Below are 229,662 nucleotides of genomic sequence, written 5' to 3'. Positions count from 1 at the left end.
TCCGAACTGCTCACCCTGCGTGTCGTGCGGAGCGAGCGCATCTCCGCCAACTTCATGCGCGTCACGCTCGGGGAGGGGGACATCGGCCGTTTCACTCCGATGGGCTACGACCAGTGGTTCCGGCTGTTCATCCCGGTCTCCGACGACTCCCTGTCCCGTCTGCCCGGCAAGCTGACCACGCTGGCCTATGCCAGGTACCTCACCATCCCCCGGAGCTCGCGTCCCGTCCTGCGCAACTACTCGGTGCGCGCCTACCGCTCCGAAGGCCCCGAGCTGGACGTCGACTTCGTGCTCCACGGCTCGCCCGGAGAGGGGACTGCCGGTCCCGCGTCCACCTGGGCGCTCACCTGCCGCAGAGGCGATCAGGTGGCCGTTCTGGATGAGGGGATCACCTTCAACCCCCCGGCGGGGACGCGCAGCGTCATGCTGGTGACCGACGAGACGGGCCTGCCCGCCGCCGCCGCGGTCCTCGGCTCGCTCCCGCGTGACACCGAAGGCCGGGCCTTCATCGAGCTGCCCTCCCCGGAGGACCGGCAGGACCTCGACGCGCCCGCCGGGGTGGCGGTGACCTGGCTGCCGCGCGAGGACCCGCACGAGGTGCCCGGCCGCGCGGCGTTGGCCGCAGCCCGCGCGCTGCCGGTGCCGGCCGGGCCGTTCTTCGGCTGGGTGGTGGGCGAGCAGGCCCTGCCGGTCGCCCTGCGCCGCCACTGGGTCGGTGCGGGGGTGCCGAAGGAGCACATCATGTTCTGCGGCTACTGGCGGGCGGGCGGCGGAAGGTAGGACCGGGACTGCCCGGCCCGCCGTACACCGCGACCGGGCGGGGCACCGGATACGGCCTCAGTGAGCCCTACGCCCGCCCCGGCAGAGGACCTCGCGCTAGTTGATCTCCGGTCCGCCGTCGCGCCACCGCGGTCGCGCGGGCCGTCCTCATTCGGGAAGCCGTCGAAGCGGACCGCTTCCCGGAATGAAAACACTCGAGGTTCGAACTTGCGCTCCCGGCCCCGACGACCCCTCCCCGATCAAGATCTGATCTGCGATTTCTCTTGCTTTTCCAGCTTCATGGCCCACGTACGGTTCACGCAGCATATTTTGGATCACCGGAATCACCTGCCGTCACCCGAATGCCGAAGGCGGCACAGAGGTCATCCCTGCGGGCCCGGGGCCGGATCGATCCGAGGGCGCCTCGCCCCGCCGAACCGGGAACCACTCCCGCGACCGAGGGTCGGCCTCTCCGGGCACACCGCGGTGTCCCTTTCATGAATCTCCGTGATCACGGTTGAAAACCGGCTCTGACCTGGGGCAGAGAGGGGGCAGTACGGCCTGCGCCCTGATTCTGCGCCGGTATTCGCCCCACAGCCCTCGGATCCGAGACGTCTTCCCGGCCGTCGGGCGGTGTCAAGCAACCGCCACCGCATAGACGGAACGAGCCAATCCCAACCCGCCGGTTCCCCGCCCCGGCACGATGGACCCCACTCCCGACGGACCACCCGTTCCGTTCCCCCGACCGCTGAACAGAGGAGGGCAAGATGATCCCCAAGCTCCAGCAGACAGGGACCCTCGATCTCGACACCTGGTGCGTCGTTCCCGCCGAGTCCAACCCTGACAGGCGCGAGCACGGCGCGTGGGCTGTCGCCGCTGGCGACAGCGAGGAATACGATCTCTATTTCGAGATCACCGACGCCGAGTACCCCAGGCAAGTCGCCGCGTTCATCGTGGACGCCGTGCAGGAACACGCCACCCGGCTACGGCTGAACGCCGCCGTCGACGACGTCCTACGCGAGCGCGAGCGACTCCTGGCGATCCCACACGACGCGGTGGCCCTGAACCGGCTGGCGCCCTTCCGCCTGATGGCACTGATGAGCAGGCTTGGTCAAATCGCCGGCCAGCTCGAGAACGCGGGCAAACCCCTGGAGAGCGAAGAGCGGATGGTCCGGGTGTACGGCGATGTCGCCCAGGTCGCAGCCGTGGCCCTGGCCTGGATGGAATCCATCCAGGCCGGACACAACGTGGACGCGTAGTCATTCGGCAGAGTCATTCGGCAGAGTCATTCGGCAGAGCCGTCCGGCTGAAGGGAGTCCACGATGGCCGCCAGGTGGTGGGAGACCGCATAGGCCTTCCACTCGGAGCCCGAACCCGGGCCGATGCGTTCACAGGCCGCCAAGGCGATCTGCTGATCTCCCCAGGAGAATGCCGGACCGTCCTGAGGCCAGTCGGAGGATCTGACCAAGCTCTGGCAGAGCTGGTGGAACGTGCTGTGCCCGCCGAAGGCGTCCTTGGGCCATTGGTACAAACGCCAATGCTCGGGGGTGGTGTAGCGGAGGTTCGGGACGGGGCGCGCCTCGTCAGGGGGTGGACCAGGATGATCGACGCCGTAGTCGCCATAGTCAACGGCACCAGGCCACCGTTGGCGGATCTTCTCCCACAGCGCCACCTCCAAACGGGGGATCGAAATGACCCTCCGGGTCAGGCGGCCGTCGAAGAACGCCGGTCCGGGAAACGATCCCACCGCGACGGTGACCGATTGCCAGGCACCGTCGAGAAGATGGCTCAGCGGGCCGGACACGCCGATGGCCGGATCGGCCGCCGAACAGATGAAACCGCAGTCGAGCACCACATCGGCCCGCTCCGCCGGGACACCGATGGCGTCAATTTGTTCGACGAGCGAGCGTGAATCACCAAGATTGGATGCGTAGGAACGATCCAATCGGAGGCATACGCCCATCTGATGCCTCCCGACGAGCTGCCGTATATCGTCGAGGCCATCTGGATCTTCCTCGGGGTGAACGACCGGGCGGAAGGCGTGATGGAGAGGCTCAAGCTGCGCACCGAGAAGAAGGAGAGCCTCCCTCGGGGCCATATAACCGAATCTGAATGCGAGAGGCCCTGAGTGTTTTTCATCCTGAGCAGCGGCCCTCTTCGATGAGTTGCAGGACGAGGATGGCCTGGACGATCACGGTGGCGCGACGTGGGTAGCAGCGGAGCCGGACCAGCACCTTCCACGCCTTCAGGGTCGCGGCGGCGCGTTCCCCGATCGCCCGGATACGGGCGTGGGAGCGGTTGACGGACTTCTGGTGGCGCGACAGGCGCGGCCGGTGCCGGTGGCGCTTGAATGGGGTCCGGATCGTGCCGCCCGCACCCTGATACCCCCGGTCGGCGAAGACCTGGACACCGGCGCCGGTCAGAGCGTCGATCAGGCCGGTCCGCCGGGCCGCGGTCAGATCGTGCACCGCGCCGGGCAGCGCGGGCGAGGCCCACACCGGACGGCCGGCCGGATCGGCGAGGAACTGGACGTTGACCCCGTGCCGGTGATGTTTTCCGGAGTAGTACGGCGCATCGTCGGCCGGCCGGTCGATCGGCAGGAGTGTGCCGTCGAGGATGACGTAGGCCAGGCGGGAGGCCTTGCGTGCGGCGGTGTGCACGTCGTCTGCCAGGGCGGCGACCAGGTCGACGCTCTCATGCACATAGCGCCAGGCGGTGGTGGTGCCGATGGCGAACCCGCTGGCCAGGCGGGCGTAGGTATCACCGCCCGCGCAGGTGGGCCAGAACGAGGAGGGCTTGTTGCCCGGGGCCGAGGCGACGCCATCGGGAGCGCCGTTCGGCACGGTGGGCGCGGATCAGCTCGGCCAGGCGGACGAGGGTGTGGTCAGGCAGCGGAATCGCGGCACGGTATGACAGCAACGAGGCTCCCGGTTGGGGCATCGGATCTTGGTCGACTGCTGTCTTACCGGGAGCCTCCTCTCACCTCGACCCAGCCTCCTTGCGCCCACGCTGATCAGCTCCGTCAGGTTGAAAAGGGCTCCCTGTATCAAATGTCAGATTGACGCCTTCCGGAATATATCGGCCGACCGCCTTCGCCAGCCGTGTCACGACAACTTTGATGTCCTCGTCTCTTCTTCCGGGCACGACCTCGATGATCGGCCGAATGTTGCCCTTGACCCGGTCGGCCACATGCCCCAGCGCCTGGAGAGCGGGGCGGCGTCCTTTAAGAATCGGCGTGTACACCGTCATGACATGGTTCTCCGTACGGTTGGCGAACCTACGTCCGGTGCAGCGGTCATCCCTCGCCTCCCGGCAGACCGCCATCCATCCGGTTTCCCGACGATCTATCCCGGCAGCGGGATCGTCAATATCCCCGGCGATAGGTTCCGCAGCACCCCCTCAACTCCAGATACCTTTGGGGCGGAGTTTTCGAGAGGGAAAAGTCAAAACCATGAGAATGCAAGCCGGCGAGGACAGGAACCGACCCCGAGAGGTTCCCTGGAGAAACACAGTGACCAAACCCCGCCAAGACGTTGGGGCCGACACCGGAGACCATGAGCGTCGGCAGGCCCCCACGGGCGCGAGGAGGACTTTGACCTCAGCAGCCAACGGTGTGGCCGGACCGGCTCACTCCCACGGGCGCGGGGGGACCCACGCCAAACCCCGCTGAGCTCCTCCCGGGGAATCCGATCGAGAATCTGAAGTGGAAGCGACCGAGAACGGTCTCCGAGGTGGACCGCCGGAGCGTCGTCAGCCACGCTCAGACACGAGCGCCGCCGGCCGCGGTGGAGGCCGCACAAGCCGAGCGACAGACGGCTCAAAGCGTTTTTCGCGGTCATGTACTACACCGGGCTGCGCCCCGAGGAAGCCGTCCGTCTCCGCGTCCACAACTTCACCGTCCCTCCCCTGGCCTGGAGCGCTGAGACGGAGCGGTTGGAGGAGCCCGGGCGGAGCCGCTTCTCCGCTGTATACCCGGGTCGGCGGGCAAGGTTCAGCGACCTACGTCCGCCTGGCACGGGTTTCCGGGGATGCCAGGAACGGCCTCTACCGCGGACAGTGGACTGCGGCCCGCAGTGGAACGCATACCGTCGAGTTCCTTGCGCCGACCGCAACGGCCGGTCTGGCAAGCGCACCCTCTGCCTTCCGGTCAAGGCCCCCACAATCCTCAAACAGGTCAGTGCCGGCCCCGAACCGGTCGGGAAGGGCATGTCCATCACCATGAAGGGCACGCTGTACAGACGCCCCTCCACCCGTTGGGCTTACACACCGCTCGGCGGCCATCGAGTCGTCATCCAGTTCCGCATGCAGGGCACATCCGCTTACCGGTCCGTTGGAAGCGCGACCACCATGCGGACAGGTGGTTTCGCCAAGAAGTTCACCGTTACCGCCGCCGGTCACTGGCGAGCGGTCTACCCAGGCTCTACTGCCTATGCCCCGGCGACCAGCTCTACCGACCAGGTGGACGTCCGACGATCAGATCTGCGGGCGACGGGGCGGTGGCGCTCCACCCCGAGGTGGAGCTCGGTAGTCCGCCGGTCGCCACCGCACCACCGAGATGATCTCCACGGGCGCGGGAAGGCGTTGGGAAGAGAAAGTCGCAACGGGTCAGCGACAGCCGGACGCGATGAAAGCGCCCCAGGGTGCGAGGACACGGGCCAGAGGCACTCTTGTCGAGGCCACAAGGGAGAGGGCGGGCGGGACTCGAACCCGCGACCCAGGGATTATGAGAGGTCAGGATCTTGAGACGCGGATCAGGCGGTTGACCTGGACGTCCGGCATGCCTCCGAGAGCGTGAGTCGATCTCCGGTCCGCCCATGGTCCGGATCTTGCGGTGCTATCACTCCCAGATCGACGACAGAGCCACTACGAGGAGGCAGGGCAGCACGAAAATCAGGCTGACGACGAACAGGATGGTAGCGGGGCTCGCGCTCCGATCGGTACGACGCTTGGTCTCTGGACGGAAGAGAAATTGCGTGACGTAGAGCCAGAGCGACGAGCAGATCAAGAGGACAAGCGCAACCGGGAAGGCAGCGTTGATCATCGTGGAGATCAGTTCAAACACGGGTAGAACCTAACGCTTCCCGGCAGGCACCCCCTCGCTCGATCGTCCCGTCTGCCGTCGCCCACCCGAGTCGTCTTGCCCGTGTGCAGTGACGGCTAGGCACTGAGCCGATCGTAAGTTTTGGTACTTGTCGGGGGCGGTGAGAGATCGCGTTCTGGCGGGGTCATGCACGCTGGCATGCGCCGGTTGCGAAAGCGCCCCGACATCGTTGGGGCCTTCTTCGCCGACCCGCATCTGGCCTACGTCACCGGGTAGCGGCGATAGTCCCAAAACTTATGGTCGGCTCAGTAGAACAGCACCCAGAGCTCCTGGTTGTGACGGTGGTGGTTGTGGTGATCAACCCGTCTACCAGGGGCTCTCTTGCTTCGTCAGGCGAACGCCGTACCCACGATCATGCCGTGACCAGCCGCCCATCTACCGAGGATGAAAAAGCCTCATGGATCTGCGCGGAGTTGGATGCCGAGGCTGCGGGCTGACCGGAGTCCGCACCCAGCCGCCGGCGGTGCGCAACTGTGCGCGGCGACTAAACAGGTGTGCGCTCTCCCGAAAGACGGGGCCCGAGCAAGGCTTGCATCCTTTAGGCGAGAGGGAAGCCGGCCGAACTGAGAAACCGGCGCGGGTCGCCGGCCCGCGGGCGGCGCAAAGGCGTTGGCCTCCCGGGTCGGCAAGGAGGCAATAGAGACATCCTCCGAAGAAGGCCACTCATCAATCGAAGGGAACGTAAATGCGTTCAGTACGGCAATACATGCTGAGGGCGGCATTGGCGTCGCTGACCCTCGCTGCTCTCTTCGCCGGCCTCCAGGCCGGTACCTACTCTGCAGCGGCGTCAACCGTCACATCGGCGGGACCGAATGCTCTCGCCATCCCGCATGCATATGTAGACGTCAACAGAGTGAACGCCCAGGTACGCAGCATCCCATTCCCTCGCACTTCCGCAGGCGCTGCAGATGCGCGAAACTACATTCACAACCGGAGCAGATGCGGCGATTCGTTCTGCACGATGCAGGAGGGCCCTGCCGGGTACTACAACGTGTGGCGGTTCAGCGGATGCGGCGACTTCGCTCTGGTCGGCTTCAAGGGACGCTGGGACGCACACAATCACGGGTCACTGACGGTCAATGCCCTCAGAAGCAACAAGTCGGTATTCGGCTGGTTCCGGGGGGGCTATGCAGGGGTCGTGGACTGGACCCCGGTCTGGTATGTGCGAACCTGCGGTTCATAACGCAGTCTGCGGCAAATCATGAAAGAGGTGAGGCGCTGAGAGTGAATCTCAGCGCCTCACCCCGTAAGGCCCTATCCCAGGAACTGACCCGCCGTCGCGGTCTGGCCGGTCTGAGCGGACGCCGGGATCGCGACCAGTGCCATGCTGGTCGCCGCCAGAGCCGCGATCGCCGATGTCCTTAAAGGCATCCCGATTCGCATGGCTTCTCCTGTCGAAAGAATTTTTGATTTCTCCTCCCTAGAGGATGCTGGACGTGGTGAGGTTGGTCCTTACCGCTGCGTGCACAGTTCTTTAGTCTGCGTGCACTGTCGCGCATTGGCGGCGGAACTGGCGTGGTGACAGGCCGTAGGCGCTGCGGAAGGCCTGGCTGAAATGCGCGGGGCTGGTGAACCCCCACCGGGCCGCGATCGAGCTGATGGTGTGGGCGGCCAGCCGGGGGTCGGCCAGGTCGCGTCGGCACCGCTGCAGGCGGCGTTGGCGGATCCAGCCGGCGACGGTGTGCCCGTCGTCGTGGAAGAGCCGGTGCAGGTAGCGCAGTGAGATGTGATGCGCTGCGGCGATCGCCTCCGGGCTCAGGTGCGCATCACCGAGGTTGGTCAGGATGAAGGCGTGGACTTCGGCCACCAGCGCCCGCCGCCGGCGGTGCGGCGGCACCGCGCTGTGGGCGTCCAGCGCGCCGGCCAGCGCCGCGGTCAACACGTCCAGCGTCAGGGTCGACAGCCGGACGGTATCGGCGGGGCTGAACTCGTGCAGGTGCCGGGCCAGCTGCAGCAGGTACTGCGAGGACAGCGCGCCGACGCCCCGATCGCCCGGGATGCGCAGCGCGAGCAGATCGCGCAGGTCCCGTTGCGCGAACGGCAGCAGTGAGCGCGCAAACTGCAGGCACACCGTCTGCGCCGCGTGCCCATCGGGCGCCAGCCGGGTCAGGTAGGGCTGTGAGCTGTCGCGCAGGGACAGATCACCCACGTGCAGCTCGGCGTTTCGGCCGTCCTGCTCGCCCCATACGCGGCCGCCTACGGTGCAGGTCACCAGGAACGTCTCGGGATCGGATCGGCGGATCAGCGTGGGCGTGCGGTGGATCGACAGCGGCGTGGTGGTCAGCACGACCACCTGCACGGGGCCGAGTTCGCTGAAGCTGGCCTGCGCCCGAAAGGTGCTCTCCAGATGCGGGTCGCAGCGGGCCTCGAGCGGCACCCACCGCTTGGAGCTCACCTCGCGCCAGGCGGCGAATCGCTCACTGTCCGGGATCTGGGCAGTGCTGAGCGTCTCCACAACGCCTCCTTAGAGATCGGCAGCCGTCACGGTCCATCCTCGGCGACCGGCTCCGCGTGGTCGTCGTCTGCTTGGCGCGGCCGCCGGTACCCCTGGGGGAGTACAAGATTGATCGCTTGGTGTCTCGGTAGCAATGACGAAATTTCCAACGAATCAGCTTCTGACCTGGGGTGATCCGGTGTTGTAGGTCGAGAGAGACCGGTGGGCATCGCGGTTCGCATCTGATAGGAGATTCGCGGGTGGTTCGACCGATGGCTCGGTGAGCCAGGGTGACGGCGAGGTCCCGCCGAGCATCGACGAAGCCTGGGTCGGTTCACTTCACAGCGCTCCGGCCAGCCGGGCCTCAACCGCCGCGGCCTACCGGGCGCCTTCCTGATCTGCAGCGCCTCGGTGCCGCCCGTACGCGCCTGGCGTTTCCACCGGAAGATCGATTCGCGGCCCACGCCCAGCGTCTCGGCCACCCGGTCCGGTGACAGGCTCCGCTCCAGCAGTCGGAGGGCGAAGACTTTCTCCTCGAACGTCGCTCTGCGACCTTTCCTGGCCATGCTTTCAACATGCCCCGCCGGAATCCGATCTCCCGCCGCCCCCCAAGCAAGTACCAAAACTTATGATCAGCTCAGTGGCCAGGCCATCCCGTCTTGGGCGTGCACAACTCTTCCTTCGCCCGATGATTTACTGTGGTCACAATGACGACCTGACTCGGTCAGCCGGCCTGGTGCCTCTCTGCTCCGCCCCTTCGAAGAGCCCCTGATCGGACACCAGACGTCTACAGCCCGCCATCCCCACGATGTGCTTCCCGCTCTGTGTCGCTTTCAGTAGATCAACCGAAGAACCACCGCCGTTGGCGAGCGAGGGCGACCTTCCCGGACCTCTCACCGGACCCAGTCATCGAACCGCGGCATCACGGTGGCCTGGAAGCCTTGTCGAAACTTCGGCACGTATTCGGCACGATCACCCGCCAGAGGCCGACGACGGCCGTTGACAGCCGGACAGCAGAGGAGCGCTTCAAACCGCAGAAGTCCAGGTCAGAGGCGCTCTTGTCCTGATCGCGGAGGGTAGGACGGGCGGGACTCGAACCCGCGACCCAGGGATTACGAGCGTGCCTCACCCCGTGACGGCCCATGATCGACGGTGCCGTATAAGGACGTTTCCGCACGTCAGCGTCGGTTGCCGGTGACGGCTACTGACGGCCCGTACGTGGGCACGGACGCATGTCCGCGCCCACCACGTGCCCGTCCGAGCACCTCATCTCCCGGACACCCCACCGCCGCCGGAGACGACGCCTGGTCGATCGTCACTCGGGCGACCCCAAGAAAATCAAGGGCCATAATTTCGCTCCCTAACCTCCTATACGGGCTGCTCCTTTAGTTGCAATCGGCGACTCCTCCCGCAACATGCGAACAAGTCTTCCCATCCGATTTCCGGGCCACCCTATGTGAAACCCGGTACCCGCCTTTTCCCTTCGGCCGACCGGGCTTCAACCGGCCACTGAAGACCATGTTCGCGCGGCAACATCCTCTGAGACCAGGAAGAAGCCACATAGAGCACTCGGATCAACCTGGACAGGAATGAAGACCTCCCGTTTCCTTCGAAGGAGGAAACGGGAAACCCCAGGACGAGTCTTGTCTCCCCGAGAGCAGATGACGCAGGCTGGTGCGCACCGGCTCAAGACTGCACGGGCAGACGGCGACGGAGGTTCGTGTGGTCGAGCAGCCGATCCATTTCGGCAGGGAACTTCGCAGACGGCGCCTCGCCGCCGATCTCACCCTTACCGATTTATCCAAGCTGGTTCATTGAACCCATTTCATCCCTGAGGGCCGGGCCGCTGGTCACGGCATGATCGCGAGTTGACGGTTCGTCCTCGGAAGTAGAGAAGCTCCTGGTAGACGGGTTGATCACCACAACCAACGCCCGCTACAACCAGGAGCTTCGGGTGCTGTTCTACCGTGCTGCCGTCGATTTGTCGCGTTCAACGCTGAACTACGTCGCCGGGCTCATCCGCCGCCACCGCAAGGCCATCGGATCGATCTGGCGGCGACTCAACCCCGGCCAGCAGGCCCTGATGGTGCTGATCCACCTGCGCAAAGATGAGACGTTCGCCGAGATCAGCGCGGGATTCGGCGTGTCGGCGACGACGGCCTGGCGGTACGTGCAGGAGACCGTCATGCTGCTGTCAGCACGCTCGCCCAAGCTCACCCAGGCCTTACGCAAAGCCAAGCAGGACGGGCTGACCCACCTCATCTTGGACGGCACGCTCATCCACACCGACCGCGTGCGGGCCGACCGTCCCTACTTCTCCGGCAAGCATCGAATCCACGGCATGAACGTGCAGGTGATCGCGGGCCCGGACGGGACGATCCTGTGGACCTCCGGCGCGATGCCGGGCAGCATGCACGACCTGACCGCGGCCAGAGTATGGGGCATCCTGCGCGAACTGGAGAAGGCAGGGATCCTCACCTTGGCCGATAAGGGCTACCAGGGGGCCGAGGCCACCGTCGTCATCACCCCGTACAAAGGCCGCAACAAGCCGCAGTCCCAGAAGCAGGCCAACCGATCACACGCCAAGCTCCGCGGACCCGGCGAGCGCGCGAACGCGCAGCTCAAGTCATGGAGAATCCTCCGGAAGCTGCGCTGCAGCCCCAGCAAAGCCGGCCACCTCGTCAAGGCCATCGCCGTCCTACAGAACCACCGTGTTGCTCAGGGCGCCCGAGGATGAAATGCATTCATTACAGCAAAGGCCAGATCAGCAAGGTCGAACGAGGCATCAAAGCACCGAGCCGCGAACTGGCTCGTCTCTGCGACAACGTACTCGATGCCGGAGGCCGACTCGCCTCTCTGGTCTGCGGGCCACTTCCTGACAGAGAACCCGCCCAAGAGAACGGTGACGACGAGGTGTGGTTGATGCAGTTGTCCGTAGACGGGCAGAACCGGTTCCAGCCCATGAGCCGGAGGCAGGCGATGGCCGCTGGCGCGGTCTCGATCGCGGGGATGAGCATCGGCGGACCGGCGAACCAAGCTGGAACCGAGGACCCGATGCTTCTGGGAACGTCCCGCTCGCTTTTCGACCATTACCGGCGGATCGGCCAGACGGTCGGTCCCGGCCTTCTGCTCCCCGCGCTCATCGCACAGACCCATACGCTCCGGGAGTTGTCCGTCCATGCCGGTTCCCGGACCCGTCAAGGGCTGCTGCGACTCGGTGCCCGGTACGCCGAGTACGTCGGCTGGCTGGTGCAGGAGACGGGAAACGAGCAGGCGGCGCTGTGGTGGACGCAACGTGCCGTCGACCTGGCGGCCGCCGGCGGCGACCATGACCTGGCCGCGTACGGACTGGTCCGCCGAGCGCTGGTCACGCTCTACCGCGAGGATGCGGTGCAGACCGTCGAGTTGGCCAGGCAGGCGCAGAGCGGCAGGGTTCCACCGCGGATCCGCGGCCTGGCCGCGCAGCGGGAGGCGCAGGGCCATGCGCTCGCGGGCGACTACGAGGCCTGCATGCGCGCTCTGGACCGGGCACGGACGCTCCTCACCGGCCATATCCCCGACCCCGACGTACCCGTCATCGGCACCACCAACTTGACCGACCCGGCCGGGATGATCACCGGTTGGTGCCTGTACGACCTGGGGCGGCCGGCCGAGGCCGCCGAAATCATGGAAGCGCAGTTGAAGCGGGTGTCACCCCAGGCGCTGCGTACCCGGGTCCGTTACGGGGTGCGCTGCGCGCTCGCCCACGCGGCGGCCGGGGAAGTCGACCACGCGTGCGCCCTCACCGGCAGGCTGCTCGGCGACGTCATCACGGTGGGTTCGGCCACGATCGCCCCGGACCTGCGCAACCTCGCTCGTGTCCTGGCCCGTCACCCGCGCAACCGGTCGGTACGCGAACTCGCTCCCGACCTCGGTACGACCATCCAGATCATCACCCCGTAGAGAGGACCCTCATGGCCACCGTGTTCATCAACTACCGCACCGGCGACGGGGAGAAGACCGCCCTCCTCATCGACAGGGAGCTCTCCGGAATCCTCGGAGGAGAGGACCACGTCTTCCGCGCCACCAGGTCCATCAGGCCCGGTCAGCGCTTCCCCGAGGAACTGCTCGGCAACGTACGGCGCGCCACCGTCGTGCTCGCCGTCATCGGCCCGGCCTGGACCCGCTCCCCCAGGCTGCGTGACAAAGACGACTGGGTCCGCCGGGAGCTTCTCGAGGCGCTCACCTTCGGCATACCGGTCGTACCCGTCCTGGAAGGGCCGGGCGCCAGACGGTTGGATCCGGCAGATCTTCCGTTGGAACTGAAGTGGCTCGCCGAGGTCCAATCGGAGCGCCTGGACGTGGAGGACCTCCAGGCCGGCCTCAGACGCCTGTTCACCAGGCTCGCCGAGTGGATCCCGTCGCTCGGGCCGGTCGTCCGTCCTGCTTCCCGAGCGACGGCCCCCGATTCCGGTTCCGTCTCCAACGCGGCGGACAACGTGCACGGCCCGGTCCTCCAGGGCCGCGACATCACCGCCGGGGACGTCGGCACCGGCATCAAGAACAACCACGGGATCGCCCATCTGGGCAGTGGCAACGTCTACCGCGACTCCCAGCACTTCTCCGGCGACGGGGCGACGTATGTCGCCGGAGACAACCACGGCGGCATCGGCCACCGGTTCGGGAACTCCCGCGAGGACGGAGAGGGCAAGCGTTGAACGGGCGGTCCGGCACCTTTGTCGAGAGCAACTACGGAGCGACGCACACGGGCGACGGCGACCAGTACGTGACTCAGCACATATCGTTCACGCAGCTGGCGCAGGCCGCCGGCAAAGACCCCCGGCGTATCGCCGGCGACCAGCTGGCCTGGCTCCGGAAGCGTTTCGTCCCCCCGCCGGGTCTCGCCCGCGCCCGCCGGGTCCTGGAATGCAACGGCACCGTCTTCCTGGACGGAGCACCGGGCGCGGGGCGGAGGAGCGCGGCATGGATGCTCCTGAACGAGCTGTACTCCGGACGCGAGACGTTCCACGAAATCCTGCCGGACGAGGACGGCGGGCAGCGCTGTCTCGACCTCGACCAGGTCGGAGACGACGCTCTGATCCTGGTGGACCTGTCGGCGTCCGCCGACGAACAGACCTGGTCCAAGGTCCAGGGCGAACTTCACGATCTCCGGGTGGCCGCGCACGATCACGCCGCCCGGCTGGTGGTGGTGCTCCCGGCCGGGACGGCCGGGCGGCTTCAACCGGATCTCAGCGCCTTCCGAATCGAGATCACCCGCCCGCCCGAGCAGACGGTGTTCCAGCGCTACCTGCGTGCGGCGGACATCCCGGTCGCCGAGACCGACTCCTCTCCCGAGCCCCTCTCGGATTTCCTGGCGGGGGCGCCCTCGATGCGGAAGATCGCGGACCTCGCCGAGCTCGTCGTCGAGGCGCGAGAAAGGTCGGAGAGCGGGTTCGCCGCCTGGTGCGAGGACGCCCTGGCCGTACTGGACAACCGGCAGAGCACACGTGTCACGGAAAAGCTCACCATCCTGCGTGAAGGGCCACAACGAGCGTTGCTACTGGCCACCGCCATGATGCACGGAGCCCGCGCCGAGGCCATTCACCGTGCCACCGCTGCGCTCCTACGGGAGGTGGGGCACCCGCAGGCCGACCTCCCTCTGCTGGAGCACACGGACCTCACCGTACGCCTCAAGGAGATCGATTCATCGACCGATGCCTCCGGCCGGGTCAGGTTCGGCAAGTTCGGATACGACTCCGCGGTCCGGTCCCACTTCTGGACCCACTGGCCGGAGTTGCGAAAACCCATCCAGAAGTGGGTCACCGGAATCGTGGACTTGCCCGGCCTGGAACAGAGCGACCGCGACGAACTGGTCAAACGGTTCGCCCAGCAGTGTCTGCGTGACGGACACCCGAACATGCTGCTGGATCTCGTGTGGCAGTGCACCGGAGCCCCCGTAACCCGTTTCCGGTTGGAAGCCTCCGTCCAAGCGCTACGCCACGGACTCGGAGACGAGGCGCACGGCCGGTTCTTCCGCCAGAGGATCCTTGATGCGGCGAGGAGCTCCGTCTCCCGAGAACTCGCCCAAGTGCTCACCGTGACGTGCTGGAAGATGATCGCGGCGCACCATCCGGACCAGGCTCTGGTCCGGCTCCACCACCTGGCCCGCAGGGAGACCGGGACCGCGCACGCCCGGGATGCACTCGCTCAGATAGTGGGCTCCGACACGCAGTTGCGCATCTGGATGCTGAAACGACTGGTCCATCGGCTCCAGTCGGAAAACGAGAGGTGGCGGCGGTTCGACGCCGACCTGTTCCTGGAACTCGCCGATCCGATACCGCTCACAGCTCCTGGGCCGCACGCGCACTCCCCGCTGTCCGACCCCGGCGTGCAGGAGCAGCTGACCGCCGGATGGCACCTCGTCTTCCTCCTGTGCTCGTACGAGGTCTGGCGGCCCCAGGCGCAGCACTGGTTCCGAGCAGCCCTCGAGGACGAAGCACATCGCGGGCCCCTTCTCGACGTCCTCATCAGGGGAGGCGGGCAGCGTACAGATCTCCTGGCCCCCCTGTACGTCGCAGCCCGGGATCTGGCCTCTTCTTCAGCGGACGGACAGGAGCGCAGTGCTCTCTTCACCGGCCTCGTCCGGCAGAAGATCGACACCGTGCTGGGACTCCGAGGCCTGTGAGCCGTCATCGTGACAACACATCAGAAGGACAACGCCATGGGCTCCGGTCGTAGAACGATCACCATTTATTTCACCGTCTTCGCGGGACTGCTCCTCACCGGCCTCATCGTGTTCGCCCCGTTTCCGCGCTGGGTGTGGGCGGCGCTCGCCGCGGTGGCCGGCGCCGCGCTTCTCATCGTGAGATACCTCGGCCGCGGAACGCATGCCACCTCTCCGGTGGAGCCGACGTACTTCCTCCCGCCACCGGTTGAGAACCGGGAGCATCAGGTCGTCGACGTCGCGCTGCCGAGCCAGGAGGAGGATTACGACTTCCTCTTCTCGGCAACGGTGCGCTGGTCTCCCCTCGGCGGAGTGACGGGCAAGGCGGGTGCCAACCTCGGAGGCCTGGCGGTCGACGCAATCCTGGAGCGCGCCATGGCCATCACGAGGAACCGGCCTCCCGGAAGAGCCTCGCTCGTCCAGCACGAACTGAACGGTGCGCTGGGCACGATGCAACCGGACGCCGCGGAACGTGTGCGGGCGATGGCCGAGTCGGTCGCGCTCACCCTCTCCGATCACGACCGGCAGCGGTTGGACAAACTCGCGGAGATACGCAAGCAGAAGGCCGTCTGGGAGCACGAGAGGACATACGAACAGAGCAGGCGCGAGTACCTGGGGAAGGACGTGCTGAAGGACCCCGGTAGCGCCGTGGTCTGGTGGCTCAGCAGGAACGACGACCAGGTGGAGAAGGTGGTGCAGGACCTAGGCATCCTCGCCCAGGTCTCCTCCGCCGCGAACAACCAGGAGGTTCCCGAGCATTTTCGCCATTTGACCCAGTGGCCGTCCTCCCCCCGGCCGGCGGACGACGGCGAGCCAGACACATCCGGCTTGAGGCGTGACTCTTCCGCCGTCGACCTCTTCGCGGCCTTCTTGCAGTCCGCTGACTTTCCGGACGGCGACCCGCAACGCGCCCTGTTCAGCAGGCAGGTGGCCGAGTGCCTCACCAAGTACGGAAAGCAGGACGTCGCCGACGACCTGATACGCAGATTCGACGCGCCTGACGACTTCATGCCCGATGACGAGGCCCCTGCCTCCGGCAGGCCCAGCGAGGGACCACCGATCGATGATCTCGGATGAGCCGCATCACAGCATTCACCATGTCGGCCCTGACGACGTTTCTCGGAGGTGGATCGTGGAAGCAGAGCTTGCCGCACTGGCGGGTTCGGGAGCAGCGACGCTGATAGGGCTGATGGTCACGGATTCCTGGACCCAGGTGAAGGAAAGACTTACGCGGTTCTTCGCCAGCAAGCATGCAGCGGAAGACATGGTCCGCGAGCTGGACATCTCCCGCAGCGAAGTCGTGGCCGCGTATGAAGCAGGCAACGACGGCATGGCGGCTGACGTGGAGGCTCAGTGGCGCCTCCGGCTGCGTCGTCTGCTGCTGTCCGACCCCGTTACGGCCGCCGAACTGCTGCGCCTGCTCGGCGCCTTGGACTCGGAGCTGCGCGCCCCGCGAACGAACACCGTGCGCAACGTCGTCAGCGGAGGCGTGCAGTTCGGTCCGGTGATCCAGTCGGGACGGATCTCAGGATTGGCCTTCCATACGCCGCCCGCTCCGCCCCTGGAGGAACGCGCCACCCATCCCGAAGCAGACTGATACGGATCCGGAGCGGCACGTCCTGCGGTCGTTTCAGGTGTCGGTGTCCTTGGGATGCCGGGGCGAGGCGTAGACGAGATGGACGGTCCGCCGGGGCTCGTCGACCAGGTAACGCACCCGGCCGCCCGCGGTGACCTCGTACTCCCACTGAGGGTATTCACGGCCGCCCAGCGTCCCGGTCGCCAGGCGGCCGCGCAGCCGGTGCTGCCGGTCCGGGTCCTTCTGCGACAGCGGATCCGCGCGCAGCGCCTCGAAACACCGCCGGGTGTTCCCCGGCACCTCAGCGCACAGATCGATCCAGCCCTTGGCTGCCTCACTGGTGGCGAACCGCAGATGCCACTCGTCACCGATCGACGGCGGTGCCACGGCATCGCCGCGTTTGGGGCTCACGGCGCGGACACCTCACCGTGGTCCTCCTCCGGCAGCGGACGGGTGAGCTGCGCGGTCAACGCGGGGTCGGCCAGGATGCGGGCGGTGGCGCGCCACTCGACGATGACTCGGTGCAGGGTGGCGTGGACGTCCAGGTCGACCGCGTCCCGCGTGGCGTCGACGAGTTCCTGGACGAACTCACGCCGCTCGTCCGCGGACAGGTGCCGCACCCAGGGGAAGACCACGGGCAGGGCGTGCAGGACGGCGCGCGTGCCCTCGTCACTGGCCAATAGCGCGGCTATCATACGGGCCGCCACATCCGCTGTCTCCTCGCGCTGGCGGTCGTGCCGGGCCGTGGAGATGAACAGGTCCTCCCCGTCACGGCGCTTGACGTGTACGCGGTGGAACCGGTCGATGGTCTCGGCCACCTGCTTGGAGTGCTTCGACAGGTCGGAGAACGGAACGGTCGGCATGGCCATACCGCACCATACTTCGGAACACATTCCGAAGTAAAGAACGTCCGGCCAGGTTCCCACCCCCAGACCGACGGTCTCACTGAGCCAGGAAGCACGCCTCACATGGCACCCGCCGTGGCCTGGCCATGATCAGAAGACATCGCTCAACCGACGAATAGCTCCGGCGGCCCGCAAAAGAGTGACAGCCGAAGGCCCACGAAACTTCGGCACGTATTCGGCACGATCACCCGCCAGAGGCCGACGACGGCCGCTGACAGCCGGACAGCAGAAGAGCGCCCAAACCGCAGAAGCCCAAGCCGGAGGCGCTCTTGTCCTGATCGCGGAGGGTAGGGCGGGCGGGACTCGAACCCGCGACCCAGGGATTATGAGTCCCCTGCTCTAACCGGCTGAGCTACCGCCCCTCGCGCAAGCCGTACCGACGCATTCAACCAAAGGACCGCCCACTTCGCACATCCGCCGGGCCTACTGATCCAAGATGTGACCTTTGCTCCACCACTGCTCCTCCGACGGCCCGCCCCACTCGCTAGGGTACGGAGAGGCAATGTTTAGGAGTGTTTGATCATGCGCGTTATTGAGGCTTTTCGGGAGTCGTTCGGCGCCGAGCCGCACGGCGTGTGGCACGCCCCGGGGCGGGTGAACCTGATCGGCGAGCACACCGACTACAACGACGGGTTCGTGCTCCCGTTCGCCGTCCCGTGGGGGGTCGCCGCGGCGGTCGCACGCCGCGAGGACGGCGGTGTCCGGCTGCGGTCGCTCCAGGCGGGCGAGCCGGTGGTCCTCGACGACATCGAGCGCGCCGAGGGCTGGGCCCGATACGCCGCGGGGGTCCTCTGGGCGCTGCGGGCGGCCGGGCACCCGGTGCGGGGCGCGGACATCGTGGTCGACGGGGACGTGCCCCAGGGCGCGGGGCTGTCGTCGAGCGCCGCGCTGGAGGTGGTGGTCGGCACCGCACTCGACGAGCTGTACGGCCTGGGCCTGACCAAGATGGAGATCGCTCTGACGGCGCAGAAGGCGGAGAACGACTTCGTCGGCATGCCGTGCGGGATCATGGACCAGGCGGCGTCGGCGCTCGGGGAGGAGGGCAGGGCCCTCTTCCTGGACTGCCGGACCCTGGCGAGCAGGAGCATCCCCTTCGACCTGGCCGCGCACGGCCTCCAGCTCCTGGTCGTCAACACCGGGGTCCACCACGAGCTCGCCGACGGGCAGTACGCCCGGCGGCGCGAGGACTGCGAGAACGCCGCCGAGCGCCTGGGCGTGGACGCGCTGCGCGATGTCACCGACCTGGGGGGGGCGCTGGCGAAGCTGAGCGGGGACGAGCGCAGGCGCGTCCAGCACGTGGTGACCGAGAACCACCGGGTCGAGGCGGTCATCGGGCTGCTGCGCGCCGGGGCGGTCCAGGAGATCGGGGCGCTGCTGAACGCCTCCCACCTGTCCCTGCGGGACCAGTTCGAGGTGTCCTGCCCCGAGCTGGACGTGGCCGTGGAGGCGGCGGTCCGCGGCGGGGCCCGGGGGGCGCGGATGACCGGGGGCGGGTTCGGCGGATCGGCCATCGCGCTGGTCGCCGACGGCCGGGTGGAGTCCGTGCGGGACGCGGTGACCGCGGCCTACGCCGAACGCGGCTGGGCGGCTCCGGAGATCTACCCCGCCGCCCCGGCCGCCGGCGCCCGCCGCCTGGCCTGAGCTACGCCGCACCTCCCCGGCGCGGGAAAAGCCGTCGGCGCCGGGGCGTGCGAGCTTCTAGGGTCAGGGCATGCCCTTCGAAAACGTGAACGTCGTGTACCGGAAGTATGACGGCTCCCTGCACTGGCACCACTCCGCGCTGCTCCTCGGCGAGGACGAACACGGCGTCTGGACCGGCTGCGTCGCGGGCACCCTCGGCCGCAAGGGTTCCGAGCCCCCCGTCGCCTGGCATCAGGCGTTCGTGATCCTCTTCCCCCGGGACGCTTGGTGGACGGCCCTGTTCAACGCCGAGCCGAACCGGACCGAGATCTACTGCGACATCACCACGGTGCCGGAGTGGCGGGACGGCGAGGTCACCATGGTCGATCTGGATCTCGACGTGATCCGCAAGCGGGACGGCCGCATCTACCTCGACGACGAGGACGAGTTCGCCGAGCACCAGGTCCGCTACGCCTACCCCCCGGACGTCATCGCCTCGGCCCGCGCCTCGGCCGACCACCTCCTGAAGGCCGTCACCGCCTACAGCGCTCCCTTCTCCGCCCCGCCGCGGTGGCTCGACCACGTCGTCTGAGGCCGGGTACGGCCCGCCGTCCGGGCGGCTGCGGGCCTCCCGGACGGCGGGGCGCGCCCGGGAAGCCCCGGGCGCGCGAGCCGTACGGACTCAGCTTCCGAAGGAGAACCAGTTGAGGTTGACGAAGTCGGCCGGTTGCCCGCTGCTGAAGGTGACGTAGACCGTGTGGGTGCCGGTCACCGGTGTGATGTTGGCGGGGACGGTGCGCCAGCTCTGCCAGCCGCCGGTGCTGGCGACGGCGAAGTCGCCGATCGGAGCGGCCGTCGGGCTGCCGAGGCGCACCTGGACCAGCCCGCTGACGCCGGCCGGCGCCCCGGAGGCGACGCGCGCCCTGAACTGGGTGGCCGCCGTGCCGCCGAACCGCACGTTGTCGAAGCGCAGCCAGTCGCCGTTGCCGATGTTCCCGACGTTCTGCCCGCCGCCGGTGTCGGTGGTGGCCTCCACCGAGGTGCCCGACTGCGCCTGGTACCGCTCGGCCTGGATGGTCGAGCGGGCGTCCACCCCGTCCGGGTCACCGGTGGGGGTCGGCGTGGGGGTGGAGCCGGAGCCGCTCTGCCAGACGGCCACGTAGTCGACGAGCATCGGCCGCCCGGAGACCGTGGCCGCGGTCGGGGTCTGCCCGCCCAGGGCGTTGGGGAACGCCCCGCCCATGGCCACGTTGAGCAGGAGGAAGTATCCCTGGTGGCCGGTCATGTTGTTCCAGGTCGTGGCGTCGAACTGGGACTGGCTCACGCTGTGGAACTGCTGGCCGTCGACGTACCAGCGGAGCTGGTTCGGGGTGACGCTGCGGTCCCACTCGAAGCGGTAGGTGTGGAAGGCCGACTGGCACGACGCGCCGGGGCAGGTCCTGCTGGCGCCGAGGCCGGTGGTCTCGTTGCAGGGCCCGCCGGGGTTCACTCCGCAGTGGAGCACTCCCCAGACGGAGTTGATCCCGTTGACGTTCTCCATGATGTCGAACTCGCCGATGCCGGGCCAGTTCCAGTAGTTGCCGCGGTACGGCGCGCCGAGTGCCCAGAAGGCGGGCCAGTAGCCCAGGGCGGCGTTGCCGGTGACGTTGGGCATCTGGATGCGGCCCTCGATGCGCAGGACGCGCCCGGCGGCGGGCTTGAAGTCCGAACGGCGGGTCTCGATGCGCGCCGAGGTCCACTCGTCGCCGCTCTTCAGCGGGGTGATGCGCAGGTTCCCGCCGCCGTCGAGGCTCAGGTTGGAGGGGCTGCCTGTGTAGCGCTGGATCTCACCGGTGCCCCAGTTGCCGGGGCCTCCGGGATAGCCGTGGCCGGTGTCGACGATCCAGTCGGCGGAGGAGGGGAGGGATCCGGCGCTGCCGTTGAAGTCGTCGCTCCAGACCAGGGACCAGCCGGAGGGGGTGGGCGGGACGGCGGCGTTGGCGGCGAGCGCGGTCACCGGTAGCACCAGCGCCGCGAGGAGGGCCGAGATCCAGGTAAGAGAGCGATTTCTGACTGGGGGGCGGCTCATACTAGGCCTCTCTCCGGGGAACGAGGGAGACGGTCGAACAGCGCTGCAGCATAGAGACCGAGTGTCGTAACTGTTTCGCGAAGGTTAACTCAAGTCAATACTTTCGGTGAAAATTCAGAGAGCGCTCTCTAAACTGGAGCGTTTCATTCCCGCGAGGCGGGGCGACCCGCCCGGGCCGCCCCGCCGGAACGCGCGCTTGACCTCAACAAAAGCTGAGGTTTTAGGGTCCTCCTATGACGACGCACTTGAGGAGACCTTCCATGACCAGGCGACCCGCGACCCCGCCTCCCGGAGCCGAGGCGTCCGTGACGACCGCGGCGGCAGCAGTGGCAGCAGTGGAGTCCGAGGCGGCCCCGATCGTGGCGGGGGGCGCGCGATGAGCATGGAGATGACCGCCTGGAACACGCTGTACCGGACGATGAACGCCCAGGAGGGCCGGCGGCCGTTCTCCATGGCCACCTTGCGGCGGATCGGCGCCTTCGCCCGCCCGCACAGGCGGCGCCTGGCCCTGTTCCTGATGCTCAGCGTGGTGACGGCCGTGCTGACGGTGGCCACTCCCGTGCTCGCGGGCGAGGCCGTCGGCGCGATCGTCGCGGGCGAGCCGCTGGACGTCGTCGTCGGACTCTCCGCGCTCATCGCCGTCATCGCGGTGGCGGAGGCCGGACTCGGGCTGCTGACCCGGTGGCTCTCGGCGGGCATCGGCGAGGGCCTGATCCTCGACCTGCGCACGGCCGTCTACGACCACGTGCAGCGCATGCCGATCGCCTTCTTCACCCGCACCCGGACCGGCGCGCTGGTCAGCCGGTTGAACAACGACGTCATCGGCGCGCAGCGGGCCTTCACCGACACCCTGTCCACGGTGGCCGGCAACCTGGTGACGCTCGTGCTCACGCTGGCCGTGATGATCAGGCTTTCCTGGCAGATCACCCTGCTCGCGCTGGTGCTGCTCCCGGTGTTCGTCCTGCCCGCGCGGCGGATGGGCACCCGGCTGGCGCGGCTGCGGCAGGAGGCGGCCGGCCACAACGCGGCGATGGGCACGCAGATGGTCGAGCGGTTCTCCGCGCCCGGCGCGACGCTCGTCAAGCTCTTCGGCCGGCCCGCGCGGGAGTCGGCCGAGTTCGCCGCGCGGGCCCGGCGGGTGCGGGACATCGGGGTGCGCACGGCGATGGTGCAGTCGGCGTTCATCACCGCGCTGACGCTGGTCTCCGCGCTGGCGCTGGCCCTCGTCTACGGGCTGGGCGGCTTCTACGCGCTGCGCGGGCTGCTGGATCCGGGATCCGTCGTCGCACTCGCCCTGCTGCTCACCCGCCTGTACGCGCCCCTGACCGCCCTGGCCGGAGCCCGGGTGGACGTGATGAGCGCGCTGGTGAGCTTCGGGCGGGTCTTCGAGGTGCTGGACCTCAAGCCCATGATCTCCGACGGGCCGGACGCCCGGCGGGTGCCCGACGGGCCCGTCTCGGTGGAGTTCGACGAGGTGCGCTTCGGCTATCCGTCGGCGGACAAGGTCTCGCTCGCCTCACTGGAGGAGGTGGCCGTCCTCGACGGCCGTGACTCCGCCGAGGTGCTGCACGGGGTCTCCTTCCGCGCCGAGCCCGGCCAGATGGTCGCCCTGGTGGGATCGTCGGGCGCGGGGAAGTCGACCATCGCGCAGCTGCTGCCGCGCCTGTACGACGTCGAGGGCGGCGCCGTACGGCTGGCGGGAGTGGATGTGCGGGACCTGTCGGCCGAGTCGATCCGCGAGACGGTCGGGATGGTGACGCAGGACGGGCACCTGTTCCACGAGTCGATCCGGGAGAACCTGCTGCTGTCGCGACCGGAGGCGAAGGAGGAGGAGCTGTGGGAGGCGCTGCGCCGAGCCCGGCTCGACGGCCTCGTCGCCTCGTTGCCCGACGGGCTGGACACGGTCGTGGGCGAGCGCGGCTACCGGCTCTCCGGCGGCGAGCGCCAGCGGCTGACGATCGCGCGGCTGCTGCTGGCCCGCCCCCGGGTGGTGATCCTCGACGAGGCCACCGCGCACCTGGACGCCACGTCGGAGGCCGCGGTGCAGGCGGCGCTGGGCGAGGTGCTGGCCGGGCGGACGGCGGTGGTGATCGCGCACCGGCTCTCCACGATCATGGCTGCCGACCTCATCCTGGTGGTCGAGGACGGGCGGATCGTGGAGCGCGGCACGCACGCCGAGCTGCTCGCCGCCGGGGGCCGCTACGAGGAGCTGTACCGGACCCAGTTCGACGAGCCGTCCGCGGTGGAGGCCGCCTGAGCGCGGCGCCGGAGCCCGGATGAGGAATGCCTCCCATCCGGGCTCTCGGCGCTACAGCGGCGGGAACCGGGGCTCGCGGCGCTCCAGGAAGCTGGCGACGCCCTCGGCGAAGTCGGGGCGGCCGAAGGACTCCGCCATCAGGCGCACGGCCGTGGACTCCGCCGCCTCGAGCGTGCTGTTCCAGTCGCCCCAGACCTGGCGCTTCATCACCGCCATGGAGGCCGGGGAGCTGTGCGTGGCCAGCTCACGGGCGTATGCCAGGGTCTCCTCCAGGAGGCTCTCGCCGGGCACCGAGCGGGAGACCAGGCCCAGCTCGTAGGCCTCCGCCCCGGTGAAGGTCCGGCCCGACAGCAGCAGGTCCATGGCCCTGGCCTGGCCGATCAGCCGGGGCAGGGCCCAGGACAGGCCGTACTCGGCGATCAGGCCGCGCCGGGCGAAGGCGGTGGTCCACTTGGCCTCCGCGGCGGTGAAGACCAGATCGCAGAAGAGGGCGTGGACCATGCCGAGCCCGGCGCAGGCGCCGTTGACGGCGGCGATGATCGGCTTGCCGATGGTGGTCGGGAAGGAGTTGGGGCGCTTGTCGGGCTCCCCCTCGTAGGAGCCGTCCTGGATGGCGTTGAGCGTCTGGAAGTCGGCCCCGGCGCAGAAGCCCCTTCCGGCACCGGTGACCACGATCACCCTGACCTCGGGGTTCTGCTCCGCCTCCGCCAGCTGGTCGAAGTAGCGCCGCCCCATCGCGTCGGTCCAGGCGTTGAGCCGGTCCGGACGGTTGAACGTCAACGTCAGCACGCCCCGGTCGATCGACGGCAGCACCAGATCCAGCATTTTCCGCGCCCTTTCCTCCGAACTACAGAATAACGTTCTACACCTTTTCCCCCTCCGGCGACAGCGCGGGCGGGCGCCCGAGGCCCCGGTCCACCGAGTCGGGGTGGTGGACGAAGTTCGGCGAGAGCTGCCTGTCGTCGTAGTAGCGGTGGAAGACGGGAGTGGCCGAGCCCGACAGGGGAGGAACGATCCAACTCCAGTCGGCCGGGCAGACCCGGCCCGCCCGCTCCTCCCGGTCCAGGTGGGTCAGGAAGCGCCGGGACTCGGTGTGGTGGTCGGTCATGGTCACGCCCGCCCGCTCGAAGGAGTGCAGCACCGCGACGTTCAGCTCCACCAGGGCGTGGTCCCGCCAGAGCGAGCGGTCGGTGCCGGTGTCCAGGGCGAGCGCCCGGGCGACGACCGGGAGCAGGTTGTAGCGGTCGGTGTCGGCCAGGTTGCGCGCGCCGATCTCGGTGCCCATGTACCAGCCGTTGAACGGCGCGGCGCGGTAGCAGATCCCGCCGATCTCCAGGCACATGTTCGAGATCGCCGGTACGGCGTGCCAGCGCAGTCCGAGCTGCTCGAACCAGGGGTAGGACGGGTGGGAGAGCGCCACCTCCAGCACCGCGTCGCCGGGGACCGCCGAGACCAGCGGCGGCCCGTCGCCCACCGAGACCGCCAGCGGGAGCACGTCGAACGGCGTGCCGGGCCCGCCCGGCCAGCCGAGCTTGCGGAGCATCGTGGTGAAATCGGCGTACCGGGGATCGCCGACGATCGAGCCGTCGTCCATCTCGTACCCGGCGTACCGGATGAGCTGCTCGTTCCAGATCCGCGGGCCGGGCGCCCCGGGCCGGTCGGGGGCGAAGACCGTGATCGTGGGGCGGATGCGGCGGCCGGGCGCCGCATCCCGCAGGTGGTTCACGCACTCCGCCGCGACCCCCTCGGGGGTGTCGACGCTCCTGCGGTCGCGCACGCGCAGCGAGCGCCAGTAGAGCCGCCCGATGCACTTGCTGCTGTTGCGCCAGGCCACCCGGGCGCCGTAGGCCAGCTCTCCGGGCGTGTGCGTGTACGTCCCCGTTCTCGTGATCTCGGCCCGCACCTCGCGCAGGCGCGGTTTGACGGGTCCGGCCGAGGGGTTCTCGGCATGGAACAGCTCCAGGTATGCCTCCGCCTCCGCCAGGTCGACGCAGGGGACGGGACGCCCGGGCACGCGCCCGCGCGAATCGTCGTCGGCACCGTGGATCGGATTCGGCGCATGGCGCCGGGACCTCCGCCAGGTCAGCACTGAACAACCACCCATGTGTGGCTCACGGGCACGTCGGCCGTTCCGGGCGGCCGGTGCCCTGGCCGCAGTGGCCCTTCCCCACTGCGATCGCTGTGATCCGCGGCAGCCGTACTCCGCGCCGTCATGTCCGCGTCACCGGACGCGCGCACGACGACGCAGGGTGCGGTGCTCATCATTTTCAGTGATTCAACGTCATTTGTCCCTAGAACCAGGACAAGAAACGGCGAGGGCCCGGAAGCATGGCTTCCGGGCCCTCGCCGCATGGCTCCCGCGATAGGACTCGAACCTATAACCTGCCGGTTAACAGCCGGCTGCTCTGCCGATTGAGCTACACGGGATCGTGCTTCACGTCGCCTGACCGGGGGTTTCTCTCCCCGCTCCCTGCGGCGCATGAATAGATTAGCGCACTCCGGGAGTGCGTGTCGCATCGACGGCGCGGGGGCAGGTGGGGAGGAGTCGCGATCCGTGGGTAGGGTCCCGGCTGAGCATGCCTGTGGAGGTGGAGATGCGTTACCGAATGATGTTCTGTATGGGCCTGGCGGTGGGCTACGTCCTGGGAAGCCGGGCCGGCCGGGAGCGGTACGAGCAAATCAAGAGGATGACCCAGCGGGTGACCGACAACCCGTCCGTCCAGGAGGCCGCCGGGCTGGTCGGCGCCCAGGTCTCGAGAGTGACCACGATGGCCAAGGAGCAGGTGGCCAACCACCTGCCCGGCAAGCACGGGAACGAACCCCACGACGGATCCGGCACCGGCTGGCCGGACGAGGTGAAGACCGCCTCACCCTACTGAACCACCGGGCGGGCGGCCCTGGCCAGGACCGCCCGCCCGCCGGCCCCCTCCCGGACGCCGCAGCCCCCGCTCAGACGCCGAAGCTGCGGCGGACCCCCTCCAGGGCCTGCTCGGCCAGCGCCCGCAGACCGGGGTCCTGGGGGTCGAGACCCGCGTCGAAGGCGAACTCCCAGACCATCCGGTCGTCCTCCGCCTTGCGGGCCACCAGCCGCACTCCCCCGCGCACGTCCAGCGGGACGTACTGGCTGACCACGATCGAGGCGACCACCCGTTCCCGCACGGCCTCCGGGACCCGTCCCGGCTCGGGCAACCGCGCCCGGTGCTCCCGCCCGTCCGTGGTGACGACCGTCAGCCCCTCCTCGTCCCACACGCCGCGATCCACCGTGAACCACGCCAGCCTCGTCCCGCCGAGATAGAGCGCGCGATCGGTGACGACCACGTATCCGTCGGGCCCCTGGGCGTAGGTCAGCACCCGGTCGGCCGCCTCGACGGCGGCGCGGACCTCGGGGGGCGTGCGGTTGAAGAGCCTCATCGAATCCCTCCAGCGTGGAGACCCCGGCTTCGGCCTCGGGGACGTCGTGCCTCCACGCTATCGGCGGGCGGACCGGCACCGGGATCCCGCACCGCCGCGCGGGCCCTCGTCAGGACTCAGCGCTGTCGGCGAGCAGGTCGAGGGTGAGCGCGGCCGACCAGGAGAAGTCCCGGCCGCCCCGGCCGCTTCCGTCGAAGGGGTCGAAGCACTCCCGGAACCCCGCCTGCCGCACCAGGCGGAGGGTGGCGGCGGTGAGCTGGCGGGCCAGTTCCGTCCGGCCGTGCACGGTCGCCGCCCGGCGCAGCAGCCAGTTGGTGTTCACCCACGACGGCCCTCGCCAGTACCGGGAGCGGTCGAACTGCGGCGCCCGGATCTCACAGCTCGGCACCGGGTAACCGGCCGCGCCCATGAACCGGGCGGACTCCAGCGTGGCCACCAGCGCCATCGCCACCTCGAAGGGCAGCCCGGGGTCGAGCAGCGGACCGAAGCCGCCGATCGCGCGGACCGGGATCAGCCGGCCGCCGCGCAGGTCGAGGGCGTGGAACAGGCCGTCGGACCACAGGCGCTCCAGCAGCGCCGTGCGGATGCGCGCGGCGGCCTCCTCGTGCGGCCGGGGATCGGACCCGGCCACCGGGGCCAGCTCGGCCAGCGCCTGGCAGGAGGCCAGCCAGATCCCGTTGAACATCGGGTCCTCGATCGCGAACGGATGGTCCAGCCGCAGGTAGGCCCCGTCGTAGCCGGAGTCGCGGTAGCGCAGGGCCAGCCAGACGTAGCGGTCGTGGTGGCTGTCGGGGTGGCGCTCGGGCAGTTCCTCGCGCCGGTAGGCGTACCGGACCGCGGGCAGCGCCTCCAGCGGCTCGTCCCAGACGGGGCTGTCGTCCATCCCCGACTCCCACGGGTGCACGATCGCCGCCAGTCCCGCCCCACCCAGGTCGCGGGTCGCGGCGAGGTAGTCGTGCTGGGCCGCCAGCATCGGGTAGATCCGCCGGACCAGGGCGGCGGCCTCGTCGCGGTCCGCCGCGTGCCGCCACACCTGGCGCACCGCCAGGGCGTGCAGGGGAGGCTGGGTCAGCCCCGAGGTGAGCACCCCGGTGGGGGCCGCCGGATGGTCGTGGGAGCGCCAGACGGACGGGCCCGGGAAGTAGGCCTCGGCGCGCGCCGGGTGGAAGACGATGTGCGGGACCATGCCGGTGCGCCACTGCCCGGCCAGCAGGCTGAGCAGCTCGGCGGCGGCCCTGCGGGTGTCCCAGCGGGCCAGCCCGATCGCGACGAAGGCCGAGTCCCAGCTCCATTGGTGCGGGTAGAGGCCGGGCGCGGGCACGGTGGCGGACCCCGTCCGGTTCGCGTCGAGCACGGACCACGCCTCGCGCCCGAGCGCGGCGTCGTCTACCGCCGACCGCGCCTCCATCTGTCCAGTCTGCGCCGTTTTACAGCAATAAAACAACGTTTCAGAGAAACAGTCCTTCGCCCCAGAATGATCCGGGTGTCACACCGCCCGGGCAGGCCCAGATGCCGGACCCGACGTGCTGGATGTACTCGTTGAGCGGGTCGCGCGCCGCCAGCGCCCGCTGGATGGGGATGAAGCCCTTCTCCGGGTCGCGCTGGTAGGCCAGGAAGAACAGGCCCGCCTCCAGCCGCCCCAGGCCGTCGCTGCCGTCGGTGAAGGAGTATCCCCGGCGCAGGATCGTCACACCGCCGAGAGAGTCGGGGTGCGCCAGCCGTACGTGGGAGTCGGCCGGCAGCCTCTCCAGCGGGACCGGGTCGTGCTCGCGGGCGGCGCCGTAGGGGGCGCCCTCCCTCTTGGTGCGGCCGAAGATGTCCTCCTGCTCCTTCAGCGACGTCCGGTCCCAGGTCTCGATGTGCATCCGGATCCGCCGGGCGACCAGGTAGGACCCGCCGCGCAGCCACTCGGGCCCCTCCTCGCCCACCCACACGTGGGCGTCCAGCGCGGCCCGGTCGGTCCCGGCGATGTTGCGGGTGCCGTCCTTGAACCCGAACAGGTTGCGCGGGGTCTGCGCGTCCGGAGTGGTCGAGGAGGTCTTGCCGAAACCGAGCTGCGACCAGCGCACCGAGGCCCTGCCGAAGGCGATGCGCACGAGGTTCCGTACGGCGTGCACGGCGACCTGGGGGTCGTCCGCGCACGCCTGCACGCAGATGTCGCCACCGCTGCGGGCCGGGTCGAGCTTGTCGGCCGGGAAGTGCGGCAGCTCCTTGAGCTTCTCCGGCGCGGGCAGCTTGAGCTTCTCGAAGAAGGAGGGTCCGAAGCCGACCGTCAGCGTCAGGCGCGAGGCGGGCAGGCCGAGGGCCTCGCCGGTGTCGTCCGGCGGGGCCAGCTCCGGCCCGGTCGCCCCGCCGCCGACCTCCTGCGCCGCGGTCATCCGTACGGCTGCCGCCGTCCACTCCCGCAGCAGCTCCGCGACCTTCGCCGGCGAGTCGGTGCCGAGGTCGAGGGCGGCGAAGTGCAGCCGGTCCTGGACGGGCGTGGCGATCCCGGCCTGGTTCGGACCGTGGAACGGGACCGGCCCGCCGGGGGCGGCGGCGTGGACGGGCTCCGGCTGCGCGAGCCGTACCAGGCCGGCGCCGGCCGCGGCTCCGGCGCCCACCGCCAGGCCCGCTCCGGTCAGGAGTCTGCGGCGGCTGAGGTCGGTCATGTTTCCCTCCTCGTGACGGGTCGGACGGGGACGGCGCCGGCCGGGACCGGGCCGGGAGGGTCAGCCCGCCACGACCGCGGCCAGGCCGGAGAGCGGCTCGGCGAGCGCGTTGACCGCGTCGGCGAGCTCCTTGACCTGCTCCTTGGACAGCTCGGTGTAGGAGACGAAGCCGTCGCCCTTGGCGTACTTGCCCAGCAGGGTGTTCAGCTCGGCGAACTCGGCGTCCAGCGTGGTGACCAGGGCCGGGTTCTTCTCCATCACGACCGGGGTGAGCAGCTGGTAGACCTTGTACGCGCCGTCCACGTTGGCCTTGAAGTCCCACAGGTCGGTGTGCGAGAAGGCCTCCTCCTCGCCGGTCACCTTCCCGGTGGCCACCTCGTCCAGGAGTTCCTTGGCGCCGTTGGCCATGGAGCTGGCGGTGATCTCCGCGGTGGGCAGCTTGGCCTTGAGCACGTCGAGGTCCTCGAGGAGCATGTCGCCGTACTTGGACTCCTTCCCGACCGTCTTGGGGGCCTTCCACAGGGCCTTCTCCAGGCGGTGCCAGCCGGTCCAGGTGGCGCCCTCCTCCAGGTCGGCCTCGCGCAGGTCCACCTTGGGGTCGATGTCGCCGAACGCCTCGGCGACCGGCTCGATGCGCTCCCAGCCGACCCGGCTCGGCGCGTAGAGGTCCTTGGCCTTCTTCACGTCGCCGTCCTTGACGGCGGCGACGAAGTCCTTGGTCTTGGCGATGCTGTCGTCGACCTGCTCGGTGATGTAGGTGCGGTAGTCCTCGACCGCGCGGGTGATGCGCGGGTCGGCCTGCGCGGCGAGCTCACCGGAGACCGTGATGTCCTGGCGGATGCCGTCGCCCTCGTGGTTGGGCTTGCAGGCGATCTGGTAGGTGCCCGCGCCGAGCTCGACGACCAGGTCGGCGGTGGCGCCGGGGGCGATGTTGGCCCGCTCGCTGACCACGGTCTTGTCGGCCCGGAAGACATAGAGCCAGGTGGGCTCCTTGCCGTCGTTCTTGAGCTTGAAGCTGATCACGCCCGCGGGCAGCGCGGTCTTGGCCGCCACGCAGGTGGTGTCTGTGGCCGCGACGTCGACAGACTCGGTGACCTTGCCGGTCGGGGCGGGCTGCGGGGCGACGGCCGCGCTGCCGCTCCCGCTCGACGAGCCGCCGTCGGCACCGTCGTCACCCGAGCTGCATGCGGTGAGGGCGAGGGCGAGAAGGCCGCAGGCGGCGACGGAACGGAAGACGGGGGGCATAGAAGGCTCCTGTATGTCAGTTAGGCGTCCCTAACTTAGCTTTCCCTAAGCTCACAGCGCCAACCCGGGGTGCTTTTCAGGTCGGGGCGATACGGGCCACCGCGTGGTACAGCAGGTCGACGAGCCGATCCTCGTAGGCGGGGTCGTCCACGTTCCCGCCGCTCGCCACGCGCAGGAAGACAGAGCCGACCAGCAGCTCGAACAGGACCTCGTGGTCTGCCCCCGGCCGCAGCTCCCCCCGGGCGGCGGCCGCCTCGACGGTCCGCGCGAAGTGCCTCCTGCGCGGACCGACCAGGTCCACGTGGAAGCCGCCCTGCGGCCCGTTCCCGTCCTGCTGGGCGGCTCCGGTCCGGGACCGGTCCCCTCCCGTCCGGGACCGCTTCTCGTCCTGCAGGTCCGCCAGGAGCCCGGGGAAGGCCGCGGCGATCTCCGGGCGGCCGAATCTGGCGAGCACGGCACGCGTCCAGGCGCGCAGGTCCTCGCGCAGGTCTCCGGAGTCGCGCAGCGCCGTGGAGTCGGACCGTGCGAACAGCGCGTGCGCCACGACCTCCGCCTTGGACCTCCAGCGCCGGTAGATCGCGGGCCTGCTCACCCCGGAACGGCGCGCCACGGCCTCGATGGTCGTCTGCCGGTAGCCCGCTTCCAGCAGCAGCCCGATCACGGCGAGTGCGACCCGCTCCTCCACCCGGGGGTCGCGAGGACGGCCTCTGACCGCTTCGGAGGGGCCGTTGACAGAAGCCTCGCTCACTTCCACACTGCCTTCATAGATGCGTTCCGTTCTGTAACGTAACGAAAAATTTCCGTGCCGCAGGCGCGACGGCACGGGACCGCCCCGGCGATCTCCAAGGAGGCCCAGCGTGGCCACGCTACGCAACTTCGCTCGCGTCCTCATCACCCTCGCCCTCACCGGCTCGCTCGGCTCCGCCGTACCCGCCGCAGCCCAGAGCCCGTCCCCCGCCCCGCCGGCCGCCGGCCGCTCCCACGACGGGGCCCTGCGCATCCTGCTCACCAACGACGACGGCTACGCCTTCCCGTTCCTTCACGGGCTGCGCCAGGCCCTGATCGCGGCCGGGCACGACGTGACCGTCGTGGCCCCCGCCACCGACTCCAGCGGTACCGGGACCGCCGTCAACGCCAGGTTCGGCACGACCGTCAGGGCCAGGCAGGAGTCACCCGGCGTCTGGTCGGTGGCGGGCAGCCCGAGTGACGCGGTCTCCTTCGCCCTCCAGAGGGTGTACGGCGAGGCCCCACCCGACCTGGTGGTCTCCGGCCCCAACGCGGGCCAGAACATCGCGGCCGTGACCAACCACTCCGGCACGGTCGGCGCCGCGATCACCGCGATCGAGAAGGGCGTGCCGGCGATCGCCTTCAGCACCGCGGTGGACGTCACCACCGACCCGCCCTCGTTCCCCAGCCTGAAGCAGTCGATCGCGTTCGCGGTGCGGATGGTCGACCGGCTGCGGGCGACCGCCCGCGGCGGCGAGCTGCTGCCGCCGCGCACCGCCCTGAACGTGAACTACCCGCTCAAGCCCGTCGGCAAGGTCTCCCTCGCCCGGCTGGGCACCTCGTCGTTCGTCTCCGCGGCGTACGCCCCCGCCCCCGACGCCTGCCCCGACTGCTACCGCATCCTCCCCGTCCTGAGCACCGGCCCCGATCCGGTCCCCGGCTCCGACCACAACCTCCTGAACGCCGGCCACGTCACGGTCACTCCGCTGGACGGCAGCTGGGAGATCCACGACCCGGCCGTCACCGCCCGCCTCGGGCTCCGCCTCCGCCCCCTGACCCCGTGACGGCCCCCTGACCGCCGCACCGGCCCCGTCTCCGGTGGAGCCGCCTCCCGCCGACGCCTCACGACGCCTCACGATGCCGCGCACAACGTGTCACCCAGCCCGGAACGCTCGTAGAACACCTCACGGCCGCTGCGACGCCGGGTGACCAGGCCGCTCTCGCACAGCACCCTCAGGTGCTGGCTGACCGCGCCGGGGGCCATGGACAGCCGCCGCGCGAGGATGCTCGTCGTGGCCGCGTCGGCGAGAGCGACGAGGATCCGGGCGCGGGTCCGCCCGATGAGGGCGTTGAGCGCGTCGGCGGTGGGGACGGCCCCGTGCGACCAGACCGTGCCGACGCCGGGCGCGGGGTAGACCAGGTTCGGCTGGTACGGCTCCGCCATCACGCCCGTGTCCGGCCAGTGGAAGACGCTCGGGATCAGGATCAGGCCGTCGCCGCCCAGCGGTCCGCTGCGCCGCCAGGCGCGGGTCCGCACGCGCAGGCGGCCTTCGCTCCAGGTGATGTTCGGGTGCAGGTCGTTGAACATCGCACCGGCGCCGTCACGGGCCAGCTGCCGGGATCGGCGCAGCACCTCCGACTCGAACAGCCCTCGGATCTGCGGCCAGAACCGCTCCATCGCCGTGTCCCAGTACAGGCGCAGCTCGGCCGCGGCGCGGGCGACACCGGCGGCCGGATCGGCGAGGAAGTCCCGCACGACCGGAGTGCCGGCGCCGGGGACCCTGGCCGCCTCGGAGGCGGCCTCGTCCGGGTCGGCCGCGGCGACGAGGTCCAGCTCGGCGGCGATGTCCGGCAGCGGGGTGGTCGGCGGAGGCGTCAGGAAGTCGACGAAGTACGGACCGAGCGGGACGAGGGCGAACAGCAGCCTCAGGTCCAACCCGGCGAGCCGTGGGCGCACGGCTCGGATCCACGGCAGGTGCAGCGTGTGCCTGCCGGGATCCTGCAGCAGGCGCAGGCTCGCGACCGCCTCGGCCGCCGGGGAGAAGGCGAACCTCAGCCGGGCGAGGTCGTCAGAGGTGAAGTCGAACTCGGCGAACGAGGATTCAGCCACAGATTAAACATTCGCGGGTCGGGAGCCGCCGGTCAACCATGATCGGCATGGCAGTCCTCACCTCCGCGGCACCCGCCGGCCCGCTGTCGTTGCCGCGCCCGTTCTGGATGCTCTGGCTCGGTACGGTCATCAACCGCACCGGTGCGGTCGTGCAGCCGTTCCTGTCGGTGTATCTGGTTCACGTCCAGGGTTTCACCCTGCCGGGAGCCGGCGTGGTCATGACGGCCTTCGGCGTCGGGTCGTTGCTCTCCCACGTGCTCGCCGGGTGGCTGGCCGACCGGTTCGGCCGCCGGACGACTCTCATCGGCGGCATGCTCGCCGCCTCCGCCGCGCTGGTCGTCCTCGGCGCCGCGAGCGGGCTCTTCGCCGTGACGGCGACCGCGTTCCTGCTCGGGCTCACCATCGAGTCCTACCGGCCGGCCTCGCAGGCCATGGTCGCCGACCTCGTCCCGCCCGCGCTGCGGCCGAGAGCCTACGGGCTGCTCTTCTGGGGGGTGAACCTCGGTTATTCGGTCGCGATGGTCGCCGGCGGCTGGTTCGCCGAACACGGCGCCCGTGCGATGTTCGGCGTGAACGCGGCCGTCGCGGTGGCCTTCGCCGCCGTGGTGTGGCGCACGGTGCCCGAATCCCGCCCGGCCGGCGGTCCTGCCGCCGGGACGGGGCTCCGGGCGGTGCTGCGGGACCGGCCGATGCTCGCTGTCTGCGCCGTCACCGCGGCGTACGGCGCGCTGTACGCCCAGGCGTTCACCACGCTCCCGCTGGCCATGGCCGAGCAGGGCGTCGGCCGTACGCACTTCGGCCTGGCCATGGCGCTCAACGGCGTCCTGATCATCGCCGTCCAGCCGCTGGCCGGGAAGTGGGCGGCGCGGCGGGACCCCAGCCGTGTGCTCGCGGCCGGGACCGCCGTCGTGGCGGCGGGGTTCGCGCTCACCGCGTTGGTGCACGACGTGCGCGGGCTCGTGCTCACGGTGGCGGTCTGGACCGCGGGGGAGATCGTCATCGCGGGAGCCGTCCCCACGGTCGTGGCAGCGCTGGCGCCCCGGGAACTGCAGGGGACCTACGCCGGCGTCTCCGGTATGAGCTGGTCGGCCGGCGCGGTCCTCGCACCGGTGATCGGCACCGCGTTGCTCCCGTCGGGACCGGAGGCGCTGTGGACCGGCGTCGGGCTCATCGGCGCCGCCTCGGCCCTGGGCGCGCTGCTCACCGGAGGCCCGGTCCGCCGGCGCACCGCGGCAGCGAACCTCACCTGAAATCAACGGAATCAAACGGAATCAAACGGAGAAGACGATGCAGAACCGGTTCCACGACGCCCTCACCGCGGACAACGCCACCCTCCTGCTGGTGGACCACCAGATCGGGCTGTTCACCGGCGTGCGTGACATCACCGTGGGCGAGCTCACGCACAACGTCACCTGCCTGGCCAAGGCGGCGACGCGCCTTGGCCTCCCCATCGTGGTCACCACCACCGCTGCGGACAGCATGTGGGGACCTCTCATTCCCCAGCTTCGGGCCGTCCTGCCGGAAGGGCTCCAGGTGATCGACCGCAGCACGGTGAACGCGTGGCATGACGACCGGGTCCGGAACGCCGTCGAGGCGACCGGGCGCGGCAGGATCCTCATCGCCGGAGTCTCGCTGGAGGTCTGCGCGGCGTTCCCCGCGATCGCCGCCACCGCGGCGGGCTACACCGCCTACGTCGCCGTCGACGCCTCCGGCACCTTCTCCGCGACCAAGCGGGAGACCGGGCTCCTCCGGCTGCAGCAGGCAGGTGTGATCGTGAGCGACTACGCCACGCTCGCCGTCGAGATGCTCGCCGACAACGCGCATCCGGCCGCGGGAGACCTGTACGCCGATCTCGACATGCCGTTCGCCGCCCTTGTCGGGCAGCTCGCCGCCGCCTACAGCCGCTGACCTCGGCGTCTCGCGATCTCGGCGGGGCCGGCCGGAGGACGGTGCCCGCTCCGCGACCGCCGGGACGGGCACGCCGCGGGCAGGGGAGACCGTCGCCGTGCTTCCCGATCGTTCCGGTGAGACGGGACAGCCGCTCCTCGCACGTCGAAGCCGGTGGCCCGGGAAGAGTTCCCGGGCCACCGGCGTGGTCGGGGCCCCGGCCCAGCGGTCGGGGCCCCGTCTCAGTCGAGGTAGTCGCGGAGCATCTGCGCCCGAGTCGGGTGACGCAGCTTCGCCAGCGTCTTGGACTCGATCTGGCGGATGCGCTCGCGCGTCACGCCGAACTCCCGGCCGACCTCCTCCAGCGTGCGGGGATGGCCGTCGGCCAGGCCGAAGCGCAGCTGGATGATGCGCTGCTCCCGCTCCGACAGCGTCGCGAGGATCTCGTCGAGCTGGTCCTGCAGCATGATGAAGGCCGCGGCCTCCATCGGCACGACCGCGTCGGCGTCCTCGATGAAGTCACCGAGGTCGGAGTCCTCCTCGCCGATCGGCGACTGCAGCGAGACCGGCTCCTGCGCGATGCGCTGGATCTCGATCACCCGGTCGATCGGGAGGTCCATCTCCAGTGCGATCTCCTCGGGCGCCGGCTCGCGGCCGAGATCCTGGTGGAGCTGGCGCTGGACCCGGACGAGTTTGTTGATCGTCTCCACCATGTGCACCGGAATGCGAATGGTGCGCGCCTGGTCGGCGATGGCACGGGTGATCGCCTGGCGAATCCACCACGTGGCATAAGTGGAGAACTTGTAACCCTTGGTGTAATCGAATTTCTCGACCGCCCGGATGAGGCCGAGGTTGCCCTCCTGGATCAGATCCAGGAACAGCATGCCGCGCCCCACATAACGTTTGGCGATCGAGACGACCAGCCGGAGGTTGGCCTCGATCAGCCGCTGCTTGGCCCGGGTCCCCTGCCAGACGAGCTCCTTGAACTCAGGGAAGGCCAGTCGCGAGACCACGCTGGTCAGCTTGTCCTCGGCGAACAGTCCCGCCTCGATGGACTTGGCGAGCTCCACCTCCTCCTCGGCCGTGAGCAGGGGTACCCTGCCGATCTCCCGCAGGTAGATGCGGACCAGGTCACTGGTCGGCGCCCGTTTCCCGGCATCCTCCTCATCGGATTTGGCGGTCTCCTCGTCGCCCTGGGGCTCGAGGACCTCCACTCCGTTCTCGGCGAGCATGCGGACGACACGCTCCAGCGCGTCGGACGGCAGCTCGGACTTGTCGAGAGCGGCGGCCACGTCATCGACGGTGACGCTTCCGCGCTCTCTTCCCTTCGCGACGAGGTCGGCCACCTGGTCTACCGCAGGCGGCCCACTTGGCAGCACCGATGTACCCACGGGACACAGTCTGCTGTATTCGTCACCCAAAAGGGCAGACCTATTTTTGTCACTGAAGGTAAGGCTCCGATCATTATCGGATCGAGACCTTATTAGGGTTTGGCCGAATGTGATTCAGGAAATCAAAACCGATTACGTGCTCAGCTTCCTGCGGCGCGTTCCTTCAGCACGCGCCGGCGCCGTTCGAGCGCGTTCAGCTCCGCGAACAGGCGGCGGTACTCCTCGGGCCCGCCCGCCAGATCGGTCCGCTCCAGCCTCGACCGCATCTGGTCGATGGCCCGGGACACCGAGATCGTCTCCAGGGCTGCGAGCAGGTCGGCGGCGTACCGTTCCTCGGTCGCGGCATCCACCCTCAGCTCCTCCACCGCGAACCTGGTGACCATCCCGCGCAGCCCTTCGCCGGAGACGGCGAGCAGGCGGTCCACCCAGGCACGGCCGCCCTCGCCCGCCGCGTTCACGCCTCCGGCGTCCGCGACCAGCTTGTAGAGCGCGATGTGCTCGGGAAGCGTGAACGCCTCCGGGCCGATCGCGTCGAACCGGGGCGCGAGCAGCGCCGGTCGCTGCACGGCCAGCTTCAGCACCTCGGCCTCGGTCCGCACCCCGGGGTCGGTGAGCTCGGCGACCCGCCGGGGGGCGGGCCTGCCCTGCCGCGGCTGGGCGGCGGCGGAGATCTCCGCGATCCGCTCCATGACGAACCGCTCGTTGTTGAAGCCGAGCCAGCGGTCCAGGTCCACTCCGTACAGCTGGCGCAGCGCCCGGTCCTTGATCCCGGCCACGATCGGCGCCGCGGCGTCCAGCGCGGAGAGCCGGCCCTCGTTGGTGCTCACGTCGTAGCGGGAGATCACGCTGCGGATCGCGAACGCGAACAGCGGCTCCCTGCTCGCGATCAGGTTCTGCACGGCCGCGTCGCCGTGCCTGACCCGAAGGTCGCACGGGTCGAGGCCGGCGGGCTGCACCGCCACATAGGTCTGGGTGACGAACTTCTGCTCGTCGGCGAAGGCGCGCAGCGCCGCCTTCTGCCCGGCCGCGTCACCGTCGAAGGTGAAGACCACCTCTCCCTGGGAGCCGGCCTGGTCCAGCAGCAGCCTGCGCAGCACTTTGATGTGCTCGGCGCCGAAGGCCGTGCCGCAGGTGGCCACCGCCGTGGGCACGCCCGCCAGGTGGCAGGCCATCACGTCGGTGTAGCCCTCGACGATCACGGCCTGGGAACGCTTGGAGATCTCTCTCTTGGCCAGGTCGACGCCGTACAGGACCTCGCTCTTCTTGTAGAGCGGGCTGTCGGGGGTGTTCAGGTATTTCGGGCCGTCCTCGGCGTCGTTCAGCTTCCGCGCGCCGAACCCGATCACGTCACCGGTGATGTCGCGGATCGGCCAGACCAGCCGCCCCCGGAACCGGTCGATCGGCCCCCTGCGGCCCTCCTTGGCCAGCCCTCCCTTGACCAGCTCCGCGGCGGTGAACCCCCGGGCCATGAGGTGCCGGGTGAGCGCCTCCCACTCGGCCGGCGCGTAACCCACCCCGAAGCGCTCGGCGTCGACCCGCTCGAACCCGCGCTCCGACAGGAACTTCCGCCCGGGCGCGGCCTCCGGGACGGCCAGCTTCGCGGCGTAGAACTCCGCGGCGGCGCGGTGCGCCTCGATCAGCCTGCTCCGCTCGCCCTGCTCGCGCCCGGGGACATAACCGCCCTGCTCGTAGCGGAGCTGGATCCCGGCCCGGTTGGCCAGCCGCTCCACGGCCTCACCGAACGACAGGTGCTCCAGCCGGCGCACGAAGGTGATGACGTCACCGCCCTCGGTGCAGCCGAAGCAGTACCAGTAGCCCCGGGCCGGGGTGACGTTGAAGGACGGGCTCTTCTCCTCGTGGAAGGGGCACAGCCCCTTCAGGTTGCCGCCGCCGGCGTTGCGGAGCTGGATGTGCTCACCCACGATGTCGGCGATCGGCGAGCGCTCCCGCACGAGCGCGATGTCCTCATCACTGATCCGGCCTGCCACGCCGTGAGTCTAGTCCGGCTCCCCGACAACCAGGCGCCGGGCGGCTCGGCCTCCGGGCGCCCGGCCGGTCGCCGGTGCGGCCCTCCCGGCCATCCGCCGTCCCCGCGGCCCGGTCTCCCCCGCGGCCGCCGCCCCGGGCCGTCCGGCGGCGGGGCTGCCCGGTCGAACCACCGGATTCGCCGAACCGGTCGTGAACGATGATGGGTTTCGTTACAAAGGTAACGGCGGATTATCGATACCTTATGTGGGTGGACATCATGCGATCGGGGCATAAAGCCAGGTTGGCCGCCGTCACCGGCGTCCTCCTCGCCACGGGGGCGTGCACGTCACCCGGCGGGGTCGCCGGCATCAGCACGACGGCGCCCACGACCGAGGCGGTATCTGCGCAGGGACCGGTGACCGCGACGATCCCGGCCCCGACGCCCACCCCCCAGCCGACGGTGGAGATCCCCAAGGGCGACGCCCCGGTGCCGGTGCCGCCGCCCCGGGTCTCCAAGTTCACCTACGCCTTCCCCGTGCAGGGCTGCCCGGTCTCCTACCAGAGCAGGCTGCTGGTGCTGCCCAAGACCACGATCTGGACGGGCAAGGGATGCTCGTTCGTCTCGCCGGTGGACGGCGTGGTCCACGAGGTCAACACCCGCAACCGGTGGAAGCCCTCCACCGACCGGGGGCCGGACCGCGAGGGCCGGTTCGTCACCGTCATCGGGGACGACGGCGTGCGCTACCTCGGCGGCCACCTCGACTCCGTCACTCCCGGGATCAGGCCGGGCGTGCGCGTCGGCGCCGGCCAGACGCTCGGCCGGGTCGGCAACTCGGGCAACGCCCGCGACACCGCCAGCAATCTCTACTTCGCGATCTCCTGGAAGACCGAACCCTCCCTCTGGTGGGTACGGCGCGGCATGGTCGGGCCGTGGGACTACCTGAACGCCTGGCTCAACGGCAACCGCACCCTGTCGCCCGCGGACGAGGTGCGCGCCGCCATGGCACGCACCGGGGCCGCTCCCCGCTGCACGATCCTGTGCAAGCCGAAGTCCACGCCCAAGCCGGAGCCCACCAAGCGACCGGACGAATCGGAGGGCTGGACCGTCGAGATCACCCCTGCCGGCTGAGAGCGCCGCGGGACCGTCACCGGGCCGGGACGGTGCGACCCGGTGCGGTCGCGGCGCGGTGCGTCAGGGGCCGGTGAGCCGGTCGTGCCAGGCCACCGCCGAGGTGTCGGTCAGCGAGGCGATCTGGTCGACGACCACCCGCAGCCGCCCGGCGTCGCCGTCCGCCTTGGCGAAGATGGGCCGGAGGGCGGGCTCCAGCGTGTCGGGAGCGCCCTGCATGATCAACCGGGCCAGGTCGTGGATGAGCTCGCGCTGCCGCGCCTGGTTGGCGTTGTGCTCGGCCGCGGTCATCACGTAGTGGGCGATGACCCCTTTGAGCACGGCGCACTCCAGGCGGGTGGCGCGGGGCACGACCAGCTCGGCGCCGTAGCGTCCGGCGGCGGTGCCGTAGGCCTCCCTGGTGGCGCTCTCGGCGGCCTGGCAGAGGCGGCCGATGAGCACGCTGGTGAGGTGCTTGAGCGCGGCGAGGTCGCCCAGGGAGCCGTCGAAGCGGCGGGGCCAGAACGGCTGGGCGACGAGGCGGGCGAAGATCTCCTCCAGCTCGCCGGGACCGGCGTCCGGGGCGTACCAGACGCGGGTGGTCGCGCACACGTCGCGGCGCTCGGCCGGATCGCGCAGCGCCTCCAGCACGACCGCTCCGGAGTGGAGGGCGTCCTCCAGGTCGTGCACGGAGTAGGCGACGTCGTCGGCCCAGTCCATGACCTGAGCCTCGAAGCTGACCCGCCCCTCGGGCGCGCCCTGCCTGATCCAGGCGAAGATCGGCAGGTCGTCGGTGTAGGCGCAGTACTTCGGGGAGGTGGCGGCGGTCCACGGATATTTGACCGCGGCGTCGAGGGAGGCCCGGGTGAGGTTCAGCCCGGCGCTGCGACCGTCTTCGGTGAGGACCTTGGCCTCCAGCCGGGTCAGCAGGCGCAGGCTCTGCGCGTTGCCCTCGAATCCGCCGCATCCGGCGGCCAGCTCGTTGAGCGCGGTCTCGCCGTTGTGCCCGAACGGGGGGTGCCCGAGGTCGTGGGCCAGGCAGGCGGTCTCCACCAGGTCGGGGTCGCGGCCCAGCGCCTCGCCCATCTCCCGGCCGATCTGGGCGCACTCCAGCGAATGGGTCAGCCGGGTGCGCGGGACCTGCTGCCCGCTGCCGAGCGTCTCCCCCGGCCCGACCACCTGCGTCTTGGCGGCCAGTCTCCGCAGCCCGGCGCTGTGCAGCACGCGGGCCCGGTCTCGCTCGAACGGGCCTCTCTCCGGGTTGCCGGGCGGTTCCGGCACCCATCTGGCCTGGTCGTGCTCGTCATAGCCGTACATAAGTGCAGTGATTTTATCCACTATAGGGCCGGTCCATGCGGGTTGCCGGGTAAACACTCGGGGACCCCTACGGCCGGCGTGCCGGTCTCCCGTGCGGCCCGCGCCCCGGGAACGGGGCGCGGGCCGCACGGGAGACCGGGTCAGCGCGTGTCGGAGCCGCCGCCGGTCAGGGTGGCGCGTCCTGCCTCCAGCCTGGCGACCGGGATGCGGAACGGCGAGCAGGAGACGTAGTCCAGGCCCGCCTCGTGGCAGAAGTGGATCGAGTCCGGGTCGCCGCCGTGCTCGCCGCAGATGCCGAGCTTGAGGTCGGGACGGGTCCTGCGGCCCTCCTCGGCGGCGAGCCGTACCAGCCTGCCCACGCCGTCGCGGTCCAGCGTCTCGAACGGCGAGACGCCGAACACGCCCAGGTCCAGGTAGCGGGAGAAGAACGCCGCCTCGACGTCGTCGCGGGAGAAGCCCCAGGTCATCTGGGTGAGGTCGTTGGTTCCGAAGGAGAAGAACTCGGCGGCCTCGGCGATCTGGCCGGCGGTCAGCGCGGCGCGCGGCACCTCGATCATGGTGCCGACCAGCGCCTCGACCCCGATCTCGGCCAGGATCCCGGTGGCCTCGTCCTTGACGTGCTCCAGCTCCTGGACCGCGCCGACGAGCGGGATCATGATCTCGGCGCGGGCTCCGGGCACCTCCTTGGCCGCCTCGGCGATCGCCCGCACCTGCATGGCGAACAGGCCGGGGATGACCAGGCCGAGCCGTACGCCGCGCAGGCCCAGCATCGGGTTCTGCTCGTGCAGGCGCTTGACCGCGGCCAGGAGCGCGCGGTCCTTCTCGCTCGCCTCCTCGCCGGCGAGGGCGACCTTCACCGACAGCTCGGTGTAGTCGGGCAGGAACTCGTGGAGCGGCGGGTCGATCAGGCGGATGGTGACGGGCAGGCCGTCCATCGCCCGGAAGATCTCGGTGAAGTCGGCTCGCTGCAGCGGCTCCAGCGCGGCCAGCGCCCGCTCGCGCTCGTCGTCGGTGCCGGCCAGGACCAGGTCCTCGACGAGCTGGCGGCGCTCGCCCAGGAACATGTGCTCGGTGCGGCACAGGCCGATGCCCTGGGCGCCGAACCGGCGGGCGCGGGCGGCGTCCTCGGCGTTGTCGGCGTTGGCCCGCACGTCCAGGCGGCGCACGGCGTCGGCGTGGGTCATGATGCGGTGCACGGCCCCGACCAGCTCGTCGTCCTCGGCGCAGGAGCCCTCGAAGTACTCCACGACCGGGGAGGCGACCACCGGGACCTCGCCCAGGAAGACCTCGCCGCTGGAGCCGTCGATGGAGATGACGTCGCCCTCGGCGACCACGACGCCGCCGGGGGCGGTGAACCGGCGCTCCTTGGTGGAGACCTCCAGCTCCTCGGCGCCGCAGACGCAGGTCTTGCCCATGCCGCGGGCGACCACGGCGGCGTGGGAGGTCTTGCCGCCGCGCGAGGTGAGCACGCCGTGAGCGGCGATCATGCCCGCGAGGTCGTCGGGGTTGGTCTCGCGCCGGACCAGGATGACGGCCTCGCCCCGGGCGGCGAGTTCCACCGCCCGTTCGGAGGAGAAGACGGCCTTGCCCACGGCCGCGCCCGGGGAGGCGTTCATGCCCCTGGTGAGGCGCTTCCTGGTCTCGTCCTTGGCGAAGCGCGGGAACATGAGCTGGGCCAGCTGGTCACCGGTGACCCGCCTGACCGCCTCGTCGAGATCGATCAGGCCCTGGTCCACGAGCTGGACGGCGATGCGGAACGCGGCGCCCGCGGTGCGCTTGCCGACCCGGGTCTGCAGCATCCAGAGCTTGCCGGTCTCGATGGTGAACTCGATGTCGCACAGGTCGCGGTAGTGGTTCTCCAGCTTCTCCATGATCCGCATGAGCTCGTCGTAGGAGTTCTTGTCGAGCCGTTCCAGCTCCTGCAGCGGCAGGGTGTTGCGGATCCCCGCGACCACGTCCTCGCCCTGGGCGTTCTGCAGGTAGTCGCCGTAGACGCCCTGCTGGCCGCTGCCGGGGTCCCGGGTGAAGGCGACGCCGGTGCCGGAGTCCATGCCGCAGTTGCCGAAGACCATCGTGCAGATGTTGACGGCGGTGCCCAGCTCGGCGGGGATGCGCTCCTGGCGGCGGTAGAGGACGGCGCGCGGGGCGTTCCAGGACTCGAAGACGGCCGTGACGGCCATGAGCAGCTGCTCGCGTGGGTCGGCGGGGAAGTCCGCCCCGGTCTCGGCGCGGACGATGCCCTTGAAGGTCTCCACGAGGCCACGCAGCTCGGCGGCGTCCACGTCCAGGTCGCCGCGGCCGTTCTTGAGCTTCTCGAAGGCCGCGTCGAACAGCTCGCCGTCGATGCCCTGGACGGTCTTGCCGAACATCTGGATGAGGCGGCGGTAGGAGTCCCAGGCGAAGCGCTCGTTGCCGCCCGCCTGCTTGGCCAGGCCGTGCACCGACTCGTCGTTGAGCCCGATGTTGAGGACGGTCTCCATCATGCCGGGCATGGAGAACTTGGCCCCGGAGCGCACGCTCACCAGCAGCGGGTCGTCGGCCTGGCCCAGGCGACGGCCCGTCTGGCCCTCCAGCGCGGCCAGGTGGGCGGCGATCTCCTCCTCCAGGCCGGCGGGGAGCCTGCCGTCGGCCAGGAAGCTGCGGCACGCCTCGGTGGTGATGGTGAAGCCGGGGGGGACCGGCAGCCCGAGATTGGTCATCTCGGCCAGGTTGGCCCCCTTACCGCCGAGCAGATCCTTTAGATCTTTGTTGCCCTCGGTGAAGTCGTAAACGTACTTGGGCACGGCTGCTCCTTCTACGGCTTCAAATGACGTGCGCTTCCGCCTCCCCTGGGACTCTACCGATGAACAACAGGATGAAACGTCACCTACCGTGCGACAGCACATTTACGCACGTCAAACCCTGTTTGGCGGTCTAATCCAATCCAAATCGGCATCAAATCAATAGTGATATCGGTCACCCGGAGAATTGGTATAAACCAATTGGTTTACACCAATTCTTGCCGCATTCAATCCCGTTCACGGGTGGTTCAGACCGCCGGGGCGCGGCCGTACAACGTTCCTCCCGCCGCAGCAGCCGGCGGCAGTGCGCCGGCCCCGTCACGGGAAAGCACGACGGCCGGCGACCCCTTCGCGGGGTCGCCGGCCGTCGTCGGCGTTCTCGGCGGGCCCGGATCGCTCTCGGCCGATCCGGGCCGCCGCCTGCGCCTCAGTCGTTGAGGTGCTGGCGGAGGTAGGACTCGACCTGGTCGAGGGCCACCCGCTCCTGGGTCATGGAGTCGCGCTCGCGGATGGTCACCGCCTGGTCCTCGAGGGTGTCGAAGTCGACGGTGATGCAGAACGGCGTGCCGATCTCGTCCTGGCGGCGGTAACGGCGGCCGATCGCGCCCGCGTCGTCGAACTCGACGTTCCAGCGCCTGCGCAGCCGTGCGGCCAGGTCCTTGGCCTTCGGCGACAGGTCGGCGTTGCGCGACAGCGGGAGCACGGCCGCCTTGACCGGCGCGAGGCGGTGGTCGAGGCGCATGACCGTGCGCTTCTCCATGACGCCCTTGGCGTTGGGCGCCTCGTCCTCGCTGTACGCGTCGATCATGAACATCAGGGCGGTGCGGTCCACGCCCGCCGCGGGCTCGATCACGTAGGGGATGTAGCGCTCGCCGGTGTCCTGCTCGAAGAAGCTCAGGTCGGTGCCGGAGACCTTCGAGTGCGTGGACAGGTCGTAGTCGGTCCGGTTGGCGATGCCCTCAAGCTCGCCCCACTCGCTGCCGGTGAAGTTGAAGCGGTACTCGATGTCGACGGTCCGCGTCGAGTAGTGGGAGAGCTTCTCCTTCGGGTGCTCGTAGAGCCGGAGGTTGTCCTGGTTGACGCCCAGGTCGACGTACCAGCGCATGCGCTCGTCGATCCAGTACTGGTGCCACTCCTCGTCGCTGCCCGGCTTGACGAAGAACTCCATCTCCATCTGCTCGAACTCGCGGGTGCGGAAGATGAAGTTGCCCGGGGTGATCTCGTTCCGGAACGACTTGCCGATCTGGCCGATGCCGAACGGGATCTTCTTGCGCGCCGACTGCTGCACGTTGAGGTAGTTGATGAAGATGCCCTGCGCGGTCTCCGGGCGCAGGTAGGCCAGGCCGGACTCGTCCTCGACCGCGCCGAGGTAGGTCTTCAGCAGGCCGCTGAACTGCTTGGGCTCGGTGAAGGAACCCTTGGTGCCGCAGTTGGGGCAGGTGATGTCGGCCAGGCCTCCGGCGGGCTCCTTGCCGTGCTTCTCCTGGTAGGCCTCCTCGAGGTGGTCGGCCCGGTAGCGCTTGTGGCACGACTGACACTCGGTGAGCGGGTCGGTGAAGGTCTCCACGTGGCCGCTGGCCTGCCACACCTCGCGGGCGAGGATGACGCAGGAGTCGAGGCCGACGACGTCCTCCCGGCCCTGGACCATGGACTTCCACCACTCGCGCTTGACGTTGTTCTTCAGCTCGACGCCCAGGGGGCCGTAGTCCCACGACGCGCGCAGGCCTCCGTAGATCTCGCTGGAGGGATAGACGAGCCCACGTCGCTTGGCGAGGCTGACGATGGTGTCCATGATGTCCGTACGGCGTGCCATAAGGGAAAATCTCCATCCGGCTGGAGGTCGGCGAGGAATTGGTCGGGACCAGCTTAGGGGAGGCCGGGACGGCCGGTAGCGTGCATTGGCCATCCCGCCCGCCGCACCCGCCGGCGGCCGGCGGCCGGCGGTCACCCCCGTTCGACGTCCTCGAACGCGCTGGGCTCGTTGATCATCAGCGTCATCAGGGGATACATCGCCATCCGCGCCGCGCCGAGGGCCCGCCGGTAGAACCCGGCTCCCTCCCACTCGCTGACCAGCGCCCACAGCTCGGGCTCGTCCACCGACCTCGACACGCGGCCGCGCACGTATCCCGGCTGGGCGGCCAGCGTGTCGACGATGTCGTGCGCCTGGGCCAGGAACTCCTCGGTCCGCCCGTGCGGCACCGAGTAACGGATGAGAGCGAGCATCCGCCCAGCATGCCAGACCCTCCCGCGGGCGCCCGTCGCGCCGTCCCCGGCCGCCCGTGCGGCCGGGGACGGCGGACGCGCACGGCGTTTCAGGAGGCGCTTCGGGAGACCAGCGCCCGGAGAGCGGCGATCGCCTCCGCCTCGGCCCGGTGGATCCCGGCGAGCCGCTCGCTCAGGTCGGCGAAGAGGGCCCCGACGTCCTCGACCGGCGGGGCCCCGTCCAGCTCCGCCCGCAGCGCCCGCAGCTCCGGACCCTCCGCCGGGGGCTCCGTGCCCGCCGTCCCCTCCGAGAGCAGGGACTCCCGGACCGCGGCGGTGAGCTCCCGCATCCGGGCGAAGCCCGGGACGTCCGGCGAGAATGCCGCCTCGGCCAGGTCGTGCCAGAGCCCGTGGATCCGCCGGAACTCGTCGGCCAGACCTCCCAGGGGCAGGTCCAGCAGCCCGGCGGCCTCCTCCAGCCCGTCGGCGAACAGGTCACGGAGGTTGCCGCCGTCCGCGCCGACCGGCTCGACGCCCTCCCACAGCGACAGCAGCGCCCCCGACAGACCCCGGCCGTCGGCGAAGACCTTCGGCCACGCCTTGGCGTTCCGGGTGTCGACGAGCAGCCGCGACCACTTGCGCCAGGCGGGCAGCGAGAACGAGTCGGAGGCCGAGCTCAGGTGGTCGGCGGCGTCGCGCAGGCCTTCCCGAGCGGCCGAGACCAGCCGCTCGGGGACGATCTCCGCCGGCTCCAGGACGTGCGTGACGTTCCTGTAGGACGGCACGCGGGCCCGGGCCGCGTCCATCCGCTCGCGCGGCACCCGGATCGGGGCCGTTCCCCGGTCGTCGACGAGCACGTCCTTCTCGTCGCGCCGGTAGGCGACGACCGGGTGTCCGCCGTGCCCCTCCATGCTCCGCGGGAGGCCCCAGTAGCCGACGTGGTAGCGGTCGGGCAGCACGATGCAGGGCCGTCCGGCGTCCAGCTCACCGGCCAGCAGCTTCGCCGCGCCCTTCGCCCCCGAGGTGGTGTGCGCCGCGAAGCGGACGCCGAGCCGGTCGAGGGTCTTCGCCATCCAGCGGTCGTGGTACTGCCACTGGTTGCGGAAGCCGAGCGTGAGGTGGCGGCTGTCGTCGTGCTTGAACTCCCACAGGATGTATCCGGCCCCGAGGCCGCCTCCGGCGAGGAAGACCATCGGCTCGCCGACCGCGGCACCCCGGTTGGCGAGGACGTTGGCGATGGCCGCGCTGCCCGGATGGCGCCCGCCGTGGAAGGTCCAGGCGCCGTCGGCCCGCGGCTCCGGCCGGTCGACGAGGTGGCGGCGGGCGGCGGTGTAGCTCTCGCCCGTCCTGGCCATCCGTGCCCGGATCCGGACCTTGAGCTGCTTCTTGCTGGTCATGGTGGCTCCGCTCGCGGCATCCGGCCGACCCCAGCCCACGCCTGACGGTCAGCCCGCCGCGCTGTCGGCCAGCACACGGGACCCGCCTCTCCTGAGGCGCGCATGTCCCCTTTGCCTCCGTGGAGCACGGGCAGCGTGGGTGCCCGATAGAGGAGGTTCGGCGCCGGAGCTCGCCGGCATCGAGTTTACGGACGGCTCCCGGCGCGGCACAAGGCTCTCCTCGGCGGACCATACCCGTGCCGGGCGTCCCGGCGTTAGGCTCTGGCCGTGGCCGACAAGAGCAGCTCAGCCGACCGCCCCGGGCGATCCGCGCACCCCCTCGCCCAGAGCTCCGTGCCGGACCGCGCGGGGTCCGCGCGGGCCCCGAGACCGGGCCGCACGTCCGCCAGGCGCCCGCTCCCTCCCGGCGAGCAGTTCTTCACCCCGGGCGCCACGGGTCTGCGGCAGCGGGTCGAGCGGCTCAGCGCGGCGCCGATGGTCTTCCTGTTCCGGCTCCCGCGCTGGATCGTCCCGGTGGTCCTGGTGGTCCTGCTGCTGGCCGGCTTCGCGATGCCGTCCTTCTGGGGCGGCCTGGCGGTGCTCGTGGTGGCCGGGTTCGTCTGCTGGCTGGCCTACATGTCGTGGCCGTCGCTGGGCGCCAAAGGCCGCATCCTCCGGGTCGCGCTGCTCACTTTCCTGCTCCTGCTGGCCGCCGACCGCTTCGGGGCCTTCTAGGCCGGCCCTTCCCCGCGCCTCGCCCGCGGGCCTCCCCGCCGGAGCCCTGGGACGCGCCCGGCGGTATCTCCGAACACAGGTGATCCTTTTCTCCGCACAAATGGTGGAATATACGAATATTTGACGTAATTGTGAGGCTATGTCTAGATTCGGGCGCTATCACGGGTTCTGCCGGTCGACACCCCTCCCCCACGTGCGAGAACGGTCCGGTCGCGGGATCCGCGGGACCGGAAGGAAGACATCCCCATGCGCACCACCACGCCCCCCATCTCCCGGCGCCGGAGACCGGCCCGCGCGGCCGTCCTGCTGGCCGCCCTGTCGGCCGTCGGCCTGTCCGCCGGACCGGCCCTCGCCGCCGGCGCCGGCCAGGGCGGGGGGACCCCGGCCGCGCACGTCGCGCCCGCCCCTGCGGGGGTGGCGGCGCCCTCCGCCTTCACGCACCCCGGCGTGCTGGTCGGCAGGGGGCAGCTCGACTTCGTGCGGGCGAAGGTCAGGGCGGGCGCCCAGCCGTGGAAGAAGGCCTACGACACGATGCTGGCCAGCCCGTACGCCTCGCTGTCGCGGACTCCGAAGGCGCGCGCGGTCGTGGAGTGCGGGGCCTACTCCAACCCGAACCACGGCTGCGTCGACGAACGCGTGGACGCGATCTCCGCCTACACCCTCGCCCTGGTCTGGTACGTCGAACGCGACGACCGGTACGCCAGGAAGGCGATGGAGATCATGGACGCCTGGTCCGCCGTGCACAGGGACCACACCAACACCAACGCGGCGCTCCAGGCCGCCTGGGCCGGCGCCGTGTGGCCCAGAGCCGGTGAGATCATCCGCCACGCCTACGGCAGGTGGCCCTCCGCCTCGGTGAACCGCTTCGCCGGCATGCTCCGCGACGCCTACCTGCCGGAGGTCACCCAGGGCGACAGGTTCGCCAACTACAACGGCAACTGGGAACTGACCATGATGGACGCCGCGATCGGCATCTCGGTGTTCCTGGAGGACCGCAGGACCTACGACCGGGCCATGGCCCGGTTCCTGCGCCGCGTTCCCGCCTACGTCTACCTGAAGTCAGACGGCGCCTTCCCCGCTCCGCCGCCCGGCGGCAGGTACAAGACGAAGGCCGGAGTGATCGAGTACTGGTACGGCCAGACCACCTTCGTCGACGGCCTCTCGCAGGAGACCTGCCGCGACTTCACCCACACCGGGTACGGCATCGCGGCCATCTCCCACGTCGCCGAGACCGCCCGCCTCCAGGGCCACGACATCTACCCGCAGGTCCGCGAGCGGCTCCGGCACGCCATGGGCTTCCACGCCCGGTACCAGCTCAGCACGTCCATCCCGTCCTGGCTGTGCGGCGGATCGATCAAACTCAAGGTGGGACCGGTCACCGAGGTCGGCTTCAACGCCCTGCACAACCGGCTGGGCATCCACATGCCGAACACCCAGAAGCTCACCGAGCAGCAGCGTCCCGCCGGGACGGACAAGCTCTTCGTCGCCTGGGAGACCCTCACCCACGCGGACAACCCCCGGTAGGACGTCCGCCGCCGCCGGAGCCCCGCGACGGCCGGTGACCCGCGCGGGCCCCGCCGTACGGGACGGGCCGAAAGCTGTCCCCGGTCAGCCCGCGTCGTCCGTCCGGGACAGGTAGAGGGACATCCGGGTGCCGCTCGGACTCACGTCCGCGTCCAGTGTCTGATCGTCGAGAGCAGCCGCGGCATCGGGGTCCAGGAAGACCCGGACGTCCTCCTTCTTGATCACCTGGTCACCGTCATGCGGCACGCTCGTCAGGGACAGTTCAAGGGTGGAGGTGTCATCGGCCTTCGGAGTGATGCGCAGCCCCGCCTCCTTCGGCAGGTTCTCCCCCACCATGAGGTCGCGTATCGCCTCCACGGCTTTTTCGGTCAGCGTCAGCACGACAGGCTCCTAAGGGCGATGGATCCGTCTTGACCGGCGTCTCGCTCGGCGAGAGGAGACGCCGTCCATATCACGTTAAAACGGCTGTCCGTATCCATCTCCCCCTGCCGGAACAGCCCAAACGCCCTCCGAGCGCCCCCCGCCGTCGGCTCCCCGAGGGCCGATTTTGACAACCGTTTTCATTTACGCGCATACTGGACGCATGATGTCCGACTCCTCCCGACGTATCCGCATGCGCGTCACCGGCCTGCTCGCCGGGGCCACGCTCCTCACCGCCGCGGGCTGCGGCACCGGGGCCGAAGGCTCGACCGGGTCCGGCGGCACGGAGGGAGGCCGGCCGGAGATCACCGCCGCCATGTACCCGCTGCAGTGGCTGGCCGAGCAGGTGGGCGGGTCCGACGCCACCGTCACCGGGCTCACCAAGCCCGGCGTCGAGCCGCACGACCTGGAGCTCTCTCCGCAGGTGGTCGCCGGACTGGAGAGCACGTCCCTCGTGGTCTACATCAAGGGCGTGCAGCCCGCCGTGGACGAGGCCGTCGAGCAGCACGCCGCCGACCGGGGCTTCGACGCGGCCACCATGGTCACGACCCTCCCCGCCGGGCAGGGGCAGGGCCACGAGGAGGAGGGCGGGCACGCCGGGGAGCCCGGCGACGGACACGGGGACGAGGCCGGTGACGAGCACGGGGATGAGCACGGCGTCTCCTACGACCCGCACCTCTGGCTGGATCCGAGCCGCTTCGCCACCGTGGCGACGAAGCTCGGCGAGAAGCTCGCCGCCGCCGACCCCGCCCACGCCCAGGGCTACAAGGACCGCGCCGCGAAGCTCTCCGCCGACCTGACCGCCCTCGACAAGGAACTGGCCTCGGGTCTGGCGAACTGCGGCTCGGACGCCATGGTCACCAGCCACGAGGCCTTCGGCTACCTGGCCAACCGTTACGGGCTCCATCAGATCGGCATCAGCGTCGACCCCGACGCCGAACCCTCCCCCGCGCGCCTGGCCGAAGTGTCCGAAGTGGCCAAGCGGGAAAAAGTGACTACGATTTTCACCGAGACCCTCGTCAGCCCGAAGGTCGCCGAGGTTCTCGCCCAGGAGGTCGGCGCCACGACGGCGGTTCTCGACCCGATCGAGAGCCAGCCCGCCACCGGCGACTACCTGTCCGCCATGCGCCAGAACCTCACGACCCTCAAGGCGGCCCTGAGCTGCTCGTAAAGGCACCTGTGACAGCGAGAGAAGAAGCCTTCACCATGAGCGGCGGCCAGGTCAGCCTGGACCGCCGCCCGGTGCTGCGCGGCATCGACCTGACCGTCCGTTCCGGAGAGGTGGTGGCGGTGCTCGGCGCGAACGGGTCGGGCAAGTCCACTCTCGTCCGCGCCCTGCTCGGCCTGGCCCCCCTGTCCGGAGGCTCCACCCTCCTGTACGGCAAGCCGCCCGCGCGTTTCCGCGAGTGGTGGCGGATCGGCTACGTGCCCCAGCGGCTCTCGGTGGGCGGCGGCGTGCCGGCCACGATCCGCGAGGTCGTCGCCTCCGGGCGGATCTCCAGGCAGAGCCGGTTCCGCCCGACCAGCGCGGCCGACGCCGCCGCGACCGCACGCGCGCTGGAGGCGGTCGGCCTGGCGGACCGAGCCGGGGACCCTGTCCAGGCCCTGTCCGGCGGGCAGCAGCAGCGGGTGCTGATCGCCCGCGCCCTCGCCGGCGAACCCGACACCTTCGTCATGGACGAGCCGACGGCGGGCGTCGACGCCGCCAGCCAGCAACTGCTGGCCGACACCCTGTCCGGCCTCGTCGAGCAGGGCAGGACGGTCGTCCTGGTCGCCCACGAGCTCGGCCCGCTGGAGCCGCTGGTCACCCGGGCCGTGGTGCTGCGGGACGGCTGCGTCTGCCACGACGGCCCCCCGCCCAAGGCGGTCGGCGCGCACGCGCTGCCCGGCCACGACCATGTGCACCCGCATGCCGAGGAGCGGCCCGCGGGCCCGCTCGACTGGAGACCCACATCGTGACCGCCCGCACCCCGGGCCTTCGCACGCCCGCCCCGGAGGCGACCCGATGATCGACCTTCTCCGGTACGACTTCATGCAGCGGGCGCTGATCGCCGCGTTCCTCGTCGGCCTGGCCGCCCCGGCCATCGGCACCTTCATCGTGCAGCGCCGCCTGGCCCTGCTGGGCGACGGCATCGGGCACGTCGCACTGACCGGTGTGGCGCTCGGCTTCCTTACCGGCACCGCCCCCGTGCTGACCGCCGTGGTGGTCGCGGTGCTCGGCGCCGTCGCCATCGAGCTGGTCCGCGCGCGAGGCAGGACCAGCGGCGACGTGGCGCTCGCGCTGCTGTTCTACGGCGGCATCGCCGGCGGCGTGCTGCTCATCTCGCTCGCCCCCGGCGGCAGCAACGCCACTCTCATGTCCTACCTGTTCGGTTCGATCAGCAGCGTCACGGTCCAGGACGTGCAGGTGATCGCCCTGCTCGCGGTGGCCGTGCTCGGCGTGGTGGCCGTCTTCGGCCGGGAGCTGTTCGTGCTCTGCCAGGACGAGGAGGTCGCCAGGGCCGCCGGGCTGCCGGTCCGCCTGCTCAGCCTGCTGATCGCGGTCACCGCCGCGCTGACCGTGGTCATCGCCATGCGGGTGGTGGGGCTGCTGCTGGTCAGCGCCTTGATGGTGGTCCCGGTGGCGACCGGCCAGCAGCTCACCCGGGGCTTCCGGAGCACGATGCTCCTGGCCATGCTCTTCGGGATGACCGCCACGGTGGGCGGGCTCGCCTCGTCGTTCTACGTCGAGGTGCCGCCGGGCGCCCTCATCGTACTCGTCGCACTGGGAGGGTTCGTCCTGGCCCTCGGGCTCGGTAGATTCGTACGCCGAAGTCGATCCCAGGAGTCCCAGCCATGAGCAACAGACGCAATGCCGTCCATGAGATCCTTCGCCAGAGCGAGGGCTTCCGCAGCGCGCAGGACGTCTACGCCGAGATGCGCGCCGAAGGCGCCAAGATCGGCTTGACCACGGTCTACCGGGCTCTCCAGACACTGGTCGACAGCGGTCAGGTGGACGTGCTGCGCACCGACGACGGCGAGTCGGTCTACCGGGCGTGCGCCAGCGTGCACCATCACCACCATCTGGTCTGCCGCCGTTGCGGGCGGACCGTGGAGGTGGCCGGGCCCGCGGTGGAGCGCTGGGCCGAGGCGGTCGGCACCGAGCACGGCTTCACCGAGATCACCCACACGGTCGAGGTCTTCGGCACCTGCTCGGCCTGCTCGGCGGCGAAGGCAGGCTGACCGGTCCGGCGGGGCCGACCGCGCCGGACCGCAGACAGTGACGGGACCGATACGGCCATGTCCGGTCACGGCGAACTCCTGAGAGGCTGCGGAGAGATACGCTTCCGGGACGGCGAGCCGCCGTACGCGCGCAGCCACACCCGCAACCGCATACGACAGGAGTCAACATGCCATTCGGACATGACATGGTGCACTCACTCGCCACCGCCGTCGACCTGGTCAACACCTCCCCCGCGACCGGAGGCGAAGAAGGGCTGGGCGACCTGGCCGGACTCGGCGAGTTCGTGGAACGGTGGCAGGTGAGCGGCGTCGGGGAACTCGGCGCCGCCGACCTGACCCAGGTGCGCGCCCTGCGTGAAGCCTTCCACAAGGTCTTCACCGCCCCCGACCAGGCCACCGCGGTCATCCGGCTGAACACCCTGCTGAGCGGGACCCGCATCACCGCGCGCCTGACCGAGCACGACGGCCATCCCCTGCACATGCACTACTTCGCGCCGGGCGCCTCCCTCGGCGAGCACCTCTCGGCCGATCTCGGCGTGGCCCTGGCCCACCTGCTCGTCGAGGGCGAGTGGGAGCGCCTGCGCACCTGCTCGGCGCCCGACTGCGAGCGCGTCTTCGTCGACGAGTCCCGCAACCGCTCCCGGGTCTACTGCGACAGCCGTACCTGCGGCAACCGCATGCACGTGGCCGCCTACCGCGCCCGCCGCCGCGCCTGAGACGCGTGGCGGGCCGCACGTGAACCCCGCCGGGCGGGCTCGCCTGGCGGGGTCGCGGCCCTCCGGCTAGGCCTTGGGCTTGGCGTACTCGTCGGCGCCGCCCGCGAAGTCGTAGATCACGGCCTGCTCCTCGCCGACGACCCAGGCGTCGTGCCCGGGCGTGCAGACGAAGGCATCTCCCGGACCGACCTCCGCCTCCGCGCCGTCGTCCATCCGGATGCGGAGCCTGCCCTGCACGACGAACCCGTTGTGGTGGACCTCGCACGAGTCGGTGCCGGCGATCTGCTTGACCGACTCCGACCAGCGCCATCCGGGCTCGAACGTGGCGACGCCGAAACTCAGCCCCGTCAGGTTGCACACCTCCAGGTGCCCCTTCGGGAAGTCCCGGCGCTCGTCCGGCTTGTCGATGCTCTTCACTTCGATCATGACGTCCCCCCTCGTCAGTTTCAGTCTCGCACCGCGGAGGGGATCGCCACAAGGCGGTGACCTGGGACGGAAGTCCGCCGAAGGACCTACCCGGCCTGGTTGGGAACGGCCCCGCCGTAGCGCCGGTCGCGCTTGGCGTAGGTCTCGCACGCCTCCCACAGGTCGCGGCGGTCGAAATCGGGCCAGAGCCGGTTGAGGAAGACCATCTCGGCGTAGGCCGTCTGCCAGATCAGGAAGTTGGAGGTGCGCTGCTCGCCCGAGGAGCGCACGAACAGGTCCACGTCGGGGATCTGCGGCTCGTCCAGATAGCGGGCGAAGGTCTCCTCCTTGACCCGGCCCGGCTTGACCCGTCCGGCGGCGATGTCCTCGGCCAGCTTGAGCGCGGCGTCGACGATCTCGGCGCGGCCTCCGTAGTTGACGCAGAACTGCAGGGTCAGCGTGGAGTTGCCCTCGGTCATCCGCTCGGCGTCCTGGAGCTCGGAGATGACGCTCTTCCACAGCCGGCCCGGCCGGCCGGCCCAGCGGACCCGCACGCCCATCGCGTGCAGCTGGTCGCGACGGCGGCGGATGACGTCGCGGTTGAACCCCATCAGGAAGCGGACCTCGTCGGGGGAGCGCTTCCAGTTCTCGGTGGAGAAGGCGTAGGCCGACAGGTAGGGGATGCCCAGCTCGATCGCGCCCTCGATCACGTCGAAGAGGGAGGACTCGCCCGCCTTGTGCCCTTCGGTGCGCGGCAGGCCGCGCTGCTTGGCCCACCGGCCGTTGCCGTCCATCACGATCGCCACGTGCCGGGGCACGAGGTCACGCGGGATCGGCGGCGGGGTGGCGCCGGAGGGGTGCGGAGTGGGCGGGCGGACGTTCACGTGGCGGGCTCCCTTTCTACGTGTCGGAGAGAGCGTATGCCGTGTTCCAGATGCCACTGCAGGTAGGCGGCGACCAGGCCGCTGCACTCGGTGCGGTGCCGGGCGAGCGAGGCGTCGGCGGCGGGCCAGTCGCCCTTCAGCAGCGCCAGCATCAGCGCGAGGGTCTCCCCCTCGGGTACGGCGGCGCCGGCGGGACGGCAGTTGCCGCAGACCACGCCGCCCGCCACGATGGCGAACGCCCGCACCGCCGCGGCCTCGCACCGCGCGCACACCTCCAGTGCGGGGGCGTATCCGGCCACGGCCAGCGAGCGCAGGAAGTAGGCGTCGAGCACCAGCCTGGCCTCGTGTTCGGCGGCGGCCAGGGCGCGCAGGCCGCCGACGAGGAGCAGGAACTGGCGGAGCGCGGGCTCCTTCTCCCCCGCGATCAGCCGGTCGGCGGTCTCCAGCATGGCGCTGCCCGCCGTGTAGCGCGGGTAGTCGGTCACGAGCGCCTCGCCGTACGGGCGGATGGTCTCGGCCTGGGTGACCACGTCCAGCGTGCGGCCGACGTGCAGCTGCAGGTCGACGTGGGTGAACGGCTCCAGCCGGGCGCCGAAGCGGGAGGTGGTCCGCCGCACGCCCTTGGCGACGCCGCGGATCTTGCCGGTCCGCTTCGTCAGGACGGTGACGATGCGGTCGGCCTCCCCCAGCTTGTGGGTGCGCAAGACGACGCCCTCGTCACGGTACAGACTCACTTTCCCCAGTTTAGTCCGAGGTCCCCTGTGGAAGGCATCCAAGCGCGGTCCGGCGGCACGGAACCGTCACGGATGCGTGCTGTTCACCTGGAACTCACTAAACTTTGACCTCTGGCGCCATCCCCGCCATGTTCAACCCGGATCCACCCCCGCACGAAAGGGTGCCATGCCCCGCGTGGTCCTGCTGGGTTCATCACCCGGCCCTGATGCCGTTTCCGGCCAGTTCGCGCCGCCCACCGCGCTGACTCTGCCCGCACTTCCCGGCTGCCCCACGGTGGTCGGCAGGCTGCACGGCCAGCTCGCCTCGCTCGACCCGGCGCCGGTGACGATCGCCCGAAAGGACGACGCCGCCGCCTACCGGGGATTCCCGGGCACGCTCGTGGAGACCTCCGATCTCGCGGCGGACCTGCGCGCGGTGGCCGAGGCCGCCGAGCGCGCCACGGACAACCTGCTGATCCTCCCGGCCAACTCGCTGATCCACGACGAGCTGATCTACCAGATCACCAAGTCGAAGCGCGGCGCGCTCGCGCTGATCACCAAGGAGCCCCGAGAGGAGGACGAGAACGGCGACGCCATCGTCCCGGACGTCCCCATCGAGGAGGCCCAGCCCGAGATCGGCGACCGCACCCTGGAGGGCCTCCCGGTCCGGGTGCGCGCCGCCAAGTCCCGGGTGATCTCGGTCGGCTCGGCCTACCACGCGGTGACCCGGCCCAACGCCGTCCTGCTCGGCCCGCTGTACCTGAACGTGAGGCACGCGCCGACGCTCGCCGAGGCCGCCCGCGAGCTCGCCGACATGGCCCACCTGTTCGGTCCCGAGGACGACCTGGTTCAGCTCCTGGTCCTCGGCCTGGTGCGGCGCGGCGTCTCGGTCGGCATCCGCGGCCGCCGCGACCTGTTCTACCGCCGGGTGACCACGCAGGCCGAGGCCGACCAGCTCGTCGCGGAGATGTCCGGCTTCGACGAGGACCGGGCCCGGCTGAACAACGCGGTCAAGGGCGCCGACGGCTTCTTCACCACCTATTTCGTCAGCACCTACTCGCGCTTCATCGCCCGCTGGGCGGCCCGGCGCGGGCTCACGCCCAACCAGGTCACGCTGATCTCGATCGCCCTGGGCGTGGCGTCCGCGGCGTGCTTCGCCACCGGCGAGCGCGCCGGGATGGTCGCGGGCGGCATCCTGATCTACTTCGCGTTCGTCTTCGACTGCGTGGACGGCCAGGTCGCGCGCTACGCCCGCAAGTTCGGCGTGCTCGGCGCCTGGCTGGACGCCACCTTCGACCGGTTCAAGGAGTACGTGGTCTTCGCCGGGCTGGCGGTCGGCGCGGCCGTCTCGGGCGTCGGAGACGTGTGGACGCTGGCGCTCGTCGCGCTCGGCGTGCAGTCCATCAAGCACCTGCTGGACTTCTCCTTCGGCGCGGCCAACCGGCGCAAGCCGCCGTCGCCGCTGCCCGGCATCCCGTTGTCGATCAGCCCCGACACCCCGCTCCGCGCGGCGCTGGAGGAACGCAAGGTCGCCCGCAGCGGAGGCGCCATCCGCAGCCTGCTGAAGATGTGGAGCAGGGCGGGCAAGTACCGCACCATGCACTGGGCCCGTAAGATGATCGTCTTCCCGATCGGCGAGCGCTTCGCGGTCATCGCCATCGCCGGCGCCCTCTTCGACGCCCGCGTCACCTTCCTGACGCTGATCATCTGGGGCGGCATCGGCGCCGCCTACTCGCTCACCGGACGTCTGATGAGGTCGCTCGCATGATCACCCAGCCGCAGGCCACCCCTGCTCCGGACCCTTACGAGGAGCGGCTGCGCGTGCAGACCGCGCGCCTGCTCGCCTACCGTGACGACGGCCCGCTGGTCACCGCGCTCCGCGACAAGGTGGGCCCGGGGCTGCCCCCGGTGCCGGCCGCCCTCGCCGCACTGCTGGCGATCATCGCGATGGCGGTGGCCGGGATGCTCGGCGACGGCCCGGTCCTGCTCGCCCCGGCCCTGGTCATGGTCGCGCTGGTGCTGCCCACCGCGGCCCGCGACCACCTGGGCAGGCTCGACTGGCTGGTGCCGCCGCTGATCCGGGGCACCGAGTTCCTCGCCGTGATCCTCGTCGGCCTCGCCGCCGAGGCGCCCAAGTGGCTGCTCTTCGTGCTGATCTACGTGGTCGGCTACCACACCTACGACACGGTCTACCGGACCCGGCAGAGCATCTGGCCGCCCGCCTGGGTGTTCCGGGCCGGCCTGGGCTGGGAGCTCCGGCTGCTGATCATCGGTGCGGGCGCCGCGCTCGGTGTGCTGACCTGGGTGCTGGCCGCGCTCACGCTCTACCTCGGCGTGCTGTTCGCAGTGGAGAGCGTGACGAGCTGGGTCCGTCTGGACAAGGAGTCGGCGACGGCCCGGGCCTCCGCCGAAGCCGACCTCGAAGCCTCCCCGGAGGAGGTCCTGGAGCAGTCGACCGGCGAGGCCGAGCCGACCTGACGGGCGTCACACCCGATCCCGGCGGGCCGCCTGCGCCCGCCGCACCACCTTTCCGAGGGCCGCGGCGCACCGCCGCGGCCCTCCCTCGTTTCTCCGTCGCGCCGGGGAGCTGTGTTACAAAGCAACGTGGAGTTGGACCAGCTGGATCGAGACATCATCGGGGCGCTCGTCGAGGACGCCCGTACCACCTATGCGGAGATCGGGCAGCGGGTGGGCCTGTCGGCGTCGGCGGTGAAGCGGCGGGTGGACCGGTTGCGCGAGACCGGAGCCATCACCGGGTTCACCGCGCGGGTGGAACCCGCGGCGCTCGGCTGGACCACCGAGGCGTACGTGGAGCTGTTCTGCGCGGGCCGGACCTCCCCGGCGGAGATCGGGGTGGCCGTGGCCCGCCACCCCGAGGTGGTCTCGGCCTGCACGATCACCGGCGAGGCCGACGCGCTGCTGCACATCAGGGCGACGGACGTACGCCACGTGGAGCAGGTGATCGAACGGATCGGGGCGGAGCCGTTCGTGGTGCGGACCAAGAGCTCCATCGTGCTCTCCCGGCTGATCGAAGCCCCTCTGATCACCTCGCGCAACGAATCACCGTTCCTCCTCTGAAACAGGCAACGGCCTTGCGCTGATGCGCAAGATCGAGCTCTTGGCCTGCGCAGACCCTGTTCTTAGGCTGTTGCCGTTCCCACCACGACATCCTTTGCGGGGTTCTATATGACGAAGCACTACCTCATGTGTCGGCCCGACCACTTCGCGGTGGAGTACGCGATCAACCCGTGGATGGATCCCCAGGCCGGCGCCGACCGCGAGGTGGCGATCCGGCAGTGGGAGGGGCTCAGGAGCGCCTACGAGGAGCTCGGCCACCGGGTGAGCCTGATCGACCCGGTCGCGGGCCTGCCCGACATGGTCTTCGCCGCCAACGGCGCGCTGGTCGTCGGCGGCCGGGTGTACGGCGCGCGCTTCGCCCACCCCGAGCGGGCGGCCGAGGGCCCGGCGTACCTGAAGTGGTTCACCGACAACGGATACGACCGGGTGCACGAGGCGGCCTTCACCAACGAGGGCGAGGGCGACTTCCTCACCCTCGACCACCTCGTGCTGGCCGGGACCGGCTTCCGCACCGACATCACCGCGCACGGAGAGGCGCAGGAGTTCCTCGGCCGCCCGGTGGTGACGCTGCGCCTGGTGGACCCGCGCTTCTATCACCTGGACACCGCGCTGTTCCCGCTGGACGGCCGGAACGTGGCCTACTTCCCCGGGGCCTTCTCTCCGGGGAGCCAGGAGGTCCTGCGGCACCTGTTCCCCGACGCCGTCATCGCCGACGAGGAGGACGCGGCCGTACTGGGCCTGAACGCGGTCAGCGACGGCACCCACGTGGTGATCAACGCGGAGGCGGCCGGCCTGCAGCTGGAGCTCAAGCGGCGCGGCTTCGAGCCGATCCCCGTGGACCTGTCGGAGCTGCGCAAGGCGGGCGGCGGTCCGAAGTGCTGCACGCTGGAGATCCGCGACTGAACGGGGAATAAGGCCAGGCAGCAGGATTTCAGACCAGAGAAACGGTGATATCCGGATGACCACCACGGCCGAGCTCATCGAGCTCAGCGAGCGCCGCAGCGCGCACAACTACCATCCGCTGCCCATCGTGATCCACGAGGCGCAGGGGGCCTGGGTCGTCGACGTCGAGGGCAAGCGGTACCTGGACTGCCTGTCCGGTTACTCCTCGCTGAACTTCGGCCACGGCAACCCGAAGATCATCGAGGCGGCGCGGGAGCAGCTCGGCAGGCTCACCCTGACCAGCCGCGCCTTCTTCCACGACCAGTTCGCGGCCTTCGCCGCCGGTCTGGCCGGCCTGACCGGCAAGGACATGGTCCTGCCGATGAACACCGGCGCCGAGGCCGTGGAAACCGCGATCAAGGTGGCCCGCAAGTGGGGCTACCAGGTCAAGGGCGTCCCCCGCGACCAGGCGAACATCATCGTCATGGAGGACAACTTCCACGGCCGCACCACCACGATCGTGAGCTTCTCCACCGACCCCGACGCCCACGACGACTTCGGCCCCTACACGCCGGGCTTCAGGATCGTGAAGTACGGCTCGGCGGAGGCGGTCCGCGAGGCCCTCGACGCCAACACCGTCGCCGTGATGGTGGAGCCGATCCAGGGCGAGGCGGGCGTGCTGGTGCCGCCGGACGGCTACCTGCGCCAGATCCGCGAGATCTGCACCGAGAACAACGTGCTGATGATCGCCGACGAGATCCAGTCCGGCCTCGGCCGTACCGGCGACACCTTCGCCTGCGACCACGAGGGCGTCGTGCCCGACGTCTACGTGCTGGGCAAGGCCCTGGGCGGCGGCGTCGTCCCGGTCTCGGCGATCGCGGCCGACGAGAACGTGCTCGGCGTGATCAAGCCGGGCCAGCACGGCTCCACCTTCGGCGGCAACCCGCTCGCCTGCGCGGTCGCCAACGCGGTCATCGAGATCCTCAACACCGGGGAGTACCAGGCGCGGGCCAGGGAGCTCGGCGGGGTCCTGCACGAGCGGCTGCGCGGGCTGACGGGTCAGAACGGCGTGGTGGCGGTGCGCGGGCGCGGCCTGTGGGCGGGCGTGGACATCGACCCGTCCATCGCCACGGGCCGCGAGGTCTCCGAGGCGCTGATGCGCCGCGGCGTCCTGGCCAAGGACACCCACGGCTCCACGATCCGCCTCGCCCCGCCGATCGTCATCTCCGAGGAGGACCTGCTGTGGGCCGTCGACCAGCTGGTCGACGTGGTCGGGGAGCTCGGCGGCTGATCTTGCGGAACGACCCTGCCGGCCCCTCTCCCCCGAGACGGTCCGGCAGGGCCCTCCGGTGGCGGTTCAGTTCTGCTCGCTGAGCACCGCTATGACGTACCGGTTGATGCGCTCCTCCGCGGCCTGGGAGACGGCGGTGAAGTGCAGGCGGATCTCGGCGCCGTCGCCGTGCTTCCTGTGGTTGACGATCTCGGCCTTCAGCGCCAGGGGGCTCTCGCCCTGCAGCGGAATGTCGATCTCGACGAGATCGCCCTTCTTGAACGGGACGTCCCGCCCGGTGGAGCAGTGCGCCCCGGAGGCGCTCAGGTCGAGAAGTTCCACGGGGTGCTTCCCGCCCGCCGCGTGGACCCACGTTCCGCTGCCGACCGCCGCCCGCGGGAAGCCGCGCCGTTCGAGCTGCGCGGCCAGATCGGCCATGGTCGAGATCCGGCGGATCGCCCGGTCCAGATACTCCTTGAGGAGATCGACGCTGGAGTGCTGCTGCCGGGTGATGTCCCCCACCTGCGCCGCCGCCTCGTCGAGGTTGCCGACGCCTCCGGTCATCTCGGTGAGCGCGCCCGCCATGGCGGTGGCGTTCTCCTCCAGTGACCGGATGATGGCGGTGATCTCGTCGGTTGACTGGGTCGTCGTCGTGGCCAGCTCCTTCACCTCGTTGGCCACGACGCTGAAGCCCTTGCCCGCCTCCCCCGCCCGGACGGCCTCGATGGTGGCGTTGAGCGCGAGCAGGTGGGTCTGCGTGGCCACGTTCGAAATGATGTGGGCGATTCCCTCCACCTTGCGCAGGCTCGCTTCGAGCTGCTCGACGGTGTCGTTGGCCCGGCGCACCTGCTCGACGACGCGGTGGGTGACGGCGTCGGTCACGCTGACCCGCTCGTCGATGGTCTCGGCCGTGCCGCGCAGCTCATCGGTCTTCTCAGCGACCACGTGGAGCTCGCCCATGATGGTGGAGACGCTGCTGTTGATCATTTCCTGGGCGCGCTGGCGGGCCTGCTGCTCGCTGAGCTGACGCTCGGCGTACGTGATGCGCAGCTGCTCCTCCCGCGCGGCGTTGGCCTGCTCCAGTTCCGTGTCCTGCGCGGCCATCGCGTCGAGCATGGTGTCGATGGCCCGCCCCAGCGCGCCGATCTCCCCTTCGTCGCCGGACCGTACGCGCAGCGTGCGGTCGCCGGAGGCGATGACGGCCTCGGCGGTACGCCGGAGCGGCCTGACCTGCCGCCGGATCCCCTGGCGCACCAGCAGGACCATCACCGCGAGCAGGAGCGCCCCTGCGGCCGCGGTCATCAGGAACACGTCGCGCAGCACCACCGTCGCCGTCTCGTGGATCGGGCGGTCACGCACCGCCTCCAGCAGGACCGGTGTCCCCTCGACCGCGGGAAGGGCGACGTTCACGCTGATGCGGTCGTCGTCGAGGGCTCCCGTGACGACCTTCAGATCACCCAGCCGGCTGGACAGGGTGAGCGGGCGCTCGCCGGTCGCGCGCGCCTGGCTCACCAGCTTCACCGGCAGGCCGATCTGCTTGCCGATCGCGGTGAGGCGCTCTTCACCGAGAGCCTTGAAGTAGATCAGACCACCTGCGGGCTCGCCGTCACCGTCACCCGGGTAACTGGCGAAACCGCAGTACAGGAAGGGCGTGCCGGATGTCCGGACGACTCCGCAACGGGCTGATCCCGCCTCGGCGTCCGCGGCGAAGAGCCGGTGCAGCAGCGCGGGCTCCGCCAGGTCGGCCGGCAGCGGGGCGAAAGCCGACCCGGCCCCGACCATCCCGCCGACCCGTACCGTGCCGTCCGGCCCGGTTCCGACGACGCCGTCCACACCGTAGATGCGCCGGATGTCGCTCGGCGGGAAGTCCGCCTCGAAAGCGGTCCCGTCAGCCTCGCGCACGTCGGCGAACGAGCTGTCCCAGATCGAGTTGGTCGCGCCGTAATCGCTGAGCAGGCGGATCTCGTAGTCCAGCGCGATGCGTATCCGCTGCGCGTCCTGGGCCACCTGATCGGCTTCCACGCGGTCGAACGCGGCGACGGTGATCTGCCGCTGGACCACGAAACCGAGCGCGATGACCAGGATGACGAGGAGTCCTGCCAGGGGGGAGCCGACTCTGGAGTGACTGAGTTTCACGGCAGCTTCATCGGACGCCGCTCGCCCTGGCTGAGGAAAACGCCCGCGGCGCCTGCCTCACGTCCGGCCCGGCATACCGCCGGCTCCGGGCCCACCGGCGGCGGGTGCGCCTGCTTCTACGCCGGGGAGCGCACCTCGGCCGGGAGGTCCACGGTGGCGACCTCCATGACCTCGGTCGTGCTTGCGGTCTCCCAGCGGATGGAGACCGGCCCGTCCAGGGTGAGGGTGGCGATCGCGTTGGAGAACCAGGGGCCGTGGGTGATCCGCCACCGGATCGGCGGCCGGGGGATCTTCGTCAGCCGGGAGAGCAGGCCGCCGATCAGGGTGGCGATGCCGAACTGGGCCACGATGTTGGCCAGCCGGAGGGTACGGCTCAGCGGGTTGCGGATCGGAGAGCAGACGAGCTGGTAGATCGGGTGCTTCCTGGCCTTGGCGGCGTACGAGTAGTGGATGTCGCCGGAGAGGATGATCACGGGCTTGCCGGTCCGGACCAGCAGGCGGGACATGTCCTCGAAGGACCGGCGGAAGGCGGACCAGTGCTCCAGGTCGAAGGTCTGGCGCAGCCACTCCGACCAGCGGGCGACCCGCCGCCCCCAGGCTCCCTGGGCCAGCGCCTCGTTCCAGTTCTGCACGTGGTGGATGCCGGCCGGCAGCAGGAAGGGCACCGAGGTGCCGATCACGAAGCGCTCGGCGCCCTCCTCCGCCAGCCGCTCGGTGAGCCACGCCCACTCCACCGGGTCGAGCATCCGGCGGTCTCCTGGGGTGAGCTGGCGCGCGCACCGCGAGTCGAGCATGATCAGGCGGGTTGAGCCCAGGTCGCGGGAGTAACTCCACCGGCTGTCGGCGGGGACGGCGTCGGCGTGCGCGGCGAAGGCGTCGAGGATCTCCGCCCCGTCGCCCTCCGAGGCGCACAGCTTGCCGAGCAGGCCGTCGGCGTCGCGCTCGGCGGGCGAAAGGTTGCCCAGGTGCTGGTAGACCCAGTAGGACCCGAGCCCGGCGACCACCCGGCGCGGCCACCATTCCACCTGGGCCATCTTCGCGCGCCAGTCCGCCGAGGTGTTCCAGTCGTCGCGCAGGTCGTGGTCATCGAAGATCATCGCGGTGGGCACGGTGGAGAGCAGCCAGCGGATCTCCGGGTCGGTCCAGGCCACGCGGTACAGCTCGGCGTACTCCTCGAAGTCGGCGATCTCGGTCTTCGGCTCGCTGTCCCTGCGGCCCTTGATGAACTCCAGCATCTCGGCGGAGGGCTCGTCGGCGTAGACCTGGTCGCCGAGCAGGAGCAGCATGTCGGGCCAGTCCTGCTCGGGGGTCTCCATCATGCGGCAGCCGTAGGAGCGCAGCACGTCCACCCCGTGCGAGATTGTGTGGATCACATCGTGCGGCACGCTGGTCCGGCAGGAGCCGAACATCACGCGCCGGGGTCCCCGCGGGCCGAGCAGCCGGATGCGGCTGGGCGGGTGATCCGGGAGCGGCCAGACGGTCTGCCCGTCGAGGCGGACCTCGTACTTCCCCTCCCCGGCCACGTCCACGATCGCGTAGTGGTGGCCGTGCACCGTGAACGTCCGCGCGCTCGCCTGTGCCCGACCGGCCTCCACGACCACCTCGCACGGCTCACTGGTCTCCACCCACACGGAGGCGCTCGTCTCGTCGACGTAGCGCAGCAACGGCCCGACGACAAGTTCCGGCACGCTCACCCTCCCAGCCACTCCGGATCGGCGGAGATCCTCTGGCAAACCCGCTGTATCGGCATGTCCCGTTCCGGTGCCCGGACATCCCACTCGATAACAACGAGTCGTTAGATAAGTCTAGAAAAGGATAAGCGTCAGCACTGAAACAACGTATCCTCCCTCGTCGGATCGCGGTAGGACATCCCGGCGACCGCGCCGGGCATCGGAAGCCGCGGCGAACGGAAGCAGCGCGTCACCCCCCGCTCCCGAAGACGGCGGGAGGCCGCCGGGCGGTTCCGGACGGGCACGGGGCCACACCCGCCCGGAAGGCCGCCCGGGTGGAGTCTCAGCGGGAGAAGGCTCCGCTCAGCACGCCCCGCAGCACCTCGGTGGGCCGCTGCTGCTCGCCGTGCAGAGAGGTCACGGCGACGAGCGCCCCGGTGGCGCCGGGGACGACCCACTGCATGACGCGCAGCTGCCGCTGGGCCTTGGCGACCTCGGCGGGAGTGTCCTCGGCCGGCTTCACACCACCCTCGGCCGGAACCTCGCCCGCCCGCTCGAGCGTGGCGCCGAGCTTCCTGCTGTAGGCGGTGGCGGCCAGCGCCGCGGTGGTCAGCGCCAGCTTGAGCATGGAGCTGGACCCCACACCGCGCTGGCCGACGACGCGCCCCTTGTTGGCCATGAGCAGGCCCGTCGCGCCGATGAGGTGCATGGCGATGCCCGCGAGGTTGACCGGCGTCCAGCGATCCCATCCGGCGTTCGCCACCCGCGTGCGCTCGCGCCTGTCGCTGACCTTGGAAGAGGCGCCGTTCAGGCCGACGGCGCCCATCAGCGAGCCGCCGAACCAGATCGCCATCCCGATGTCGTGCATGCTGCGTATGACGGTGTTGCGTTGCATGTGACTCCCCTTTGTCACCGATAACGGACTCCGCGGCCCTTGGCGGCACCGCGACGAAGGGTCGTTTACCCGGATTGTCTTAAGGGATCCGCGCTCATCCGATTTCCGGGACGGAATCATGCCTGGACCGGAAACCCGGCCTCAGGCAGCCCTCGGCGCGATGTCCACGCCGCCCCGCGGCGCCGTGGAGGAGGGGCGGCGCCGGCGTGCCTGCTCGGCCAGGCGCCCGGCCGCCTCGGAGTCCACCGCCGGAAGGTGCGTCGCGATCATGGTTCCGGGCCGGCTGCTCCAAACCGGCGAACGCCCCACGCGGGAACCTGCCATATTGGCGGGTTCCTTTCTCCCCGCCGAGACGATTTCCTCGTTGGCAGCAGATCGGTCGCGGCACGGGAGCGCGGAGGCCGTCCGGGACGACGACGTACCCGCCTCGGCACGACGAACGCCCGTGCCGTCGCCGATCACGAAACCGTCCCGGACGGGGCAATGGCGCCCCGTCCGCCTTTGGAGGGCCTCCTTCATGTCGATCACGGTGCCGTCAACGACGCCGGCAACCACCTCCCTGATCACCCCGGGCCGCCAGGCCCTCGACGCCGCGCTCTTCCAGCTCGACCAGGCCGCCGACCAGCTCGGCCTGGACGACGGCCTGCGCACGATGCTCGCCACCCCCCGCCGCTCTCTCACCGTGGCGGTGCCCGTCCGCCGCGAGGACGGGCGGATGGACGTCGTGCAGGGCTTCCGGGTCCAGCACAACATCACCCGCGGCCCGGCCAAGGGGGGCATCCGCTTCCACCCGTCCACCGACGTCCACGAGGTCACCGCGCTGGCCATGTGGATGACCTGGAAGTGCGCGCTGGCCGGCATCCCGTACGGCGGCGCCAAGGGCGGCGTCTGCGTGGACCCCGCCTCGCTGACCACGCGTGAGCTGGAGCGGGTCACCCGCCGCTACGTCAACGAGATCCTGCCGATCATCGGCCCCGAGCGGGACATCCCGGCCCCCGACGTCGGCACCGACGAGCAGACCATGGCCTGGATCATGGACACCTACTCGGTGAACGCGGGCTACCCGGTCCCCGGCGTGGTGACCGGCAAGCCGATGACGCTCGGCGGCTCCCTCGGCAGGGCCGGGGCCACCTCCCGCGGTGTGCAGATCGCCGCGCTCCGTGCGCTGCCGGGTTCGCCCGAGGGCCGCACCGTCGCGGTCCAGGGCTTCGGCAAGGTCGGCGCGCTGGCCGCCCGCTACCTCGCCGACGCCGGCTGCCGCGTGGTGGCGGTCTCCGACGTCACCGGCGCGGTGGTGAACCTCTCCGGTCTCGACGTCGACGACCTGCGGGCCTGGGTGGCGGAGACCGGCGGCGTGTACGGCTACCGCCACGCCGACGCCCTGTCCCACGCCGAGCTGCTGGAACTGGACGTCGACATCCTCGTCCCGGCCGCCCTGGAAGGCGTGATCACCGAGGAGAACGCCCCGCGGATCAAGGCCCGCCTGATCGTGGAGGGCGCCAACGGCCCCACCACCCCCGAGGCGGACCGTGTCCTGGCCGACGCCGGGACCACGGTGGTCCCGGACATCCTGGCCAACGCGGGCGGCGTGATCGTCTCCTATCTGGAGTGGGTGCAGAACATGCAGGCCTACTCCTGGAGCGCGGGCGACGTCGAGATGAAGCTGCGCGACCTCATGGAGCAGTCCTTCGACGCGGTGGCGGAGCTGTCGGCCGGGCGCGGCATCACCCTGCGCCAGGCGGCCCACGTCATCGGCGTGGGCCGGGTCGCCGAGGCCCACCAGCTCCGCGGCCTGTACCCCTGACGACCACCGGCCCGCCGGGACCCGCCCCACCGGGTCCCGGCGGGCCGTCAGGCGGCGTTCCGCCAGGGAGCCGCGCTCAGCAGGTCCTCGACCCGCTGGGCGGGGACGGGGGGCGAGAACAGGTACCCCTGGACCAGGGGCCGGCCCATCCGCTGCAGCAGGACGGCCTGCTCGGAGGTCTCCACGCCCTCGACCACGGTGTCCAGGCGCAGGCTGGCCGAGAGCTCCATGATCGCCTTGGTGAAGGCCTGGGTCTGCTGGGGACCTTCCTCGGTGAGCGCGATGGTGAACGACCGATCGATCTTGAGGACGTCCACCGGCAGGGAACGCAGGTAGGCCAGGGACGAGTAGCCGGTGCCGAAGTCGTCCAGGGCGATGCGCACGCCGTGCTCGCGCAGGGCGTTGAGAACGCCGATGAGACGCTGGGTCTCGGCCGGGGTGGTGGCCAGCAGCATGCTCTCGGTGATCTCCAGGGTCAGCGCCCCCTCGGGCAGCTCGTAGCGGGCCAGCGTCTCCAGGACCATGGCGCCGAAGCCCTCCTCGCGGAGCTGGCGGCCGGAGACGTTGACGGCGACGGAGATGCCGTACTGCTCGTGCCAGCGGCGCGCGTCGGCGCAGGCCTGCTCCAGCACCCACAGCCCGATCGGGACGATGAGCCCGGTCTCCTCGGCGATGGGGATGAAGACGTCCGGCCGGACCGGCGTGCCCCCGGTGGGGGTCCAGCGCAGCAGGGCCTCGACTCCGCGGATGTCGCCGCTGGCCAGGTTGACGACGGGCTGGTAGTTCAGGGTGAACTCGCCGGCGGGGAGCGCCTGGCGCAGTTCGGCGGTGAGGCGGGTGCGCTCCAGCTGGGCGTCGCGCAGCGCCGGCTCGAAGACGGCGATCTGGTCCTTGCCCGCGTTCTTGGCCGCGTACAGGGCCAGGTCCACGCTGCGGAGAGCCTCCGACGGGCTGTCGACGGGGAGGCCGGCCAGGATGCCGATGCTGGTGGTCAGGTGCAGCTCGCGGGCGTCCAGCCGGTAGGGGGCCCGCACCGCGGTCAGCACGCGCCGGGCCACGGCGAGCGCGTCTGCGGGGGTCGCCGTGGGCAGCAGCAGGGCGAACTCGTCACCGCCCAGGCGGGCCAGGGTCTGGCCCTGCGCGACGACGGCGCCCAGGCGCCGGGCGACGTGGACGAGCAGTTCGTCCCCGATCGGGTGACCGAAGGTGTCGTTGATGTCCTTGAACCCGTCCAGGTCCAGCAGCAGCAGCGCGGGCGGCCGGATGCCGGGCAGCGCCGAGGAGGTGATGATGGCGTGCTGCAGGGACTGGTTGAGCAGGGTGCGGTTGGCCAGCCCGGTCAGCGGGTCGTGCAGGGCGCGGTGCGACAGGCTGCGCTGGAGCGCCTCCTGCCGGTTCAGGGCGGTGACCAGCTCGGCGGAGTGGTTCTCGGCCAGCCGCGCGACGGTGTTCAGGCGGAGCACCAGCAGCACGGCCAGCAGCACGGTCAGCGCCGTGTTCATCAGGCCGTCGAAGAAGTGGGTCCTGCCGTAGGAGTCCATGAACGCGTGGCCGAGACCGGAGACCAGCGGGCTGAGCAGCGCCAGGGCCAGGAACATGATCACCCGCCCCCGGCCGGACACGACGGAGGTCCGCAGCCGTCGCGTGGCGACGCCGGGATGCAGCACGGCCGCGCCGGACAGGACGGAGAAGCCCAGCCAGCCGATCGTGGCGACGGTGCCGGAGGGCCGGCCCGTCACCTGGTCGAGCAGGTAGGCGCCGTCCCCGGCGAACAGGGAGGCGTAGGCGGCACCCAGCAGCCCCAGCCAGGGCGTGCGGCGGTTGTCGAACGCCAGCCGCACGAGGATGCCGGCGGCGAACAGGTCGATGACGGGGATCGCGATCGCGAAGGCGAGGGCGGTGCCGGTCTGCCCGCTCCCGTCGACCAGCGGCTTGATCAGGAAGGTCCAGAGGGGCATCGCCACGCAGACGGCGATGATGCCCGCGTCCAGCAGCCCCGCCCCGCACGAGCCCTCGGCCCGCGTGCTCAGCATCGTCAGCGCGACCAGCGACAGCGCGTAGGTGGCCAGGGTGCCGACCCGGTACAGGTCCATCGAACCGGGGATCTCCAGCCAGATCCAGCCGATGCCCCAGGCCAGGGTGGTCGAGAACCAGGCGGAGACGGCGGCGACGCACAGCAGCCTCCACGGCCACTGCCCGGTCAGCCCGTTCCGGCGGGCTCCGGCCACGACGGCCACCGCCGAGATTCCCTGCACCAGCACCCATGCCAGCACGTCCAGCGCCGGGGAGACGGAGGCGAGGAACGGGGTCGCGGCGGTCAGCGCGGCGGCGAGCAGAAGATAGGCCGCCCAGATCCGGGGAGCCCGGACGGGGCGCGGCAGGGTGGGCGGAGACATCCTGGGCATGACCTGGCTCACCTCCTTCGCCGTCCTGCTGTGGACACGGTTCCTCAGAGCGCATCATCGGCTCGGCACGGCGGGTTCTGAGCGTTTCCGGTCGTCGGGTGTCCGGCGCGCCCGGGTGCGGAGGTCGGTGTCCGGGCTCTCGCGCCCGGAGGATCACGAACGGGCGTGCCCCCGGAAGGGCGGTGGGGAGCCCGGCTCGTCCAGGACGCTGACCAGATGCTCCAGATCGCGCATGAGCTGCTCGGTGCGCTCCAGGCCGTAGGCGGCCTCGATCACCCGGTGGTGCCCGGCCACCCCGCCCTCGACCCGGGCGAGCAGCTCGGCGCCCCGGTCGGCGAGGAAGACCGCGACCCTGCGGCGGTCGGCAGGGTCGTGCCCCCGGTAGACGAGTGAGCGGTCGACGAGCCGGTCGACCGCCTTGGTCAGCGTCGGGTGCGGCATCAGCACGGCCTCGGCCAGCTCTCCCATGGAGTGGCCCCGGCCGTCGGCGAGGCCGCGCAGGATGCGCCACTGCTCGACGGTGACGTCCTCGGCCGCCAGTGTGGCGGCCAGGCCCCGGTTGACGCTGCGCTCGGCCCGGCTGAGAAGGTAGGCGAGCGAGGATCCCAGCCCGGTCGTCACCACATGGAGCTCCCGTCTGCGTCCCGGTTGGACAACGGGCCTGCCGGACCCGTCCCCCAGGGAGGATACTCGGCTCCGTGGCAGAAGCCATCACACCCGTCGTCACCTCCCTGGAAGCCCGGCTCCTCGGGACCGCCGCGCTGCGCGTCGGGCTCGTGGTCCCGGTCTCCGGGGTTCTCGGGCTGGTCGGGCCGTGCGCGATCAACTGCGCGGTCCTCGCCGCCGACGAGGTCAACCTCGCGGGCGGGATCCTCGGCAGGCAGGTCGAGCTGGTGCTCGTCGACGGCGGCCGCCCCGCGGAGCTGGTCGCGGCCGAGACCGGCGCGCTCGTGTCCGCCGGGGCCGTCGACGCGGTGGCCGGGACCTGCGCCAGCGACGTGCGGATCGCCCTGGTGCGGGCGCTGTCCGGGCGGGTGCCGTTCGTCTACGCCCCGCCGTACGAGGGAGGCGGCCGCGCGCCCGGCGTCTACTTCCTGGGTGAGACCCCGCAGCACCAGCTCGGGCCCGGTATCGACTGGCTGCTCGACAGCCGCCGCGCCCGCCGCTGGTTCCTGCTCGGCAACGACTACGTCTGGCCGCGCCTGGTCCACGCCGCGGCCAGGCGGCACCTGGCCGGGCGCGACGCCACGGTGGTCGGTGAGCGGCTCGTGCCGTACGGCGTGCGGGACTTCGCGCCGCTGCTGGAGGAGCTGGCCGCCGGCCGGGCCGACGCGGTGCTGCTCAGCCTGATCGGCAGCGACCTCGTCGCCTTCAACCGTGCCTTCGCCGCGGAGGGGCTGTCGTGCGCGCGGCTCTGCGGGGCGCTGGAGGAGCACGGCCTGCTCGGCATCGGCGGTGACGCGACCGGTGAGCTGTACGGGGCGATGGGGTACTTCGCGAGCATGGTCACCGATGAGAGCCTGAGCCTCGGCGAGCGCTACGTCCGGCGCTTCGGCTCCGCCGCACCGCTGCTCAACGGGCATGGGCAGGGATGCTACGAGGCGGTGCTGATGCTCGCCGCCCTCGCCGCGCGCGCCGGGACGCTCGCGGTGCCCGCCCTGGACTCGGCCGCCGACGGCACCTCGATCGTCACGGCGCGCGGGCGGTTGACCCTCCAGGGCCGGGGGGTGCGGCGGCACGCGCACCTCGGCCGGGCCGACGGGCTCGACTTCGACATCGTGCGCTGAGCCGCGCACGCGGACACCGTGCGCCGAGCCGTACGGACCGGTATGCGGGGGTCACGAGGAGCGACCAAAAATTTCCAAAGGAAAACTTTTCCTTTTCAAGGATTGGCTCTAGGGTACGGCTGCCCCCCTCATCAAGGAGCCGTCCATGGCAACCGACCCCTCCCTGGAGCACTTCGGCTACCAGCAGGAACTGCGCAGATCGCTGAGCTTCACCGACCTGCTCGTCTACGGCCTGATCTTCATGGTGCCGATCGCCCCGTTCGGCATCTTCGGCAGCGTCTACCAAGGCTCCGGCGGCATGGTCGCCCTCGCCTACGTCATCGGCATGGTCGCGATGGCCTTCACCGCGCTGTCGTACGCGCAGATGGCCCGGGCCTTCCCGATGGCGGGTTCGGTCTACACCTACGCCGGCCGGGGGATCGCGGCACCGGTCGGGTTCCTGGCCGGGTGGGTGATCCTGCTCGACTATGTGCTGGTGCCCGCCCTGCTCTACCTCATCGCGAGCTTCGCGATGGCCTCGTTCGTACCCGCCGTCCCGGTCTGGGGCTGGCTGATCATATTCGTGCTGCTGAACACGGCGGTGAACTACGCGGGCATCCAGATGACCGCCCGGATCACCAGGATCATGCTGGTCGGCGAGCTCGCCGTGCTGGCGGTCTTCCTGGTGGTGGGCCTGATCGCGCTGGCCCGGGGCAAGGCCCAGACGGGCGCGCTCAGCCCGCTCTTCGACTCCTCGACGTTCTCCTGGCCGCTGGTCTTCGGCGCGGTCTCGATCGCGGTCCTGTCCTTCCTCGGCTTCGACGGCATCTCGATGCTCGCCGAGGAGAACCGGGAGGACAGCCGGCAGCTCGGCCGGTCCATGGTGGCCGCGCTCGGACTGGCGGGCGTGCTGTTCGTCGCGCAGACCTGGGTGGGTGCGCTGCTCACCCCCGACCGGGAGAAGCTGCTGACCGGGGGAGACCCCGCCGGCACCGCGTTCTACGACATGGCCGAGTTCGCCGGGGGCCACTGGCTCGGCGTGCTCACCGCCGTCGCCACCGCGATCGCCTGGGGTTTCGCCAACTCCCTGGTCGCGCAGGCGGCCACCTCCCGGCTGCTGTTCGCGATGGCCCGCGACCGCCAGCTCCCCCGATTCCTGGCCAGGGTCGATCCCGTCCGCAGGGTCCCGGTCAACGCCACCCTGCTCGTGGCCGCGATCTCCCTGGCCGTCGGCCTCTACCTCACCACCCGCGACGACGGCATCGGCCTGATCAGCGGTCTGGTCAACTTCGGCGCCATGACCGCCTTCCTCGCCCTGCACGTCTCGGTCGTCGTCCACCACGTCCTGCGGCGGGGAAGCCGCGACTGGTGGCGGCACCTCGTCGCCCCGGCGACCGGCTTCGCGATCCTGGTCTACGTCGTGGTCAACGCCAGCATCGCGGCCCAGGCGCTCGGCCTGGCCTGGCTGGGCCTCGGCGTGGTGGTCCTCGGAGCCTCCTACGCCCTGGGGCGCCGCCCCACCCTTTCCGGCCTCAACGACCCCTCGGACGCGTCCCCGAAACGGACCGCCTGACGGCTCCCGCCCACCCACAAGGAGAGATCACGTGTTCGACATATTCGAGGTCCCGCCCTGCGCAGACCTCCCGGCCCCGGCGGTCGCGCGATGAACGTCGTCTCCTACCGGCCCACCCCGCAGGAGCTCGCCTACACCTTCGGCGGGCGCCCCGCCGTCGGCACCGTACGGCCCGGCACCGTCCTGGAGCTGTACACCGAGGACTGCTTCGGCGGCCGGGTCCGCTCCGTCGGGGACCTGCCCTCGAAGGTCTGCGAGTTCCCCTACCTCAACCCGGTCACCGGCCCCTTCCACGTCGAGGGCGCCGAGCCCGGCGACACGCTCGCCCTGCACTTCGTCGCCATCGAACCGGCGAGGGACTGGGCGGTGTCGACCACGTTCCCGCACTTCGGCGCGCTGACCGCGACCCACAGCACGGCGATGCTGCATCCGCCGCTGGACGAGGTCGTCTGGCGCTACGACGTCGACGTGGACAAGGGCGTGGTCCGCTACCACGCCCGCCGGAGCGACTTCACCGTCGAACTCCCGCTGGACCCGATGCACGGCACCGTCGGCGTCGCGCCGGGCGCCGCCGAGGCCCGGATGACGATCACCCCGGACGCCCACGGCGGCAACATGGACACCCCCGAGCTGCGTGCGGGGGTGACCGTGTACCTCGGCGTGAACGTCGCGGGAGGGCTGTTCGCGATCGGTGACGGCCACGCCAGGCAGGGTCACGGCGAGGTCTGCGGCACCGCGGTCGAGGCGGCGATGAACACCGTGGTGGCGGTGGAGCTGATCAAGGGGGTGAGCACTCCCTGGCCGCGTCTGGAGGACGACGGGCACCTGATGTCCACCGGCTCGGCCCGCCCGCTGGAGGACGCCTACCGGATCAGCCAGCACGACCTGGTCACCTGGGCCGCCGGACTCACCGGCCTGGACGTCCTGGACGCCTACCAGCTCGTCAGCCAGGCCGGGCAGGCCCCGGTGGGCAACGTCTGCGACAGCAACTACACGATGGTCGCCAAGCTGCCCAAGGACTATCTCGGCGGCCCGGCCGTCTACGAGTCGGCCCACGACCGCCTTCGGGCCCTGGGCCGCAGGTACCTGTCCGAACGCTGAGCGCCTCCCACCGCAAGAGCCGTCCCGCACCGCCGCGCCACCCGGAGCGCGGCGGCGCGGGACCCCGGTACGGCGCCGGGCTAGCCGGCCGCCGTGACGATGTCCTCGCAGAGGGCGTGGGTGACCAGGGCGTCCCCGGCGTCGAGCACGGTGCCGGAGCGGACCGCGTCCAGGAACTCCAGGCAGACCTGCTCGATTCCGCGCTGGCGGGAGACCGGGGTCCAGTCGCCGCGCCGGGTCAGGGTCTCGGCTCCGGCGTAGTCGGTCGCCTCGGCGAGGTTGACCACCCGGCGCTTGACACCGCCGCCCATGACCTCCACGGTCTCCTCGGCCGCGCCGCTCACCCTGCTCATGATCCCGAAGGCGGTGAAGCCGTCGCCGGACAGCTCCAGCGTCACGTGCTCCAGCAGGCCGTCCCTGACCCGGGTCCGGATGTCGGTGTGCTCGACCTCTCCGGGTACCAGGAAGCGGAGCGTGTCCACGACGTGGACGAAGTCGTCGAAGATCGCGGTTCGCGGGTCCTCGGCCAGGTTCCTGCGGTTCTTCTCCATGACGACCAGATGGCGGGGCAGCTCGAGCAGGGCCGCGTAGGACGGCGCCCGGCGGCGGTTGAAGCCGACCAGCAGGGAGCGCTCCCGTTCGCGCGCCAGCCGTACCAGGCGCTCGGACTCGGCGAGGGTGTAGGCGATCGGCTTGTCCAGGTAGACGTGCACGCCCGCGCGGAGCAGCGGCTCGACGATCTCCGCGTGGGCGCTCGTGGCCGCGTGCACGAAGGCCGCCTCGACGCCCGCCTTCACGACCTCCTCCACCGAGGTGGAGCGGGACCCGATCCGGTGGGCGTCGCCGAGGCGGTCGAGGGTGGCGCGGTCGCGGGTGCACAGGTGGAGGTCGAGGCCGGGCTGGGCGGACAGGACCGGCAGGTAGGCCTTCTCCGCGATGTCCCCGAGACCGATCATGGCAATCTTCATGCCGCGACCCTACGGCCTGCGCCCCCGGCGGGCGGGCTGCTCACGCCGCCTTGGCCGGCAGGGCGCGCCACCAGGCGATCGTCTCGGCCAGGGCCTCGTCCATCGGGGTGGGCTCCGCGCCGAAGGTGGCCTGGAAGTCGGTGGAGTCGAGGACGAAGGGCCGGACGAACTGGTAGCGCAGCTCCTCCAGCTCGCCGAGCATGGGCGAGAAGGCTCCCGCCGTACGCAGCAGCCAGTGGGGCACGGCCTTGATCCCGGGGGCGCGCACCCCCGCCAGCCGGCAGATCCGCTCGGCCACGGCGCGGTAGGTCATCTCCGGCGCCGTCGGGACGTGCCAGGCGCGTCCCCAGGACCGGTCGTCGGTGGCGGCGGTCACCAGGGCCCGGGCCACATCGGGCACGTAGGTCCAGCTGTGCGGCTGGTCCGGGTCGCCGATGTGGCGGACCGTCCTGCCCTCCAGCAGGCGCGGGACGAGCCTGTCGCCCAGGTGGGACTGGTCCCGGCAGCCGGGGCCGAAGTAGTCGGACCCGCGCACCTCGGTCACCCGGACCCGACCGGCCTCGTGCGCGGCGAGGGCCTCGCGCCACATGCGGACCCGGACGGCGCCCTTGGCCGAGGGCGGGGCGAGCGGGTCGCTCTCCTTCATCGGCCGGTCGGGGGCCGCGTAGACGTAGAGGTTGCCGAGGGCGACGTATCCGGCTCCGGCCGCCTCGGCGGCGCCCAGCAGCGACTCCGCCATCGGCGGCCAGTCCTGGGCCCAGCGGTGGTAGGGCGGGTTGACGCAGTTGTAGAGGGCGTCGGCGCCCCGGGTCAGGGCGGCCATCCGCTCCCGGTCGGCCGCGTCCGCGGCGACCTTGCGGACACCGGGCAGGTCGGGGCCGGAACCGGACCGGCTGACGAGAACAACCTCGTGCCCCTGCCCGGCCAGCAGCCCGGCGACCTGGGAGCCGACCTGTCCTGCTCCCGCGATGACGTGCTTGCCCATGATCGATGTTCCTCTCACTGGTTCCAGACGAGCCGCAGGACGGCGTTGACGGTGTAGACGGCGGCGAAGGCGATCGCCGGGGTGAGGCGGCCGGCCAGGGCGAGCGCCGCGGCGCCGCCGCCGAACCACAGCAGTTCCAGCGCCACCCGGGCCAGGCCGGTCAGCGGGATCCGGGCGTCGTCGGCGGCGCCGAAGACCGCCCAGACCGCGACGAACAGAGCGACCCCGCCGAGCCCGAGGAGCAGCTTCACCGGCCAGTTCTGACCCGTGGTGAACCCCCAGTAGCCGACCGAGGCCAGCACGCCCAGCTCCAGCAGGAACATCAGGAGGAGGTTGGCGTTCTTGGCGGGGGACACCATCGAGGACTCCTTGGAGATTGCCGTTCCACTCTGAGAGCAATGCTCTCTCATCGGAGCACGGATCGTCAAGAGCGGTGCTCTCGTTTATCTCCAGTGCTCTGATACGGTCGTCGCATGAGCGCAGGCCGTACAGCACGTGAGCGGGTCCGGGCCGAGCTGACCCGCGAGATCACCGACATCGCGCGCAGGCAGCTCGCCGTCGACGGCGCGGGAGGGCTCTCGCTCCGCGCGGTCGCCCGGGAGATGGGCATGGTCTCCTCGGCGATCTACCGCTACTTCCCCTCCAGGGACGACCTGCTCACCGCGCTGATCATCGACGGTTACAACGCCGTCGGGGAGGCCGTGGAGAAGGCCGACGCCGCCTGCCCGCGCGAGGACCACGCCGGGCGGTGGATGGCGGTCTGCCACGCCGTACGCGACTGGGCGCTGACCCACCCGCACGAGTACGCCCTGCTGTACGGCTCGCCCGTGCCCGGCTACCAGGCGCCGATGGACACCGTCGTCGCGGCCGTGCGCGACACGGTCGTCTACGGCCGGATCCTCTCGGAGGCCCACGCCGCCGGGACCCTGAACCCGCCGGACGTCTGCCCCCCGGCGCCCGCCCCCTTCGGCGCCGACGCGGTGCGCGTGCGCGAGGTCATGCCCGGTGTCCCCGACGACGTGGTCGCCCGCGCCCTGGTCGCCTGGACCGGCCTGTTCGGCTGGGTGAACTTCGAGTTGTTCGGCCAGTTCAACAACGTGATCCTCGACCCGGCGACGGCCTTCGACCATGCCATGCGCTGCCACGCCGCCCTGCTCGGCCTGCCGGTCGCCGCCACCGCCCCTCCGCACGGAAAGTAGTGGATCAGTAAGCGGAACGTGTCATGAGCAGTTATTTTCCCAGGTCAAGTCGGATGACAGACTGAGGTCACCGTCGTCGCCCTGGAGGTAGCAGTGATCCGACCGTGGGAAGCCAACCCATCGGCCGAATTCAGACGCCGGCTCGGCAAGTCGGCGGGCGAACTGGGCACGACGAACAGCAGTCCCTCCTGCCCGGACATCTGGGAGCTCGACAACGGTGATTTCGCCGTCGTCGGCCGCGACCTCACCGCCGCCTACGCGGGCCGCCTCCCCGACGACGTGTCCGTCGCCCCGGACGAGCGCATCGTCGTCATCCCGCGCACCACGCTCGTCGCCGCCAGATCGGACATCCCCCATGCTTGACCGGGTCCGCGCCGCTCCTGGGCGCCTCCTGGACGCGGCCGCCTACCTCGACGACTTCTGGCCCCGCTTCGGGCGTCTCGGCGACGAGCCGTTCTGGAAGCTGGAGCGGGCCCAGCACTTCCGCGAGCCGGACGTGGCGAGCTGGAGCGCGATGGTCGCGGGCGACTGGGAGCGCTCACTCGTGCTGGTCGAGGAGATGCGCGCGGACATCGCCTCCGCCTCCGGACCCGAGCTGCGCAGGGTCCGGATCGTGGAGCAACCGGTCACCCCGTACCTGCAGTGGGAGATGCAGATCCTGAGACTCCGCGCCGAGGCGGGTGAGCGGATCCGGGTGCTGCCCGCCAAGTCCGTCGCCCACCTGGAGGCCTCCGGGACGCGGCTGCCCGAGGTGGTCCTGCTCGGCTCCCTGGCCATGTACGAGGTCCTGTACGACCGGACAGGCACGCTCAGCGGGGCGCGCCGCATCGACGACCCCGACCTGCTCGGTTCCTGCCGGGCCGAGCTCTCCCGGCTCTACGACCAGGGCGAGGACCTCCTGAACTACTTCGACCGCGAGATCATCCCCCTGCCACCGCCCAAACCCGGCGCCTGAGCGGAGGTGACCGCCGTGTCCCCGCGTCGCCTGTCCGAGCGGCTGCTGACGCGCGGCCTCCCCCGCCGGGTCCTGACGGCGGCCCTGCTGCTCGTCGTGATCACTCTGGTCGCCGGCCTCGTCGCGGTCTCCCCGCTCGCCCTCGGCCTGCTGGGCGACCAGGCGGGTGACTGGGAGCGGCTCAGCCTCATCGGCCAGACGTACGGCGCGGCCTCCACGCTGCTGTCGGTGCTCGCCCTCGTCGGCGTCGCCGTCTCCCTGGTCCTGCAGGCCCGCGAGGCCAAGTCCGACCGGGAGCAGGCGCTGCGCATGCTCCACGCCGACCTGATGAAGATGGCGATGGAGGACCCGCTCTACCGCCGGGCCTGGGGACCGTTCTTCGACTCCGACGACCCCGACACCCCGCGCGAGCACATGTACGTGAACCTGATCGTGTCGCAGTGGTCGATGGAGTACGAGCTGCGGACCATCACCGAGGAGCACCTGCGCCCCATCGCCCGCACGCTGTTCTCCGGCCCGGCCGGCCGCCGCTACTGGACCAACGTCCGAGAGCTCCGGATCACCAGCACCTCCACCCGCCGCGAGCGGCGGTTCCACCGGATCCTCGACGAGGAGTTCCACGCCGCACACGAACCGCCCCCGTCTTCCCCCGCTTCCCCGTCGTCCCCGCCCGCCCCCGCCTCGCCGTCTCCCCCGGGCCCCGCCACTCCCCCGGCCGCCCCCGTCCCCCGAGGGCCGGCGGTCACCGCCTCCCCCGCCCCCTTCGGCGGGACCGCGCGGATGCGGCCGGCCCTGCTCACCCTGCTGACCCTGCTGGCCGTACCCGCGGCGGTGCGGGCCGCGCGCAGGCTGATCATCAGGCGGCGCGCACGGTGATCCGGGTCCGCCCCTCCACCGGAGGGCGGGCCGGCGGATGCGGCGGCCGGGCGGCGGTGGCACGATACCGGGATGGATTTGATCTTTCGTGCCGCGGGCGCGCTGCTGGGCACCGAGCTGTCCGACCCGGTCGACCTGGGCGGCAGCACGCGCAGCACCGTGCTGCGCTGCCGGACGGCCGACGGCGGCAGCGTGATCGTCAAGTCGTTCCACGACGAGGCCGAGGGGATGCGCTGCTTCGCCTCCGAGGCGGCCGGGCTCTCCCTGGGCCTGGCCGGTCCCGAGCTGCTGGGCGTGGACACCGCCGTACCGCTGGTGGTGATGGCGGATCTCGGGGACGCTCCGACACTGGCGGACGTGCTGCTCGGGGACGATCCGCAGGCCGCCGCGGAGGGGCTGCTGGCCTGGTCCCGCGGGCTCGGGCGGCTGGCCGCCGGGTCGGTCCGCAGGCGCGCCGACCTCACCCGGCTCTGGACCCGGTACGGCGGGGGCCTGCGGTCCTGGGAGGACGAACCGTGGATGGAGCAGAACGCCGACGCCTTGCTCGCGCTGCTCGACGGGACCGGGATCGCGGCACCGCGCGGGCTGGCCGGAGAACTGGCGGAGATCAGGACGGCGGCCGCGAAGGAGTACCCGGCCTTCACCCCGGGTGACACCTGCCCCGACAACAACCTCCTCACTCCGGACGGCCTGCGACTGATCGACTTCGAGACCGCCTGCTTCCAGTCGGTCTTCCTGACCGCCGCGTACTGCCGGATGCCGTTCGCCACCTGCTGGTGCGTCTTCCGGCCGCCGCCCGGCCTGGCGGAGGAGGTCGAGGAGACATTCCGCGCGGAGGTCGTGACGGCCTACCCGGCGCTGGCCGAGGACGCCGTCTGGCAGGCCGGAATGCGGCGGGCGATCGCGATCTGGACGGTGCACACGACGGTGCGCCTGCTGCCGCGCGCCGCGGAGGACGGGCCGCTCCACCGGACCCGGCGGCCGGTCCCGACCAGGCGGCAGGTGCTGCGGCACCGCTGGGAGCTGGCGAGCATGATCGAGGAGTATCCGGCGTTCGCCGAGACCATGCGGCTGCTGCTGAAGGAGGTCGCCGGCGAGTGGGACGCGCCCCCGCTGCCCGGCTACCCCGCCTTCGAGAACCGGCTGATCGGCTGAGGGTCCCGGGACCGTACGGCCGGCCGTACCGTTTCGAGGAGCGGCCCGTCAGTCCGCCAGGGACGGGTGCCGCCAGGGGGCGAGCACGCAGAACTCGTTGCCGTCCGGATCGGCGAGCACCACCCAGGAGGCGTCGGCGGGCTGCCCGATGTCCACCCGGCTCGCGCCCAGCCCGATCAGCCGCTCGACCTCGGCGTCCTGGTCGTCGGGGTTGAGCTCGACGTGCAGGCGGCTCTTGCCCTGCCTGGGCTCGTCCAGCGGGACGAAGACCATGCCGGGATTGCTGAACTCGTCCTTGGCGATGGCCACCTCTCCCTTCGGCCCCTCGAAGACGATCTGGTATCCCAGCGCGTCGGCCCAGAAGCGGGCCAGATCGGCGGGGTCCGGGCTGTGGACCGCGAGGGAGAACCAGGTGCTCGGCATGATCCATTCCTACCGCGCCCCCACCGCCGAGTCCAGTTTCCCTCCCCGGAGGGAAACGAGGTGCAGGCCCGCGCGTCCGGTTGACCGGCCGTAGCCGGTTTCTTCGGTGAGGCTCCCCGGGGCCGCGCCGTCATGTCCGGATGATCGGCTATTCCGGCCCCAGGCCTTCACCCTCGGCGTGCGGAACGCCTTCATCTGAGGCGTGAAGAACGGCGAGTTCGGCTGAACCCACCACGACCGCCCCCGAGGGAGGGCGCTCGGCTTCGGCAGGGGCATTCTCGGCGGGTAGCGACGCGCTGCCTGCGCCGGCATCCAGTGGCTTTCATTCTCGGCATAAGCGACTGGCTGCCTACAGCGCATTCCCTCCTCCCGAGACCAGATGAATGCCCTATCCCTATCGACTTAAGGTGTTGTCCCCGCAGCCGCCCCGACCTGCGAAGAGAACCAGCCGCCCGGTGACGGAACACCCTTTTCCAAACAATCTTCGGAAGTCGGTCTACGACTTTCCCTGGGTTTAAGCTTGTTCTGTTGACATGCTGTTGATTACCGTGTGGATGACGTGGGGGACGCCGCCTCCTGATCTGGTTCTGGTACAGCGAGCCGTACGAGGGGATCATCGTGGCTGACCTCGATCGCGAGGCGATGCGGGCCGTGGCGGAGCGGATCCGGCGGCTGTCGGACGAGCACTGGTGGGCGCTCGATCCCTCCTGCCGCCTGATGGAGAACGACGCGTGGGTGGGGCCGGCGGGCTCCCGGTTCGGCACGCAGGTCCACGCCGACCAGCGGGAGCTGCGTGACATGCTCACCAGGGCGGTGCACAGCGCGAACCAGAAGCTTGCGTCGCTGCCGGAGCGGCCGTGACGACCGGCCGGGAGTTCACCGGGGTCAAGCGGGCCGAGTTCGACGCGATGGCCGGTGAGCACACCCAGGCCGCCGGGCGGCTGGAGCACCTGGCGCAGGCGCTGTACGGCGAGCTGCAGAGCGCCGGGCTCGACACCTCCCCGGCGGTGCGGCTGCGGGAGCTGGCCGGACGGGTCACCGCGCAGGCCGAGGACCTGCGGCGGCGGCAGAAGCTGGTCCACGAGCTGGAGCGGCAGAAGGTCACCTTCGGCACGAGCAGGCCCGAGGGAAGTTTCCTTGAGATGCCCGACGGGCTGGCGTCCGCCCAGGGGCTGCTGGACGGGACCCTGGCCGGTCGTGCGGCGCTGAAAGCCGTGGACGGAGACGCCGAGGCGCTGGCGGAGCTGGAGAAGTACGCGTCGCGGACCGGGGACGCGGAGTTCGTCAAGGTGTTCCTGGGCGTTCTGGGCGCCGGAGGGGTGACGCGGCTGCCCGGCTCGCTCGCCGCACGGTTGCGCGACGCCGCCAACCACGGAGACTCCGACCGCGTGGCCCGGCTCTCCACCTCGGGGAAGAAGGCCCTGGGGATGCTGAGCACGGCTCTGGCCAGGGGGACCGATCCGAAGAACCCCGCGTACATGGGTGGCGGTTTCCTCAAGGACCTCGCGAAGGAGGGCCGGAAGGAGCACAGGGCCGGTGACACGAAGTACTCGGGTTACCAGGCCCAGGCGCTCATCTGGCGTGCCCACGACGGGAAGACGCCGTTCTCGAAGAAGTTCATGGAGGTCGTCGGGCGCGACGCGATCGTCCACGAGCGGGAGCAGTACACGAGCAGGTGGGCGGCGAGCAAGGACCCGCTGGGCCGGACCTTCGCGGGAGACCAGATCCCCATGTTCGACCTGGCGAGCGCGCTGGGCCTCGGCGGTCTGCTGCGGCCGGGGTCGGTGGCGGCCGGACCCGGCAAGCAGACCAGGTCATCGGTGGTGGACGACCTTTTCCACGCCGCCGGTTCCGGCAAGGAGGCCTCCCAGGCCCTGCTGGACCACACCCCGGCGGGGTGGAAGGAGTCCGTGCTGGACTACATGCTGACCACGCGGTGGAACGCCTTCCGCTATCTGGACGACTACAAGCCGTTCAACGACGCGTTGATCGCCGCGACGACCGGCCAGGACCGGACTTCGCAGAAGCTGGCGTCCGAGATGACCAAGGTGCTGGCGGACGAGGTGCGTCCCGCTTTCACCAAGGCCGAGAGCGGCAACCTGTCGTTCAAGGATCGGGCCGCGTTCGACCGCTTCGCGCCGCTGGGTTACCCGCTGGCCCGCGCGCTGGCGGCCAACATCGACCAGTTCTCCCGGCTCCTGCTCAACCATGCGACCTTCGGCAAGGCCTCGGCCGAGGACCTGTCCTACGCGCTGACGCTGGCCACTGCCAATGACGCCGGTTTCGAGGCTCTGGTACGGGCCCAGACCGAGCACATGCGGGCGGCGCTCGACACCGTGCCCCCGGTCGGCCTCACCGCGGCCAACGCCGAGAAGCTCGGTTTCACGAAGTCCGACGTCGAGCACTTCGACTTCGATGAGGATGGGCGGGTCGACAAGGCCGACATCAAGCAGTTCCTGACCGACCGGATCGTGGCGGAGGCACGTCCCTTCAGTCACATCACGGAGATCCGCCGCCAAGTGCTGATCGCCCAAGGGCTGAACGACAAGAAGGCTGAGGAGTCGCTGAAGACCATGGTGGGCAACGCGCTGGGCCTGCTCCCGGTGCCAGGGGCCAGGCAGGTCGGCGAGCTGGCCACCGGAGCCTTCGGAGGGATGGTCAGCACCGGCTACGACAAGCTCACCGGTGCCGCGTATGACGAGCTCTCCAAGCAGGTCGCCAAGCAGGTGTCGGAGCACGGGCGGAGCCTGGACGAGACTCACCGGACGCTGGGGGACAATCGGATTGCGGTGGAGAGGCTGGCGGAACAGATGATCGCCACAGCCATGCTAAACAAGGGCATGCTCGACGGATTCAATCTGAAAGATCAGGTATTCGCGACAGACACTTCCCCGAGGATCAAGCCCTTCACCGAGATGACCCCACACGAGTACAGCCGGTTCCTCGAATGGACACGCATAACCGGCGGAAGCAATGATCTGATCGACCGCTTCGGCAACACCTTTCGCAGGACCAGTGAGGTGGACGACTACCTCGACCTGCAGATTCCGTCCTCCCCCGGAGGCGGCAAGTGAGGCTTCGCTGTCTCTCCGTCACCCTGGCATCCCTCGCATTTCTCGCTACGGCCTGCACTCCGGAAAGCGATATCGCGTCCACGCCCGCTGCACCTCCCCGCCCGGTCGCGGACTCAGCCCCTTACATCTGCAAACTCATTCCCGAGCAGGCGTTTCGCTTAATCAGCGGCGCAGCCGGGCCGCTTGTGGAGAAAACATACGGTACTGAGAGAAACGGCGACTGCCGAGCCCCTGACACATCCCCTCCTCCCCTGATGGTGAATTGGATGTGGGAGGGCGACGGGATGTCGCAGGAGCACCTGGACTTCCTCTTGGATGATAGGCGTCAGGTCTACATAAGACACGGCGGGACCACGCTCCCCGCTGATCTCGGGAACGGTCTGGCCGCATACCTGTCGAACAGCCCGCTCGCCGACCAACCATACCGAGTGAGTGCGAAGTTCCGCTGCGACGGAAAGGATCGAATGATCGACATCTACCTCGCTCAGGTCGCCAAGGGCAGGGATGCGATCAAGGACATGATCGAGCTGATGCGCATCGCCCAGAAGCGCTACGGCGAGCTGTACGACTGCACCCCGGGTGCGTAACGAGCCGGGAACTCCTACCCGGCGGGCAGGTAGCGGGTCTGGCTGAAGCCGCCCTTCGTGAAGGCGAGGATTTTGTCCGGCTCGACCGCGAAGACGAGCGCAGGACCTCCGCCGTCGTGGGTGAAGCCGGTATCGGTCGGCTGGAACCGCCACCGACCGTCCCACTTGGCCGCCCAGGCGATGGCGAGTCGTTCGAGGGCGTCGCGGGCGGTGACTCGCCGGGCTCGGCCCTCCACCGTCACGTCGAGTCCCTGGTCCCACCGGTTGCAGCCGGTGGTCAGGACCGCGTGGGGGTTACCGGCGAGATTCACCGCTTTCTGCTCCTCGGGACCCGTGCAGAAGTGGAGGGCTCCGTCGAGCCACACCGCCACCAGCGGCGTGACATGGGGACGCCCGCCGGAGCGGACGGTCGTGAGCCAGAACAGCTGTGCGTTCTCCAGCGCCTCACGCGTGGCCGCCCATGGCGTCGCCTGGGCGCCGGGATCGCTGAACCGTTCGTCGAGCAGGGGCACCCGATCATCCATGGTCGCTCCGATTCAGGGGTGAGGAGGAAGGCGTCGCCGACGCTCCGGCCGATCTGCGGCGCCGCCGCCGGGCCTGGACGGTCGCACATCATCGCCGCGGCCGCACCGGAGTCGATGCCGGCGTAAGCCGCCGAGGCGTTCGCCCCGACCATACCGAGGGCCGGTCCCGATCGGACCCGGACACGCCACGACCGCGCCCCGGGGTCGTGGAGGCGCGGTCGTGTGGCGGCGGGCGGCCTTGTGGGCGTGTGCCGGACACCGGACCCGGCAGGTCGGTGCCGGGCCCGGGTGCGCAAGCCGTACGGTCAGCGGGTGGCGCGGTTGACGGCGGAGATGATGGCCTTCAGGGCGGCGGTGGTGGTGTTGGCGTCGATGCCGACGCCCCACAGGGTCGTGCCGGCGACGTCGCACTCGACGTAGGAGGCGGCCTTGGCGTCGCTGCCGGCGCTCATCGCGTGCTCGGCGTAGTCCAGGACACGCACCTGGACGCCGATGCGGGACAGCGCGTCGCAGAAGGCGGAGATGGGGCCGTTGCCGGTGCCCTCGACCTCGCGGATCTCGCCGTCGACGCGGACGTCGACGCTGATGGCGTCCTTGCCGTCGACGGTGGAGGCGTTGCGGTGGGCCAGCAGGCCCAGCCGGCCCCAGGGGCTGACCGGGTTGGGGAGGTACTCGTCGGTGAAGGCGTCCCACATCGCGGCGGGGGTGATCTCGCCGCCCTCGGCGTCGGTGCGGGCCTGCACCACCCGGGAGAACTCGATCTGCAGGCGGCGCGGGAGGTCCAGGTGGTGGTCGGCCTTCATGATGTAGGCGACGCCCCCCTTGCCGGACTGGCTGTTGACCCGGATCACGGCCTCGTAGGTGCGGCCGATGTCCTTGGGGTCGATCGGCAGGTACGGCACCGCCCAGCGGAACTCGTCCACCGGCACGCCCGCCTCGGCGGCGTCGCGCTCCATGTGCTCGAAGCCCTTCTTGATGGCGTCCTGGTGGGAGCCGGAGAAGGCGGTGTAGACCAGCTCGCCGCCCCAGGGATGGCGCGGGTGCACGGGGAGCTGGTTGCAGTACTCCACGACGCGGCGGATCTCGTCGATGTCGGAGATGTCGACCTCCGGGTCGATCCCCTGCGAGAACAGGTTCATGCCCAGGGTCACCAGGCAGACGTTGCCGGTGCGCTCGCCGTTGCCGAACAGGCAGCCCTCGATGCGGTCGGCCCCGGCCATGTAGCCCAGCTCGGCGGCGGCGACGGCGGTGCCCCGGTCGTTGTGCGGGTGCAGGGACAGGATGATCGAGTCGCGGTGGGCCAGGTTGCGGTTCATCCACTCGATCTGGTCGGCGTAGACGTTCGGCGTGGCCATCTCGACGGTGGCGGGCAGGTTGATGATGACCTTGCGCTCGGGGGTCGGCTGCCAGACCTCGTTGACCGCGTCGCAGACCTCCACGGCGTACTCCAGCTCGGTGCCGGTGAAGGATTCCGGGGAGTACTGGAAGTAGACGTCCACGTCGGAGGCGTCGGCCAGCTTCTTGCAGAGCTTGGCGCCCTCGACGGCGATGGCGGTGATGCCCTCGCGGTCCTGGCCGAAGACGACCCGGCGCTGCAGGGTGGAGGTCGAGTTGTACAGGTGGACGATGGCGCTCTTCGCGCCCCGGATCGCCTCGAAGGTCCGCTCGATCAGCTCGGGCCGCGCCTGGGTCAGGACCTGGATCACCACGTCCTCGGGGATCCGGCCCTCCTCGATGATCTGGCGGACGAAGTCGAAGTCGGTCTGCGAGGCGGCGGGGAAGCCTACCTCGATCTCCTTGTAGCCCATCCGCACCAGCAGCTCGAACATCTGGAGCTTGCGGTGGGAGTCCATCGGGTCGATCAATGCCTGGTTGCCGTCGCGCAGGTCCACCGCGCACCATCGGGGCGCCTTGTCGATGACCTTGTCGGGCCAGGTGCGGTCGGCCAGTTTCACCGGGGCGAAGGCCTCATAGCGGTGGAACGGCATGGGGCTGGGCTGCTGCGGATACATTCTCAGGGCTCCTCGGCTGGAAGATGATCACGGCCGACGCGCATGACTCGCTCCGCGACGAGGGAGCCGGCCTTCTACAGGCCCTCGTCGCGGCAGCTAAGAAGCAGCCCGCGCAGCATGCACAGTACGCTATCAGAGGGTTTCAAAAATCCGGGTCACGGTCTCACATGGCGGAACACAAAGTCTTCCGACGAGTCGGCACCCCGGCATGTCGGTGGTGGGCATCCGCCCGTGCGCAGGGTCTCGCGCCCGGGCGCCGGGACACCTCCGACCGTCCTCACCGGCGGCTCCGCCACGACGACCCGCTCCGTCTCGACACCGGGGGGCCGGCCCCGCAGTCTCCCCGGCGGCCGGGGTCAGGCCGGCCAGGCGATGCCGTTCTCACTGAGCCAGTCGCGGTCGCTCTGGTCGGGCTCCTGGGTGACGTCCACGCCCAGCACGGTGATCGGCCCCTTGGTACCGAAGTGCTGGACCGTCTCGTCGCCCTCGATCAGCACCAGCCGTTCGAAGCTCGGCGGCCAGCGCAGCAGGATGCGACGGGCGCAGATGCCGCACGCCCACTCTTCGGCCCCGTCGGGCCGGGTGGCCACATGCAGCAGTTCGTGAGGAATGCCCATTGCTAACCACTCTTCGTCATCGAATGAACACCTTCCGCTTACCCCTATCTCTGCCCCGAAAAAGGACATTTATTCACCAAAGAGAACCAGCCGGCCGGGACGCGCTCCTGGTTCTGACGGCCTGCGGCGCCGTTCCCACCGGGGCGGCCCCCACGAGTCGAATACAGTCCGGAAGGAGGGTAGGACAGAGGGGACGGAGGGGGATCGACATGAAGGACGGCGACATCCTCGCCCACATCAACCGGCTGATCGCCGAGGAACGCGAGCTCCGCACGTCGCTCGCGGCCGGTTCGGTCTCCTCTCACGAGGAGAACCACCGGATCAGGTACCTCGAGGAGGCCCTCGACCAGGCATGGGACCTGCTCAGGCAGCGGCGTGCCCGGCGGGAGTTCGGTGATGACCCCGGGGCTGCGGCGCCCCGCCCGATCGAGGAGGTCGAGGAGTACCAGCAGTAGTCTCCTCCCGCCCGTCGCGGCCCGCGGGATCCCGGGACTCCCCCGGGTCCGTCGGGCGGCCCGGGCAGCGGGGGTCGCTGGGCTTCTCCAGCGGGTCGGGGGCGAACCAGGCGAGCACGCTGTGCTCGACGTACCAGCGGTGCAGGGCGATGCGGCTGCGCGGGATCTGACCGAGATCCGGGCAGAGGAACTGCGAGGCCACCACACCGTTGGGGATGAACCGTACCGTCCCGTCCCGGTCCAGGAAGGTGGAGACCCGGTCGTCGGTGGTGATCACGTAGCCGAGCAGCACCTTGCCGGAGATCTCGTCGTCGGTGCTCTCGCCGGAGATCTCCAGCCCCATGAGAGGCAGGATCGGCGCCTCCACCACGACGGCCGCGGTGAACAGCGGCGCCAGGGCGAGCACCGCGACGGCAACCGCCGAGGTCAGCGCCGCGGCGGCGCGGGCCGGGACCGGGCCGGTCAGCAGGACGGCCAGTCCCGGGGGCAGGGCGAGCAGAACGGCGGTGACCACGTCCCGCTCCGCGAGCGCCTGGCCGATGGCCGGGGCGAGCCACATGTAGAGTCCCACCCCCACGACGGCGGGAAGCACCAGCGTGAACACGATGATCAGGTCCCGCCGAGCGGGTCTGCGGTCGTGGATCGTCAGCCCGAGCACCGCCAGCGAGAGCGCGATCAGCGTGGGCAGGAACCGCAGCTGCCAGCTCACCGCGCCGACCAGGACGGAGAGCACCACGACCCAGTCGGGGATGCGGTCGGCCGTCGCCGACAGCCAGGAGGACCGGGCGGTGCTGACCCGGTAGAGGGTGCCGAGGGCGCGGCCGGTCAGCACGAGGGCGGGCAGCACCCATAGGGTGGTCAGCAGCACCGCGGTGAGCAGGCCGAGGGCGCTGACGTGCTGGACCAGCAGGAGCAGCGTCTGGGTGTCCTGGCGGCTGGCGTACCACAGCCGCACGACGAGCAGGGCCAGCGGGAACGCCGGAAGCATCGCGAACATCCACTGCTGGCTGCCGCCGCGCTGCCCGCGCGCCTCCTTGCCGGGCGGCGGCTCCTCCGTCTCCCGGGGAGCCGCGGGCGGGGCCGCATCCGGCTCGCTCATCCGTTCTTCCGCTGCGGGATACCCCGCTCCCACGGCCAGCGCCGTATGTCGGGCTCGGGGACGGTCGGCTGCGTCCGGGCGGCGACCTGCTCCTTCGGGCTGTGCTTCTGCATGGGGCCGATGAAGCGGTCGTAGGCGTTCTCCCACCGCATGTCCTGCGGGTCGGTGGCGGAGCGGTGGAGCGAGAGGTCGACCAGAGTGCGCAGGGCCGTGTTGCTCCCGGCGTTGACGGCCCACTGCTCCGGAGTCTCCAGGCCGATGTCGTGGTGTTCCAACAGGTCCGGTTCATGCTGCACGAACCCGGCCAGGAGCGCCGTGTCGGTGGTGACCGCCTCGTAGTCGCCCTTCTTCAGGCCGGTGACGCACTCGCTGATCCGGTTCTTCTGGGTGACGTCGGCCCCGGCCCGGTCGACCGGGCTCACGGAGGTCGCGGTGGCGAGGGTGCAGACCTTCTTCCCGCGCAGTTGCGTCAGCGCGGTGACGTCGGCGTGCCCCTGACGGGTGATGACGGACTGCTGCGTCTCCAGGTAGGGCGCGGAGAACCCCACCCCCCTTTCCTGGCGCTCCTTGGTCACGCTGAACGTGGCCACCACCAGATCGACCTTGACGTGCTGGCCCGCGGCGTTCCTGGCCGTCATCCGGGCCCTGTCCTCGGTCTCGATGGAGAGGAACTCGACCTCGCTCTCCCGGAAGCCGAGGTCCGCCGCGATCATGAGTGCGATCTCGATCTCGAACCCCTCATAGGTGCCGTCCGGCTTGCGGACCGCGATGCCGGGGGTGTCGTCCTTCACCCCGACCAGGAGCCTGTCCTTGCCGTTCAGGCCCGCCTGCTCCAGCAGCTCCGCCTCCGTGGGCGGGCCCGTCTCCCACACCGCCCAGATCGCGACGACCGCCGCCGCCAGAACGGCGGCGAGCCAGCCCGCCAGTCGCAGGCGACGGCCGCCGGAGCGCCCGTCACGGACCGGCGCGTCCGGCGGCTCCTGCGTGGGCGGCTCCGCCGCGGTCGTGTCCGGGGGTTGCGGCGTGGGCGGCTCCACCGGGAAGCCGGACTCCTGCCTCGTCCTCCTCCTGAAAGGCAGCACGACGACCTCCGGCTCCGGATTCCCTCTGTTCCACGGAATTCTTGGGGCAGGGTACGGCAGAGCCCGGAGACGGCACACTTCCCGGCGGCAACAGTCACCAAGAAGTGATCAAACACCCGGCGATCAGGAAACCGGCGCGACATCGGCGCGCAACGCGGGGGAAACCGTCGGTTCCTATGGTCCGGGGATGCGGCTCACACCCCACGAGCAGGAACGCCTGCTCATCCACGTCGCCGCCGGCGTCGCCCGCGACCGCAGGTCCCGGGGGCTCCGGCTCAACCACCCCGAGGCCACCGCGGTCATCGCGTCCTTCCTCATGGAGGGCGCCAGGGACGGGCGCAGCGTGGCCGAGCTGATGGACGCCGGGCGCGGGGTGCTCTCCCGCGAGGACGTCATGGACGGCGTGCCCGAGATGCTGGAGTCGGTGCAGGTCGAGGCCACGTTCCCGGACGGCACCAAGCTCGTCACCGTCCACCGGCCGATCCCGTGAACGGCGAGACGCCGTACGGCGCGGCGCCGGTCCCGGGCGAGATCCTGTACGGCGAGGCGCCGATCCCGCTCAACCCCGGCCGGGACCGCCTCACCCTCCGGGTCGTCAACACCGCCGACCGGCCGGTCCAGGTCGGCTCGCACTACCACTTCGCCGCCGCCAACCCCGGCCTGCGCTTCGACCGCGAGGCCGCCTGGGGCAGGCGGCTGGACGTCCCCGCCGGTACGGCGGTGCGCTTCGAGCCGGGGGTGGAGCGCGAGGTGACGCTCGTGCCCATCGCCGGGCGCCGGATCGTCCCCGGTCTCCGCCCCGAGTGGGCCGGACCTCTCGACGGGAGCACCGATGTTCGTTGAGCGGGCGCGCTACGCCGCGCTGTACGGTCCCACCACCGGCGACCGGATCCGGCTGGCCGACACCGACCTGTTCCTGACGGTCACCGAGGACCTGTCGATGGGCCCGGCCGGCGCGGGCGACGAGGCGGTGTTCGGCGGCGGCAAGGTCATCCGCGAGTCGATGGGCCAGGCCAGGACCACCTGGGCCGAGGGCGCCCCCGACCTGGTGATCACCGGTGCGGTGATCCTCGACCACTGGGGCGTGGTCAAGGCCGACATCGGGGTCAGGAACGGCAGGATCACCGCGATCGGCAAGGCCGGCAACCCCGACACCATGGACGGCGTCCACCCCGACCTGGTGATCGGGCCCTCCACCGAGATCGTCTCGGGCAACGGGAAGATCCTGACCGCCGGGGCGATCGACTCCCACGTGCACCTCATCTGCCCGCAGATCCTCGACGAGGCGCTGGCCGCCGGGGTGACGACGATCGTCGGCGGCGGCACCGGCCCGGCCGAGGGCACCAAGGCCACCACGGTCACCGGCACCTGGTATCTCGGCCGCATGCTGGAGTCCCTCGACTCCTATCCGGTCAACGTCGCGCTGCTGGGCAAGGGCAACACGGTCAACGCCGAGGGGCTGACGGAGCAGCTGCTGGCCGGGGCCTCCGGCTTCAAGCTGCACGAGGACTGGGGCACCACCCCGGCCGCCATCGACGTCTGCCTGTCGGTCGCCGACGCCACCGGCACCCAGGTGACCATCCACACCGACACCCTCAACGAGGCCGGGTTCGTGGAGTCGACGCTGAAGGCGATCGGTGACCGGACCATCCACGCGTACCACACCGAGGGCGCGGGCGGCGGCCACGCGCCGGACATCATCAAGGTGGCCTCCTACGGCAACGTCCTGCCGTCCTCGACCAACCCGACCCGCCCGCACACCGTCAACACGCTCGACGAGCACCTCGACATGCTGATGGTCTGCCACCATCTCAACCCCTCCATTCCCGAGGACCTGGCCTTCGCCGAGTCCCGGATCCGGCCGTCGACCATGGCCGCCGAGGACGTGCTGCACGACATGGGCGCGATCTCCATGATCGGGTCCGACTCGCAGGCGATGGGCCGCGTGGGCGAGACGATCATCCGCACCTGGCAGACCGCCCACGTGATGAAGGGCCGCCGGGGCGCGCTGCCCGGCGACGGCGGGACCGACAACCTCCGGGCCCGGCGCTACGTCGCCAAGTACACGATCTGCCCGGCGGTGGCGCACGGCCTGGACGGCGAGGTCGGCTCGGTCGAGCCCGGCAAGCTGGCCGATCTCGTCCTGTGGTCCCCGGCCTTCTTCGGGGTCAAGCCCGATCTGGTGATCAAGGGCGGGGTGATCGCCTACGCCCAGATGGGCGACGCCAACGCCTCCATCCCCACCCCGCAGCCGGTCATGCCCCGCCCGATGTTCGGCGCCGCCCCGGTCACCGCAGCCGCCACCTCGGTGCACTTCGTCGCGCCCCTGGCCCTGGAGAGCGGGCTGGCCGACCGGCTGGCCGTACGGCGCCGCCTGGTCCCGGTCGCCGACGTCCGCCGGCGGGGCAAGGAGAGCATGCCGCTCAACGACGCCCTGCCCGGGATCGAGGTGGACCCCGACACCTTCACCGTCCGCGTCGACGGCGAGCCGGTCGAACCCGCCCCCGCCGCGTCGCTGCCCATGGCCCAGCGCTACTTCCTGTTCTGACGGGCCCGCCATGATCCTGACAAGACCGCCGGGCCCGGTGCGTCCGTGATGGGCGTCCCTGCCGCGAACGCCGCCCTGCTGCTGCTCACCGACTCCCGGCTCCCCGCCGGAGGCCACGGCCACTCGGGAGGCGCCGAAGCGGCCGTCTCCTCGGGGGTGGTGCGCGACCTCACCACCTTGGCCGCGTTCCTGCGGGGACGGCTGGCCGCCTCCGGCCGGGTGGCCGCCTGCCTCGCGGCCGCCGCCTGCGCGCTCGGCACAGCGGGGCCGGCCGCCGCGGGCCGCCCGGACGAGGATCATCCCGCCGGCTGGGCGGGGCTGGACGCCGAGGCCGACGCCCGGACCGCCTCGCCCGCCCAGCGCGAGGCGAGCCGCGTCCAGGGACGGCTGCTGCTGCGGACCGCCCGGCGGATCTGGCCCTCGCCGGTCCTCGACGAGCTGGCGCGGGCCGTACCGTCCGGGGCCCACCACCCGGTGGCGCTCGGCGCAGCGGCGGGTGCGGCCGGGTGCGCTCCCGGGGAAGCGGCGCTGGCGGCGGCCTACGCGGCGCTCACCGGTCCGGCGACGGCCGCCGTCCGGCTGCTCGGCCTCGACCCCGTCGCGGTCCACCGGCTCCTCGCCGACCTCGCCCCCGACCTGGAACGGATCGCGTCCGCCGCCGCCGCACCGCCGGATCTCGCCGCCGCCTCCACCTGGGCCGGGCTCCCCGCCCACGCCGCGCCCGCCCTCGACCTGCTCGCCGAGCGCCACCTGCGCGCCGAGCTCCGGCTCTTCGTCTCCTGACCCCGGCCACCGAGCCCCGAACCCCCGAAAGGACGGTGGACCCCATGGGCGCCGGCCACGACGACCACCACCACTCCCCCGACCCGCACGGCCGCGCGCTGCGGCTGGGCATCGGCGGGCCCGTCGGCAGCGGCAAGACCGCGCTGACCGCCGCGCTCTGCCGCGCCCTCGGCGAGACGCTGCGCCTGGCCGTGGTCACCAACGACATCTACACCACCGAGGACGCCGACTTCCTGCGGAAGGCGGGCGTGCTCGACCCGGAGCGGATCGCCGCCGTGCAGACCGGCTGCTGCCCGCACACCGCCATCCGCGACGACATCGCGGCCAACCTGGACGCGGTGGAGAGCTTGGAGGAGCGGTTCGGCCCGCTCGACCTGGTGATCGTCGAGAGCGGGGGTGACAACCTCACCGCCACCTTCAGCCGGGGCCTGGCCGACCGGCAGATCTTCGTGCTGGACGTGTCCGGCGGCGACAAGGTCCCCCGCAAGGGCGGCCCCGGTGTCACGGCGGCCGACCTGCTCGTGGTCAACAAGATCGACCTCGCGCCCATGGTCGGCGCCGACCTCACGGTCATGTCGCGTGACGCGGCGGCCGTACGGGAGGGCAGGCCCGTGCTGTTCACCTCGGTCCGGCAGGAACCGGAGGCGCACGCGGTGGCCGAGTGGGTCCTCGGCGTCGTGCACGCCTGGGCCCGTGAGGCCGGTCGAGACCACGGCCCTCAGCCCGGCCATGAGTCCGGCCATGAGTCCGGTCGAGAGCCGGTCCCGAGCACGGCCCCGCGCCCGGCGACCACGGCCGCGCCGCCGCCCGGCCGATGACGCCTGCCGCCCCCCTCCCGCGTCCCGGCCCGGCAGCCGCCTCACGTACCGGTTCCGCCGCCGCGGCGGCGCGGCGGTCGATGACCGCGCGGGCCGTGCTCGCCACCACGCTCGGCCCCGGCGGCCGGACCGTGCTGTCCACGATGCGCTCCGCCCCGCCCATCACGCTGCGCCGTACCGGGCCGGACCGGGTGCATCTGGTCTCCACCGCCGCCGGGCCGCTCGGCGGCGACGACCTGGCGCTCGACATCGAGGTGGCCCCGGGCACCACCCTGGACGTCCGGTCGGTCGCGAGCACCCTGGTCCTCCCCGGTCCCGGTCCGGCGGAGTCGCTCATGACCGTCACCGCCAGGGTCGGCGCCGGGGCGTCGCTCCGGTTCGCACCGGAACCGGCCGTGCTCGCGGCAGGCTGCCGCCACCGCGCGACGGTACGGCTGGAGCTGGCCGCCGGCGCCCGGGTGTTCTGGCGCGAGGAGTTCGTCTTCGGGCGGTACGGCGAGGCTCCCGGCCGCTGCCGCTCCCGCTTCGACGCCACCGTCGACGGCCGCCCGCTGCTCCGGCAGGAGTTCACCCTGGGCGACCCGGCGGTCGACACCAGTCCCGCCGTGTACGGCGACGCCCGGTGCGCGGGCAGCACGCTGATCGCCGGGTTCCCCGGGTCGCCCGCCGGGGACGGCCGGGAGCGGCGCGGGGCCGCCGGGATCTGCCGGACCGGGGAGGCGGTCGTCGGCGACGGCTGGGCCGTGCTGCCGCTGGCCGGGCCGGGGATCCTGGTGTCCGCCCTCGCCCCGGACGCCGTCGTGCTCCGCCGCCGCCTGGAGCGAGGCGAATCGGAGGCGATCCCCGCAGTCGCGTCCCCGGTGGCCTGACCCCGCCACGGGGTCCCGGCGACGGGCCGTCGTGGCGGGACAGCGGTGACACGGCGACCATGACACGGCGACCGTGACACGGCCGTGTGACGTCGTCTGAGGCGGTTCCCCTGTTGCCGGGGTGAGGAACGGGCCGGAGGGATTGTGCGCGTGGCGCCTGTCGGCGGCCGGGCCGGAAAACTACCCTGGGCCGATGACCGACCCCATCGACCCCGCCGTCCGCTCCGCCCCCTCCGCCCCGGAGTCCGGCCGGACGCTGCCGGTCGCGGTGATCGTCGCGGGAGCCCTGCTGGTGGTGACCGCCTTCCTGCCCTGGGCGGGGATCAGGGCGGACATCGTCGTCATCGGCTCGGTGAGCGAGCGCATCCGCGGCGTGGACGACTGGCCGGGAGTGCTCGCGATGGTCTCCGGAACCGTCGCCGCGGCGCTCGGGGTCATGGCGGTCATGAACGACCGGCGGTTCACCGCCCTCGCGGCGCTGCCGGGCGCGATCACGGTCCTGGTCCTGCTGGTCTTCCTCAGCGACCCGCAGGGCAGGGCCGAGAGCGCCTCGATCGACATCGGCGGCCTCGTGAGGGTCCAGCCGACCGTGGAGTACGGCTGGTTCGCCGCACTCGCGGCGGCACTGGCGCTCAGCATGCTCGGGATCGCCGCCCTGCTGCGCCGGTGAGCGCTCCCGGAACCGCCGGCCCGGTCCCGCCGGGGGCCGGTCGCAGAAGCGCCCCGGGAGCCGGGGCCTCAGTCGTAGAAGCCGAGGCGCCGCAACTGCTTGGGGTCGCGCTGCCAGTCCTTGGCGACGCTGATCCGCAGGTCGAGATAGACCCTGGTGCCGAGCAGGGCCTCGATCTGCTTGCGGGCGCGGCTGCCGACGTCCTTCAGCCGCGTGCCCTTGTGGCCGATCACGATGGCCTTCTGCGAGGGGCGCTCGACGAACATGTGGGCGTAGATGTCCAGCAGATCGTCGCGGCCCTCACGGGGCATCATCTCGTCGACGACGACCGCGATCGAGTGCGGCAGCTCGTCGCGGACGCCCTCCAGGGCGGCCTCGCGGATCAGCTCGCCCACCAGGACCTGCTCGGGCTCGTCGGTGAGCTGCCCGCCCTCGTAGAGGGGCGGGCTCACCGGGAGCCGGGCGATCAGCTGGTCGGCCACCACGTCGAGCTGCTCCCCGGACTGCGCGGAGACCGGGACGATCTCCGCGAAGTCGGCGAGGGCGGAGACCGCGAGCAACTGCTCGGCGATCTGTTCGCGGCTGGCCAGGTCGCACTTGGTGACCACCGCGATCACCGGGGTCTTCTTGACCGCCGCGAGCTTCTCGGCGATGAACTTGTCACCCCTGCCGACGGGCTCGTTGGCGGGGACGCAGAAGCCGATCACGTCGACCTCGGTGAGCGTGGACAGCACCAGGCTGTCCAGCCGCTCGCCGAGCAGCGTGCGCGGACGGTGCAGGCCGGGCGTGTCCACGATGATGAGCTGGGCGTCCGGACGGTGCACGATGCCGCGGATGACCCGCCGGGTGGTCTGTGGCTTGGACGAGGTGATCGCCACCTTGGTGCCGACCAACGCGTTCATCAGCGTGGACTTGCCGACGTTGGGCCGGCCGACGAAGCAGGCGAAACCCGCGTGGAAATCAGCAGCTGAGGAACTCACGTCACCCATTGTCCCCGATGCGGGGATCAGCTCTGACGCAGAGTGCCGTCCGGGGCGGCCACGAGCAGGGTCGCCCCGCCCAGGTCGCGCACCGTCCGGGCGTCCGCCTCGCTCGGCCCGTCACCCGCCGTGACCAGCGCCGCCGCCTCCAGAGACCGGGCACCGCTGGACACCGCCATCGCCACCGCGACCTGCAGCGCCGACAACGTCAGCGAGGGCAGCGCCACGTTGGTCGAGGAGTAGGTCCTGCCGGTCTCGTCGCGTACGGCGGCGCCCTCGGCGGCGCCGTTGCGGGCGCGGGCCGAGCGGGCGAGCGTAATGATCTTCTTGTCCTCGGGGTCGAGGGTCGTCTCACTCACGGGACAAGGGTATTCAGCCCCTCCGCGCCTGCGCGCACCCGGTCGGGCGGCGAACCGGCGGCCCTTCCCGGCGCCGGCCGGTCACCCGGTCACCCGGTCGGCGAAGAACCGGGCGAGCCGCTCGGTGCGTCCGGCGTCGGCGTCGGCGACCGCGGCGTGCACCAGCGAGATCAGGGTCTGCCCGGAGCGGACGAAGACCACGTTCATCTCGTACGGGTATCCGTTCAGCCGTCCACGCAACCGCCGGGCCTCCGTGCCGTCCCCGATCTCCGCCAGGTCCAGGCCGGAGGCGGCGAGGGAGGTGTCCGCGCCCCTCTCCGGATCCGTCACGGCAGGGCAGCCCTCCAGCGCCTCGGCCAGGTCGTCGAAGCGGGCCTCGGCACCCTGTCCCGGGTAGGTCGTCAGGGAGACGCCGGCCAGCTCGCCCAGCCCGTCCCCGTGGTAGGTGGCACTCGCCCGCACGCTCCGCGCCCGCCGCTGGGAGGCTCCTCCCACCTCGTTCAGGACGCGCCGGCAGTCGCGGTCGGCCGGGCGGAACGGGGGCTTCCATCCGTCGCGCGGCCGGGCGGAGAACCCCTCCGGCAGCCCCGCCGTCTCCCGCAGCAGCCCGCTCAGCCGTTCCAGCTCCGTTCGGGCCTCCGCCTCCGCGTAGATCACCGCTCCCGAACCGCAGCCCGCCGAGGTTCCGCCCAGGACCGCGCAGGCGGCGGCCAGAATTGCAGCCCGAATCCCCCACGTCATGACTTCCCCCGAATGTCACGTGCGAGGTGATCCTCCCCGCCGATCCGCTTTCTTCCCCGTCGACAAAAGCGGCAATCATCGGAGAAAACGCCAAGGGCGTCCTCGCCCGCGTGACGCGGGCGAGGACGCCCTTGATCGGCCGGGGTACAGCCGGCTAGCTGGCCGTGCCCGCCCTTCCCCCGGGAGCCGTCCTTCGCGCCGCGAACCCCTCCCGGTGCTCGGACCGCTCCCCGGCCTCCGCGTGATCGGGTGCCGCGGGAAAAGAGTCGCGCGGAACGCTTGCAGACCGCTTGCGGGACGCTTGAGACCACCGGGTCACCGGGTGCGCCCGGAAGGTACGGGAGCCGGCCCCGCAGGGAAGCGCCGCGGAGGCGGGAAGCTCAGCTACGGTCGGCGGAGTCGGGAAGGGCCTCGTGATCGGACGCCCCGCCTCGCCGGACCAGGACCGTGCCGATCCGGTTGCGCCGCCCCTCGAGGCTCTCCGCCGTCAGGCTGAGCCCTTCCACCACCGCCTCGGAACCCGCGATCGGCACCCGGCCCAGCGCGTGCGCCAGCAGGCCGCCGACCGTCTCCACGTCGTCCACGTCCAGCTCCACGCCGAACATGTCCTCCAGGTCCCCCACGGGCAACCGGGCCGTCACCCGGACCGAGCCGTCCTCCAGTTGCTCCACCGGAGGCGTCTCCTGGTCGTACTCGTCGGTGATCTCACCGACGATCTCCTCCAGGACGTCCTCGATGGTGACCAGACCGGCCGTCCCGCCGTACTCGTCGATGACGATGGCCTGGTGGATCTGGCGGGCCTGCATCTCCCGCAGGAGCTGGTCGATCGGCTTGCTCTCCGGCACGTAGCTGGCCGGACGCATGATCGACTCGACCGGCTCGGCGCGGCCGTCGTCCCCGGCGTCCTGGACCCTGCGCACGACGTCCTTGAGGTAGGCGATGCCGATGACGTCGTCCTCGTTCTCGCCGACCACGGGAATGCGGGAGAAACCGCTGCGCAGCGCGAGCGAGAGGGCCTGGTTCAGCGTCTTGCCGCGCTCGATGAACACCATGTCGGTGCGGGGCACCATGACCTCTCGGACGATGGTGTCGCCGAGCTCGAAGACCGAGTGGATCATCTCCCGCTCGTCCGGCTCGATGACCCGGCGCTCCTCCGCCAGGTCGACCAGGTCGCGCAGCTCGGCCTCGGAGGTGAACGGCCCCTCCCTGAACCCCTTGCCGGGCGTCACCGCGTTGCCGAGCAGGATGAGGAGCTTGGGGAGCGGGCCGAAGATCCGCGTGAGGCCGTACACCAGGGGGGCGCTCGCGAGCGCGATCGGCTCGGCGTGCTGGCGGCCCAGGGTCCGGGGGGAGACTCCGACGATCACGTAGCTGATCACGACCATGACCGCCGCGGCGGCGGCGTAGGCCCAGCCCTGGTCGCCGAGCCAGTCGATGAAGAGGAGGGTGGCGATCACCGTGGCGACCAGCTCGCAGGTCAGCCGGAGCAGGAGCAACAGGTTGAGGTAGCGAGGCGGGTCCGCGACGATCGCCTGCAGGCGCTCGGCGCCCCGGCGCTCCTCACGGGCGAACTCCTCGGCCCGCACCCTGGAGATCCGGGTCAGCGCGGTCTCCGCGCTGGCGATCAGGCCGCCGACCACGACGAGGACGACGGCCGAGAACAACCAACCGCTGGCGAGGCTCACCGCTGGGGGCGCACCTCCCGCCACGCCTCGAGCAGCTCGCCCTGGAGCCCGAACATCTCCTTGTGCTCCTCGGGCTCGGCATGGTCGTAGCCGAGCAGGTGCAGGATGCCGTGCGTGCACAGCAGCTCCAGCTCCGCCTCGGTGCCGTGCCCGGCCTCGGCGCCCTGCTTGGCGGCGACCTGCGGGCAGAGCACCACGTCGCCGAGGAGCGCCGGATCTGCGGGGGCGTCGCCCTCCCTCCGCGCTCCGGCTCCGTGGCCGGGACGGAGCTCGTCCATCGGGAAGGCCAGCACGTCCGTGGGACCGGGCTCGCCCATCCACCGCTCGTGCAGCTCGGACATGGCCTCCTCGTCCACGACGAGGATCGACAGCTCGGCGAGCGGGTTGATGCCCATCCGCTCCAGGACGTGCCCGGCCAGCGAGACGAGGAGCCCCTCGTCGACCTCGACGCCGGACTCGTTGTTGACCTCGACGCTCATGTGATCTCCTCGCCCAGCGGCTCGGAGCCCGCATGAGCCCGCTCGCAGCGCCCGTCGGCTCGCACTCTTCGCTCTCTCACTTGTTCACGATCTTCCCCGGGGCCGCTTGACGGCACCCTTGATCGCCTGCGGCGTGCTCTGCCGCACGGTCTCGTCATAGCGCCCGTAGGCGTCCACGATGTCGCTCACCAGCTTGTGCCGCACCACGTCGGCACTGGTCAGCCTACTGAAGTGGATGTCCGGGATGCCGTCGAGGATGTCCTGGACGACCCGCAGGCCGCTCTGCACGCCGCCCGGCAGGTCGACCTGGGTGACGTCACCGGTCACGACGATCTTCGAATTGAAGCCCAGGCGGGTCAGGAACATCTTCATCTGCTCGGGCGAGGTGTTCTGCGCCTCGTCCAGGATGATGTAGGCGTCGTTGAGCGTACGGCCGCGCATGTAGGCCAGGGGGGCCACCTCGATCGTGCCCGCGGCCATCAGCCGGGGGATCGAGTCGGGGTCGATCATGTCGTGCAGCGCGTCGTAGAGCGGGCGCAGGTAGGGGTCGATCTTCTCGTAGAGCGTGCCGGGCAGGAAACCCAGCCGCTCGCCCGCCTCGACCGCCGGGCGGGTGAGGATGATCCGGTTGACCTTCTTCTCCTGCAGCGCCCGCACGGCCTTGGCCATCGCCAGGTAGGTCTTGCCGGTGCCCGCCGGGCCGATGCCGAAGACGATGGTGTGCTTGTCGATCGCGTCGACGTAGCGCTTCTGGTTCACGGTCTTCGGCCGGATGGTCCGGCCCCGCGAGGAGATGATGTCGAGGGAGAGCACCTCGGCCGGGCGGTCGGAGGTCATGCGCAGCATGGCGATGCTGCGCTCCACCGCGTCCGCCGTCAGCTCGGCGCCCCCCTGGACCAGCTCGGTCAGCTCCTCGAAGAGACGCACGACGATGCTGCTCTCCTCCGGGCTCCCGGTGATGGTGATCTCGTTGCCCCGGACGTGGATGTCGGCGCGGAAGGCGCCCTCGATGACCCGCAACAGCTCGTCACGTGAGCCCAGCAGGCTGACCATCGAGTGATCGTCCGGAATCACCACCTTCGCCTGGGTCCGGCTCGGGCCCTTGGACCGCGGCGGTGATGTTCTGCTGGAATCGTTTGGCTCGGACATGGGCGGGCCTCGCGGCCTGTTCGCCTCCAGACATCGACGACGGACTCGGGGAGTGTCCCGCAGGACGCCTCCCCGTCATCGTATCCGCGATCGAGGTGATCGCGCCTTCCCGTTTTTACCCGGGCGGCCAGGTCAGACCGCGTCCGCCCAGCACGTGGCCGTGCACGTGGAAGACGGTCTGGCCGGCCTGCGCCCCGGTGTTGAAGACCAGCCGGTAGCCGGATCCGGCGACGCCCTCCTGTTCGGCCACCGCGTGCGCGGCCTTGATCACGTCGTCGGCCAGACCGTGGTCGGCCGCGGCCAGCGCGGCCGCGTCCGGGTAGTGGTCCTTGGGGATGACCAGGACGTGGGTCGGCGCCTTGGGGTCGATGTCCCGGAAGGCCAGGGTGCGCTCGGTCTCGTGGACGATCTCCGCAGGGATCTCCTTCGCCACGATTTTGCAGAACAGGCAGTCGGCTTCGCTCACCATGGGAGCACCCTATCCCGGCGGGTGTTGCCGACCGGTGATGCCCGGCCGACCGCGAAGAGAGATCCACACGGATAGGGTGTGTGTGCGAAACTTGCGACGGCAGACAAGTGTGCGTCTGCTCAAAAGTCCGCATGGCGAGGACACGACTGGGTCATGCCCCCTAATGAACGGCAAGAGAGTAAACCCTCCGGCGAAGATGAGCGTCCTATTGATGTGACCACCGAGACCCTCGTGGCCGACAGGTCGCTCGGGGCGGTGCCCGTCGGGTGGGATGCCGACATGGCCGTTACCGCGCTCTACAGCGCGCACTACCGGTCTCTCGTGCGTCTCGCAGTGTTGCTCGTCCGCGATGTGGCAACCGCGGAGGAAGTCGTGCAGGATGCGTTCGTCGCCATTCACGGCGCCTGGCGCAGGCTGCGCGACACCGACAAGGCACTCGCCTACCTGCGCCAATCGGTCGTCAACAGATCTCGTTCGGTGCTCCGGCACCGAGCGGTCGTCGAGAAGTACGCCCCCAAGGGCCTGCCCGACGCGCCGAGCGCCGAGAACGGCGCGATCGGCGAGCTGGAGAGGTCCGCCGTCATCGAGGCGCTTCGCGGGCTTCCCGCACGACAGCGGGAGGCACTGGTCCTGCGCTACTACGGAGACCTGTCCGAAGCGCAGATCGCCGACGCGATGGGCATCAGCAAGGGCGCGGTCAAGAGTCACACGGCTCGCGGCATGGCCGCCCTACGAACCACACTGGAGCAACTGTCATGACCGACTCCCCCGACGAGTACGGCGAGCTGCTCCGCCGTGCCCTCAGCGCGGAGGCGGACTCGGTCGTTCCCTCCCCGGACGGACTGGAGATCATTCGCGCCCGCGTAGAACGGCGCGGGCTCCGCGGGCTGGTGTGGTGGCGCGCCGGAGCCTCCGTCGCGGGAGCGGTGCTGGTCGCCGGCGCCGTCGTCATGGCGGTCCCGGAGTTCCGCCAGCAGGTGCAGCAGATCACCCAGATCGGCGACGTCCAGTCGGCGCCGGCGACCCCGCCGGAGCTGTCGTCGACCTCCCGGCCGCAGCCGGACGACGGCGCCCGGGTCCCCCCCGTCGTCCCCGCGTCCAGCGCGCCGCCCCTGCCCGTCACCACACCGGCCAGGACACCGGCGAACCGCCCGACCCCACGGCCGACCCCCACCCCGACCCCCACCCCGACGCCCACGCCCTGTCCGACGACCGCCGAGCCTCTGGTGGCCGAGCCGGAGGAGCCGCGTGCGGAGTGCGAGGAAACCAGGACGCCGACCCCGACGCCCTCGGAGTCCAGCACGTCCCCGGACGCCCCCTGCCAGGCCGAGGAGTGCCCTCCCTCGGACGAGCCGGAGCCGCCGATGCCGTCGGAGATCACCCCGGTGCCCCCGGGCGGCTGAGGGGGACGGACCGCGCCGAGGTCACCAGCGCCCGGTACGGGCCTGGAGCACCGCCGCCGCGGCGACCCCCGCCGTCGAGGTGCGCAGGACCGTCGGCCCGAGCAGCGCGGGTACGGCCTTCGCCTCCCTGAAGGCGGCGAGCTCCTCTTCGGCGATCCCGCCCTCGGGGCCGACCACCACAACGATGTCCCCGTCGTCCGGCGGTTCCAGCCGGGAGAGCGGTGCGGCGGCCTCCTCGTGCAGCACGATCCCCAGTGCGGCGGCCGACAGCAGCGCGGCCACCTCCGCGGTGGCGGAGAGCCCGGTCACCTCGGGCAGGTGGAAGCGGCGTGCCTGCTTGCCCGCCTCCCGCGCCGTGGACCTCCACCGGGCCAGTGCCTTGGCGGCCCGCTCGCCCTTCCACTGGGTGACGCACCGGGCCGCGGCCCATGGCACGATGACGTCGACCCCGGCCTCGGTCATCATCTCCACCGCCAGCTCGCCCCGGTCGCCCTTGGGCAGCCCCTGCACCACGACCAGCCGCGGCCGGGGCGCGGGAACCTCGCGGCGGCGCACCACCTCGATCTCGAGGGAGTCCTTGCCCGCCGCCAGCACCACGCACTCGGCCACGGCGCCCGCCCCGTCGGTCAGGTCGAGCCGCTCCCCCGCCCGCAGCCGCCGTACGGCCGCCGCGTGCCGCCCCTCGGGGCCGCCGAGGACGAAGCGCGCCCGCCCCAGGTCGGCCGGGTCGGCCAGGAAGACGGGGACCGTCATCGGCCGTTGAACGCGTCCCTCAGGCGCGAGAAGAAGCCCTGCTGACCGGGGGCGAACTTGCCCGGCGGGCGCTCCTCGCCGCGGAGCCTGGCCAGCTCGCGCAGCAGCTCCTCCTGGACCGGGTCCAGTCGCATCGGCGTCTCCACGTTGATGTGGATGAGCAGGTCGCCGCGGCCGGTCTCGTTGAGGCGCTGCACGCCCCTGCCGTACAGCGGGATGGTCTGCCCGGACTGGGAGCCCGGCCGGACGTCGATCTCCTCGGCGCCGTCGAGCGTCTCCACGGTCAGGATGGTGCCGAGCGCGGCGGCGGTCATCGGGATCTGCACCGTGCAGTGCAGGTCGTCGCCGCGGCGCTCGAAGATCTCGTGCGGGCGCTCGACGATCTCCAGGAAGAGGTCTCCGGGCGGGCCTCCGCCGGGACCGATCTCGCCCTCGCCGGCGAGCTGGATGTGGGTGCCGTCCTCCACGCCCGCCGGGATGCGGACCTTGATGGTGCGCCGGGTGCGGACGCGGCCGTCGCCGGAGCACTCCTGGCAGGGATGGCGGATGATCGAGCCGAACCCGCCGCACTGGGGGCAGGGGCGGGAGGTCATGACCTGGCCCAGGAAGGAGCGGGTGACCTGGGAGACCTCCCCGCGCCCATGGCACATGTCGCAGGTGTCGGGGTGGGTGCCGGCGGCGGCTCCGGATCCCGAGCAGACGTCGCAGAGCACCGCGGTGTCCACGACCAGCTCGCGGGTGGTGCCGAAGGCCGACTCGCGCAGGTCCAGCTCGACCCGGATGGTGGCGTTGCGGCCCCGGCGCGCCCGGGAGCGGGGGCCGCGCCCGCCGCCGCCCGCCGCCGCGCCGAAGAAGGCGTCCATGATGTCGCTGAACGGGAAGCCGGCGCCGAAGCCCCCGGCGCCCGCGCCGCCGCCCGAGAACGGGTCGGCGCCCATGTCGTACATCTGCCGCTTGCCGGCGTCGGAGAGGACCTCGTAGGCCTGGGTGATCTCCTTGAAACGCTCCTGCGTCTCAGGATCGGGGTTCACATCGGGGTGCAGCTCCCGGGCCAGGCGGCGGTAGGCCTTCTTGATCTCTTCCGCGCTGGCGTCACGACGCACCCCGAGGGTGCCGTAGTAATCACTCTTAGCCACTTAGTCGACCTCTTAGGATGCAGCCAGGATCTGGCTGACGTAGCGTGCCACCGCGCGCACGGCGCCCATCGTGACCGGGTAGTCCATTCGTGTCGGCCCCAGCACACCGAGCCGGGCCAGTTGTTTGTCCCCCGAACCGTATCCGGCGGCCACGATCGATGTGCCACGCAGTCCGGTATAGGGGTTCTCCGAGCCGATCCGCACGGTCAGCGCGGACAGGTCGGAGGTCTCACCGAGCAGGCGCATGAGCACGACCTGCTCCTCCAGGGCCTCCAGCACGTCGCGCAGCCCGACGGTGAAGTCGGCTCCGGCGAGGTTGGCGGCCCCGGAGATGACGATCTTCTCATCCTGCCGCTCCACCAGGGACTCCAGCAGAACCGACAGGATCGTGGCCGCCAGCGGCCGGTCCTCCGCCGGAAGCCGCTCGGGCAGGTCGGCGACCTTGTCCGGGACGCTCGTGAGGCCGCAGCCGTCCAGGCAGGCGTTGAGCATGGCGCGCAGGTGGGCGACCCGGGCCTCGTCCACCGCGTCGGGCAGCTCGACCACGCGCTGCTCGACCCGGCCGGTGTTGGTGATCAGCACGAACATCAGCCGGCGCTCGTTCAGCGGGACCAGCTCGACGTGCCGGACCGTGGAGCTGGTCAGCGTGGGGTACTGCACGACGGCGACCTGCCGGGTGAGCTGCGCCAGCAGCCGCACCGTGCGCGTCACGACGTCGTCGATGTCCACCGCGCCGGCCAGGAAGGACTCGATGGCCCTGCGCTCCGCGCCCGACAGCGGCTTGACCTGTGAGAGGCGGTCGACGAACAGCCGGTAACCCTTGTCGGTGGGCACCCGGCCCGCGCTGGTGTGGGGCTGGGCGATGTAGCCCTGCTCCTCCAGAACCGCCATGTCGTTACGGATCGTCGCCGGTGAGACGCCCAGGTTGTGCCGCTCGACGAGCGCCTTGGAGCCCACCGGCTCGTTGGTGGAGACGTAGTCCTCGACGATGGCACGGAGCACCGCGAGCTTACGGTCGTCGACCAACGTGCTCACCTCCCTGCCAGCACCTGCGCGCTCGAACGGAAAACGCCAGGTCTGGCACTCTGTGTTCCCGAGTGCCAAGTGTACGGCTCCCGCCCGGAGGGTGCGATAACACGGCCCGGACGAGGATCCAAGCAGGCGTTAAGTCAACTGCTATCAGTAAACAAGCGACAGGCTGCAGACTTGCCACATGTCCCACAATTTCGGAACCCCTCCGGGTAACACCGGCCCCGGTGTGCCCGGCTACGGCGCCCCCCAGAACCAGCCCTACGGCGGCCACCAGCCGTACGGCCAGCAGCCGTACGGCGGTCAGCAGCCGTACGGCCAGCAGTACGGCCAGCAGCCCGCCGCCCCCTCCTACGACTACACCCCTCCCGGTTACGGCGCCCCCCAGGGCCCGTCGCCGAAGGTGCGGCCGGGCATCGGCTGGATCGTCGGCGCCTGGCTGGTCGCGGTGCTCGCCGTGGTCGTCGGCGTCGGCGGCTCCGTCGGGGGCCTCTTCGGGGCGATCACCGACGCGGCCCCGGCGGCCTCGCACGCCCCCGGCGAGTCCATGACGGTGCGGTTCGACCCGGCGGACGAGGCGAACAAGCCCGCCGTCTACGTCTCCGCGGTCGCGGGGACCAAGTTCGAGTGCGGCTTCCCCGAGGGTTCCCCCGTGGGCCGGCTGGAGCGGCCGAACGCGCAGATCACCGTCGCCGGCGCGGACGGGGTCACCTGGGAGCTGGCCCTGCGGTTCGGCGCCGCGCAGGCCGGAGAGTACAAGGTCGTCTGCACCGTCGACGGCGGGGGCGACGCCCGCTTCGGCGTGGGCAAGGAGCTGAGCGCCGGGGCGGTGGCGGGCAGCGTCGTGCTGCTGGTCGTGGTGCCGCTCGTCGGCTTCCTCCTGGCCGTCGTCGTCACGATCGTCGTGCTGGTCAAGCGGAGCCGCGCCCGCAAGCGCCTCGCCGCCGCGGCCGGCGGCGCGTGGGGCGCACCCTACGGCGGATGATCACCCTGTTTGCTACCGTCCCCTCTGTGATCTCCGGCGAGAGAGGGCAGGGTCGGTGATGTACGAGCGTGACGTGCTGGCCGGGAACTGGCGCAGACCCCTCAAGGGGAAGATCCCCCAGGTTCCCGCCGAGCTCGATCTGGTCGTGGAGGACGCCGGGGGCGGCTTCTGCGGCGCGGTGGTCGCCTGCGACAAGGAGGCCGTCACGCTGGAGGACCGTTTCGGGCGGCGCCGGGTGTTCCCGCTGGATCCCGCCGCGTTCCTCCTGGAAGGCGAGGTGGTGACGCTGGTACGGCCGGCGCCCCGGGGACCGGGGACCCCCGGGCGCAGCGCCTCGGGCTCCGTCGCGGTGCAGGGGTTGCGGGCCCGGGTCGCCAGGGAGAGCCGGATCTACGTCGAGGGCGTGCACGACGCCGCCCTCGTGGAGAAGATCTGGGGGCACGACCTGCGGGTCGAGGGCGTGGTCGTGGAGTATCTCGAAGGCGTCGACCGGCTGCCCGAGATCGTGTCGGAGTTCGCACCCGGCCCGGGCCGCCGGCTGGGGGTGCTCGTCGACCACCTGGTCGGCGGGTCCAAGGAGAGCCGGATCGCCGCGCGGGTCTCGTCCCCGCACGTGCTGGTCGTCGGCCATCCGTTCGTGGACGTCTGGCAGGCGGTCAAGCCGTCGGTGCTCGGGATTCCCGCCTGGCCGTCCGTCCCGCGCGGCCTGCCGTGGAAGGAAGGGGTCATCGCGGCCCTGGGCTGGACGCTGGAGCCCTCCGACGCCTGGCGCCGCATCCTCGGATCGGTGAGGACATATGCTGACTTGGAACCTGAGCTGCTCGGACCGGTCGAGGAACTGATCGACTTCGTGACGGCTCCCGGCGAGCCGCCGGATGAGGAGAGCGCATGAGCGAGAACCCCCACGGAACCTGGCGCGAGCCCCGTGACGACGACCGGACGAGGTCCGGCGACCACCCCGGTCACGCCGGACCCGGGTACGGCGGCCCCCAGCCCGGCCAGGGGTACACGCAGCCCGGTCAGGCCTATCCGCCGCCCGCCCCGCCGTACGGCACGGGTGGTTACGGCGGTCACCAGGACGGCCCGCCCGTCCCCTACTACCAGGGCGGCCACCCGCCGGCCGGCGGATACGGCTATGGTTCCGGCCCCTACGGGTCATACGATCCGTACGGCCCGCCCGGCCCCTACGGGTCGTATGATCCGTACGGCCCGCCCGGCCCCTACGGGTCGTACGGCCCGCCCGCCCCGCGCCCCGGCAGCGACGACACGACCATGGCCATGGTCGCCCACCTGCTGGGACTGCTGACCGGCTTCGTCGGCCCTCTGGTGGTGTACCTGGTGAAGAAGGACGAGTCCCCCTTCGCCCGGGAGCAGGCGGCCGAAGCGCTCAACTTCCAGCTCACCCTGATGATCGCCTACTTCGTCTCGCTTCTGCTGGCGTTCGCCCTGATCGGCTTCCTGCTGATGCCCGTGATCTGGATCGGATCGATCATCTTCATGGTCGTCGCCGCCGTCGCGGCCAACCGGGGAGAGCGCTACCGCTATCCGCTGAACATCCGCTTCGTCAGCTGACGAGGTCGCGCACCAGGGCGTCGGCCAGCAGGCGGCCGCGGAGTGTGAGCGCCGCGCGGCCGCGCTTGAACGCCTCCGTCTCCAGCAGGCCGTCGGCCAGCGCTCTGGCGACCACCACCGGCCGGGCGAGCTCGGCCAGCGGGAACCCGTCCGACAGCCGGAGTTCCAGCATGATCCGCTCCACCGCGCGGTCCTCCGGCGTCAGCACCTCGCGCGCGTGCGCGGGCGAGGCCCCCGAGGCCAGGCGCTGGGCGTAGGCCGCCGGGTGTTTGACGTTCCACCACCGGGTGCCGCCGACGTGGCTGTGCGCGCCGGGGCCGACGCCCCACCAGTCGCCGCCGGTCCAGTAGAGCAGGTTGTGCCGGCAGCGGCCCGCCTCCGAGGTCGCCCAGTTGGACACCTCGTACCAGCCGAAGCCCGCCGCGGTGAGCATCTCCTCGGCGATGAGGTAGCGGTCGGCGGCCACGTCGTCGTCGGGCATCGGCAGTTCCCCACGCCGGATCCGGGCGGCGAGCCGGGTGCCGTCCTCCACGATCAGCGAGTACGCCGAGACGTGGTCGGGCCCGGCCTCGACCGCCGCCGCCAGCGAGGCCCGCCAGTCGTCGTCGCTCTCCCCCGGCGTGCTGTAGATCAGGTCCAGGTTGACGTGCTCGAACCCTTCCTGCCTGGCCTCCCGTACGGCCTGCGCCGCGCGGCCCGGCGTGTGGTGGCGGTCCAGCACCTTCAGCACGTGCTCGCGGGCGCTCTGCATGCCGAAGCTCATCCGGGTGAAGCCGCCGCTCCGCAGCTCGGCCAGGTAGGCCGGATCCACGGACTCGGGGTTGGCCTCGGTGGTGACCTCCGCGCCGGGGGCGAGGCCGAACTCCTTGTCGATCACGCGCAGGATCCGCACCAGGTCGCGGGCGGGCAGCAGCGTGGGGGTGCCGCCGCCGAAGAACACCGTCTCGACCGGCAGCTCGGCCGTGCCGAGGACGGCGCGCGCACGCCGTACCTCCTCCGCGGCGGTGGCGGTGTAGTCCGCGTGCGAGGCACCGGGACCGAGCTCGGACGCCGTGTAGGTGTTGAAGTCGCAGTAACCGCAGCGGGTCACACAGAAGGGCACGTGGACGTAGAGGCCGAAGGGCCGCCCGCCGAGGCCGTCGAGCGCGCTCGCCGGGAGCTCGCCCGAGGCCGGTACGGGGTCGCCGTCGGGAAGTGTGGATGGCACCCCTCAAGTCTGCCGTTTCCGCCGCGATGCCCGGGACGGCCGGGGCCCGCCGCGCCTTCCCGCGAAGCGGTGCGCATCATGCAGCACATCGCACGAGGGGCGTTGACGGCCAGATGCCCCCGATCTACGATCCGGAAAAACTTAAAGGAAAGTTTCCTATAAGTTCTCCTCCCCCCGAACAGTGGAGAATCCGTGAAGAGACTTCTCCGGCCGATGCTCGCGGCGACGCTCGCCGCCGGCCTCGCCGCCGCAGCCGCCCCGGCCACCGCCCACGCCGAGGCCCAGACCGGCCAGGGCGACCGCTTCAAGCGGGTCGGCTACTTCATCCAGTGGGGCGTGTACGGCCGCCAGTTCTTCGTCAAGGACGTCGACACCAGCGGCGCCGCCGCCAAGCTGACCCACCTCAACTACGCCTTCGGCAACGTCAGCGCCGACGGCACCTGCGTGTCCGCCGACAGCTGGGCCGACTGGGGCATGCCGCTGGACGCCGGCAAGAGCGTCGACGGCGTCGGCGACACCGACGACCAGGTGCTCAGGGGCAACCTGAACCAGATCAAGGAGCTCAAGGCCAAGCACCCCGGTCTCAAGGCGCTGATCTCGCTCGGCGGGTGGAGCGGCTCGAAGTACTTCTCCGACGCCGTCCTCACCCCCGAGAGCCGCAGCAAGCTGGCGGCCTCCTGCATCGACCTCTGGCTCAAGGGCAACCTGACCGGCATGCCGGCGGGCAGCGGCGCCGGCGTCTTCGACGGCATCGACCTCGACTGGGAGTGGCCCGGCTCCGAGGGCAACGAGGGCAACGTGATCCGGCCGGAGGACAAGCAGAACTTCACGCTGTTCGTCGCCGAGCTCCGCCGCCAGATGAACGAGTACGACCCCAAGAGCGAGATCACCGCCTACCTCCCCGCCTCCGCGGCGAAGATCGACGCGGGCTTCGACGTCCGCGAGGTCTTCAAGAACCTCACCTTCGGCAACCTGCAGGGCTACGACCTGCAGGGCCCGTGGGAGAAGGTCACCGGCCACAACGGCAACCTGTTCACCGACAAGCGCGACCCGCACCAGTTCGTGTACAGCGTCGACCAGACCGTCCGCGACTACCTGTCGCTCGGCGCCCCCGCCAGGAAGATCGTGGTCGGCGTGCCCGCCTACGGGCAGGGCTGGACGGGCGTCAAGGGCGGCAGGAACGGCCTGTACGGCACCAGCACCGGCCCCGCCCAGGGCAAGTGGGCGGCCGGCAGCGAGGACTACAAGGACCTGGTCGGCAAGCCCGGCAAGCGCTACCGCGACCTGCGCACGGGCGCCATGTGGCTCTACGACGGCAACGAGTTCTGGTCCTACGACGACCCGGCGACGGTGACCCAGAAGGCGCTCTACATCCGCCTGAAGGGCCTCGGCGGCTCCATGATGTGGTCCCTCGACCAGGACGACGCCAAGGGCTCGCTCACCACGGCGCTCCACCGCGTCCTGCGCTAGCCGCCCCCACCGGCGGGGCCGGAGCCCGGCCCCGCCCGAACCCCGTACGACGCCCGGCCCGGTCCAGCGCACCACGCTGGACCGGGCCGGGCGTCGTCGCGGACCCCGCGGGGCGGGGCCGGCGGCTACTTCTTGCTCTTGTCCGTGGAGGACTCGGTGGACAGCGCGGCGACGAAGGCCTCCTGGGGGACCTCCACGCGGCCGACCATCTTCATCCGCTTCTTGCCCTCCTTCTGCTTCTCCAGCAGCTTGCGCTTGCGGGAGATGTCACCGCCGTAGCACTTGGCGAGGACGTCCTTGCGGATGGCGCGGATGTTCTCGCGGGCGATGACCCGGGCGCCGATGGCGGCCTGGATCGGCACCTCGAACTGCTGCCGGGGGATCAGCTCGCGGAGCTTCTTGGCCATCTCGACGCCGTAGCCGTACGCCTTGTCCTTGTGCACGATGGCGCTGAATGCGTCGACCGCCTCGCCCTGGAGCAGGATGTCGACCTTGACCAGCTCGGCCTCCTGCTCACCGGAGGGCTCGTAGTCGAGCGAGGCGTATCCGCGCGTGCGGGACTTGAGCTGGTCGAAGAAGTCGAAGATGATCTCGCCCAGCGGCATGGTGTAGCGGATCTCGACGCGGTCCTCGGACAGGTAGTCCATGCCCTGCAGGTTGCCGCGCCGGTTCTGGCAGAGCTCCATGATGGCGCCGATGAACTCCGACGGGACCAGCACGGTCGACTTCACCATCGGCTCGAAGACCTTGTCCACCTTGCCGGTGGGGAACTCCGACGGGTTGGTGACCGTGACCTCCTTGCCGTCCTCCATGATCACTCGGTAGACCACGTTGGGCGCGGTGGAGATCAGTGAGAGGTTGAACTCCCGCTCCAGGCGCTCGCGGACGATCTCCATGTGGAGCAGGCCGAGGAAGCCGCAGCGGAAGCCGAAGCCGAGGGCCGCGGAGGTCTCCGGCTCGTAGACCAGGGCGGCGTCGTTGAGCTGGAGCTTGTCCAGGGCCTCGCGGAGCTCGGGGTAGTCGTCGCCGTCGATGGGGTACAGGCCCGAGAAGACCATCGGCTTGGGGTGCTCGTAGCCGCCGAGCGCCTCGACGGCGGGGCGCGCGACGGAGGTCACGGTGTCGCCGACCCGCGACTGGCGGACGTCCTTCACGCCGGTGATCAGGTAGCCCACCTCGCCGACGCCGAGCCCCTTGTCGGCGATCTTCGGCTCCGGCGAGATGACGCCGATCTCCAGCGTCTCGTGGGCGGCGGTGGTGGACATCATCAGGATGCGCTCGCGCTTGCCCAGGTGGCCGTCCATGACCCGGACGTAGGTGATCACACCGCGGTAGGTGTCGTAGACCGAGTCGAAGATCAGCGCGCGGGCCGGGGCCCCGGCGTCGCCGACCGGGGCCGGCACGCTCCGGACCACGTGGTCCAGCAGCTCGCGGACGCCGACGCCGGTCTTGCCGGAGACCTTCAGCACGTCCTCCGGCTCGCAGCCGATGAGATGGGCGATCTCCGCGGCGTACTTCTCCGGCTGGGCGGCGGGCAGGTCGATCTTGTTGAGCACCGGGATGATCGTCATGTCGGCGTTCATGGCCAGGTAGAGGTTGGCCAGGGTCTGCGCCTCGATGCCCTGCGCCGCGTCGACCAGCAGGATCGCGCCCTCGCACGCCTGGAGCGACCGGGAGACCTCGTAGGTGAAGTCGACGTGCCCGGGAGTGTCGATCATGTTGAGGACGTAGTCGGTCTCGCCGACCTGCCACGGCAGCCGGACCGCCTGCGACTTGATGGTGATGCCGCGCTCGCGCTCGATGTCCATCCGGTCGAGGTACTGGGCGCGCATGGAACGGTCGTCGACCACGCCGGTGATCTGCAGCATGCGGTCGGCAAGCGTCGACTTGCCGTGGTCGATGTGCGCGATGATGCAGAAGTTGCGGATCACCGCGGGATCGGTCTGGCCAGGCTGAATGCGCACCGGTGTCCGTTTCGACGGGATTGATGTGATCAGGAGCTGGTAAGTCCAGCCATCTTCCTTGCAAGTTTAGCGAGAGGGCCGATGGCTTCATCCCGCAGGGGAAACCGCCCTCCCCGCCACCCTCGCAGCCGCCCCTCCCCCTCGGCCCTCCCCTTCCGGACGGCCCGCCCCGCATTGACCCGGACGGGCGGAGCGCGGTGACATGTCCGGATGACAAAAAGGACGACGGTACGGCGAGTCCTGCGCCTGCTCGCGGCTGCGGTGGCCGCGCTCCTCGCGCTTCCCGCGATGACCGCCGCCTTCTTCTGGCTGGAGTTCGCCGGGACGCCCGAGCCCCGGGCCAGGAGCACCGGCCACGACGCCCTCTGGCTGGGCCACGCCTGGGTGGACGGGCGCAGATCCGAGGCCGACGTGAAGACGATGGCCGTACGGCTGCGCGAGACCGGGATCAAGGACGTCTACGTCCACGCCGGCCCCTTCGAGTTCAGCGGGGAGCTCCCGGCCTCGAAATACCCGAATGCCGGAAATTTCCTGAAATGGTGGAAGGCCGAGCTACCGCAGGTCCGGGTCTCCGCCTGGCTCGGGCAGAAGGTCGACTACGGCCTCGACCTCGGCGACCCGGCCGCCAGGCAGCGCGTGCTCGACGGCGTGCGCGCCATCATGGCCGCCGGGTTCGACGGCGTGCACTACAACTTCGAACCGATCACCAGCGGCGACGCGGGCTTCCTCGACCTGCTGGACCGGACCCGTCCGCTCGTCGGCGACGGCGTGCTGTCCACCTCGACCCCGCAGATCGAGCCGCTGCCCCTCATGCGCCCGGCCGCCCGTGCCGTCATCGACCACGACAAGTACTGGCTGCGCGACTACTTCCGCGAGGTCGTGAACCGCGTCGACCAGGTCGCGGTCATGACCTACGACTCGTTCCTCCCGCTCGGGTCGCTCTACGGCGGCCACGTCGCACGGCAGGGCACGCTCGCCCTCGGCCTCGTGCCCGAGGACAAGACCCTGCTGCTGGGCGCCCCCGCCTACCACGACCACGGCGTCCCGTGGCTCGACGCCGCCGAGAGCGTCGCCACCTCCGCCGAAGGCGCCAGACTCGCCCTTACCGGGCACGGGACGCCCCGCGAGCGGTTCGGGCTGGCGCTGTATGTGGACTTCGCCGCCACGGAGGAGGACTGGGCGGAATACGGCCGCTTCTGGTACCGGCCGTGAGCAGAGGGCGGTAAGATTGCAAGGCATCCTTCTGCCCAGGCCGTCGATTTGAGCGACCACCTGGGCAGTTGGTAGCCTGTTCAACTGCGTGTGGCGCGCCCTCTCTGCCCGCGCGCCCCATCCGACGACATCACCGAGGCTTCTTCGTGGCGAACATCAAGTCCCAGATCAAGCGCAACCGGCAGAACGAGAAGGCCCGGCTGCGCAACAAGGCTGTCAAGTCGTCCCTGAAGACGGCGATCCGCAAGTTCCGCGAGGCCGCCGAGCAGGGCAACGTTGACGAGGCCGTCGCGCTCCAGCGCGTCGCCGCCCGCCAGCTGGACAAGGCTGCCAGCAAGGGCGTCATCCACAAGAACCAGGCCGCCAACCGCAAGTCGGCGATCGCCCAGCGCACCGCCGCGCTGACGGCCGCCAAGTAACCCAGGTTCTTCACCGACGCCGCATCCCCGTGACGGGGGTGCGGCGCTTCGGCGTTCACGGCCTCGGCACACCCCCGGCTCGGGGTCCGTCGCCCCGCGTCCCGGACCTCCACGGCACCTTCACGATGACCTCCACGCGACCTCCACGCGACCTCCACGACGGAGTCCCGCATCCGGCCGCCCCCGTCTGACGGCGGGAACGCGGGCGAGCACCTCCCCGGTGGGCTCCGGCCCGCCGCCCGGCCGGTCGCGATGTCACCGACCGGGCCCGCCTCCGGCGGACGGCCGTCTCCCCGCCGTACGGCGAACGGCTATTCCAGGGCGCCGAGCAAGGTCCTGAGCAGGTCCGCCAGACGCTCGCGGTCCTTTTCCGGCAGCGCCGCCAGCGCCTCGTGCTGCGGTTGCAGCCCGGCGACGACGGCCTCGTCGATGAGCCGGAGCCCGGCCTCCGTGAGACTGACGCGCAGCCCCCGGCGATCGCCCGGGTCGGGGGTGCGGGCGACGAGGCCCGCGCGCTCCAGTCGGTCCAGCCGTCCGGTCATGCCCCCGGAGGTCAGCATGAGAGTGGCCGTCATCGCCTTGGGCGAGAGCGTGTAGGGCTCCCCGGCACGGCGGAGGGTGGCGAGCACGTCGAACTCACCCCGGCTGATGCCGTACTCCTGGTAGACCTCCTCGACGCGATCCGCCATCAGACGGGCGATCCGATAGATCCGCCCGAAGACCGCCATCGGCGACGCGTCCAGGTCGAGCCGCTCCCTGCGCCACTGCGCGACGATCCGGTCGACCGGGTCCGCCCTCGATTGCTCTGCCATGCCCTCTGCCGTGTCCTCCGCCATGGCGCCATTCTAGCTTGACGCTAAATAACTTAGTGCTAAGTTACTTGCATACAAGATTTGATGAAGGAGTCTTCATGCCTTCTCCGTGCGCGTCTCCGGCCTCCGCCGCCCTCCCTTCCACCTCCGAAGCGCCGCCCTCCACCACCCGGCACGCCTCCCCTCCGGCTCCGCCCGGCCGCAACAGCCCTCCTCCGGCTCGCGCGGGTACGGACGGCCGCACTCCCCCGGCCTCCCGCGCGGCTCGCAGCGGCATCCTCCTCGTCCTCGCCACCGCCCTCGCTCCCACGGTCTGGGGCAGCACCTACCTGGTGACCACCGAGTTCCTCCCGCCGGACCGGCCGCTGCTCACCGCCCTGCTCCGCGCGCTCCCCGCGGGCCTGCTCCTGGTCGCCGTGACCCGCGCCCTCCCCCGGAACGACTGGTGGTGGCGGGCGGCGGTCCTGGGAGGACTGAACATCGGCATGTTCTTCCCGCTGCTGTTCCTGTCCGCCTACCGGCTGCCGGGCGGCGTCGCCGCGGTGCTCGGGGCCGTCCAGCCGCTCATCGTCGCCGGACTCACCCGTGCCGCGCTCCGGGAGGGCGTCCCGGTCCACCGCCTGCTCACCGGAGTCGCCGCCGCGGCCGGCGTCTCCCTCGTCGTGCTGCGCGCCGAGGCCGCCCTCGACCTCCTGGGTGTCGCCGCCGGGCTCGTCGCCGCGTCGGGGATGGCGGCGGGGATCGTCCTCACCCGCGCCTGGGGCAGGCCCGAGGGCGTCGGCGACCTGGCGCTCACCGGCTGGCAGCTCACCGCGGGCGGCCTGATGATCGCGCCGGTCGCCTTCACACTGGAGGGCCCGCCCCCGTCCATGGACGCCGCGGCCGCCGGAGGCTACCTCTGGCTGGGGCTCGTCGGCACGGCCACCGCCTACACGCTATGGTTCCGCGGCATCGCACGGCTGCCCGCGCTGCAGGTCTCCCTCCTCGGCGCCCTGAGCCCGCTCACCGCCGCCCTGCTCGGCTGGGCCGTCCTCGGCCAGTCCCTCACCCCGCTCCAGCTCGGCGGCTTCACCCTGGCCCTGGCCGCCACCACCCTCGGCCAGCTCCCGCCGCCCCGGACCGCACGCGCCGGCCGCACCTCCCGGACCGCAACCTCCAAAGCCTCCGGCCCCACCGCCGCCGCACCGGGGCCCTCGCACCGGGGGCGTCGCGGGGACGGACAGATTCCGACATGAAAATTTCACAATCCGTTGACAGAGGGAAAACGCTTTCCTACGGTGTCCATTGTCCGCAGTCGCGGATGCCACCCACGGATGCGACGCATGCGTGGACGGCGAGTACTCGCTGGGGGGAATCCGAAGCGCAGGCCTGCCGCCTGCCGGACCAGCAAGGAGCTCAACTGTGATACGCGCAGTCAGCACGAAGACAGTCGCCGCGGCCCTCACGACCGTGGCCGTCGTCTCCGCCACGGCAGTCGGCATGTCGGCCGCCTCCGCCTCCGCGGCCCCCGCACCCGGGGCCTACACCCTCCTCAACGCCGCCAGCAACCTGTGCCTGGCCGTTCCCGGCGCCTCCACCTCGGACGGCGTGCAACTGACCCAGAACGGCTGCGGCGGAGCCGGGCAGACCTGGAACCTCACGGCGGCCGGTACGGGATTCCGGATCAGCGCCGCACACAGCGACAAGTGCGCCGGGATCATCGGCGACAGCACATCGGCCGGCAAGGCGGCCGTTCAGCAGGCCTGTCGGGAAAGCGCTTTCCACACCTGGCGGCTGGAGCTCGTCAGCGGCTCGACCTATCGGGTCGTCAACACCGGCAGCGACAAGTGCCTCAACGTCAAGGACAGTTCGACCGCCGCCGGCGCACTGGTGCAGCAGAACTCCTGCGACTCGGTGACCAGCAAGCGCTGGACGCTGAAGGCCGCCGGGTCCGGCCCCTCGCCCACCCCCACCGCGACGCCCACGGTCACTCCCACCACGACGCCTCCTCCCGGGAACGCCAACGGCCTCGTCGGCTGGGCCACCCAGGGCGGCGGCACCACCGGCGGCGGCAACGCGGCACCGGTCACGGTCACCAGCGCCTCAGCCCTCACCAGCGCGCTCTCCGCGAGCGGCGCGTCGGTCATCCGGGTGTCCGGCACCATCTCCTGCTCCGGGATGCTCAAGGTGACCTCGAACAAGACCGTCATCGGCAACCCCGGCGCCACCATCTCCGGCTGCGGACTCAACATCACCCAGGCGTCCAACGTCATCGTCCGCAACCTCACCTTCCGCGGCTGGAACGACGACGGCATCCAGGTCCAGTACTCCACCCGGGTGTGGCTCGACCACAACTCCTTCAGCAACGGCTACGACGGCGCTCTGGACGTCAAGCGCGCCAGCGACTACGTCACCGTCTCCTGGAACCGGTTCTCCGACCACGACAAGACGATGCTGCTCGGCCACAGCGACGACAACGGCGGCGAGGACCGCGGCAAGCTGCGCGTGACCTACCATCACAACTGGTTCGACGGCACCAACCAGCGCCACCCGCGCGTGCGGTTCGGCAACCCGGTGCACGTCTACAACAACTACTACGCCAACGTCGGCAGCGGAGGCGGGTACGGCGTGGCCTCCACCGAGGAGGCCGGCGTCCTGGTCGAGGGCAACTACTTCGAGAACACCCTCGACCCCTTCCACCGCGGTGAGGGCTCCTCGGCCCCGGGCAGCCTGGTCGCCCGCAACAACCACTTCGTGAACTCCGGGGCGGGGGACGCCGGAGGCAGCGTGGCCTCCATCCCCTACTCCTACACCCTCGACTCCGCCTCCAGCGTCAAGTCGATCGTGAGCGCCGGGGCAGGCGCCGGCCGGATCTCGCTGTGACCCCGTGAACCGCTGAACCCGAACGTGGCCGGGCTTGCCGAAGGCCCGGCCACGCCGTTCACGAGGCTCCCCTAACGGCCGGTACGGCTCGCGACGATGGTCTGGAGCGTACGCTCCAGCGCGTAGGCCGGGTCCGCGCCACCGCCCTTGACCTGCTCGTCAGCGGCGGCGACCGCCTGGAGCGCGCGGGCGAGGCCGTCGGGGCCCCAGCCGTTCAGCTGGCTCTGGACCCGGGTGACCTGCCAGGGCGGCATGCCGAGATGACTGGCGAGCTGCCCGCCCCGCAGGTTGCGCGGGGCCCCTCCCACCTTCGCCAGCGAGCGCAGGCTCCTGGCGAGCGCGCTCACCAGCAGGACGGGGGCCGTCCCGGTCGCCAGCGCCCAGCGGAGCTGCTCCAGCGCCTCGCCCAGCCGGCCCTCGACGGCCGAGTCCGCCACGGTGAACCCGCTGACCTCGGCCCGGCCCCGGTGGTAGCGGGCGACCGCCGCCTCGTCGATGGTCTTGCCCGGGGTGTCGAAGGCGAGCTGGCTGCAGGCGGCGGCCAGCTCCCTGAGATCGCTGCCGACGGCGTCGAGCAGGGCGGCGGCCGCGTCACCGCTGACGGTCCGCCCGGCCCGTTTCAGCTCGGCCTTGACGAAGGCCAGCCGCTCGGCGGGTTTGGTCAGTTTGGCGACGGTGACCAGCCGCGCCCCGGCCTTCTTCACCCCGTCGATCAGCGCCTTGCCTTTCACCCCTCCGGGGTGGACGAGGACCAGCGTGGTCTCCTCGGCCGGACGCGCCGCGTAGGAGACGAACTCGGCGATGACCTCCTTGGCGAGGTCGTGGGCCGAGCGGACGACCACCACCGACCGGTCGCCGAACAGCGACGGGGAGGCCAGCCGGGTCAGCTCACCCGGCTCGACCTTCCCCCCGATCAGGTCGTGCGTCTCCGCCGTGGGATCCGCCGCCCGCACCGCCGCGACCACCTCACCCACCGCGCGGTCGGCCAGCAACTCCTCGTCGCCGACTATCAGGGTCACGGGTGCCGGATCGCTTGCCGCCATGCCGAGCAGCATGCCACGTCCCGGCCGCCGACCCCAATCGTCAAGCCGTTCGCAATCGGGATGCAGGCGGCGCGGGGCAGTCTTGGGAGTGAGCAAGGAGGTGAACCCATGAAGTCAGCCACTTACCGCCACGCCTGCCCGCGCTGCGGCACGACCCTGGACGAGGGCCCCATCATGTATCGCTGCGCGCGCTGCAGCCGTTCGGTCTACGCCGCCGACGTGGACACCGAGTTCCGCCGCCCCGCCGCGGCCTCCGCCTGATCCGCCGGCCGGAGCACGACGACAGCCCACGGGGATGCCCGCCACCCGGCGGAGGACGGGAGGGCCCGCTCCGGCGCGGCGCCCGGAACGGACCGGTGACATGAGGCCCGCCGGAGGGCTCCTCCGCTTGATCGCCCAGGGAGAGGGCGGGAGCCCGTCATGATGGGGGCCGCTCCCGTGCCGACGACCGGCCCCTGGTGACGACGGCCAGGCCTCCGCCGCGGGCCACCACGGCCAGATCTCCCGACAGGTCGGTCCGGTGGGTTCGCACACCCAGCCGGTTCAGCAGGGCCAGGGTCGGCTGGGCGGGGTGACCGTAGTCGTTGCCCGCCCCGGCGCTGATCAGCGCGGCCCGGGCGCCGACGGCCGCGAAGAAGTCCGGGTCGTATCTCGAAGAGCCGTGGTGCGGGACCTTGAGGACGTCGGCGGGCGGGAAGCCCTGGCGGAGCAGCTCCGTCTGGGCCTCGGTCTCGATGTCACCGCTGAGCAGCGCGGTTCCGGCCGCCCACCGCACGTGCACCACGACGCTGGCGTTGTTGACCTCCGCGCCCGCCCCTCCCCCGCCCGCCTCGGGCGGCCCCTCCGGCGGCCCGACGACCGTGAGCTCGGAGGGTCCGAGCCGCCAGCGCGCCCCCGGCCGCGCCGTCCATCGGGCGACCCGGCGGCGAGCGAGGTCCCCGCTCAGCGCGGCCTGTCCTCGTTCCGCCGCCGTGCCTGGGCTGACCAGCACCGCTCCCACCGGGCGTCCCCGGAAGACGCCGTCCAGACCACCGGTATGGTCGGCGTGCGGATGGGTGAGGATGACCAGGGGCACCTGCTCGATCTCCATGGACCGCAGGCACCGGTCCATCGGCACCGGATCGGGCCCCGTATCCACGACCACCGCCCGGCCCGGCCCGGCGGCGACCAGCAACGCGTCTCCCTGGCCGACGTCGCAGGCCACCAGGAGCCAGTCACGAGGCGGCCAGCCGGCCGCGACCGTGCTCGTGAGGACGGCCGCGGTAAGCACCCCGGCCAGCGCGGCGGCGGCGATCCGGCGTGAGCGGCGATGTCGCAGCACCAGGGCGGCGACCGGCGCGGAGCCCGCCAGCAGGACCAGCCCGACCACGCCGCCGGGCCAGGGAAGCACCGCCAGCGGAAGCCCGGCGGCGTGCCGGGCGACCTCGATGATCCACCCGGTGGCCAGGCCCGCCGGACGGACCAGCACCTGAGCGACCGGCATGAGCACGGGTGCGGCCAGCGCGGCGGCGAAGCCGAGCAGGGTCGCCGGCGCGACGGCCGGGCCGGCGAGGAGGTTGGCCGGGACCGCCACCGGGGTGAGCTGCCCGGACATGAGGACCAGGATCGGGGTTACGGCGGCCTGCGCGGCGGTGGGGACGGCGACCGCCTCGGCGACCCAGCGCGGGACCCGGCGGGGCATCCGTGCGGCCATCCGGTCGCGCCAGCGGGGGGCGAGCGTCAGGATGCCCCCGGTGGCGCACACCGAGAGGGCGAAGCCGTAGGACCTGGCCAGGGCGGGATCGAACAGGATCAGCCCCAGAACGGTCACCGACAGAGCGGTGACGCCGTCACGGGAGCGCCCCGTACCGAGTGCCGCGGCGGCGACGGTGCCCATGACGAGCGCGCGGAGCACACTGGGCGACGGACGGGCGACGACCGCGAAGGCGAGCATGGCGAGCACCGCGAGGACTCCCCTGGCCGCGAGCGGCAACCCCGCCGTCCGGGCCAGCGCCACGGTGGCCCCGGCCACGATCGCGAGATTGGCCCCGCTCACCGCGAGCAGGTGGCTGAGCCCTGCCTCTCTGAAGTCGTAGGTGACCTGCTCGTCCATCCGGGACACGTCGCCGACGACCAGTCCGGGCAGCAGGCCGCGCTGGGCCGGAGGCAGCACATCGGCCGCCTCCCGCAGCCCGGCCCTGAGCGTGCCCGCCACGCGATGTGCCCATGACGGCCCGTCCAGGACCCGCGGTGAGCCCCGGGCGAGGATCACCGCCGCGAGCAGCTCGCCGGGGTCGGCCCGGCCGAACCGCCCCCGCAGCTCGATCCGCTGACTGGGCAGCAGCGGCCGCCACGCGCTCCCCGAGGCGAGCAACACCACCGGTGCCCGCACCCTCACCCTGCCGACCGGCGTCTCGACGGCCTCGACCCGGGCGGACACCACGAAACTCTCCCTGTGGAACGTCCCTCCCCGCCGGCCGATCTCCCGGGGATCGTCCGTCAGCACCGCCTCCACCGTCGCCGAGGCCCGCCGTTCCACGAGCCCGGCCACCGGCCCGGTGCCGGCGGCGTGCACGTGGAAGGCCACCGTCCCGGCCGTCGCCGCCACGCACCCGAACACGGCGATCACGATGTTCTGCCAGGCGGGAGCGGGGCTCGCCGGGCCGTCCGGCACACCACGGCGCGGATCCCTCCTCTGCCGCGCCGTGGTGTGCCGGCGGCGGGAGGGCGGCGCCGGCTGCGGGCGGACCGACGCCGGCACGTGGGAGGGGCACGGCTCCGGCGACCGGCTCCGCAGGCCGGCGAGGCGGACCGGCAGCGCGATGAGGAGCGCGCAGGCGGCCGAGGCGACGCTGACGACGGCACCGGCCGGGGCCGGGCATCCCAGCAGGATCAGGGCGGTCGCCCAGGAGGCGAGCGCGGGCGCGACGAGCCGGAGCGTGTGCGCGGCGGGCACCGGCTCGTCGCGCCCGTCGCGGGCGGCGGCCGGACCGGTGAGCTCCCTCCGGACGAAGGCGGAGGCGCTGAAGCGGTTCATGGGCACGTCGGGGAGGCGAGGGCGGTCATACGCGGACCTTCATACGCGGACCCTGTCCTTGATGTCGGCGTACTTCCTCTCGCCGATGCCGCTGACCTCACGCAGTTGCCCGACGTCCTGGAAGCCGCCGCGGCCGTCGCGGTATTCGACGATGCGGCGGGCGAGCACCTCTCCCACACCCGGTAGCTGCTCGAACTGCTCGGCGGTGGCGGCGTTGAGATCGAGGAGGGCCGTGCCGGGATCGGCCGGGGCAAGCGCGGCCGGTGTCCCCTGCGCCGAGGAGCCGACGACGATCTGCTCGCCGTCGACGAGTTTGCGGGCGAGGTTGAGGGGGCCCGCCGAGGCCCCTCTGCGGACGCCCCCAGCGGCCTGGACCGCGTCGGTCACCCGGGACCCTCCGGGCAGGACCACCACGCCGGGGTGGCGGACCTTGCCGGTGACGTGGACGGTGACCTCGGCGGCCGGGGAGGACCGCGGCCGTGCGGCGGGGGGCGGTCCGGTGAAGGAGGCCCCGGAGATCGGCGCAGGAGGGGGGAGCGGCTCGGGCTCCGGCTGGGCGCGCCAGGCGTAGACCCCTCCCGCGACGACGGCGGCCAGCGCGACGAGGAGCAGCAGCCGCGTCCCCGGGCGGCCGGGGTCGAGCGCGGGGCCCGCCTTGTCCACGGCCGCCCGGAGGGCTTCGAAGGAGGGCGGGACCGCGATGGGGGGCGTGCGGCCATTCTGGACAGAGCGCTCAGGGATGCCTCCGGTGTCGCCCGGCCGGACCCGGTGGGCACCGGGCACCGTCAGCACCCGCAGCCGCGACTCGGCCCGGAACCGCTCGGTGGACTGCTCTGTCGTCCGCACGCCAGAACGTTATGGCGGCGTCACCGGCCGGGCTCTGGCCGTACGTGATTCTGTGGACGACCGTCCGGACACGGTCCGCGGCTGTGGACGGACCGTGTCCGGCCCGCCGGTCAGGACCAGTCGGACCGGACGGTCCAGGCGGTGTCGGCTATGCCGGGAGCTTCGGCCTCCACCTCCCCGAGCGGGAGGATCGCCGTCACGGGGAGGTGGGAGAGACCGTCACGCCGAGCATGCCGGGGCCGACGTGGGCGCCGATGACCGCGCCGACCTCGACCACCGTGAGCGTGACGAGGCCGGGAAGACGCTGGGAGAGGCGCTCGGCCAGGGCTTCGGCGCGGGCCCGGGCGGAGATGTGCTGGACGGCGGCGTCGACCGGGCCGGAACCCGCCGCCTGAACCGCGAGGTCCTCGAGGCGGGCGATGGCCCGGGTCGCGGTGCGGACCTTCTCCAGAGGGGAGATCGTGCCCTCGGTGATGTGGAGCAGCGGTTTGATCATCAGGGCGGAGCCGAGCAGGGTCGCCGCGGCGCCGATGCGACCTCCCCTGCGGAGGTACTCCAGGGTGTCCACGTAGAAGAAGCTGCGGGTGGCGTCCCTGCGGCGGCAGGCCGCGGCCGTCACGTCGGCGAGCGTCCCTCCCCCGGAGGCCGCCTCGGCGGCGGAGAGGACGGGGAATCCGAGACCCATGGCGATGGATCTGCTGTCGACGACCTCCACCGGGATCGGCGAGTCGAGGGCGCCGGCCCGGGCCGCCTCGACCGTGCCCGACATCGCGCCGGACAGGTGGATGGAGACCACTCCAGCCGCGCCCCTGGCCGCCGCCTCGCCGTAGGCGTCCGCGAAGCGCTGGGGCGCGGGCCTGGAGGTGGTGACCGGCGCCCATTCCTTGAGCGCCTCGCTCGTCTCCGCGCCGCCGATCTGCACCACGTCGTCGAAGGGCTTGCCGCCGATGACCACCTGGAGCGGCACCACCGTGATCCCGAGCCGGGCGGCCTCCTCCCGCGGCAGGTACGCGGTGGAGTCCGTGACGACGGCGACCGGTGACGGCATGACCAGAGACTATCCGCGAGGGATGATCACGAGGCCGGGAACGGAGCCGTCACCGGGTGTCCCGGGAAGAAAGAAGGCGCCGTCGCGGCGCCACCGGCCGGAGGTCACTGGACGGGGATGCCGCCGCGCCAGACCCGACGGGGCTTGAGACCGAAGGCCCAGGCGAAGGCGCCTTCGTGGTCGGCGTCCCACTGGACGATGTCGGCCAGGCGTCCGGGGGCGAGCACGCCCCGGTCGGGGGCGCCGAGAACGGTGGCCCCGCCGAGGGTGGCCGCGCGCAGGGCGTCGCCGACGCTCATGCCGAAGGCCGCGACGGCGAGGCTGACGACCAGGGACATCGAGGTGATGCCGCAGTGGCCGGGGTTGTGGTCACTGCCGAGAGCCACCGTGACGCCCTGGGAGAGCATCCGGCGGACCGGCGGCAGGTTGCCTTTCTGGAGCGCGGTGCCGGGGCAGACCACGGCGGGCACACCGTAGCGGGACATGATCGCGATGTCCTCGTCGGAGGTGTGGTGGAGCAGGTCCGCCGAGGCGCAGCCGAGTTCGGCGGCGAGCTGTACGGCGCCGCGGCGGCTGTAGGCGCCGGCGTGGAGACGGGGGAGCAGGCCGACGTTGCGTCCGGAGGCCAGGACCCAGCGGGCCTCCTCGGTGGTGAAATGGCCCTCGTCGCAGTAGACGTCCACGCTGTCGGCGCCGGCCGCGGCGGCGTCGGCGCACCAGGCGCCCACCGCCTCGACGTAGTCGCGCTGACGCCCGAAGTACTCCGGAGGGACGACGTGCGCCGCGAGGAACGTGACGTGCACGCGCGGCATCATCGGCTCTTTCTCCAGCTCGCGCAGGAGGCGGACGTCGGCCAGCTCGCCGTCGCGGGTGAGGTGGTAGCCGGTCTTGGCCTCCACGGTGGTGGTGCCGCTCAGCAGCCAGTCACGCAGGCGCTCGCGGACCCCGTTGCACAGGGTCCACGGATCGGTGCCACGGGTCACCGTGACGGTGGAGCCGATGCCGCCGCCCGCCGCGGTGATCGCGGACGGGGTCGAGCCGCCCGAGCGCATGGCCATCTCGGCGTAGCGGTTGCCCGCGTAGACGGGATGGGTGTGAGCGTCGATCAGGCCGGGCGTGACCAGGGCTCCGCCGAGGTTCTCGACGTGGTCCACGTCGACGATGTCGTCCACCACTCCGGGCACGCTCTGCGGCAGGTCCGCCGCCCGGCCGACCCAGGCGATGCGGTCGTTGTGCACGAGGATCGCGGCGTTGCTGCACACGTCGTTTCCGGTCCAGAGCCGGCCGATGTTGGTCAGAAGGCGGACCGTCATCACATCACCGCCTTGCGCGCAGGGAAGGGCATCGGAGCGGAGTCCTCCGCCGGAGGCGCCGCGAGGACCCGACCGGTTCCGGGCGTCACGCCCGCCGGGTCCGCTCCGCGTCCGGACGACATTGGGGGTCTCCTGCTCTCATCCGCTCTGTGTGCGGCGACAGTATCGCCAGCATCATGATCCGGCGGTTTCAGTTCAGTTACGTTATTTCACAGGTTGGCCTGCTGTACAGGCTAATTGGGAAGAACGCCGCTTCCCCGCGACGGAGTCCGGTTCATCGGTTTCATCCACACAAGAGGCCTCAAGCGTGTTCTCACAGCTCAGCTCACTTTTTCCCCACCCGCAACATCAGGTGCCAGGCGGACCGGCGCCATAACGTCTCGTTGGATTTGCCCCATGGTAGCAACCCAAACCTTGACCCACCACTGTCCTCTTTGCTGATGTTTGGGCGTTTTTGAAAGCTTTCAGTTCTGTCGATATCGCCTCCGCAGCACAAGCCTGCACATTGAATCCCGAACGGACATCTACCTAGGCTGGAAATTCCCCGGTCCTCGGCTTCCCCCGCTCCGCCTCACCCCGGCCCACGGGTTACAAGCCTCACGGATCCCTCCGAAGCAGGACATTGCATGTACCCTTTCGGGCGAGCCAACCACGGCCGCACGGATGGGAGTGACCTTGATCGTCCGTCCCGACGCCGGTCGGCGTCGCATCGAAGAGCTCGTGCGTCAGCATGAAGATCGCGTCCTCAAGCGCTGGCTCGAGATAACCGCCGCCGCCTCGGCCGGCCGGCCGGACCAGGGCGACACGGCCGCCCGGCTCACCGAGATCTACCAGGCTCTGCGCCAGTCGTTCGCCGGCGACGGGGACACCAGCGACCTGCACGGACTGCTGGCCGAGCTGTCACGCTCCCGCGCCAGGCAGGGATTCTCCCCCTCCGAGACCGCCAGCGCGGTGTTCGCCCTCAAGGAGGCCCTCTACGAGGTCGTCGAGGACGACGGGACCCCCGAGGCGCTGCGGGGCTTCGTCTGGTTCTCCAAGACCGTCGACGACCTCGGCCTCTTCACCTTCGAGACCTACGTGACGGCCAGGGAGAGGATCATAATCGACCAGGCCGAGCAGCTCCTGGAGCTCTCGACCCCGGTCGTCAAGCTCTGGGAGGGCATCGTCGCGGTGCCGCTGATCGGCACACTCGACTCCGCCAGGACCCAGGTCGTCATGGAGAAGCTGCTCCAGGCGCTGGTGGACACCGGCTCCGAGCACGCGGTGATCGACATCACCGGCGTGCCCTCGGTGGACACCCAGGTCGCCCAGCATCTGCTCAAGACCGTGATGGCGGCCCGGCTGATGGGCGCGGAGTGCGTCATCTCCGGCATCCGCCCGCAGATCGCCCACACCATCGTCACCCTCGGCATCGAGTTCGGCGACATCGTCACCAAGGCCTCGCTGTCCGACGCCCTCGCCCACGCACTGCGCCGGAGCGGCGTCGAGCTCGCCGGGAACCGGAGAACGCGCGTGACCGTACGGACCGAGGAGGAGTGATGGACCGGGTCCCCGTCCTCAAGCTCGGAGACATCCTCATCGTCTCCATCCAGGTCGACCTGCAGGACCAGGGCGTGCTCGCCCTCCAGGAGGACCTGGCGGACGCGGTGGTCGCGACCGGCGCGCGAGGAGTGATCATCGACATCACCGCCGTGGAGATCGTCGACTCCTTCATCGGCCGCATGCTCGCCACCATCGCCTCGATCTCCCGCATGCTCGACGCGGAGACGATCGTCGTGGGCATGCGCCCGGCGGTCGCGATCACCCTGGTTGAACTGGGCCTCTCGCTCGGCGGCGTGCGGACCGCGCTCAACCTCGAGAAGGGCGTCGCCCTGCTGAACCATCTCGGGGGCGCGCAGATCGCCACGACCGCGCGATGACCGCCTCCGGTGAACTGAGCATCGGCGGCAACAGCGACATCGTCCTGGTCCGGCAGCGGGTCAGGGCCGCGGCCGTGGAGGTCGGACTCTCCCTCGTGGACCAGACGAAGATCGTGACCGCCGCCAGCGAACTGGCCCGCAACGCGCTGGTCTACGCGGGCGGCGGAAGGGTCCGGATCGAGATCGTGCGCAACGGCGTGAAGATGGGCCTGCGCCTGGCCTTCGACGACGACGGCCCCGGCATCCCCGATGTCGATCAGGCTCTCACCGACGGGTGGACCACCGGCAACGGCCTCGGGCTCGGCCTCAGCGGCTCCCGGCGCCTGGTCGACGACTTCGACCTGAGGTCGGCTCCCGGGGAGGGGACACGGGTCACGGTGACGAAGTGGGCCAGATGACCGTCACGGTGGCCGCATGAGCCAGGTGATCCGCTCCCAGGGCGACGTCTGGACCAGAGCCGAGGACGCGAGCGCGATCGGCTCGCTCCGGCGTACCGCCGTCGCGCTCGCCGAGGCGCGCGGGTTCGGGGAGAAGGACGCCGGCCGGGTTGCCGTCGCGGTGAGCGAGGCCGCGTCGAACCTGGTCAAACACGCCGTCGAGGGCGTCATGCTGATCCGGCCGCACCCGGAGTCGGCCTCCGCGATCGAGGTCGTCGCGCTGGACCGGGGACCCGGCATGCGCAACGTCTCCCTCGCCCTGCGGGACGGGTACTCCACCACCGGCACGCTCGGCATCGGCCTGGGCGGCATCGCGCGCATGACCGACGGTTACGAAATCTACTCCCTGCCCGGCCGGGGCACGGTGCTGGTCATGTGCTTCACCGCGCCCGGCGCTCCGCGGCCTCCGCTCCGGGTGAGCGGGGTGACCCGCCCGATCGGCGAGGAGACGGTCTGCGGCGACGCGTTCGCACTCGTCGAGACCGGCACCGCGATCACCGTGACGGTGTGCGACGGGCTCGGCCACGGGGACGCCGCGGCCCTGGCCTCGCGAGAGGCCGTCCGGGTGTTCCTGGACCACGCCGACCTCGCGCCGGCCGCCGTACTGGAGCGGATCCACCGCGCCCTGGCGGGCACCCGGGGTGGCGCGGTCGCCGTGGCCCGGATCGAGCGGGCCGGCGGGACCTCGGGCGCGGACGGCGCGGTGAGCTTCGCCGGCCTCGGCAACGTCTCGGCGTGGATCGCCCACGAGGAGGGCCGCCAGGGGCTGATCTCGACGCCGGGCATCGCCGGGCACCAGGCCCCCCGCGCGTTCCGCCAGTACGAGTACGCCATGCCGGCGCACGGCATGCTCGTCCTCCACTCCGACGGGCTCTCCGAGCGCTGGGACATCGCCTCCTGTCCCGGCCTGGTCACGCGTTCCCCCTCCGTCGTGGCCGCCACGCTGCTGCGTGAGGCGGGAACCCGCAGGGACGACGCCTGCGTGGTGGCGGTGAGGCCGCCGGTATGACCGGTGACGAGCTGATCCGCCTGCGCGTCCTGGAGGACCGGGACGTGTTCACCATGCGCAAGGCGGGCCGCGAGGTGGCCGAGATGGTCGGACTGGCCGGCTCCGACCAGATCCGGGTGGCCACGGCGCTGAGCGAGATCGGCCGGGAGGTCCTCGCCCGAGGGCTCACGGCCTCGGCGGCGTTCCTGCTCCGCCCGGACAGCCTGGTCGTCATCATCGACTTCCCCCCGGATCCCGGCTTCCGCGGAGCCGACGGCGTGACGCTGGCGGGACGCCTCGTGGACGCGATCGAATGCGATCCGTCCAGGGGGCGGATAAGCATGCTCAAACGTCTCCCGGCGGGCCGCTCCAGATCTTCCGGAGAGGACATCCGCGCGAGGATCGCCGCGCTCGCGCCCGCGACCGCACTCGACGAGCTCCGCCGGCAGAACCGCGAGCTCGCCGAGACCCTGGAGGAGGTCCTGCAGCTCAACACCGAGCTGGAGGAGACCAACCAGGGCGTGCTCGCCCTGTACAACCAGCTCTCGGCGGAGCTGGAGGAGACCAACCGCGGCGTCGTGGCACTCTACGCGGAGCTGGACGAGAAGTCCGGGCAGATCAGGGAGGCCGGTGACGCCAGGAACAGGTTCTGGACCACGGTCAGCCACGAGCTGCGCACCCCGCTGAACTCGATCATCGGCCTGGTCCGCCTCCTGGCCGGTCCCGGCGGGGAGCCGCTGGGACCGGAGCAGCTCCACCAGGTCAAGCTCATCGGCTCCTCCGCGGAGACCCTCCTGGCGCTGGTGAGCGAGCTGCTCGACATGGCCAAGGCCGAGTCGGGGCGGCTGGACCCGCAGCCGTCCGTGGTGGACCTGATCGAGCTCACCGAACGGCTGGGCATGGTGCTCCGGCCCACCAGGGGGGTCGACCGGGTCACGCTCTCGATCGAGGTGTCGGAGGCGACGCCGGAGATGCTCGTCGACGAGGTCATGCTCACCAAGATTCTGCGCAACCTGCTCTCCAACGCCCTGAAGTTCACCGAGGAGGGCGAGGTCAGGCTGAAGGTGGCTCCCGACATCGCGACCCGGGAGATGGTCTTCACCGTGACCGACACCGGGATCGGCATCCCCCCCGAGCATCTGGAGCGCGTCTTCGAGGAGTTCTACCAGGTGCCGGGGCCGATCCAGGTACGGGCCAAGGGAACCGGGCTCGGTCTGCCGTACGCCCGCCGGCTGGCCGAGGCGATGGGCGGCACGCTCCGGCTGTCCAGCGTGGCGGCGGGGAGGACCACGCCCGGAGGCACCACGGCGGTCCTGCGGCTGCCGCGGCGCCACGACGGCCCCCCGGTGGTGCGCCGCATGCTCATCGCCGACGACGACGAGGAGTTCCGCGCCACCGTACGCCGCATGCTCACCGGTTTCGCCGCCCACGTCGACGAGGCCCCCGACGGGCTGGCCGCGCTGGAGCTGATGGCGGACGATCCCCCGGACCTCGCGCTGGTGGACCTGCTGATGCCCCGGATGGACGGGGCGGCCCTGCTGATGCGGATGGCCGAGGACGAGCGGCTGCGCGAGATCCCGGTGGTCGTCGTCACGGTCGTGACCTCCCACCAGTACCCGCAGGCGGCACATGCGGTGATCTCCAAACACGACCTGAGCCGGGAGATCCTGCTGGAGGCCGTACGGCATGCGCTGGAGGACGGCGGTGAGTGAGGGCGCGGCGACGGTGCTGGTCGTGGACGACACTCCGACCAAGCTCTACATCTTGTCGAGCTGGCTGCGGCGTGCCGGGCACCGGGTCGTGGAGGCGACGGGCGGCCTGGAGGCGCTGGTCAAGGTCGAGCAGCTCCATCCGGACCTGGTCGTCCTGGACGTCCGGCTGCCCGACATCAGCGGGTACGAGGTGTGCGAACAGATCAAGGCGGACCCCCTCACCTCCTCGATCCCGGTCGTCCAGATATCCGGAGCGGCGATCACTCCCGCCGACCGGGCCCACGGCCTCGAACGCGGCGCGGACGCCTACCTGACGGAGCCGGTCGAGCCGGACGAGTTCACCGCGACGGTCGAGGCCACGCTGCGCTACTACCGCGCGCGGCAGCGGGCCGAGCGGATGGCCACGCGGCTGGCGGCCCTCAACGAGGTCACCCTGGCGATGAACGCGGCCGAGACGTTCGACATGCTCCTGGCCACGGCCGTCGAGGGCACCTCGCGCATCCTCGGCCGGCTGGCCGGTGCGCTGGCGCTCCCGCCGGACAACCGGATCCGCAGGTACACGGCCGGCCCTCCGGCCCACGCGGCCACCATCAGGAACGGCACCGCCGACTCCCTCACCAGGCTGAGCGCGATGGTGCTGGGAAGCGCCGCGGGAACCGAGACGGCCACGGTCTCGGCCGCCGACTGGCTGGGGCTGGTCCCCGACTCGGACGCCGGGGAGGGCGTCTCCGTGGTGCTCTGCCGGACCAAGGCCGGCCGGCCCGCCGTCTGCCTGGGAGTGGAGGCGGACCCGCCCGTCGGCACGGACGAGCTCAGCCTCCTGCGCCAGCTGGGCCAGGCCCTCGCCCTCGCGGTGGACTCCCTGGCGGCCTACACCGAGGAGCACGCGATCGCGCTCACCCTGCAGCGCAGCCTCCTTCCCGCGCGGATCCCCGAGATCCCGGGAGTGGAGATCAGCTGGCGCTACCAGCCGGCCGCGGACAACATCGAGGTCGGCGGCGACTTCTACGAGGTCCTCCCGCTGGGCGAGCGGGTGCTCATCGGCATCGGCGACGTGCAGGGGCACTCCCTGCACGCCGCCACCGTGATGGCCGAGCTCCGGCACGCCCTGCGCGCCTCGCTCCTCGGCACGGTGGACCTCGGTGCGTCCATGGCGCTGCTCAACGAGGTGCTGCGGTGCTACCACCCCGGCATGACCGCCACCGTGTGCCTGATCCTCCTCGATCCGGCGAGCGGGCGGGCCGAGCTCGCCAACGCCGGCCACATCCCGCCGATCATCATCGACGCGCGCGGCCGGGCCCGCTACCACGAGCTGGGAAACCTTCTGCTGGGCGTGAGCGAGACGTCCTACCGCGTCGACCGGCTGACGCTCCCCGAGCGGAGCACGGTGCTGATGTTCACCGACGGACTCATCGAGGACCGCGACAAGCGGCTGGACGAGAGCCTGGAGGTCGCCCGGGGGCTGGCGGAGTCCGTCGGGGAGGATCTGGAGCCCTTCTGCGACCGCCTCCTCGCCCGTTTCGGCGCCCGCGAGGACGATGTGGCCCTCGTGGCCTTCCGCCGCTCCGGAAACGGCTGAGGGCGGCCGACGTGACGTCGGCCGCCCTCAGGACGTGACGGGAGGGAACGGGCGTCCGGCCCGGCCCTCGGTCAGACCGTCTCGACCGGCTTGGCGGTCCTCTCCAGCTCGGCGAACAGGCTGGGCAGGACCCTGGCGTGCAGGATCGTGCCGTCCCCGGTGTGCTCGACGCCGAGGACCTCGCCCTCCTTGTGCGCGCGGGAGATCAGGTCACCGCGCTGGTACGGCACCAGCATCCTGACCTCCTGGTCGAAGCGCGGCAGCTCGCGCTCGATCACGGCCCGCAGCCCGTCGATCCCGGCGCCGGTGCGGGCCGAGACGACGACCGTGTGCTTCTCCCGCGCGGTCAGCTGGGCCAGCACCACCGGGTCGGCGGCGTCGGCCTTGTTGATGACCACGATCTCCGGGATGTCGCGGGCGCCCTCGATGTCGGAGAAGACCTCCCGCACGGCGGCGAGCTGCGACTCCGGGTCGGGGTGCGAGCCGTCGACCACGTGCAGGATCAGGTCGGCGTCGCCGACCTCCTCCAGCGTGGAGCGGAACGCCTCGACGAGCTGGTGCGGCAGGTGCCGGACGAACCCGACGGTGTCGGCCAGCGTGAACAGGCGCCCCTCGGGCGTGTAGGCCTTGCGGACCGTCGGGTCCAGAGTGGCGAACAGCGCGTCCTCCACCAGCACCCCCGCTCCGGTCAGCCGGTTCAGCAGCGAGGACTTGCCGGCGTTGGTGTAACCGGCGATGACCACGGCCGGAACCTCGCGTGCCAGGCGCCGCGCGCGCTTGGTCTCGCGCGCCACCGTCATGTCCGCGATCTGGCGGCGCAGCTTGGCCATCCGCTCGCGGATCCGGCGGCGGTCCAGCTCGATCTTGGTCTCACCGGGACCGCGACCGCCGATGCCGACGCCGCCCGCGGCCCGACCGCCGACCTGGCGCGAGAGGTTGCCACCCCAGCCTCGCAGGCGCGGCAGCAGGTAGTTGAGCTGGGCCAGCTCGACCTGGGCCTTGCCCTCGCGGCTCTTGGCGTGCTGGGCGAAGATGTCGAGGATCAGCATGGTCCGGTCGATGACCTTGACCTTGACGACCTCCTCGAGCTGGCGCAGCTGGCCGGGGCTCAGCTCGCCGTCGCAGACCACGGTGTCGGCGCCGGTGGCCGAGACGATGTCCGCCAGCTCCTGCGCCTTGCCGGAGCCGATGTAGGTCGCGGTGTCGGGCTTCTGCCGGCGCTGGATCAGTCCTTCCAGCACCTGCGAGCCCGCCGTCTCCGCCAGGAGCTTGAGCTCCAGCAGGGAGTTCTCGGCGTCGGTCACCGTGCCGGAGGTCCAGACGCCGACGAGGACGACCCGCTCAAGCCTCAGCTGGCGGTATTCGACCTCGGTGACGTCCTCGAGCTCCGTGGAGAGCCCCACCACCCGGCGCAGTGCCTGGCGCTCGGCCAGCTCCAGCTCGCCGAGCTCGGGCAGGTCGTCGAACTGGTCAAAGTCCAGCGGCTCACGGATGTCTATGTCGTTGCTCCGTTCATAGGTTCGGTTCACAGGCGTCATCGTCTATAAGAACGCCTGGACACCCCGGGTATCTTCCCCACGATCGTGCCACGCGGGCACCCGTTCCCTCATCCGGTTATTCGTCCGCCGTGAGCGAAGACACCAGGCCGGCGCTGCGCCGTTCCCAGTGGGCCAGGCCCAGCCTCCGGTGGATCTCCACCGCCCGCCGGGCGTGGCCGAGCGCGCGGTCCGCACGGCCCAGCCGGTGGGCCAGCTCGGCGAGGATCAGATGGTGCGCGCCCCACCCGGAGGTCCCCATCCCGCTGACCACCAGGTCGTCGGCGTACGGCAGCAGCCGGTCGTACAGCTCCCCCGGGTCGGGGACACCGAGCCGGGCGGCGACCAGGCCCCAGACCGGCAGCAGGAGGTCGGCCGCCCAGTCGTCGCGGATCTCGGTGCCCCAGCGCCCGATCAGCTCCCGGGCCAGCCCCTCGTCGCCGCACTCCAGCGCGGCCAGCACGGCGACCGGCCGGAGCGGGACCATCTCCTGATCCCCGGCCCGGGTGACCAGCTCTCCGAGGATCTCGGAGAGCCTGCCCTGCCCGCGCATGCAGGTGAACAGGGCGACCAGCCGGGGGAAGTCCTGGCCCCACAGGCTGGAGCCGTCCAGCAGAGCACCGAACCTGGCGGCCAGCGCCTCCGCGGCCGCCCAGTCCCCGTCGAGGGTGCGGCGGGCGGTCTCGGCGATGCGGACCATCGCCTCCAGCTCCGGCCGGCCGGTTTCCTCCAGCAGGCGCTCGCAGCGAGCCAGGTCGCGGTCCCATTCGGCGAACTCCCCCGCGCGCAGCAGCGGGGCCATCCGCAGCACGCGGGCGATCAGCTCGGTGGCCCGGGGCAGGACGGGCAGGGCGAGGATCTCCTCGGCGGCGGCGCGCCGCTCGGCCTCCCGGCCGATCGTCCAGGCGGCGATGTAGTAGTTGTTGAGCGTCGTGGCGGTCAGGAGCGGGTCGCCGATCCGGCGGGCGAGCCCGACGCCCTCCAGCGCGAGGCGCTCGCCCTCGGCCCGGCGCGGGCCGTAGAACAGCTCGACGCCGAGGGTGCCGAGCAGCGCGGCGCGCTGGCGCTCCTGCAGCGGCCCGGCCAGCAGCTCCTCCAGCACGGCGACCATGCGCTCGTCAACGACGCCGTAGGGCCTCCAGTTCCAGACGCTCTGCCCGCCGAAGACGCCGATCGCGGCGATCAGGGCCTCGCGGTCCCCCGACCGGCGGGCGAGCTCCACGGCCTGTTCCAGGTCGCGCCGGGCGCCGTCGGCGTCGCCCACGGTACGGCGGGCCTGCCCGAGGGCGGTCAGCACCGCGCACCGGGCGGAGGCGTCCCCGGCGGGCAACGCGGCCATGGCCAGCTCCCACAGGCCCACCGCCTCGTCGTGGGCGAGCTGGGCGGCGGCCTTCCTGGCGGCGTTCGAGGCGTGCTCCACCGCCTTGGCCCGGCCGCCGACCCGGATCGCCCGGCCGAAGTGGTGGGCGAGATCGGCGGCCCGGCGGGACTCGTCGTGGGCGGGGAGGCTCTCCAGCGCCTCCCCGATCCGCAGGTGCAGCCGGGCCGCCTCCACGCGGCCGAGCGCGGCGTAGAGGGTGTCGCGCACCAGCGCGTGGGAGAAGCGGTAGTCCTCACCGTCCTCGACCAGCAGGCCGGTGGCCACCGCCGGCTCCAGCAGGGACATCACCCGCTCCTCGGGGGCCGCGGTGGCCGAGGCGAGCAGGTCCACGGCGACGTCGCGCCCGGCGACCGCCGCGACCCGCAGCAGGTCCTGGCTCTCATCGGGGAGCCGGGCGACCCGGCGGCCGACGACGTCGCGGACCCCGGAGGGGACGGCGGTGGACAGCCCTCCCCCGGCGGAGGGCGCCTCGGCGGTCCCGGTGGAGGAGGTCCCGGGCGGCCGCGCGGCGAGACCGCTCTCGCTCCCCAGCAGGCGGAGCAGTTCCCCCAGGTAGAAGGGGTTGCCGCCGCTGCGCTCGTGGAGCGCGGCCGCCAGACCCGGGTCGATCCGCCGCATCCGCAGGTAGGAGGCCACGTCGTCACCGGTGAACGGGCCCACGGCCATCCGCTCGGTGTGCCGCTCCCTGGCCAGCGCGCCGAGAGTGTCGCGGAGCTGCTCGGGGTGCTCGCCGGGCTCGCGGCGGAGCGTGGCCGCGACGAGCACGGGGCGCCGCTCCAGTTCCCCCGCGGCGAAGGCGAGCAGCCGGAGGGAGGCGGCGTCGGCCCAGTGGAGGTCGTCGAGGACGACCAGCAGCGGTCCGGCCGAGGTCAGGGCGCTCAGGACCCGCTGGTACAGCTCGAACAACTGCATATCCGGACATTTCGCGGAATCGCCAGCGAGCATGCGGACGGTCTCCCCGGCCTCCGGCCCCGCCCCCCGCAGCGCCTGCACCCACGGCCAGAACGGCGGAGCCGTGGCGGTGTCGACGCACCTGCCCCACAGCACGGTCATCCCTCGGGCCGCCGCCTCGGCGGCCGCGGCCTGGGCGAGCCGGGTCTTGCCGATGCCCGCCTCCCCCTCGATGAGCAGCACCCCGCCCCGGCCCCGGCGGACCTCGGCCACCAGCGCGCCGATCCGCGCGAACTGCCGGTCCCTGCCGACGAGCCGCTCCTCCGCCGCGTCCGCGCCGGGCCACGCGGGGACGGGCGCGGCCGTACGGCCCGCAGGTGCGGGAACGGCCTGCACGGCGACCGGTCCGGCCTGCGCGAAGGAGGGCGCAGGATCGTCCAGGCCGGGATCCTGCCCGAGCACCGCCTGCTCCAGGCGGCGCAGCTCCGGGCCGGGGTCGAGGCCGAGTTCCGCGGCGAGCAGTTCGCGGGCCCGGCGCAGGGCGGCCAGCGCGTCGGCCTGCCTGCCGGACCGGTAGAGCGCCAGCGCGAGCAGTCCCCGGAGCCGCTCCCGGTAGGGGTGCGCCTCGACGAGCCGTTCCAGGTCGGCGACGCACGTCCCGCTCTCGCCCAGGGCGAGCCGCGTCTCGAATCTGTCCTCCTCGGCCGTGACGCGCAGCTCGGCGAGCCTGGCCAGGGTGGGGGCGGCGAACTCCTGGTCGGCGAACTCCACCAGCGGGTCGCCCCGCCAGGCGGTCACGGCGCGCTCCAGGATCTGCAGCGCCTGGCCGTACTCCTTGCGGACCAGGGCGCGGCGCCCCTCCTCCACCCAGGCGCCGAAGCGGAACAGATCCACCTGTCCCGGGGCGACCGCGAGCAGGTAGCCGGGCTCGCGGGTGAGAAGGACGCGGGACGGGGTACGGGGCGGCCGACCGGGCTCCAGCGCCCTGCGGAGGTGGGAGATGTACGCCTGGAGGGTCCCCGTCGCGCCGGAGGGCGCCTCACCCGCCCACAGCTCGTCGATCAGCCGGTCGAGCGAGACCACCCGGCCGGGTTCGAGGGCCAGCATCGCCAGGACCGCCCGCTGCTTGCGGGTGCCGAGCCCGACCGCCCGCCCCTCGGCGTCCACGACCTCCACCGGGCCGAACAGCCGGATCTCCATCTCACCCCAAGTCGCGGCCAAACCAACCTCAAACCCTCCGCAAACGGCCTCGGCCAGTATCGGTGCCAACGAAGACACGGGGAGGAAAACGTGAGCAGGGACAGCATGAATATAGGCAGCGAGCTGCGCCGGACGGTACGCGGGCGGGTTCTCGTCCCCGGGGACGAGGGGTTCGAGACGGCCCGGACGCCGTGGAACCTGGCCGTCGAGCAGCGCGTGCTGGCCGTGGTGGAAGCCGAGGACGCCGACGACGTGGCCGCCGTGGTCGGCTACGCCGGGCTCTCCGGGCTGGGGGTCAGCACCCAGCCCAGCGGCCACGGCGCGAGCGGGGACACCGAGGGCACGATCCTGCTGCGGACCGGCCGGCTGCGCGGGCTCCGGGTACGGCCGGACGAGCGGCTGGCCCGGGTGGGCGCGGGTGTCTCCTGGGGAGAGGTGCTCACCGAGGCGAGCGGTCACGGGCTCCTCGGCCTCGCGGGCAGTTCGCCCGCGCCGAGCGTGGTCGGTTACACCCTCGGCGGCGGGGTGAGCTGGTTCGGCAGGAAGTACGGCTTCGCGGCCGACAGCGTGCGCTCCCTCGACGTGGTGACCGCCGACGGAGCGCGGGCCCGGGTGGACGCGGACTCCGACCCCGAGCTGTTCTGGGCGCTGCGCGGCGGCGGCGGGGACTTCGCGGTGGTCACCGGAATGGAGTTCGCCCTGTATCCGGCGCCCCATCTGTACGGCGGGCGGACCGTGTGGCCCGCCGACCGCGCCGACGAGGTCATGGCCGCGTTCCGCGAGACCACCGCCGAGGCTCCGGAGGAGCTGACGGTGTGGTTCTCGCTCATCCGGTTCCCGCCCCTGCCCCACGTGCCGGAGCCGCTGCGCGGGCTGTCGGCGGTGGTCGCGGACGTCACCTACCTCGGAGACCCCGAGGAGGGGCGGGCGCTGCTGCACCGGTTCGAGAAGATCGGCGGCCGGGTCGCCGACACGCGGGGACCGCTGCCCGTGGCCGGGCTGGGCGGCATCTGCGCCGAGCCGACCGACCCGGGACCCGGCATGTTCCGGGGCGAGCTGCTGACCCGGTTCGACGAGACGGTGGCCGCGGCGGTCCTGGACGAGGTCGCGGGTTCCGGCACGGTGGCCCCGCTGGCCGTGGCGCAGTTGCGCCACCTGGGCGGGGCGCTGGCCCGGCCCGCCGCCGGAGGCGGCGCCTGCGGGCACTTCGAGGAGGAGTACCTGCTCGGCCTGCTGGGCGTGCCGTTCACTCCCGAGAGCGGAGCGGCGATCGGGGAACGGCAGCGAGCGGTCTCCTCGGCGCTGGTGCCGTACACCAGCGGGCGCAAGCCCTTCACCAACCTCGGCGCCGGAGAGAAGGCCGCCAACGCCTTCCCCGGCGACGTGCTGGCCCGGCTGCGGGACGTCAAGCGCCGCAGGGACCCGCTGGGCGTGCTGCGCAGCAACTATCCGGTGCTCGACGCCTGAGCCGTGACCGGCGGGTCACGGCGGAAGCGCGGCCTCGACGGGGCTCGTGACGGCGCAGGACCGGCGGCCCTCCGCGGTGGAGGGCCGCCGGTCCTGCGCGGCGGGCGGACCTCAGGAGGGCAGGACCTTCGCGTCTCCGGCGCCGGTCTCGACCCGGACGGTGCGGGATGCGGAGGTCTGGTTGGTGACCTCGACGGTCTCGTCTCCGGCGCCGCTCTCGGCCGTCACCCGGTAGGTCTCGCGCGGCAGCCGTACCGTGGCGTCGCCCGCGCCGGTCTCGATCTGGACCTCGTCCGGCGCCGTGGTGAACTTCGCCTCGACGTCCCCCGCCCCCGTGTCGGCGAGGAACCGCTTGCCGCCCAGACCGGTGGCGTCGACGTCACCGGCGCCGGTGTCGACGTCCGCCTCCCCGCTGAGCGAGCGCAGGATGATGTCGCCTGAGCCGGTGTCCGCCTTGACCGCCACCCCCTTCGGGATCTCGATCTTGTAGTCGACGCTGCAGGTCACCGAGCCGAACCCGCCCGGACACGTGTACTTCAGCGCCAGGGTGTCACCGGTCACGACGTGCTCGGTCTTCGGCTTCTCCTTGTTCCAGTGGATCGTCTCGGTGACCTTGATCCCCGTCCGGTCGGACTCGTTCACCACGATGTCCCCGGACCCGGAGTCCACGGTGAGCCGCAGCACCTTCTCCGGCACGTCATAGGAGGAGACGGCCTGCTCGGCCAGGCCGAAGCCGTCGAACTGACACCCGGAGAGCACCAGGACCGAGCCCACGAACGCCCCCGCGGCAAGCATCTTCTTCTTCATGAGCCCAATCCTCGACTTCCGGGAAGCTTCCCGCTTCCCTCTCACGACCCGTTACCGCATCCCTCCGAGGGGGGATGTGACTCCACTGTGGCCCACCGGCCCGCCGCCCCCCATCCGGGAAGCCCCCGAAGCGGCCCTGAGGGACCCCCGGCTTTTGACCGGCAAGTGACCGTCCAGTAGCGTCTATTCCACAATTCAGAAGACATTTTCCATCATGTGGAAAACATGGAAAGGAAGCCCATGGACGGCGTTGAGATCACCGGCACCCCCCAGGACCGGTTCGACGAGATCCTCACGCCGGAGGCGCTGACCTTCGTGGCCACCCTCCAGCGGGAGTTCGGCGCCCGGCGCCTCGAGCTGCTCCAGGCCCGGCAGGTGCGGCAGGCGGAGCTGTCGGCCGGCGGCGTCCTCGGCTTCCTTCCCGAGACCGAGCACGTGCGCACGTCCGAGTGGAAGGTCGCCGCGCCCGCGCCCGGCCTGGTGGACCGCCGCGTGGAGATCACCGGCCCGGTCGACCGGAAGATGACGATCAACGCCCTCAACTCCGGGGCCAAGGTCTGGCTGGCCGACTTCGAGGACGCCAACTCCCCCACCTGGGAGAACACCATCAGCGGCCAGCTCAACCTGCGGGACGCGCTGGACCGGACCATCGACTTCGAAACCGGCGGCAAGAGCTACGCGCTCAAGCCCGACGAGGAGCTGGCCACCGTCGTGGTCCGCCCGCGCGGCTGGCACCTGGAGGAGAAGCACCTGCTCCTCGACGGAGCCCCGGTGTCCGGCTCCCTGGTCGACTTCGGCCTCTACTTCTTCCACTGCGCCGCCCGGCAGATCGCCAAGGGCAAGGGCCCCTACTTCTACCTGCCGAAGATGGAGTCGCACCTGGAGGCCCGCCTCTGGAACGACGTCTTCGTCCGGGCCCAGGACCTGCTCGGCATCCCGCAGGGCACGATCCGCGCGACCGTGCTGATCGAGACCTACCCGGCCGCGTTCGAGATGGAGGAGATCCTCTACGAGCTGCGCGAGCACTCCGCCGGCCTCAACGCGGGCCGCTGGGACTACCTGTTCAGCGTGATCAAGAAGTTCCGCACCCGGGGCAAGGAGTTCCTGCTCCCCGAGCGCAACGCGGTGACCATGACCGCCCCGTTCATGCGCGCCTACACCGAGCTGCTGGTGCGCACCTGCCACAAGCGCGGCGCCCACGCCATCGGCGGCATGGCCGCCTTCATCCCCTCCCGCCGCGACCCCGAGGTCAACAAGATCGCGCTGGAGAAGGTCCGTGCGGACAAGACCCGCGAGTCCGGCGACGGCTTCGACGGCTCGTGGGTGGCCCACCCCGACCTGGTCCCGATCTGCCGCGAGGTCTTCGACGGCGTGCTCGGCGGCAAGCCCAACCAGCTCGACCGGCTCCGCGAGGACGTCTCGGTCTCGGCCGCCGACCTGCTCGCGGTCTCCGAGACCCCCGGCGACATCACCGAGGCCGGCCTGCGCAACAACGTGGACGTGGCGCTGCGCTACCTCGCCGCCTGGATGGGCGGGCTGGGCGCGGTGGCGATCCACAATCTGATGGAGGACGCCGCCACCGCCGAGATCTCCCGCTCCCAGATCTGGCAGTGGATCCACAACGGCATCGAGCTGGCCGACACCGGGGCGGCGGTCACCAAGGAGCTCGTCGAGCAGATCATCGACGAGGAGCTCGCCAAGATCAAGGCCGAGCCCGGCTACGACGAGGCCCTCTACTCCCAGGCCACCTCCCTGTTCAAGGAGGTCGCCCTGGACGACGACTTCGCCGAGTTCCTCACCCTGCCCGCCTATGCCCGCATGCCGTGACGCGGAAGTCCCGGGGATCGTCCTGCCGCCAGGACGATCCCCGGGACTTCGCGGCCGGGCAGGCCGCCGTCCGGCTCCGCCGTGTTCCGGCACCCGCCCGACGGCCTGTTGGACGGGTTCCGCTCCGTCCCCCAAGCTGAGGGGCGGGCGAAGGAGGTGCAGCGGTGACGGAGACGCTCGATGAGCTGGCCCGGCGGCTGGAGGAGGCGCTGCCGCCGGGGGCGGTGATCACTGATCCGGTACGGCTGCGCACCTACGAGTGCGACGGCCTGACCCACCACCGGGCGGTGCCCGGCGTCGTCGTGCTGCCGGAGAGCGCCGAGCAGATCGCCGCCGTCGTGAGGCTATGCGGCGAGTACGGCGTGCCGTTCGTGGCGCGCGGCGCGGGGACCGGGCTGTCGGGCGGCGCGCTGCCGCGCACCGACGGGGTGCTGGTGGTGACCTCGAAGATGCGGCGGATCCTGGCGGTCGACCTGGCGAACCGGCGGGCCGTGGTGGAGCCGGGGGTGACCAACCTGGCGATCACCGAGGCGGTCCGCGAGCACGGCTACTACTACGCACCCGACCCGTCCAGCCAGCAGGTCTGCACGATCGGCGGGAACGTCGCGGAGAACTCCGGCGGCGCGCACTGCCTGAAGTACGGCTTCACGGTCAACCACGTGCTCGCCCTGGAGATCGTCACCCCCGACGGAGAGATCGTCACGCTCGACGCCGACGATCCCGGCTACGACCTGCTGGGCGCGTTCGTCGGCTCGGAGGGCACGCTCGGCATCACCACCAAGGTCACCGTACGGCTCTCGCGGGCGCCCCAGGCCGTGACGACGCTGCTGGCGGCGTTCAAGGACATCGAGCAGGGCGGGCAGGCCGTCTCGGCGATCATCGGCGGCGGCGTCGTCCCAGCCGCGATCGAGATGATGGACGCCCTGGCGATCGAGGCGGCCGAGGCCGCGGTCGCCTGCGCCTACCCGCGCGGCGCGGGGGCGGTGCTCATCGTGGAGCTGGACGGCCCGGCCGCGGAGGTGGCGCACCAGTTCGCCGAGGTGGAGCGGGTCTGCCTGGACAGCGGCGCGTTCGAGCTGCGGACCGCCGCCGGGCCCGAGGAGCGGGCCGCGATCTGGAAGGGGCGCAAGTCGGCGTTCGCGGCGGTCGGCCGGATCAGCCCCGCCTACATCGTGCAGGACGGCGTGGTCCCCCGGACCGCGCTGCCGGAGGTGCTGGCGAGCATCGACCGGCTCTCCGCCGAGCACGGGATCCGGGTGGCCAACGTCTTCCACGCCGGGGACGGGAACCTCCACCCGCTGGTTCTGTTCGACGACGCCGAGCCGGGCGCGGGCGAGCGTGCCGAGCTGGTCTCCGGCCGGATCCTCGACCTGTGCATCGAGCACGGCGGCTCCATCACCGGAGAACATGGTGTTGGTGTAGACAAGTCCCGATACATGCCGAAAATGTTCACCGACGACGATCTGGACACCATGCAACTGGTCCGCTGCGCCTTCGACTCCCGCGGCCTGTCCAACCCGGGCAAGATCTTCCCCACCCCCCGTCTCTGCGGCGAGGTCCCGGGCGTGCGCAAGGGCGTGCACCCGCTGGTGGAGTCCGGGCGGGCGGAGCAGTTCTGATGAGCACGCCGCAGAACACCGGTCCGCGGGACGCACCGTACGGAACCGGCGCGCACCGGGCCGCCGGCGAGGCGCTGCGCGGGACCGGCGTGACGGTCCGCGAGGCGGATCCGGACGACGCCGTGGCCGGAGTGATGCCGAGCTGGGTGGCGCTGCCGGAGAGCACCGAGGAGGTCGCGGCGCTGATGCGCGTCTCGGCCTCCCACGATCTCGCCGTGGTCCCGGCCGGCGGCGGCACCAGGCTGCACTGGGGCGCCCCGCCCGACCGCTGCGACCTGCTGGTCGACACCTGCTGCCTGAACGCGATCCCGGAGCACGCCTCCGGCGACCTGGTGGTGCGGGCGCAGGCGGGTGTGACCATGGACGCCCTGGCCGAAGCCCTCGCCGCCGAGGGCCAGGAGCTCGCCCTCGACGTCCCGGTGCCCGGTTCCACCGTCGGCGGCACCCTCGCCACCGCCGCCGCAGGCCCCCGCAGGCTCCGCTACGGCACCGCCCGCGACCTGCTGATCGGCATCACGGTCGTGCTCGCCGACGGCACGATCGCCCGCTCCGGGGGGAAGGTCGTCAAGAACGTCGCCGGCTACGACCTCGGCAAGCTGTTCACCGGCTCCTACGGCACGCTCGGGATCATCACCGAGGCCGTGTTCCGCCTGCACCCGGTCTCCCCGGCCCGCCGCTGGATCACCGCGGACCTTCCGGCGGACCCGGGAGCGGTCGCCGCCGCACTCGCGGCCTCGCAGGCCGAGCCGAGCGCGGTCGAGCTGGACTGGCTCGCGCCCTCCCCGAGGTTCACGGTCTCCGCGCTGGTCGAAGGCGCGGCGGTGGAGGACCGGGCACACGCCGTACGGGCCGTGCTGGGAGGCGACGGCGGCGGGAAGGCTCCCGGATGGTGGGGGGCGCCCCCCGGCGAGGTGCTGCTGGAGCTGAGGGTCCCGCCCTCGGGCGTGGACGGCGCGCTGTCGGCGGTCGCCGCGCGCGGGCTGCCCGCCCGGGTGCGGGGCGCGCTGGCCTCGGCGGTCCTGCAGATCGCGCCGGCCGTGGACATCGGCGGACCGGAGTTCGCGGCGTTCGTCTCGGGCCTGCGCGGCGACGTCGCCCCGTTCGGCGGCAGGCTCACCGTGCTCGCCGCGCCCCCGGAGCTCGCCCGGCTCGCCGACCGCTGGGGTCCGGTGGGAGCGCTGCCGCTGATGCGGCGGGTCAAGGAACGGTTCGACCCCGGCCGGAGGATGTCCCCCGGCAGACTGGCGGGAGGCATCTGAGGTGGACCCCGAGCTGATCGACGACTGCGTGCACTGCGGGTTCTGCCTGCCCACCTGCCCGACCTACGTTCTGTGGGGCGAGGAGATGGACTCCCCGCGCGGCCGGATCCACCTGATGAAGCAGCACGTCGAGGGCACTCCCCTGACGGACGAGATGGCCGGGCACTTCGACGCCTGCCTGGGCTGTATGGCGTGCGTGACGGCCTGCCCCTCCGGGGTGCGCTACGACAAGCTGATCGAGCAGACGCGTGCCGAGGTGGAGCGCGAACACGTCCGGGAACCCTCCGACCGGGCCCTGCGCGAGCTGGTCTTCCAGCTCTTCCCCTACCCGCGGCGGCTGCGCGCGATGCGCCTGCCGCTGCGGCTCAGCGCGGGGCTGCGGCGCAGGATCGCGCCCGGGCTCGAACGGGTCAACCCGTCCCTGGCGGCGATGGCCGATCTCGCGCCCGAGCGGCCCTCCCGGGTACGGCTGCCGCGCCGCGTCGAGGCGGTCGGCCGGCGCAGGGCCACGGTCGGCATGCTCACCGGGTGCGTGCAGGGCGAATTCTTCCCGCAGGTCAACGCGGCCACCGCCCGGGTGCTCGCGATGGAGGGCTGCGAGGTGGTGATCCCGCCCGCGCAGGGCTGCTGCGGAGCGCTGCCGCTGCACTCCGGCCGCCCCGAGCAGGCCGTGCGGTTCGCCCGGCGGACGGTCGCGGTCTTCGAGCGTGCCGGCGTGGACACGATCGTGGTCAATGCGGCCGGATGCGGTTCGACCATGAAGGAGTACGCGGAGATCTTCGAGGGGATCGGCGACGGAGAGTGGGCCGGTCGGGCCCGGGCGATCCGGGCCGTGGACCTGGCGGAGTACCTCGCCGAGCTCGGGCCGGCGGCCAGGCGCCACCCGCTCCCGCTCGCGGTCGCCTACCACGACGCCTGCCACCTGGCGCACGCCCAGGGGGTGCGCTCCCAGCCGCGTGAGCTGCTGGCCGCCATTCCCGGCCTGGAGCTGAGGGAGATCGCCGAATCGTCGATCTGCTGCGGCTCCGCCGGGACGTACAACCTGTTCCAGCCCGAGGCCGCCCGAGAGCTGGGCGACCGCAAGGCCGGGCGGGTCCTCGCCACCCGCGCCGACCTGCTGGTCTCGGCCAACCCCGGATGCACCATGCAGATCACCTCGGCGATCCGCCGGTCCGGCGCGGCCCCCATCCCCGTGGCGCACACCGCCCAGGTCCTCGACGCCTCCCTGCGCGGCCTGGAGAAGGTCGCATGAGCACCACTCCCCCGGAGAAGCACGTGAACGGAGCGACGGCCGCGAACGCGGCAGGCCCCCCGGACCGCGCGAGCAGAGCGAGCGCCATGGGCACGGAAGGGCGCCCCGGTGAGCCAACCGATGAGCGAGGGAGCGAGGAACGAGCGGACGAGCGAAGAGCGCGGCCACCGGTACCCGGGCGCCCGGACCGCGCGAGCAGAGCGAGCGCCATGGGCACGGTGCAGTCCGTCGACCGGGCCCTCGACCTGCTGGAGGCGCTGGCCGGTCACGGCGGCGAAGCCGGGATCTCGGAGCTGGCCGGCGCGACCGGCCTGCCGTACGGGACGATCCACCGACTGCTGCGCACGCTGCTCGACCGGGGGTACGTGCGCCAGGAGTCCGACCGGCGCTACGCGCTGGGCGGGGCGCTGGTGCGGCTCGGCGGGGTGGCCGAGCGCATGGTCGGCGTGTGGGCGCAGCCGTACCTGAAGCGGATGGTGGAGCTGTCCGGCGAGACGGCGAACATGGCGGTGCTGGAGGGCGACTTCATCGTCTACGTCGCGCAGATCCCATCGCCCCGGCGGCTGCGCATGTTCGCCGAGGTCGGCAGGAGGGTGCTGCCGCACAGCACGGCCGTCGGCAAGGTCCTGCTGGCCGACCGGCCGGACGCCGAGGTGGCCTCGCTCGTCGAACGGACGGGGATGCCCCGGCGGACCGCCAACACGATCACCGACCTGCCCGGCATGCTCGCCGAGCTGGGACGGGTGCGGGACCGGGGGTACGCACTGGACCTGGGCGAGGAGGAGCTCGGCGTGCACTGCCTGGCCGTCGGGGTGCACGACGGCGCGCGGACGGTCGCCGCCATGTCGGTCTCCGGCCCGGCCGAGCGCATCGACGCCCTCGACCGGGAGGAGCTCGCCGCGGGCATGCGGAAGATCGCCCGGGACTTCGGCTCCGAACTCGGCGGTGGTCTCAGCCCCGCTTCCGGCAGAGGGTGATCAAGCCGGTGACCACGGGGACGGAGCGGATCGGCGGCTCCCCGGGAGCGGACCGGTGAAGGTCACTGCCGGTTCGGCGGGGTGATGTTGAGGTCGCTGCCCTGGGGAACCGGCACCACCGTGACCTGGCCCTTCTGGATGGCCTGCCAGAGCACGGCACCGTCCGGGCCGAGAACCCTCACCAGGTCCTTGATGGACTCGATCTCGGTGCGGACCTTGGCGTTGCGCTGGGCCTGCGCGACGTTCTCGGCCTTCGCGGCCTGCTCTGCGGCCAGGGCGTCGACCAGGGCGTCGGGCGGTTCCGGCTTCTGGATCGTGAGCGAGATGTCGCCGCAGTCACCGCTGCCGGCGTAGTTCTGACTGCAGAAGTAGTCGGCCCCGGCCGTCTCCTTGATGAACTCCCGCGCCAGCGTGCCGACCCTCGCCTCCCAGGCCTGCTTCACCTTCGGGTCGTTGAACAGCCCGCGCCACTCGAACTCCTGGGAGGCCGCGTCCAGGGCCCGGTCCAGCGGGATCCGCATGTAGGTGCCGAGCATCCGCCTCCACCCCTCGGATTCACCGTCGTCGAAGTAGGAGCGGAACTTCAGCCCGATCTTCTCGTGGAACTGCTGGAGCGTCTTGCAGTCGGTGTTCAGCGTGAAGGTCGCCACCCCCGAGACCAGCATCTCGACGTTGTCCTTGCTGACGACGCTGAGCGGTTTGGACTCGGCGCCGTCGGCTCCGGAGAAGTCGAAGGTCCGCTGGCCGAACGGGTAGGAGTATCCGGTGTCGCCGGGCCCGAGCAGCGTGGCTCCGCTGGAGGGGTTGATGCACTTCTCGAACTTGATGGCCTCGAAGGTCCCGCCCGCGTAGTGCAGGACGACCTCGTCGGGCTGTGTGCTCACCCGGGTGCATCCGCTGAGCAGGAAGCCCAGCACCACCACCGCGCCGAGGGCCAGCAGGAACCATCTCAGCAACCGCCTGCCGCCGGCCTTCTGTGCGCTCATCGCCACTCCCTTTACGTCCGCTTTACCGAAGGCGGATCTTAGCCGCCCGGCGGCTTCGGGGCGGCTCCAGGCTGCTCCCGGTTCCGTCACGCCCGCTCTGCGGCCCGGTCCCCGGTCGGCGGACAGGCGGACCCTGCCGATCAGCCCTCCCGGGGAACGGCCCGGCCGAGCGGCGTACCGGACGCCCGAGGCCCGCTGTCCGGAATCCGCCGGGTCACCGGTTCGACGGGTTTCCTCATCTGCCCGGGTCGTCGTCCGATTGGAGGGGACCGGAGTCCATGGAAGAAACGGACGGTCTCATGTGTGCTCCCTCTTGTCTGGCGGCGGCGGCCGCCACCTGCCGACCGAAGGCCACCCCCTAGGGGCCGATCGGCTGCCGGGACGTACGGCTAGGAGAAACCTGATGAACCCGTCTTCACCTGAGGTGGCCCGCCGCCAGGCCATTCATCCCCGTGCCTGGCTGGGCTTCCTGCTGCTGGGAAGCGTGCTGACGGCGATCGCCTCGGTCGTCACCGAACGGCTGCCGAGGGTGGAGGTGCTGTGCTGGGGGTTGGGGCAGGGCGCCTCGGCGCTGGCCGTCTTCGCCGGCACCCGCCGGCACGGCCTGGCACGGTCGCGACCGTGGCGGCTGATGCGCCTCGCCGTCGTGGTGGCCTGGGCGGCCACCACGCTGGGCTGGGGCGTCGGCGGCGTGTGGCTGGGCAATTCCGAGCTGTTGGAGCTGTACCGGGTCGGCACCCTTACCGCCTACGGCCTGTCGCTGACCGCGTTGATCTCGTTGAGCGTGCAGACCAACGGCTCCCGCTTGGCGGGCCTGCTGGACGGCGGCATCATCAGCGTCGGGGTGGCCATGCCGCTGTGGACCTTCCTCATCGCCCCGGCGATCGACCACAGCGGCCGCCTGAGCACCGCGTTCGTCTTCGCGCTGGCCCCGCCGGTCATCGACCTGTTCGCCTTCGGCGTCATCACCCGCATGATCCTCGACAGCGGCCGCGCCCCGTGGCTGCGCCTGCTGAGCGTCTCCTACCTCGCCCTGTTCGTCGCCGACGGCGCTTACCTGCTCGACCAGGTCGCCGGCCGCCCGGCCGGCCCCCTCACCACGATCGGCTGGCTGGGCTGGTCGGTGCTGACCGGGGCCGTGGCGCTGCACCCCAGCATGGTCGGCGCCGGCCGGACCCGGCCCGCGGCCGTCTCCGGCCGGAACCGCGTCTTGATCTTCCTGGCGTTGGCGCTGCTCAGCCCGGCGGTCTCCATCCTGGGCGGGTGGCGGCAGAGCGACGTCTCCTCGCACAGTGACCTGGTGGTGGCGGTGCTGACCCTGCTCCTGGCCGTCCTGCTGGTGCTGCGGCTGAGCGTGGTGGCCGGGATCGCCGAGACCCAGGCCGCCGACCTGCGCGACGCCCTGCACCAGCAGGACGTCCTCCAGCGCAGCCTGTCCCACCGCGCCTCCCACGACCCGTTGACCGGGCTGGGCAACCGCATCCTGCTGGGCGAGGCCCTGCAGGGCGCCATCGCCGACCACGCCGCGCACCCCGACACTCCCGCACCTGCGCTGCTGCTGCTGGACCTGGACGGATTCAAGGACGTCAACGACACCTACGGCCACCCCGTCGGCGACGAGCTGCTGACCGTCGTGGCCCGCCGCCTGCGCGACCTGACCGCCGACGGGCAGGTGCTTGCCCGGCTCGGCGGCGACGAGTTCGCCATCCTGCTGCCCGGCGCCGGCCCGGGCACCGCCACGGCCGCAGCCGAGCGGGTGCTGGCCGCGATACGGGTTCCCTACACCCTCGACGGCCGCGAGCTGTATGTGACCACCAGCATCGGCGTCCTGGCCGAGGCCTCCCTGACCACCGCCAGTGACGCGCTGCGCGATGCGGACCTGGCCCTGTACGCGGCCAAGGCCGCCGGCAAGAACCAGATCGCGGTCTTCGACTACACCCTGCGCGCCGAGCGCCTGCACCACGCCGAGATCGCCGCCGATCTGCGCCAGGCCCTGGCCCGGAACGAGTTCAGTCTGGCCTACCAGCCCGTCGTCGACCTGGCCTCGGGCGCCATCTACGCGGTCGAGGCGCTGCTGCGCTGGACCCCGGCCGGGGGCCGCCCCGTCCCGCCGGACGTGTTCGTCCCCGTCGCCGAGGACACCGGATTGATCGTCGAGATCGGCCGGTGGGCACTGGAGCGGGCCTGCGCCGACGCGCGCCGCTGGCACGAGCGCTACGGCATCGCCGTGACCGTCAACGTCTCGGGCCGCCAGCTGCGCGAGCGCACCTTCCGGGACACGGTCCTGGAGGTCCTGGTCCGCTCGCAGCTGCCGCGCAACGCGCTGACCCTGGAGGTGACCGAGAGCATGCTGCTGGCCACCAGCCCGGCCGAGACCCAGCGCATCGTGGAGGTCCTGGCCGACCTGCGCACCCACGGCGTGCGCATCGCCCTGGACGACTTCGGCACCGGTTACTCGTCGCTGTCGTACCTGCGCACCCTGCCGGTCGACATCCTCAAGATCGACCGCTCGTTCACCGCCCCGCTCACCAACACCGACCACCGCCAGGCCCGCGCCTTCACCAAGGCGATCGTGGAGCTGGCGGCAAGCCTGGACCTGGCCACCGTCGTCGAGGGCGTCGAGTCGCGCGAGCAGGCGGGCGTGCTGCAGCAGATGGGCTGCCCGCTGGCGCAGGGCTACCTGTTCTCCCCGCCCATCTCCCCGAGGGAGGTCGACGACCTGCTCCGGGTCACCCCGTGGCGGCACGCCGCCTGACCGGCCGCCCCGTCTGCCGCGGCGGCCCCCGTGCACCGAGCGCGATCCGGGCTCCGCGTCACCCGGATCGGGGAGCGGCGGGGACCGGTCCTTCGCTTCGGCGGGACCCCGCAGAGCCGTCGGACCGGAGCTCCGCCTGCGAGGCACCGTCTCGCCGATCCGGAGTCTCCGGCCCGCCTGGAGATCCGAACGCCGAACGGGCCCCAGTCGCCGAGCTCGCGACGAGGCCCTAGTCGCCGAGCTCGCGACGGCGGCGGGTGACGTAGTCCTGGAGCTCCTCGCGGACCGCGTCGTCGAGCGGGGGCTGCTCGTACTCCTCCAGCTTCGCCCGGTAGATCTCCCCGGCCCGCGCCGCGGCATCGTGGGCGCCACGCCGTACCCAGCGCTCGTAGTTGTCCGACGACGACAGCAGCGGCCGGTAGAAGCAGGTCCGGAAGCGCTCCATGGTGTGCGCCGCGCCCAGGAAGTGGCCGCCGTGACCGACCTCGGCGTGGGCGTCGAACGCCAGGGACTCCTCGGTGATCTCCATCGGGGTGAACTCGTGCTGGAGCATGCGCAGGATCTCGACGTCCACGATGAACTTCTCGAAGCCGCTGACCAGACCGCCCTCCAGCCAGCCCGCGGCGTGCATGACCCAGTTGGCGCCCGCCAGGAAGGTGGGCAGCATCGTCATCAGCGCCTCGTAGCCGGCCTGGGCATCGGCGGTCTGCGAGGAGGTCAGGGCCCCGCCCGAGCGCCAGGGCAGGCCGAAGTGGCGGGCGATCTGACCGGTGCACAGCAGCCCGGCGGCCGACTCGGGGGTGCCGAAGCAGGGCGAGCCGGACTGCATGTCGATGTTCGACAGGAACGAGCCGAAGATCACCGGGCAGCCGGGGCGGATGAGCTGGGACAGGGCGATCCCGGTGAGCGCCTCGGCGATCTGCTGGACCAGCGTGGCCGGCACCGAGACCGGCGACATGGCGCCCATCAGCAGGAACGGGGTGAGGACGACCGGCTGGTTCGCCGCGGAGTACTCGAACTGGGCGTCCAGCATGCGGTCGTCCCAGCGCAGCGGCGAGTTGCAGTTGATCAGGGAGATGGTGGCCGGAGTCGTCTCGATGTCGCCGAGCAGGATGCGGGTCATCGCGATGGTGTCGGCGGCGTTCGGGCCGGAGACCACGTTGCCCATGTAGATCTTGTCGGTCAGCGTCTGGAGCGCGTAGACCATGTCGAGATGGCGCGAGTCGAGCGGCGCGTCGCCGGGCTCGCAGACCACGCCCCCGGCGGAGTCCATCTCGCCGAAGACCTGCGAGAGCTTGCAGAAGCGGTGGAAGTCGCCGAGCGTCGCCTCCCGGCGGACCCCGCCCTCGCGCACGAACGGCGAGCCGTACACCGCGCCGAAGGCCATGTGGTCGCCGCCGATGTGCACGCTGTTGGCGGGGTTGCGGGCCTGGACGTCGAACTCCCGCGGTGCCTTCGCGACCTGTTCGAGAATGAACTCCGGGTCGAAGAAGACGTTGTTGTCCTCGACCTTCATCCCGGCCCTGCGCAGCAGCTCCAGCGCCCGGGGGGACATGAACTCGACTCCGATCTCGGAGACGATGCGGCGCCAGCCGCGGTCGAGGGTGGCCATCGCGTCGGCGGACAGGATCTCGTAGCGGGGCATCTGGTTCAGGAACACAGCCACTCCTTCTGACCCTCTTGACCCGGATCTGAGGCGATTTTACGCTCAAGAAGTGGAACCAAGGTTCCATAATATGGAACTCCGCGAAGGGGGCGCCGTTGAACCGGGCGTGACGAGGGCGGGGCCGATCGCCGGCGCCGGACCACGACGCGAGGCGCCGCAACGAGCAGGAGAGTGCCATGAAGACCTCATCCGGGACCCAGGCCGTCGACCGGGCGGCGCAACTGCTCGTCCGCGTCGTGGAGGCGGGCGAGCCGCAGCCGTTCACCACGCTGCTCACCGAGTCCGGGCTGCCTAAGAGCACCACCTCCCGCCTGCTGTCGGCCCTGGAGCGGCACGGCCTTCTCCGGCGCGACCACAACGGCGCGTTCCGGCCGGGGCCGGTGCTCGCCCGCTACGCCAGCCGGTCCGGCAGCGCCGACCTGGTCGCCACCGCCCAGCCGTACCTGGAGCGGATCGGGGAGAAGACCGGTGAGACCGTCAACCTGGCCGTACTCAGCGGCGGCGCGGTCGAGCAGATCGCCCAGGTCGACAGCAGCTACCTGCTCGGTGCGATGAACTGGGTCGGACTGCGCGTGCCGCTGCACTGCTCGGCCCTGGGCAAGGTCTTCCTCGCCCACGGCGCGGCCGAGCTGCCCCGCGGGCCGCTGGAGCGCCGCACCCCCCGGACCGTCACCGACCGCCGGGACCTCGACCGGGAGCTCACGGAGATCCGGCGGCGCGGTTACGGCGTGGCCCGCGAGGAGCTGGAACCCGGCCTGATCGCCGTCGCGGCCGCCGTTCGGGGCGGGGACGGCGCCGTCATCGCGGCCCTGTCGGTCTCCGGGCCGTCGGTCCGCCTCGTCCCGGAGCGCGTCACCGAGATCGGCGGGCTTCTGACCGCCGAGGCCGCCACCCTCTCCCAAGTGTTAGGAGCCCCCCGTTGACCGAGCAAGAGATCCTGCAGGGCCTCTACGACCGGACGCTCGTGGGAGACGCCCCGGCCGTCCTCGACCTGACCGGCCGGGGCCTGGCCTCGGGCATGGCGCCCGAGACGATGCTGTTCGACGCGCTGATCCCCTCCCTGGAGGAGGTGGGCGCCCGGTTCGAGCGCGGTGACTTCTTCGTGCCGGAGATGCTGATCGCCGGGCGGGCGATGGCCGGCGCGATGGAGGTGCTGCGCCCGCTGCTGGCCCAGACCGGCGCGACGTCGCTGGGCACGTTCCTGATGGGCACGGTCAAGGGCGACGTGCACGACATCGGCAAGAACCTGGTGAACATCATGCTGGAGGGCGCCGGGTTCCAGGTGATCGACCTGGGCGTGCAGGTGGCGCCGGAGAAGTTCGTCGCGGCGATCCGCGAGCACCGGCCCGACATCGTCGGCTTCTCGGCCTTCCTCACCACGACGATGCCGATGTTCAAGGCGAACATCAACGCGCTGGAGAAGGCGGGGCTGCGCGACCAGGTGATCGTCATGGTCGGCGGGGCCCCGGTCACGCAGGAGTACGCCGACGCGGTCGGCGCGGACGGCTACGCCGCCGACGCCTCCACCGCCGTCCGCCGCGCCAAGGAGCTCCTGGCCGAGCGCCGTGCCATGGCCGGGACCTCCTCGTGAGCCGGGCGGGCCTGTGATGTCCGGGCTCGCCGGACTGCTGGCCTCGGGCACCCCGGTCGTCACGGCCGAGTTCCCCGTGGTGGACGCCGACATGTCCGCGCTGGTACGGCACGCGGACCGGCTGCGCGGCTGGGCCGACGCGGTCAACGTCACCGACAACACCGCCGCCCACGCGCACGCCAGCAACGTCGCGGTCGCGGTGGCCGTCCGGCGGCTCGGCCTGGACCCGATCATGCAGGTGGTCTGCCGGGACAAGAACCGGCTGGCCCTGCAGGCCGACATCGTGGGCGCCGCGCTGCACGGCGTCCGGGCCGTCTGCTGCATGACGGGCGACGACGTCACGGCCGGAGACGAGCCCGAGGCCCGCCCCGTGTTCGACCTCGACGGGCCGCGGCTGGTCAGGGCCGCCGCCTCGCTCGCCGAGGGCCGCTACCTGTCCGGCCGCAGGCTCGATCCGGCTCCGGAGCTGCTGGTCGGCGCCGTGGAGAGCCCGGGCTTCCTGCCGCACTCCCGCCCGGTGGAGCGCGCGGTGCAGAAGGTCCAGGCCGGGGCCCGGTTCCTGCAGTTGCAGATCTGCTACCACCAGGACCGGCTGGCGGCGTTCATGGCGGGCGTGGCGCGGGCCGGGCTGACCGCCCGTGCGGCGTTCCTGCCGACGATCTGCCTGGTCGAGGGGGTCCGCGGGCTGCGGTTCATGGACGGGAAGCTGCCCGGCGTCTCGGTCCCCGCGGAGACGATCGACCGGGTGGAGCGGGCCGCCGACCCCTCCGCCGCCGCCTACGACCTCGCCCTCGAACAGGCCAGGCACGCGCTCGGCCTGCCCGGGGTGCGCGGCCTGCACCTGGTCGACTTCCGCGGCGGCGACGCCGTCCCCCGCCTCCTGTCCGACCTGCGCATCTCCCGCCGCCCTCCCGCCGTCCCCGCCTAGGAGGCACGCCGTGCACACCGTCCTGAGATCCCGCACCAGGGAAGTGGTCATCGGCCACGACCGGCCGTTCTGCGTCATCGGGGAGCGCATCAACCCGACCGGACGCGCGAAGTTCGCCGAGGCGCTGCGCGCGGGCGACCTGTCCCAGGTGGTCGTCGACGTGGAGCGGCAGGTCGCGGCCGGGGCGCACGTGCTCGACGTGAACGCGGGCGTGCCGCTCACCGACGAGGCCGAGCTGCTCGCGGCCGTGATCAAGCTCGTCCAGGAGCACACCGACCTGCCGCTGTGCATCGACTCCTCGGTGGTCGAGGCCCTGTCCGCGGGGCTGGCGGTCTACCAGGGCAAGGCCCTGGTCAACTCCGTGACCGGCGAGGACGACCGGCTCGCCGAGATCCTGCCGCTGGTCAAGCGGCACGGCGCGGCGGTGGTCGCGCTGGCCAACGACGAGACCGGCATCCCGGAGACCGCCGAGCAGCGGCTGGAGATCACCGGGAAGATCGTCCGGGTGGCCGTCGAGGAGTACGGCATCCCGGTCGAGGACATCGTCATCGACCCGCTCGCGATGACCGTCGGCGCCGACACCGACGCGGTGAACACGACCCTGGAGACCATCCGGGCGATCCGCGAAGCCTACGGGCTCAACATGTGCCTGGGCGCCTCCAACGTCTCCTTCGGCCTGCCCGACCGGCACGCGCTGAGCGCCGCCTTCCTGCCGATGGCCGCCGCCGCCGGGCTGACCAGCGCCATCATGAACGCCCTCGCCCCCGAGTGCGTCACCGCCGCCCGCGCCGCCGACCTGCTGCTCGGCAACGACCCGTGGGGCGCTGCCTGGATCGCCGCCTACCGGGCCAGGCGGACGTGACCGGAGAGGGTCCCGGCGCCGGGCGGGTACGGCTGCGCCTGCTGGCCGAGGGCAGGCCGCCCAAGGAGGTGAGCGTGCCGCCCGGGGTGAGCGTGTTCGAGGCGGCGAGCTGGAACGGCGTGGCCGTCGACTCGACCTGCGGCGGGCACGGCACCTGCCGCAAGTGCAAGGTCAGGGTGACCGGCACGGGCGGTCCCGCGGGCGCGGTCCCGGTCTCCCGCCTGGACCCCCGCGCGTTCACCCCCGAGCAGCTGCGCGACGGGTGGCGGCTGGCCTGCCTGGCCCCGGCCGTCTCCGACCTGGAGGTGGAGGTGCCCGCGCTCTCCACCCGGCCGAAGGCGGCGACCGTGGGGGTGGGCCGGCAGGTCATCCTGCGTCCCGCCGTGCAGAAGCGCTACGTCGAGCTGGCCGAGCCCTCGCTCTCCGACCAGGTCCCGGACCTGGAACGGCTGCTGGCGGCCCTGGACGACCTGGAACTCACCCCGGACCTGCACGCCGTACGAGCCGTGGGAAGGGTGATGCGGGCGGCGGACTTCAAGGTCACCGCGGTGGTCGTGGACGACGCGCTGATCGACGTGGAGCCCGGGGACACCAGCGGGTCGCGCTACGGCCTCGCCTTCGACCTGGGCACGACGACGGTCGTGGCGACGCTGCTGGACCTGTCGGCCGGGACTCCGGTGGCGGTGCGCTCGATGCTCAACCTGCAGCAGCCGTACGGCGCCGACGTGATCTCCCGGATCAGCGCGACCATGCTGGACCCCGCCGCGCTGGACCGGTTGCGGGACGCGGCGCGCGAGACGCTGGACCAGCTCGCCCTGGAGGTGTGCAAGGAGGGGGAGGTCTCCCCCGAGCACGTCTACGAGGTGGCGCTGGCCGGGAACGCGACCATGGTGCACCTCGTCCTCGGCGTCGATCCCGAGCCGCTGGGCGTGGCGCCGTTCGTGATGGCGGCCCGCGCGCTGCCCGTGTTGCTCGCCTCGGACCTGGGCCTGCGGCTGCATCCCCGGGCGCGGGCCGTGGTGCTGCCCGCGCTGGGCGCGTACGTCGGCGGCGACGTCGTGGCCGGGGCGCTGGCGACCGGCATGGACCGGGACCGGCGGCTGCGGCTGTTCATCGACGTGGGCACCAACTGCGAGATCGTGCTGGGGGACGCCGACCGGCTGCTGGCCACGGCCGCCCCGGCCGGTCCGGCCTTCGAGGGCGCCCAGATCCGCTGCGGCATGCGCGCCTCGGCGGGAGCGATCGAGACGGTACGGCTCACCCCCTCGGTGGAGCTGGGCGTGATCGGCGACGCCGAGCCGGTGGGGCTGTGCGGGTCGGGGCTGGTGGACGCCGTGTCGGAGCTGCTGCGAGTCGGCCTGCTCGACCGCTCGGGCCGGTTCGTCCCGGACGCGGAGGCCGTACGGCTGGCGCCGGAGCTGGCCGACCGGCTGGCCACGGTCGGCCGGGAGCGGGTCTTCACCCTGGCCGGGGAGGTGTACCTGTCCCAGCGGGACGTGCGCGAGCTGCAGTTCGCCAAGGCCGCGATCGCGACGGGGTGGCGGCTGCTGCTGCAGGAGTACGGGGTCGGGGAGGACGAGATCCAGCAGGTCCTGCTGGCCGGCTCCTTCGGCTCCTACCTCTCCCCCGCCTCGGCGGTCCGCATCGGCCTGGTGCCGGCGCTGGCGCTGCCCCGGATCGTCAGCGCGGGCAACGTCGCCGGTGAGGGCGCCAAGCTCGCCCTGCTCTCGGTCCAGGAGCGCGCCGGGGCCCTCGCCCTCCTGAAGGAGATCCACTATGTCGAGCTCTCCGACCGCCCCGACTTCAACGACCGCTTCGTCGACCTCCTCTCCTTCTGACTCTCCCCCCGAGGCGGGGGTGATCGCGTGCGGGGCGCTGGCGGGACACGTGAGGCAGATCGCGGCGCGGCGCGGCTGGGCGGTCGAGGTGTACCCGCTCGCGCCGTTGCTGCACAACCGGCCGGCCCTGATCGCCGCCGAGGTCGAGGCGGTGGTCGAGGCGGCGCGGGGAAGGCACCGGCGGCTGGCGGTGGCCTACGCCGACTGCGGGACCTACGGGGCGCTGGACGCGGTGTGCGAGCGGCACGGCCTGGCGCGGCTGCGCGGTGAGCACTGCTACGACGTCTTCGCCGGTCCGGACGCGCGGAAGCTGGCCGAGGAGGAGCCGGGAACGTACTTCCTCACCGACTACCTGGTCCGCACCTTCCACCGCTCCGTCGTCGCCGAGCTCGGGCTGGACCGCTACCCCGGCCTGCGCGACGCCTACTTCGCCCACTATCGCCGCGCCGTCTGGCTGGCCCAGCTCCCGACGCCGGAGCTGCGCGCGCTGGCCGTACGGGCGGCGGAGCTCCTGGGTCTGCCCCTCGTGGTCCGCGAGACCGGGGATGAGAACCTGGAGCTGGGACTGAGGGAGCTGCTGGAACCAGGTTCGTGACGCCTGCCTCCGCGGCCACATTCCCGGCGGCCCATTGACAGGCGGGGGGCGGAGGAGAAGTGTCCGGATATACCTCTGCCGCGAGTGTGCGGCCGCATCACGGCGGCACACCATCGGGTGTCCGGGGGGCCGGCGATCCTCGACGGCACCGCCATGCCCGAAACGCGACGAAAGCGACGGGAGAGATCACATGTCCGCTCCATCCGACCCCACCCTGGGGACATCGGCGTCCCCGTCCGGCACGGTCGTCCTCGAACACCACCTGCGCGAGGAGGCCGTCCAGCCCGACGGGAGGGTCCGTGAGCAGCACCCGGAGACGGGAGGCCTCCGGCAGGAGGCCCAGTGGCAGCTGACGCGCGGCAGATACCGCAGCACGGGCCAGGACTGCCAGCTCGAACTCCGCGTGGACGTCGACGGCACCCGCCCGCAGCACCGCGTCAGCGCCGACTTCTTCTCCACCAGCGGGAACACGACCTCCTACTTCGGCTCCCTCATCGTGCACCTGCCGACGGTCACCGTCACGGCCGAGGAGATCGTGATCGAGGGGACGGGGACCTTCACCTTCACCGCCGGCGCCCCGCTCGTGCGGGTGAGCATCCCGCGCAGGACCGTCCTGCAGTCCCAGGCCGACGCGACCGTGCGGTTCTCCGCCGCCTCGGGCGAGCCCGGCGCCGCCTACACCTGCTCGTTCGTCTCGCCGTACTTCCGCAGCGTGGTCCTGGAGCAGGACTCGGTGACCGGGACCGTGCCGTTCGTCTCCTACGACACCGCCGCGCTGCCCCAGCCCCCGGACAGCCAGATCCGCGAGCTCACCGTCGCCCGCGCCTACGCCGAGGCCGGAATCGAGCTCCAGATGTCCGGCCTGTCCGACGTCATCACCACCGAGAGCGCCGGGACCGACCTGCTCTGGGACGACGCCGAGCTGCACAACGCGATGGTGCGGCACTTCAGCGCGCACGACAACGTGCCCCAGTGGAAGGTCTGGATGCTGGTCGCCAGCGCGCACACCGGCGGCTACCGCGGGATCATGTTCGACTACGGCGACACCTGCCAGCGCCAGGGCGCTGCGGTCTTCTACAACGCGATCAAGGGCGAGAATCCGCAGGCCCTGCGCGCCCAGCTGCGCACCTACGTGCACGAGATCGGCCACGCCTTCAACCTGCTGCACTCCTGGCAGAAGCACCTGGCCGTCCCGCCGCAGCCGCTGGGCCCCAACGGCGGCCTGGCGGACCTGAGCTGGATGAACTACGTCCAGAACTACCGCCCGCTCTCCGGAGCCGGAGGCGAGGCGGCCTACTGGGCGGCGTTCCCGTTCCAGTTCACCGACAGCGAGCTGATCCACCTCCGCCACGGCCACTACCGCGACGTGATCATGGGTGCGAACCCCTTCGGGGCGGGCGCCGCGGAGATCGCCCCCGAGCTCTTCGACGAGCCGGTCGAGGACCGGTCGGGCCTCGCCCTGCACCTGCGCGCCACCAAGGAGGCCTTCGCGTTCGGCGAGCCGGTGGTCGTGGAGCTCAAGCTCTGCACCACCGACCTGCGCGGCCGCAGCACCCACGGCCACCTGCATCCCGACACCGACTTCACGCACATCGCGATCACCCAGCCGTCCGGCCGGACCGTGCTCTACCGGCCGATGCTGCGCCACTGCGTGGACGAGACGACCATGATCCGGCTGGACGGGGAGAACCCGGCGATCTACCGCAGCGCCTACATCGGCCACGGCAGCGACGGGCACTACTTCCAGCAGCCCGGCGAGTACCGCGTCCGGGCCCAGTACCTGGCCTCCGACGGCTCCAGGGTCGTCTCCCCGGTCTGCCTGATCAGGGTCCGCTATCCCGTCACGCAGGACGACCAGCAGGTCGCCGAGCTGATGCTGGGCGAGGAGTCGGGCAAGCTCCTGTCCCTGCTCGGCTCCGACTCCCCCTGCCTGTCCTCGGGAAACGACGCGCTGAGCGAGGTCATCGAGCGGTACGGCGAGCACCCCCTGGCCGTCTACGCCCGCATGGCCCAGGGCATCAACGCCGAGCGGGAGTTCAAGGACCTCACCGCCGACAAGGAGCTGAAGATCCGCCAGCCCGACACCAAGGAGAGCATCCAGCAGCTCACCATGGTGGCCGACGCCTCGGCGAGGGGCGCGGGCGTGGACAACATCACGCTCAACATGGTGATGCGCCGCCTGGCCCGCGCCCAGGCCAAGCAGGGCGACCTGGAGCAGGCCACCGGCACGATCGACAAGATGGTCCACACCTTCGAGGCCAAGCACCTGCGCCCGGCCGTGCTCGACCAGATCCGGCGGCAGGCCGAGCGCGCCAAGGCGACGCTCGTCACCGAGGCGGGGGAACGGCCCGCTCCGAAGAAGCGGTGACCTGAGAAAAGGTGACATGTCCGTCGCTGTTGGCATGCTCACCGGGAAACCGAGAAGAAGGACACCGTGCTCCGGATAGAACTGACCGCTCCCGGCGGGCCGTACCCCGCCGGGAAGCCGGTCCCCGTCTCCGTCTCCCTCGTGGCCGCCGCCGAGCTGCTGATCACCGGCGTCCTCGACGGCTCGGAGGACGGCAGTCGCTACCCCCGCTACCTGCCGTCGGTCTCCTTCGGGGGCCGGGTCGTCGCCGCCCCGCCGGTCCCGGAGGACCCCCTGGTCGGCCCCCTGCGGGTCTCCGACTTCGTACGGCTGGCGCCCGGCGAGGCGTTCGACCCCTGCGCGATCCGGACCCTGGCCGTCTTCGAGACCTTCGCGCCCGGCACACCCGGCTCCTACGCCTACACGCTGACCCTGGACACCGAGAGCCCCGCCCCCGAGCAGTGGCTCGGCCGCTTCGGCCAGACCGACGTCCCCGAGGTCCTGGACCTCGTCCGCCGGGCCCCCCGCCTCCGGATCACCTCGCCGCCCCTGCTCGTGAAAGTCGGTTGAAGCACGGAACCGTATACCGTCCGGTGACGGAGTAGAGGGTGTGGGCGCGGACGCGCCCGCAGACAAGGACCCTCTCATGACTGGACGAAACGGGTGGTGAACCTGTCGCTCCCCCATCGGGCGACGGCGCCCGCCCCGCCTCCGCCCACCGACGACGCGGCGCTGATCGAGGAGTCGCTGGCGGACCCCGACAGGTTCGCCGGGCTGTTCGACCGGCACGCCGACGAGATCCACCGGTACGCCGCACGGCGGCTCGACGACGTCACCACGGCCGACGACGTGACGGCCGAGACGTTCCTCGTGGCGTTCCGCAAGCGCACCCGCTACGACCTGGCCAGGCACGACGCCAGGCCCTGGCTGTACGGCATCGCCTCGAACCTGATCTCCGGCCACCGCAGGGCCGAGACGCGCAGGCTCAAGGCCCTGGCCCGGCAGGCCCCGGAGCGGGCGGCCGGTTTCGAGGAGCGCAGCGCGGAGCGGGTGACCGCGGACGCGCTCCGGCCCGCCCTCGCCGCCGCGCTGGCGAGACTGAGCTCCGCCGAACGGGACCTGCTGCTCCTGGTCGCCTGGGCCGAGCTGACCTACGAGGAGGCCGCCGAGGCGCTCGGCATCCCGATCGGGACCGTGCGCTCCCGGCTCTCCCGGACCCGAACCAAGATCCGCCGTTCCCTGGAGTCGCACGCATGAACGAGGACGAGATCCAGCTGGTGGCGGCCGTCCGGCCGGACGCGCCGCCGTACGACCCGCAGGCGAAGGCCGCGGCCCGGCGGGGGCTGGTCGCGGCGGCCGTCTCGCGCACGCCCGCGCGGTCCTTTCTGCGCGGACCGCGGATGACGCTGCTGGCCGGGGCGCTGGCGGTGGCGGTCGGCGCGACGGCGACCGCGCTGGCGACCGGGATCGCGCCGGCGGCCGGGCCCGGCCCGGATCGCGGGCCGGTCGAGGAGGTCGTCGTGGCGCTTCCCCAGATCGCACCCGTCTCGGCGAGCGAGGTGCTCGACAGGGCCGCCAGCGCGGCCACCCGGACCGGGACCGACCTGGAGCCCCGCGACGACCAGTTCGTCAAGGTCGAGTCGGAGACCATGTACGGCGCGTTCAGCGGGAACGCCACCAACGCCGAAACGGGGGAGACCGTCCCGGAGGCCCGCCACCTCTACCGGACGAAGCGGACGATCTGGCAGTCCGCCGACGGCAGCAGGGACGGCTCGCTGAGGATCGAGCACCTGGAGCCGAGGGCCTACCCCGGCTGGCCCATCCCGGAGGAGGCCCACCGGGAGGCGGGCACCGTCGAGATGCTCCGGCTGCCGGCCTGCGAGCCGCCCCCCGACTTCCTCCGCACCGACTACGCGGCGCTGAAGAGACTGCCGGCCGACGCCGAGGGCATGCGCGCCCATCTCTACGAGGGCGACCGGGGCGGCAACTCCGAAGACGAGGCCGCCTGGACCCGGGTCGGCGACATGCTGCGGGAGAACTACCTGCCCGCCGCGCAGCGGGCCGCGCTGTTCCAGGCCGCCGCGACCATCCCGGGGGTCGACGCGGTGCGGGACGCCGAAGACGCCGCGGGCCGCCGGGGCATCGGGGTGGGCCGGGTGGACGCGGGCGGGATCCGCGAGGACCTCGTCTTCGACCCGGCGACCTACGAGCTGCTCGGCGAGCGCGGGATCGTGGTGGACGAGAAGCTGGCCAAGTCACCCGAGGGGAGCCTGGTCGCCTCCACCGCGCAGTTGTCGGTCACCGTGGCCGACGAGGCCCCCGCGGTGGACGACGACGGGGCCTCCGGCTGCGGCTGACGGGAAAGGGGAAGCCTTGCCCGGGCGGCGGGAACATGACGCTGTTTTTAGCGGGGGCATGACGGAGTCCCACCGCCGCCCGGGAACGCCTGTTCCATGAGAGAGATCAGCGTGATCTTCAGAACCGCCCTCGCCGGAGCCGGAGCCGCAGCCCTCCTGCTCGCCGGGGGCGGCGTCGCCCTGGCCGGCACCACCGCCGGCACCACCGCCGGCGCCCCGGTCGCACCCGCCCCGGTCGCACCCGCTTCGGTCACGCCCACTCCGGCCCCGCCCGCGGCGGCCGGCGAGATCACCTCGGATGAGGCCGTCGCGATCGCCGAGCGCAGCGCTCCCGGAGCCGTGGTCGTGAAGGTGGAGCGCGTGTGGGAGCAGGGCCTGTGGACCTGGTGGGTCCAGATGGAGAAGGGGGTGTGGAGATACGACCTGTACATCTCCACCAAGACCGGAAGGGTCGTCAGATTGAAGATCAACTACATCTGGTGACCCCGGTCGCGCGTCCGGTGGGCCGGTGGCCATCGGGCGCGCACCACACCCCGGTCCCGGTCTCAGACGGTCTCGGGCGTGACCCCGCTCCCGTCGGTTCCGGCCCGGCCGGAAACGCGACCCCGTTCCGGGGTGGACCACACCCAAGAGCTGGGCAAAACGGGGAGATTCATGCTTTTTATGCGGTTCGAGTGACCAAAGGGACGGTACGACCCGAATTGAAATGAGGGCCGCAAGCCTTTTGCGCCCTGTCTCCTTCTTGGGTGCCGCAGGCAACCCCAGGCCGACTCCGGGGGGATCCCACCATGGCCGAACCCGTTCCTCCGCAACCTCCGACCCGTGATCTGTGCGGCACGATGCTCGTGCACCGCGAGCTGCTCAACGCGAGCATGACGTACCGCGCCCAGCGCTCGGTGATCGAGAATCGGGCGCTCCAGTACGAACTCGGACGGCGCACCTCCGCACGCCGCGGTGTGATCACCATCCCGGTCGTCGTCCACGTGGTGTCCAACCGGAACCACCCGGAGCAGGACATCAGCGAGGAGCAGATCCGCAGCCAGTTCACCGTCCTCAACCAGGACTTCCGGGCCGCCAACCCCGACGTGGACAAAGTGCCCGACGTGTGGAAGCCGCTGGTGGCGGACACCAGGATCGAGTTCCGCCTCGCGACCCAGGATCCCAACGGGGATCCGACGGACGGGATCGTCCGGGTGGTGACCGACCGGACCGGGTTCGACCATCGCCACGGCGTCAAGTCGAGCGCGACGGGCGGCTCCGACCCGTGGCCGAGCGACCAGTACCTCAACATGTGGGTCTGCCAGCTGACGGGCGGCCTCCTGGGCTACGCGGCCTTCCCCGGCCAGCCCCCGCACCTCGACGGCGTCGTCATCCTCCACTCCGCCTTCGGCACCACCGGGACGGCCGACTTCCCCGGCAACCCCTTCAACGGCGGCCGCACCGCGACCCACGAGATCGGCCACTGGCTCAACCTCTTCCACGTCTGGGGCGACGACGACGGAGCGTGCACCAGCGACGACAAGGTCGTCGACACGCCGAACCAGGCCGACGCGAACACGGGAATGCCGAGATTTCCCCGTATCACCTGCAACAACGGGCCGAATGGCGACATGTTCGTGAATTACATGGACTACACCGACGACGCGGGCATGTTCATGTTCACGAAGGGCCAGCTCGCGCGGATGAACGCCTGCCTGGAGGGACCGCGCGCCTCCTTCCTGGCCGCGGCGGCCATGCCCGCGCTCGCGCAGGAGGCCACCGTGGGGAGCGCCGCCGGCGCGGAGGCCGCGGAGAAGTTCGTCTCCGACGGTGACGTGGAGCGGCTCCTGCACGACAGCGAGCGGCTGACCGTGGAGGTCCTGAACGACATCCGCGCCGTACTCGACACGGTCGCCGGGCGGCCGCGCGGACGGGAGGCGCGAGGGGGAGTCCGGCGGTAGGGGGCCTGTCCATGAGCGGTACGGTTCCGGACGTCGTGGGCGTCTGGCTGCACTCCTACGAGGAGGACACCGAGACCACGGCGGTGTACCGGCCCCGGGACCATCCTTTCCGCCCCTCGCGGCGACCGCGGCGAGGGCTGGAGTTCCGGGCCGGGGGGACGTTCCTGGAGCTGCGTCCCGGCCCGGACGACCGGCCGCGGGAGGTGACCGGCCGCTGGCGGAGCGAGGGGGGCGACCGCATCCGGGTCGCTTTCCCCGAAGAAGACGGCGCGCCGATCGAGATCTCCGTGATCTCCTGCGCGGACGGCGTGCTCAGGATCGCGAAATGACGTCGGCGAACGACCACGGGGGTCCGATGAGGCAAGGCACTGTCAAGGCGAGAGCCGTGAGGGCGGGCATCGTGAAGGTGCCGGCGGACCCGGACTCCGCCACGGCGCGGATCGCGTCGCCCGGGCTGGACTGGCTCCGGCTCGACGACACCGTCCTCTACTGGACCGGGGACGACGAGCTCTGGGCGTCCGCGCACAGCCGGGCCCGTTCGAACGGGCTCGTCCTGCAGGACCGCCCCCCGCCGGGGCCGGACGGGGAGCTGTTCCTGGTCACCCAGGTGGGGCGCGTGTTCCAGCACGAGCATCCCGACGTCCCCGTGCTGGTCGACAAGGGCCGCTACCTCGTGGTCGGCGTCGATCGGGGACGGCTCGGGCGGATCCCGTCCGGTGAGGACGCCTGTTACAGGATCCAGCCGGTGCCCGCCGGCGCCGTGGTCTTCCGCACCGTGACGCCGGCCGCCCGCGCGCCGGTCCCGCGGATCCAGGCCCTGGTGGACCAGGTTTCCGGGGACTCCTACCAGGGCTTCCTCGGGGAGCTGGTGGGTTTCGGCACCCGCCACTCGCTGAGCGACCGCTTCCACGCGGCGGCGACCACGGCCGGGGATCGGCTGCGGGAGTTCGGCTACACCGTGGAACTGGTCCCGATCGCCGTCGGATCCGGGCGGAGCCACAACGTCGTCGCCGAACGGACGGCGCCGGGCCACGCCCGCGGCACCGTCATGGTCACCGCGCACCTGGACTCGGTCAACCTGCGCGGCGGCCCGTCGGCCCCGGCTCCCGGCGCCGACGACAACGGCAGCGGCGCGGCGGGCCTGCTGGAGATCGCGCGCGTGCTCGCCGGGCACGAGGCCGGCCACGACCTGCGCCTGGTCCTCTTCGGCGGCGAGGAGCAGGGCCTGTTCGGCAGCAGGCGGTACGTCGCGGGGCTGGACCCCGCCGAAGCCGCCCGCATCCGCGCGGTCGTCAACATGGACATGATCGCGACGCTCAACACGGCGACGCCGACCGTGCTGCTCGAAGGCGCCGCACTCTCCCAGGGGCTCATCGACGACCTGGCCGCGGCGGCGGGCACCTACACCGGGCTGGCGGTGCAGCAGTCGCTCCAGCCGTTCAACAGCGATCACGTACCGTTCATCGACGCCGCGATCCCGGCCGTCCTCACCATCGAGGGCGCCGACGGCGGCAACAAGAACGTCCACACCGCCGACGACACCCTTGCCCACATCGACCTCGGTCTCGCCCTTGAGATCGTCCGCATGAACGTGGCGGCCGTGGCGGGGGCATCGGCCTGACCGGCCGGGCTACGGGCGCTTGCCCGGCCCGGAGGGATCGGGCGGGGAAGACTCCGGGCAGACGCGCCGTTCGTTGTCGATGCGCCGGGTCAGGCCGCGTGCGTCGAGGTATTCGAGAAGCGGTACGGCCACGCGGCGGCTGGTGCCCAGGGCCGCCCTGGCGTCGCCGACGGTGAACGGCCCGGGAAGCCGGCGAAGTATGGCCGCGGCCGCCTCGGGAGCCTCCGGGAGCAGGACGACGTTCTTGGCGATCGACAGCAGCAGTCCGGACCGGGTGACCGTCGCCAGAGTCCTGCCGGTCAGGCCGAGTTCGGCCAGCCGCTCGGCGGAGGGGGCGTGGAAGGGCCGCTCGGCCAGTTCGGCGGCCACCGCCGCCACGGCGGGGGGCGGTGCGGCGGCGATGGGCTGGATGCGCCCGTTCCTGACGGTGAGCGGCGGCGCGACGAGCGCCTCGGCGAGTTTCCGGTCGGGGAGACCGAGCAGGGCCGCGGCGGCGTCGACCGTGAGCCCGGGGTCCAGCGCGGCGAGCCGTCGCTGGAGCGCCGACCAGTGAGAGGGGTCGGCGAACCAGTCTCCGGCCACCGGACGGCCGCCGGGCGGACAGCCCATCGCGGTCAGATCCGCCCCGGTGAGCAGTCCGTGCCAGCGCAGGAGGTCGGCCGCGGCGGGGGCGGCCACCCCGGCGAGCTGCGCCGCCCGAGCCGCGGCGGCTCCCCGGCGGCGCAGCGGGGGCGGGCGGACGTCGAGGACGCGGACCCCGGCGACGATCGAGCGACGGCCGGGGTCGCGCAGCAGCGCACGATCGCCGACACGCAGCGGCACCGGCCTGGCGAGGGAGATCCGGGCGAGGTCACCCGGGGAGCCCAGAGGGCGCAGCCGGGCCGGCATCGCCGCCGACCCGATGTGCAGGACCAGATCGCCCTGCGGCGCCGCCGCCGGTTCCAGGCGCACGTCGGCGACGTCCGTGGCCGACCACGCGCCGGGCGTCAGCAAGGTCGCACCGCGCGAGAGCGCGCTCCTGCCGGTACTCCGGAGGTTGACGGCGACCCGCGCCGTCGCGTGCACCCGATCGGTCCGCTCGTTGAGGGTCTGCAGCCCCCGGACCCGCACGCGCTGGGCCCCCGCGACCAGCTCGTCGCCCACGGCGAGAGTGCCCTGAGCGAGCGTCCCGGTGACGACCGTGCCCGCCCCGGCGACGGTGAACACGCGATCGATCCACAGCCGGACGGGCGCCTCCCGGTCGGGCTCGGGGAGCGCGGACAGGACGCGGTCAAGGGCGGCCGCCAGGTCCGGCAGGCCGTCTCCGGTCAGCCCGCTCACGGCGACGGCGTCGATGCCGGCCAGGCTCGTGCCCGCCAGACGGGCGTACGCCTGCCGGCGGGCCTCGGCCGGATCGGCGAGATCGGAGCGGGTGACGACGAGCAGGCCGTGCCGTACTCCCAGGGCGTCCAGCGCCGCCAGGTGCTCGGCGGACTGGGCCTGCCAACCCGCGTCGGCCGCCACCACGAACATCACCGCCGGGCAGGACCCGACACCGGCCAGCATGTTGGTGACGAACCGCTCGTGCCCGGGGACGTCGACGAACGCGACCCGCTCGCCGGAGGGCAGGGCGGTCCAGGCGAACCCGAGGTCGATGGTCATCCCGCGGCGGCGTTCTTCCGCCCAGCGGTCGGGCTCCATCCCCGTGAGCGCCCGGACCAGCGTCGACTTGCCGTGATCGACGTGCCCGGCGGTGGCGATCACTCGCATGCGCGCTCCGCGGCGGCCTCGGCCGGATCACGGTCGAGGCGCTCCTGTGCCGCAGCGAGCCGCCGGCCGGTGAGCAGGACGTCGGTGCGCGTCACAGCGCGACGTTGATCCACTTCCATCCATCCCGGGTGCTGGTCTGCGGAGGCGGACGGGAATCGAACCCGCCGCGCCGAGGTGCTCGGCGCCACTGGTTTTGAAGACCAGGAGGACCACCAGGAACCCAAACGCCTCCGGAGGAGACAATAGCCAATGATCTCCCATAGATCACATCAGACTCACGCAGTACGGCGCTGCCCGCCCGCTGCGGCCGGACCGTCAGCAGGACTTCAGCACCCGCTCCATCGCGGCCTTCTCCGCGGCGGTGACCCAGAGCTCATACTTGATCTTCACTGAGATCTGGCGGGAGACGTAGGGGCAGCGGTAGGCACGGCGCGGCGGCAGCCAGGTCGCCGCGTCGGCGTCGCTCTTCTGGCTGTTCAGCGGGCCGTCCACCGCAAGGAGGTTCAGCGGGTCGTTGGCCAGTTCCCTGCGCTCGGCGGCGCTGAGCTGCCGGGCTCCCTTCTGCCAGGCGTCGGAGAGCGCGACCACGTGGTCGATCTGCACCTCCATGCTGGTCTTCTCGCCGCGCTCGAACTCGATGGTCTTGCCGCCGTAGGGATCCTCCAGGATCCCGGTGAGCACGATGCAGTCGTGGGTGCCTTTCTTGAAGGTCTCGTCCTTCAGGTCCCGTTTGAGGATGTCGTTGCGGGTGTCGCAGCCGTTGTGGTCGACGTCCGCCCACGCGGGCCCGAACTCGTCCCGGTCGAAGCCGGTCTTCGGGCCGCGGCCCTTGACCGGGAGCTTCTCCAGGTCCTTGAGCGCCTCGGCGGCGGACCTGCCCTGTTCGCCGCGCTCGCCGCTCGCGGGTTCGTCGGATATCTTCCCCGCGGGGCCGCAGCCCGCCAGCACGATCGCCAGCACCGCGACGAGCGCGCCTCGTCCCCGCCCCACCTGCGCCTTTACGCCGTCTCTCACAATATTTGGCTACCCGGAAACGGTGAATTTACCCAAACAATCAATCCCAGTCGTAAAAGCCGCGCCCGGTTTTACGTCCCAGCTCACCGGCTGCGACCTTGCGGCGCAGGAGCTCCGGCGGCTCGAAGCGGGGACCGAGCCGCTCGCACAGGTACTCGGCGATGGCCAGCCGCACGTCCAGCCCGACCAGGTCGCCCAGGCGGAGCGGACCCATCGGGTAGCGGTAGCCGAGCACCATCGCCCGGTCGATGTCCTCGGCCGAGGCGACGCCCTCCTCGACCATGCGGATCGCCTCCAGCCCGACCAGCACACCCAGGCGGCTGGTGGCGAACCCGGGCGAATCCCTGATCACCACTCCGGTCTTGCCGAGTCCGGCCACCCACTCCTTCGCCCGGGCGAGGGTCTCCGCCGAGGTCGCGGGGGCCGTGACGATCTCCACGAGCTCCTGGACCGGGACCGGGTTGAAGAAGTGCAGCCCGAGGAAGCGCTCGGGACGCTCCAGCCCCGCGGCGAGCTCCCCGACGGAGAGCGAGCTGGTGTTGGTGGCCAGCACGGCGTGCGGTCCGGCGGCCTTCTCCGCCTCGGCCAGGACCCGGACCTTGAGTGCCGCGTCCTCCGGCACCGCCTCCACCACCAGGTCGGCGCCCGCGGGCACCGGACCGGTCACCAGCCGCGCCAGCGCCTCCTCGGCCGGGGAGCCGCCGTCCCCGGGACCGTCCTTCCTCGCGAGGCCGCCCTTCTCCTCCGCGACCCGCAGCCCGCGCGCGATCCGCTCGCGCGCGGCGGCCGACGCGCGCTCGCCCGCCTCGGCGACCGTGACATGCGCCCCCGTGGCCAGGAACACCTGGGCGATCCCCGCCCCCATCCGGCCTCCGCCGATCACCGCGACGTTCACAGTCCCTCCAAGGCGTCCAGCAGCCATTCGGCAAGGTACCCCGCGAGACAGGCCCGGACGAGCACGCGGTAGGCGTCCGGCCCGGTCCGGTGCAGCACGACCGGAGCGCGGGCCAGCAGGGTCTGCGTGTGCGAGCCGGTGGTGAAGACCTCCGGATGCAGGTCGATCGGGCAGCCGGTCATGAGCACGTCGCGGACCCCCGGCCCGGACAGCTCGACGACGGCCCGCTGCGCCGACACGTCCGTCCCCGCCGTCCCGGTGTCCGCGCCCGCGGGCCGGTCACCGGGTCCACCGCCCGCCGGCGGCTCTCCCACGGCCAGCCACCAGTCGGGCCCGAGCCGCAGTCCCTCCCCCGCCTCCCCACCCATGATCTCCCGCATCGGCAGGAAGGGGAGCTCCCGGATCGTCACCGCAGGGGAGCTCGCGGCGGCGAACCGGCCGGTGAACTCCGCCAGCGGGCTCGCCGCGCGGTCACCGCGGGCCCATTCCGGCACCGGGTCCGCGGCGTCCCCCGGTTCCGGGATCTCCCGGAGGGCGTCACTGCCGGTCCCGGGCCTGCCGGCCGGAGCTCCGGAGCGGGGGGAGGGATCCTGCGGATCGCCGTCACGGCGGGCGTTCTCCGGGTCGTGGAAGACGGGGGAGACCACGGTCACCGGAATCCGCCTGCCGTCGAAGGCGACGAGGCGGTCACCGATCGCGACGCCCGCGGCCATGGCCAGCGCGACGCCGGGGTAGGCGGAGGTGACGTGGCCGATCATCCGCCCGCCGCCGGGGGCCGCGACGAGCTGCGCGCCCTCGGTGAGGGTCTCGGCGGGATCGTCGGGGACGAGGCCGACGAGTCGCCTGCGGTCCGGGCGGGCGGTGTCGGGGCGGGCGTGGGACCGCTTGCCGATGAAGTCGGGCTTGCGCGTGGAGACGATCCACGACATCCCGAGGTCCTGCGGGGTCACGGTCCCGTCGGTCTCCTGCCCGACGATCGCGAAGCCCTTCTCGGCCCGGAGCACGTGCATGGTCTCGGTCCCGTACGGCACCGCGCCCAGTTCCAGCGCGGCCTCCCACAGTGCCGCGCCGTACCAGCGGGGTACGTTGATCTCGTAGGCCAGCTCCCCGGAGAAGCTGATCCGGAAGATCCGGGCCGGGCCGCTCTCCCGGTAGGTCATGAAGGGGAAGTCGTCGAAGTCGACGCCGGGGACCAGCGCCCGGGCGACCGGCCGGGCCCGGGGGCCGACGACCGCGACGACCGCCCAGTGGTCGGTGACCGAGGTGAGCGAGACGTCCAGGTGCGGCCACTCGGTCTGCCGCCACTCCTCCAGCCGGTCGAACACGGCGGCGGCGTTGCCGGTGGTCGTGGTCGCCAGATAGCGGTCCCGTGCCAGGCGGGTGGTGACCCCGTCGTCCAGGACCATGCCGTCGGCCCCGCACATCACGCCGTAGCGGCAGGAGCCGACCGGCAGCGTGGAGAACATGTTCGTGTAGACCCGGTCGAGGAACTCCCCCGCGTCCCGCCCCCTGACCTCGATCTTCCCGAGGGTGGAGGCGTCCATCGCGCCCACCCCGGTCCGCGCGGCGCGGCGCTCGCGCTCGACCGCCTCCTCCATGGACTCGCCGCCGAGCGGGAAGTAACGGGGGCGCTTCCACTGCCCGACGTTCTCGAAGACCGCGCCGCGCGCGAGGTGCAGGCCGTGCATGGCGGTGACCCGGACCGGGTCCGAGAGCGCGCCCCGTTCCCGCCCGGCGAGCACCCCGAAGGCCACCGGCGTGTACGGCGGGCGGAACGTGGTCGTCCCCACCTGCCCGGGAGCCGCTCCGAGCAGCCCCGCCACCACCCCCACGGCCGTCGCCCCGGAGGTCTTGCCCTGGTCGGCGCCGGTCCCGGCGGTGGTGTAGCGCTTGACGTGCTCCACCGAGCGCATCCCCGCCCCGGTGGCCCTCTCGACGTCCGCCACCGTCACGTCCCGCTGGAGATCGACGAACGCCTCCGCGCCGGGGACGGCCCACAGCGCGGCGGGGGGCCGCGGCTCGGGCTCGTCGCACTCGGGGACGTGGAAGGCCTGCCCGGCGGCCCGGGACCCGGCGGCCCAGGACCCGGCGGCGAACCCGTCGGCGATGGCGGCGGCCGTGCCGTACACGCCCCGGCACGCCCCGGCGGACCGTTCGGCCTGCGCGGAGCGGTCGGGGACGAACGCCTGGAGCGCGTCGTCGAAGCGGAGCCGCCCCTGCGACTGGCTGAACAGGTGGACCGCCGGGTTCCACCCGCCCGACACCGCCAGCAGATCGCATCCGACGGTCCGGTCGCCGATCGCCACCCCGGTCAGGATCCCCTCCGCGTCCGCGAGCGTCCCGGTGATCACGGCCCCGTCCCGGCGCGGGTCCACGATCTCCACGATCTCCACCCCCGCGGCGGCCAGGTCGCGCGCGGCCTCGTGTCCGGAGTCGGTGCAGGTGAACACCACCGCCCGGCGGCCGGGCAGCACGCCGTACCGGTTGGCGTAGGTCCGCGCGGCCGAGGCCAGCATGACGCCGGGGCGGTCGTTGCCGGGGAAGGCGACCGGACGCTCGTGCGCCCCGGTGGCGAGCACGACCCGCCGCGCCCGGAGATGCCACAGCCGCCGCCCGCCGCTCTCCCGCCCGCGGTTGGCGTCGCGTTCCTCCACGGCGACGACGTAGTTGTGGTCGTGGTATCCGACGGCGGTGGTCCGGGGCAGCACGCGCACCTCGGGGAGGGCGGCGAGCCGGACGGCGACGGAGGAGACCCACTCCGGGGCCGGGGCTCCGTCCAGGAGGAGCCGGCCGCCCAGCAGGTCGCCGCCGGGCTCGGGCTGGTCGTCGAGCAGGACGACGCGGGCGCCCGCCTCACCGGCCGCCAGCGCCGCCGCCAGTCCGGCCGGGCCGGCGCCGGCCACCAGGACGTCGCAGTGGAGGTGGGCCTTGTCGTGCCGGGCCTCGCCGGGCGGCGCGGCCGGGTCGAGGCGGCCCCGGCCCTGCAGGCTCCACGCCTCGATCCCGTCCCGCAGCTCCACAGTCGTCGCCGCGACCATGGGCTCGTCCCCCACCCGCAGCAGCGCGTTCGGCTCCTCGGCTCCGGCGGTGAAGATCCCGCGCGGCCGTCCGAGATCCACGCTCCGTCCGACGATCCGGACCCCGCAGCCCAGGAGCGCCGAGGCCAGCGTGTCACCCGGGTGCCCGGTCAGCTCCTCGCCGTCGAAGGAGAAGCGCAGCGTCCGCGAGCGGTCGATCCGGCCCCCGGTCTCCCTCCTCATCTCGCCTCCCCGGTCCCGCGGGCGAGCGGGCCCCGCCCTGTCCGATCGCTCTCCGGTTCCCGGCCGGTATCCGGGACGGGCCCGGTCTCGTGGGTGACGGTGTGCCGCCGGATCGAGAACCAGGTCCGGCAGCCGTGGACGTGGAACCAGCGTTCGTGGAACCAGCCCCTGGGGTTGTCGCGCATGAACACGTACCCGGCCCACTCCTCGTCGCTCAGCGCCCCGGGGTCGCGCGGATAGGCGATCCCGGCCTGCCCGCCGTACCGGAACTCGATCTCGTCGCGCGGGCCGCACCAGGGGCACTCGATCGACTGCATCAGGCCGTCACCTCCACGCCGCTCCCGCTGCTCCGCCGCATCAGTGCGCCACCGCCGCCGCGCCGTGCTCGTCGACGAGCGCCCCGGTGGTGAAGCGTTCGAGGGCGAACGGCTCGGCCAGCGGGTGCGGTCTCCCGCGCGCGATCGTCTCGGCGTAGACCCAGCCCGAGCCCGGGGTCGCCTTGAAGCCTCCCGTCCCCCAGCCCGCGTTGATCATCAGTCCCCCCACCGGGGTCGCCCCGATGATCGGCGAGGCGTCCGGCGAGACGTCCACGATCCCGGCCCAGGTCCGCACCACCCGGACCCGGCTGAAGATCGGGAACAGCTCCAGCGCCGCGGCCATCTGCTCCTCCACGATGTGGAAGGCCCCGCGCTGGCCGTAGGAGTTGTACGAATCGATACCCGCGCCCATGACCAGCTCGCCCTTGTGCGCCTGGCTGACGTAGACGTGCACCGCGCCGGACATGACCACGCAGTCCAGCACCGGCTCCAGCAGCTCCGACACCATCGCCTGCAGGGGGTGCGACTGCAGCGGCAGCCGGACGCCGGCCCTGGCCGCCAGCACGCTGGTGTGCCCGGCGGCGGCCAGCGCGACGGTCCCGGCGGCGATCCGCCCCCGCGAGGTCAGCACGGCCCGCACCCGCCCGCCCGCGATCTCGAACCCGGTGACCTCGCATCCCTGGACCAGGTCGACCCCGAGCGCGTCGGCCGCCCGCGCGTACCCCCAGGCGACGTGGTCGTGCTTGGCGATGCCGCCGCGGCGCTGGAGGGTCGCGCCGAGCACCGGGTGGCGGGTGTGCCCGCCGGTGTCGAGGATCGGGCAGAACTTGCGGACCTCGTCGGCGTCCAGCCACTCGGCGTCGACGCCGTTGAGCACGTTGGCGTTGGCCCGGCGCCGTCCCTCGCGCACGTCGTGCGCGCTGTGGGCGAGGTTGAGCACGCCGCGCTGGCTGAACATCAGGTCGTAGTCCAGCTCGGCGGAGAGCCCCTCCCACAGCTTCAGGGAGTGCTCGTAGATGGCGGCGCTCTCGTCCCACAGGTAGTTCGACCGGATGATCGTGGTGTTGCGGGCCATGTTGCCCCCGGCCAGCCAGCCCTTCTCCAGCACGGCGACGTTCGTGATCCCGTGGTTCCTGGCCAGGTAGTAGGCGGTGGCCAGGCCGTGCCCGCCGCCGCCGACGATCACGACGTCGTAGGAGCTCCTCGGCTCGGGGTCGCGCCAGAGGAAGTCCGGGTGGTTCGAGGCGCTCACCGGCGGTCCTGCCGGTCGGTCCGTTCCATGGCGGTCCCATCGCTCGATCGTGGATACGGCGTTTCTGCCGCTCGATCCGGATATGACGGTCGTGTCACTCGATCCCTCGCACGTCGTCCTACCGTTTGATCCGGGACATGTCCGGGTCGAAGAGCGGTTCGGCGGCCACCTCCGCGGGCACCCGCCGCCCGAAGTACTCCACCTCCACGGCGGTGCCGGGCACCGCCGCGCCGGCCGGGAGCCAGGCGTAGGCGATCGCCCGCCGGAGGGTGTGCCCGTAGGCGGCGCTGGTCACGTGACCGGCCGCGCGCCCCTCGTGGAAGACCGGCTCCCTGCCCATGACGACCCGCTCGGTGAGCAGCGGCACCAGCCTGCGCAGCGTCCGGCCGCCGAGCGCCCCCCTGCCGACGAAGTCCTTGCCCATCCGTACGGCCCAGCCGAGTCCGGCCTCCTGCGGCCGGTGCTCCGGGGTCATGTCCACTCCCCACAGCCGGTAGCCCTTCTCCAGCCGCAGGCTGTTGAAGGCGGCCCGGCCCGCCGCGGCCAGCCCGTGCTCCCGGCCCGCCTCCCAGAGCAGGTCCCAGAGCCGCGCTCCGACGTCGGCCGTGGCGTAGACCTCCCAGCCCAGCTCGCCGACGTACGACAGGCGCATCATGGTCACGGGCACCTGACCGACATATCCAGACTTGAGGGTGAAATAGGGAAAGGCGCCGTTGGACAGGTCCAGATCGGTGAGCGGCTGGAGGAGGTCCCTCGCACTCGGCCCCCAGACGCCGACGCAGCAGGTCCCGGCGGTGACGTCCCGCACGCTCACACCCTCCGGCGGCGCGTGCCGTCGCAACCAGGCGAGGTCGAGGTTGCCGTTGGCCCCCACCTGGAACCGCTCCTCGCCCAGCCGGGCCACGGTCAGGTCGGACCTGATCCCGCCCCCGGCGTCGAGCAGCAGCGTGTAGGCGACCGCGCCGGGCGGCCTGTCCACGTTGTTGGTGGTCATGCGCTGCAGGAACGCCGCGGCGCCCGGCCCGGCGACCTCGATCCGTTTCAGCGGCGTCATGTCGTACAGGGCCGCCCGGTTGCGGGTCGCCCACGCCTCCGCCGCGGCGATCGGCGACCAGTAACGCGAGGCCCACGTGTCGCGAGCCTCCGCCCCGACGATCGTCCCGGCACCGGGCTCGTGCCGTACCAGGTCGTCCAGCAGCGCCGCGTTGGCCTCGAACCAGTGCGGCCGCTCCCAGCCCGCGCCCTCCAGGAAGAACGCGCCCAGCTCCCGCTGGCGGGGGTGGAACGGGCTGGTCCGCACCGGCCGGGGCGACTCCATCGGCTGGAGGGGGTGGACGATGTCGTAGACCTCGGCGAAGTTCTGCCCGCCGCGCTCGGCGACGTAGGCGGGTGCGAGCTGGACCTCCTCGAACCGGTTCAGCTCGCACTCGTGCAGGTCGAACGTGGACCGGCCGTCGACGAGCCACTCGGCCAGCGCCCTGGCCACCCCGGCCGAGTGGGTCACCCAGACCGCCTCGGCCACCCAGAACCCGGCGAGCTCCGGCGCCTCGCCGATCAGCGGGAAACCGTCCGGGGTGAAGGAGAAGATCCCGTTGATGCCCTCCTCCGGCTTGGACTCGCCCAGCACGGGCATCAGCTCGGCCGCGTCCCGCCAGGCCGGCTCGAAGTCTGCGGAGGTGAAGGCCTGGACCGAGGGCATGGTCGTGGCGCGCGCCGCGATCTCGTCCTGCCGGACGGGCATCGGCCGGTGGGCGTAGGAGCCGACGCCGACCCTGTCACCGTGCCGGCGGAAGTACAGGTCGCGGTCCTGATGGCGCAGGATGGGCCAGCCGGCCCCCGCCCCCTCCCCCGCCCCGTTCCCGTCTCTCGCGAGATCCCGTACGGCCCGCGCCCCGCGGCTCCCCGCGAGAGCGGGCAACGGACCGGATCGGGCGTACTGGTGGGCCAGGGGCAGCAGCGGCACGGTCAGCCCCGCGAGCTCCCCGACCGCCGGACCCCAGAACCCGGCCGCGCAGACCACGACGTCCGCGGGCACCGTCACCCGCCCGGTGGGGGCGCCGCCTGCCGTACCGCCCTCGGACACCTCGGCGGTCACCCCGGTCACCCGGCCTCCGCGCCGCTCCACCGCCACCACCCGGTGGCCGGGCAGGAAGCGCGCGCCGCGCCCGGCGGCCCGGCGGGCCTGGGCCTCGCCGCAGCGCACCGCGTCGGCCAGGCCGTCGGAGGGGACGTGGAAGCCGCCGTGGACCAGCGAGGCGTCGAGCAGCGGCCAGAGCTCGGCGCACCGCGCCGGGCCGACCAGCTCGCTCTCGACGCCCCAGGAGGTGGCCCAGCCGTGTTTGCGGTGCAGGTCGAGCCAGCGCTCGGGGGTCGTGGCGACCTCCAGGCCGCCGACCCGGCTGAAGCAGGGGCGGCCGTCGAGCGAGAGCTCACGGTATTTCGCGACCGTGTAGGCCGCGAACTCCGTCATCGTCTTCGACGCGTTGGTCTGGAAGACCAGCCCGGGAGCGTGGGAGCTGGACCCGCCGGCGGCGAAGAGCGACCCCTGTTCCAGGACCGTGACGTCGTTCCAGCCACGCGAGGTGAGCTCGTCGGCCAGGGCGCAGCCCACGATGCCGGCACCGATGATCACAACACGAGGCCGGTCCGCCATGCACCCTCCGGGTGTTCCCTACCGCACCAATCGCCGGATATTTACCGAACATAAGGTGCGAATCAGGACCGGACAAGAGGCGGCCGGACGCGGCCGATCCCTGGTCGCGCCGGATCGGGGACGGCTTCCGGTCAGGCCCGCCCGTAGGAGTCTTCGAGGCGCTCGATGTCGTCCTCGTCGAAGTAGCCGAAAGCGATCTCCAGGATCCGGGTGGCGGGCCCCGAGGAGCCGAGCCGGTGGGTCTGGCCCGCCCGGATGAGCACCCGGTCGCCGACCGCGGGCTCCGTCCGGATCCCGTCGATCTCGAAGACCGCCCCGGGGTCCAGGGCCACCCAGAGCTCGTCGCGGTGCTCGTGCCGCTGCAGGCTGAGCCGCTGGCCGGGGGCGACCTCGATGATCTTCACCGTGGTCGGCTCGTTGAGGGTGTAGCGCTCGAACCCACCCCAGGGACGCTCGTCGCGCACAACCGCGCCGAGCCGGTCGACTTCCAGCAAGATGCCCTCCATCTGCTCCATCACGTCACACAAACTCTCGCACGTGCGCGTGACGGATGCGCATTATTCCTGCAACCGGACGATTAACTCCTGAGCTCAGTTTTACTGACTCAGGTGATCAGGATCCCGCCGTCGACCGGGATCACCGCACCGGTCACGTAGGACGCGGCGTCACTCGCCAGGAAGACGGCTGCGGCCACCAGCTCGGCGGGGTCCCCGGCGCGCCCCATCAGGACCCGGTTCTCCAGTTGCCAGGCCATGTAGCCCTCGGCGTACTGCTCGGTCATCTCCGAGGCGAAGAAGCCCGGCTCCAGGCAGTTGACCCGGATCCCGCGCCGCGCGGTCCACTGCTGGGCCAGGTCACGGGTGAGTCCGACGACCCCGGCCTTGGAGGCGCTGTAGGCGGCCTGCGGGAGCCCGGCCGTGGTCTCCCCCAGGATGCTGCCGATGTTGACGATCGAGGAGCCGGGCCGCATCACCCTGGCGCAGGCCTGCGCCATCCAGTAGGTGCCGTGCAGGTTGATCTCCACGACCTGCCGGAACTGCTCGGGCGTCTCCTTCAGCGCGGGCACCGCCGTACCGACACCCGCGTTGTTGATCAGGACGTCCACGGCGCCCAGCTCGGCCACCGCCGCCTCCACCAGGGCCTGGCAGTCCTCCGGCTTGGTGACGTCGGTGGCGACCGCCACGCACCGGCGGCCGGTCTCCTCGACCAGGGCCCTGGTCTCCTCCAGGCGGTCCTTGCGGCGCGCGCCGATCACGATGTCGGCGCCCGCCTCCGCCAGGCCCCGCGCGAACGCGACGCCCAGTCCGGAGGAGGCCCCGGTGACGATCGCGACCCTGCCGTCCAGCCGGAATCGGTCCAGCATTCAGATCTCTCCCTATGCGGCGAACATACCGAATGAGATTCTAGAGCTGGACGGTCTCCCGCCCGCGAGAGGGCTCCCACGGGCGGGCGGCGGCGCCGTTTCTAGAGGCCGTACTCCTTGCTGATGCGCTCGTGCCGCTCGACCTCGACGTCGACGGCCCTGGCCAGGTCGAGCCAGGCCAGCGGGTGCACCCAGCGCTCGGTGGCGTCGTCGAGCACCGCGTCCAGCTCGACCGGGGTGACGTCCGGCGGGATCGCGATCCAGCCGAACACGCCGGGCAGGGGCTCGCCGGTGGTCGGGTGGGTCACCTTGTAGTTCTCGTCGCTGTAGACCCACATCGGCCAGCCGCGCTCGGCCATGACCTCGTTGAACTCGGTCCAGTCGGCCTCGCTGGGCGCCGCGCCGTCGAAGAACCAGCTGGTGTAGCCGCCGGGGCGGAGCATGCTGACCGCCGCGAACGGCGGGATGAAGCTCTCCTGCTCCTCCGGGCTCTCCGGGACGGGCTCCAGCAGCGCCGGGTCGAAGACGACCAGGTCGCCGGCGTTGTACTCCATGCCGGGAGGCTGCGGGATGGCCAGGCGCGCCGTCGCCGGTCCGGTGCGCAGGCTGATGACCGCGCGCTGGCTGCCGTCGGGGGCGGGCAGGACGATGCGCACCAGGCCCATCTCCTCCTCGATCGGGCCCTCGGTGGACTCCAGCGGCATGCCGATCTTCGCGGCGCCGGCGCGGACGGTCTCCCAGTCCTCGGCGGCGGTCGCCATTGTGATCATCCGCCAGACGTCCTCGGTCTCGATCTCCTCGGTGTCGAGGATCTCGCGGAGGACCGCGGCGCCCTTGGCGTTGTCGCCGCCCTGCTGGACGGCGGTGGCCCACAGGCGGCGCGCCTCGATGCCCGCGCCCGCGGCCACGCCCGCCTCGCCCTCGGCCGCGGCCTGCTCCCAGCGCTCCCTGGCGCGGTGCAGCCGGCCCAGGGCCAGGTGACGCTGGGCGGCGGGGAGCCGCTCGGCCATCTGCTCCAGCCGCTCGTCCTGACGGGCCTCGATCAGCAGGCCGGTGAGGTAGGAGACGTCCTGCTCGTCGGCGGACTCGATGGCGCCCGACTCGACCAGCATGGTCCAGTAGATGTCGGCGCCCTTGGCCGGATAACCGAGGAAACCGAGCGTGGTGGTATGGCGGCGGGTGGCCTCGATGTCCTGCCCGGACAGCGGGGCCAGCCAGCCCACCCAGCGCTCAGGGTCGGCGTTGAAGCCGTCGGCGGCGTCGAAGTAGGCGACCAGCTCGTCCTGCGGCCCGGGGGCCTCCGGCGGGGTCGCCTTGTCGGCGGCGGCCCGCAGGGCGGCGATCCGGCCGGCGGCCTCGTCGGGCTTCTTGAGCTCGGCGGCGGCGGACTCGGCGAGGTCGGCCAGCATGCGGGCCTGCCAGACGCCCTTGCGGGCGACGGCCAGGTCACCGGCGACGAGGGCGAGCTCGACCCGCGCGCCGTAGGCGCCCATGACGGCGAAGTAGTCGATCCACTGCTTGAGGACGCGGCCGAGCTGCCAGCTGTTGGTGATCTGCGCCGAGCCGGCGAGCCTGCGCACGGCATGCGCCCACTCCACCCAGTCACGGGGGTGGTCACCGACCACGTCGAGGTCGGGCAGGGCCTCCACGGCCTCCGGCACGCGCTCCAGGGTGGCGAGCACGAGCGCGCGCAGCACGCCCTCGCGGCGCGCCTTGGCCACCGGATCGGCGGGTGCGAACCCGGCCGCGGCGTCGAGCGCGGTGAGCGCGTCCTGCGCGCGGCCCGCGGCGAGCAGGGCCCTGGCGGAGGCCGCCCCCAGCTCCCAGCTCGCCTCGCGACCGGCCCCGGCCAGCTCCGCCACCGCGGCCTCCGCGTGCGCGACGGCCTCGTCTGCGCGGCCCGCGTCCACCAGCGCGCAGACGTACTGCTCGGCGAAGGCGGAGAACGCCGGCGAACCGGACCCCACCTGGGCGGCGGCCAGGGACTCCAGCCGCTCGGCCGCGTAACCGGAACCGTCGGTGTTGGCCTGGGCGATCGCCAGCGCCAGGACGGCGCCGGGGGCGGCCGGGCAGTCGCGGACGTCGTCACGCTGGGCGAACTGCACCAAGGTGCGCGCGTCGTCGAGGGCGACCACGCCCTGGGCGCGGTCGCCGATGCGGCCGATCAGGTGCCAGTAGCGGGCGTAGAACTCAAGCCAGGGCAGCTCCAGGTTCTCCGCCTGCTGGGCGATGGCCGGCGCCAGCACGTCGAGCTGGGCGTACCGGCCCTCCAGCGCCTGAGCGGGCACGTCACCGATCGCCATCGCCAGGCCGGTGTTGCCGGCTTCGTGCAGTTGCCGCTGGGTGTCGCCGACCCAGGCCCAGATGTCCACGTCCATGGAACGTCAGTCTGCCAGGTCGGGGGGGATGCCCCAAACGAACCGGCTCCCCCGCCCCACCCGCCCGGCCGGTCTCCTCCCTCAGCCCGCCCGGCCCACCAGCTCCACCAGCTCGGCGGACTCCTCGTCGCCCAGCGCGGAGAAGAACGGCGCCATCATCCGGTCGGTGAGCTCCTCGGCCCGCGCCCGGCGGGCGAGCGTCTCCGGCCCCGGCGCGGGGTACGGCTCCGGCCAGCCGAAGAAGCGCGCCATGTCCTCCCCGGAGACCAGTCCCAGCGGGCTGCCCTCATGGGAGCTGAACACCATGGCCTCCAGCGGCGTCAGTCCCTCGGCCAGCACGGCCACCGCGTGCAGACCGCCGCGCAGCTCCCTGACCAGGTGCATCAGATGGGTGACCCGGGCGGGGGCGTCATCGGGCAGCGGAAGCGCCCGCCAGCCGGCGAAGAGCGGGGCGCAGAGCGCGGAGGCGTCCCGCACCACGGGCTCCAGCAGCTCGGCCAGGCGCGCGGCCCCGGCGAAGTCTCCGAGCCTGCGGCGGCCCCAGTCGTGGCAGGCCCCCGCGTAGAGCTCGACCGCCCGCTCCACCGGCAGGCTCTTGCCCGCCTCCCAGTTCGCCCTGACGTCGTCGGCGGTGAAGAAGACCGTGGCCGCCATGACCACGTCGGCGTCCACCTCTCCGAGCACCCCGCACCGGCCGCGGAAGTACATCGCCCGTGGAGGCGTGCCGGTCTGCTCGCACACCGCCTTGACCTCGCGCGAGATCATGAACCCGCCGCCGAGCGTCCCGATCTTCCCCTTGACCGCCGCCGCCGTCACCTGTGGGTCAGCCATGCCGTTCCTCCTCGGTCTATCGAAGGAACCCAGCATCTCCTACCGGAATGATGCTCTGCAAGCTAAAGAGTGATCTCCCCTGACGCCACGAGGACCGCGGGACCGGCGAGGTAGCTGGTCCGCTCGTCGAGGGTCACGGTGACGGTGCCGCCGAGGATCTCGACCTCCCAGCTCCCGGTGGACTCCCCCGCCAGGTGCGCGGCGGCCACCGCCGAGGCGACCGCGCCCGTGCCGCAGGACCGCGTCTCACCCGAGCCCCGCTCGAAGACCCGCATCACGACCCTGCGCGGGCCGACCGCGTTCAGCAGCTCGACGTTGACCCCCTGCGGGAAGTCCGCCGGGTCGAAGGCGGGCGGGCGGGTCAGGTCGAGCCCGGCCACCGGGTCGCCGATGACGCATGCCAGATGCGGGTTGCCCATGTCGACGCGGAGCCCGCCGTACTCGCGCCCGGAGACGGTGGCGCGGCTCTCGCCCAGCACCCGCGGCGGGCCCATGTCGACCGTCACGTCACCGGTCGCGGCCAGACGCACCCGCTTGACCCCGCCCCGCGTCGCCACCCCGAACTCCCCCGCCTCGGCCAGGCCGGCGTCGACCAGGTACCGGGCGAAGACCCGGACCCCGTTGCCGCACATCTCGGCCACGCTGCCGTCGGCGTTGCGGTAGTCCATGAACCACTCGGCCTCGCCGGCCTGCCCGGCCACCTCCGGGCTGAGCTTGGTCCGCACCACGTGGAGCACGCCGTCGCCGCCGATCCCGGCCCGGCGGTCGCAGATGGCGGCCACGAGCGCCCCCGGCAGCTCCAGCTCGCCCTCCGGGTCGGGAAGGATGACGAAGTCGTTCTCGGTGCCGTGACCCTTTACGAAATGCATGGTCTCAGCCTATTGACGGCGACGCCGCGCGTCGCGGCTCGGGGGGCCGCAACCGGCTCCCGCCCCCGTCACGTCCTCGCCGTGTCCACTGCGCCGTGTCCACTGCGCCGTGTCCACTGCAGCGTGTCCACTGCGACGCTGACACGTCGCGGCCCGTGAAACCGCCGCGGTCGCGATCGGCATCCGGCTCCGCCGCCCGGACTCATGATCTGCGAGACGGGCCCCGGTTCACCGGCGCACCGTCGCGAGCGCCCGCTCCAGGAGGTCGGGGGCCTGCTGGGGAAGCCAGACCACGCGGGGGTCGCGGCGGAACCACGACTCCTGGCGGCGGACGAACCTGCGGGTCGCCCGGATCGTCTCCTGCATGGCCTGCTCCTCGCTCCACTCCCCGGACAGGAACCGCAGCACCTGGGCGTAGCCGAGCGCGCGGCTGGCCGTACGGCCCTCGGCCAGACCCTCCCCGGCCAGCTTCCGCACCTCCTCCACCAGCCCGGCCTCCCACATGCGCTCCACCCGGAGCGCGACCCGCTCGTCCAGCACGTCCCGGGGCACCTCGACGCCGAGCTGCACGCTGTCGTAGACCGCGTCGTAGGACGGCATCGTGGCGGAGAACGGGCGCCCGGACAGCTCGATGACCTCCAGCGCGCGCACGATCCGGCGCCCGTTGCCCGGCAGGATCGCCGCGGCCGCCTCCGGATCGCGCTCTCGGAGCCTCTCGTGGAGCGGAGCCGGTCCGACCCGCTCCAGCTCGGCCTCCAGCCGCGCGCGGATCTCCGGGTCGGTGCCGGGGAATTCCAGGTCGTCGAGCGCGGCCCGCACGTAGAGCCCGGACCCGCCCACCAGGACCGGCACGACCCCTCTGGCCGTCAGGTCGTCCATCAGCGGCCGGACCAGCGCCTGGTACTCCGCCACGCTCGCCGTCTGGCGCACGTCCCAGACGTCCATCAGGTGGTGGGGAACCCCGCGCCGCTCCTCCATCGAGAGCTTCGCCGTCCCGATGTCCATTCCCCGGTAGAGCTGCATGGAGTCGGCGTTGATCACCTCTCCCCCGAGTTCGAGGGCGAGGTCGACGGCCAGGTCGGACTTTCCGGCCGCCGTGGGACCGACGACGGCGATGACAGGTAGCTGAGGCACGGCGACAAGTCTCTCAGCCCCGCTCAGCCCCACAGAGTCGGCTGCAGGTAGCCCTCCAGGGTCAGCAGCCATCGCTTGGACTCGACGCCCTCTCCCCCGCTGAAGCCGCCCAGGCCGTTGCTCGCGACCACCCGGTGGCAGGGCACGATGACCGGGATCGGGTTGGCGCCCATGATCGACCCGATGGCCCGGGCCGGGATCCCGCCTCCGCTGCGGGCGGCCAGCTCGCCGTAGGTCACCGTCCGGCCGTAGGGGACCGTCGCGTACAGCGTGCCCAGGACGCTGCGCTGAGCGGCCGTGGTCAGCCGCCAGTCCACCGGGACGGTGAAGACCCGCAGCCGCTCGGCGAAGTAGTCCGCGAGCTCGCCCAGCACGGGAGCCGTCCGCTCCGGGGCGTCCGCCTCGGCCAGCCCGAGCCCGTCGATCAGCCGCTCGCCGAGCCGGCGCCTGCCGCCCCAGCCGACGCCCGCCACTCCGTCCTCGGTGACCGCGACCGTCATCTCCCCCAGGGGTGTGGGCAGGCTCCCGAACGCCACGGTTCCTACCATTGGGAATGTGTCCCTTCGCGAACTCGTCGTTCTCGGCACCTCCAGCGCCGTCCCTACCCGCCACCGTAACCACAATGGATATCTCCTGCTATGGGATGGTCAGGGCTTCCTGTTCGACCCCGGCGAGGGCACCCAGCGCCAGATGACCCTGGCGGGCGTCGGTTCCCATGACGTCACCTGGATCTGCGTCACCCACTTCCACGGCGACCACTGCCTCGGCGTTCCCGGCGTCATCCAGCGCATCGCCAGGGACGGTGTCGCCCACCCCGTCCAGGCCGCCTACCCGGCGGGCGGCGAGACCTACTGGCGGCGCCTTCGGCACGCCTCCGTCTTCGCCGACACCCAGGTGATCGCCGAACGTCCGGTCTCCGGCGAGCGCGCGACCTTCGACGCGGGCCCGGTGGCCCTCACCGCCCGCCCGCTCTCCCACCCCGTCGAGTCGTACGGCTACCGCATCGACGAGCCCGACGGCCGCCGGATGCTCCCCGGGCTGCTGCGGGAGCGGGGTGTCGAGGGCCCTGCGATCAGCAGGCTCCAGCGCGAGGGGACGGTGACCGCGCCGGACGGCTCGGCCGTGCGGCTGGAGGACTGCAGCGAGCCGCGCCCGGGTCAGAGCGCCGCGTTCGTCATGGACACCCGGCTCTGCGACGGGGTGTTCGCGCTCGCCGAGGGGGTGGACCTGCTGGTGATCGAGTCGACGTTCCTGTCCGGTGAGGCGGCGCTGGCCACCGACTACGGGCATCTGACCGCCGCCCACGCGGGTCGGGTGGCGGCCGAGTCCGGGGTCAGGCGCCTGGTTCTGACCCACATCTCCGAACGCTACGGTCCCGCCGACGAGCCCCGCTTCGTCGACGAGGCGCGCGCGTTCTTCGACGGCGACATCGTCCTGGCGCGGGATCTGGCGCGCGTCCCGGTCCCCAGGCGCCCCTGACGGCACCCGGCTGACCGGGTCGGCATGCCCGGCTGACGGCACCCGGATGGCGGCACCCGGATGGCGGCACCCGGATGGCGTGCCCGTCAGGCGCGCCTGAGCAGGGCCACGAAGTAACCGACCCCGTAGGGGGCCGCGTCGTAGAGGATCTCACCGGTCAGCGGGCCGTCGGCACCGGCGCCGGCGAGGACCTGGAGCGCGGCCCTGCCCCCGGCCCAGAGCTCCGCCGCCTCGCCGGGGTCGAGGTCGGGGACCTCTCCGCGGGCGAGCGCGCGCACGATCCCGGCGTCGTACGGCTCCGCGCGGGGATCGAGGTAGCCCGGGGACTTCTCGGTCAGGCGGGCGGAGCCGTCGGCCATGATCAGCAGCGCCACCCGTCCGGCCCCGGCCGCCAACCGCTCGCCCAGCGCCGCGCACTCCCCGGGGGAGGCGTCGAACGGCACCGCGTGGAATCCGGAGGCGACCAGGCCGTGCTCGTCGAGGAGCCTGCGGCCGACCGTGAGGGAGAGCGGCAGGATGGGGACCCCCGAGCCGGCACGCACGTCCACCCCCCAAGGGGCGAGGCTTCCGGCGGCGTCCGGCCCGTAGGTCCCGGCCGTCTCGGCCCCGCCGACCACCGTGACCGCGTCGGGCGCGCAGTCCCGCAGGGCGTCCACCGCGGCGGCGCACGCCGCGCGGAGCTCGTCGAGCTCGCTCGCGGCGGCACCGGCCAGCTCGGGGATCAGCAGCGGGGGGTGCGGGCACACGGCGGCGGCGACGATCACGCCGCCAGACTAACGGAGCCTGCCCGCCGTACGGCGGCACCGGCGGCTCGGGCCGGACCGGGTCAGTAACCGCCGATCGGGGGATTGGGGGGGATGAATCCGGGAGGACCGTCGGACTGCGGGTCGCTCCGGCCGTCCGCCTCCGGCTGCTCCGCCCCCTGCCGGGAACCCTGTTTCTTCTTGCCGGAGGTCGACGTGGCGGGCTTGCCGTCCGAACCGCCCGGGTCTCCGTCGCCGGACGCCCTGGCGTCACCGGAGTCGCCGGAGTCGGGAGCGGCGTCGGAGTCGGAGTCGGGGGCACCGCCGTCGGAGCCGTTCGCGGCCTCCTCCGGCGCCTCGCCGGAGCCGTCGCCGTCGGAGCCGTCGCCCGCTCCGGGGTCCTGCTGCGCGCCCTGCGTGCCCTGCGGCGACCGGGACTCCGGGGACGCGCCGCCGTCACCCGGGCCGCCGACGAGGACGAAGACGGCACCGGCGCTCACGATGGCGGCGGTGAGGGCGGAGGCAGCGGCTATGGCCAGGCCGTGCTTGCGCCGGGGTGCGGGCTCACCGGCGGGGCCGGTGAGGATTTCGGGTTCTCTGGGCTGCTCGGGACGGCCCGGAGACGGGGGGACGTGCATGGGGAACAACTCCCTGCGGTTTTCGATGGAAACCTCCACGGTTTCCGAGGGTGCCGAACCACACTAGCCACAGTAACGAAACGCCCGCACATCAATCACAAAGGAATCACGACTTGTCATCCATTGAGAGGCTTCTACGTACTTCACGGCCGTATGTCCTAATTGGCACGTTGACCACCGCCGGGCTCGCGGGTCTCGGCATCCTGCTCACCGTGAACGCGGCCCCGGCCCCGGCTCCGTTCGTCCCCTCCGGCACCGCCGTACCGGACGGAGGGCCGATCTCCTCCGACCGGCCCGCTCCCGGCGGAGCCGCATGGAACTCGCCCGTCCCCGGACCGGCCGTCCCCGCATCCGCCGGGGACGCCGCAGACGCCGCCCCGCAGAAGGACACCGGCGGCCCGGGGCGCACCCGGGAGCCGCTCGCGCCCGCCCTCGCCCCGGGTCCGCTCCCCCGCACCGCGGCTCCGGCCCTCCCGCACGCCCGAGCCGTGCCGGAACCGCGCGGCACCGTCGCCCGGGACCGTTCCACCGCGCCTTCCCGCCCGCCCGCGTCCTCGACCGGCGGCGACGGACCCTCACAGGCGCGGAGGGCGCCCGCCCCGCGACCGCGTCCCGCGCCGGTCGCGACGGCGTCCGGCGATCCCGCCGCCCGCCCGTCGACCCCGGCCTCGCGGCAGCCGCCTCACCTGCCGAATCCGTGCGCGACCTTCGACGAGCTCCGCCGCACCTACTGCCACGCCGTACTCGACGAGCTGTTCAACCGTTGAGCACGCCCGCGGATCTAGGAGGCGGCGGAGCAGCCGGGGGTCTCCTGGCGGGCGGGAGCCGGACGGCCGATCGACGGCATGCCGAGCATGACGCCGGAGCCCTTGCCCGCAGGGGCGCCCTGACGGGCCTGCCATGCGTCACCCGCACGGGTGCGCCGGAGGCTCAGCACGGGACCGTCGGCGACCAGATGGTGCGGGGCGGCGTAGGTGACCTCGACGGTGACCATGTCCCCGGGACGCGGCGCCTCCCCGTCCGGCAGGTTCGGCGAGAAGTGCACCAGGCGGTTGTCGGGGGCCCGGCCGGACAGGCGGTGGGTCGCTTCGTCCTTGCGGCCCTCGCCCTCGGCCACCAGAACCTCCAGCACCCGGCCGACCTGCCTCTTGTTCTCCTCCCAGGAGATCTCGTTCTGCAGGGCGACGAGCCGCTCGTAGCGCTCCTGCACGACCTCCTTGGGGATCTGGCCGTCCATGGTGGCGGCCGGGGTGCCGGGGCGGATGGAGTACTGGAAGGTGAAGGCGTTGGCGAACCGCGACTGGCGCACCACCTCCAGCGTGCCCTGGAAGTCCTCCTCGGTCTCGCCGGGGAAGCCCACGATGATGTCCGTGGAGATGGCCGCGTCCGGCATCGCCGCACGGACCCGCTCGATGATGCCCAGGTAGCGCTCGGCCCGGTAGGAGCGGCGCATCGCCTTGAGGACCCGGTCGGAGCCTGACTGCAGCGGCATGTGGAGCTGGTGCATCACGTTGGGCGTCTCGGCCATCGCCGCGATGACGTCGTCGGTGAAGGCGGCCGGGTGCGGGCTGGTGAAGCGCACCCGCTCCAGGCCGTCGATCTCGCCGCAGGCCCGCAGGAGCTTGCCGAAGGCGAACCGGTCGCCGAACTCGACGCCGTAGGTGTTGACGTTCTGCCCCAGCAGGGTGATCTCCAGGACGCCCTGGTCGACCAGGGTCCTGACCTCGTTGAGGACGTCGCCGGGGCGGCGGTCCTTCTCCTTGCCGCGCAGCGCGGGCACGATGCAGAACGTGCAGGTGTTGTTGCACCCGACGGAGATCGACACCCACGCGGCGTAGGCGGACTCGCGCTTGGTCGGCAGGGTGCTGGGGAAGGTCTCCAGCGACTCCTTGATCTCGACCTGGGCCTCCTGCGCGATCCGGGCGCGTTCGAGCAGGACCGGCAGCGAGCCGATGTTGTGCGTGCCGAACACCACGTCGACCCAGGGCGCCCGGCGGACGATCTCGCCCTGGTCCTTCTGCGCGAGGCAGCCGCCCACGGCGATCTGCATGCCGGGGTTGTCCGTCTTCGCGGGACGCAGGTGGCCGAGGTTGCCGTATAGGCGGTTGTCGGCGTTCTCCCGCACGGCGCAGGTGTTGAACACGACCACGTCGGCCGTCTCCCCCTCGGTCGCGGGAACGTATCCCGCGTCCTCCAGGAGGCCCGACAGGCGCTCGGAGTCGTGCACGTTCATCTGGCACCCGTAGGTACGAACCTCGTACGTGCGGGCGCTCTCCACGGTGGCAGTCATCTCAACCAACAAGGGTAGGCGCTCCCCCGACCTCCGGGTACGGCTTCCGCGGGCCGTACGCCGGGCGACGGATCCGATACGCTTCGCGAAGGACGTCACCGCGCCGGGACACCCCGCCGGGTCACCGCGCCGGGGCTCCGCCGATCGCTGAGGTCGCCGCGGGCGCGGCGGCCGGCCCGGCGAGGGCCCTTCCGGGCCGGCCGCCGGTCCCGGGGCCGGGCCGCAACGGGGATGACCCAGCCGTTGGCCGTCCGTGATCGGATCGGTACCGCAGGGTTAGCGCGACTTGCCCTTTACAGAATTACGTTGTGATCTATGACGGAGAACGGGGACGCGACTCCTCTTGTCGTGCTTGAAGGCGTCAACAAGCACTTCGGCAGCCTCCACGTGCTGCGCGACATCAACCTGACGATCTCGCGCGGCGAGGTGCTGGTCGTCATCGGCCCCTCGGGCGGCGGCAAGTCCACGCTCTGCCGGGCCATCAACCGGCTGGAGACCATCGACGGCGGGACGATCCTGTTCGACGGGCAGCCGCTCCCCGAGGAGGGCAAGGCGCTGGCCAGGCTGAGGTCCGAGGTCGGCATGGTGTTCCAGTCCTTCAACCTGTTCGCGCACAAGACGATCCTCGAGAACGTCACGCTCGGGCCGATCAAGGTCAGGGGCATCGCCAGGGGCCAGGCCGAGCAGCGCGGCATGGAGCTGCTGGAGCGGGTCGGCATCGCCAGCCAGGCCTCGAAGTACCCCGCGCAGCTCTCCGGCGGCCAGCAGCAGCGGGTGGCCATCGCCCGCGCGCTGGCCATGGACCCCAAGATGATCCTGTTCGACGAGCCGACCTCGGCGCTGGACCCCGAGATGGTCCAGGAGGTGCTCGACGTGATGATCGGCCTGGCCCGCGACGGCATGACCATGATGGTCGTCACCCACGAGATGGGCTTCGCCCGGCGGGCCGCCAACCGCGTGGTGTTCATGGCGGAGGGGCAGATCGTCGAGGAGAACACGCCTGACGAGTTCTTCACCAACGCCCGGACCGACCGGGCCAAGGACTTCCTTTCCAAGATCCTTACGCATTGATCCCGACGAGCCGGTCCTGACGAGCAGGTCCCTCATCCAGACATTGACGAGAGACGAGGTAGCAGAATGCGCATGCGTCGTATTGGCGCCATGATGATCGCGGCGGCGGCTGCGGTGGCCGGTCTGACCGCCTGCGGTGGCGACAGCAGCGGTGGCGACGACAAGTTCGTCGTGGGAATCAAGATCGACCAGCCCGGCCTGGGGCAGAAGCAGCCCGACGGCTCCTTCAAGGGGTTCGACGTCGACGTGGCCCGTTACATCGCCAAGGAGCTCGGCTACGCGGACGACAAGCTCGAGTTCAAGGAGGCCCAGTCGGCCAACCGCGAGTCGTTCATCCAGCAGGGCCAGGTCGACATCGTGATCGCGACCTACTCGATCACCGACGACCGCAAGAAGAAGGTCGGCTTCGCCGGGCCGTACCTCGTCACCGGCCAGGACATCCTGACCCGGGCGGACGACACCTCGATCAACAACGTCGAGGACCTGAAGGGCAAGAAGGTCTGCGGCGCCCAGGGCTCCTCCTCTCCCAAGCGTCTGGCCGACAAGTTCGGCGCCGAGTGGAAGTCCCAGTTCCTCACCGAGCAGCAGGGCTACGGCGCCTGCCTGCCGCTGCTGGAGAACAAGCAGGTCGACGCGATCTCCACGGACGCCACGATCCTCGCGGGGTTCGCCACCCAGAAGCCCGGCAAGTTCCGCCTGGTCGGTCAGCCCTTCTCCGAGGAGAAGTACGGCGTGGGCGTGAAGCTTGACGACAAGGACACCCGAGAGAAGATCAACAAGGCTCTGGAGAAGATGTTCCAGGACGGCAGCTGGAAGAAGGCCGTCGACGCCAACTTCGGTGAGTTCGGCAAGTTCTTCACCACCCCGCCGACCGTCGAACGCTACTGATCAGGCCATCGACCGGCCGGGGCGCCGACGCGCCCCGGCCGGCAGCCGTGGGAGGAAATGAGTGGAGGCACTCATCGAGGAGTTCCCGGTCATCCGGGACGCCTTCTGGCTGACCATCCGGCTCACGCTGACCAGCGGGCTGGTAGCGCTGATCCTGGGGACGCTGCTCGCCGCGATGCGGGTCAGCCCGCTGCCGATCCTGCGCGGGATCGGCACCGTGTACGTGAACGCCATACGGAACACCCCGCTCACGCTGGTGATCGTGTTCTGCGGGCTGGGGCTCGGCGTGGTCCTGGACGTCTCCTTCTCCGACAGCCTGTCCACCAACTCCATGTGGCTGTCCATCATCGGCCTGTCCGCCTACACCGCGGCCTTCGTCTGCGAGTCGATCCGGGCCGGGATCAACACGGTGCCGCTGGGCCAGGCGGAGGCAGCCCGCGCCATCGGGCTCACCTTCGCCCAGAACCTGCGGCTGATCGTGCTGCCCCAGGCGTTCCGCGCGGTGATCGCCCCGCTGGGCAGCATCCTGATCGCGCTGACCAAGAACACTACGATCGCCGCCGCCATCGGCGTGGGAGAGGCCTCCCTGACGATGAAGACCCTTTTCGAGGCGCACGGTGACGCCGTCGTACCGATCTTCTTCGGGTTCGCCCTGGGATTCCTGGTGCTGACGCTGCCCGTCGGCCTGCTGTTCGGCTGGCTGGCCAAGCGGATGGCGGTGGTCCGATGACGGCGACACCGGCGCCGGTGAAGGCCGGGCGCAGGCCGGTCGCGGGCGCCGACCGCGCCACGGTCCTCTACGACGCGCCCGGGCCCCGGGCCCGCGCGCGCAATGTCGTCTACACCGTGCTGACCGTCCTCGCCGTGGTGTTCGCGCTGTATGTGATGCTCACCAAGCTGGACGAGAAGAACCAGCTCGACGCCGACCTGTGGACGCCGTTCCTGCGGGCCGACGTATGGGCCAACCTGATCCTCCCCGGCCTGGTCAACACGCTCAGCGCGGCCGTGGTCGCCGCGGTGATCGCGGTGCCGTTCGGCTTCGTCTTCGGCATCGCCCGGCTCTCCGAGCACGCCTGGATCCGCATCCCGGCCGGGGCGGTGGTGGAGTTCTTCCGCGCGATCCCGCTGCTCATCATGATCTTCACTGCCATGTTCGGCGCGAGCCTCCTCTTCGGGCTCACCGTGACGCCCTTCAGCGCGGTGGTGGTCGGCCTGGTGCTGTACAACGGCTCGGTCCTGGCGGAGATCGTGCGGGCGGGCATCCTGTCCCTCCCCCGCGGCCAGAGCGAGGCGGCGCTGGCGATCGGCCTGCGCAAGAGCCAGGTCATGCGGATGGTCCTGTTGCCGCAGGCCGTCACCGCCATGATGCCGGCGATCGTCGCCCAGCTCGTGGTGCTGCTGAAGGACACGGCGCTGGGGTTCATCGTCGCGTTCGAGGACCTGCTGAACGCGGGGGCACGGGTACTGCCTTCGAACTTCAGCAACATCATCCCCTCGGTGATCGTCATCGCCGTCATCTACATCATCATCAATCTGGCCGTCGGCGCCGTCGCCACCTGGCTGGAGCGGCGCAGCCGCCGCAGCAGGAAGACATCCGCCCGGCCCGTCGCCCGGCCGGACTCGCCGACCGCGGTCGCGGGTCCGGTGGGGGACGGCACGCCGAACCCGTGAGGCGGGGGGACGGCCGTCCTCCGCTGGACGGCCGTCCGCTCCCGATCCGTGTGCCCGCCGCCCGCACGAGATCGGCTTCATACCGGCGACACGCGGCGCGATATCGGGCAGGATTACGTCATGCCCGCAGAGCGTGATGTCCTGCCGTACGCCGCCTGGCCCTCTCCCGTCTCCACCTCCCAGGTCGCCCGTTCGGGACTGAACCTGGCCTTTCCGACCGTGCTGGGCGAGGAGGTGTGGTGGAGCGAGGACCGGCCCGCCGAAGGCGGGCGGACCACGATCATGCACCGGAGCGCCGACGGCACACGCCGTGAGCTGCTGTCGGCGCCGTGGAGTGCCAGGACCCGCGTGCACGAGTACGGCGGGCGCTCCTACGTGGTGGTTCCCGGTGAGGACCACGCCGAGGGGCCCGATGGGAGTCCCCGTGAGGGTCACAGCGAGGGCCACAGCGAGGGCCACAGTGAGGGTGCCGGCGCGAGCGTCGTCTTCGCGAACCTGGCCGACCAGCGGCTCTACCTGCTGGCTCCGGGTGCCGAGCCCAGGCCGATCACCCCGGAGCCCGAGGTCGAGGCCGGGCTCCGCTACGCCGATCTGATCGTCCACGACGGGCAGATCTGGTGCGTGCAGGAGCGGCACCACAACGGCAAGGTCAGCCGGTCGATCGTCTCCATCCCCCTGCACGGCGGCGCCGAGCCCCGCGAACGGGTCGGCGGGAGCGACTTCTACGCCTCCCTGGCGATCTCCCCCGACGGCGGGCACCTGGCCTACATCTGCTGGAACCACCCCCGCATGCCGTGGAACGGCACCGAGCTGCGGATCACCCGCCTGGCCGACGGCCACTCCTGGACCGTCAAGGGCGGTTCCACCGAGTCCGTGCTCGCCCCGCAGTGGCGCGACGACCGCAACCTCTATCTGATCTCCGACTGGTCGGGCTGGTGGAACCTCTACCAGATCGGGATGTACGGCACGTCCTCCCAGGCGCTCTACCCCGCCGAGGAGGAGTTCGCCGGTCCGCTCTGGCAGCTCGGCGGCGCGCCGTACACCGTGCTGGACGACGGACGGCTCGCGGTCCTGCACGGCCAGGGAGACCTGCGGCTGGGCATCCTCGACCCCGACGGCGGCACGCTGACCGACCTCGACGTGCCCTACGACGGCTGGTCCCCGGTGCTGGCAGCGGACGGGCGCACGATCGCCGGGATCGGGTACGGCCCGGCGGTGCCCCAGTCGGTCGTCCGGGTGGACACCGTGACCGGGAGGGTGGAGGGGCTCCGGCGCGATATCGACGAGCTGCCCGACGTCGCCTACCTGCCGGTCCCCCGGGCCGTGGAGATCCAGGGGCGGTTCGGCCGCCGGGTGCACGCCTTCGTCTACCCGCCGTCGAATCCGGAGGTCACCGGTGACGGCGCGCCGCCCTACGTCGTGTTCGCCCACGGCGGCCCGACCGGGCACAGCACGACGGCGCTCGACCTGAAGAAGGCCTTCCTCACCAGCCGGGGCATCGGCGTGATCGACGTCAACTACGGCGGCTCCACCGGCTACGGCCGCGCCTACCGCGACCGGCTGCGCGGCCAGTGGGGCGTGGTCGACGTGGAGGACTCGATCGCGGCGGCCGAGTGGCTGGCGGAGGAAGGACTGGCCGATCCGGCGCGGATCGCGATCCGGGGCGGCAGCGCCGGAGGCTGGACCGTCATGGCGGCCTGCGCGGCCTCCGACGTGTTCGCCGGCGGCGTCTCCTACTACGGGGTGAGCGCTCTCGGCCCGTTCGCCGAGGGCACCCACGACTTCGAGTCCCGCTACGTCGAGTGGCTGGTCGGACCCGAGGACCCCGTCCTGTACGGCTCCCGCGAACCCCTCGGCCAGGTCGCCGGGGTGCGCTGCCCCATGCTCCTGCTGCAGGGCCTGGCCGATCCCGTGGTCCCCCCGTCCCAGTCGCAGGCCTTCGCCGACGCGCTGGCCGAACGCGGGGTGCCCTGCACCTACCTCACGTTCGAGGGCGAGTCGCACGGCTTCCGCCGCGCCGAGACCCGCAGCGCGGCCCTGGCCACCGAGCTCGCCTTCTACCAGCAGCTCTTCCGCGTCTGAGCCCGCCTAGCGGGCGAACTCGGTGGCGCGGGACTCGCGGACGACCGTGATCCGGATCTGGCCCGGGTAGGTGAGCTCCTCCTCCACCTGCTTGGCCACGTCGCGGGCGATCACCGACGCCTGGATGTCGTCGACGGAGTCGGGCTTCACCATGACCCGGATCTCGCGGCCCGCCTGCATGGCGAAGACCTTCTCCACGCCCGTGTAGGACTGGGCGATCTCCTCCAGCCGCTCCAGCCGCTTGACGTAGGCCTCCAACGACTCGCGCCGCGCGCCCGGGCGGCCACCGCTGATCGCGTCCGCGGCCTGCGTGAGGACCGCCTCGACCGTGCGGACCTCCACCTCGTTGTGGTGCGCCTCGATCGCGTGGACCACGTCCTCGTGCTCGCCGTACCGGCGGGCGATCTCCGCGCCGATCAGCGCGTGGCTGCCCTCGACCTCGTGGGTCAGGGCCTTGCCGATGTCGTGCAGCAGCGTGCAACGCTTGAGCAGCATCTGGTCCAGCCGCAGCTCGGCGGCCATGATCCCGGCGATGTGCGCGGACTCCACGAGGTGGCCGAGCACGTTCTGGCCGTAGGAGGTGCGGTAGCGGAGCTGGCCGAGCAGGGTGATCAGCTCAGGGTGCATCTCGGTGATGCCGAGCTCCACCAAGGCGTCCTCGCCCGCGCGCACGCACAGTTCCTGGACCTCGGCCCGGCTGCGCTCGTAGGCGTCCTCGATGCGCTGCGGGTGGATGCGGCCGTCGAGGACGAGCTTCTCCAGGGTCAGCCGGGCGGTCTCACGGCGGACCGGGTCGAAGCACGACAGCAGCACCGCCTCGGGGGTGTCGTCGATGATCAGGTTGACGCCGGTCGTCGACTCGAAGGCGCGGATGTTGCGGCCCTCGCGACCGATGATGCGGCCCTTCATCTCGTCACCCGGCAGGTGCAGGACGCTAACCACGGACTCGGCGGTCTGCTCGGCGGCCACGCGCTGCACCGCCAAAGTGACGATCTTGGTGGCGCGCTTCTCGCCCTCCTTGCGGGCCTCGCTCTCGATCTCCCGGACGATCAGCGCGGCCTCGCGCTTGGCCTGGTTCTCGATCTCCCGGACGAGCTCGGACTTGGCCTGCCCGCTGGTGAGCCCGGCCACCCGCTCCAGGACGGTCCTGCGCTCCTGGGCGAGCCTGTCGAGCGCCTCGCGGCGGTCGGCCAGCTCGGTCTCGGTCTCGGCGAGCTTGCGCGCCCGCTCGGCCTGGCGCCTGGCCTCCTCGTCGAGCCGCTGCTCGCGCTCGGCCAGCCGGTTCTCCCGCCGCTCCAGATCGGAGCGGAGCTCCTTGAGCTCGTATTTGAGCACCTGGCTCTCGGCCTCGACCTCTTTGCGCAGCTGCGCGGCGCTCTCCGCGGCTGCCTCGGAGCGGCGCAGGATCGCCTCGGCCTCCTGCTCCGAACGGCGCCTGGCCTCCGCGGCCTGCTGCTCGGAGCGGCGGAAGAGCTCCCCGGCCTCCTGTTCGGCCCTGGCCCGGATCTCGACCGCCTCGCGTCTGGCCTCCTCCAGCTCACCCTGGATCTCGGCCAGCTGCTCGGAAGAGGGACCGATCGGCGTGCCCGTCATCCCTCCGGTACGGCGCAGCAGGACGACCAGCGCGGTTATCGTCACTCCGGCAAGAACCACCATTGCCCCTGCCAGCACGATCACCACAACGGGCTCCATGCGTGCCCCGCCCTCCTCGCGTCGCCGATATCGAGCACGCGAGGGTCACACGCACGGCACGAATAGTCCGAGCGGTGTCGCCACCAGGACAGATATCAACCGCGGACCGGCGCCGCGCCGGCTCCTCCCACCGGCATTCCGCCTGCCCGCGCCGCCAAGTCTGCTCGTCCGTAGTTCACCGTTATGACAATCCGCGCTGCGCGGAGTAACTCCTCACTGCCGTCGAGATTAAGCGTCAAAGTGGTCACGGGCAAGGCACGAAAGCCCCACGAACGCACGCGTTGGGACCGCACTATGGCGAGTCGAGCGGATAATCCGGCTCCTCCGGAAACACCGCGCTCTGCGGCTCCTCGCTCTCCAGGGCCTCACGGATGACACGGAAGGCCAGTCCGGGCCCGTATCCCTTGCGGGCGAGCATGCCCGCGAGCCTGCGCGTCCTGGCGGCCGGTTCCAGCCCCCGGGTGGAGGAGAGCCTGCGGGCCACGAGCCTGCGGGCGGTCTCCGCCTCCTCCTCGGGGTCGAGTTGCTCGACCGCCTCCTTGACCGTGTCCTCCTCGACGCCGCGCCGCCGGAGCTCCGAGGCCAGCGCCCGCCGGGCCAGTCCCTTCCCTGCATGGCGCGAGCTCACCCACGCGGCGGCGAACGCCTCATCGTCGATCAACCCGACCTCGGAGAACCGCTCCAGCACGGCCTCGGCCGCCTCCTCGGGCACCTCTCGCCTGCGCAGCGCCTCCGCGAGCTGGGCTCGGGTGCGCGGCGCCATGGTCAGCAGCCGCAGGCAGATCGCCCTCGCCACCGCCTGCGGATCGGCCTCGGGCCCCCGGCTCGCCGGAGACCCCTCCACCGGCCCGTCGGGCAGGAAGCCCCCGGACCTTCCTCCGGAGGCCCGTCGGGAGGTTCCCCTGGACGGTCTCGCGGAGTTCTCCCCGGGTATGTTCCCGGCGTCGTCTCCGGACGGCTCCTCCGGGCCCTCCCCGGCCGCGCCTCCGGGACGGCGCCATGCCGAACCGGCCGCGTCGCCCTTCGAGCGCTCGGCGGCACGCCGTGAACCGCGGCGTCGCGCGCCGCCGGGAACATCCTCCGCACCGCCCTCCGGCCCGGAGCCCTCCCGCGGTCCAGAACCACCGCCGGAGCCCGCTCCGGCGGTGAACGCCTCCCACGCCCCCGGGCGATCGCCCCGCGAACGGCTCGGCCGGTCGCCCCGGCCGGAGGTTCCGGACTCGGGCAGATCGGGCCAGGCACCCCAGTCTCGCGACCCGGCCGCGTCGGCCGGACCGGAGTCAGGTCCCTTCACCACCGATCACCCGGATCAGACGTCGCCCGGCTTGGGGGCGGCAGCCGCCTTGGAACCACGGCCCGAGGCGGCGGGAGCGGCCGGAGCCGCCGGGGCGGCGGCGGGCGGCGGGGAGACGGGTGCGTCGACGCGGGGGCCGACGCCGAGCTTCTCCTTGATCTTCTTCTCGATCTCGTTCGCCATGTCCGGGTGGTTGCGCAGGAAGTTGCGAGCGTTCTCCTTGCCCTGGCCGAGCTGGTCGCCCTCGTAGGTGTACCAGGCGCCGGACTTGCGGACGAAGCCGTGCTCGACGCCCATGTCGATCAGGCCGCCCTCACGGGAGATGCCGACGCCGTAGAGGATGTCGAAGTCGGCCACGCGGAAGGGCGGGGCCATCTTGTTCTTGACGACCTTCACCCTGGTGCGGTTGCCGACCGCCTCGGTGCCGTCCTTCAGCGTCTCGATGCGGCGGATGTCGAGGCGGACCGAGGCGTAGAACTTCAGCGCCTTTCCACCGGTCGTCGTCTCGGGCGAGCCGAACATGACGCCGATCTTCTCGCGGAGCTGGTTGATGAAGATCGCGGTGGTGCCGGTGTTGTTGAGCGCGCCGGCGACCTTGCGCAGGGCCTGGGACATCAGGCGGGCCTGGAGACCGACGTGGCTGTCGCCCATCTCGCCCTCGATCTCGGCCTTCGGCACCAGGGCCGCGACCGAGTCGATGACCAGCAGGTCGACGGCGCCGGACCGGATCAGCATGTCGGCGATCTCCAGCGCCTGCTCACCGGTGTCGGGCTGGGAGACCAGCAGCGCGTCGGTGTCGACGCCCAGCTTCTTGGCGTATTCCGGGTCGAGGGCGTGCTCGGCGTCGATGAACGCGGCGATGCCGCCGCCGCGCTGGGCGTTGGCCACCGCGTGCAGGGCGACGGTGGTCTTGCCGGAGGACTCCGGACCATAGACCTCGACGATGCGGCCACGCGGGAACCCGCCGATGCCGAGGGCGACGTCGAGCGCGATGGAACCGGTCGGGATCACTTCGATGGGCGCACGGGTCTCGTCGCCGAGACGCATGACGGAGCCCTTGCCGAACTGCCGCTCGATCTGAGCGAGCGCGGTCTCGAGCGCCTTCTCGCGGTCGTTAGCTGCCATTGGGAGCCCCCTGGAGGGTTGCGGGTCGAATCGGTGTTGCCAGAAAGCTACGGGGTGCCACCGACATTTTCCGGAGAGCACGCCACGAGGGATGGCACGTTCAATATAGCCGAACGACTGTTCGATCGCGGCTCAACGGCACCGCGCGTCTCGGCGCCCCCGGGGCCGGACGGCGTACGGCCCCGGCCTGCGAGACGACATTTGCGGGCATTCCGTCGAACCTGGTGTCACCGGGCTGACCTGTGGGAATGCTGGGGCCGAAACAATTTCGAGGTGACTCCGAGGTGACAACGACGTGACCGACACGTTCACCCAGCAACGGTTGACCCATCTCGAGTCCCTGGCCGCCGAGCTGCCCGACCGGGGGATGGTCAGCCGGATGCTGGGAGGCGACGACCCCGTGCTGTGGGTCTGGCACCCGAGCTCCGGCAAGCAGACGATCGTCTTCGCCACACCGGCCAAGGAGGGCTGGCTCTACCTGTGGTCCCCCGACGGCCAGGAGGGCACCGCCCATCCCGCCCAGGTGGCCGAGTCCGTCAAACAGCTCCTGGCCGGCGCCCCGGTCCCCTGAGCCCGGCGGGGCGCGTCCCGGCGCGGATGCCGCGCACCGGACCTCCCCCGGACCTCCCCCTCCCCGGACGCCGCACCCCGGGGCGATCGCCCGCCCCAGCGCACCTGCCCCAGCGCACCTGCCTCAGCGCAGCCGGGCGGCCACGTCCGTCACCCCGCACACCGCGTGCCAGACCTCCTTGGCCGCGACACCGTCGGCCAGCGCCTGGATCACGGTCCGCCCGCCCAGGTCGGCGATGACGTAGTCGCGGGCCCACGACTCGGCGTAGGAGTCGCCGAAGTGGAGCTTCATCCGCTTCCAGAACTCTGACAGACGCATGCCCCCAGTATGGGGCCCCCTGACCGTGCGCACCCCCGGGCGCGTCCCCGGCAGGCGGACGCGAGCCGCCCGCCGGGAGCCCTCCCGCGGCCATGGGGCGCAAGGCCGTGCGCACCACGACCGTCACGGACCCCGGCCGTCACGGACGCGTTCTGGGCCTGGAAGTCTCCGCCACGGCGGGTGAGACTCGGGGCATGGTGAAACTCCCCCTCATCGGCGTCCTGCTCGCCTCGGCGCTCAAGCTCACCCCCGCGGAGAAGGCCGGACGCAGGGCCAGGCGCCGCGAGTTCCTCAAGAACCTGCGCCTCGCCGTGCAGAAGGAGAAGGCCGAGCGCTCCGAGCGGCACGCCGCACAGGCCCGGCAGCCGCGCGAGGGCAGGCCCCGCACCCGCCGCCCCTCCCGGCGCTGACCGTCCGGCCGCCCGCGGCGGCTCCCCGGGCCTCCCCGCAGGTTCCTCCCCGGCGAGGAGCGCGAGACGGCGGGGCGAGCGCGTCAGAGCACGCGGGAGCCGTACATCTCGCCGAGCGGGTCGGCGAGCAGTTCCAGCCGGGTCCCGTCGGGGTCTCGGAAGTAGATCGAGGCGCCGCTCTCGATCCGGTGCGGCACGCCCGCGGCCTCCAGCTTGCCCCGCAACCGTTCCCAGGTCGCCGGGTCCACCGAGATGGCGATGTGGTGGAGCCCGCCGAGGACCTCCCGGTAAGGGGTCAGGTCCAGGCCGGGGAAGTCGAAGAAGGCCAGCAGGTTGCCGTTGCCGATGTCGAAGAAGAAGTGGTTGGAGCCCCGGTAGTCGCGGTTCTCGAAGATCTCCGTGAGGGGGAACTCCAGCAGCCCCTGGTAGAAGGCGATCGTCCTCTCGACGTCGGAGGAGATCAGGGCGAAGTGGTGCAGACCCCTCGCGCTGCTCGGCGGGCGGTGCGCCCGCAGGTGCTCCGCCCTGATCCGCTCGCGTGCCGTCTCGATGGCCGGGTAGTCGATGCTCATGGCTGCCCACCGCTCAGTATGCCGACGTTCGTCTGAGCTATCTCCCTGGCCGCGGTCGTCCAACCTGTCCGTGCCGTCACGCCATGGTGTCGAGGATCTCCTTCACGATCTCCATGGACGTGTCCGGGTGCAGGAACGCGAACCTGGCGACGGTCTCACCCTCCCAGCCGGTCGGCGTGACGAAGCCGATCTGCCCGGCGAGCAGCCGCTCGGACCAGTCGTGGTAGTCCCGGCTCGTCCAGCCGGCGCGGCGGAACAGCACCGCCGACAGCTCCGGCTCGCGGATCAGCTCCAGGTGCCCGGTGCGGTCGATCAGGGCCGCGGTCTCGCGGGCGAGCCGCAGGCCCTTCTCGATGGCCTCGGTGTAGGCGTCGGTGCCGTTCACCGCCAGGGAGAACCACAGGGGCAGCCCCCGGGCGCGCCGGGTCAGGTGGTAGGCGTAGTCGGTGGGGTTCCACTCGTCGCCCTCGGTGTGCAGGACGTCGAGATACGAGGCGTCCTGGGTGTGCACGGCCCGCGCCAGGCGGGGCTCGCGGTAGAGCAGGGCGGCGCAGTCGAAGGGCGCGAACAGCCACTTGTGCGGGTCCACGACGAAGGAGTCGGCGTGCTCGATTCCGGCGTAGCGGTGGCGGATCGAGGGGGCGAACAGCCCCGCGCCGCCGTACGCGCCGTCCACGTGGAACCAGAGGCCGCGTTCGCGGGCCACCTCGGCGACCCCGGCCAGGTCGTCGATGATGCCGGCGTTGGTGGTGCCGGAGGTGGCGACCACGGCGATCACGTTCGACGGGTCGGGGTCGGCCGCCAGGGCGGCGCGCAGGGACTCGCCGGTGAGGCGGTGGTCCCGCGAGGGCACGACGAGGGCGTCCACGTCGATGATGCGCAGGGTGTTGGAGATCGAGGAGTGCGCCTGGTCGCTGACCGCGACGCGCAGGCGGCCCTCGGGAACCCTGCGCCGGGCGGTGTCGCGGGCGACGACGAGCGCGGACAGGTTGCCCGCCGAACCGCCGGAGACGAAGCAGCCGCCCGCGCCCTCGGGCAGCCCGGCCCGGTCCGCGAGCAGGCGCAGCACCTGGTTCTCCGCGGCGATCGCGCCGGAGGCCTCCAGCCAGGAGATGCCCTGGAGCGAGGCGCAGGAGACGACCATGTCGAACAGCAGGGCGGCCTTGGTCGGGGCCGCCGGGATGAAGGAGAGGAACCGGGGACTGTCGGCGGAGATGACCGCCGGGGCCAGCTGGGTGGCGTACAACTCCAGGACCTTCTCCGGGTCGGTGCCCCCGGGACCGATGGCCCCGGCCAGGGCTGCCTCGAGCTTGTCCTTCACCCCGGGGTTGTCGAGGGGGACGGGGTCGAGGGAGAGCCGGTCCTTCATGTAGTCGAAGACCAGGCTCGTCAGGCGCTCGTCGTAACTGTGCACCAGAGAAGTATGCGGACAAAACACTTAAACCAGACATAGACATTATGGACACCTCTCATAGGTGTTTTCTACCTTCCCGTACGGCTCCCGCCCGGCGCGGATTCTGTCGGTGGCGCGGTGCACCATGGAACGGTGACCGGATCAGCGCTCGACCACTTCACCCCGGTGACCCGGCAGTGGTTCACCGGGGCCTTCGCCGCGCCCACCGCCGCCCAGGAGGGGGCGTGGACCTCGATCGCCCGGGGCGACAACACCCTGGTGGTCGCGCCGACCGGGTCGGGCAAGACACTGGCGGCCTTCCTCTGGTCGCTCGACCGGCTGGCCGCCGAGCAGATGGAGCCCGCCGGGCCGGAGGAGCCGGCCGGACGGGGGAGGGCCGCGGGGACCGCCGGTCGCGTGGACGGCCGCAGGCGGGTGAAGGGCCGCGCGGGCGCGAAGGACGACGAGCGGACGGAGCGGTGCCGCGTTCTCTACGTCTCGCCGCTCAAGGCCCTGGCGGTGGACGTCGAGCGCAACCTGCGCGCCCCCCTGACCGGGCTGCGGCAGACCTCCCGGCTGCTCGGGCTGCCCGAGCCGGTGATCTCTGTGGCGATCCGGTCGGGCGACACCTCCGCCGAGGAGCGGCGCAGGTTCGCCGCCCGGCCCTCCGACATCCTCATCACCACTCCGGAGTCGCTTTTCCTGCTGCTGACGAGCCAGGCCCGCGAGGCGCTGCGCGGCGTGGAGACCGTGATCGTCGACGAGGTGCACGCGGTGGCCTCCACCAAGCGCGGCGCGCACCTGGCGCTCAGCCTGGAGCGGCTCGACGCCCTGCTGCCCCGGCCCGCCCAGCGCATCGGCCTCTCGGCGACCGTGCGGCCGGTGAGCGAGGTGGCCGAGTTCCTCGGCGGACCGCGCCCGGCGGTCGTGGTGCAGCCGCCGTCGGAGAAAGTGATCGAGGTCGAGGTCGTCGTCCCGGTCGAGGACATGACCGAGCTCGACAGCGCCCCCCGCCCCCGCCAGGACGACGACGCGTGGCTGACCGAGCAGCCGGCCCGGCGGTCCATCTGGCCCCACGTCGAGGAACGGCTCCTGGACCTGATCGGCGAGCACGACTCGACGATCGTGTTCGCCAACTCCCGGCGGCTGGCCGAGCGGCTGTGCACCCGCCTCAACGAGCTGGCCTGGGAACGGCGTGCCGGGGAGGGCGCGACCGGGCCCGGCGGCGATCCCGGACGGAGCGGCGCGGAGGGCGGCCACGCCGGGTGGGAGGGCGCGCCGGACCGCGGGGATTCCGGGGCGCCGGTCCACTGGGCGGAGGGCTTCCCCCCGCCTCCCGCCTCGGTCTCCACCCCGGCCGCGATGATGGCCCAGGCCGGGGCGAGCCGGGGGGCGGTCCCGGAGGTCGTGCGGGCGCACCACGGATCGGTCTCCAAGGAGGAGCGGTCCCAGATCGAGGAGGCGCTCAAGTCGGGGCGGCTGCCCGCCGTGGTGGCCACCTCCAGCCTGGAGCTCGGCATCGACATGGGCGCGGTCGACCTGGTGGCCTGCGTGGAGGCGCCGCCGAGCGTGGCCAGCGGCCTGCAGCGGATCGGCCGGGCCGGGCACCAGGTGGGCGCGGTCTCCCGCGGCGTGATCTTCCCCAAGTACCGCGGCGACCTGGTCCAGACGGCGGTGGTGGCCGAGCGGATGAAGCGGGGCGAGATCGAGGAGCTGCGCTACCCCCGCAACCCGCTCGACGTGCTCGCCCAGCAGATCGTCGCGATGACCGCGCTGGACGAGTGGACCGTCGACGAGCTGGAGACCGTGGTCCGCCGCGCCGCGCCGTACCGCACGCTGCCCCGCAGCGCGCTGGAGGCGACGCTCGACATGCTCGCCGGGCGCTACCCGAGCGAGGAGTTCGCCGAACTGCGCCCGCGCATCGTCTGGGACCGGGTCACGAGGGTGCTCCAGGGGCGTCCCGGGGCTCAGCGGCTGGCCGTGACCAGCGGCGGCACCATCCCCGACCGGGGGTTGTTCGGCGTCTTCCTCGCCGGGGAGAAGGCCTCGCGGGTGGGCGAGCTGGACGAGGAGATGGTCTACGAGTCCCGCGCCGGGGACGTCTTCGTGCTCGGCGCGACCTCCTGGCGGATCGAGGACATCACCGCCGACCGGGTGCTGGTCTCCCCCGCCCCCGGACGGCCGGGCAAGCTGCCCTTCTGGCACGGTGACACGCCGGGCCGCCCGGCCGAGCTGGGCCGGGCGATCGGCGCCTTCCTCCGCGAGCTGTCGGAGGCGGGCACCGGTCCCGGCGGCGAGGCGGCGCTGGCACGGGTCAGGGCCGCGGGCCTGGACGGGTTCGCCGCGGCCAACCTGCTCTCCTACCTGGCCGAGCAGCACGAGGCCACCGGATACGTCCCGGACGACCGCACGCTGCTGGTCGAACGCTTCCACGACGAGCTGGGCGACTGGCGGGTCGTCGTGCACTCGCCGTACGGCGCGCGCGTGCACGCCCCGTGGGCGCTGGCGATCGGGCGGCGGCTGCGCGAGCGCTACGGCGTCGACGTGCAGGCCGTGCACTCCGACGACGGCATCGTGCTGCGCATCCCCGACACCCTGTCGGACCCGCCGTCGGACGTCGCGGTCTTCGAGGCCGAGGAGATCGAGCGGATCGTCACCGAGGAGCTCGGCGGCTCGGCGCTGTTCGCGGCCCGCTTCCGTGAGTGCGCCGGCCGGTCCCTGCTGCTGCCGCGCCGCTCGCCGGGCAGGCGGACGCCGCTCTGGCAGCAGCGGCAGCGGGCCTCGCACCTGCTGGGCGTCGCCGCCCGGTACGGCTCGTTCCCGGTCGTGCTGGAGACGATGCGCGAGTGCCTGCAGGACGTGTTCGACGTGCCGGGGCTGGTCCGGTTGATGCGGGACATCGCGGCGCGGAGGGTGCGGCTGGTCGAGGTGGAGACCTCCCAGGCCTCGCCGTTCGCGGCGTCCCTGCTGTTCAACTACATCGGCGCGTTCATGTACGAGGGGGACGCCCCGCTGGCCGAGCGCCGCGCCCAGGCGCTCGCGCTCGACACGAGCCTGCTGGCCGAGCTGCTCGGCCAGGCCGACCTGCGTGAGCTGCTCGACCCCGACGTGATCGCCGACACCGAGCGCGAGCTGGCCCGGCTGGACCGGCCGCTCCGCGACGCCGAGGACCTCGCCGACCTGCTCCGCTCCCACGGCCCCCTGCTCGCCGAGGACGTGAGCCTGCGCGAGGGCGATCCGGCGTGGCTGGCCGGTCTGGAGGCGGCCCGGCGCGCGATCCGGGTGCGGGTGGCCGGGCAGGAGCAGTGGGCCGCGATCGAGGACGCCGCCCGGCTGCGCGACGCGCTCGGCGTGCCGCCCCCGGTGGGCGTGCCGCACGTGTTCCTGGAGCCGGTGGACGACCCGCTCGGCGACCTGCTGGCCAGGCACGCCCGCACGCGCACCCCCTTCCCCGCGAGCACGGCCGCCGCCCGCTTCGGCCTCGGCCCGGCCGTCGTCGCCGACGCGCTGCGCAGGCTGGCCGCCTCCGGCCGGGTGGTGAGCGGCGAGTTCCGGCCCGGCGGCCGGGGCGAGGAGTGGTGCGACGCCGGGGTGCTGCGGATGTTGCGCCGCAGGTCCCTGGCCCGGCTCCGCAAGGAGGTGGAACCGGTCCCCGCCGAGACGCTGGCCGCCTTCTCGCCCGCCTGGCACGGCATCACCGGTGCGCCGCGCGCGGGCAGACCGCCGATCGACGCCCTGGTGGACGCCGTCGAGCGGCTCCAAGGCGCGGCGGTGCCCGCCTCGGCGCTGGAGACGCTGGTCCTGCCCTCGCGCGTGCCCGGCTACGACCCGTCCCTGCTCGACGAGCTGACCTCCTCCGGCGAGGTCGTCTGGGCCGGCCAGGGGTCGCTGCCCGGCGGGGACGGCTGGCTGTCCCTCTACTTCGCCGACACCGCCCCGCTGCTGCTGCCCGACCCGCTGGAGATCACCATGACTCCGGTGCACCAGGCGGTCCTGGAGGCCCTCGGCGGCGGGGGCGCCCTGTTCTTCCGCGAGCTGGGCACCCGCGTCGGCGCGGTCCTCGCCGCCTCCCGCTTCCCGGGGCCCGGCGAGGGAGCGCCCGTCGGCGGGGGGACGGCCGGGCGGGCGATCCCGGACCCCGGTGGCGCGACGCCCCCGGCGGGCGGGAGGAGACCCGCGGTTCCGGCAGGTGCGGCCCCCGACGACGCGACGCTCGTGGCGGCGGTGTGGGACCTGGTGTGGGCGGGGCGGATCACCGGCGACACGCTGGCCCCGCTCCGTGCGACGCTCGGCACGGGACGGCCCGCACACCGTCCCGCCTCCACCCGCAGACGCCGGGCCGTGCTGCCCACCCGGAGCGGCCCTCCGACCGTGGGCGGGCGCTGGTGGCTGCTGCCCCCGCCCGCCGAGGACGCCACCCAGCGCGCCCACGCCCAGGCGGAGGTGCTGCTGGAGCGGCACGGCGTGGTGACCAGGGGCGCGGTCACGGCCGAGCGGCTGCCGGGTGGGTTCGCCGCCGTCTACCAGGTGCTGCGCGCGTTCGAGGAGAGCGGCCGGTGCCGTCGCGGTTACTTCGTCGAGGGTCTGGGCGGGGCCCAGTTCGCGCTGCCGGGGGCCGTCGACCGCATGCGGGCGACCGCGCCGCCGCCGCCCGAGCCGGATCCGTGGAGCACCCCTCGTCCTCCCGCCCCCGGCACGGCCCCGTGGGAGGCCCCCCGCCTCCCCGCCCCGGGGGCCGCGGGCCTGCGGCACGCCCGGGGCGGCGCGGTCCGGCGAGCCGTGGTGCTGGCGGCGGCGGACCCGGCCAACCCGTACGGCGCGGCGCTGCCCTGGCCCGCCCACCCCGGGGACGTGTCCCACAAACCCGGAAGGAAGGCGGGAGCGCTGGTGGTGCTGGTCGACGGCCACCTGGTCCTGTACGTCGAGCGCGGCGGCAGGACGCTGCTGTCCTTCACCGACGACGACCGCCTCCAGCCCGCGGTGGACGCGCTCGCGCTGGCCGTGCGCGACGGCGCACTGGGGAAGCTGACGGTGGAGCGGGCCGACGGCGCCGCCGTCGGCGACTCCCCGCTCGCCGCCGCCCTGGAGGCCGCGGGTTTCCACCCGACCCCGAGGGGCCTGCGCCTGCGGGCCTGACCGCCGCGCGCCCCGGCGCGCCACGGCCGGGGCCGGCGTCCCGGATGTGGATGACGGCCTCGGCTCCGACGGCCGTCACCTCCGCAAGGTGATCACCTCCGCGACGGGTTCCGGCTCCGCCGGCACGGCGCGCTTCTGGACGGCCTGGAACCCGATCAGATCGTCCGGCAGCGCGTCCGGCATGTCGGCGTCGAACCGGGACAGGGTCCGGGTCCGCATCGCCACCAGCGCGGTGGCCGCGATCGCGACCGCGAACAGCGCGTACATCAGGCCGACGCCGCGGCCCTCCCCGGTGCCGAGGACGGCGCCGACGGTGCCGGCCAGCGGGCCGCCGGGCAGCAGCAGCGGTTCGAACAGCGCGCTGCCGTACGGCGCGACCAGGCCGAAACCGACCGGCAGCGCGGACAGGGCGATGAGCTGGTTCAGCGCCATGACCCGGCCGTGGAACCTCTGCGGCACCTTGACCTGCACGATCGTGGCGTAGACACCGTTGAGCACGGCCAGCCAGAACGACATTCCGAACGCGCCCACCGCGATCACCACCAGGTCCTCCCGCAGGCCGGTGACCAGGCAGAAGAACCCCAGGGCGAGGGTCGTGAGCAGGACGCCGCGCATCCGCAGGCGGCGCGGGCCGCCCCAGACGGTGATCACCAGGCCGCCGAGGAACACGCCCAGACCGCCGAAGAACGCGACGCGGCCCACGTCGCCGAGGGTGCCGAAGCCCAGCACGAGCGGCGAGATGAGCAGGAACAGCGGGGACAGGAAGACGTTCAGCACCACGAAGAAGATCAGCATCGCGCGGAACCACCGGTTCCCCCAGGAGAAGCGCCATCCCTCCACCATCTCGGCGAGCAGCGACTCGCGGCGCCTGGCGGCCATCGTCCTCGGGAAGCGGACCAGGAGCAGGACCGCGATCGCGAAGGTGTAGGAGACCACGTCCAGGACGAGGATGCCCTCCAGGCCGATCGCCGCCATCAGCCCGACCGCCGCCAGGGGGACGACGAGCTGGGCGGTTCCGGTGACCATCTGGACCACGCCGTTGGCATGGCCGAGGAAGCGTTTGGGAACGAGCTGCGGGATCGCGGAGTTGTAGGCCAGGCGCTGGAAGGTGAGCGCCACCGAGAGCACGACCAGCAGCGGGTAGATGTGCCACACCTGCAGGTTGCCGGTCCACAGCAGCGCGCCGAGGACGAGTTGCGTGCCGAACGCCCCGGCGTCCCCGGCGAGCATGACGCGGCGCCGGTCGTAGCGGTCGACCAGCGCGCCGGCCAGCGGTGCGACCAGCAGGCCGGGCAGCAGCGCCAGAACCGAGAACAGCGCGAAGTTCGCGAGCGACCCGGTGGTGACGTAGATCCACAGCGGGACCGCGAACTCGGTCAGCGACGACCCGATGATCGACACGAGCTGCCCGGCGGCCACCGCCCCGAAGCGTTTCATGCTCGGCGCCGGTCCCGCGGGCGCGTTCTCCCGCCGTCCGGCCGGCGGCCGGGCCTCCCCGTCCGACGGGTTCGGGACGCCCCCGGGGGGCGGGCCGTCCGGAGCGCCGGCGACGCCGGGACCGGCCGGGACGGCGGGGCTTCCGGGGACGTCCTGAGCGTCCGGGACGCCCGAGGTGTCCGCCGAGCGCGAGGAGACGCCCTCCAGCCACCAGGTCGACCGGGCGGTACGGCCCAGCGCCCCGGTGTCGCCGGTGGCGACGGCCCGGTGGACGCCGGTGACGATCTCGGCCAGCTCCCTCGCCCGGTACTTCAGGAAGAAGTGCCCCGCCTCGTCGAGGACGGCCAGCGAGGCAGAGCCGGTCAGCAGGTGCCACTCGCGGTAGCGCTCCTGGTAGAACTCCGTCGCCGGGTCGCGCTCCCCCACGACGGAGACGATCGGCGCCCGGAGCGGCTCGACCCCCTCGGCCAGCAGCCGGGTGAAGTAGCGTTCGGTCTCCCGGGTGCCCTCCCGCCGGTTGCCGATCATCAGCGTGAGCTCCTCGCGGCTGAGCTCGTCGGTGTCGAGCCCGGCGGCGCGCAGGGCGTTGGCCCACGCCTGGTCGCTGCGGAACCGGTCGGCCAGATCGGCGATCCTGCCCAGCAGGGAGGAGGGCCGGGCGAAGGGGAAGATCCCGCCGAGGTAGACGGCCTCGACGGCCCGCCCGGCGGCCTCCAGGCGACGGGCGATCTCCACGGTGAGCATGACGCCGAGCCCGCAGTGGCCGTACAGCACGACCGGGCCCCGGATTCCGGCGAGGATCTCCGCCGCGCAGCCCTCCGCGACCTCGGCGACCGGCCGCGTCTCCTCGGCCAGGCCCAGCTCCTGGCCGGGGACGGCCACCGCGTGCAGCGCCCAGTCCTCGGGCAGCGCGTCGGCCAGCGGCTGGTAGACGGCCGCGCTGCCGCCGTTGTACGGCACGCAGACCAGGGTCCCGGTGAGGGATGCGGAAGAGGGCACGGCGGGGGGCGCGGCGGGACGAGCCGGGGTGAGGCGGTGCAGGAGCGCGCGCGGCCCGCCGGGGGCGGTCTCGGCGAGCCGGGCGAGCTCGCGGACGGTCCGGTGCTTGAACAGGTCGAGGATGCTGATCTGGCGTCCGCCCGCGGGGAGGACCCTCCGCAGGCGGGCGACCACCTGGGCGGCGAGCAGCGAGTGGCCGCCCAGGTCGAAGAAGTCGTCCAGCACGCCGACCCGGACCAGTCCCAGCACCTGGGCCCACACCTGGGCGACGGCCTCCTCCAGGGGGGTCTCGGGCGGCGCGAACCCGGCCTCCTGGTCGGGGCGCTCGTCACCGGGCTCGGGGAGCCGGGCGCGGTCGACCTTGCCGTGCGACTTCAGGGGCAGCTCGTCCAGCCAGACGAACCGTCCCGGGATCATGTACTCGGGGAGCCGGTCGGCGAGCCGGGCGCGCAGTTCCCCGACCGGCGTGCGCTCGCCGACGAGGTAGGCCACCAGCCGGTCTCCGCGCAGTTCCACGACGGCCTGCGCGATCCCCTCCTGGCCGGTGAGAACCGACTCGATCTCCGGCAGCTCCACCCGGTAGCCCCGGACCTTGACCTGCAGGTCGCGGCGGCCCAGGAAGCACAGCTCCCCTTCCGGCAGCCAGCGGCCGAGATCGCCGGTTCGGTACATGCGGGCGCCGGGCTCGCCGTACGGGTCGGGCAGGAAGCGGTCGGCGGTCAGGCCGGGCTGCCCGAGGTAGCCGCGGGCCAGCCGGTCACCGCCGATGTAGATCTCACCGGTCATGCCGGGCGGGACGAGCCGCAGGTGATCGTCCAGCACGTACAGCCGGACACCGGGCAGCGGCCCGCCGACCGGCAGGGTGAGTGCGGCCCCGGCGTTCCCGCTGTCACCGGTGCTTCCTGCGGCACCGGTGACGGCGTGGGTGGCCACACCGACCGTGGCCTCGGTGGGCCCGTAGTGGTTGGCCACCGTGGTGTGCCCGGCCAGTTCCCTGGCCCACGACCAGGTGGAGGCCTCGCCGCCGAGGATGAGCAGCTTGCGCGGAAGCAGCTCACGGGGGTCCGCGGCGGCGAGGAGCGAGGCGAGATGGGAGGGGGTCATCTTCAGGTAGTCGGTACGGCCCAGCGGTCCGGCGAGCTCCTCGACCGGCGCCTGCGGGTCGAGCAGGTGGAGCTCGCCCCCGGTGAGCAGCGACAGGTAGAAGACCGTCACGCCGAAGTCGAAGGAGAGTGACTGGAGCAGAGTGAAGACCGACCCCGGCTCGACGGCGAACCGCTCCCTGACTCCCGCCAGGTAGTTCAGCACCTGGCGGTGCTGCACCCCGACGCCCTTGGGCCGCCCCGTCGTGCCGGAGGTGTAGATCACGTATGCCAGGTGGTCGGGGGTGGTGCCGGGGTCGTCGAAAGCCGTCTCCTCCGGCGGCCCCTCCCCTGCCGCGGCGTCCAGGCAGGTGTCCAGGCAGACGACCGGGTGACCGTCCGGGACGAGCTCCCGCCCGGCGGAGGTGGTCAGGACGGCGACGGCCCCGGAGTCGCCGAGCATGTGGGCCAGCCGGTCACGCGGCTGCTTGGGGTCGAGCGGGACGTAGGCGCCGCCCGCGGCCAGCACGCCGAGGACGGCGGCGGCCAGGTCGGTGGACCGGTCGAGCAGGATGCCGACCCGGACGTCGGGGCCGACGCCGTACCGCCTGCGCAGCAGGGCGGCGATGGCCTTCGACCGGTGCTCCAGCCCGGCGTAGGTCAGGCGGGCGGGGGCGCCTCCCGGGGCGCTGTCCGGGGCGGGCTCGCAGACCACGGCGGTCGCGTCCGGGGTGAGCGCGGCCTGCGCGGTCACGATGTCCCCGAGGAGGCGGTGGCCGGTCGGCCGGGGGTCGGCGGCGGACCCGAACCGCAGCACGAGGTCCCGCTCCTCCTCCGAGAGGATCGACAGCTCCCCGACCGGGGTGTCCGGGGCCTCGACGATGGAGCGCAGCAGCGTCTCGAACCGGGCCGCCAGCAGCTCCACGGTCTCCGGGTCGAACAGCTCGGTGTTGTAGGTGAAGTGCCCCGACAGTCCCTCGGGGGTCTCGAACAGGTACAACGCCAGATCGTGGCGGGTGGTCCTGACCGGCGGGGTCAGATAGGCCACCCGCGGGTCGTCCCCGCCGTCGGCGTAGTTCTGCAGGGCGAACGCGACCTGGGCCAGCGGCGCGCGGCTGACGTCGCGGACCACGTTCAGCTCGGTGACCAGACGGTCGAACGGCAGCTCGGCGTGGGCCAGGGCGTCGAGCGTGGTCTCCCGGACCCGGTCCAGGAACGCGGTGAACGACGGGTCGCCGTCCAGGTCGGCGCGGAGCACCAGCGTGTTGACGAACATGCCGATCACGCCCTCCAGCTCGGGCAGGCCGCGCCCGGCCACCGGGGAGCCGACCGCGAAGTCCGCCTGTCCGGAGTAGCGGGCCAGCAGCACCTGGAAGGCCGCCAGCAGCGTCATGTACGGCGTCGCGTTCGAGGCCCGGCCCAGCTCGGCGAGGCGCCGGGTGAGGTCGGCGTCGATCCGGACGCCGAGCGCGGCGCCGTCGTACCCCTGTTCGGCCGGGCGGGGCCGGTCGGTGGGCAGCTCGATCGCGGGCAGCCCGGCCAGCCGTCCGCGCCAGTGGTCTGTCTCGCGGCGCAGGTCGCGCCCGCGCTGCCAGATCGCGTAGTCGCCGTAGCCGACCGCCGGAGGCGGGAGGGTCTCGCCGTCGTACAGGGCGAGCAGCTCCCGGAAGAAGATGTCGAAGGACCAGCCGTCGACGACGGCGTGGTGCGCGGCGACCAGCAGCACGTGGTCGTCCGTCGCGATCCTGGCCAGGACCGCGCGCAGCAGCGGGCCGCGCTCCAGGTCGAACGGGACGGCCAGCGCGGCGTCGAACAGCCCCAGCGCCGCGTCCTGGTCCGCCGCCTCGACGACGTCCAGCCGGACCGGACCGGGGTCGTCGACGACCAGCTCGGGAGTGCCGTCCTCGGTGGTGGGGAAGCGCATCCGCAGGGCCTCGTGGCGGGCGGCGACCCCCTCCAGGGCGCGGCGCAGGGCCTCCCCGTCGAGCGGGCAGCGCAGCCGTACGACGGCGGGGACGGTGTAGGCGGTCAGGCCCGGACGGTACTGCTCCAGGAACCACAGGCGTTCCTGGGCGTGGGAGAGCGGCACCGCGGTGCCGGGCGGCCGGGGGGTGACGGCCCGGGTCTCCTCTCGGCGCCGCAGCCGCCGGGCGAGCAGTGCCCGCTTGGCGTCCGACAGCTCCGGCTGCGCGGTCGCGCCGGCGGGCGCGGAGACGGTCGGCGCGGGCGGAGCCTGCGGCGCTGCCGGCTCGGCCGGCGTGGTCGATGCGATCTCGGTCACTGGATCTCCTGGCGGAGCGCGGCCAGGAACAGTGCGGCGTCCCGGCCGTTGACGATTCGGTGGTCGTAGGCCAGGCCGATGTCGGTGACGGTCCGGACCGTCACCGAGCCGTCGGCGGCCGGCACGGTCTCCGGCCGGGGAGAGGTCACCGCGAGGGCGGCGGCCGTACCGGGCAGGACGATGGGGACGGCGAGGATCACGTCGGCGTCGGTGTGCAGGGTGACCGTGATGTTCGCCCCGGTCAGGTCCCTCTCCCGGAAGTCACCGGTGGCGGCGGCCAGCCGGTGGCGCATCAGCGTGCCGGCGATGTCGCGCAGGGAGGCGGTCTCGCGGACGACCGGCACGTACAGTCCCTCGCCCAGGTCGAAGGTGACCCCGACGCGCGGGGCGTCGGACAGGGCGACGCCGTCCTCCTCCCATGCGCCGAACAGCAGCGGGAACCGCCCGTGCAGCCCGGCCACCGCCTGCACGAACAGCTCGGGCAGCCCGACCGGCCTGCGCACCTCGCGGGTCAGCGCGCGGGCCCGCTCCAGAGCCCGGCCGACGTCGAAGCGCATCACGGTGTAGGCGGCCGGGATCGTCCGGTGGGAGAGGGTCACGGCGCGGGCCACGGCCCGCTGGACCCGCGACGGCTCGTGCCTTCCGGCCGCCGCGTCATCTGCCCCCTCACCGCCCGTCTCCGCACCGCCCGCGGAGGCGCCTGAGACGGCGTCCCCGGAGGCCCTCGAAGAGGCGAGGCGCTCGACGTCGGCCCGGCGGACCAGCGGCAGGCCCAGGGCCAGCACCCGGTCCTCGGGAACACCCAGCTCCTCCATCGCCGCCCGGGCCGGGGCGGTGATCAGAGAGCCGGCCGCCGCTCCGGTGAACGTCTCCTCCGGATCTCCGCCGGACGTCCGGACCGGTGCCGCGGCGGATCCGGCGGAGCCGTCGCGGTCCTCCGGGACGACGCGGGCCAGCACGGCGCCCGGGGCGATCCAGGCGTCCTTGGCCGCGACGTGGACCAGCCGGCCGGAGGCGGCCGCCTCGATCTCGTCGGCGGCCTTGGAGGTCTCCAGGACCGCCACCGCCTCACCGGCGCGCACCGGCTCGCCGTCGCCGACGAGCCACTCCACGACCAGGTACTCGGTGTCCTGGTTGTTCAGTTTGGGAACGAGGACGTCAGCCACGCAGGGCCTCCCGTACGGCGTGCTGGATCGCGGACTCGGTGACGAGCACCTCCCGCTCGAGGTGGGCGGCGGTGGGGATCACCGACGCCCGGGAGCAGACCAGGCGGACCGGCCCCCGCAGCCGGTCCCAGATCCGCTGGTGGACCAGGTGGGCGACCTCGGCTCCCCAGGTCCCGCCCGGGGTGCTCTCCTCGGCGACCAGGACCACCTGGCCGAGGTACGGCAGCAGCGCCTCGACGTCCAGCGGGTACAGCCGGGACGGCACCAGCAGCCGGCAGGAGACCTCCTCCTCCAGCAGCAGCGAGCGCATCGCGCCCAGTGCCCGGTGCGCCGTCCCGCCCGGCGCGACGATCACGCAGTCGGGGCGCGCCGCCAGTTCCGGGACGACGGGGTCGACCACGGCCAGGCCGCCGTCGCGGCGCACCCGCAGCAGCGGATCCGTCTGGCCCATCGGCCTGGTGTAGAGGACCTTGTCCTCGAAGAACAGGCACGGCTCGCCCCGGTCCGCCATGGCCGCCAGCACCTCGCGGTTGTCGTGGAAGGGCGACATCTCGTACAGCGCCAGGCCCGGCATGCCCATGAAGTGCTTCTGCAGACTCTGGCTGTGCGTGGGGCCGTAACCCCGGCCGCCGCCGGTGGGGCAGCGGACGATCATCCGCAGCGGCAGGCGCGAGCCGTACATCGAGACCGACTTGGCGGCGAAGTTGCACAGCTGGTCGAAGGCGAGGGTGGCGAAGTCGCCGAACATGATCTCGGCCACCGCGGTGTTGCCGGTCAGCGCGAGGCCGGCCGCGACCCCGGTGAGGGCGCCCTCGCTGATCGGGGTCGTGATCACCCGGTCGGGGAAGCGCGTGGACAGCCCTTTCGTGATCTTGAAGGCGCCGCCGTACGGGTCGAGGACGTCCTCGCCCAGCACGTACGCCGTGGGGTCGTCGTCGAGCAGCCCGTGCAGGGCGGCGTTGAGGTTCTCGGCTACGCGCACGGCGACCACCTCGACGGCGGGCGGGCGGCGACCTCGTCCGCCACGCCCTCGACGAGCGCCCGGACCCGGCCGTCGAGCCGGTGGAAGTGCTCGGGGTGGTCGTGGGCGTAGCGCTCGTACCAGTCGTTCCGCCTGGCGGTGCCGACCGCCTCGGGCGGGCGGGTGTCGTCCCCCTTGCTGTGCGGGCCGAGCCGGTGGGTGCGGAACTCCGCCACCAGCGGCCGGCCCCGCCGGACCTGCGCGACCAGCGGCTCCAGGGCGGGGCGGATCTCGTTGACGTCGGTGGAGACCACCAGGTGGTGGGCGATCCCGAACGCCGCAGCCCGCCCGGCGATGGTTCCGGCGAGCTGGGCGCCGGTGGGCGTGGACTGGGCGATGCCGTTGTTCTCCACCACGACCAGCAGCGGGAGCCGCCAGAGCGCGGCCAGGTTCAGCGCCTCGTAGACCGCGCCCTCGCCCCAGGTCCCGTCCCCGATGTACACGCAGGCCAGGGCGCCGGGCTCGGTCCGCAGGAGGTGGAGCGCGACGCCGGCGGCGACCGGCAGGCTCTCCCCCTGCACCCCGGTGGACAGGTAGCGGTCACGGTGGATGTGCTGGCTGCCGCCCACCCCGCCGCAGACCGCGCCCTCCCGGCCCATGATCTCCGCCAGCAGCCCGTGCGCGTCGCCGAACCGGGCCAGGTAGTGGCCGTGGCCGCGGTGGTTGCTGAACACGAAGTCGCCGGGCCCGAGCAGGGGGCGCAGCGCCACCGGGACGTACTCCTGGCCCAGGCAGGTGTGGGTGGTCCCGTTCAGCTCGCCCCTGCCGTACAGCTGCAGCAGCTTCAGCTCGAAGTGCCGGATCAGCAGCAGCAGTTCGAGGTCGTCGTCGGCCAGGCGGGAGAGGCCGGGCCGGCCGGTCGCCGGGCCGAGCGCCGGGACGAGGGTCTCAGTCATCGCCGAGGGTCTCGACGATTCCGGCGATGGTGGGGTTGTCGAAGAAGTCGTCCAGCTCGACCTCGACGCCGAGGCGCTTGCGCATCCGGACGATGATCTGTGTGATGGTCAGGGAATGGCCGCCGAGATCGAAGACGTCGTCGTGGTCGTCGATCGGCGAGATGCCCAGGACCTCCTCCCAGATCTCCCGGACCTGGTCGGTGAGGGTGGTGACGGAACCCATGTCGTGCTCCCGAGGGTCGTGCGGTGGTGGTTCGGTGCTCGTGCGGTGGCGGTTCGCCGGGCCGCGGGGGGTCGTTCAGCCGAGGGGCGCCAGGTCGCGCAGGCGCAGGCCGGGGTCTCGGCCTGCGCGTTCCAGCAGCAGGCGCAGGTCGCCGGCCAGCCGGGAGGCGTCCGGCACCGCCTCGGGATCGTGGCGCAGCGCGACGGTGAGGCCGTCCGCCCCGTCCACGCACTGCAGATGGAGCGCGCCGCGGACGGAGCCGTTGGGGACCGTCCGGTCCACCGTGCAGTCCAGGCCGGCGAAGACCGGATCCGGGGCGGTCCGGGCGCGGTAGCTGACCGAGACCGGAGCCAGCGCGGCGTGCGGCCGCAGGCGGGGCAGCGCCCGGCTCAGCGGGACGCCGCGGAACCGGTAGACCTCCCGCAGCCCGGCCCGCAGCCCGGCGGCGAACCGGTGGAAGCTCTCCTCGGGTGCCGGGGACGAGGCGACGGGCAGCTCGTTGACGAACACGCCGACGTGCCCGGCCGCCTCGGCGGGCCGGGTGGACAGGTCCACGGCCGTGGTGACGGCGGCGTTGCCGTACCCGGCCAGCAGGGTGTGCAGCGCGGCGAGGAACGTCTCGAACCGGGTCAGCCCGGTGACGGGCACCAGGTCGACGGGGAAACGGAGCGTGCGGCCCTCGGCCGCCCGGCGGGAGCGCAGCGCCCGGCCGTGCACCCTCGTCTCGCCGGGCTCCCGCCACCGGGCCGCCCAGAACTCCCGGGCGGCCGGAAGTTCCGCGGCGACCCGCCCTCGTTCGGCCGCGCCGTGGTCGAGCGCGGGCAGCGGGGTGAGCCGCCCTCCGTTGTGGAGGGCGGCGAGGTCGCGGACCAGGATGTCCTTGGAGTGGCCGTCGAAGATCAGATGGTGGGCGGTGAAGGCGAGCGTGTGCCGTCCGGGGCCGGTCTCGACGAGGATGAACCTGGCCAGCGGCCCCTTCTCCAGGTCGAACGGCGCGAAGACCTCCTGCCGTACGGCCTCGGGCCAGCAGCCCGGGTCCCCGTCCATGCCTGCGGTCCCGGGCCGGGCGTGCGATCCGGCCGCCCGCATGCGCCGTACCGGCACCGGCGCGCCGGGCACCAGCCGGAGGCCGCCGCCGGACTCGGCCACGACGCAGCCCAGCATCGCGTGCCGCTCCACGACCGCGGCGCAGGCCGCCGAGAGCGCGGCCGGGTCCAGGTCGCCGCGCAGGTGGACCAGGAGCGGCATGTGGTAGGCGGTTCCCGGCGTCCCGGTCTGCTCGGCCACCCATATCCCCTGCTGGAGGAAGGTGACGTCGGCGCCCTCCGGACCGGGTGCGGCCGGGCGGGGCGGGGCGGGGGGCGGGTTCGGCAGGGCGGCGCTCATGCGATCGCCTCACGCAGGGCCCGTTTGTCGACCTTGCCGCCGGCGTTGCGGGGCAGTGCGGGAACGGTGACCACCCGGGCGGGCAGTTCCTGCGGCGCGAGCCGGCCGGCGAGGAAGACACGCAGCTCCTCGGCCGCCAGGGGCTCGCGGACGGTCATGGCGACGGCGACCACGGTCCCGAGGACCGGGTGCGGCACCCCGAACGCGGCCGCCTCCACCACGGCCGGGTGCTCGAACACGGCCTCCTCGACGTGGAGGGTGGAGACCTTGTAGGCACCGGACTTCACCACGTCGCTCTCCCGGTCGACGAGGTAGAGGTAGCCGTCCGGGTCCAGGTAGCCGAGGTCGCCCATCCGGATCCAGCCGTCGCGGAAGGTCCCGCTCGCGGGGTCCCCGTAGTAGGAGCGCGGCGCGGCCGGGGAGCGCATCCACACCTCGCCGGTCTCGCCCTGCGGGAGCGGCTCCCCCTGCGGGGTGGCGATCCTGACCTGTCCCCCGGCCACCGCCCGGCCCACGCTGCCGGGCCGCTCCGGATCGAACATCATGATCGTCTGAGCGGGGGCCGCCTCGGTCGAGGTGTAGTAGTTAGCGATCATCGCGTTGGGGAACGCCCCGGTCAGCGCCCCGGCGACCGCCGAGGGCAGGGGTGCGGCGGCGGAACCGAGCAGCAGCACGCTGGACAGGTCGTGCCGCTCCGCCACCCCGGCGTTGATCAGCTCGATCGCCATCGCCGGGACGAGGAAGACCGTCCCCGCGCGATAGGACTCGATCAGCGCGGCGAAGCGGCCGGGGGTGAAGCGCGGCAGGGTGACCACGGCGGGATGCGCGTCGAGCGCATTGATCAGCATCGTCTGGCCGGCGTTGGAGCCGACGGGGAAGGCGTGCACCAGATGCCGGGAGTGCGCGAACGGGCGCCGCTTCCCGCCGCAGCCGTGAACCAGGTTCGCGTGAGTGGCCGAAACGCCCTTGGGACGGCCGGTGGTACCCGAGGTGTAGAGGATCTGCGCCAGGTCGCCGGGGCCGGGAGCGGTCTTCTCGGCGGCCTTCTCATAGGAGGTTTCCGCGAGAGCCCGGGCGCGCAGGCCGCCGGGCGTCGCGCTCCAGCCCTGCACGGGCACGTCCAGCCCTTCGGCGTGGACGGCCCCCACGGCGCCGCAGTGGCCGAGCATGAACCGCAGGTCGGCGGGGGCGAGGCGGTCGGACAGCGGCACGGCGGCCGCTCCCGCCTTGAGCACCCCGAAGAACGCCACCGCGTAGTCCGTCCAGTCCCCGTTCCCGAACACCAGGCCCACCCGGTCGCCGCGGACGACACCGCGCTCCACCAGGCCGTTCGCCAGCTCGGTGGAGCGTTCGTCCCACTGCCCGTAGGTGAGCGGCGCCGAGCCCTGGACGATCAGCGCGACCCCTTCGGGGTCGGCGAGCGCCCGGTCTCTCAGCAGCTGGATGACGGTCAGGTTCACCACGTGAACCTCCCAAAAAGATCCGATGTATGTGGCTCCGAGGCATGCGGATACCAAGACCACAACAGGAAAGAATCTTTACTATTATGATTCGAGCGTCAGTCTTACATGATCGAAACAGTGGCGCAAGTCCTTTGCCGCAACCTGCGGAGCGGACCCGGCGCTCCGGCGCGCCAGGGTCTTGCGCACCCCCGGCGGAGATGTAAAACTGGCGAACCGCCACTAACTGGAAGGTTTCTTTCCGGAAAGACACCTTTCCATAACCCCGCTCAACTGGGCATACGAGCGCGCATCGGGGTTCGGTTTTTCATCTTCTCTACGCGTCTGAGCGAATGTGAGCCCGCGTCCGCCAAAGGAGCCCCTCGTGCCGCAGCCAGAGACCGCCCGTGTCGGCGGTTCCCCCGCCGACACGGCCGGAGAGTACCCGCTCTCACACGGCCAGCAGCGACTCTGGTTCCTCCATCGCTTCGATCCGGCCGATCCGAGTTACAACACATCCTATGTTTACCGGTTGAAAGGTCCGCTTGATAAGGAGGCCCTGGCCTCCGCGTTCACCGCGGTCGCGGCCCGGCACGAGAGTCTGCGCACCCGCTTCCGCGAGACGGACGGGGAGCCGGTGGCGGTCGTCGACCCGCCCGCACCCGTGGCGATCCGGTGCCTGACCGCCCCCGGCGAGGAGGAGGCGCGCGCCCTGGTCGCCGCCCTCACCAACACCGCCTTCGACCTGACCGCCGCCGCCCCGTTCCAGGTCTCCTTGATCGAGCTCGGGCCGGACGACCATGTCCTGTGCGTCGTCGTGCACCACATCAACAGCGACGGCTGGTCGCTCAACGTGCTCCGCGCAGAGGTCGCCGCCCACTACGGCAGCCGCGGCACGGCGCCCCTGCCCCTCCTCCCCCTCCAGTACGGCGAGCACGCCCGCGAGCAGAACTGGACGGACGCCGACCTGCGCTGGTGGACCGGGCACCTGGCCGGGGTCCCCCCGCTGGACCTGCCCGCCGACCGGCCGCGTCCCGCCCACCGGTCCGGGGCGGGAGCCGCCCTCGACTTCCGGATCGACCCCGAGGCGGCCGCCGGGATCACCGGGCTGGCGCGCCGGGCGCGCTGCACGCCGTACATGGTGCTGCTGGCCGCCTACCAGGTGCTCCTCGCCCGGCACAGCGGCCAGGACGACTTCTGCGTGGGCACCCCGTCGGCAGGCCGGAACCGCGTCGAGCTCGAGTCCATGATCGGATTCCTCTCGACCACGCTGCCCATCCGCTGCGACCTGTCCGGCGACCCCTCCTTCACCGAGCTGCTGCGGCGCACCCGGCGCTCGGTGCTGGACGCGCTCTCCCGCCAGGACGTCCCGTTCGAGCGCCTGGTGGCCGAACTCGACGTACGGCGCGATCTCAGCCGCACCCCGGTCTTCCAGACCATGTTCGCCCTGCACACCCACGGCGAGGACCCCGAGCCGCTGCCCGGCCTGTCCGCCGTCCCGTTCCCCAACGGGTGGAATCCCGCGCGCTACGACCTGTCGGTGGACATGGCCGCCGATCCGGACGGCGCCCTCGGCGGCAGGGTCATCTACAGCACCGAGCTGTTCGACCGCGAGACCGTGGCCGGGCTCGCCGGGCGGTTCCAGGAGCTGCTCGCGGCGGCCGTGGCGGATCCCGACCTGCCGGTGAGCGTGCTGCGGATGGTGCCGGACGCGGAGCTGGCCGCGATGGACGTCTGGAACGCCACCGGCGCCGAGCTGCCGGAGACGACGCTGACGGACCTGGTGCTGGCCCAGGCCGCGGCCACCCCCGGGGCGGTGGCGGCCGTCTGCGGTCGGGACACGCTGACCTACGCGGAGCTGACCGGCCGGGCGGCGGACCTCGCCGCCCGGCTGGCCGCGGCGGGCGTGGGCCGGGGATCCCTGGTCGCGATCCGGATGGAGCGCGGCGCCGACATGCTCGTCGCCCTGCTCGGCACGGTGATGAGCGGCGCGGCCTACCTGCCGGTGGACCCCGGCTACCCCGAGGCCCGCATCGCGTACGTGATCGAGGACTCGGCGGCCTCCCTGGTCCTGACCTCGCTCGGCGACCTTCCTCCCGCACCCGCCGGCGGCGCCGCGGCCCTCCCGCCGCGTCCCGGCGACACCGCGTACGTGCTGTACACCTCGGGGTCCACCGGCCGGCCGAAGGGCGTGGTGGTCCCGCACCGCGCGCTGGTGAACTTCCTGCTGGCGATGCGGTCGCTGGTGGGCTCCACCCCGCGCGACGTGTGGCTGGGGCTGACGTCGCTGTCGTTCGACATCTCCGCCCTGGAGCTGTTCCTGCCCCTGGTGACCGGCGGCCGGGTGGTGATCGCGGACGCCGAGGCGGCCCGGGACGGCGAGCACCTCGCCCGGCTGGTCCGCGAGACCGGGGTCACCCACGTGCAGGCGACGCCGTCGGGCTGGCGGGTCCTGCTGGCCGGGGACCTGCCCCGGGTGACGGCGCTCACCGGTGGCGAGCCGCTGCCGGGCGCGCTCGCCCGCGAGCTGCGCCCGCGAGTGGACCGCCTGCTCAACGTGTACGGCCCGACGGAGACGACGATCTGGTCCACCGCCTGGGAGGTCCCCGCCGATCCCGGCCGGATCGTGATCGGCCGCCCGATCGCCAACACCACGGTCCACGTCGTGGATGCGGCCGGCGGGACGGTCCCCGTCGGGGTCCCGGGCGAGCTGCTCATCGGCGGCGCCGGGGTGGCGACCGGATACCTGGGCCGGCCCGCGCTGACCGCCGAGCGGTTCGTCCCCGGCCCGGACGGCTCCCGCCGCTACCGGACCGGCGACCGGGTCCGGCTGCTGCGCGACGGCACCCTGGAGTTCCTCGGCCGCACCGACAACCAGGTCAAGCTGCGCGGCCACCGGATCGAGCTCGGCGAGATCGAGGCCGCGATGGACGCCTGCCCGGGGGTCCGGCAGTCCGTCGCGGCGGTCCGCGGGGACCTCCTGGTGGCCTACGTCGTACCGGACGCGGGGGTGACCGGCGACACCGGGGACACGGCGCAGGAGCACCGGGACCTGCCGGACCGGGTGCGGGAGCGGCTGAGCCGGGAGCTGCCCGGATACATGGTGCCCGGCGTGTTCACGGTGGTGGACGCGCTGCCGCTGACGCCCAACGGGAAGATCGACCGCTCCGCGCTGCCCCAGCCGGCCGCCGCGGCCCGCGAGCACGTCGCTCCGCGCGGCGACGCCGAGGAACTGGTGGCGGAGGTCTTCGCCGAAGTGCTCGGCGTCGGGGAGGTCGGGGCCCTCGACGACTTCTTCGCCCTGGGCGGGCACTCGCTGACGGCCACCCGGGCCGTCGCCAGGATCCGCGCGCTCGCCGACGTGGACGTGCCGATCCGCACCCTGTTCGCGCGGAGCACGGTGGCCGGGCTCGCGGCCGCGGTCGAGGAGCTGCTGATCGCCGAGATCACCGCGCTGTCGGAGGAAGAGGCTGCACGCCTCATGGAAGGGGGGAGCGACAGGTGAGTCACCTCGTCGTGGTGAACCACGAGGACCAGTATTCGATCTGGCCGACCGGCCGGGACCTGCCACCCGGCTGGCGCGCGGAGGGCACCTCCGGCGACAGGGACGAGTGCCTGGCCCATATCGAGCGGGTCTGGACGGATCTGCGCCCGCTCAGCGCGAGAGGAGCCGGCGTCCCCGGGGAGCGGCTCCGGAATCCGGCGGGAGAGGTTGCGAAGGGAGCGCCGCATGCTTAGGGAACGGCTGGCCGCGATGGTGGCCTCGGCGTCGGACGGGACGGTCACCGCGGCCGAGGCGCTGGCCGCCACGGTGCCGCTGTCGGCGCTGGGGATCACCTCGCTGGCGCAGATGCGGCTGATCGACGCGGTGGAGAGCGAGTTCGGGATCGAGTTCGACCTCTCTCGCGCGGGGACCGGCGTGCTGGACGACCTCGGCGCCCTGGAGCGCTACATCACCGGAGCCGCGTGATGGAGGTCCGGTTCTCCGGGGCCAGGTCCGGAACGGCACCGCTGACCTGGGGCCAGCGGGCCATCTGGGACACGGTCCGCAGGACCGCGCCCGACGACCGCTACTTCAACTTCGGCCGGATCCTGCCGGTGCCCGGCCGGGCCCGGCCGCTCACCCCGGCGCGGGCCGCCGAGGCGCTCGGCTCCCTGGTGGAGCGGCACGAGTCCTTGCGGACCAGGACGGGCCCGGCGGAACCGGACCGGGCGCGGCCGTACCGCGTGCTGGAGGACGCCGAACCGTGGCAGGTGCTCCGGGACGCGGGCACGATCCCGGTCACCGTCGCGACCGGTGATCCGGAGGCGCTGCTGGAGGAGCTGACGGCGACCGCCTTCGACTACACCGCCGAGTGGCCGCTCAGGGCGGGGCTGGTGACCGACGGCGGCCAGGTGACCCACGTCGTGCTCGCCTTCTGCCACCTGGCCGCCGACGGGCTGGGCGCCGAGGTCGCCCTCCGCGATCTGCGGCTGCTGCTGATGCGCGGCGCCGTACCCGGACCGCCCCCGCCGCAGCCGCTGGACCTGGCCCTCTGGCAGGAGTCCGGGCACGGCCGGCGGGTGGCCCGGGTCGCCGCCGAGTACTGGGAGAGCGAGTACCGGCGTATCCCGCCGACCATGTTCGACCGTCCGTCGGGGGAGGCGGCGAGCCCGCCGGTGTGGCGGGCGAAGATCGTTTCCCGGGCGCTGGACCTGGCCGTCCAGCGGATCGCCGCCGTGCACGCCACGAGCACCTCGACCGTGCTGCTGGCCGCCTCGTCCTCGCTGGTCGCCGCGGTGACCGGGCACGACATGTGCGCGATGCTGCCGATCGTGGGCAACCGCTTCCGCGGCGACACCGTGAACGCGGTCACCACCCTCTCCCAGGAGGGCCTGTTCGTGCTCGACGGAAGCCGGACGGACCCGGCGGATCTGGCCGGGCTGCTGCGCGCAGCGCGGCCGGCCGCGCTGCGCGCCTACCGCTCCGCCTACCACGACCCCCGCGACCGCGACCGGCTGACGGCCGGGATCGGCCGGGAACGCGGCACGAGCGTCCACCCCTACTGCTGCTTCAACGACATGCGATTCACCGACCACGCCGACGCCTCCCACGACGAACGGACGGTACGGCGGGCGATGGACGAGACGACCCTGACCTGGCCGCTGAGCCAGGACCGGCTCAACTGCCGCTTCTGCCTGCACCTGACCGCCGAACCCGGCGGCCTGGGGGTCTCGGTGACCGCCGACACCCGGTTCCTGTCCCGGCCGTCCATGGAGCGCTATCTCCTCGATCTGGAGTCCGCGCTGGTGGCGGCGGCCTTCCACGAAGCGCCGGAGCTCGTCGGTTGACCGCCCCGCCCCGACCGGAGCCGGCGGTCTCCGCACCGAAGGGAACCCGATGACCCTCCATGCCTATGCCGAGTCCACCTCCCGCGCCCAGGGCGAGCGGCTCGGCTTCAACCTGACCCATACCTCCCGGGCTCCGCTGCACGGCTCGGTGTGCGTGGAGGACGTCGCCTCCGGCCTGCGCGTGCTCGACGGAACCTTCGACGGCCCCCGCTGGACGCTCGACCTCCCCGGCGACTGGGCGAGTTCGCTCTACCGGGCCGTCTTCACGGCCGAAGAGGGCTCCTGCGAGGTGTACTTCGCGGTCCGGGCCGCTCGTCCGGCCTCGCCGATCCTGCTGTCGATCCCCTTCCCGACCTGGCAGGCGTACAACCGGGCCGGGATCCCCGGCGAGTCGCTCTACTGGGCCGAGGAGCCCGCCCGGGCCGCGCGCGTCTCCTTCGACCGGCCGGGCGGCGGGCCGCCCCCGGAGCGCTGGGAGGAGGGCATGATCCGCTGGCTGGGGCCCGCGGGGTACGACGTGGACTACTGCTCCGGCCTGGACCTGGACGACGGCGGGGAACTGCTGTCCGGCTACCGTCTGCTGGTGGTCAACGGCCACGACGAGTACTGGTCGGCGGGGATGCGCGACAGCGTCGAGGAGTTCGTCCGCCGGGGCGGCAACCTCGCCGTCTTCTCGGGCAACACCTGCTGGTGGCAGTTCCGGCTGGAAGACGGCGGGCGCACCATGGTCTGCTACCGCGACGCCGTCGCCGATCCCATGGCGGCGGTGGAACCGGCGCTCACCACGGTCGAGTGGTCCAGCTCCCCGGTCGACCGGCCGGAGAACTCGATGATCGGGGTGAGCTTCCGGCGGGGCGCGGGAACCTGGGGACCGTACATGCAGCGGATGCACGAGGAGTCCTATGTCGTCCGCTTCCCCGAGCACTGGGCCTTCGCCGGGACCGGCCTGGGAGAGGGCGACAAGTTCGGCCGGGGCGCGCTCGGCTACGAGACCGACGCGTGCGACTTCACCGAGGCCGACGGCGTCCCGGTGGCCACCGGCCGTGACGGCACGCCGCCGTCCTTCGTCATCTTGGCCACCGCGGACCTGCGCCACTGGCACCGGTACGGCCAGGGCGGCATGGCGACCATGGGCTCCATGCGCCTGGGCGCGGGAACGGTGTTCACCGCCGCCACGGTGAACTGGGGCAACGCCCTGCACGACCCGGCCGTCGAGCAGATCACCCGCAACGTGCTGAACCGGCTGTCCCGGCCGGGGGACGGCTGGGAGGCGATCGGCCCCGCGGGTTCGCTGCGCGCGCTGGCCGTCCTCGGCCCGGTGCTGTACGGCGCCGCGGCGGACGGCTCGCTGCTGGCCCGGGACCTCTCCGGCCAGAACCTGCGCTGGCGCCGTGCCGGCTCCGCTCCCGGGGTGACCGCCCTGGCCGTGCCCCGGGAGGCGACCCCCGCCCGCCCCATCGGCCTGTACGGCCTCACCGAGGACGACCGCCTGGTCTATCGGGAGCCCGACGGTTCCTGGTCCACCCTCGGCGACGCCCCGGGCGGGGCGACGGGCCTCGCACTGGTCAACGGAGAGGTGTTCGCCGCCACCCCCTCGGCGCTGTGGCGTCGGTCGGCGGAGGGCGCCTCCTGGGAGCGGGCCGACGACGCCCCCGGGGTGATCGCCCTGACCTCCGCGAACGGCCGCCTCTACGCCGTGGACGCGGCGGGCCGCGTCCGCACCCGGCTGCCGGTCACCGGCCCGGCCGAGTGGGCCGACCTGTGCGACGCCGCCGGCGCCACGGTCCTGACCGCCCACGCCGGCCTGCTGGTCGCCGCGGCTCCCGACAGCCCTCTGTCCTGGCGCACCTGCCTGCCCTGATCCGCCGTCCCGTCTCGCGGGGACCGGCCGCGGCGGGGGTCAGGGCAGGCGGGGGCCGTAACGGGCCGCGGACACGCCGGTGGCCATGGCCCAGTAGCGGTCGCCGTAGGACCAGTGCCACCACTCGGTGGGGTAGTTGACCAGGCCCGCCGGCTCCAGGACCGAGGCGAGGAGCTTGCGGTGGTGGCGGGCCTCGGTGGACAGACCGGGGGCGGCGGTGTAGCAGGCGCCGTCGCTCTGCTCGGGGGTGGCGTTGACCGGGGTGCCCATGTCGAGCTCGGTGCCGTCCTCGGTGCACAGGGTCAGGTCCACCGCCGCGCCCGCGGTGTGCGGGGCGATCTCGACGGGTGAAACGTACCGGCTGGCCGCCGAGCGGAGCTCTTCGGGTGACATTTCCGGAAATGTCACCCGAAGAGCTGCCGAGTACTCCTCGAAGATCCGCCGCTGCGCCGCGATCGGCCGGTACCCCTCCACGACCAGCAGCCGGTACCCCGCGGGAAGCTGCGCCTGCGCCTCCTCCAGCCGGATCAGCAGCCCCTCCCGCAGACGGGCGAAGGCCCCCTCGGGATCGGCGAGCCGGTCGTCGGTCCGCAGCCGCCCGCGGATGTCGACCAGGGGCTCTCCGTTCTCCTCGACCGGGATCGAGACGACTCGGGGGTCGGAGATCAACACGATTTCCCGCATATATTCAATTGTCACACTGTGTCGGAGAACACCTGTTCCCGGGCCTGCTCAAGGGCGAAGTCCAGAGCACCCCGGAGCACCGGGTTGCCCTCGACGCCGGTCACCACGATCCTCGGCTGGCTCGGGCAGACCCGCGCCACCGCCTCCTCGACCCTGGTGGCGAGCACCACGCCGCCGGCCCGGCCGACATCGCCGCTGAGCACGATCAGCCCGGGGTCCAGGACCACGGCCACCGCCGCCACGCCGACGGCCAGCCGGCCGGCGAGCTCGTCGAGGAAATCCTCCGCACCGGTGGCGACGGCCGTACGGACGCACTCGCCCGCGGACCGGCCGCCGACGCCGTGCGCGCCCGCCAGCCCGGTGACCGCGTCTCCGCCGACCAGGCGCTGGAAGGAACCGGACTGGGGCTCGCTCACATCGGTCGGGAGCGGCTCCCCGGGGACCGGGAGCCAGCCGATCTCGCCCGCCCCTCCGGTGAAGCCGCGGTGCAGCCGGCCGTCGAGCATGACTCCGAGCCCCTGGCCGATCCCGGCCCAGACCAGCACGAAGTCATCGATGCCCAGAGCGGCGCCGTGGGAGCGCTCGGCCAGCGCGGCCAGGTTCACGTCGTTCTCGATCGTCACGGGGATGCCGAGATCCCGGCGGAGCTCGGCGAGCACGTCCCCGTGCCAGGAGGGCAGGTCGAGGGAGAAGCGCATGTCGCCGGTCCGGGGGTCGACGACACCCTTGGTCCCGATCACGAAGGCCCGCAGCCGGGAGAACTCGACGCCCGCCGCCGCGCACGCCTTCTCGACCGCGCCGCACACCAGCCGCACGGGGTCCTCGTGACCGCTGGGATCGACCGAGACCTCGGCGACGAGCGTCCCGGTGACGTCGGCGATGCCCGCGCTGATCCGGTCCGGCAGCACGTCCAGTCCGGCGGCGTACGCGCACGAGGGCACCACCCCGTAGAGCGCCGCGTTCGGGCCGCGCCCGCCCGCCTGCTCGCCGACCACCGCGACGAGGTCGCGCTCCTCCAGCCGGGACAGCAACTGGCCTGCGGTGACCTTGGACAGGCCCGTGTGCTCTCCCAGTTCGGCACGGGTGAGCGGCCCTCCCGAGAGCAGGAGTTCCAGCGCCGCACGGTCATTGAGCTGGCGCAACAGCCTGGGCGTACCCGGGCGTCTGGGCAAGGCGGCCTCCCGTCACGATCCGCTAACGATCGTTTCTTTTAAGAAAGTTTCTTGTTAGTTTAGCGGCAGGCAGCCCGCAGGCAAGTGATCGCCGCCGAGGGGGGCTGCAGCGCCGACCGCTCCTAATGAGTGCAGAGGGTCGCGGGGACCCAAGCCGATACAGATGAGCGCTACCCCGTCGAAAGCCGGGAAGGGAGAACCCAAGTGAAGTTCGCGAAAATCGCCACTGCGACGGCCGTCACCGCCGCGCTGGCCCTGGGCCTCGCCGCGTGTGGCTCCAGCGAGCCCGCCAAGAACACCGAGCCCAAGGCGGACTCCTCCGCCGCCGGCGGCCAGAAGTTCGCCGGGCAGAAGCTGACCGTGTGGCGTCTCGGCGCTCCGGACGAGAAGCAGAACGCCCTCATGGCCGACCTGAACGCGAAGTTCAAGGAGACCACCGGCGCCGACGTCAACCTCCAGTGGGTGCCGTGGCCGGAGGCGCAGGCCAAGTGGACCGCCGCGCTCGCCGGCGGCGAGGGCCCGGACGTCACCGAGTTCGGCAACGACCAGGTGGCCGCCTGGGTCGCGCAGGACGCCCTGACCGACATCACCGACCTGGTGAAGGGTCACCCCGACTTCCAGCAGATCCCGCAGAACCTGTGGGGCTACGAGACGGTGGACGGCAAGATCTACGCCGCTCCGTGGGGCGGCGGCACCCGCGCCGTCCTCTACCGCAAGGACTGGTTCAAGGAGCTCGGCATCGAGGTCCCCAAGACCTGGGACGACCTCGTCGCGGCCGGTAAGAAGATCGTCGCGAAGAAGGGCAAGGACGTCGA

199 protein-coding genes, 3 tRNA genes and 1 pseudogene (2 of these 203 cut by a window edge) are annotated in these 229,662 nt (G+C 71.8%); 102 read left to right on the top strand and 101 right to left on the bottom strand.

All coding sequences use genetic code 11. From position 1 onward, the window contains the following. Both HS041_RS14755 and HS041_RS14750 read left to right on the top strand, forming a co-directional pair. Positions 1 to 780, top strand: partial view of a siderophore-interacting protein gene (locus HS041_RS14755; RefSeq protein ID WP_196441253.1) — the 3' portion only. It extends 45 nt beyond the left edge of the window; 780 of the gene's 825 nt are visible here — the last part of the coding sequence; its start codon lies off the left edge, out of view; its stop codon occupies positions 778 to 780. A 746-nt stretch (positions 781 to 1,526) separates the two neighbouring features. Further along, complete coding sequence (locus tag HS041_RS14750) at positions 1,527 to 2,018, top strand: hypothetical protein (protein ID WP_196441252.1); 492 nt, start codon at positions 1,527 to 1,529, stop codon at positions 2,016 to 2,018. Between the two features lie 26 nt (positions 2,019 to 2,044). On the opposite strand, the gene HS041_RS14745 is transcribed toward HS041_RS14750, so the two are convergent. From HS041_RS14745 to HS041_RS40435, 6 genes and pseudogenes are all read right to left on the bottom strand, one after another. Next, on the bottom strand, positions 2,045 to 2,857 hold the full coding sequence (locus HS041_RS14745; protein ID WP_196441251.1) for a beta family protein: 813 nt from the start codon (positions 2,855 to 2,857) through the stop codon (positions 2,045 to 2,047). 37 nt (positions 2,858 to 2,894) lie between these two features. Next, positions 2,895 to 3,678: pseudogene (locus HS041_RS14740) on the bottom strand (transposase family protein). Between the two features lie 60 nt (positions 3,679 to 3,738). Beyond that, positions 3,739 to 4,008, bottom strand: a complete 270-nt coding sequence (locus tag HS041_RS14735; RefSeq protein ID WP_196441250.1) for a beta family protein — start codon at positions 4,006 to 4,008, stop codon at positions 3,739 to 3,741. Positions 4,009 to 5,596: 1,588 nt separating this feature from the next. After that, complete coding sequence (locus HS041_RS14730; protein WP_196441249.1) at positions 5,597 to 5,821, bottom strand: hypothetical protein; 225 nt, start codon at positions 5,819 to 5,821, stop codon at positions 5,597 to 5,599. Positions 5,822 to 7,334: 1,513 nt separating this feature from the next. Further along, a complete protein-coding gene (locus tag HS041_RS40020; protein WP_196441248.1) occupies positions 7,335 to 8,315 on the bottom strand; it encodes a helix-turn-helix domain-containing protein in 981 nt (326 codons plus the stop codon). Between the two features lie 26 nt (positions 8,316 to 8,341). Continuing rightward, positions 8,342 to 8,860 (bottom strand): helix-turn-helix domain-containing protein, encoded by a 519-nt coding sequence (locus HS041_RS40435; protein ID WP_196441247.1) that lies wholly within the window; start codon positions 8,858 to 8,860, stop codon positions 8,342 to 8,344. Positions 8,861 to 10,248: 1,388 nt separating this feature from the next. On the opposite strand from HS041_RS40435, the gene HS041_RS14715 reads away from it, so the two are divergent. From HS041_RS14715 to HS041_RS14690, 6 genes are read left to right on the top strand one after another with little or no spacing between them, the layout of a single operon-like run. Beyond that, the gene (locus HS041_RS14715) at positions 10,249 to 11,031 is read left to right on the top strand and encodes a transposase family protein (RefSeq protein WP_196440820.1); all 783 of its coding nucleotides are present in this window, start codon (positions 10,249 to 10,251) and stop codon (positions 11,029 to 11,031) included. Continuing rightward, entirely contained in the window at positions 10,923 to 12,236 is a 1,314-nt protein-coding gene (locus tag HS041_RS14710) for an NsdA family TPR-like regulatory protein (protein WP_501224829.1), read from the top strand. Before HS041_RS14715 ends, HS041_RS14710 begins: the two co-directional genes overlap by 109 nt. An 11-nt stretch (positions 12,237 to 12,247) precedes the next feature. Further along, entirely contained in the window at positions 12,248 to 12,991 is a 744-nt protein-coding gene (locus HS041_RS14705) for a toll/interleukin-1 receptor domain-containing protein (RefSeq protein WP_196441245.1), read from the top strand. Beyond that, positions 12,988 to 14,958, top strand: a complete 1,971-nt coding sequence (locus HS041_RS14700) for a hypothetical protein (protein ID WP_196441244.1) — start codon at positions 12,988 to 12,990, stop codon at positions 14,956 to 14,958. The genes HS041_RS14705 and HS041_RS14700 overlap by 4 nt, the downstream gene beginning before the upstream one ends. Positions 14,959 to 14,994: 36 nt before the next feature. Next, the gene (locus HS041_RS14695) at positions 14,995 to 16,074 is read left to right on the top strand and encodes a hypothetical protein (RefSeq protein WP_196441243.1); all 1,080 of its coding nucleotides are present in this window, start codon (positions 14,995 to 14,997) and stop codon (positions 16,072 to 16,074) included. A gap of 55 nt (positions 16,075 to 16,129) precedes the next feature. After that, on the top strand, positions 16,130 to 16,594 hold the full coding sequence (locus HS041_RS14690; RefSeq protein WP_196441242.1) for a hypothetical protein: 465 nt from the start codon (positions 16,130 to 16,132) through the stop codon (positions 16,592 to 16,594). Between the two features lie 33 nt (positions 16,595 to 16,627). Here HS041_RS14690 and HS041_RS14685 read toward each other — a convergent pair whose 3' ends face one another. From HS041_RS14685 to HS041_RS14675, 3 genes are all read right to left on the bottom strand, one after another. Beyond that, a complete protein-coding gene (locus HS041_RS14685) occupies positions 16,628 to 16,984 on the bottom strand; it encodes a hypothetical protein (protein ID WP_196441241.1) in 357 nt (118 codons plus the stop codon). After that, entirely contained in the window at positions 16,981 to 17,436 is a 456-nt protein-coding gene (locus HS041_RS14680; protein WP_196441240.1) for a hypothetical protein, read from the bottom strand. The genes HS041_RS14685 and HS041_RS14680 overlap by 4 nt, the downstream gene beginning before the upstream one ends. 330 nt (positions 17,437 to 17,766) lie before the next feature. Beyond that, a tRNA-Ile gene (locus tag HS041_RS14675) sits at positions 17,767 to 17,840 on the bottom strand. A 160-nt stretch (positions 17,841 to 18,000) separates the two neighbouring features. Here HS041_RS14675 and galK point away from each other — a divergent pair. Both galK and HS041_RS14665 read left to right on the top strand, forming a co-directional pair. Continuing rightward, the gene (gene galK / locus HS041_RS14670; protein ID WP_196441239.1) at positions 18,001 to 19,119 is read left to right on the top strand and encodes a galactokinase; all 1,119 of its coding nucleotides are present in this window, start codon (positions 18,001 to 18,003) and stop codon (positions 19,117 to 19,119) included. 70 nt (positions 19,120 to 19,189) lie between these two features. After that, the gene (locus HS041_RS14665; protein WP_196441238.1) at positions 19,190 to 19,690 is read left to right on the top strand and encodes a DUF402 domain-containing protein; all 501 of its coding nucleotides are present in this window, start codon (positions 19,190 to 19,192) and stop codon (positions 19,688 to 19,690) included. Positions 19,691 to 19,780: 90 nt separating this feature from the next. Here the strand turns inward: HS041_RS14665 and HS041_RS14660 are convergent, their stop codons facing one another. After that, positions 19,781 to 21,166 (bottom strand): glycoside hydrolase family 16 protein, encoded by a 1,386-nt coding sequence (locus HS041_RS14660; RefSeq protein ID WP_196441237.1) that lies wholly within the window; start codon positions 21,164 to 21,166, stop codon positions 19,781 to 19,783. A gap of 376 nt (positions 21,167 to 21,542) precedes the next feature. On the opposite strand from HS041_RS14660, the gene HS041_RS14655 reads away from it, so the two are divergent. Then, the gene (locus HS041_RS14655; RefSeq protein WP_196441236.1) at positions 21,543 to 23,423 is read left to right on the top strand and encodes an ABC transporter ATP-binding protein; all 1,881 of its coding nucleotides are present in this window, start codon (positions 21,543 to 21,545) and stop codon (positions 23,421 to 23,423) included. 51 nt (positions 23,424 to 23,474) lie between these two features. Here the strand turns inward: HS041_RS14655 and HS041_RS14650 are convergent, their stop codons facing one another. From HS041_RS14650 to HS041_RS14640, 3 genes are all read right to left on the bottom strand, one after another. After that, positions 23,475 to 24,248 carry an enoyl-CoA hydratase-related protein gene (locus tag HS041_RS14650; protein WP_196441235.1) on the bottom strand — a complete coding sequence of 258 codons (774 nt, stop codon included), beginning with the start codon at positions 24,246 to 24,248 and terminating at the stop codon, positions 23,475 to 23,477. A 37-nt stretch (positions 24,249 to 24,285) separates the two neighbouring features. After that, positions 24,286 to 25,437 (bottom strand): nitric oxide synthase oxygenase, encoded by a 1,152-nt coding sequence (locus HS041_RS14645; protein ID WP_307845296.1) that lies wholly within the window; start codon positions 25,435 to 25,437, stop codon positions 24,286 to 24,288. A 337-nt stretch (positions 25,438 to 25,774) separates the two neighbouring features. Then, positions 25,775 to 25,850: transfer RNA gene (locus tag HS041_RS14640), tRNA-Asn, on the bottom strand. A gap of 167 nt (positions 25,851 to 26,017) precedes the next feature. Between HS041_RS14640 and HS041_RS14635 the strand changes: the two genes are divergently transcribed. Further along, complete coding sequence (locus HS041_RS14635) at positions 26,018 to 26,302, top strand: YtxH domain-containing protein (RefSeq protein WP_230879071.1); 285 nt, start codon at positions 26,018 to 26,020, stop codon at positions 26,300 to 26,302. A 70-nt stretch (positions 26,303 to 26,372) separates the two neighbouring features. Here the strand turns inward: HS041_RS14635 and HS041_RS14630 are convergent, their stop codons facing one another. The 5 genes from HS041_RS14630 to HS041_RS14610 form a co-directional block, all read right to left on the bottom strand. Beyond that, positions 26,373 to 26,834, bottom strand: a complete 462-nt coding sequence (locus HS041_RS14630) for a hypothetical protein (RefSeq protein ID WP_196441233.1) — start codon at positions 26,832 to 26,834, stop codon at positions 26,373 to 26,375. Positions 26,835 to 26,943: 109 nt separating this feature from the next. Further along, positions 26,944 to 28,242 (bottom strand): MGH1-like glycoside hydrolase domain-containing protein, encoded by a 1,299-nt coding sequence (locus HS041_RS14625; RefSeq protein ID WP_196441232.1) that lies wholly within the window; start codon positions 28,240 to 28,242, stop codon positions 26,944 to 26,946. 40 nt (positions 28,243 to 28,282) lie between these two features. After that, positions 28,283 to 29,485, bottom strand: coding sequence for an iron uptake transporter deferrochelatase/peroxidase subunit (gene efeB, locus HS041_RS14620; protein ID WP_196441231.1), 1,203 nt, complete (start codon positions 29,483 to 29,485; stop codon positions 28,283 to 28,285). Positions 29,486 to 29,545: 60 nt separating this feature from the next. Next, positions 29,546 to 30,730 (bottom strand): iron uptake system protein EfeO, encoded by a 1,185-nt coding sequence (gene efeO / locus HS041_RS14615; RefSeq protein ID WP_196441230.1) that lies wholly within the window; start codon positions 30,728 to 30,730, stop codon positions 29,546 to 29,548. Positions 30,731 to 30,806: 76 nt separating this feature from the next. Continuing rightward, positions 30,807 to 31,478 carry a TetR/AcrR family transcriptional regulator gene (locus HS041_RS14610; protein ID WP_196441229.1) on the bottom strand — a complete coding sequence of 224 codons (672 nt, stop codon included), beginning with the start codon at positions 31,476 to 31,478 and terminating at the stop codon, positions 30,807 to 30,809. A 109-nt stretch (positions 31,479 to 31,587) separates the two neighbouring features. On the opposite strand from HS041_RS14610, the gene surE reads away from it, so the two are divergent. Next, entirely contained in the window at positions 31,588 to 32,520 is a 933-nt protein-coding gene (gene surE, locus HS041_RS14605; protein WP_196441228.1) for a 5'/3'-nucleotidase SurE, read from the top strand. A gap of 68 nt (positions 32,521 to 32,588) precedes the next feature. On the opposite strand, the gene HS041_RS40015 is transcribed toward surE, so the two are convergent. Beyond that, positions 32,589 to 33,566: an ArsR/SmtB family transcription factor gene (locus HS041_RS40015; RefSeq protein WP_196441227.1), complete on the bottom strand. Its 978-nt coding sequence runs from the start codon at positions 33,564 to 33,566 to the stop codon at positions 32,589 to 32,591. A 47-nt stretch (positions 33,567 to 33,613) separates the two neighbouring features. Here HS041_RS40015 and HS041_RS14595 point away from each other — a divergent pair, with 47 nt between their 5' ends. After that, entirely contained in the window at positions 33,614 to 34,816 is a 1,203-nt protein-coding gene (locus HS041_RS14595; RefSeq protein WP_230879069.1) for an MFS transporter, read from the top strand. A 37-nt stretch (positions 34,817 to 34,853) separates the two neighbouring features. After that, complete coding sequence (locus HS041_RS14590; RefSeq protein WP_196441225.1) at positions 34,854 to 35,474, top strand: isochorismatase family protein; 621 nt, start codon at positions 34,854 to 34,856, stop codon at positions 35,472 to 35,474. Positions 35,475 to 35,695: 221 nt separating this feature from the next. On the opposite strand, the gene rpoD is transcribed toward HS041_RS14590, so the two are convergent. Beyond that, positions 35,696 to 36,799: an RNA polymerase sigma factor RpoD gene (rpoD, locus tag HS041_RS14585; RefSeq protein ID WP_307845295.1), complete on the bottom strand. Its 1,104-nt coding sequence runs from the start codon at positions 36,797 to 36,799 to the stop codon at positions 35,696 to 35,698. Positions 36,800 to 36,984: 185 nt separating this feature from the next. Next, entirely contained in the window at positions 36,985 to 38,832 is a 1,848-nt protein-coding gene (gene dnaG / locus HS041_RS14580) for a DNA primase (protein ID WP_196441224.1), read from the bottom strand. Positions 38,833 to 39,113: 281 nt separating this feature from the next. On the opposite strand from dnaG, the gene HS041_RS14575 reads away from it, so the two are divergent. Beyond that, on the top strand, positions 39,114 to 39,941 hold the full coding sequence (locus tag HS041_RS14575) for a M23 family metallopeptidase (RefSeq protein ID WP_230879068.1): 828 nt from the start codon (positions 39,114 to 39,116) through the stop codon (positions 39,939 to 39,941). Between the two features lie 63 nt (positions 39,942 to 40,004). Here HS041_RS14575 and HS041_RS14570 read toward each other — a convergent pair whose 3' ends face one another. The 5 genes from HS041_RS14570 to HS041_RS14550 all read right to left on the bottom strand — a co-directional run bounded on the left by HS041_RS14570 (position 40,005) and on the right by HS041_RS14550 (position 47,616). Then, positions 40,005 to 41,237 carry a deoxyguanosinetriphosphate triphosphohydrolase gene (locus HS041_RS14570; protein WP_196441222.1) on the bottom strand — a complete coding sequence of 411 codons (1,233 nt, stop codon included), beginning with the start codon at positions 41,235 to 41,237 and terminating at the stop codon, positions 40,005 to 40,007. A gap of 140 nt (positions 41,238 to 41,377) precedes the next feature. Continuing rightward, complete coding sequence (gene ppdK, locus HS041_RS14565) at positions 41,378 to 44,020, bottom strand: pyruvate, phosphate dikinase (protein WP_196441221.1); 2,643 nt, start codon at positions 44,018 to 44,020, stop codon at positions 41,378 to 41,380. A 424-nt stretch (positions 44,021 to 44,444) separates the two neighbouring features. Continuing rightward, the gene (locus HS041_RS14560) at positions 44,445 to 45,830 is read right to left on the bottom strand and encodes a glycine--tRNA ligase (protein WP_196441220.1); all 1,386 of its coding nucleotides are present in this window, start codon (positions 45,828 to 45,830) and stop codon (positions 44,445 to 44,447) included. A 131-nt stretch (positions 45,831 to 45,961) separates the two neighbouring features. Further along, complete coding sequence (locus tag HS041_RS14555; protein WP_196441219.1) at positions 45,962 to 46,240, bottom strand: antibiotic biosynthesis monooxygenase family protein; 279 nt, start codon at positions 46,238 to 46,240, stop codon at positions 45,962 to 45,964. Between the two features lie 89 nt (positions 46,241 to 46,329). Further along, positions 46,330 to 47,616, bottom strand: coding sequence for a BtrH N-terminal domain-containing protein (locus HS041_RS14550; RefSeq protein ID WP_196441218.1), 1,287 nt, complete (start codon positions 47,614 to 47,616; stop codon positions 46,330 to 46,332). A 267-nt stretch (positions 47,617 to 47,883) separates the two neighbouring features. On the opposite strand from HS041_RS14550, the gene HS041_RS14545 reads away from it, so the two are divergent. Both HS041_RS14545 and HS041_RS14540 read left to right on the top strand, forming a co-directional pair. Then, positions 47,884 to 48,330: a DUF6703 family protein gene (locus HS041_RS14545; RefSeq protein ID WP_230879067.1), complete on the top strand. Its 447-nt coding sequence runs from the start codon at positions 47,884 to 47,886 to the stop codon at positions 48,328 to 48,330. Between the two features lie 246 nt (positions 48,331 to 48,576). Then, the gene (locus tag HS041_RS14540; RefSeq protein WP_196441217.1) at positions 48,577 to 49,854 is read left to right on the top strand and encodes an alginate lyase family protein; all 1,278 of its coding nucleotides are present in this window, start codon (positions 48,577 to 48,579) and stop codon (positions 49,852 to 49,854) included. An 84-nt stretch (positions 49,855 to 49,938) separates the two neighbouring features. On the opposite strand, the gene HS041_RS14535 is transcribed toward HS041_RS14540, so the two are convergent. After that, entirely contained in the window at positions 49,939 to 50,235 is a 297-nt protein-coding gene (locus HS041_RS14535; protein WP_196441216.1) for a Fe-S cluster assembly protein HesB, read from the bottom strand. Positions 50,236 to 50,437: 202 nt separating this feature from the next. Here HS041_RS14535 and HS041_RS14530 point away from each other — a divergent pair, with 202 nt between their 5' ends. The 5 genes from HS041_RS14530 to HS041_RS14510 all read left to right on the top strand — a co-directional run bounded on the left by HS041_RS14530 (position 50,438) and on the right by HS041_RS14510 (position 54,212). Continuing rightward, entirely contained in the window at positions 50,438 to 51,445 is a 1,008-nt protein-coding gene (locus tag HS041_RS14530; protein ID WP_230879066.1) for a metal ABC transporter substrate-binding protein, read from the top strand. A 35-nt stretch (positions 51,446 to 51,480) separates the two neighbouring features. Further along, positions 51,481 to 52,233, top strand: coding sequence for a metal ABC transporter ATP-binding protein (locus HS041_RS14525; protein ID WP_196441215.1), 753 nt, complete (start codon positions 51,481 to 51,483; stop codon positions 52,231 to 52,233). Positions 52,234 to 52,279: 46 nt separating this feature from the next. Then, positions 52,280 to 53,113 (top strand): metal ABC transporter permease, encoded by an 834-nt coding sequence (locus HS041_RS14520; protein WP_196441214.1) that lies wholly within the window; start codon positions 52,280 to 52,282, stop codon positions 53,111 to 53,113. Next, positions 53,110 to 53,496: a Fur family transcriptional regulator gene (locus HS041_RS14515; RefSeq protein ID WP_196441213.1), complete on the top strand. Its 387-nt coding sequence runs from the start codon at positions 53,110 to 53,112 to the stop codon at positions 53,494 to 53,496. Before HS041_RS14520 ends, HS041_RS14515 begins: the two co-directional genes overlap by 4 nt. 167 nt (positions 53,497 to 53,663) lie before the next feature. Beyond that, entirely contained in the window at positions 53,664 to 54,212 is a 549-nt protein-coding gene (locus HS041_RS14510) for a CGNR zinc finger domain-containing protein (protein WP_196441212.1), read from the top strand. Between the two features lie 66 nt (positions 54,213 to 54,278). On the opposite strand, the gene HS041_RS14505 is transcribed toward HS041_RS14510, so the two are convergent. From HS041_RS14505 to recO, 3 genes are all read right to left on the bottom strand, one after another. Then, positions 54,279 to 54,638 (bottom strand): cupin domain-containing protein, encoded by a 360-nt coding sequence (locus tag HS041_RS14505; protein ID WP_196441211.1) that lies wholly within the window; start codon positions 54,636 to 54,638, stop codon positions 54,279 to 54,281. A gap of 86 nt (positions 54,639 to 54,724) precedes the next feature. After that, positions 54,725 to 55,501, bottom strand: a complete 777-nt coding sequence (locus HS041_RS14500; protein WP_196441210.1) for an isoprenyl transferase — start codon at positions 55,499 to 55,501, stop codon at positions 54,725 to 54,727. Beyond that, positions 55,498 to 56,235 (bottom strand): DNA repair protein RecO, encoded by a 738-nt coding sequence (recO, locus tag HS041_RS14495; RefSeq protein ID WP_196441209.1) that lies wholly within the window; start codon positions 56,233 to 56,235, stop codon positions 55,498 to 55,500. Before recO ends, HS041_RS14500 begins: the two co-directional genes overlap by 4 nt. A gap of 166 nt (positions 56,236 to 56,401) precedes the next feature. Between recO and HS041_RS39300 the strand changes: the two genes are divergently transcribed. The 5 genes from HS041_RS39300 (at position 56,402) to rocD (ending at position 61,465) form a co-directional block, all read left to right on the top strand. Then, entirely contained in the window at positions 56,402 to 57,982 is a 1,581-nt protein-coding gene (locus HS041_RS39300; protein ID WP_196441208.1) for a CDP-alcohol phosphatidyltransferase family protein, read from the top strand. Beyond that, positions 57,979 to 58,692: a DUF5941 domain-containing protein gene (locus tag HS041_RS39295; RefSeq protein ID WP_196441207.1), complete on the top strand. Its 714-nt coding sequence runs from the start codon at positions 57,979 to 57,981 to the stop codon at positions 58,690 to 58,692. Before HS041_RS39300 ends, HS041_RS39295 begins: the two co-directional genes overlap by 4 nt. Positions 58,693 to 58,818: 126 nt before the next feature. Next, positions 58,819 to 59,292 carry an Lrp/AsnC family transcriptional regulator gene (locus HS041_RS14480; protein WP_196441206.1) on the top strand — a complete coding sequence of 158 codons (474 nt, stop codon included), beginning with the start codon at positions 58,819 to 58,821 and terminating at the stop codon, positions 59,290 to 59,292. A gap of 108 nt (positions 59,293 to 59,400) precedes the next feature. Further along, positions 59,401 to 60,195, top strand: a complete 795-nt coding sequence (ddaH, locus tag HS041_RS14475) for a dimethylargininase (RefSeq protein ID WP_196441205.1) — start codon at positions 59,401 to 59,403, stop codon at positions 60,193 to 60,195. A 55-nt stretch (positions 60,196 to 60,250) separates the two neighbouring features. Then, positions 60,251 to 61,465 carry an ornithine--oxo-acid transaminase gene (gene rocD / locus HS041_RS14470; RefSeq protein WP_196441204.1) on the top strand — a complete coding sequence of 405 codons (1,215 nt, stop codon included), beginning with the start codon at positions 60,251 to 60,253 and terminating at the stop codon, positions 61,463 to 61,465. Positions 61,466 to 61,531: 66 nt separating this feature from the next. On the opposite strand, the gene HS041_RS14465 is transcribed toward rocD, so the two are convergent. The 4 genes from HS041_RS14465 to HS041_RS39290 all read right to left on the bottom strand — a co-directional run bounded on the left by HS041_RS14465 (position 61,532) and on the right by HS041_RS39290 (position 66,415). Further along, the gene (locus HS041_RS14465) at positions 61,532 to 63,580 is read right to left on the bottom strand and encodes a methyl-accepting chemotaxis protein (protein ID WP_196441203.1); all 2,049 of its coding nucleotides are present in this window, start codon (positions 63,578 to 63,580) and stop codon (positions 61,532 to 61,534) included. Positions 63,581 to 63,696: 116 nt separating this feature from the next. Next, positions 63,697 to 65,268, bottom strand: a complete 1,572-nt coding sequence (locus HS041_RS14460) for a DUF7800 domain-containing protein (RefSeq protein WP_196441202.1) — start codon at positions 65,266 to 65,268, stop codon at positions 63,697 to 63,699. 325 nt (positions 65,269 to 65,593) lie between these two features. Continuing rightward, positions 65,594 to 66,145: a hypothetical protein gene (locus HS041_RS14455; protein ID WP_196441201.1), complete on the bottom strand. Its 552-nt coding sequence runs from the start codon at positions 66,143 to 66,145 to the stop codon at positions 65,594 to 65,596. 141 nt (positions 66,146 to 66,286) lie between these two features. Continuing rightward, a complete protein-coding gene (locus HS041_RS39290) occupies positions 66,287 to 66,415 on the bottom strand; it encodes a hypothetical protein (RefSeq protein ID WP_255529970.1) in 129 nt (42 codons plus the stop codon). 247 nt (positions 66,416 to 66,662) lie between these two features. Here HS041_RS39290 and HS041_RS14450 point away from each other — a divergent pair, with 247 nt between their 5' ends. Beyond that, entirely contained in the window at positions 66,663 to 67,949 is a 1,287-nt protein-coding gene (locus HS041_RS14450) for a Glu/Leu/Phe/Val family dehydrogenase (RefSeq protein ID WP_196441200.1), read from the top strand. Positions 67,950 to 67,996: 47 nt separating this feature from the next. Here the strand turns inward: HS041_RS14450 and HS041_RS14445 are convergent, their stop codons facing one another. Next, a complete protein-coding gene (locus tag HS041_RS14445; RefSeq protein ID WP_196441199.1) occupies positions 67,997 to 70,354 on the bottom strand; it encodes a putative bifunctional diguanylate cyclase/phosphodiesterase in 2,358 nt (785 codons plus the stop codon). 153 nt (positions 70,355 to 70,507) lie between these two features. Continuing rightward, positions 70,508 to 70,978 carry a MarR family winged helix-turn-helix transcriptional regulator gene (locus HS041_RS14440; RefSeq protein ID WP_196441198.1) on the bottom strand — a complete coding sequence of 157 codons (471 nt, stop codon included), beginning with the start codon at positions 70,976 to 70,978 and terminating at the stop codon, positions 70,508 to 70,510. Between the two features lie 74 nt (positions 70,979 to 71,052). Between HS041_RS14440 and HS041_RS14435 the strand changes: the two genes are divergently transcribed. The 3 genes from HS041_RS14435 to HS041_RS14425 all read left to right on the top strand — a co-directional run bounded on the left by HS041_RS14435 (position 71,053) and on the right by HS041_RS14425 (position 74,794). Further along, on the top strand, positions 71,053 to 72,141 hold the full coding sequence (locus HS041_RS14435; protein WP_196441197.1) for a substrate-binding domain-containing protein: 1,089 nt from the start codon (positions 71,053 to 71,055) through the stop codon (positions 72,139 to 72,141). Positions 72,142 to 72,286: 145 nt separating this feature from the next. Further along, positions 72,287 to 73,693 (top strand): APC family permease, encoded by a 1,407-nt coding sequence (locus tag HS041_RS14430; RefSeq protein WP_196441196.1) that lies wholly within the window; start codon positions 72,287 to 72,289, stop codon positions 73,691 to 73,693. A 90-nt stretch (positions 73,694 to 73,783) separates the two neighbouring features. Then, the gene (locus tag HS041_RS14425) at positions 73,784 to 74,794 is read left to right on the top strand and encodes an acetamidase/formamidase family protein (RefSeq protein WP_196441195.1); all 1,011 of its coding nucleotides are present in this window, start codon (positions 73,784 to 73,786) and stop codon (positions 74,792 to 74,794) included. Positions 74,795 to 74,874: 80 nt separating this feature from the next. On the opposite strand, the gene HS041_RS14420 is transcribed toward HS041_RS14425, so the two are convergent. From HS041_RS14420 to HS041_RS14410, 3 genes are read right to left on the bottom strand one after another with little or no spacing between them, the layout of a single operon-like run. Continuing rightward, a complete protein-coding gene (locus HS041_RS14420; RefSeq protein ID WP_196441194.1) occupies positions 74,875 to 75,762 on the bottom strand; it encodes a Gfo/Idh/MocA family protein in 888 nt (295 codons plus the stop codon). 40 nt (positions 75,763 to 75,802) lie between these two features. After that, the gene (locus HS041_RS14415) at positions 75,803 to 76,747 is read right to left on the bottom strand and encodes an NAD-dependent epimerase/dehydratase family protein (protein ID WP_196441193.1); all 945 of its coding nucleotides are present in this window, start codon (positions 76,745 to 76,747) and stop codon (positions 75,803 to 75,805) included. 14 nt (positions 76,748 to 76,761) lie between these two features. Further along, positions 76,762 to 77,106 (bottom strand): YrdB family protein, encoded by a 345-nt coding sequence (locus tag HS041_RS14410; protein ID WP_196441192.1) that lies wholly within the window; start codon positions 77,104 to 77,106, stop codon positions 76,762 to 76,764. 114 nt (positions 77,107 to 77,220) lie between these two features. Here HS041_RS14410 and HS041_RS14405 point away from each other — a divergent pair, with 114 nt between their 5' ends. From HS041_RS14405 to HS041_RS14385, 5 genes are all read left to right on the top strand, one after another. Continuing rightward, on the top strand, positions 77,221 to 77,946 hold the full coding sequence (locus tag HS041_RS14405; protein WP_196441191.1) for a TetR/AcrR family transcriptional regulator: 726 nt from the start codon (positions 77,221 to 77,223) through the stop codon (positions 77,944 to 77,946). 93 nt (positions 77,947 to 78,039) lie between these two features. Beyond that, positions 78,040 to 78,309, top strand: coding sequence for a hypothetical protein (locus HS041_RS14400; protein WP_196441190.1), 270 nt, complete (start codon positions 78,040 to 78,042; stop codon positions 78,307 to 78,309). Then, positions 78,302 to 78,901, top strand: a complete 600-nt coding sequence (locus HS041_RS14395) for a DUF6879 family protein (RefSeq protein WP_196441189.1) — start codon at positions 78,302 to 78,304, stop codon at positions 78,899 to 78,901. Before HS041_RS14400 ends, HS041_RS14395 begins: the two co-directional genes overlap by 8 nt. Before the next feature lie 15 nt (positions 78,902 to 78,916). Continuing rightward, positions 78,917 to 79,777: a DUF6082 family protein gene (locus tag HS041_RS39750; RefSeq protein WP_196441188.1), complete on the top strand. Its 861-nt coding sequence runs from the start codon at positions 78,917 to 78,919 to the stop codon at positions 79,775 to 79,777. Between the two features lie 72 nt (positions 79,778 to 79,849). After that, complete coding sequence (locus HS041_RS14385; protein ID WP_196441187.1) at positions 79,850 to 80,932, top strand: hypothetical protein; 1,083 nt, start codon at positions 79,850 to 79,852, stop codon at positions 80,930 to 80,932. A 48-nt stretch (positions 80,933 to 80,980) separates the two neighbouring features. Here the strand turns inward: HS041_RS14385 and HS041_RS14380 are convergent, their stop codons facing one another. Then, positions 80,981 to 81,355: a VOC family protein gene (locus HS041_RS14380; protein ID WP_196441186.1), complete on the bottom strand. Its 375-nt coding sequence runs from the start codon at positions 81,353 to 81,355 to the stop codon at positions 80,981 to 80,983. A gap of 618 nt (positions 81,356 to 81,973) precedes the next feature. Here HS041_RS14380 and HS041_RS14375 point away from each other — a divergent pair. The 3 genes from HS041_RS14375 to HS041_RS39285 all read left to right on the top strand — a co-directional run bounded on the left by HS041_RS14375 (position 81,974) and on the right by HS041_RS39285 (position 85,016). Beyond that, a complete protein-coding gene (locus HS041_RS14375) occupies positions 81,974 to 82,216 on the top strand; it encodes a hypothetical protein (RefSeq protein WP_196441185.1) in 243 nt (80 codons plus the stop codon). Next, positions 82,213 to 84,429 carry a hypothetical protein gene (locus HS041_RS14370; protein ID WP_196441184.1) on the top strand — a complete coding sequence of 739 codons (2,217 nt, stop codon included), beginning with the start codon at positions 82,213 to 82,215 and terminating at the stop codon, positions 84,427 to 84,429. The genes HS041_RS14375 and HS041_RS14370 overlap by 4 nt, the downstream gene beginning before the upstream one ends. A 464-nt stretch (positions 84,430 to 84,893) precedes the next feature. Beyond that, positions 84,894 to 85,016, top strand: a complete 123-nt coding sequence (locus tag HS041_RS39285) for a hypothetical protein (protein WP_255529969.1) — start codon at positions 84,894 to 84,896, stop codon at positions 85,014 to 85,016. A gap of 14 nt (positions 85,017 to 85,030) precedes the next feature. Here the strand turns inward: HS041_RS39285 and HS041_RS14365 are convergent, their stop codons facing one another. The 3 genes from HS041_RS14365 to HS041_RS14355 all read right to left on the bottom strand — a co-directional run bounded on the left by HS041_RS14365 (position 85,031) and on the right by HS041_RS14355 (position 88,169). After that, positions 85,031 to 85,540 carry a pyridoxamine 5'-phosphate oxidase family protein gene (locus HS041_RS14365; protein ID WP_196441183.1) on the bottom strand — a complete coding sequence of 170 codons (510 nt, stop codon included), beginning with the start codon at positions 85,538 to 85,540 and terminating at the stop codon, positions 85,031 to 85,033. Positions 85,541 to 85,845: 305 nt separating this feature from the next. Then, a complete protein-coding gene (gene leuA / locus HS041_RS14360; RefSeq protein ID WP_196441182.1) occupies positions 85,846 to 87,552 on the bottom strand; it encodes a 2-isopropylmalate synthase in 1,707 nt (568 codons plus the stop codon). Positions 87,553 to 87,908: 356 nt separating this feature from the next. Then, positions 87,909 to 88,169, bottom strand: coding sequence for a hypothetical protein (locus tag HS041_RS14355; RefSeq protein ID WP_196441181.1), 261 nt, complete (start codon positions 88,167 to 88,169; stop codon positions 87,909 to 87,911). A gap of 209 nt (positions 88,170 to 88,378) precedes the next feature. Between HS041_RS14355 and HS041_RS14350 the strand changes: the two genes are divergently transcribed. Then, the gene (locus HS041_RS14350) at positions 88,379 to 88,624 is read left to right on the top strand and encodes a DUF2630 family protein (RefSeq protein WP_196441180.1); all 246 of its coding nucleotides are present in this window, start codon (positions 88,379 to 88,381) and stop codon (positions 88,622 to 88,624) included. On the opposite strand, the gene HS041_RS14345 is transcribed toward HS041_RS14350, so the two are convergent. Then, entirely contained in the window at positions 88,533 to 89,723 is a 1,191-nt protein-coding gene (locus tag HS041_RS14345; protein ID WP_196441179.1) for a hypothetical protein, read from the bottom strand. The two genes, HS041_RS14350 and HS041_RS14345, sit on opposite strands and share 92 nt — an antisense overlap. Next, complete coding sequence (locus HS041_RS14340; RefSeq protein WP_196441178.1) at positions 89,720 to 90,805, bottom strand: transporter substrate-binding domain-containing protein; 1,086 nt, start codon at positions 90,803 to 90,805, stop codon at positions 89,720 to 89,722. Before HS041_RS14340 ends, HS041_RS14345 begins: the two co-directional genes overlap by 4 nt. A gap of 187 nt (positions 90,806 to 90,992) precedes the next feature. On the opposite strand from HS041_RS14340, the gene HS041_RS14335 reads away from it, so the two are divergent. The 7 genes from HS041_RS14335 (at position 90,993) to HS041_RS14305 (ending at position 96,493) form a co-directional block, all read left to right on the top strand. Continuing rightward, positions 90,993 to 91,295, top strand: coding sequence for an urease subunit gamma (locus HS041_RS14335; RefSeq protein ID WP_196441177.1), 303 nt, complete (start codon positions 90,993 to 90,995; stop codon positions 91,293 to 91,295). Continuing rightward, complete coding sequence (locus tag HS041_RS14330) at positions 91,292 to 91,648, top strand: urease subunit beta (RefSeq protein ID WP_307845294.1); 357 nt, start codon at positions 91,292 to 91,294, stop codon at positions 91,646 to 91,648. The genes HS041_RS14335 and HS041_RS14330 overlap by 4 nt, the downstream gene beginning before the upstream one ends. Next, complete coding sequence (locus HS041_RS14325; protein ID WP_196441176.1) at positions 91,638 to 93,353, top strand: urease subunit alpha; 1,716 nt, start codon at positions 91,638 to 91,640, stop codon at positions 93,351 to 93,353. Before HS041_RS14330 ends, HS041_RS14325 begins: the two co-directional genes overlap by 11 nt. A 48-nt stretch (positions 93,354 to 93,401) precedes the next feature. Further along, positions 93,402 to 94,136, top strand: coding sequence for an urease accessory protein UreF (locus HS041_RS14320; protein ID WP_196441175.1), 735 nt, complete (start codon positions 93,402 to 93,404; stop codon positions 94,134 to 94,136). Positions 94,137 to 94,180: 44 nt separating this feature from the next. Beyond that, a complete protein-coding gene (ureG, locus tag HS041_RS14315) occupies positions 94,181 to 94,954 on the top strand; it encodes an urease accessory protein UreG (RefSeq protein ID WP_196441174.1) in 774 nt (257 codons plus the stop codon). Between the two features lie 80 nt (positions 94,955 to 95,034). Beyond that, on the top strand, positions 95,035 to 95,823 hold the full coding sequence (locus HS041_RS14310) for an urease accessory protein UreD (RefSeq protein WP_196441173.1): 789 nt from the start codon (positions 95,035 to 95,037) through the stop codon (positions 95,821 to 95,823). Positions 95,824 to 96,016: 193 nt separating this feature from the next. Beyond that, entirely contained in the window at positions 96,017 to 96,493 is a 477-nt protein-coding gene (locus HS041_RS14305) for a hypothetical protein (protein WP_196441172.1), read from the top strand. Between the two features lie 68 nt (positions 96,494 to 96,561). Here HS041_RS14305 and era read toward each other — a convergent pair whose 3' ends face one another. The 7 genes from era to HS041_RS14270 form a co-directional block, all read right to left on the bottom strand. Beyond that, positions 96,562 to 97,482, bottom strand: coding sequence for a GTPase Era (gene era, locus HS041_RS14300; protein ID WP_196441171.1), 921 nt, complete (start codon positions 97,480 to 97,482; stop codon positions 96,562 to 96,564). A gap of 17 nt (positions 97,483 to 97,499) precedes the next feature. Further along, positions 97,500 to 97,832, bottom strand: coding sequence for a cytidine deaminase (locus HS041_RS14295; protein WP_196441170.1), 333 nt, complete (start codon positions 97,830 to 97,832; stop codon positions 97,500 to 97,502). A gap of 81 nt (positions 97,833 to 97,913) precedes the next feature. After that, a complete protein-coding gene (locus tag HS041_RS14290; protein ID WP_196441169.1) occupies positions 97,914 to 98,573 on the bottom strand; it encodes a hypothetical protein in 660 nt (219 codons plus the stop codon). Between the two features lie 380 nt (positions 98,574 to 98,953). Then, positions 98,954 to 100,258, bottom strand: a complete 1,305-nt coding sequence (locus HS041_RS14285) for a hemolysin family protein (protein WP_196441168.1) — start codon at positions 100,256 to 100,258, stop codon at positions 98,954 to 98,956. Beyond that, positions 100,255 to 100,737, bottom strand: coding sequence for an rRNA maturation RNase YbeY (gene ybeY, locus HS041_RS14280; RefSeq protein ID WP_196441167.1), 483 nt, complete (start codon positions 100,735 to 100,737; stop codon positions 100,255 to 100,257). The genes HS041_RS14285 and ybeY overlap by 4 nt, the downstream gene beginning before the upstream one ends. 84 nt (positions 100,738 to 100,821) lie before the next feature. Beyond that, a complete protein-coding gene (locus HS041_RS14275) occupies positions 100,822 to 101,886 on the bottom strand; it encodes a PhoH family protein (RefSeq protein WP_196441166.1) in 1,065 nt (354 codons plus the stop codon). 115 nt (positions 101,887 to 102,001) lie between these two features. After that, entirely contained in the window at positions 102,002 to 102,352 is a 351-nt protein-coding gene (locus HS041_RS14270; RefSeq protein WP_196442491.1) for a histidine triad nucleotide-binding protein, read from the bottom strand. A 282-nt stretch (positions 102,353 to 102,634) separates the two neighbouring features. Here HS041_RS14270 and HS041_RS14265 point away from each other — a divergent pair, with 282 nt between their 5' ends. Both HS041_RS14265 and HS041_RS14260 read left to right on the top strand, forming a co-directional pair. Continuing rightward, positions 102,635 to 103,114: a SigE family RNA polymerase sigma factor gene (locus HS041_RS14265; RefSeq protein ID WP_184943596.1), complete on the top strand. Its 480-nt coding sequence runs from the start codon at positions 102,635 to 102,637 to the stop codon at positions 103,112 to 103,114. After that, positions 103,111 to 103,758, top strand: coding sequence for a hypothetical protein (locus HS041_RS14260; protein ID WP_196441165.1), 648 nt, complete (start codon positions 103,111 to 103,113; stop codon positions 103,756 to 103,758). Before HS041_RS14265 ends, HS041_RS14260 begins: the two co-directional genes overlap by 4 nt. A 21-nt stretch (positions 103,759 to 103,779) precedes the next feature. On the opposite strand, the gene HS041_RS14255 is transcribed toward HS041_RS14260, so the two are convergent. From HS041_RS14255 to hrcA, 3 genes are read right to left on the bottom strand one after another with little or no spacing between them, the layout of a single operon-like run. Continuing rightward, on the bottom strand, positions 103,780 to 104,511 hold the full coding sequence (locus HS041_RS14255; protein ID WP_196441164.1) for a 16S rRNA (uracil(1498)-N(3))-methyltransferase: 732 nt from the start codon (positions 104,509 to 104,511) through the stop codon (positions 103,780 to 103,782). Next, positions 104,508 to 105,647, bottom strand: coding sequence for a molecular chaperone DnaJ (gene dnaJ, locus HS041_RS14250; protein WP_196441163.1), 1,140 nt, complete (start codon positions 105,645 to 105,647; stop codon positions 104,508 to 104,510). The genes HS041_RS14255 and dnaJ overlap by 4 nt, the downstream gene beginning before the upstream one ends. 12 nt (positions 105,648 to 105,659) lie before the next feature. Further along, positions 105,660 to 106,673 carry a heat-inducible transcriptional repressor HrcA gene (hrcA, locus tag HS041_RS14245; RefSeq protein ID WP_196441162.1) on the bottom strand — a complete coding sequence of 338 codons (1,014 nt, stop codon included), beginning with the start codon at positions 106,671 to 106,673 and terminating at the stop codon, positions 105,660 to 105,662. 187 nt (positions 106,674 to 106,860) lie between these two features. Between hrcA and HS041_RS14240 the strand changes: the two genes are divergently transcribed. From HS041_RS14240 to HS041_RS39745, 3 genes are read left to right on the top strand one after another with little or no spacing between them, the layout of a single operon-like run. Further along, complete coding sequence (locus tag HS041_RS14240; protein WP_196441161.1) at positions 106,861 to 107,661, top strand: hypothetical protein; 801 nt, start codon at positions 106,861 to 106,863, stop codon at positions 107,659 to 107,661. A 58-nt stretch (positions 107,662 to 107,719) separates the two neighbouring features. Further along, complete coding sequence (locus tag HS041_RS14235; RefSeq protein ID WP_196441160.1) at positions 107,720 to 108,553, top strand: DUF3097 domain-containing protein; 834 nt, start codon at positions 107,720 to 107,722, stop codon at positions 108,551 to 108,553. Continuing rightward, positions 108,550 to 109,233 (top strand): DUF4870 domain-containing protein, encoded by a 684-nt coding sequence (locus HS041_RS39745; RefSeq protein ID WP_196441159.1) that lies wholly within the window; start codon positions 108,550 to 108,552, stop codon positions 109,231 to 109,233. Before HS041_RS14235 ends, HS041_RS39745 begins: the two co-directional genes overlap by 4 nt. Here the strand turns inward: HS041_RS39745 and hemW are convergent. Then, complete coding sequence (hemW, locus tag HS041_RS14225) at positions 109,226 to 110,440, bottom strand: radical SAM family heme chaperone HemW (protein WP_196441158.1); 1,215 nt, start codon at positions 110,438 to 110,440, stop codon at positions 109,226 to 109,228. The two genes, HS041_RS39745 and hemW, sit on opposite strands and share 8 nt — an antisense overlap. Before the next feature lie 192 nt (positions 110,441 to 110,632). Between hemW and HS041_RS14220 the strand changes: the two genes are divergently transcribed. Continuing rightward, positions 110,633 to 111,910, top strand: coding sequence for a glycoside hydrolase family 18 protein (locus tag HS041_RS14220; protein WP_196441157.1), 1,278 nt, complete (start codon positions 110,633 to 110,635; stop codon positions 111,908 to 111,910). A gap of 125 nt (positions 111,911 to 112,035) precedes the next feature. Here HS041_RS14220 and lepA read toward each other — a convergent pair whose 3' ends face one another. Further along, on the bottom strand, positions 112,036 to 113,874 hold the full coding sequence (lepA, locus tag HS041_RS14215) for a translation elongation factor 4 (RefSeq protein WP_196441156.1): 1,839 nt from the start codon (positions 113,872 to 113,874) through the stop codon (positions 112,036 to 112,038). 210 nt (positions 113,875 to 114,084) lie between these two features. On the opposite strand from lepA, the gene HS041_RS14210 reads away from it, so the two are divergent. Both HS041_RS14210 and rpsT read left to right on the top strand, forming a co-directional pair. Next, positions 114,085 to 115,086 (top strand): glycoside hydrolase family 18 protein, encoded by a 1,002-nt coding sequence (locus HS041_RS14210; protein ID WP_196441155.1) that lies wholly within the window; start codon positions 114,085 to 114,087, stop codon positions 115,084 to 115,086. Between the two features lie 146 nt (positions 115,087 to 115,232). Then, positions 115,233 to 115,505, top strand: a complete 273-nt coding sequence (gene rpsT, locus HS041_RS14205; RefSeq protein ID WP_196441154.1) for a 30S ribosomal protein S20 — start codon at positions 115,233 to 115,235, stop codon at positions 115,503 to 115,505. A 311-nt stretch (positions 115,506 to 115,816) separates the two neighbouring features. On the opposite strand, the gene HS041_RS14200 is transcribed toward rpsT, so the two are convergent. Then, entirely contained in the window at positions 115,817 to 116,341 is a 525-nt protein-coding gene (locus HS041_RS14200; RefSeq protein ID WP_230879064.1) for a MarR family winged helix-turn-helix transcriptional regulator, read from the bottom strand. A gap of 74 nt (positions 116,342 to 116,415) precedes the next feature. Here HS041_RS14200 and HS041_RS14195 point away from each other — a divergent pair, with 74 nt between their 5' ends. Together HS041_RS14195 and HS041_RS14190 are read left to right on the top strand one after the other, a co-directional pair. Then, a complete protein-coding gene (locus HS041_RS14195) occupies positions 116,416 to 117,552 on the top strand; it encodes an EamA family transporter (RefSeq protein WP_230879063.1) in 1,137 nt (378 codons plus the stop codon). Positions 117,553 to 117,718: 166 nt separating this feature from the next. Then, positions 117,719 to 119,179, top strand: coding sequence for a pectate lyase family protein (locus HS041_RS14190; RefSeq protein ID WP_307845293.1), 1,461 nt, complete (start codon positions 117,719 to 117,721; stop codon positions 119,177 to 119,179). Between the two features lie 71 nt (positions 119,180 to 119,250). On the opposite strand, the gene holA is transcribed toward HS041_RS14190, so the two are convergent. Further along, the gene (gene holA / locus HS041_RS14185) at positions 119,251 to 120,234 is read right to left on the bottom strand and encodes a DNA polymerase III subunit delta (RefSeq protein WP_230879062.1); all 984 of its coding nucleotides are present in this window, start codon (positions 120,232 to 120,234) and stop codon (positions 119,251 to 119,253) included. Positions 120,235 to 120,330: 96 nt separating this feature from the next. Between holA and HS041_RS14180 the strand changes: the two genes are divergently transcribed. Further along, on the top strand, positions 120,331 to 120,483 hold the full coding sequence (locus HS041_RS14180; RefSeq protein WP_196441152.1) for a hypothetical protein: 153 nt from the start codon (positions 120,331 to 120,333) through the stop codon (positions 120,481 to 120,483). 157 nt (positions 120,484 to 120,640) lie between these two features. On the opposite strand, the gene HS041_RS14175 is transcribed toward HS041_RS14180, so the two are convergent. The 4 genes from HS041_RS14175 to hutI form a co-directional block, all read right to left on the bottom strand. After that, entirely contained in the window at positions 120,641 to 123,238 is a 2,598-nt protein-coding gene (locus tag HS041_RS14175; RefSeq protein WP_196442487.1) for a ComEC/Rec2 family competence protein, read from the bottom strand. Between the two features lie 39 nt (positions 123,239 to 123,277). Further along, positions 123,278 to 124,084, bottom strand: a complete 807-nt coding sequence (locus tag HS041_RS38290; RefSeq protein WP_307845292.1) for a ComEA family DNA-binding protein — start codon at positions 124,082 to 124,084, stop codon at positions 123,278 to 123,280. 196 nt (positions 124,085 to 124,280) lie between these two features. Next, positions 124,281 to 125,132 (bottom strand): DegV family protein, encoded by an 852-nt coding sequence (locus HS041_RS14165; RefSeq protein WP_196441151.1) that lies wholly within the window; start codon positions 125,130 to 125,132, stop codon positions 124,281 to 124,283. A gap of 104 nt (positions 125,133 to 125,236) precedes the next feature. Then, the gene (hutI, locus tag HS041_RS14160; RefSeq protein ID WP_196441150.1) at positions 125,237 to 126,445 is read right to left on the bottom strand and encodes an imidazolonepropionase; all 1,209 of its coding nucleotides are present in this window, start codon (positions 126,443 to 126,445) and stop codon (positions 125,237 to 125,239) included. Between the two features lie 720 nt (positions 126,446 to 127,165). Between hutI and HS041_RS14155 the strand changes: the two genes are divergently transcribed. The 6 genes from HS041_RS14155 to HS041_RS14130 are packed head-to-tail and all read left to right on the top strand — an operon-like array spanning position 127,166 to position 133,080. After that, positions 127,166 to 127,984 carry an STAS domain-containing protein gene (locus HS041_RS14155; RefSeq protein WP_307845291.1) on the top strand — a complete coding sequence of 273 codons (819 nt, stop codon included), beginning with the start codon at positions 127,166 to 127,168 and terminating at the stop codon, positions 127,982 to 127,984. After that, a complete protein-coding gene (locus HS041_RS14150; protein WP_196441148.1) occupies positions 127,984 to 128,364 on the top strand; it encodes an STAS domain-containing protein in 381 nt (126 codons plus the stop codon). Before HS041_RS14155 ends, HS041_RS14150 begins: the two co-directional genes overlap by 1 nt. Further along, entirely contained in the window at positions 128,361 to 128,762 is a 402-nt protein-coding gene (locus tag HS041_RS14145; RefSeq protein WP_196441147.1) for an anti-sigma regulatory factor, read from the top strand. The genes HS041_RS14150 and HS041_RS14145 overlap by 4 nt, the downstream gene beginning before the upstream one ends. A 16-nt stretch (positions 128,763 to 128,778) precedes the next feature. Then, positions 128,779 to 129,810 carry an ATP-binding protein gene (locus HS041_RS14140; RefSeq protein ID WP_196441146.1) on the top strand — a complete coding sequence of 344 codons (1,032 nt, stop codon included), beginning with the start codon at positions 128,779 to 128,781 and terminating at the stop codon, positions 129,808 to 129,810. Beyond that, positions 129,807 to 131,501 carry an ATP-binding response regulator gene (locus tag HS041_RS14135; RefSeq protein ID WP_196441145.1) on the top strand — a complete coding sequence of 565 codons (1,695 nt, stop codon included), beginning with the start codon at positions 129,807 to 129,809 and terminating at the stop codon, positions 131,499 to 131,501. Before HS041_RS14140 ends, HS041_RS14135 begins: the two co-directional genes overlap by 4 nt. Continuing rightward, positions 131,494 to 133,080, top strand: coding sequence for a SpoIIE family protein phosphatase (locus HS041_RS14130; protein WP_307845290.1), 1,587 nt, complete (start codon positions 131,494 to 131,496; stop codon positions 133,078 to 133,080). Before HS041_RS14135 ends, HS041_RS14130 begins: the two co-directional genes overlap by 8 nt. 71 nt (positions 133,081 to 133,151) lie before the next feature. Here the strand turns inward: HS041_RS14130 and hflX are convergent, their stop codons facing one another. Then, the gene (gene hflX, locus HS041_RS14125) at positions 133,152 to 134,573 is read right to left on the bottom strand and encodes a GTPase HflX (protein WP_196442485.1); all 1,422 of its coding nucleotides are present in this window, start codon (positions 134,571 to 134,573) and stop codon (positions 133,152 to 133,154) included. A gap of 121 nt (positions 134,574 to 134,694) precedes the next feature. Beyond that, positions 134,695 to 138,087: an ATP-binding protein gene (locus HS041_RS14120; RefSeq protein WP_196441143.1), complete on the bottom strand. Its 3,393-nt coding sequence runs from the start codon at positions 138,085 to 138,087 to the stop codon at positions 134,695 to 134,697. Between the two features lie 90 nt (positions 138,088 to 138,177). Here HS041_RS14120 and HS041_RS14115 point away from each other — a divergent pair, with 90 nt between their 5' ends. Beyond that, positions 138,178 to 139,554, top strand: a complete 1,377-nt coding sequence (locus HS041_RS14115; protein ID WP_307845289.1) for an FAD-binding oxidoreductase — start codon at positions 138,178 to 138,180, stop codon at positions 139,552 to 139,554. Between the two features lie 111 nt (positions 139,555 to 139,665). Here HS041_RS14115 and HS041_RS14110 read toward each other — a convergent pair whose 3' ends face one another. Beyond that, positions 139,666 to 140,361 carry a DUF4097 family beta strand repeat-containing protein gene (locus HS041_RS14110; RefSeq protein ID WP_196441142.1) on the bottom strand — a complete coding sequence of 232 codons (696 nt, stop codon included), beginning with the start codon at positions 140,359 to 140,361 and terminating at the stop codon, positions 139,666 to 139,668. 240 nt (positions 140,362 to 140,601) lie between these two features. Here HS041_RS14110 and aceB point away from each other — a divergent pair, with 240 nt between their 5' ends. The 5 genes from aceB (at position 140,602) to HS041_RS14085 (ending at position 147,295) form a co-directional block, all read left to right on the top strand. After that, positions 140,602 to 142,188: a malate synthase A gene (aceB, locus tag HS041_RS14105; RefSeq protein ID WP_196441141.1), complete on the top strand. Its 1,587-nt coding sequence runs from the start codon at positions 140,602 to 140,604 to the stop codon at positions 142,186 to 142,188. Between the two features lie 164 nt (positions 142,189 to 142,352). After that, positions 142,353 to 143,807 carry an FAD-linked oxidase C-terminal domain-containing protein gene (locus HS041_RS14100; RefSeq protein WP_196441140.1) on the top strand — a complete coding sequence of 485 codons (1,455 nt, stop codon included), beginning with the start codon at positions 142,353 to 142,355 and terminating at the stop codon, positions 143,805 to 143,807. After that, positions 143,807 to 145,066 carry an FAD-binding oxidoreductase gene (locus HS041_RS14095; RefSeq protein ID WP_196441139.1) on the top strand — a complete coding sequence of 420 codons (1,260 nt, stop codon included), beginning with the start codon at positions 143,807 to 143,809 and terminating at the stop codon, positions 145,064 to 145,066. Before HS041_RS14100 ends, HS041_RS14095 begins: the two co-directional genes overlap by 1 nt. 1 nt (position 145,067) lies before the next feature. Next, positions 145,068 to 146,318 (top strand): (Fe-S)-binding protein, encoded by a 1,251-nt coding sequence (locus HS041_RS14090; RefSeq protein WP_196441138.1) that lies wholly within the window; start codon positions 145,068 to 145,070, stop codon positions 146,316 to 146,318. Positions 146,319 to 146,527: 209 nt separating this feature from the next. Beyond that, entirely contained in the window at positions 146,528 to 147,295 is a 768-nt protein-coding gene (locus tag HS041_RS14085) for an IclR family transcriptional regulator (RefSeq protein WP_196441137.1), read from the top strand. A gap of 62 nt (positions 147,296 to 147,357) precedes the next feature. On the opposite strand, the gene HS041_RS14080 is transcribed toward HS041_RS14085, so the two are convergent. After that, positions 147,358 to 148,281 (bottom strand): SPFH domain-containing protein, encoded by a 924-nt coding sequence (locus tag HS041_RS14080; RefSeq protein WP_196441136.1) that lies wholly within the window; start codon positions 148,279 to 148,281, stop codon positions 147,358 to 147,360. 403 nt (positions 148,282 to 148,684) lie between these two features. On the opposite strand from HS041_RS14080, the gene HS041_RS14075 reads away from it, so the two are divergent. Beyond that, entirely contained in the window at positions 148,685 to 151,036 is a 2,352-nt protein-coding gene (locus HS041_RS14075; RefSeq protein WP_196441135.1) for a putative bifunctional diguanylate cyclase/phosphodiesterase, read from the top strand. Between the two features lie 229 nt (positions 151,037 to 151,265). Here the strand turns inward: HS041_RS14075 and HS041_RS14070 are convergent, their stop codons facing one another. Next, positions 151,266 to 152,696, bottom strand: coding sequence for a trimethylamine methyltransferase family protein (locus HS041_RS14070; RefSeq protein ID WP_196441134.1), 1,431 nt, complete (start codon positions 152,694 to 152,696; stop codon positions 151,266 to 151,268). A gap of 182 nt (positions 152,697 to 152,878) precedes the next feature. On the opposite strand from HS041_RS14070, the gene HS041_RS14065 reads away from it, so the two are divergent. The 14 genes from HS041_RS14065 to HS041_RS39280 all read left to right on the top strand — a co-directional run bounded on the left by HS041_RS14065 (position 152,879) and on the right by HS041_RS39280 (position 166,781). Then, the gene (locus tag HS041_RS14065) at positions 152,879 to 153,625 is read left to right on the top strand and encodes an IclR family transcriptional regulator (protein ID WP_196441133.1); all 747 of its coding nucleotides are present in this window, start codon (positions 152,879 to 152,881) and stop codon (positions 153,623 to 153,625) included. Then, positions 153,622 to 154,293, top strand: coding sequence for a corrinoid protein (locus tag HS041_RS14060; RefSeq protein ID WP_196441132.1), 672 nt, complete (start codon positions 153,622 to 153,624; stop codon positions 154,291 to 154,293). Before HS041_RS14065 ends, HS041_RS14060 begins: the two co-directional genes overlap by 4 nt. Positions 154,294 to 154,309: 16 nt before the next feature. Beyond that, positions 154,310 to 155,221, top strand: coding sequence for a methylenetetrahydrofolate reductase (locus HS041_RS14055; RefSeq protein WP_196441131.1), 912 nt, complete (start codon positions 154,310 to 154,312; stop codon positions 155,219 to 155,221). 10 nt (positions 155,222 to 155,231) lie between these two features. Continuing rightward, positions 155,232 to 156,083 carry a dihydropteroate synthase gene (locus tag HS041_RS14050; RefSeq protein ID WP_196441130.1) on the top strand — a complete coding sequence of 284 codons (852 nt, stop codon included), beginning with the start codon at positions 155,232 to 155,234 and terminating at the stop codon, positions 156,081 to 156,083. After that, positions 156,080 to 157,921, top strand: a complete 1,842-nt coding sequence (locus HS041_RS14045; RefSeq protein ID WP_196441129.1) for an ASKHA domain-containing protein — start codon at positions 156,080 to 156,082, stop codon at positions 157,919 to 157,921. The genes HS041_RS14050 and HS041_RS14045 overlap by 4 nt, the downstream gene beginning before the upstream one ends. Before the next feature lie 49 nt (positions 157,922 to 157,970). Beyond that, on the top strand, positions 157,971 to 158,516 hold the full coding sequence (locus HS041_RS14040; RefSeq protein ID WP_196441128.1) for a DUF1638 domain-containing protein: 546 nt from the start codon (positions 157,971 to 157,973) through the stop codon (positions 158,514 to 158,516). A gap of 190 nt (positions 158,517 to 158,706) precedes the next feature. Continuing rightward, positions 158,707 to 160,884 (top strand): hypothetical protein, encoded by a 2,178-nt coding sequence (locus tag HS041_RS14035; protein ID WP_196441127.1) that lies wholly within the window; start codon positions 158,707 to 158,709, stop codon positions 160,882 to 160,884. Between the two features lie 66 nt (positions 160,885 to 160,950). Beyond that, entirely contained in the window at positions 160,951 to 161,433 is a 483-nt protein-coding gene (locus HS041_RS14030; RefSeq protein ID WP_196441126.1) for a hypothetical protein, read from the top strand. A gap of 96 nt (positions 161,434 to 161,529) precedes the next feature. After that, positions 161,530 to 162,120: an RNA polymerase sigma factor gene (locus HS041_RS14025; RefSeq protein WP_307845288.1), complete on the top strand. Its 591-nt coding sequence runs from the start codon at positions 161,530 to 161,532 to the stop codon at positions 162,118 to 162,120. Continuing rightward, positions 162,117 to 163,220, top strand: a complete 1,104-nt coding sequence (locus HS041_RS14020) for a CU044_5270 family protein (protein ID WP_196441125.1) — start codon at positions 162,117 to 162,119, stop codon at positions 163,218 to 163,220. The genes HS041_RS14025 and HS041_RS14020 overlap by 4 nt, the downstream gene beginning before the upstream one ends. A gap of 111 nt (positions 163,221 to 163,331) precedes the next feature. Next, positions 163,332 to 163,703, top strand: a complete 372-nt coding sequence (locus HS041_RS14015) for a PepSY domain-containing protein (protein ID WP_196441124.1) — start codon at positions 163,332 to 163,334, stop codon at positions 163,701 to 163,703. A gap of 305 nt (positions 163,704 to 164,008) precedes the next feature. After that, a complete protein-coding gene (locus HS041_RS14010) occupies positions 164,009 to 165,160 on the top strand; it encodes a zinc metalloprotease (RefSeq protein ID WP_196441123.1) in 1,152 nt (383 codons plus the stop codon). 11 nt (positions 165,161 to 165,171) lie between these two features. Further along, positions 165,172 to 165,489, top strand: a complete 318-nt coding sequence (locus HS041_RS14005) for a hypothetical protein (protein WP_196441122.1) — start codon at positions 165,172 to 165,174, stop codon at positions 165,487 to 165,489. Between the two features lie 56 nt (positions 165,490 to 165,545). After that, the gene (locus HS041_RS39280; protein WP_196441121.1) at positions 165,546 to 166,781 is read left to right on the top strand and encodes a M28 family metallopeptidase; all 1,236 of its coding nucleotides are present in this window, start codon (positions 165,546 to 165,548) and stop codon (positions 166,779 to 166,781) included. 9 nt (positions 166,782 to 166,790) lie between these two features. On the opposite strand, the gene selB is transcribed toward HS041_RS39280, so the two are convergent. The 15 genes from selB to HS041_RS13925 all read right to left on the bottom strand — a co-directional run bounded on the left by selB (position 166,791) and on the right by HS041_RS13925 (position 185,032). Continuing rightward, entirely contained in the window at positions 166,791 to 168,530 is a 1,740-nt protein-coding gene (gene selB / locus HS041_RS13995; RefSeq protein ID WP_196441120.1) for a selenocysteine-specific translation elongation factor, read from the bottom strand. A 137-nt stretch (positions 168,531 to 168,667) separates the two neighbouring features. Then, positions 168,668 to 168,762 (bottom strand) — tRNA-Sec (locus tag HS041_RS13990). Positions 168,763 to 168,845: 83 nt separating this feature from the next. After that, positions 168,846 to 169,544 carry an HNH endonuclease family protein gene (locus tag HS041_RS13985; RefSeq protein ID WP_307845287.1) on the bottom strand — a complete coding sequence of 233 codons (699 nt, stop codon included), beginning with the start codon at positions 169,542 to 169,544 and terminating at the stop codon, positions 168,846 to 168,848. 40 nt (positions 169,545 to 169,584) lie between these two features. Beyond that, on the bottom strand, positions 169,585 to 170,466 hold the full coding sequence (locus tag HS041_RS13980) for a 3-hydroxyacyl-CoA dehydrogenase family protein (RefSeq protein ID WP_196441119.1): 882 nt from the start codon (positions 170,464 to 170,466) through the stop codon (positions 169,585 to 169,587). Further along, positions 170,436 to 173,699, bottom strand: coding sequence for a 2Fe-2S iron-sulfur cluster-binding protein (locus tag HS041_RS13975; protein WP_196441118.1), 3,264 nt, complete (start codon positions 173,697 to 173,699; stop codon positions 170,436 to 170,438). The genes HS041_RS13980 and HS041_RS13975 overlap by 31 nt, the downstream gene beginning before the upstream one ends. Continuing rightward, positions 173,696 to 174,016 carry a sarcosine oxidase subunit delta gene (locus HS041_RS13970; protein ID WP_196441117.1) on the bottom strand — a complete coding sequence of 107 codons (321 nt, stop codon included), beginning with the start codon at positions 174,014 to 174,016 and terminating at the stop codon, positions 173,696 to 173,698. The genes HS041_RS13975 and HS041_RS13970 overlap by 4 nt, the downstream gene beginning before the upstream one ends. A gap of 40 nt (positions 174,017 to 174,056) precedes the next feature. Next, positions 174,057 to 175,268, bottom strand: coding sequence for a sarcosine oxidase subunit beta family protein (locus HS041_RS13965; protein ID WP_196441116.1), 1,212 nt, complete (start codon positions 175,266 to 175,268; stop codon positions 174,057 to 174,059). A gap of 118 nt (positions 175,269 to 175,386) precedes the next feature. After that, complete coding sequence (locus HS041_RS13960; RefSeq protein WP_196441115.1) at positions 175,387 to 177,921, bottom strand: GcvT family protein; 2,535 nt, start codon at positions 177,919 to 177,921, stop codon at positions 175,387 to 175,389. Between the two features lie 131 nt (positions 177,922 to 178,052). Continuing rightward, positions 178,053 to 178,436 (bottom strand): phosphomannose isomerase type II C-terminal cupin domain, encoded by a 384-nt coding sequence (locus tag HS041_RS13955; protein WP_196442481.1) that lies wholly within the window; start codon positions 178,434 to 178,436, stop codon positions 178,053 to 178,055. A gap of 89 nt (positions 178,437 to 178,525) precedes the next feature. Continuing rightward, positions 178,526 to 179,284: an SDR family NAD(P)-dependent oxidoreductase gene (locus HS041_RS13950; RefSeq protein ID WP_196441114.1), complete on the bottom strand. Its 759-nt coding sequence runs from the start codon at positions 179,282 to 179,284 to the stop codon at positions 178,526 to 178,528. A 101-nt stretch (positions 179,285 to 179,385) separates the two neighbouring features. Next, on the bottom strand, positions 179,386 to 181,662 hold the full coding sequence (locus HS041_RS13945) for a tetratricopeptide repeat protein (RefSeq protein WP_196441113.1): 2,277 nt from the start codon (positions 181,660 to 181,662) through the stop codon (positions 179,386 to 179,388). A gap of 81 nt (positions 181,663 to 181,743) precedes the next feature. Further along, entirely contained in the window at positions 181,744 to 182,493 is a 750-nt protein-coding gene (locus HS041_RS13940) for an SCO6745 family protein (RefSeq protein WP_230879060.1), read from the bottom strand. Between the two features lie 62 nt (positions 182,494 to 182,555). Beyond that, on the bottom strand, positions 182,556 to 183,362 hold the full coding sequence (gene dapF / locus HS041_RS13935) for a diaminopimelate epimerase (RefSeq protein WP_196441112.1): 807 nt from the start codon (positions 183,360 to 183,362) through the stop codon (positions 182,556 to 182,558). Positions 183,363 to 183,590: 228 nt separating this feature from the next. Next, positions 183,591 to 184,496 (bottom strand): tRNA (adenosine(37)-N6)-dimethylallyltransferase MiaA, encoded by a 906-nt coding sequence (miaA, locus tag HS041_RS13930; protein WP_307845285.1) that lies wholly within the window; start codon positions 184,494 to 184,496, stop codon positions 183,591 to 183,593. A 23-nt stretch (positions 184,497 to 184,519) separates the two neighbouring features. Further along, entirely contained in the window at positions 184,520 to 185,032 is a 513-nt protein-coding gene (locus HS041_RS13925; protein ID WP_307845284.1) for a methylated-DNA--[protein]-cysteine S-methyltransferase, read from the bottom strand. Between the two features lie 19 nt (positions 185,033 to 185,051). Here HS041_RS13925 and HS041_RS13920 point away from each other — a divergent pair, with 19 nt between their 5' ends. Further along, on the top strand, positions 185,052 to 185,975 hold the full coding sequence (locus tag HS041_RS13920; RefSeq protein ID WP_196441109.1) for a ribonuclease Z: 924 nt from the start codon (positions 185,052 to 185,054) through the stop codon (positions 185,973 to 185,975). Between the two features lie 86 nt (positions 185,976 to 186,061). Here the strand turns inward: HS041_RS13920 and HS041_RS13915 are convergent, their stop codons facing one another. Both HS041_RS13915 and HS041_RS13910 read right to left on the bottom strand, forming a co-directional pair. Further along, a complete protein-coding gene (locus tag HS041_RS13915) occupies positions 186,062 to 186,739 on the bottom strand; it encodes a class III extradiol dioxygenase subunit B-like domain-containing protein (protein WP_196441108.1) in 678 nt (225 codons plus the stop codon). A 62-nt stretch (positions 186,740 to 186,801) separates the two neighbouring features. Beyond that, on the bottom strand, positions 186,802 to 187,356 hold the full coding sequence (locus tag HS041_RS13910; RefSeq protein WP_196441107.1) for a hypothetical protein: 555 nt from the start codon (positions 187,354 to 187,356) through the stop codon (positions 186,802 to 186,804). Between the two features lie 170 nt (positions 187,357 to 187,526). Between HS041_RS13910 and HS041_RS13905 the strand changes: the two genes are divergently transcribed. Beyond that, positions 187,527 to 188,123: a hypothetical protein gene (locus tag HS041_RS13905; protein WP_196441106.1), complete on the top strand. Its 597-nt coding sequence runs from the start codon at positions 187,527 to 187,529 to the stop codon at positions 188,121 to 188,123. Between the two features lie 14 nt (positions 188,124 to 188,137). On the opposite strand, the gene miaB is transcribed toward HS041_RS13905, so the two are convergent. Further along, the gene (gene miaB / locus HS041_RS13900; protein ID WP_196441105.1) at positions 188,138 to 189,646 is read right to left on the bottom strand and encodes a tRNA (N6-isopentenyl adenosine(37)-C2)-methylthiotransferase MiaB; all 1,509 of its coding nucleotides are present in this window, start codon (positions 189,644 to 189,646) and stop codon (positions 188,138 to 188,140) included. Between the two features lie 315 nt (positions 189,647 to 189,961). On the opposite strand from miaB, the gene HS041_RS13895 reads away from it, so the two are divergent. The 5 genes from HS041_RS13895 (at position 189,962) to HS041_RS13875 (ending at position 195,358) form a co-directional block, all read left to right on the top strand. Next, positions 189,962 to 190,717 (top strand): amino acid ABC transporter ATP-binding protein, encoded by a 756-nt coding sequence (locus HS041_RS13895; RefSeq protein ID WP_196441104.1) that lies wholly within the window; start codon positions 189,962 to 189,964, stop codon positions 190,715 to 190,717. Positions 190,718 to 190,783: 66 nt separating this feature from the next. Further along, the gene (locus HS041_RS13890; protein WP_196441103.1) at positions 190,784 to 191,605 is read left to right on the top strand and encodes a glutamate ABC transporter substrate-binding protein; all 822 of its coding nucleotides are present in this window, start codon (positions 190,784 to 190,786) and stop codon (positions 191,603 to 191,605) included. A 61-nt stretch (positions 191,606 to 191,666) separates the two neighbouring features. Then, complete coding sequence (locus tag HS041_RS13885) at positions 191,667 to 192,335, top strand: amino acid ABC transporter permease (protein WP_196441102.1); 669 nt, start codon at positions 191,667 to 191,669, stop codon at positions 192,333 to 192,335. After that, a complete protein-coding gene (locus HS041_RS13880; RefSeq protein WP_196441101.1) occupies positions 192,332 to 193,276 on the top strand; it encodes an amino acid ABC transporter permease in 945 nt (314 codons plus the stop codon). The genes HS041_RS13885 and HS041_RS13880 overlap by 4 nt, the downstream gene beginning before the upstream one ends. 120 nt (positions 193,277 to 193,396) lie before the next feature. Further along, positions 193,397 to 195,358, top strand: coding sequence for a S9 family peptidase (locus tag HS041_RS13875; RefSeq protein WP_196441100.1), 1,962 nt, complete (start codon positions 193,397 to 193,399; stop codon positions 195,356 to 195,358). A 6-nt stretch (positions 195,359 to 195,364) separates the two neighbouring features. On the opposite strand, the gene rny is transcribed toward HS041_RS13875, so the two are convergent. The 3 genes from rny to recA form a co-directional block, all read right to left on the bottom strand. After that, entirely contained in the window at positions 195,365 to 197,050 is a 1,686-nt protein-coding gene (rny, locus tag HS041_RS13870; protein ID WP_196441099.1) for a ribonuclease Y, read from the bottom strand. 292 nt (positions 197,051 to 197,342) lie between these two features. Next, a complete protein-coding gene (gene recX, locus HS041_RS13865) occupies positions 197,343 to 197,909 on the bottom strand; it encodes a recombination regulator RecX (RefSeq protein WP_230879214.1) in 567 nt (188 codons plus the stop codon). A 450-nt stretch (positions 197,910 to 198,359) separates the two neighbouring features. After that, on the bottom strand, positions 198,360 to 199,469 hold the full coding sequence (gene recA, locus HS041_RS13860) for a recombinase RecA (protein ID WP_196441098.1): 1,110 nt from the start codon (positions 199,467 to 199,469) through the stop codon (positions 198,360 to 198,362). Between the two features lie 295 nt (positions 199,470 to 199,764). On the opposite strand from recA, the gene HS041_RS13855 reads away from it, so the two are divergent. Beyond that, a complete protein-coding gene (locus HS041_RS13855; RefSeq protein WP_196441097.1) occupies positions 199,765 to 200,040 on the top strand; it encodes a hypothetical protein in 276 nt (91 codons plus the stop codon). Positions 200,041 to 200,163: 123 nt separating this feature from the next. Here HS041_RS13855 and HS041_RS13850 read toward each other — a convergent pair whose 3' ends face one another. Then, on the bottom strand, positions 200,164 to 200,358 hold the full coding sequence (locus HS041_RS13850; RefSeq protein ID WP_196441096.1) for a DUF3046 domain-containing protein: 195 nt from the start codon (positions 200,356 to 200,358) through the stop codon (positions 200,164 to 200,166). 194 nt (positions 200,359 to 200,552) lie between these two features. Between HS041_RS13850 and HS041_RS13845 the strand changes: the two genes are divergently transcribed. Then, positions 200,553 to 200,768: a hypothetical protein gene (locus tag HS041_RS13845; RefSeq protein ID WP_196441095.1), complete on the top strand. Its 216-nt coding sequence runs from the start codon at positions 200,553 to 200,555 to the stop codon at positions 200,766 to 200,768. 83 nt (positions 200,769 to 200,851) lie between these two features. On the opposite strand, the gene HS041_RS13840 is transcribed toward HS041_RS13845, so the two are convergent. Together HS041_RS13840 and HS041_RS13835 are read right to left on the bottom strand one after the other, a co-directional pair. Beyond that, positions 200,852 to 201,340 (bottom strand): VOC family protein, encoded by a 489-nt coding sequence (locus tag HS041_RS13840; RefSeq protein WP_196441094.1) that lies wholly within the window; start codon positions 201,338 to 201,340, stop codon positions 200,852 to 200,854. Positions 201,341 to 201,416: 76 nt separating this feature from the next. Beyond that, positions 201,417 to 202,754: a pyridoxal phosphate-dependent decarboxylase family protein gene (locus HS041_RS13835; RefSeq protein WP_196441093.1), complete on the bottom strand. Its 1,338-nt coding sequence runs from the start codon at positions 202,752 to 202,754 to the stop codon at positions 201,417 to 201,419. 132 nt (positions 202,755 to 202,886) lie between these two features. On the opposite strand from HS041_RS13835, the gene HS041_RS13830 reads away from it, so the two are divergent. Then, complete coding sequence (locus tag HS041_RS13830; RefSeq protein WP_196441092.1) at positions 202,887 to 207,869, top strand: Lhr family helicase; 4,983 nt, start codon at positions 202,887 to 202,889, stop codon at positions 207,867 to 207,869. A gap of 75 nt (positions 207,870 to 207,944) precedes the next feature. Here HS041_RS13830 and HS041_RS13825 read toward each other — a convergent pair whose 3' ends face one another. The 7 genes from HS041_RS13825 to HS041_RS13795 form a co-directional block, all read right to left on the bottom strand. Continuing rightward, entirely contained in the window at positions 207,945 to 213,668 is a 5,724-nt protein-coding gene (locus HS041_RS13825; protein ID WP_307845282.1) for a non-ribosomal peptide synthetase/MFS transporter, read from the bottom strand. Then, positions 213,665 to 214,834: a 2-oxo acid dehydrogenase subunit E2 gene (locus HS041_RS13820; RefSeq protein ID WP_196441091.1), complete on the bottom strand. Its 1,170-nt coding sequence runs from the start codon at positions 214,832 to 214,834 to the stop codon at positions 213,665 to 213,667. Before HS041_RS13820 ends, HS041_RS13825 begins: the two co-directional genes overlap by 4 nt. Then, on the bottom strand, positions 214,827 to 215,816 hold the full coding sequence (locus HS041_RS13815; RefSeq protein ID WP_196441090.1) for an alpha-ketoacid dehydrogenase subunit beta: 990 nt from the start codon (positions 215,814 to 215,816) through the stop codon (positions 214,827 to 214,829). The genes HS041_RS13820 and HS041_RS13815 overlap by 8 nt, the downstream gene beginning before the upstream one ends. Further along, positions 215,807 to 216,751, bottom strand: a complete 945-nt coding sequence (locus HS041_RS13810) for a thiamine pyrophosphate-dependent dehydrogenase E1 component subunit alpha (RefSeq protein WP_196441089.1) — start codon at positions 216,749 to 216,751, stop codon at positions 215,807 to 215,809. The genes HS041_RS13815 and HS041_RS13810 overlap by 10 nt, the downstream gene beginning before the upstream one ends. After that, complete coding sequence (locus HS041_RS13805; RefSeq protein WP_196441088.1) at positions 216,744 to 216,974, bottom strand: phosphopantetheine-binding protein; 231 nt, start codon at positions 216,972 to 216,974, stop codon at positions 216,744 to 216,746. The genes HS041_RS13810 and HS041_RS13805 overlap by 8 nt, the downstream gene beginning before the upstream one ends. 75 nt (positions 216,975 to 217,049) lie before the next feature. Next, positions 217,050 to 218,360, bottom strand: a complete 1,311-nt coding sequence (locus tag HS041_RS13800; protein ID WP_196441087.1) for a condensation domain-containing protein — start codon at positions 218,358 to 218,360, stop codon at positions 217,050 to 217,052. After that, positions 218,357 to 219,823 (bottom strand): class I adenylate-forming enzyme family protein, encoded by a 1,467-nt coding sequence (locus HS041_RS13795; RefSeq protein WP_196441086.1) that lies wholly within the window; start codon positions 219,821 to 219,823, stop codon positions 218,357 to 218,359. Before HS041_RS13795 ends, HS041_RS13800 begins: the two co-directional genes overlap by 4 nt. A gap of 331 nt (positions 219,824 to 220,154) precedes the next feature. Between HS041_RS13795 and HS041_RS40010 the strand changes: the two genes are divergently transcribed. The 5 genes from HS041_RS40010 to HS041_RS13770 are packed head-to-tail and all read left to right on the top strand — an operon-like array spanning position 220,155 to position 226,991. Then, positions 220,155 to 223,304 (top strand): non-ribosomal peptide synthetase, encoded by a 3,150-nt coding sequence (locus HS041_RS40010; RefSeq protein WP_307845281.1) that lies wholly within the window; start codon positions 220,155 to 220,157, stop codon positions 223,302 to 223,304. After that, the gene (locus HS041_RS13785; protein WP_196441084.1) at positions 223,301 to 223,537 is read left to right on the top strand and encodes an MbtH family protein; all 237 of its coding nucleotides are present in this window, start codon (positions 223,301 to 223,303) and stop codon (positions 223,535 to 223,537) included. Before HS041_RS40010 ends, HS041_RS13785 begins: the two co-directional genes overlap by 4 nt. Next, positions 223,530 to 223,769, top strand: a complete 240-nt coding sequence (locus HS041_RS13780) for an acyl carrier protein (RefSeq protein ID WP_196441083.1) — start codon at positions 223,530 to 223,532, stop codon at positions 223,767 to 223,769. The genes HS041_RS13785 and HS041_RS13780 overlap by 8 nt, the downstream gene beginning before the upstream one ends. Then, positions 223,769 to 225,130, top strand: coding sequence for a condensation domain-containing protein (locus HS041_RS13775; protein WP_196441082.1), 1,362 nt, complete (start codon positions 223,769 to 223,771; stop codon positions 225,128 to 225,130). The genes HS041_RS13780 and HS041_RS13775 overlap by 1 nt, the downstream gene beginning before the upstream one ends. 49 nt (positions 225,131 to 225,179) lie before the next feature. Beyond that, a complete protein-coding gene (locus HS041_RS13770) occupies positions 225,180 to 226,991 on the top strand; it encodes a N,N-dimethylformamidase beta subunit family domain-containing protein (protein ID WP_196441081.1) in 1,812 nt (603 codons plus the stop codon). A 39-nt stretch (positions 226,992 to 227,030) separates the two neighbouring features. Here HS041_RS13770 and HS041_RS13765 read toward each other — a convergent pair whose 3' ends face one another. Beyond that, positions 227,031 to 227,675: a M15 family metallopeptidase gene (locus HS041_RS13765; protein WP_196441080.1), complete on the bottom strand. Its 645-nt coding sequence runs from the start codon at positions 227,673 to 227,675 to the stop codon at positions 227,031 to 227,033. A gap of 11 nt (positions 227,676 to 227,686) precedes the next feature. Then, positions 227,687 to 228,847 carry an ROK family transcriptional regulator gene (locus HS041_RS13760; RefSeq protein ID WP_196441079.1) on the bottom strand — a complete coding sequence of 387 codons (1,161 nt, stop codon included), beginning with the start codon at positions 228,845 to 228,847 and terminating at the stop codon, positions 227,687 to 227,689. Between the two features lie 204 nt (positions 228,848 to 229,051). Here HS041_RS13760 and HS041_RS13755 point away from each other — a divergent pair, with 204 nt between their 5' ends. Further along, positions 229,052 to 229,662 carry the beginning of an extracellular solute-binding protein gene (locus HS041_RS13755; protein WP_196441078.1) on the top strand. 724 nt of this gene lie beyond the right edge of the window, so 611 of the gene's 1,335 nt are visible here — the first part of the coding sequence; it begins with the start codon at positions 229,052 to 229,054; its stop codon lies off the right edge, out of view.

It is taken from the genome of Planomonospora sp. ID67723 (genome assembly GCF_015711605.1).
Lineage (GTDB): Bacteria > Actinomycetota > Actinomycetes > Streptosporangiales > Streptosporangiaceae > Planomonospora_A.
This window is presented reverse-complemented; position numbering and strand designations above follow the sequence as displayed.

What these genes read in the sequence shown, in the direction of transcription:
- HS041_RS14450 (WP_196441200.1), top strand. Translation starts at nt 66,663, where the DNA reads ATGTCGATCACGGTGCCGTCAACGACGCCGGCAACCACCTCCCTGATC.
- HS041_RS14365 (WP_196441183.1), bottom strand. Translation starts at nt 85,540, where the DNA reads ATGGATGATCGGGTGCCCCTGCTCGACGAACGGTTCAGCGATCCCGGC.
- leuA (WP_196441182.1), bottom strand. Translation starts at nt 87,552, where the DNA reads ATGTATCCGCAGCAGCCCAGCCCCATGCCGTTCCACCGCTATGAGGCC.
- HS041_RS14385 (WP_196441187.1), top strand. Translation starts at nt 79,850, where the DNA reads ATGGATTTGATCTTTCGTGCCGCGGGCGCGCTGCTGGGCACCGAGCTG.
- HS041_RS14265 (WP_184943596.1), top strand. Translation starts at nt 102,635, where the DNA reads ATGGCCGTTACCGCGCTCTACAGCGCGCACTACCGGTCTCTCGTGCGT.
- HS041_RS13850 (WP_196441096.1), bottom strand. Translation starts at nt 200,358, where the DNA reads ATGCGTCTGTCAGAGTTCTGGAAGCGGATGAAGCTCCACTTCGGCGAC.
- HS041_RS13980 (WP_196441119.1), bottom strand. Translation starts at nt 170,466, where the DNA reads ATGGCTGCTGGACGCCTTGGAGGGACTGTGAACGTCGCGGTGATCGGC.
- HS041_RS14110 (WP_196441142.1), bottom strand. Translation starts at nt 140,361, where the DNA reads ATGAAGAAGAAGATGCTTGCCGCGGGGGCGTTCGTGGGCTCGGTCCTG.
- HS041_RS14595 (WP_230879069.1), top strand. Translation starts at nt 33,614, where the DNA reads ATGGCAGTCCTCACCTCCGCGGCACCCGCCGGCCCGCTGTCGTTGCCG.
- HS041_RS14425 (WP_196441195.1), top strand. Translation starts at nt 73,784, where the DNA reads ATGAACGTCGTCTCCTACCGGCCCACCCCGCAGGAGCTCGCCTACACC.
- HS041_RS13910 (WP_196441107.1), bottom strand. Translation starts at nt 187,356, where the DNA reads ATGCACGTCCCCCCGTCTCCGGGCCGTCCCGAGCAGCCCAGAGAACCC.
- HS041_RS40435 (WP_196441247.1), bottom strand. Translation starts at nt 8,860, where the DNA reads ATGGCCAGGAAAGGTCGCAGAGCGACGTTCGAGGAGAAAGTCTTCGCC.
- HS041_RS14195 (WP_230879063.1), top strand. Translation starts at nt 116,416, where the DNA reads ATGCCTTCTCCGTGCGCGTCTCCGGCCTCCGCCGCCCTCCCTTCCACC.
- ybeY (WP_196441167.1), bottom strand. Translation starts at nt 100,737, where the DNA reads ATGAGCGTCGAGGTCAACAACGAGTCCGGCGTCGAGGTCGACGAGGGG.
- HS041_RS14310 (WP_196441173.1), top strand. Translation starts at nt 95,035, where the DNA reads ATGACCGCGCGGGCCGTGCTCGCCACCACGCTCGGCCCCGGCGGCCGG.
- HS041_RS14210 (WP_196441155.1), top strand. Translation starts at nt 114,085, where the DNA reads ATGACAAAAAGGACGACGGTACGGCGAGTCCTGCGCCTGCTCGCGGCT.
- HS041_RS14150 (WP_196441148.1), top strand. Translation starts at nt 127,984, where the DNA reads ATGGACCGGGTCCCCGTCCTCAAGCTCGGAGACATCCTCATCGTCTCC.
- HS041_RS13780 (WP_196441083.1), top strand. Translation starts at nt 223,530, where the DNA reads ATGCTTAGGGAACGGCTGGCCGCGATGGTGGCCTCGGCGTCGGACGGG.
- HS041_RS13875 (WP_196441100.1), top strand. Translation starts at nt 193,397, where the DNA reads ATGCCCGCAGAGCGTGATGTCCTGCCGTACGCCGCCTGGCCCTCTCCC.
- HS041_RS14355 (WP_196441181.1), bottom strand. Translation starts at nt 88,169, where the DNA reads ATGGGCATTCCTCACGAACTGCTGCATGTGGCCACCCGGCCCGACGGG.
- HS041_RS13845 (WP_196441095.1), top strand. Translation starts at nt 200,553, where the DNA reads ATGGTGAAACTCCCCCTCATCGGCGTCCTGCTCGCCTCGGCGCTCAAG.
- era (WP_196441171.1), bottom strand. Translation starts at nt 97,482, where the DNA reads ATGGGTGACGTGAGTTCCTCAGCTGCTGATTTCCACGCGGGTTTCGCC.
- HS041_RS14710 (WP_501224829.1), top strand. Translation starts at nt 10,923, where the DNA reads ATGGAGAATCCTCCGGAAGCTGCGCTGCAGCCCCAGCAAAGCCGGCCA.
- HS041_RS14335 (WP_196441177.1), top strand. Translation starts at nt 90,993, where the DNA reads ATGCGGCTCACACCCCACGAGCAGGAACGCCTGCTCATCCACGTCGCC.
- HS041_RS13770 (WP_196441081.1), top strand. Translation starts at nt 225,180, where the DNA reads ATGACCCTCCATGCCTATGCCGAGTCCACCTCCCGCGCCCAGGGCGAG.
- HS041_RS13890 (WP_196441103.1), top strand. Translation starts at nt 190,784, where the DNA reads ATGCGCATGCGTCGTATTGGCGCCATGATGATCGCGGCGGCGGCTGCG.
- HS041_RS14530 (WP_230879066.1), top strand. Translation starts at nt 50,438, where the DNA reads ATGATGTCCGACTCCTCCCGACGTATCCGCATGCGCGTCACCGGCCTG.
- ddaH (WP_196441205.1), top strand. Translation starts at nt 59,401, where the DNA reads ATGACGAAGCACTACCTCATGTGTCGGCCCGACCACTTCGCGGTGGAG.
- HS041_RS14735 (WP_196441250.1), bottom strand. Translation starts at nt 4,008, where the DNA reads ATGACGGTGTACACGCCGATTCTTAAAGGACGCCGCCCCGCTCTCCAG.
- HS041_RS14345 (WP_196441179.1), bottom strand. Translation starts at nt 89,723, where the DNA reads ATGAGCGAGCCGGATGCGGCCCCGCCCGCGGCTCCCCGGGAGACGGAG.
- HS041_RS14625 (WP_196441232.1), bottom strand. Translation starts at nt 28,242, where the DNA reads ATGGAGGCGCGGTCGGCGGTAGACGACGCCGCGCTCGGGCGCGAGGCG.
- HS041_RS13970 (WP_196441117.1), bottom strand. Translation starts at nt 174,016, where the DNA reads ATGCAGTCGATCGAGTGCCCCTGGTGCGGCCCGCGCGACGAGATCGAG.
- HS041_RS14560 (WP_196441220.1), bottom strand. Translation starts at nt 45,830, where the DNA reads ATGGCACGCCGTACGGACATCATGGACACCATCGTCAGCCTCGCCAAG.
- HS041_RS14395 (WP_196441189.1), top strand. Translation starts at nt 78,302, where the DNA reads ATGCTTGACCGGGTCCGCGCCGCTCCTGGGCGCCTCCTGGACGCGGCC.
- HS041_RS14695 (WP_196441243.1), top strand. Translation starts at nt 14,995, where the DNA reads ATGGGCTCCGGTCGTAGAACGATCACCATTTATTTCACCGTCTTCGCG.
- HS041_RS14415 (WP_196441193.1), bottom strand. Translation starts at nt 76,747, where the DNA reads ATGGGCAAGCACGTCATCGCGGGAGCAGGACAGGTCGGCTCCCAGGTC.
- HS041_RS14290 (WP_196441169.1), bottom strand. Translation starts at nt 98,573, where the DNA reads ATGACGTGGGGGATTCGGGCTGCAATTCTGGCCGCCGCCTGCGCGGTC.
- HS041_RS14680 (WP_196441240.1), bottom strand. Translation starts at nt 17,436, where the DNA reads ATGCCGACCGTTCCGTTCTCCGACCTGTCGAAGCACTCCAAGCAGGTG.
- HS041_RS14175 (WP_196442487.1), bottom strand. Translation starts at nt 123,238, where the DNA reads ATGAACCGCTTCAGCGCCTCCGCCTTCGTCCGGAGGGAGCTCACCGGT.
- hutI (WP_196441150.1), bottom strand. Translation starts at nt 126,445, where the DNA reads ATGACGGTCCGCCTTCTGACCAACATCGGCCGGCTCTGGACCGGAAAC.
- HS041_RS14650 (WP_196441235.1), bottom strand. Translation starts at nt 24,248, where the DNA reads ATGCTGGATCTGGTGCTGCCGTCGATCGACCGGGGCGTGCTGACGTTG.
- dapF (WP_196441112.1), bottom strand. Translation starts at nt 183,362, where the DNA reads ATGCATTTCGTAAAGGGTCACGGCACCGAGAACGACTTCGTCATCCTT.
- rocD (WP_196441204.1), top strand. Translation starts at nt 60,251, where the DNA reads ATGACCACCACGGCCGAGCTCATCGAGCTCAGCGAGCGCCGCAGCGCG.
- HS041_RS14165 (WP_196441151.1), bottom strand. Translation starts at nt 125,132, where the DNA reads ATGCCGTCACCGGTCGCCGTCGTCACGGACTCCACCGCGTACCTGCCG.
- ureG (WP_196441174.1), top strand. Translation starts at nt 94,181, where the DNA reads ATGGGCGCCGGCCACGACGACCACCACCACTCCCCCGACCCGCACGGC.
- HS041_RS14550 (WP_196441218.1), bottom strand. Translation starts at nt 47,616, where the DNA reads ATGACCAGCAAGAAGCAGCTCAAGGTCCGGATCCGGGCACGGATGGCC.
- HS041_RS14275 (WP_196441166.1), bottom strand. Translation starts at nt 101,886, where the DNA reads ATGTCCGAGCCAAACGATTCCAGCAGAACATCACCGCCGCGGTCCAAG.
- HS041_RS14520 (WP_196441214.1), top strand. Translation starts at nt 52,280, where the DNA reads ATGATCGACCTTCTCCGGTACGACTTCATGCAGCGGGCGCTGATCGCC.
- HS041_RS39300 (WP_196441208.1), top strand. Translation starts at nt 56,402, where the DNA reads ATGCCCCGCGTGGTCCTGCTGGGTTCATCACCCGGCCCTGATGCCGTT.
- HS041_RS13895 (WP_196441104.1), top strand. Translation starts at nt 189,962, where the DNA reads ATGACGGAGAACGGGGACGCGACTCCTCTTGTCGTGCTTGAAGGCGTC.
- HS041_RS14705 (WP_196441245.1), top strand. Translation starts at nt 12,248, where the DNA reads ATGGCCACCGTGTTCATCAACTACCGCACCGGCGACGGGGAGAAGACC.
- HS041_RS13960 (WP_196441115.1), bottom strand. Translation starts at nt 177,921, where the DNA reads ATGGCGGACCGGCCTCGTGTTGTGATCATCGGTGCCGGCATCGTGGGC.
- HS041_RS14005 (WP_196441122.1), top strand. Translation starts at nt 165,172, where the DNA reads ATGAGCGGTACGGTTCCGGACGTCGTGGGCGTCTGGCTGCACTCCTAC.
- HS041_RS14630 (WP_196441233.1), bottom strand. Translation starts at nt 26,834, where the DNA reads ATGAGGCTCTTCAACCGCACGCCCCCCGAGGTCCGCGCCGCCGTCGAG.
- HS041_RS13940 (WP_230879060.1), bottom strand. Translation starts at nt 182,493, where the DNA reads ATGGCTGACCCACAGGTGACGGCGGCGGCGGTCAAGGGGAAGATCGGG.
- HS041_RS14410 (WP_196441192.1), bottom strand. Translation starts at nt 77,106, where the DNA reads ATGGTGTCCCCCGCCAAGAACGCCAACCTCCTCCTGATGTTCCTGCTG.
- HS041_RS14555 (WP_196441219.1), bottom strand. Translation starts at nt 46,240, where the DNA reads ATGCTCGCTCTCATCCGTTACTCGGTGCCGCACGGGCGGACCGAGGAG.
- recA (WP_196441098.1), bottom strand. Translation starts at nt 199,469, where the DNA reads ATGGCAGCTAACGACCGCGAGAAGGCGCTCGAGACCGCGCTCGCTCAG.
- HS041_RS14095 (WP_196441139.1), top strand. Translation starts at nt 143,807, where the DNA reads ATGAGCACGCCGCAGAACACCGGTCCGCGGGACGCACCGTACGGAACC.
- HS041_RS13775 (WP_196441082.1), top strand. Translation starts at nt 223,769, where the DNA reads ATGGAGGTCCGGTTCTCCGGGGCCAGGTCCGGAACGGCACCGCTGACC.
- HS041_RS13800 (WP_196441087.1), bottom strand. Translation starts at nt 218,360, where the DNA reads ATGAGCGCCGCCCTGCCGAACCCGCCCCCCGCCCCGCCCCGCCCGGCC.
- selB (WP_196441120.1), bottom strand. Translation starts at nt 168,530, where the DNA reads ATGCGAGTGATCGCCACCGCCGGGCACGTCGATCACGGCAAGTCGACG.
- HS041_RS14420 (WP_196441194.1), bottom strand. Translation starts at nt 75,762, where the DNA reads ATGAAGATTGCCATGATCGGTCTCGGGGACATCGCGGAGAAGGCCTAC.
- HS041_RS13805 (WP_196441088.1), bottom strand. Translation starts at nt 216,974, where the DNA reads ATGGGTTCCGTCACCACCCTCACCGACCAGGTCCGGGAGATCTGGGAG.
- HS041_RS14180 (WP_196441152.1), top strand. Translation starts at nt 120,331, where the DNA reads ATGAAGTCAGCCACTTACCGCCACGCCTGCCCGCGCTGCGGCACGACC.
- HS041_RS14405 (WP_196441191.1), top strand. Translation starts at nt 77,221, where the DNA reads ATGAGCGCAGGCCGTACAGCACGTGAGCGGGTCCGGGCCGAGCTGACC.
- HS041_RS14430 (WP_196441196.1), top strand. Translation starts at nt 72,287, where the DNA reads ATGGCAACCGACCCCTCCCTGGAGCACTTCGGCTACCAGCAGGAACTG.
- HS041_RS14035 (WP_196441127.1), top strand. Translation starts at nt 158,707, where the DNA reads ATGTCCGCTCCATCCGACCCCACCCTGGGGACATCGGCGTCCCCGTCC.
- HS041_RS14665 (WP_196441238.1), top strand. Translation starts at nt 19,190, where the DNA reads ATGCCCTTCGAAAACGTGAACGTCGTGTACCGGAAGTATGACGGCTCC.
- aceB (WP_196441141.1), top strand. Translation starts at nt 140,602, where the DNA reads ATGGACGGCGTTGAGATCACCGGCACCCCCCAGGACCGGTTCGACGAG.
- miaB (WP_196441105.1), bottom strand. Translation starts at nt 189,646, where the DNA reads ATGACTGCCACCGTGGAGAGCGCCCGCACGTACGAGGTTCGTACCTAC.
- HS041_RS14020 (WP_196441125.1), top strand. Translation starts at nt 162,117, where the DNA reads ATGAACGAGGACGAGATCCAGCTGGTGGCGGCCGTCCGGCCGGACGCG.
- HS041_RS14660 (WP_196441237.1), bottom strand. Translation starts at nt 21,166, where the DNA reads ATGAGCCGCCCCCCAGTCAGAAATCGCTCTCTTACCTGGATCTCGGCC.
- HS041_RS14140 (WP_196441146.1), top strand. Translation starts at nt 128,779, where the DNA reads ATGAGCCAGGTGATCCGCTCCCAGGGCGACGTCTGGACCAGAGCCGAG.
- HS041_RS14255 (WP_196441164.1), bottom strand. Translation starts at nt 104,511, where the DNA reads ATGACGGTCCCCGTCTTCCTGGCCGACCCGGCCGACCTGGGGCGGGCG.
- HS041_RS14455 (WP_196441201.1), bottom strand. Translation starts at nt 66,145, where the DNA reads ATGCAACGCAACACCGTCATACGCAGCATGCACGACATCGGGATGGCG.
- HS041_RS13840 (WP_196441094.1), bottom strand. Translation starts at nt 201,340, where the DNA reads ATGAGCATCGACTACCCGGCCATCGAGACGGCACGCGAGCGGATCAGG.
- HS041_RS13950 (WP_196441114.1), bottom strand. Translation starts at nt 179,284, where the DNA reads ATGCTGGACCGATTCCGGCTGGACGGCAGGGTCGCGATCGTCACCGGG.
- HS041_RS14260 (WP_196441165.1), top strand. Translation starts at nt 103,111, where the DNA reads ATGACCGACTCCCCCGACGAGTACGGCGAGCTGCTCCGCCGTGCCCTC.
- HS041_RS14075 (WP_196441135.1), top strand. Translation starts at nt 148,685, where the DNA reads ATGAACCCGTCTTCACCTGAGGTGGCCCGCCGCCAGGCCATTCATCCC.
- HS041_RS14445 (WP_196441199.1), bottom strand. Translation starts at nt 70,354, where the DNA reads ATGCCCAGGATGTCTCCGCCCACCCTGCCGCGCCCCGTCCGGGCTCCC.
- HS041_RS14750 (WP_196441252.1), top strand. Translation starts at nt 1,527, where the DNA reads ATGATCCCCAAGCTCCAGCAGACAGGGACCCTCGATCTCGACACCTGG.
- rny (WP_196441099.1), bottom strand. Translation starts at nt 197,050, where the DNA reads ATGGAGCCCGTTGTGGTGATCGTGCTGGCAGGGGCAATGGTGGTTCTT.
- HS041_RS39745 (WP_196441159.1), top strand. Translation starts at nt 108,550, where the DNA reads ATGAGCGAGAACCCCCACGGAACCTGGCGCGAGCCCCGTGACGACGAC.
- HS041_RS39295 (WP_196441207.1), top strand. Translation starts at nt 57,979, where the DNA reads ATGATCACCCAGCCGCAGGCCACCCCTGCTCCGGACCCTTACGAGGAG.
- HS041_RS14065 (WP_196441133.1), top strand. Translation starts at nt 152,879, where the DNA reads ATGAAGACCTCATCCGGGACCCAGGCCGTCGACCGGGCGGCGCAACTG.
- HS041_RS14570 (WP_196441222.1), bottom strand. Translation starts at nt 41,237, where the DNA reads ATGTACGGCTATGACGAGCACGACCAGGCCAGATGGGTGCCGGAACCG.
- HS041_RS14655 (WP_196441236.1), top strand. Translation starts at nt 21,543, where the DNA reads ATGAGCATGGAGATGACCGCCTGGAACACGCTGTACCGGACGATGAAC.
- galK (WP_196441239.1), top strand. Translation starts at nt 18,001, where the DNA reads ATGCGCGTTATTGAGGCTTTTCGGGAGTCGTTCGGCGCCGAGCCGCAC.
- HS041_RS14135 (WP_196441145.1), top strand. Translation starts at nt 129,807, where the DNA reads ATGACCGGTGACGAGCTGATCCGCCTGCGCGTCCTGGAGGACCGGGAC.
- efeO (WP_196441230.1), bottom strand. Translation starts at nt 30,730, where the DNA reads ATGCCCCCCGTCTTCCGTTCCGTCGCCGCCTGCGGCCTTCTCGCCCTC.
- HS041_RS14240 (WP_196441161.1), top strand. Translation starts at nt 106,861, where the DNA reads ATGTCCCACAATTTCGGAACCCCTCCGGGTAACACCGGCCCCGGTGTG.
- HS041_RS14010 (WP_196441123.1), top strand. Translation starts at nt 164,009, where the DNA reads ATGGCCGAACCCGTTCCTCCGCAACCTCCGACCCGTGATCTGTGCGGC.
- HS041_RS14525 (WP_196441215.1), top strand. Translation starts at nt 51,481, where the DNA reads ATGAGCGGCGGCCAGGTCAGCCTGGACCGCCGCCCGGTGCTGCGCGGC.
- efeB (WP_196441231.1), bottom strand. Translation starts at nt 29,485, where the DNA reads ATGACCGACCTCAGCCGCCGCAGACTCCTGACCGGAGCGGGCCTGGCG.
- HS041_RS14540 (WP_196441217.1), top strand. Translation starts at nt 48,577, where the DNA reads ATGCGCACCACCACGCCCCCCATCTCCCGGCGCCGGAGACCGGCCCGC.
- HS041_RS14510 (WP_196441212.1), top strand. Translation starts at nt 53,664, where the DNA reads ATGCCATTCGGACATGACATGGTGCACTCACTCGCCACCGCCGTCGAC.
- HS041_RS14745 (WP_196441251.1), bottom strand. Translation starts at nt 2,857, where the DNA reads ATGGCCCCGAGGGAGGCTCTCCTTCTTCTCGGTGCGCAGCTTGAGCCT.
- HS041_RS39285 (WP_255529969.1), top strand. Translation starts at nt 84,894, where the DNA reads ATGATCGACATCTACCTCGCTCAGGTCGCCAAGGGCAGGGATGCGATC.
- HS041_RS13945 (WP_196441113.1), bottom strand. Translation starts at nt 181,662, where the DNA reads ATGGACGTGGACATCTGGGCCTGGGTCGGCGACACCCAGCGGCAACTG.
- HS041_RS14080 (WP_196441136.1), bottom strand. Translation starts at nt 148,281, where the DNA reads ATGAGCGCACAGAAGGCCGGCGGCAGGCGGTTGCTGAGATGGTTCCTG.
- HS041_RS13880 (WP_196441101.1), top strand. Translation starts at nt 192,332, where the DNA reads ATGACGGCGACACCGGCGCCGGTGAAGGCCGGGCGCAGGCCGGTCGCG.
- HS041_RS13955 (WP_196442481.1), bottom strand. Translation starts at nt 178,436, where the DNA reads ATGGAGCAGATGGAGGGCATCTTGCTGGAAGTCGACCGGCTCGGCGCG.
- HS041_RS39290 (WP_255529970.1), bottom strand. Translation starts at nt 66,415, where the DNA reads ATGATCGCGACGCACCTTCCGGCGGTGGACTCCGAGGCGGCCGGGCGC.
- HS041_RS14120 (WP_196441143.1), bottom strand. Translation starts at nt 138,087, where the DNA reads ATGGAGATCCGGCTGTTCGGCCCGGTGGAGGTCGTGGACGCCGAGGGG.
- HS041_RS14055 (WP_196441131.1), top strand. Translation starts at nt 154,310, where the DNA reads ATGTCCGGGCTCGCCGGACTGCTGGCCTCGGGCACCCCGGTCGTCACG.
- HS041_RS14350 (WP_196441180.1), top strand. Translation starts at nt 88,379, where the DNA reads ATGAAGGACGGCGACATCCTCGCCCACATCAACCGGCTGATCGCCGAG.
- holA (WP_230879062.1), bottom strand. Translation starts at nt 120,234, where the DNA reads ATGCTGCTCGGCATGGCGGCAAGCGATCCGGCACCCGTGACCCTGATA.
- HS041_RS14380 (WP_196441186.1), bottom strand. Translation starts at nt 81,355, where the DNA reads ATGCCGAGCACCTGGTTCTCCCTCGCGGTCCACAGCCCGGACCCCGCC.
- HS041_RS14515 (WP_196441213.1), top strand. Translation starts at nt 53,110, where the DNA reads ATGAGCAACAGACGCAATGCCGTCCATGAGATCCTTCGCCAGAGCGAG.
- HS041_RS14145 (WP_196441147.1), top strand. Translation starts at nt 128,361, where the DNA reads ATGACCGCCTCCGGTGAACTGAGCATCGGCGGCAACAGCGACATCGTC.
- HS041_RS14325 (WP_196441176.1), top strand. Translation starts at nt 91,638, where the DNA reads ATGTTCGTTGAGCGGGCGCGCTACGCCGCGCTGTACGGTCCCACCACC.
- HS041_RS14305 (WP_196441172.1), top strand. Translation starts at nt 96,017, where the DNA reads ATGACCGACCCCATCGACCCCGCCGTCCGCTCCGCCCCCTCCGCCCCG.
- HS041_RS14635 (WP_230879071.1), top strand. Translation starts at nt 26,018, where the DNA reads ATGCGTTACCGAATGATGTTCTGTATGGGCCTGGCGGTGGGCTACGTC.
- HS041_RS14085 (WP_196441137.1), top strand. Translation starts at nt 146,528, where the DNA reads ATGGGCACGGTGCAGTCCGTCGACCGGGCCCTCGACCTGCTGGAGGCG.
- HS041_RS14235 (WP_196441160.1), top strand. Translation starts at nt 107,720, where the DNA reads ATGTACGAGCGTGACGTGCTGGCCGGGAACTGGCGCAGACCCCTCAAG.
- HS041_RS13810 (WP_196441089.1), bottom strand. Translation starts at nt 216,751, where the DNA reads ATGACTGAGACCCTCGTCCCGGCGCTCGGCCCGGCGACCGGCCGGCCC.
- HS041_RS14505 (WP_196441211.1), bottom strand. Translation starts at nt 54,638, where the DNA reads ATGATCGAAGTGAAGAGCATCGACAAGCCGGACGAGCGCCGGGACTTC.
- HS041_RS13975 (WP_196441118.1), bottom strand. Translation starts at nt 173,699, where the DNA reads ATGAGGAGGGAGACCGGGGGCCGGATCGACCGCTCGCGGACGCTGCGC.
- HS041_RS14320 (WP_196441175.1), top strand. Translation starts at nt 93,402, where the DNA reads ATGGGCGTCCCTGCCGCGAACGCCGCCCTGCTGCTGCTCACCGACTCC.
- HS041_RS14200 (WP_230879064.1), bottom strand. Translation starts at nt 116,341, where the DNA reads ATGGCGGAGGACACGGCAGAGGGCATGGCAGAGCAATCGAGGGCGGAC.
- HS041_RS13765 (WP_196441080.1), bottom strand. Translation starts at nt 227,675, where the DNA reads ATGCGGGAAATCGTGTTGATCTCCGACCCCCGAGTCGTCTCGATCCCG.
- HS041_RS14590 (WP_196441225.1), top strand. Translation starts at nt 34,854, where the DNA reads ATGCAGAACCGGTTCCACGACGCCCTCACCGCGGACAACGCCACCCTC.